Annotated in this window: 202 protein-coding genes, 6 tRNA genes, 1 other RNA gene and 1 other annotated feature (2 of these 210 only partly in view); of the genes, 35 read left to right on the top strand and 174 right to left on the bottom strand. The window is 43.6% G+C overall.

The window, feature by feature from the left end; translation table 11 throughout:
* The 25 genes from secA to B2M23_RS08080 form a co-directional block, all read right to left on the bottom strand.
* Positions 1-1,963, bottom strand: the 5' portion of a protein-coding gene (secA, locus tag B2M23_RS08195) for a preprotein translocase subunit SecA (RefSeq protein ID WP_038352921.1). 593 nt of this gene lie to the left of the window's left edge; 1,963 of the gene's 2,556 nt are visible here — the first part of the coding sequence; its start codon is at positions 1,961-1,963; its stop codon lies beyond the left edge, outside the window.
* Positions 1,964-2,111: 148 nt separating this feature from the next.
* The gene (locus B2M23_RS08190; protein WP_052237324.1) at positions 2,112-3,830 is read right to left on the bottom strand and encodes a DUF5317 family protein; all 1,719 of its coding nucleotides are present in this window, start codon (positions 3,828-3,830) and stop codon (positions 2,112-2,114) included.
* Positions 3,831-3,978: 148 nt separating this feature from the next.
* The gene (hpf, locus tag B2M23_RS08185) at positions 3,979-4,512 is read right to left on the bottom strand and encodes a ribosome hibernation-promoting factor, HPF/YfiA family (RefSeq protein ID WP_013381912.1); all 534 of its coding nucleotides are present in this window, start codon (positions 4,510-4,512) and stop codon (positions 3,979-3,981) included.
* A gap of 462 nt (positions 4,513-4,974) precedes the next feature.
* The gene (locus B2M23_RS21130) at positions 4,975-5,142 is read right to left on the bottom strand and encodes a hypothetical protein (RefSeq protein ID WP_158501375.1); all 168 of its coding nucleotides are present in this window, start codon (positions 5,140-5,142) and stop codon (positions 4,975-4,977) included.
* Between the two features lie 228 nt (positions 5,143-5,370).
* Positions 5,371-6,720, bottom strand: coding sequence for a thioether cross-link-forming SCIFF peptide maturase (gene scfB, locus B2M23_RS08180; protein WP_038352922.1), 1,350 nt, complete (start codon positions 6,718-6,720; stop codon positions 5,371-5,373).
* 89 nt (positions 6,721-6,809) lie between these two features.
* Entirely contained in the window at positions 6,810-6,950 is a 141-nt protein-coding gene (gene scfA, locus B2M23_RS08175; RefSeq protein WP_013381915.1) for a six-cysteine ranthipeptide SCIFF, read from the bottom strand.
* Positions 6,951-6,976: 26 nt separating this feature from the next.
* Positions 6,977-7,423, bottom strand: a complete 447-nt coding sequence (gene yajC, locus B2M23_RS08170) for a preprotein translocase subunit YajC (protein WP_038352923.1) — start codon at positions 7,421-7,423, stop codon at positions 6,977-6,979.
* A gap of 18 nt (positions 7,424-7,441) precedes the next feature.
* On the bottom strand, positions 7,442-8,551 hold the full coding sequence (gene tgt / locus B2M23_RS08165) for a tRNA guanosine(34) transglycosylase Tgt (protein WP_038352924.1): 1,110 nt from the start codon (positions 8,549-8,551) through the stop codon (positions 7,442-7,444).
* A gap of 12 nt (positions 8,552-8,563) precedes the next feature.
* Positions 8,564-9,598, bottom strand: a complete 1,035-nt coding sequence (queA, locus tag B2M23_RS08160) for a tRNA preQ1(34) S-adenosylmethionine ribosyltransferase-isomerase QueA (RefSeq protein WP_038352925.1) — start codon at positions 9,596-9,598, stop codon at positions 8,564-8,566.
* 10 nt (positions 9,599-9,608) lie between these two features.
* Positions 9,609-10,637 (bottom strand): Holliday junction branch migration DNA helicase RuvB, encoded by a 1,029-nt coding sequence (gene ruvB, locus B2M23_RS08155; protein WP_038352926.1) that lies wholly within the window; start codon positions 10,635-10,637, stop codon positions 9,609-9,611.
* Between the two features lie 11 nt (positions 10,638-10,648).
* Complete coding sequence (gene ruvA, locus B2M23_RS08150; protein ID WP_038352927.1) at positions 10,649-11,260, bottom strand: Holliday junction branch migration protein RuvA; 612 nt, start codon at positions 11,258-11,260, stop codon at positions 10,649-10,651.
* A 104-nt stretch (positions 11,261-11,364) separates the two neighbouring features.
* Positions 11,365-11,543, bottom strand: a non-coding RNA gene (gene ssrS, locus B2M23_RS08145) — 6S RNA.
* Positions 11,544-11,664: 121 nt separating this feature from the next.
* On the bottom strand, positions 11,665-13,026 hold the full coding sequence (gene radA / locus B2M23_RS08140; protein WP_038352928.1) for a DNA repair protein RadA: 1,362 nt from the start codon (positions 13,024-13,026) through the stop codon (positions 11,665-11,667).
* Positions 13,027-13,036: 10 nt separating this feature from the next.
* Positions 13,037-13,522 (bottom strand): VanZ family protein, encoded by a 486-nt coding sequence (locus B2M23_RS08135; RefSeq protein WP_038352929.1) that lies wholly within the window; start codon positions 13,520-13,522, stop codon positions 13,037-13,039.
* A 68-nt stretch (positions 13,523-13,590) separates the two neighbouring features.
* Positions 13,591-14,640, bottom strand: coding sequence for a PTS sugar transporter subunit IIC (locus B2M23_RS08130; protein WP_052237325.1), 1,050 nt, complete (start codon positions 14,638-14,640; stop codon positions 13,591-13,593).
* A 267-nt stretch (positions 14,641-14,907) separates the two neighbouring features.
* Positions 14,908-15,549: an acetolactate decarboxylase gene (locus B2M23_RS08125; protein WP_038352930.1), complete on the bottom strand. Its 642-nt coding sequence runs from the start codon at positions 15,547-15,549 to the stop codon at positions 14,908-14,910.
* 9 nt (positions 15,550-15,558) lie between these two features.
* Positions 15,559-16,479: a CobW family GTP-binding protein gene (locus B2M23_RS08120; protein ID WP_038352931.1), complete on the bottom strand. Its 921-nt coding sequence runs from the start codon at positions 16,477-16,479 to the stop codon at positions 15,559-15,561.
* 58 nt (positions 16,480-16,537) lie between these two features.
* Positions 16,538-17,887 carry a uroporphyrinogen decarboxylase family protein gene (locus tag B2M23_RS08115; protein WP_038352932.1) on the bottom strand — a complete coding sequence of 450 codons (1,350 nt, stop codon included), beginning with the start codon at positions 17,885-17,887 and terminating at the stop codon, positions 16,538-16,540.
* 198 nt (positions 17,888-18,085) lie between these two features.
* Positions 18,086-19,165, bottom strand: a complete 1,080-nt coding sequence (locus B2M23_RS08110; protein WP_038352933.1) for a GTP-binding protein — start codon at positions 19,163-19,165, stop codon at positions 18,086-18,088.
* Positions 19,166-19,403: 238 nt separating this feature from the next.
* Positions 19,404-20,057, bottom strand: a complete 654-nt coding sequence (locus B2M23_RS08105) for a 5-methyltetrahydrofolate--homocysteine methyltransferase (RefSeq protein ID WP_038352934.1) — start codon at positions 20,055-20,057, stop codon at positions 19,404-19,406.
* 20 nt (positions 20,058-20,077) lie between these two features.
* Positions 20,078-20,569 carry a prolyl-tRNA synthetase associated domain-containing protein gene (locus tag B2M23_RS08100; RefSeq protein ID WP_038352935.1) on the bottom strand — a complete coding sequence of 164 codons (492 nt, stop codon included), beginning with the start codon at positions 20,567-20,569 and terminating at the stop codon, positions 20,078-20,080.
* Positions 20,559-21,458: a DMT family transporter gene (locus B2M23_RS08095; RefSeq protein WP_038352936.1), complete on the bottom strand. Its 900-nt coding sequence runs from the start codon at positions 21,456-21,458 to the stop codon at positions 20,559-20,561. The genes B2M23_RS08100 and B2M23_RS08095 overlap by 11 nt, the downstream gene beginning before the upstream one ends.
* 38 nt (positions 21,459-21,496) lie before the next feature.
* Positions 21,497-23,254: a sigma-54 interaction domain-containing protein gene (locus B2M23_RS08090; RefSeq protein WP_081571147.1), complete on the bottom strand. Its 1,758-nt coding sequence runs from the start codon at positions 23,252-23,254 to the stop codon at positions 21,497-21,499.
* 105 nt (positions 23,255-23,359) lie between these two features.
* Entirely contained in the window at positions 23,360-25,021 is a 1,662-nt protein-coding gene (locus B2M23_RS08085) for a BCCT family transporter (RefSeq protein ID WP_038352937.1), read from the bottom strand.
* A 98-nt stretch (positions 25,022-25,119) separates the two neighbouring features.
* Entirely contained in the window at positions 25,120-26,622 is a 1,503-nt protein-coding gene (locus B2M23_RS08080; RefSeq protein WP_081571146.1) for a trimethylamine methyltransferase family protein, read from the bottom strand.
* 547 nt (positions 26,623-27,169) lie between these two features.
* Here B2M23_RS08080 and B2M23_RS08075 point away from each other — a divergent pair.
* The 4 genes from B2M23_RS08075 to B2M23_RS08060 all read left to right on the top strand — a co-directional run bounded on the left by B2M23_RS08075 (position 27,170) and on the right by B2M23_RS08060 (position 32,049).
* Positions 27,170-28,213, top strand: a complete 1,044-nt coding sequence (locus B2M23_RS08075; protein WP_038352939.1) for an ornithine cyclodeaminase family protein — start codon at positions 27,170-27,172, stop codon at positions 28,211-28,213.
* A gap of 41 nt (positions 28,214-28,254) precedes the next feature.
* Positions 28,255-28,875 (top strand): cobalamin B12-binding domain-containing protein, encoded by a 621-nt coding sequence (locus B2M23_RS08070; protein ID WP_038352940.1) that lies wholly within the window; start codon positions 28,255-28,257, stop codon positions 28,873-28,875.
* Positions 28,876-29,024: 149 nt separating this feature from the next.
* Entirely contained in the window at positions 29,025-30,482 is a 1,458-nt protein-coding gene (gene mtpB, locus B2M23_RS08065; RefSeq protein ID WP_038352941.1) for a proline betaine:corrinoid methyltransferase, read from the top strand.
* 304 nt (positions 30,483-30,786) lie between these two features.
* Complete coding sequence (locus B2M23_RS08060) at positions 30,787-32,049, top strand: helix-turn-helix domain-containing protein (protein WP_038352942.1); 1,263 nt, start codon at positions 30,787-30,789, stop codon at positions 32,047-32,049.
* Positions 32,050-32,060: 11 nt separating this feature from the next.
* Here B2M23_RS08060 and B2M23_RS08055 read toward each other — a convergent pair whose 3' ends face one another.
* Positions 32,061-32,648 (bottom strand): hypothetical protein, encoded by a 588-nt coding sequence (locus tag B2M23_RS08055; RefSeq protein ID WP_052237326.1) that lies wholly within the window; start codon positions 32,646-32,648, stop codon positions 32,061-32,063.
* Between the two features lie 85 nt (positions 32,649-32,733).
* Between B2M23_RS08055 and B2M23_RS08050 the strand changes: the two genes are divergently transcribed.
* Complete coding sequence (locus B2M23_RS08050; protein ID WP_038352943.1) at positions 32,734-33,378, top strand: vWA domain-containing protein; 645 nt, start codon at positions 32,734-32,736, stop codon at positions 33,376-33,378.
* 91 nt (positions 33,379-33,469) lie between these two features.
* On the opposite strand, the gene B2M23_RS08045 is transcribed toward B2M23_RS08050, so the two are convergent.
* The 8 genes from B2M23_RS08045 to B2M23_RS08010 all read right to left on the bottom strand — a co-directional run bounded on the left by B2M23_RS08045 (position 33,470) and on the right by B2M23_RS08010 (position 40,562).
* On the bottom strand, positions 33,470-34,108 hold the full coding sequence (locus tag B2M23_RS08045; RefSeq protein ID WP_038352944.1) for a 5-methyltetrahydrofolate--homocysteine methyltransferase: 639 nt from the start codon (positions 34,106-34,108) through the stop codon (positions 33,470-33,472).
* A gap of 28 nt (positions 34,109-34,136) precedes the next feature.
* Positions 34,137-35,054, bottom strand: coding sequence for a DMT family transporter (locus tag B2M23_RS08040; RefSeq protein ID WP_242945896.1), 918 nt, complete (start codon positions 35,052-35,054; stop codon positions 34,137-34,139).
* Entirely contained in the window at positions 35,041-35,829 is a 789-nt protein-coding gene (locus B2M23_RS08035; RefSeq protein ID WP_038352945.1) for an aspartate/glutamate racemase family protein, read from the bottom strand. The genes B2M23_RS08040 and B2M23_RS08035 overlap by 14 nt, the downstream gene beginning before the upstream one ends.
* On the bottom strand, positions 35,822-36,250 hold the full coding sequence (locus B2M23_RS08030) for an aconitase X swivel domain-containing protein (RefSeq protein WP_038352946.1): 429 nt from the start codon (positions 36,248-36,250) through the stop codon (positions 35,822-35,824). Before B2M23_RS08030 ends, B2M23_RS08035 begins: the two co-directional genes overlap by 8 nt.
* The gene (locus B2M23_RS08025) at positions 36,235-37,527 is read right to left on the bottom strand and encodes an aconitase X (protein WP_038352947.1); all 1,293 of its coding nucleotides are present in this window, start codon (positions 37,525-37,527) and stop codon (positions 36,235-36,237) included. The genes B2M23_RS08030 and B2M23_RS08025 overlap by 16 nt, the downstream gene beginning before the upstream one ends.
* Before the next feature lie 133 nt (positions 37,528-37,660).
* Entirely contained in the window at positions 37,661-38,287 is a 627-nt protein-coding gene (locus B2M23_RS08020) for a cobalamin B12-binding domain-containing protein (RefSeq protein WP_038352948.1), read from the bottom strand.
* 38 nt (positions 38,288-38,325) lie between these two features.
* The gene (gene panB / locus B2M23_RS08015; protein WP_038352949.1) at positions 38,326-39,177 is read right to left on the bottom strand and encodes a 3-methyl-2-oxobutanoate hydroxymethyltransferase; all 852 of its coding nucleotides are present in this window, start codon (positions 39,175-39,177) and stop codon (positions 38,326-38,328) included.
* A 170-nt stretch (positions 39,178-39,347) separates the two neighbouring features.
* Positions 39,348-40,562, bottom strand: coding sequence for an NAD/NADP octopine/nopaline dehydrogenase family protein (locus tag B2M23_RS08010; protein ID WP_013381947.1), 1,215 nt, complete (start codon positions 40,560-40,562; stop codon positions 39,348-39,350).
* 636 nt (positions 40,563-41,198) lie between these two features.
* On the opposite strand from B2M23_RS08010, the gene B2M23_RS08005 reads away from it, so the two are divergent.
* Positions 41,199-41,594, top strand: a complete 396-nt coding sequence (locus B2M23_RS08005) for a 4Fe-4S binding protein (RefSeq protein ID WP_038352950.1) — start codon at positions 41,199-41,201, stop codon at positions 41,592-41,594.
* Positions 41,595-41,766: 172 nt separating this feature from the next.
* Here the strand turns inward: B2M23_RS08005 and B2M23_RS08000 are convergent, their stop codons facing one another.
* Together B2M23_RS08000 and B2M23_RS07995 are read right to left on the bottom strand one after the other, a co-directional pair.
* Positions 41,767-43,170: a trimethylamine methyltransferase family protein gene (locus B2M23_RS08000; protein ID WP_038352951.1), complete on the bottom strand. Its 1,404-nt coding sequence runs from the start codon at positions 43,168-43,170 to the stop codon at positions 41,767-41,769.
* A 21-nt stretch (positions 43,171-43,191) separates the two neighbouring features.
* A complete protein-coding gene (locus B2M23_RS07995; protein WP_052237327.1) occupies positions 43,192-44,838 on the bottom strand; it encodes a BCCT family transporter in 1,647 nt (548 codons plus the stop codon).
* Positions 44,839-45,166: 328 nt separating this feature from the next.
* Here B2M23_RS07995 and B2M23_RS07990 point away from each other — a divergent pair, with 328 nt between their 5' ends.
* Positions 45,167-46,612, top strand: coding sequence for a sigma-54 interaction domain-containing protein (locus tag B2M23_RS07990; RefSeq protein ID WP_038352952.1), 1,446 nt, complete (start codon positions 45,167-45,169; stop codon positions 46,610-46,612).
* Between the two features lie 113 nt (positions 46,613-46,725).
* Here the strand turns inward: B2M23_RS07990 and B2M23_RS07985 are convergent, their stop codons facing one another.
* Entirely contained in the window at positions 46,726-48,375 is a 1,650-nt protein-coding gene (locus B2M23_RS07985) for a BCCT family transporter (RefSeq protein ID WP_038352953.1), read from the bottom strand.
* A 607-nt stretch (positions 48,376-48,982) separates the two neighbouring features.
* On the opposite strand from B2M23_RS07985, the gene B2M23_RS07980 reads away from it, so the two are divergent.
* From B2M23_RS07980 to B2M23_RS07965, 4 genes are all read left to right on the top strand, one after another.
* Entirely contained in the window at positions 48,983-49,762 is a 780-nt protein-coding gene (locus B2M23_RS07980; protein WP_013381955.1) for an aspartate/glutamate racemase family protein, read from the top strand.
* Positions 49,763-49,896: 134 nt separating this feature from the next.
* The gene (locus B2M23_RS07975; RefSeq protein WP_038352954.1) at positions 49,897-51,327 is read left to right on the top strand and encodes a trimethylamine methyltransferase family protein; all 1,431 of its coding nucleotides are present in this window, start codon (positions 49,897-49,899) and stop codon (positions 51,325-51,327) included.
* 27 nt (positions 51,328-51,354) lie between these two features.
* Entirely contained in the window at positions 51,355-52,770 is a 1,416-nt protein-coding gene (locus tag B2M23_RS07970) for a trimethylamine methyltransferase family protein (RefSeq protein ID WP_038352955.1), read from the top strand.
* Between the two features lie 120 nt (positions 52,771-52,890).
* Positions 52,891-54,336 (top strand): sigma-54 interaction domain-containing protein, encoded by a 1,446-nt coding sequence (locus B2M23_RS07965; protein WP_038352956.1) that lies wholly within the window; start codon positions 52,891-52,893, stop codon positions 54,334-54,336.
* A gap of 50 nt (positions 54,337-54,386) precedes the next feature.
* Here the strand turns inward: B2M23_RS07965 and B2M23_RS07960 are convergent, their stop codons facing one another.
* From B2M23_RS07960 to B2M23_RS07905, 12 genes are all read right to left on the bottom strand, one after another.
* Positions 54,387-55,202, bottom strand: a complete 816-nt coding sequence (locus B2M23_RS07960) for a class C sortase (RefSeq protein ID WP_038353155.1) — start codon at positions 55,200-55,202, stop codon at positions 54,387-54,389.
* A 79-nt stretch (positions 55,203-55,281) separates the two neighbouring features.
* A complete protein-coding gene (locus B2M23_RS07955; protein ID WP_038352957.1) occupies positions 55,282-56,913 on the bottom strand; it encodes a SpaH/EbpB family LPXTG-anchored major pilin in 1,632 nt (543 codons plus the stop codon).
* Positions 56,914-56,995: 82 nt separating this feature from the next.
* Positions 56,996-59,455, bottom strand: a complete 2,460-nt coding sequence (locus B2M23_RS07950; protein ID WP_038352958.1) for a SpaA isopeptide-forming pilin-related protein — start codon at positions 59,453-59,455, stop codon at positions 56,996-56,998.
* 292 nt (positions 59,456-59,747) lie between these two features.
* Positions 59,748-60,812: an alpha/beta fold hydrolase gene (locus tag B2M23_RS07945; protein ID WP_167617820.1), complete on the bottom strand. Its 1,065-nt coding sequence runs from the start codon at positions 60,810-60,812 to the stop codon at positions 59,748-59,750.
* A 19-nt stretch (positions 60,813-60,831) separates the two neighbouring features.
* The gene (locus B2M23_RS07940; protein ID WP_038352959.1) at positions 60,832-61,554 is read right to left on the bottom strand and encodes an alpha/beta fold hydrolase; all 723 of its coding nucleotides are present in this window, start codon (positions 61,552-61,554) and stop codon (positions 60,832-60,834) included.
* The gene (locus B2M23_RS07935; RefSeq protein WP_052237329.1) at positions 61,544-63,250 is read right to left on the bottom strand and encodes a phosphatidylglycerol lysyltransferase domain-containing protein; all 1,707 of its coding nucleotides are present in this window, start codon (positions 63,248-63,250) and stop codon (positions 61,544-61,546) included. Before B2M23_RS07935 ends, B2M23_RS07940 begins: the two co-directional genes overlap by 11 nt.
* Positions 63,247-63,693 carry a hypothetical protein gene (locus tag B2M23_RS07930; RefSeq protein ID WP_038352960.1) on the bottom strand — a complete coding sequence of 149 codons (447 nt, stop codon included), beginning with the start codon at positions 63,691-63,693 and terminating at the stop codon, positions 63,247-63,249. The genes B2M23_RS07935 and B2M23_RS07930 overlap by 4 nt, the downstream gene beginning before the upstream one ends.
* Positions 63,694-63,923: 230 nt before the next feature.
* A complete protein-coding gene (locus B2M23_RS07925) occupies positions 63,924-64,937 on the bottom strand; it encodes a tetratricopeptide repeat protein (RefSeq protein WP_038352961.1) in 1,014 nt (337 codons plus the stop codon).
* Positions 64,938-65,053: 116 nt separating this feature from the next.
* Positions 65,054-65,593 carry a Uma2 family endonuclease gene (locus tag B2M23_RS07920; RefSeq protein ID WP_038352962.1) on the bottom strand — a complete coding sequence of 180 codons (540 nt, stop codon included), beginning with the start codon at positions 65,591-65,593 and terminating at the stop codon, positions 65,054-65,056.
* A 316-nt stretch (positions 65,594-65,909) separates the two neighbouring features.
* Positions 65,910-66,758 carry a GTP pyrophosphokinase gene (locus tag B2M23_RS07915; RefSeq protein ID WP_333519707.1) on the bottom strand — a complete coding sequence of 283 codons (849 nt, stop codon included), beginning with the start codon at positions 66,756-66,758 and terminating at the stop codon, positions 65,910-65,912.
* Between the two features lie 70 nt (positions 66,759-66,828).
* On the bottom strand, positions 66,829-67,797 hold the full coding sequence (mnmL, locus tag B2M23_RS07910; protein WP_038352964.1) for a tRNA modification radical SAM protein MnmL/YtqA: 969 nt from the start codon (positions 67,795-67,797) through the stop codon (positions 66,829-66,831).
* An 81-nt stretch (positions 67,798-67,878) separates the two neighbouring features.
* Positions 67,879-68,289, bottom strand: a complete 411-nt coding sequence (locus tag B2M23_RS07905) for a hypothetical protein (RefSeq protein ID WP_013381967.1) — start codon at positions 68,287-68,289, stop codon at positions 67,879-67,881.
* A 435-nt stretch (positions 68,290-68,724) separates the two neighbouring features.
* On the opposite strand from B2M23_RS07905, the gene B2M23_RS07895 reads away from it, so the two are divergent.
* From B2M23_RS07895 to B2M23_RS21550, 3 genes are all read left to right on the top strand, one after another.
* Positions 68,725-69,501, top strand: coding sequence for a PP2C family protein-serine/threonine phosphatase (locus tag B2M23_RS07895; protein WP_242945894.1), 777 nt, complete (start codon positions 68,725-68,727; stop codon positions 69,499-69,501).
* 132 nt (positions 69,502-69,633) lie between these two features.
* Positions 69,634-70,557, top strand: a complete 924-nt coding sequence (locus B2M23_RS07890; RefSeq protein ID WP_242945893.1) for an MGDG synthase family glycosyltransferase — start codon at positions 69,634-69,636, stop codon at positions 70,555-70,557.
* Positions 70,558-70,653: 96 nt separating this feature from the next.
* Entirely contained in the window at positions 70,654-70,791 is a 138-nt protein-coding gene (locus B2M23_RS21550) for a hypothetical protein (protein WP_242945891.1), read from the top strand.
* A 39-nt stretch (positions 70,792-70,830) separates the two neighbouring features.
* Here B2M23_RS21550 and B2M23_RS07885 read toward each other — a convergent pair whose 3' ends face one another.
* From B2M23_RS07885 to B2M23_RS07850, 8 genes are all read right to left on the bottom strand, one after another.
* On the bottom strand, positions 70,831-74,106 hold the full coding sequence (locus tag B2M23_RS07885) for a response regulator (RefSeq protein WP_038352967.1): 3,276 nt from the start codon (positions 74,104-74,106) through the stop codon (positions 70,831-70,833).
* 76 nt (positions 74,107-74,182) lie between these two features.
* Complete coding sequence (locus B2M23_RS07880; RefSeq protein ID WP_052237331.1) at positions 74,183-74,572, bottom strand: winged helix-turn-helix domain-containing protein; 390 nt, start codon at positions 74,570-74,572, stop codon at positions 74,183-74,185.
* Positions 74,573-74,704: 132 nt separating this feature from the next.
* Positions 74,705-75,646, bottom strand: coding sequence for a DMT family transporter (locus tag B2M23_RS07875; RefSeq protein ID WP_038352968.1), 942 nt, complete (start codon positions 75,644-75,646; stop codon positions 74,705-74,707).
* Positions 75,647-75,655: 9 nt separating this feature from the next.
* Positions 75,656-77,095 (bottom strand): trimethylamine methyltransferase family protein, encoded by a 1,440-nt coding sequence (locus tag B2M23_RS07870; protein ID WP_038352969.1) that lies wholly within the window; start codon positions 77,093-77,095, stop codon positions 75,656-75,658.
* A gap of 11 nt (positions 77,096-77,106) precedes the next feature.
* A complete protein-coding gene (locus B2M23_RS07865; protein ID WP_038352970.1) occupies positions 77,107-77,733 on the bottom strand; it encodes a cobalamin B12-binding domain-containing protein in 627 nt (208 codons plus the stop codon).
* A 29-nt stretch (positions 77,734-77,762) separates the two neighbouring features.
* Entirely contained in the window at positions 77,763-78,560 is a 798-nt protein-coding gene (locus tag B2M23_RS07860; protein WP_038352971.1) for a methyltetrahydrofolate--corrinoid methyltransferase, read from the bottom strand.
* A 145-nt stretch (positions 78,561-78,705) separates the two neighbouring features.
* Entirely contained in the window at positions 78,706-79,353 is a 648-nt protein-coding gene (locus tag B2M23_RS07855; protein WP_038352972.1) for a cobalamin-dependent protein, read from the bottom strand.
* Positions 79,354-79,389: 36 nt separating this feature from the next.
* Entirely contained in the window at positions 79,390-80,652 is a 1,263-nt protein-coding gene (locus B2M23_RS07850) for a PocR ligand-binding domain-containing protein (RefSeq protein WP_038352973.1), read from the bottom strand.
* A 358-nt stretch (positions 80,653-81,010) separates the two neighbouring features.
* Here B2M23_RS07850 and B2M23_RS07845 point away from each other — a divergent pair, with 358 nt between their 5' ends.
* The gene (locus B2M23_RS07845) at positions 81,011-81,883 is read left to right on the top strand and encodes a DMT family transporter (protein WP_038352974.1); all 873 of its coding nucleotides are present in this window, start codon (positions 81,011-81,013) and stop codon (positions 81,881-81,883) included.
* A gap of 36 nt (positions 81,884-81,919) precedes the next feature.
* On the opposite strand, the gene B2M23_RS07840 is transcribed toward B2M23_RS07845, so the two are convergent.
* The 38 genes from B2M23_RS07840 to B2M23_RS07655 form a co-directional block, all read right to left on the bottom strand.
* Entirely contained in the window at positions 81,920-82,513 is a 594-nt protein-coding gene (locus B2M23_RS07840; protein WP_052237332.1) for a YcbK family protein, read from the bottom strand.
* A gap of 70 nt (positions 82,514-82,583) precedes the next feature.
* Positions 82,584-82,814 (bottom strand): DUF2922 domain-containing protein, encoded by a 231-nt coding sequence (locus B2M23_RS07835; protein WP_038352975.1) that lies wholly within the window; start codon positions 82,812-82,814, stop codon positions 82,584-82,586.
* A gap of 59 nt (positions 82,815-82,873) precedes the next feature.
* Positions 82,874-83,098, bottom strand: a complete 225-nt coding sequence (locus tag B2M23_RS07830; RefSeq protein WP_038352976.1) for a DUF1659 domain-containing protein — start codon at positions 83,096-83,098, stop codon at positions 82,874-82,876.
* An 88-nt stretch (positions 83,099-83,186) separates the two neighbouring features.
* Complete coding sequence (locus B2M23_RS07825; RefSeq protein WP_038352977.1) at positions 83,187-83,816, bottom strand: sigma-70 family RNA polymerase sigma factor; 630 nt, start codon at positions 83,814-83,816, stop codon at positions 83,187-83,189.
* 9 nt (positions 83,817-83,825) lie between these two features.
* The gene (locus B2M23_RS07820; RefSeq protein ID WP_038352978.1) at positions 83,826-84,026 is read right to left on the bottom strand and encodes a hypothetical protein; all 201 of its coding nucleotides are present in this window, start codon (positions 84,024-84,026) and stop codon (positions 83,826-83,828) included.
* Positions 84,027-84,053: 27 nt separating this feature from the next.
* Positions 84,054-84,692 (bottom strand): hypothetical protein, encoded by a 639-nt coding sequence (locus B2M23_RS07815; protein ID WP_038352979.1) that lies wholly within the window; start codon positions 84,690-84,692, stop codon positions 84,054-84,056.
* Entirely contained in the window at positions 84,689-85,072 is a 384-nt protein-coding gene (locus B2M23_RS07810) for a phage antirepressor KilAC domain-containing protein (protein ID WP_038352980.1), read from the bottom strand. The genes B2M23_RS07815 and B2M23_RS07810 overlap by 4 nt, the downstream gene beginning before the upstream one ends.
* A gap of 142 nt (positions 85,073-85,214) precedes the next feature.
* Positions 85,215-85,775 (bottom strand): hypothetical protein, encoded by a 561-nt coding sequence (locus B2M23_RS07805; protein WP_081571141.1) that lies wholly within the window; start codon positions 85,773-85,775, stop codon positions 85,215-85,217.
* A 120-nt stretch (positions 85,776-85,895) separates the two neighbouring features.
* Positions 85,896-86,354, bottom strand: coding sequence for a hypothetical protein (locus B2M23_RS07800; RefSeq protein WP_038352982.1), 459 nt, complete (start codon positions 86,352-86,354; stop codon positions 85,896-85,898).
* A 16-nt stretch (positions 86,355-86,370) separates the two neighbouring features.
* Positions 86,371-92,352, bottom strand: coding sequence for a glycerophosphodiester phosphodiesterase family protein (locus B2M23_RS07795; RefSeq protein WP_038352983.1), 5,982 nt, complete (start codon positions 92,350-92,352; stop codon positions 86,371-86,373).
* 18 nt (positions 92,353-92,370) lie between these two features.
* Positions 92,371-93,024, bottom strand: coding sequence for a hypothetical protein (locus tag B2M23_RS07790; protein ID WP_038352984.1), 654 nt, complete (start codon positions 93,022-93,024; stop codon positions 92,371-92,373).
* A gap of 53 nt (positions 93,025-93,077) precedes the next feature.
* Positions 93,078-93,341, bottom strand: coding sequence for a hypothetical protein (locus B2M23_RS07785; protein ID WP_038352985.1), 264 nt, complete (start codon positions 93,339-93,341; stop codon positions 93,078-93,080).
* A gap of 85 nt (positions 93,342-93,426) precedes the next feature.
* Positions 93,427-100,293, bottom strand: a complete 6,867-nt coding sequence (locus B2M23_RS07780) for a YDG domain-containing protein (protein WP_038352986.1) — start codon at positions 100,291-100,293, stop codon at positions 93,427-93,429.
* 253 nt (positions 100,294-100,546) lie between these two features.
* The gene (locus B2M23_RS07775; protein ID WP_052237333.1) at positions 100,547-102,019 is read right to left on the bottom strand and encodes an Ig-like domain-containing protein; all 1,473 of its coding nucleotides are present in this window, start codon (positions 102,017-102,019) and stop codon (positions 100,547-100,549) included.
* 107 nt (positions 102,020-102,126) lie between these two features.
* Entirely contained in the window at positions 102,127-106,329 is a 4,203-nt protein-coding gene (locus tag B2M23_RS07770) for a YDG domain-containing protein (protein WP_081571140.1), read from the bottom strand.
* A 288-nt stretch (positions 106,330-106,617) separates the two neighbouring features.
* A complete protein-coding gene (locus B2M23_RS07765; protein ID WP_052237334.1) occupies positions 106,618-107,214 on the bottom strand; it encodes an HD-GYP domain-containing protein in 597 nt (198 codons plus the stop codon).
* 92 nt (positions 107,215-107,306) lie between these two features.
* On the bottom strand, positions 107,307-108,359 hold the full coding sequence (locus B2M23_RS07760) for a site-specific integrase (RefSeq protein WP_038352988.1): 1,053 nt from the start codon (positions 108,357-108,359) through the stop codon (positions 107,307-107,309).
* A gap of 400 nt (positions 108,360-108,759) precedes the next feature.
* Positions 108,760-109,995 (bottom strand): peptidase U32 family protein, encoded by a 1,236-nt coding sequence (locus B2M23_RS07755; RefSeq protein ID WP_038352989.1) that lies wholly within the window; start codon positions 109,993-109,995, stop codon positions 108,760-108,762.
* A gap of 91 nt (positions 109,996-110,086) precedes the next feature.
* Complete coding sequence (locus B2M23_RS07750; protein WP_038352990.1) at positions 110,087-110,737, bottom strand: O-methyltransferase; 651 nt, start codon at positions 110,735-110,737, stop codon at positions 110,087-110,089.
* 15 nt (positions 110,738-110,752) lie between these two features.
* Entirely contained in the window at positions 110,753-112,234 is a 1,482-nt protein-coding gene (gene mltG / locus B2M23_RS07745; protein WP_052237335.1) for an endolytic transglycosylase MltG, read from the bottom strand.
* Between the two features lie 78 nt (positions 112,235-112,312).
* The gene (locus B2M23_RS07740) at positions 112,313-112,678 is read right to left on the bottom strand and encodes a YlbF/YmcA family competence regulator (protein WP_038352991.1); all 366 of its coding nucleotides are present in this window, start codon (positions 112,676-112,678) and stop codon (positions 112,313-112,315) included.
* Between the two features lie 176 nt (positions 112,679-112,854).
* Positions 112,855-114,600, bottom strand: coding sequence for a ribonuclease J (locus tag B2M23_RS07735; protein WP_227206028.1), 1,746 nt, complete (start codon positions 114,598-114,600; stop codon positions 112,855-112,857).
* Positions 114,601-114,620: 20 nt separating this feature from the next.
* Positions 114,621-115,328, bottom strand: a complete 708-nt coding sequence (gene sfsA / locus B2M23_RS07730) for a DNA/RNA nuclease SfsA (protein ID WP_038352992.1) — start codon at positions 115,326-115,328, stop codon at positions 114,621-114,623.
* Between the two features lie 2 nt (positions 115,329-115,330).
* Entirely contained in the window at positions 115,331-115,633 is a 303-nt protein-coding gene (locus B2M23_RS07725; protein WP_038352993.1) for a DUF1292 domain-containing protein, read from the bottom strand.
* A gap of 65 nt (positions 115,634-115,698) precedes the next feature.
* Positions 115,699-116,127 (bottom strand): Holliday junction resolvase RuvX, encoded by a 429-nt coding sequence (gene ruvX, locus B2M23_RS07720; protein ID WP_038352994.1) that lies wholly within the window; start codon positions 116,125-116,127, stop codon positions 115,699-115,701.
* 47 nt (positions 116,128-116,174) lie between these two features.
* Positions 116,175-117,119: an aldo/keto reductase gene (locus B2M23_RS07715; RefSeq protein ID WP_038353164.1), complete on the bottom strand. Its 945-nt coding sequence runs from the start codon at positions 117,117-117,119 to the stop codon at positions 116,175-116,177.
* A gap of 124 nt (positions 117,120-117,243) precedes the next feature.
* A complete protein-coding gene (locus B2M23_RS07710; RefSeq protein WP_013382004.1) occupies positions 117,244-117,516 on the bottom strand; it encodes an IreB family regulatory phosphoprotein in 273 nt (90 codons plus the stop codon).
* An 82-nt stretch (positions 117,517-117,598) separates the two neighbouring features.
* Positions 117,599-120,238 (bottom strand): alanine--tRNA ligase, encoded by a 2,640-nt coding sequence (gene alaS / locus B2M23_RS07705; protein WP_038352995.1) that lies wholly within the window; start codon positions 120,236-120,238, stop codon positions 117,599-117,601.
* 79 nt (positions 120,239-120,317) lie between these two features.
* Positions 120,318-120,536, bottom strand: a binding site (T-box leader).
* A gap of 77 nt (positions 120,537-120,613) precedes the next feature.
* Positions 120,614-121,681: an AI-2E family transporter gene (locus B2M23_RS07700; protein WP_038352996.1), complete on the bottom strand. Its 1,068-nt coding sequence runs from the start codon at positions 121,679-121,681 to the stop codon at positions 120,614-120,616.
* Positions 121,662-122,207 carry a hypothetical protein gene (locus B2M23_RS07695; protein WP_038352997.1) on the bottom strand — a complete coding sequence of 182 codons (546 nt, stop codon included), beginning with the start codon at positions 122,205-122,207 and terminating at the stop codon, positions 121,662-121,664. The genes B2M23_RS07700 and B2M23_RS07695 overlap by 20 nt, the downstream gene beginning before the upstream one ends.
* A gap of 110 nt (positions 122,208-122,317) precedes the next feature.
* Positions 122,318-123,499, bottom strand: coding sequence for an AI-2E family transporter (locus B2M23_RS07690; RefSeq protein WP_242945888.1), 1,182 nt, complete (start codon positions 123,497-123,499; stop codon positions 122,318-122,320).
* A gap of 152 nt (positions 123,500-123,651) precedes the next feature.
* Positions 123,652-124,029: a Fe-S cluster assembly scaffold protein NifU gene (nifU, locus tag B2M23_RS07685; protein WP_038353165.1), complete on the bottom strand. Its 378-nt coding sequence runs from the start codon at positions 124,027-124,029 to the stop codon at positions 123,652-123,654.
* 45 nt (positions 124,030-124,074) lie between these two features.
* Complete coding sequence (gene nifS / locus B2M23_RS07680) at positions 124,075-125,283, bottom strand: cysteine desulfurase NifS (RefSeq protein WP_038352999.1); 1,209 nt, start codon at positions 125,281-125,283, stop codon at positions 124,075-124,077.
* A gap of 14 nt (positions 125,284-125,297) precedes the next feature.
* Positions 125,298-125,705 carry an RrF2 family transcriptional regulator gene (locus tag B2M23_RS07675; protein WP_038353000.1) on the bottom strand — a complete coding sequence of 136 codons (408 nt, stop codon included), beginning with the start codon at positions 125,703-125,705 and terminating at the stop codon, positions 125,298-125,300.
* Between the two features lie 178 nt (positions 125,706-125,883).
* A complete protein-coding gene (locus B2M23_RS07670; protein WP_038353001.1) occupies positions 125,884-128,280 on the bottom strand; it encodes an ABC transporter permease in 2,397 nt (798 codons plus the stop codon).
* 5 nt (positions 128,281-128,285) lie between these two features.
* Positions 128,286-128,957, bottom strand: coding sequence for an ABC transporter ATP-binding protein (locus tag B2M23_RS07665; RefSeq protein ID WP_038353002.1), 672 nt, complete (start codon positions 128,955-128,957; stop codon positions 128,286-128,288).
* A gap of 99 nt (positions 128,958-129,056) precedes the next feature.
* Complete coding sequence (locus tag B2M23_RS07660) at positions 129,057-130,124, bottom strand: sensor histidine kinase (RefSeq protein WP_052237337.1); 1,068 nt, start codon at positions 130,122-130,124, stop codon at positions 129,057-129,059.
* A complete protein-coding gene (locus B2M23_RS07655) occupies positions 130,096-130,776 on the bottom strand; it encodes a response regulator transcription factor (protein WP_038353003.1) in 681 nt (226 codons plus the stop codon). Before B2M23_RS07655 ends, B2M23_RS07660 begins: the two co-directional genes overlap by 29 nt.
* Before the next feature lie 204 nt (positions 130,777-130,980).
* Between B2M23_RS07655 and B2M23_RS07650 the strand changes: the two genes are divergently transcribed.
* Both B2M23_RS07650 and def read left to right on the top strand, forming a co-directional pair.
* Positions 130,981-131,838 (top strand): AraC family transcriptional regulator, encoded by an 858-nt coding sequence (locus tag B2M23_RS07650; protein ID WP_038353004.1) that lies wholly within the window; start codon positions 130,981-130,983, stop codon positions 131,836-131,838.
* 130 nt (positions 131,839-131,968) lie between these two features.
* Positions 131,969-132,424 carry a peptide deformylase gene (gene def / locus B2M23_RS07645; protein WP_038353005.1) on the top strand — a complete coding sequence of 152 codons (456 nt, stop codon included), beginning with the start codon at positions 131,969-131,971 and terminating at the stop codon, positions 132,422-132,424.
* A gap of 63 nt (positions 132,425-132,487) precedes the next feature.
* Here the strand turns inward: def and B2M23_RS07640 are convergent, their stop codons facing one another.
* From B2M23_RS07640 to B2M23_RS07620, 5 genes are all read right to left on the bottom strand, one after another.
* Positions 132,488-132,838 carry an Hpt domain-containing protein gene (locus tag B2M23_RS07640; protein WP_038353006.1) on the bottom strand — a complete coding sequence of 117 codons (351 nt, stop codon included), beginning with the start codon at positions 132,836-132,838 and terminating at the stop codon, positions 132,488-132,490.
* Between the two features lie 183 nt (positions 132,839-133,021).
* The gene (gene trxA / locus B2M23_RS07635) at positions 133,022-133,339 is read right to left on the bottom strand and encodes a thioredoxin (RefSeq protein WP_038353007.1); all 318 of its coding nucleotides are present in this window, start codon (positions 133,337-133,339) and stop codon (positions 133,022-133,024) included.
* A gap of 37 nt (positions 133,340-133,376) precedes the next feature.
* Positions 133,377-134,741 (bottom strand): FAD-dependent oxidoreductase, encoded by a 1,365-nt coding sequence (locus tag B2M23_RS07630; protein WP_038353008.1) that lies wholly within the window; start codon positions 134,739-134,741, stop codon positions 133,377-133,379.
* A gap of 21 nt (positions 134,742-134,762) precedes the next feature.
* Positions 134,763-135,188 (bottom strand): RrF2 family transcriptional regulator, encoded by a 426-nt coding sequence (locus B2M23_RS07625; protein WP_406566569.1) that lies wholly within the window; start codon positions 135,186-135,188, stop codon positions 134,763-134,765.
* Positions 135,185-135,502 (bottom strand): rhodanese-like domain-containing protein, encoded by a 318-nt coding sequence (locus B2M23_RS07620; RefSeq protein WP_242945886.1) that lies wholly within the window; start codon positions 135,500-135,502, stop codon positions 135,185-135,187. The genes B2M23_RS07625 and B2M23_RS07620 overlap by 4 nt, the downstream gene beginning before the upstream one ends.
* Positions 135,503-135,807: 305 nt before the next feature.
* On the opposite strand from B2M23_RS07620, the gene B2M23_RS07615 reads away from it, so the two are divergent.
* Complete coding sequence (locus B2M23_RS07615; protein ID WP_038353011.1) at positions 135,808-136,389, top strand: TetR/AcrR family transcriptional regulator; 582 nt, start codon at positions 135,808-135,810, stop codon at positions 136,387-136,389.
* A gap of 7 nt (positions 136,390-136,396) precedes the next feature.
* Here the strand turns inward: B2M23_RS07615 and B2M23_RS07610 are convergent, their stop codons facing one another.
* The 36 genes from B2M23_RS07610 to purR form a co-directional block, all read right to left on the bottom strand.
* Positions 136,397-138,673 (bottom strand): FtsX-like permease family protein, encoded by a 2,277-nt coding sequence (locus B2M23_RS07610; protein ID WP_038353012.1) that lies wholly within the window; start codon positions 138,671-138,673, stop codon positions 136,397-136,399.
* Positions 138,673-139,374, bottom strand: a complete 702-nt coding sequence (locus B2M23_RS07605) for an ABC transporter ATP-binding protein (protein ID WP_038353013.1) — start codon at positions 139,372-139,374, stop codon at positions 138,673-138,675. Before B2M23_RS07605 ends, B2M23_RS07610 begins: the two co-directional genes overlap by 1 nt.
* A gap of 175 nt (positions 139,375-139,549) precedes the next feature.
* Positions 139,550-140,563, bottom strand: coding sequence for an NERD domain-containing protein (locus B2M23_RS07600; protein WP_038353014.1), 1,014 nt, complete (start codon positions 140,561-140,563; stop codon positions 139,550-139,552).
* A 120-nt stretch (positions 140,564-140,683) separates the two neighbouring features.
* The gene (locus tag B2M23_RS07595; RefSeq protein WP_052237338.1) at positions 140,684-141,328 is read right to left on the bottom strand and encodes a nuclease-related domain-containing protein; all 645 of its coding nucleotides are present in this window, start codon (positions 141,326-141,328) and stop codon (positions 140,684-140,686) included.
* Between the two features lie 14 nt (positions 141,329-141,342).
* A complete protein-coding gene (locus B2M23_RS07590) occupies positions 141,343-142,701 on the bottom strand; it encodes a sodium-dependent transporter (protein WP_038353015.1) in 1,359 nt (452 codons plus the stop codon).
* Positions 142,702-142,869: 168 nt separating this feature from the next.
* The gene (locus tag B2M23_RS07585) at positions 142,870-143,292 is read right to left on the bottom strand and encodes a MarR family winged helix-turn-helix transcriptional regulator (protein ID WP_038353016.1); all 423 of its coding nucleotides are present in this window, start codon (positions 143,290-143,292) and stop codon (positions 142,870-142,872) included.
* A gap of 209 nt (positions 143,293-143,501) precedes the next feature.
* Positions 143,502-144,641, bottom strand: coding sequence for an acyl-CoA dehydrogenase family protein (locus B2M23_RS07580; RefSeq protein ID WP_038353017.1), 1,140 nt, complete (start codon positions 144,639-144,641; stop codon positions 143,502-143,504).
* A gap of 43 nt (positions 144,642-144,684) precedes the next feature.
* Positions 144,685-146,241, bottom strand: coding sequence for an acyl CoA:acetate/3-ketoacid CoA transferase (locus B2M23_RS07575; RefSeq protein WP_038353018.1), 1,557 nt, complete (start codon positions 146,239-146,241; stop codon positions 144,685-144,687).
* A gap of 9 nt (positions 146,242-146,250) precedes the next feature.
* On the bottom strand, positions 146,251-147,027 hold the full coding sequence (locus B2M23_RS07570) for an enoyl-CoA hydratase-related protein (protein ID WP_038353019.1): 777 nt from the start codon (positions 147,025-147,027) through the stop codon (positions 146,251-146,253).
* 718 nt (positions 147,028-147,745) lie between these two features.
* Complete coding sequence (locus tag B2M23_RS07565; protein WP_038353020.1) at positions 147,746-148,375, bottom strand: stage II sporulation protein M; 630 nt, start codon at positions 148,373-148,375, stop codon at positions 147,746-147,748.
* Between the two features lie 101 nt (positions 148,376-148,476).
* Entirely contained in the window at positions 148,477-149,298 is an 822-nt protein-coding gene (locus B2M23_RS07560; protein WP_038353021.1) for a hypothetical protein, read from the bottom strand.
* Between the two features lie 103 nt (positions 149,299-149,401).
* The gene (locus B2M23_RS07555; RefSeq protein WP_038353022.1) at positions 149,402-150,136 is read right to left on the bottom strand and encodes a UPF0489 family protein; all 735 of its coding nucleotides are present in this window, start codon (positions 150,134-150,136) and stop codon (positions 149,402-149,404) included.
* A complete protein-coding gene (gene dusB / locus B2M23_RS07550; RefSeq protein ID WP_038353023.1) occupies positions 150,129-151,103 on the bottom strand; it encodes a tRNA dihydrouridine synthase DusB in 975 nt (324 codons plus the stop codon). Before dusB ends, B2M23_RS07555 begins: the two co-directional genes overlap by 8 nt.
* Positions 151,104-151,889 carry a type III pantothenate kinase gene (locus tag B2M23_RS07545; protein WP_038353024.1) on the bottom strand — a complete coding sequence of 262 codons (786 nt, stop codon included), beginning with the start codon at positions 151,887-151,889 and terminating at the stop codon, positions 151,104-151,106.
* Positions 151,890-151,907: 18 nt separating this feature from the next.
* A complete protein-coding gene (locus tag B2M23_RS07540; RefSeq protein WP_038353025.1) occupies positions 151,908-152,306 on the bottom strand; it encodes a thioesterase family protein in 399 nt (132 codons plus the stop codon).
* 81 nt (positions 152,307-152,387) lie between these two features.
* Positions 152,388-154,271, bottom strand: a complete 1,884-nt coding sequence (ftsH, locus tag B2M23_RS07535; protein WP_038353026.1) for an ATP-dependent zinc metalloprotease FtsH — start codon at positions 154,269-154,271, stop codon at positions 152,388-152,390.
* Between the two features lie 56 nt (positions 154,272-154,327).
* On the bottom strand, positions 154,328-154,861 hold the full coding sequence (gene hpt / locus B2M23_RS07530; RefSeq protein WP_038353027.1) for a hypoxanthine phosphoribosyltransferase: 534 nt from the start codon (positions 154,859-154,861) through the stop codon (positions 154,328-154,330).
* Positions 154,851-156,263 carry a tRNA lysidine(34) synthetase TilS gene (gene tilS, locus B2M23_RS07525; RefSeq protein ID WP_038353028.1) on the bottom strand — a complete coding sequence of 471 codons (1,413 nt, stop codon included), beginning with the start codon at positions 156,261-156,263 and terminating at the stop codon, positions 154,851-154,853. The genes hpt and tilS overlap by 11 nt, the downstream gene beginning before the upstream one ends.
* Before the next feature lie 48 nt (positions 156,264-156,311).
* Positions 156,312-156,387 (bottom strand) — tRNA-Val (locus B2M23_RS07520).
* Between the two features lie 37 nt (positions 156,388-156,424).
* Positions 156,425-156,499: transfer RNA gene (locus tag B2M23_RS07515), tRNA-Glu, on the bottom strand.
* A gap of 33 nt (positions 156,500-156,532) precedes the next feature.
* Positions 156,533-156,609: transfer RNA gene (locus B2M23_RS07510), tRNA-Met, on the bottom strand.
* Between the two features lie 14 nt (positions 156,610-156,623).
* Positions 156,624-156,700 (bottom strand) — tRNA-Met (locus tag B2M23_RS07505).
* Positions 156,701-156,735: 35 nt separating this feature from the next.
* Positions 156,736-156,824, bottom strand: a tRNA-Leu gene (locus tag B2M23_RS07500).
* 89 nt (positions 156,825-156,913) lie between these two features.
* Positions 156,914-157,867, bottom strand: coding sequence for a Ppx/GppA phosphatase family protein (locus B2M23_RS07495; RefSeq protein ID WP_052237339.1), 954 nt, complete (start codon positions 157,865-157,867; stop codon positions 156,914-156,916).
* On the bottom strand, positions 157,864-158,286 hold the full coding sequence (locus B2M23_RS07490; protein ID WP_038353029.1) for an FtsB family cell division protein: 423 nt from the start codon (positions 158,284-158,286) through the stop codon (positions 157,864-157,866). The genes B2M23_RS07495 and B2M23_RS07490 overlap by 4 nt, the downstream gene beginning before the upstream one ends.
* Positions 158,287-158,374: 88 nt before the next feature.
* On the bottom strand, positions 158,375-158,614 hold the full coding sequence (locus tag B2M23_RS07485) for an RNA-binding S4 domain-containing protein (RefSeq protein ID WP_038353030.1): 240 nt from the start codon (positions 158,612-158,614) through the stop codon (positions 158,375-158,377).
* A gap of 60 nt (positions 158,615-158,674) precedes the next feature.
* Entirely contained in the window at positions 158,675-158,950 is a 276-nt protein-coding gene (locus tag B2M23_RS07480) for a non-specific DNA-binding protein Hbs (protein ID WP_013382050.1), read from the bottom strand.
* 109 nt (positions 158,951-159,059) lie between these two features.
* Positions 159,060-160,517, bottom strand: coding sequence for a bifunctional methyltransferase/pyrophosphohydrolase YabN (gene yabN, locus B2M23_RS07475; RefSeq protein WP_038353031.1), 1,458 nt, complete (start codon positions 160,515-160,517; stop codon positions 159,060-159,062).
* A 15-nt stretch (positions 160,518-160,532) separates the two neighbouring features.
* Positions 160,533-162,143: a putative polysaccharide biosynthesis protein gene (locus B2M23_RS07470; protein WP_038353032.1), complete on the bottom strand. Its 1,611-nt coding sequence runs from the start codon at positions 162,141-162,143 to the stop codon at positions 160,533-160,535.
* A 102-nt stretch (positions 162,144-162,245) separates the two neighbouring features.
* Positions 162,246-163,739 (bottom strand): peptidyl-prolyl cis-trans isomerase, encoded by a 1,494-nt coding sequence (locus B2M23_RS07465; RefSeq protein ID WP_038353033.1) that lies wholly within the window; start codon positions 163,737-163,739, stop codon positions 162,246-162,248.
* A gap of 63 nt (positions 163,740-163,802) precedes the next feature.
* On the bottom strand, positions 163,803-167,225 hold the full coding sequence (gene mfd / locus B2M23_RS07460; protein WP_038353034.1) for a transcription-repair coupling factor: 3,423 nt from the start codon (positions 167,223-167,225) through the stop codon (positions 163,803-163,805).
* Between the two features lie 60 nt (positions 167,226-167,285).
* Complete coding sequence (pth, locus tag B2M23_RS07455) at positions 167,286-167,897, bottom strand: aminoacyl-tRNA hydrolase (protein WP_038353035.1); 612 nt, start codon at positions 167,895-167,897, stop codon at positions 167,286-167,288.
* Positions 167,898-167,903: 6 nt separating this feature from the next.
* A complete protein-coding gene (locus B2M23_RS07450) occupies positions 167,904-168,863 on the bottom strand; it encodes a ribose-phosphate diphosphokinase (protein ID WP_013382056.1) in 960 nt (319 codons plus the stop codon).
* Positions 168,864-168,897: 34 nt separating this feature from the next.
* Positions 168,898-170,280 carry a bifunctional UDP-N-acetylglucosamine diphosphorylase/glucosamine-1-phosphate N-acetyltransferase GlmU gene (gene glmU / locus B2M23_RS07445; protein WP_038353036.1) on the bottom strand — a complete coding sequence of 461 codons (1,383 nt, stop codon included), beginning with the start codon at positions 170,278-170,280 and terminating at the stop codon, positions 168,898-168,900.
* A gap of 204 nt (positions 170,281-170,484) precedes the next feature.
* Positions 170,485-170,811, bottom strand: a complete 327-nt coding sequence (spoVG, locus tag B2M23_RS07440) for a septation regulator SpoVG (protein WP_013382058.1) — start codon at positions 170,809-170,811, stop codon at positions 170,485-170,487.
* 136 nt (positions 170,812-170,947) lie between these two features.
* A complete protein-coding gene (gene purR, locus B2M23_RS07435; protein WP_038353037.1) occupies positions 170,948-171,751 on the bottom strand; it encodes a pur operon repressor in 804 nt (267 codons plus the stop codon).
* A gap of 178 nt (positions 171,752-171,929) precedes the next feature.
* Between purR and murC the strand changes: the two genes are divergently transcribed.
* The 4 genes from murC (at position 171,930) to B2M23_RS07415 (ending at position 176,274) form a co-directional block, all read left to right on the top strand.
* A complete protein-coding gene (murC, locus tag B2M23_RS07430) occupies positions 171,930-173,345 on the top strand; it encodes a UDP-N-acetylmuramate--L-alanine ligase (protein ID WP_052237340.1) in 1,416 nt (471 codons plus the stop codon).
* Between the two features lie 98 nt (positions 173,346-173,443).
* The gene (locus B2M23_RS07425) at positions 173,444-173,935 is read left to right on the top strand and encodes a hypothetical protein (protein ID WP_038353038.1); all 492 of its coding nucleotides are present in this window, start codon (positions 173,444-173,446) and stop codon (positions 173,933-173,935) included.
* 110 nt (positions 173,936-174,045) lie between these two features.
* Positions 174,046-174,918 (top strand): DUF4190 domain-containing protein, encoded by an 873-nt coding sequence (locus B2M23_RS07420; protein ID WP_038353039.1) that lies wholly within the window; start codon positions 174,046-174,048, stop codon positions 174,916-174,918.
* A gap of 18 nt (positions 174,919-174,936) precedes the next feature.
* The gene (locus tag B2M23_RS07415; RefSeq protein WP_038353040.1) at positions 174,937-176,274 is read left to right on the top strand and encodes a patatin-like phospholipase family protein; all 1,338 of its coding nucleotides are present in this window, start codon (positions 174,937-174,939) and stop codon (positions 176,272-176,274) included.
* Positions 176,275-176,306: 32 nt separating this feature from the next.
* Here the strand turns inward: B2M23_RS07415 and B2M23_RS07410 are convergent, their stop codons facing one another.
* On the bottom strand, positions 176,307-177,242 hold the full coding sequence (locus B2M23_RS07410) for a DUF1848 domain-containing protein (protein WP_038353041.1): 936 nt from the start codon (positions 177,240-177,242) through the stop codon (positions 176,307-176,309).
* A gap of 180 nt (positions 177,243-177,422) precedes the next feature.
* On the opposite strand from B2M23_RS07410, the gene B2M23_RS07405 reads away from it, so the two are divergent.
* Positions 177,423-177,668: a hypothetical protein gene (locus B2M23_RS07405; protein WP_038353042.1), complete on the top strand. Its 246-nt coding sequence runs from the start codon at positions 177,423-177,425 to the stop codon at positions 177,666-177,668.
* A 46-nt stretch (positions 177,669-177,714) separates the two neighbouring features.
* Here B2M23_RS07405 and B2M23_RS07400 read toward each other — a convergent pair.
* Positions 177,715-177,790, bottom strand: a tRNA-Ala gene (locus tag B2M23_RS07400).
* Positions 177,791-177,927: 137 nt separating this feature from the next.
* Here B2M23_RS07400 and B2M23_RS07395 point away from each other — a divergent pair.
* Positions 177,928-178,239, top strand: a complete 312-nt coding sequence (locus tag B2M23_RS07395) for an arsenic metallochaperone ArsD family protein (protein WP_052237342.1) — start codon at positions 177,928-177,930, stop codon at positions 178,237-178,239.
* Positions 178,240-178,249: 10 nt separating this feature from the next.
* Positions 178,250-178,819 carry an NUDIX hydrolase gene (locus tag B2M23_RS07390; protein WP_038353043.1) on the top strand — a complete coding sequence of 190 codons (570 nt, stop codon included), beginning with the start codon at positions 178,250-178,252 and terminating at the stop codon, positions 178,817-178,819.
* 15 nt (positions 178,820-178,834) lie between these two features.
* On the opposite strand, the gene B2M23_RS07385 is transcribed toward B2M23_RS07390, so the two are convergent.
* The 3 genes from B2M23_RS07385 to B2M23_RS07375 all read right to left on the bottom strand — a co-directional run bounded on the left by B2M23_RS07385 (position 178,835) and on the right by B2M23_RS07375 (position 180,528).
* A complete protein-coding gene (locus B2M23_RS07385; RefSeq protein WP_038353044.1) occupies positions 178,835-179,137 on the bottom strand; it encodes a hypothetical protein in 303 nt (100 codons plus the stop codon).
* A gap of 116 nt (positions 179,138-179,253) precedes the next feature.
* A complete protein-coding gene (gene rbr, locus B2M23_RS07380) occupies positions 179,254-179,793 on the bottom strand; it encodes a rubrerythrin (RefSeq protein ID WP_038353045.1) in 540 nt (179 codons plus the stop codon).
* Positions 179,794-179,910: 117 nt separating this feature from the next.
* Positions 179,911-180,528 carry an NUDIX hydrolase gene (locus B2M23_RS07375; RefSeq protein ID WP_038353046.1) on the bottom strand — a complete coding sequence of 206 codons (618 nt, stop codon included), beginning with the start codon at positions 180,526-180,528 and terminating at the stop codon, positions 179,911-179,913.
* A 161-nt stretch (positions 180,529-180,689) separates the two neighbouring features.
* Here B2M23_RS07375 and B2M23_RS07370 point away from each other — a divergent pair, with 161 nt between their 5' ends.
* Positions 180,690-181,076: a desulfoferrodoxin family protein gene (locus B2M23_RS07370; protein WP_038353047.1), complete on the top strand. Its 387-nt coding sequence runs from the start codon at positions 180,690-180,692 to the stop codon at positions 181,074-181,076.
* 44 nt (positions 181,077-181,120) lie between these two features.
* On the opposite strand, the gene B2M23_RS07365 is transcribed toward B2M23_RS07370, so the two are convergent.
* The 4 genes from B2M23_RS07365 to B2M23_RS07350 all read right to left on the bottom strand — a co-directional run bounded on the left by B2M23_RS07365 (position 181,121) and on the right by B2M23_RS07350 (position 186,096).
* On the bottom strand, positions 181,121-181,816 hold the full coding sequence (locus B2M23_RS07365) for a lysophospholipid acyltransferase family protein (protein ID WP_038353048.1): 696 nt from the start codon (positions 181,814-181,816) through the stop codon (positions 181,121-181,123).
* A complete protein-coding gene (locus B2M23_RS07360) occupies positions 181,797-182,936 on the bottom strand; it encodes a glycosyltransferase (RefSeq protein ID WP_038353049.1) in 1,140 nt (379 codons plus the stop codon). The genes B2M23_RS07365 and B2M23_RS07360 overlap by 20 nt, the downstream gene beginning before the upstream one ends.
* Positions 182,937-183,056: 120 nt before the next feature.
* Positions 183,057-184,421: an MATE family efflux transporter gene (locus B2M23_RS07355; RefSeq protein ID WP_038353171.1), complete on the bottom strand. Its 1,365-nt coding sequence runs from the start codon at positions 184,419-184,421 to the stop codon at positions 183,057-183,059.
* A 31-nt stretch (positions 184,422-184,452) separates the two neighbouring features.
* Entirely contained in the window at positions 184,453-186,096 is a 1,644-nt protein-coding gene (locus tag B2M23_RS07350; protein ID WP_038353050.1) for a DEAD/DEAH box helicase, read from the bottom strand.
* A 121-nt stretch (positions 186,097-186,217) separates the two neighbouring features.
* On the opposite strand from B2M23_RS07350, the gene B2M23_RS07345 reads away from it, so the two are divergent.
* Positions 186,218-186,607, top strand: a complete 390-nt coding sequence (locus B2M23_RS07345; RefSeq protein WP_013382076.1) for a DUF488 domain-containing protein — start codon at positions 186,218-186,220, stop codon at positions 186,605-186,607.
* 12 nt (positions 186,608-186,619) lie between these two features.
* Here B2M23_RS07345 and B2M23_RS07340 read toward each other — a convergent pair whose 3' ends face one another.
* From B2M23_RS07340 to B2M23_RS07330, 3 genes are read right to left on the bottom strand one after another with little or no spacing between them, the layout of a single operon-like run.
* Complete coding sequence (locus B2M23_RS07340) at positions 186,620-187,444, bottom strand: Cof-type HAD-IIB family hydrolase (protein WP_038353051.1); 825 nt, start codon at positions 187,442-187,444, stop codon at positions 186,620-186,622.
* Positions 187,445-187,460: 16 nt separating this feature from the next.
* Complete coding sequence (locus B2M23_RS07335) at positions 187,461-188,432, bottom strand: P1 family peptidase (protein ID WP_038353052.1); 972 nt, start codon at positions 188,430-188,432, stop codon at positions 187,461-187,463.
* A 19-nt stretch (positions 188,433-188,451) separates the two neighbouring features.
* Entirely contained in the window at positions 188,452-189,045 is a 594-nt protein-coding gene (locus B2M23_RS07330) for an ECF transporter S component (protein WP_038353053.1), read from the bottom strand.
* A gap of 448 nt (positions 189,046-189,493) precedes the next feature.
* Between B2M23_RS07330 and B2M23_RS07325 the strand changes: the two genes are divergently transcribed.
* The gene (locus B2M23_RS07325) at positions 189,494-190,738 is read left to right on the top strand and encodes a glycosyltransferase family 2 protein (RefSeq protein WP_013382080.1); all 1,245 of its coding nucleotides are present in this window, start codon (positions 189,494-189,496) and stop codon (positions 190,736-190,738) included.
* Positions 190,739-190,831: 93 nt separating this feature from the next.
* On the opposite strand, the gene B2M23_RS07320 is transcribed toward B2M23_RS07325, so the two are convergent.
* The 5 genes from B2M23_RS07320 to B2M23_RS07300 form a co-directional block, all read right to left on the bottom strand.
* Complete coding sequence (locus B2M23_RS07320; protein ID WP_013382081.1) at positions 190,832-191,560, bottom strand: amino acid ABC transporter ATP-binding protein; 729 nt, start codon at positions 191,558-191,560, stop codon at positions 190,832-190,834.
* On the bottom strand, positions 191,541-192,206 hold the full coding sequence (locus B2M23_RS07315) for an amino acid ABC transporter permease (RefSeq protein WP_038353054.1): 666 nt from the start codon (positions 192,204-192,206) through the stop codon (positions 191,541-191,543). The genes B2M23_RS07320 and B2M23_RS07315 overlap by 20 nt, the downstream gene beginning before the upstream one ends.
* A 38-nt stretch (positions 192,207-192,244) precedes the next feature.
* A complete protein-coding gene (locus B2M23_RS07310; RefSeq protein ID WP_038353055.1) occupies positions 192,245-193,024 on the bottom strand; it encodes a transporter substrate-binding domain-containing protein in 780 nt (259 codons plus the stop codon).
* 226 nt (positions 193,025-193,250) lie between these two features.
* Positions 193,251-194,765 carry a hypothetical protein gene (locus B2M23_RS07305; protein WP_038353056.1) on the bottom strand — a complete coding sequence of 505 codons (1,515 nt, stop codon included), beginning with the start codon at positions 194,763-194,765 and terminating at the stop codon, positions 193,251-193,253.
* A gap of 4 nt (positions 194,766-194,769) precedes the next feature.
* Positions 194,770-195,336, bottom strand: coding sequence for a hypothetical protein (locus B2M23_RS07300; RefSeq protein WP_038353057.1), 567 nt, complete (start codon positions 195,334-195,336; stop codon positions 194,770-194,772).
* 214 nt (positions 195,337-195,550) lie between these two features.
* On the opposite strand from B2M23_RS07300, the gene B2M23_RS07295 reads away from it, so the two are divergent.
* Positions 195,551-196,789, top strand: a complete 1,239-nt coding sequence (locus B2M23_RS07295; RefSeq protein WP_038353058.1) for an LCP family glycopolymer transferase — start codon at positions 195,551-195,553, stop codon at positions 196,787-196,789.
* 30 nt (positions 196,790-196,819) lie between these two features.
* Complete coding sequence (galE, locus tag B2M23_RS07290; RefSeq protein ID WP_038353059.1) at positions 196,820-197,785, top strand: UDP-glucose 4-epimerase GalE; 966 nt, start codon at positions 196,820-196,822, stop codon at positions 197,783-197,785.
* A gap of 383 nt (positions 197,786-198,168) precedes the next feature.
* Here galE and B2M23_RS07285 read toward each other — a convergent pair whose 3' ends face one another.
* The 19 genes from B2M23_RS07285 to rfbD all read right to left on the bottom strand — a co-directional run bounded on the left by B2M23_RS07285 (position 198,169) and on the right by rfbD (position 221,778).
* Positions 198,169-198,945 (bottom strand): glycosyltransferase family 2 protein, encoded by a 777-nt coding sequence (locus B2M23_RS07285; protein ID WP_038353060.1) that lies wholly within the window; start codon positions 198,943-198,945, stop codon positions 198,169-198,171.
* A complete protein-coding gene (locus tag B2M23_RS07280; protein WP_038353061.1) occupies positions 198,942-199,307 on the bottom strand; it encodes a DUF2304 domain-containing protein in 366 nt (121 codons plus the stop codon). Before B2M23_RS07280 ends, B2M23_RS07285 begins: the two co-directional genes overlap by 4 nt.
* Positions 199,304-200,032: a glycosyltransferase family 2 protein gene (locus tag B2M23_RS07275; RefSeq protein WP_038353062.1), complete on the bottom strand. Its 729-nt coding sequence runs from the start codon at positions 200,030-200,032 to the stop codon at positions 199,304-199,306. The genes B2M23_RS07280 and B2M23_RS07275 overlap by 4 nt, the downstream gene beginning before the upstream one ends.
* Before the next feature lie 10 nt (positions 200,033-200,042).
* On the bottom strand, positions 200,043-200,396 hold the full coding sequence (locus B2M23_RS07270) for a DMT family transporter (RefSeq protein ID WP_052237343.1): 354 nt from the start codon (positions 200,394-200,396) through the stop codon (positions 200,043-200,045).
* 27 nt (positions 200,397-200,423) lie between these two features.
* Positions 200,424-201,821, bottom strand: a complete 1,398-nt coding sequence (locus B2M23_RS07265) for an undecaprenyl-phosphate glucose phosphotransferase (protein ID WP_038353063.1) — start codon at positions 201,819-201,821, stop codon at positions 200,424-200,426.
* A 20-nt stretch (positions 201,822-201,841) separates the two neighbouring features.
* Positions 201,842-202,699: a glycosyltransferase family 2 protein gene (locus tag B2M23_RS07260; RefSeq protein WP_038353064.1), complete on the bottom strand. Its 858-nt coding sequence runs from the start codon at positions 202,697-202,699 to the stop codon at positions 201,842-201,844.
* A gap of 79 nt (positions 202,700-202,778) precedes the next feature.
* Positions 202,779-203,753, bottom strand: a complete 975-nt coding sequence (locus tag B2M23_RS07255) for a glycosyltransferase family 2 protein (RefSeq protein WP_038353065.1) — start codon at positions 203,751-203,753, stop codon at positions 202,779-202,781.
* An 882-nt stretch (positions 203,754-204,635) separates the two neighbouring features.
* The gene (locus tag B2M23_RS07250; protein WP_081571137.1) at positions 204,636-207,491 is read right to left on the bottom strand and encodes a GBS Bsp-like repeat-containing protein; all 2,856 of its coding nucleotides are present in this window, start codon (positions 207,489-207,491) and stop codon (positions 204,636-204,638) included.
* Between the two features lie 169 nt (positions 207,492-207,660).
* Complete coding sequence (locus B2M23_RS07245) at positions 207,661-209,568, bottom strand: DUF2142 domain-containing protein (RefSeq protein WP_081571136.1); 1,908 nt, start codon at positions 209,566-209,568, stop codon at positions 207,661-207,663.
* A gap of 329 nt (positions 209,569-209,897) precedes the next feature.
* Complete coding sequence (locus B2M23_RS07240) at positions 209,898-211,100, bottom strand: glycosyltransferase family 2 protein (protein WP_052237345.1); 1,203 nt, start codon at positions 211,098-211,100, stop codon at positions 209,898-209,900.
* A gap of 11 nt (positions 211,101-211,111) precedes the next feature.
* Positions 211,112-212,278 (bottom strand): nucleotide sugar dehydrogenase, encoded by a 1,167-nt coding sequence (locus tag B2M23_RS07235; protein ID WP_038353067.1) that lies wholly within the window; start codon positions 212,276-212,278, stop codon positions 211,112-211,114.
* A 79-nt stretch (positions 212,279-212,357) separates the two neighbouring features.
* Positions 212,358-214,487: a glycosyltransferase family 2 protein gene (locus B2M23_RS07230; protein WP_038353068.1), complete on the bottom strand. Its 2,130-nt coding sequence runs from the start codon at positions 214,485-214,487 to the stop codon at positions 212,358-212,360.
* Positions 214,484-216,634, bottom strand: a complete 2,151-nt coding sequence (locus tag B2M23_RS07225) for a glycosyltransferase family 2 protein (RefSeq protein WP_052237346.1) — start codon at positions 216,632-216,634, stop codon at positions 214,484-214,486. The genes B2M23_RS07230 and B2M23_RS07225 overlap by 4 nt, the downstream gene beginning before the upstream one ends.
* A 44-nt stretch (positions 216,635-216,678) precedes the next feature.
* Positions 216,679-217,380 carry an ABC transporter ATP-binding protein gene (locus tag B2M23_RS07220; protein WP_038353176.1) on the bottom strand — a complete coding sequence of 234 codons (702 nt, stop codon included), beginning with the start codon at positions 217,378-217,380 and terminating at the stop codon, positions 216,679-216,681.
* Between the two features lie 51 nt (positions 217,381-217,431).
* On the bottom strand, positions 217,432-218,238 hold the full coding sequence (locus B2M23_RS07215) for an ABC transporter permease (protein WP_038353069.1): 807 nt from the start codon (positions 218,236-218,238) through the stop codon (positions 217,432-217,434).
* Positions 218,239-218,327: 89 nt separating this feature from the next.
* Positions 218,328-219,434, bottom strand: a complete 1,107-nt coding sequence (rfbB, locus tag B2M23_RS07210; RefSeq protein ID WP_038353070.1) for a dTDP-glucose 4,6-dehydratase — start codon at positions 219,432-219,434, stop codon at positions 218,328-218,330.
* 14 nt (positions 219,435-219,448) lie between these two features.
* Positions 219,449-220,009, bottom strand: coding sequence for a dTDP-4-dehydrorhamnose 3,5-epimerase (gene rfbC / locus B2M23_RS07205; protein ID WP_038353071.1), 561 nt, complete (start codon positions 220,007-220,009; stop codon positions 219,449-219,451).
* On the bottom strand, positions 220,009-220,890 hold the full coding sequence (rfbA, locus tag B2M23_RS07200; protein WP_038353072.1) for a glucose-1-phosphate thymidylyltransferase RfbA: 882 nt from the start codon (positions 220,888-220,890) through the stop codon (positions 220,009-220,011). The genes rfbC and rfbA overlap by 1 nt, the downstream gene beginning before the upstream one ends.
* 24 nt (positions 220,891-220,914) lie before the next feature.
* Positions 220,915-221,778 (bottom strand): dTDP-4-dehydrorhamnose reductase, encoded by an 864-nt coding sequence (rfbD, locus tag B2M23_RS07195; protein ID WP_038353073.1) that lies wholly within the window; start codon positions 221,776-221,778, stop codon positions 220,915-220,917.
* Between the two features lie 205 nt (positions 221,779-221,983).
* Here rfbD and B2M23_RS07190 point away from each other — a divergent pair, with 205 nt between their 5' ends.
* Complete coding sequence (locus tag B2M23_RS07190) at positions 221,984-223,105, top strand: LCP family protein (protein ID WP_052237347.1); 1,122 nt, start codon at positions 221,984-221,986, stop codon at positions 223,103-223,105.
* A 203-nt stretch (positions 223,106-223,308) separates the two neighbouring features.
* On the opposite strand, the gene B2M23_RS07185 is transcribed toward B2M23_RS07190, so the two are convergent.
* Together B2M23_RS07185 and B2M23_RS07180 are read right to left on the bottom strand one after the other, a co-directional pair.
* Positions 223,309-225,231, bottom strand: a complete 1,923-nt coding sequence (locus tag B2M23_RS07185) for an aconitate hydratase (RefSeq protein WP_038353074.1) — start codon at positions 225,229-225,231, stop codon at positions 223,309-223,311.
* A 64-nt stretch (positions 225,232-225,295) separates the two neighbouring features.
* Complete coding sequence (locus B2M23_RS07180; RefSeq protein WP_038353075.1) at positions 225,296-225,478, bottom strand: hypothetical protein; 183 nt, start codon at positions 225,476-225,478, stop codon at positions 225,296-225,298.
* Positions 225,479-226,075: 597 nt separating this feature from the next.
* Between B2M23_RS07180 and B2M23_RS07175 the strand changes: the two genes are divergently transcribed.
* The 4 genes from B2M23_RS07175 to B2M23_RS07160 form a co-directional block, all read left to right on the top strand.
* Positions 226,076-226,900: a YihY/virulence factor BrkB family protein gene (locus B2M23_RS07175; RefSeq protein ID WP_038353076.1), complete on the top strand. Its 825-nt coding sequence runs from the start codon at positions 226,076-226,078 to the stop codon at positions 226,898-226,900.
* 3 nt (positions 226,901-226,903) lie between these two features.
* Positions 226,904-227,722, top strand: a complete 819-nt coding sequence (locus B2M23_RS07170) for a YihY/virulence factor BrkB family protein (RefSeq protein WP_038353077.1) — start codon at positions 226,904-226,906, stop codon at positions 227,720-227,722.
* Between the two features lie 165 nt (positions 227,723-227,887).
* A complete protein-coding gene (gene glgB, locus B2M23_RS07165; protein ID WP_038353078.1) occupies positions 227,888-229,903 on the top strand; it encodes a 1,4-alpha-glucan branching protein GlgB in 2,016 nt (671 codons plus the stop codon).
* Between the two features lie 20 nt (positions 229,904-229,923).
* A protein-coding gene (locus B2M23_RS07160; protein WP_038353079.1) for a glycogen/starch/alpha-glucan phosphorylase crosses the window boundary here: on the top strand, positions 229,924-230,686 show its start. The gene runs 1,685 nt beyond the window's last position; 763 of the gene's 2,448 nt are visible here — the first part of the coding sequence; it begins with the start codon at positions 229,924-229,926; its stop codon lies beyond the right edge, outside the window.

Raw genomic sequence — 230,686 nt, 5'->3', positions numbered from 1 at the left:
CCACATAGCTGTCAACCATATCCTCGGTCATTTTCCAGATCTGCTCGTGCATGTTCTGTCCGTCGATAACCTGCTGGCGCTGATCATAAATAATTTCTCTCTGGCGGTTCATAACATTATCATACTGGAGGACATTTTTACGGATATCAAAGTTTCGGGCTTCAACACGCTTCTGCGCACTTTCAATCCCTCTGGTCAGCATTTTATTTTCGATGGGCGTATCCTCATCGAGGCCAATGCTCTCAACCATGCTCTGAATTTTTTCTGAACCAAAAATACGCATCAGGTCATCTTCCAGCGAGACAAAAAACTGTGAGGAGCCCGGGTCACCCTGACGTCCGGAACGGCCTCGCAGCTGATTGTCAATACGACGGCTCTCATGGCGCTCCGTGCCGATAATATGAAGCCCGCCTAGCTCCTGAACACCTTCTCCAAGAACGATATCCGTACCACGGCCCGCCATATTGGTGGAAATGGTGACGGCATCCATCTGACCGGCATTTGAGACAATCTCAGCTTCACGTTCCAGATATTTTGCGTTCAGGACATTATGCTTAATGCCTTCTCTTTTAAGATATTTACTCAAAAGCTCTGACTTTTCAATGGAAATCGTCCCGATCAGAATCGGCTGTCCTGTGACATGGCGCTGCTTGACCTCTTCGGCTACCGCCTTGAATTTCCCCTCTTCACTTTTGTAGACAAGATCGTTCATATCGTTGCGAACCATCGGTTTATTGGTCGGGATCGTTACAACGTTCAAATTATAAATGGTATTGAATTCTTCTTCCTCAGTCTTTGCTGTACCAGTCATACCGGAAAGCTTGCTAAACATCCGGAAATAGTTCTGGAAAGTAATGGTCGCCAGTGTTTTAGACTCACGATTGACCTTTACGTGTTCCTTGGCTTCAATGGCCTGGTGCAGACCGTTGGAATAACGGCGGCCCGGCATCAAACGGCCTGTAAACTCATCGACAATAATGATTTCGCCGTCCTTGATTACATAGTCGCGATCCTTAAACATCAGGGCGTTGGCATGCAGAGCCTGATTGATATTATGGGAAATTTCCATATTATCCACATCGGCCAGATTATCCAGTCCAAAATATTTTTCAGCCTTTTCCACACCCTTTTCCGTCAGCATAACGGATTTTGCCTTTTCATCCTTGGTATAATCGCCCTTTTCTTCAATGGGGCGGTCATCATCCTTTTCGTCCCCATCCCAAGTGTCTTCCTTGAGGCGTTTGACAAACATATCCGCCTGTTCATACAGCTTGGTGCTCTTGTCACCGCTGCCCGAAATAATCAATGGGGTTCTGGCTTCATCGATGAGGACGGAGTCCACTTCATCGATAATGGCGTAATTGAGCACACGTTGTACCTGCTGCGCTTTCTGGGAGGCCATATTGTCACGCAGGTAGTCAAAACCAAATTCATTGTTAGTCCCATAGGTGATGTCCGCATTGTAAGCTTCGATCTTTTCGTCAAAACTCAGGCCATGGACAACCAGACCAACTCTTAAACCTAAAAACTCATGCACTTTACCCATCCACTCGCTGTCACGTTTGGCCAGGTAGTCATTGACGGTTACGATATAAACGCCTTTTCCTTCAAGGGCGTTCAAATAAGCCGGCAAGGTGGACACAAGGGTTTTCCCTTCGCCGGTTTTCATTTCCGCGATATTCCCCTCATGAAGGACCATGCCCCCAAGCAACTGGACTGGGAAATGCTTCATTCCAATTGAACGGTAAGCCGCTTCACGAACCGTGGCAAAGGCATCGACCAGAATGTCATCTAAGGTCTCTCCGTTTGCCAGACGCTCCTTTAACAAAGCAGTCTGATTTTTCAATTCTTCATCTGACATGGCGCTGTATTGATCTTCCAATGCCAGGATTTTATCTACTTTTTTTTGTAATCTTTTGATCTCTTTTTTATTGACATCAAATATTCCATCTAAAAACCCCAAAGTATTCACTCCTTACAGTTATATAAAAATTATTTAATTCGATATTAAGCACACTTACAGAACAGTATAACATATTTTATCCATTATACCAAAAAAACTTAAAAGGGATTGAAGTTTTTTAGCTTCAATCCCCACATCTTAATTATTTTCAATCTTTTTTCTTACGCCAGAACACAACATCTTTGCCGTCAACATTCAGCTTAACGCGCTCATATCCAGCTCTTTCGCGTTCTTCGTCCGGATCTGCCGAACTCGCCTTCACTTCAGCACTGCTGTCATAAACGGATGCCTGCTGCGGAGCGGCTGCCGTGTTAACAGGTGCTGCTGGTTCTTCGATCGGCGGTGTAATGACGGGTTCAGCCGGCTTTTGAACTGCTGCAGCTGCCTGTTGGGCTGCAATGGTCTGAGCCTGAAGCTCTTCCGGTGTAATCTGACGGTGGACAGGCTGGGCTTCTGTTACTGCCTGAGCCTTAGCGACAGCCGCAGCGCGGGCCACAGCTTTTTCTGCCGCAACCTTTTCACGTTCTGCCTTAAAGGGCTCCTTAACATCGACATATCTGGTACGGCGGCGTTTGCGGGCACGGATACGTTCCTGTTCCTGATTAACCTGCTGCCAGATACTGAGCATATCGTCTTCAGTGCGTTCTTCTTTTTCTGTATTAATCATAGTTGCTCCATACTCCGGATTACTGACAATTTTATCGTCCTCAACAACAAACGGCGTCTTTTCCTCAACAACCACTGGCTGCGGCTGGGGAACCGGATCGATATTAATCACTGGCTCCTGAATGACAACACGCTGTTTCGGGACTTTTTCCTCCGGTTTTTCTTCAGTTTTAATTTCTTCCTGTTCCTTCTCAAAGGCTAACTTGCCCTTTTCCTTTTCAGCATAAAATGATTGGGTAAAGAAACCGGAAACCGGTCCTGTATCTTCATCTGAAAAATCTTCTTTTACTTCTGTAGGCTCATAGGTTCCGATGTCCTTGATCGCCGTAAATACCTTTGTATCCTGACTTGGATCATACTCATCCAAGATTGACTTACCCATGCTGCTGTCGCCGCCATTATTCTGAATTTCAGCAATAGCTTCCGGTGTCAGCTTCGGAATAACATCAGTCATACTCTCAAAAGAGCCTTCGAGGTTTTCAATGGGATCTTCCTCAAAATCTTCTTCTGGGTAGTAATCGTCATTTTCATCATCGTAATCATCAAAGAAGTCGTCCTCGTCATCCTCATCTGGAGGCAGAATATAGTCTTCCTCGCCAATCGGTTCGTCTTTGTTAAAAACAGAATCTGCAGGAACACGGTTCATGGCGTACTGAACCCATCCTATAAGGCCTATAAAAACAACGGCGCTGCCAATACTGAAACCGCCAATACTGCCGATATACTGCATAAACCCGCCGACAAACGGGATGGGAACATTAACCCCCAGCACCCAGAGTCCGCTCTGCTGCATAACCGCATATACTGCATTTGTTCCTTCGTTAATACTTGTGGCAAAAGCTGAGGTCGCCGGAAGCGATTCGACAATTTTCGACGCCACAGGCATCTTGCCGCCATTGATAAAAGTGACAATAAAATTCGCTGTGATGCCGACCGCCATCATAATGGTCCAGAAATCATCCAGATTAAAGACCAGCATAACCAAAATTAAAATGTAGCTGATAAAATTGACCACTGGTAAGAATGCATCAACCGCTTCGATACCGCCAGTATAATAATACAGATGGAGTCCAAACTGCAAAATAATTCCGATAATTCCCAAAGGCAGCAAGGAGATTTTCTTCGCTTTGAAGCCTTTAAAGCTCCCGCCTCTGATAAAGCCAATGATTAGTCCTAGTATAATTGCTATTAGTACAAACATAACTTCCCTACCCTCTGTATTTATTCTGAAAAGTAAACACGTATTCTAATGACATTATATTACATCTATTTTAAATCAAAAGATTTATTATGTCAAACAAAAACACCCGTTAAATACTACTTCTTAACGGGTGTTAGGGTTTATTTTACTAGAAAATCGGCTCGATCAGGCCATAGTTTCCGTCTTTTCTCATGTAAACAACGTTAACATCCTCGGTTTCCGCATTTAAAAATACAAAGAAATCGTGTCCTAAAAGCTCCATCTGCATGGTTGCTTCATCGACTGACATCGGTTTGACGGCAAATTTCTTTGTGCGCACAACCTTTGGCGGATGCTCTTCATAATCTTCCATTGGTTCAAGACCGTCCAGGTTATATTTCAATGCTTCTTCAGCGTAACGTTTCTGCAGTTTTGTTTTATGTTTTCTTAACTGGCCCTCCAGCTTGTCAACGACAGCTTCAATGGAACCGGCCATATCTTCACTTTTTTCTTCAGCCCGTAAAATCGTTTTTCCCATCGGTATGGTTATTTCCAGCATCTGGAAGTTTTTTTCCTTGCTGAATGTCGCATACACTTCTGTCTCCTGCCCAAAGTAGCGGTCAAACTTTTCGAACTTTTTCCTGAGTGCTTCTTTTAAACCTTCTGATACATGCATGTTTTTTCCGTAAATTGTGAATTTCATAATGATAACTCCTTTCAAAAGGTCACTGTACCAGTACATTAAAACGATTAACAAAAATCGTCAGCCCGCACTGGTGATGGCAATATTATACCATAACTCACACGAAAATGCACATACAAATTGTTACAATAATGTAACAAGGAGGCCAAAGGCCTCCTGATGTCCCGCTTGACCTGGTTTTTTCCCCCACACTCGCCAGCTGGGAGTTTAGCTCAAGGTTTATATCACAACTCCTCCTCTCGGTTTTGCACCGGCTGGTCTTACATCTAGGCCGCACTATGATCAGCTTTCCGCTTTTAGAAAGCCTTACGTGGATCGCTTCGCCTGCGACTGGCATCGACTTTCAACCACAAACACGGGACCACTTCATTATAAAGAAACCTTTAAGGACTGTCAAGCGTACAAAAAATAAAGAAACAGGTACGTTTAAGCTGCACCTGTTTTAATAACCTATTTAAATTTTCACTTTAATTCTTCAACGTCATCGATGGACAGACCTGTGATCTTCGCTATCTCTGCAACCGGATAATCACGATCAATCATGGTGCTCGCAATTTTCAAGCGAACATCCGCTTCGCTATCATTACCCATACCAGGCATGGTGTGGTCAACTACAGTTCGATACAACATCTGATTATCTCCTTTCAGCTTTCGCTCGTATTTCGTCTGCTTTTCCACAGCGATTAGATTTGCAATTCCTATTTACGAAACACATTATATCCATCCCCGAATTTTTTTCAAGTGTTTAACGCTTTCAAAAATAGAATCCTTAAGTTTTCTCCACCAATATTATCTTGCTTCATAAAAAAACCTCCATCAAATGGAATGGAGGTTTTTTGTCACTCAACTATTTTATTGTCAGACGTTTCCTTCAAGAATGTTGATCATAATGGCATTTTCTACCCGGCGGCGTTCAATCTCACAGGCAACATCATAGGGTTCCATCACTGTATGGTTAAAATTATAGGCATTTGCGTGACAGCCTCCGCCGCAGAAATATTTGCACCAGCAGCTCTGGCATTTTTCTTTTTGCAGTAGATTCGCCTTACCGAACTCATCTTTGATTTCAGGGCGCTGAATGCCTTCATCCACCGTTCCCATTTTAAATTCCTCGTTGCCGACAAACTGATGGCAGGGGTAGATATCCCCTTCAGGTGTCACTGCGACGTAGTCACGGCCGGCTCCACAGCCAGACAGGCGTTTATAGACGCATGGTCCATTGCTCAGATCAATATTAAAATGGAAAAAATTATAATCCAGGCCTTTTTCATGGCGGTTGAGATAATCCAGGGCCAGTTTATCGTATTCTGCCAGAATTTGGTCTACGTCTTCTCTCAAAATTGCATAATCGTGCTCTTCTTCTGCAACGACAGGCTCTACAGAAATACTTTTAAAACCTTCCTCCGCCAGGAAGTTCACATCCTCGCCGAAGTCCAGATTATGCTTGGTATAGGTGCCGCGGACATAGTAGTCCTTTTTACCCTCGCGCAGAGCCGCCATTTTCTTAATCTTATTAATAATAATATCGAAGGAGCCCTTGTCATTGACTGTCCTTCGCATATTGTCATTCACGCATTTTCTTCCATCAAGGCTCAGAACTACATTATCCATATTTTCGTCGATATAAGCCATATTTTCGTCGTCTAAAAGCACACCGTTGGTTGTGATTGTAAATTTAAATTTCTTGTGATGGCTTTTTTCCTTACTTCTGGCATAGTCCACCAGTTCTTTAACCACATCAAAATTCATAAGCGGCTCACCGCCAAAAAAATCGACTTCCAGATTCTGGCGGTCCTTCGACTGTTCAACAATAAAATCAATGGCTTTCTTTCCGACTTCCAGGGGCATCAACAGCTTTTCGCCGTTAAAATCCCCCTGCGAAGCAAAACAGTAGTTGCATTTCAGATTGCAGTCATGGGCGACATGAAGACAGAGGGCTTTGACCAGATCGTGGTTTTTGTAGACATTCGGGTCATAGTCGCTTTCAGTAAAAATCATCTTCTGTTCTTCAAGCATCTCAAGCTCCAGAATAACCTCCAGAAGTTCCTCCTCCGGATATTTATGCTTCAGCTTTTCTACGATCTGGTCCCGGCTCATTTCCTTATAATCGTCCAGAACATCATAGGTCATCTCGTCCACTGTCAGCACTGTACCACTGTTGACATCCAAAACGATATAGAGACCATTCAAATAAAACTTATGTATCATTATTATCTTCTTTCTTATCTTTCTTTTCTACAAATTTTATGCAAAGAAAAAGCAGTAAACACTGTTACTGCTTTTTCGCAAACTCATAATTATTTAGATTGTTTACACTGCTGGTTTCCTACTGTGCAGGAAGTTTTGCATGCAGACTGGCAAGAAGTCTGACATTCACCGCAGCCTTTGTTTTTAACATCAGCTAAAGTACCTTTTTTAACGATTGTGATGTGTTTCATCTCATTCACTCTCCTTTATGCAGTTTTTATTTTTTGTCTTCGTCGACTTCTTCGCCAACTTCAACATTTTCATCTGTCACATCTTCAAATTCAGCATCCTCTACAGGGCTGTCATTGTAATCCTGAGTCTCCTGAGATTCTTTTTCAATGGTTTCAGGTTCTGATACAGATTCAGTTGTTTCTTCCTCGGTATCATCTTCCGTCTCTTCACGTTTGATTACCTTTGAAACAGCGCTTTTAACGATCATTGCCTTATGGAAATCCGGAAGCATCTCGAGGACGATGTTTTCATCATCGATCGCATAAATTATCCCATAAAAACCACCAATTGTCAAAATTTCATCCCCTGGCTTCATGTTGTCCCGCATTGACTGTATTTCTTTTTTCTGCTTATTCTGCGGACGCATAATAAAGAAATAGAAGAAAACAACGAGCAAAATCAGCGGAAGAAAAGTCACTAAACCATTCTGCATTCTAAATTCTCCTTAATGTTATATTCCATATTTTTGAAAAAAACTCTCCTTAAATGCTAAAAGATTGTCTTCCATAATAGCATTCCGAACTTTTTCCATAAGCTTAAGTGTAAAGTATAAATTGTGATATGTCAATAACCTTGCACCCAAAATTTCATTGCATTTTACTAAATGACGTAAGTAAGCCCTTGTATAATTTCGACAAACGAAACAATCACATTCCGGGTCTAACGGCGTAAAATCTTCCTTATAGGTCGCGTTGCGTACGACCACTTTTCCCTGACTGGTCATGGCTGTTCCGTTTCTCGCAATACGGGTCTGGAGCACACAGTCAAACATATCGACACCGCGGATTACCCCTTCCAAAAGCGCATCCACTGAGCCGACTCCCATAAGATAACGCGGCTTGTCTTTTGGTAAAAGCGGAACAGTCGCGTCCAGAATCCGGTACATGGTATCTTTGGACTCCCCAACGCTCAAACCGCCGATGGAATAGCCTGGAAAATCAATTTCAGTCAGCCCTCTCACGCTTTCTGCCCGGAGGTCCTCATACATACCGCCCTGCACGATACCAAAAAGCGCCTGATCATCCGGACGCTTGTGAGCGTCCTTACAGCGTTTCGCCCAGCGGGTAGTCATTTCCATGGATTTTTTGGTATACTCATAATCCGCATCTGCCGGGGCACACTCATCAAAACACATAATGATATCAGCGCCGATCGTGTTCTGCATATCAATGGATTTTTCTGGAGACATAAAATGCCGGGAGCCGTCTAAATGTGAACAAAACTCCACACCCTCTTCTGTAATTTTTCTTAAATCATTTAAGGAAAAAACCTGGAATCCGCCGCTGTCTGTAAGGATCGGACGGTCCCAGTTCATAAAATTATGGAGCCCTCCTGCCTTCTCCATAATTTCCTGTCCAGGCCGCAGGTAAAGGTGATAGGTATTGCCAAGAATGATATTGGCATCCATCTCCTCCAAATCCTCACTGGTCATAGACTTAACCGTCGCCTGTGTTCCAACCGGCATAAAAATCGGTGTGTTGATGACACCGTGGCTGGTATGGATTTTACCAAGGCGGGCCCCGGTGTGTTTATCTTCTTTGATTAATTCGTATCTAAACATTCAGTTTTTCTCCTAATAAATAAACATGGCGTCACCAAAGCTGAAAAAACGGTAACGCGCGTCAATAGCGTGCTGATAGGCCTTCAAGACCGCTTCGCGATTGTAAAAAGAGGATACCAGCATCAGCAGTGTGGACTCCGGAAGATGAAAATTTGTAATCAACGCATCAACCACCTGCCACTTGTAGCCTGGATAGATAAAAATATCTGTCGATCCTTCACATGCCTGAACCTTTCCATCAAAGCGGGCTGCGGCACTCTCCAAAGTTCTGACAGATGTCGTGCCAACAGCAACGACTCGCCCGCCCTTTTTCCGGGTCTCCTCAATGAGCTTTGCCGTTTCTTCGGGCACCTGGTAGGTTTCTTCATGCATATGGTGATCCAGTATATTATCACATTTTACGGGACGAAAGGTCCCGATCCCCACATGCAGTGTAACCTCAGCAGTCCTGACGCCTTTTCTGTGGAGCTCATCCAGCAGCTCCTCTGTAAAATGCAGACCGGCAGTTGGTGCGGCAGCGGAACCTGTGTACTTGGCGTAAACGGTCTGATAGCGCTCCTGATCCTCTAAAACCTCATGGATATACGGCGGAAGCGGCATGGTTCCCAGCTCCCCGATAATCTCCTCAAAGATGCCATTATATTCAAATTCAATGATTCTGAGACCGCCCTCTATCTTATCTTTAATCTCACCCTTAAGCTTGTCCCCAAAGACCAGACGCGTACCGGGCATTGCCTTTTTTCCTGGCTTTACCATGGTTTCCCAAGTTTTATCGTCCAGCCGTTTGAGCAGCAGCAGCTCGACCTTGCCCCCGGTTTCTTCTTTTTTACCAAAAATCCGCGCAGGCAGCACCTTTGTATTATTCATAACTAGCAGGTCGTCCTCAGCCAAATAATCGATAATATCGTGGAAATGACGGTCCTGAATACTTCCCTCCATACGGTTGAGCACCATCAGTCTCGACGCGTCTCTTTTCTTTTCAGGCGTCTGAGCAATAAGCTCTTCAGGCAGGTCATAATAAAAATCCTTTGTCGTTAGTGTTTCCAAATTTATTCCTCTATTCTAAATCCAATTTTACCTGTTCCTGCAGCACTGCCGGCTCAAGTCCCAGATGCCTGTAACCGCCTGAGGTGATCACGCGTCCCCTTGGGGTTCTGGCCAGATAACCGAGCTGAATCAGATAAGGCTCGTAAACCTCTTCGATGGTATTGCGCTCCTCGCCAATGGCCGCTGCCAGTGTGTCGATCCCTACAGGTCCGCCGTCAAATTTCTCAACGATGGTCGTCAGCATGATCCGGTCAATTTCATCTAAACCTTTGGCGTCCACTTCAAAGAGTTCTAAAGCTGTTCTGGCTGTTTCCAGATCAATAATACCTTTTCCCTCGATTTCAGCGAAGTCACGCACTCTCTTCAATAAGCGGTTGGCAATACGCGGCGTTCCACGCGAACGCACAGACAGTTCATCCGCGCCTTTTTCATCCAGATTGACGGACAATATCTCCGCAGACCGGCTGATAATGGTTGCCAGCTCATCCTGATTGTAAAGCTCCAGCCGCTGAACCACACCAAAGCGGTCCCGTAGCGGAGCTGTCAGCAGGCCGGCCCGTGTCGTGGCTCCGACCAACGTAAATTTCGGAAGATCAAGACGAATGGATTTTGCGCTGGGTCCCTTTCCGATGATAATATCCAGAACAAAGTCCTCCATCGCCGGATACAGTACCTCCTCCACACTTCGTTGCAGCCTGTGGATTTCATCAATAAACAGGACATCGCCTTCCTTAAGGCTGGTTAAAATGGCGGCCAAATCTCCCGGCTTTTCAATGGCTGGTCCGGAGGTGGTCTTTATATTCGTTCCCATTTCCTGGGCAATAATATTGGCCAAAGTGGTTTTTCCAAGTCCTGGCGGTCCGTAAAGGAGAACATGGTCCAGCGGTTCGTTCCGCTTCTGGGCTGCCTGTATAAAGATAGACATCTGGCGCTTAACACGGTCCTGTCCAATATAATCCTCCAAGCGCTGGGGCCTTAAGCTTCTCTCAATATCAATGTCGCTTTCGGTAAAACCACTCGTTACTATACGATCTTTCATTTTTTACTCACCTACCGTCCAAGAGGATTTGCAGACATCAGCGCATTTTTCAGAATATCTTCAATACCCATTCCCGGCTGAATAATTTTTTCAACCAGCTCTGATGCCTCGGCATAGCCATAGCCCAATCCCAGCAGCCCGTTAACCGCTTCATTAAAGAGGTTGTCTGCCTCTCTGAGATTTTCGATGGCTCCCGTTTCTGCCGAATCTGCAAATGCAAAATTCTTGTATTTATCCTTAAGCTCCAGAATGATTCGATTGGCTGTTTTTTGTCCAATTCCCGGCGCCCGCGAGATCGCCTTGGCGTCCTCATTGACAATGTAACGAATCAGCTCATCCCTGGTAAACTGCGATAACAGCCCCATCGCTGCTTTTGGCCCGATACCGGAAATGGTGATGATGGTTCTGAAAATCTCACGCTCCTCTTTTGACGAGAAGCCGTAGAGTGTTACATCATCTTCCTTAAACGCCGGATGGATATAGACTTTTACTTCCTTGTGTAATTTTGGAAGCTCAGACATCGTGTTTGCGGAAACATTGATCCGATACCCCATCCCCTGATGGTCCACAACGATGTAGTCTGACGCCTGCTCCTCATAATTGCCTTTTATATACTCAAACACGTCAAGCCTCCTGTTTTTTTTCGTATTGGTTTATTGTATCAATTCAGTCCTGTTAATTCAAGAACCTTTATTCGGTCAGAACATGAAAAAAGCACCCGAAGGTGCTAAATCCCGAATATGCCGTCCACCATTTTTGACGCCTAGCGGATGCTAGGTGGGTGCCCTGTCTCTAAGGGTCTGTTTTCCACTCAAAGGAGGCTTAACATTGCATAGAGAACATCCGGACTCCCTATAAATAAGTGTAGGTTCAAAAATAAGGTTGTAACGAACATCTCAGGATTAATTTCATTATATCTGTAATTATTAGAATTGAAAAGGATAAATTTTTGTTAAGGGATTGCTAAAAAAGACTACAAAAACTATTTGACATTATCCAAAATTCAGCATTCCGTTTTATTACATACCTACTTCAATATATTTAAAGCCTTTGATATGTTATCGACCGGCAGCAGCTCAAGCCCTGTATTCTCCAGGCCCCGGGCATTTCCCTTTGGCATGATACAGCGCTTAAAACCAAGCTTTGCGCCTTCTTTAAGGCGTTTTTCAATGTGCTGTATATTTCTGACCTCTCCGGTCAGACCAACCTCGCCGATAATCATCATATCCTCTGGAATTTCAAAATTCCTGAAGCTTGAGTATAGCACAGACACAACGGCCAGGTCAAGGGCCGGCTCATCTATTTTCATACCCCCAACCACATTGATATATGCATCAAGATTCTGAAGCTGTAATCCCAGCCGTTTTTCCATAATGGCCAAAAGAAGCACCATACGATTATAGTCCATTCCGGTGGCCATGCGCCTTGGGTTGCCAAAGCTTGTCTGAGATACAAGTCCCTGAAGCTCAATTAAAAGCGGACGTGTCCCCTCCATACAAGGCACTACCACAGAGCCACAAGTGTTTTTCGGACGGCTCGACAGCATCATTTCAGAAGGATTTGCCACCTCATGCAGACCATCCTGTGCCATTTCAAAAATGCCGATCTCGTTGGTTGAGCCAAAACGGTTTTTAACTCCTCTGAGTATCCGGTAAGTATGGTACTTTTCACCCTCAAAATACAGAACCGTATCAACCATGTGTTCCAAAACGCGGGGGCCGGCAATATTGCCTTCCTTGGTTACATGCCCGACCAGAATCATTGAAATATTATCCTTTTTGGCAATCTGCATCAATGCGTTGGCATTCTCCCTTATCTGACTGACGCTGCCGGGAGCCGAGGTGATTGTGGGACTGTACATTGTCTGGATCGAGTCAATGATGACAAGATCAGGCTTTTCATTCAAAATAGTATCCACGATATAGGGGACGTTAATCTCAGACAGGAAAAAAATATTCTGGGATTTCACCTTCATCCGGACCGCCCGCATTTTGAGCTGCTGCTCGGATTCCTCACCTGAAATATACAGGATTTTAAGCCCCTGGCTTCCAAGATTTTCCGTCGTCTGCAGAAGAATGGTCGACTTTCCAATTCCCGGGTCACCGCCCAGAAGGATAACGCCTCCGGGCACAATGCCGCCGCCGAGGACACGGTCGAGCTCTTTATTCTTCGTTTTAAAACGATCCTCTTTCTGAGGAATGATCTCTTCAATACGCTTGGGTTTTGTGTACACAGCCCGTTCAAGGGTATTCTTTTTTCCCTGCTCGGTGGGCATATCCAGCTCCTCCACAAAGGAGTTCCATTCGCCGCATTCCGTACAGCGCCCCATCCATTTAGGCGTGCTGTACCCGCAGTTCTGGCACACAAATTTCTTTTTTAATTTTGCCATACGCCCTCCGTCATTCAATCCATTTATAGATCAGGTAACCGATCATACCGCCGATAAAATTAAGTATCAAATCATCCACATCCGCACTGCGGCTTGACAGAAAAGCAAATTGCAGCAATTCGATCAGGGCTGTGGTTCCGACTGTCACAATCAATATATGGGGAAAACTCACCCGTTTCTTTCTGCAGAGCGGGTATAATAACCCCAAAGGAATAAAAAGCGCAATATTTCCTGCCAAATTCCGAAAGGAGTAGGTAAAGGTATTGTACAGAATACTCACCGCATCTGTCGGTTTGGTGGCTAAAAATTCCCAATTTATAATCCCGCTGTGTGCAATATCATAAATATAATTATCAATATTGGTAAGCGGAAGCAGGTTGTAGCTGGATTCATACACAATGTTTGATGTCGGCAGCAGCGTGACCATTGCCAGAAAACCAAGATAAAATATAAACACAACCCTTAGTAAAAAACGCTTTCGCGCATCTTTTGTCATTATGCTGCTCCATTCTTAAGCTTTAACGGAACTCATTATAACCCTAAAACCTTAATGATGCCAGTGGTTTATAAGTCCAGTTTCATATCGCCTGCTTTAATCCAGCCTGCTCTGGCGCAAAGCTTATAAAAAATCATCGTCACAACTGCCGGCAGAATAATCTGAAGCAGGCCGATACCAAGCACAATCTGCACCATCGGCTGGCCAGCCTCCATCATGGCCATAACGGTGCCAATCTGCCCGACAAGGCCGCAGGTTCCCATTCCCGCGGCGACTGGCGTATTCTGCATCTGGAAAACAGTGGTTGCCAGAGGCCCTAATACCGCTGACGCCGCAGTGGGCGGTATCCATATTCGCCAGTTTTTTATAATATTGGGCACCTGGATCATGGAAGTTCCCAACCCCTGGGCCGCTAAACCGCCGATCCCATTTTCTTTATAGCTCTGAACCGCAAAGCCGACCATCTGGCAGCAGCAGCCCACAGTCGCCGCTCCGGCGGCTATCCCTGAGAGGTTCAGCATAATACACAGCGCTGCGCTGGAAATCGGCAGGGTGAGCACAACCCCTACGACCACTGAGATAACAACGCCCATGATGATTGGCTGCTGCTCTGTCGCCCACATAATCACATTTCCAAGGGCTGTCATAAAAGCACCGATGGGCGGGCCAACTACCACAGCGACAAGTGAGCCAATGAGCATGGTCACAAAGGGAGTTACTAAAATATCCACCTTTGTCTCCCCTGATACAGCCTTGCCAAATTCCGCGCCAATAACCGCAGCGATCAAAGCGCCGGCCGGCCCACCCTGGGCGTTGCCAAGAAAGCCTGCCACAGTAATGGAAAATAAGACAAGTGGCGGCGCATTGAGACCAAAGGCGACAGCAACCGCAATGGCTGGCCCTGTCATTGCCTGGGCCGCCGGCCACAAAGTCTCATTTAAAAAGGGAATGTGAAATAATATTCCAATCTGGTTCAGGATACTGCCCATCAGCAGTGTGCCGAACAAACCAAAAGCCATGTATTTCAGCGCATCGATCAAATAGCGCTGGGCGGAAAACTCAATGTCTTTTTTCCTAAGAAAATCCCGCACATTTTCATATTTAGGTTCTTTTTTCATTTTTCCTCCAACTTATTTTAATGTTTGATCTATATTCACACAGGCAAAACAAAAGGATACAATCTGTATTCTGTCTGCTGTGGCATAAAATTGAACGGCACGCACTTTTTGTACATACCTTATTCAGCCGCAAAAAATAAAAATACCGAGCGAAACCCGATATTTTTATTTTTAAGCAATAAACTAAAATACATTATTGTATCCTTATAATTTAAAACTTTTTATATTTTTTTATTATATCATATTTGAAGGAGAATTTCAAGCCGCTCAGTGATGGTCTATGCACTCGATTTGATTACAAATTTTAAAGCGCCCTGTGAGCTGATCTCCGCTTACCTGGTTCACATGGCCGCCCCATTCGTGGTCCTTTGATAAAAAATGAAAATGCCATCCGACGAAGTTTTTTCCTTCTGCCCACTCCGGGCAGCGGACGCCGACAAGGGTTCCGGTAATCCCTTTAAGTGTCACACATTTCTGCCGTCCAACAATTTCATCAAGCGCCTCATAGGGCCTTTCTACCGGCCAGACACTGTGGATTTCTATTGCCTTAAACCTGCCATCCAAACGCCCGATAAAGCATCGCTCATAAATTTGGGACTTCATCTGCTCATCCAGCTGTCTGCACAGGTCACTCATATCGGTAAATTCGCCCATTTCAATATAAGTATCCGGTTTAAAATCTGAGATTGTGGCAAAGGGTGTCCGGTCATTCTCGTCCGCTCTCTGGATGCAACAGTCACCGTCAGCTTTGTAGGACACCCCCTCCAGGATGATCATCTCTCCATCCAGGGCATGGTAGGTTCCAAATCCGATATCGCCATGCTCAAGGAGTTCCTTAACGCTGCCGCAGCCGTCAAAACCACGATTTTTAAACGTCTCAAAAGTCGAAAACTGATAAATCGTACTCATTTTGTATCCCTATCTGAATTCCATAGGCACATCGCCTAAAAACTTTTTCCAGGCTGCCAGTACCTCACTGATGATTTTAATACCCACCGAAGAAATAATGACGACTTCTGTTTGGTCAAGTTCTTTTTTCCATGGATTCATGACCGCAAATTCATTGACACAGCTGACCTCAAAATCGCCGGCGTTAGTTTTTACAAAGCCTTTAATCCGGTAAGCATGTTTTTTGATATCGTGCAGAAAGGCCCCGAATTTCTGATAATCCAGAGGCTCACCTGAACACAGGACACTTGTTTTAGGCCGCGATTCCCAGGTATTGGTTGTCTCAGCCGGAGCTGGCTGTTCTCCGTTCATTTTTGCAAGTATTTCTTCCATAGAAACCTCACAGAAGGCCGCTCTGTATACCTGCGTTCTGCTGTTTACCTCCTTTATCTTTTCCTCCATTTGATTTAACCGGTCTTCACTCTGCAAATCTGTTTTATTGATAATCACTGCGTTGCTGTAGACCAGCTGTTTATGCAGCGCGGGAATCAGATCATACTGCTCCAGAAAATACAGGCCGTCCACAATACAGATGGCCCCAAGGTAATCATAGGCCTTCCCACTGATTGCAGTAACCGTCTCCAATATGGTACCCATGTTTGAGGGATCGGCTACACCAGATGACTCCACAAAAACATATTCTAAATCGTAATCCAGAAAGCCTGCCAGCCCTTTAATATAATTTTCCTTTAAACAAGCGCAGAAAACGGAACCGCCTGTCAGCTCAAGCAAATCAAAATCGTTACCTTTAATGAGTTCACCATCAATACTTTTTTCTCCAAACTCATTCATTAAAACCCCAATTTTAACGTCTTTAAAGCTTTTTAGCAGATTTGTTAAAAAAGTTGTTTTGCCAGATCCCAAAAAACCAGTTAAAAGTACTAGCTTCATTTTTCCCTCCACTGAAAACAGGGTGGGTAACCTGAGGCACCCACCCTGGTGTTATTTTTTATAAATATTTTTTCACTTCATCTACAATTTCCTGACGGCTTGGAATGATGGAAGACCATACCAGTTGTCCGTTGATGTAGATGGACGGCAGATGCTGTACTCCCATCTTCTGTGTACGCGCGATATCTTCTTTAATACAGTATTTGTAAACGGCAATATCAACAGCGTCGCCAAACTCTTCTTTGGCCAGCATCGCTGCTTTTTCCATATATGTACAGGCAGCGCACTGAACCGGATCGAGGGTAAAGACTTCGATAAAAGGTTTATCCAGATTTTCATAGTCAGGCAGCTCTACATCACCGAGTGTATCGACCGCTTCATAGTTTTTAACCATTTCGCGGACTTCATCGGTGTGCTTAACAGCCTGCACACATGCAATGGTGTTTTCCATAGGCACATTGTAAGGCATATCGCAGCCCGGGCTTACGATCAGGTTGTGATGATCAATGTTGTCTAACATATCGACAACATACTTCATATTATCCTGTTGTGTCCCGAAAAGCATGGTTGTCGTCAGAGGGATGTTCCCGCCGAGTGTAATATTGTACTGGTCTGTAATCTTCTTAGCTTCATTGATATTAACATTTTCGTCGATGGAAATGCCGTCTGGATTCGTGCGGCACATAACATCCATCTGAATTGTGGCGTCGCCACAGACAAAGAAGCAGCCAAAAGCGCCCTTACTGCGGATATAGTCAAAAGCAGCTTTGAATTGATCCATAAACAGATCTTCAATGGATTTTGGTGAAATCTGGCTGATAATCGGGTCAACCAAGGCAATGACATCCATTCCTGCTTCGACATAATAATCGGTCATCGCATTGCAGACTTCTGTACAGAAAGCGACTAACTCTTTAACATAATCTGGATACATGATAATATCCATGAAAAATTCGCTGCCGCGGATATGTGAAGCCAAGGTAACCGGGCCGCAGATCAGGCCATATAAAGCGGTATCATCGCCTACAGATTCTTTCACGCGGCGCATGACATCCAGTACCATTGGAATACGTCCGTCAGTTTTCTTTGGAATTTTGCATTTGCATGGCACCTTAGGATCGCCGGCAAAGGGATGGCTCATAACAGAAGGCGGATTATCCTCTGCCCAGAGCAGCTCACAGCCCAAAATTTCTGCTTCAATCTGTAAATCAAAAATGATTGGCATACCGTCTGGTGTGTACAGTTTATGAACCTCCATCAATGATTCATATAACTTATCGCCGTCTGTCAGCACTTCTCTGGCTGTATAACCCTTTAAGGAGCCTGCGTGCACACCGCTGAACGGCACGAACGGCACACCGTCTGTCTGTTCATGTCTCAATGTTTTTAATAAAAGTTCTTTACCCATTTTTTCCTCCAAAATTGTTTTATTCACAGTGGTTCACTTGTTTTATCTTGTGTTAAGTATATCGTTTTAAAGAAAAAAATGATTGTAGGTGCCTTGGTATTTTTGGGAAAATCTCCACGAAAAAGAGACCGAAGCCGCATATGTATACGAAATCAGCCTGCTTTTTTGGTAAATTTTCCTTGTTTTTTTGTAAAGGCTTTACATCCGGTAAGTTGGATTCGGGAATCCTGGCCGGAAAGCCTCGATAACCAGATTTTCAATGTCGAACCCAAGGCTTTCACCCAGGGCTTCAATCTTTTCGCTGGTATATTTTTCAAGCAATGCAGGATCGACAGCCGCTCTCAGATTAATGGTCAGTTCTCCTCTTTTCATCTCCTGGCCTAAAGCCTGATCCAGCTCAACCGACTGCCGGACCCCCACACAGCTCAACTTTGAGGCCCCCTTGCCTGTGTCTAAATAGAGCTTCAGATGGCCGATTTCACCGCCTTCCTCTGCTACGGCTTCCTTCAGAGCCTCACCAAGAGTGCTCATCAGCGTATCGCCGTTCACACTGTCTCTGGCATTAATTTCGGCCTTGGCATTCAACCAGCCCATTTCGGCCTCTGCAATGCCGTAGGTTTCATAAACAACCTCCATTTTTTTTGCGTTTGAAGTGGCAATATCCGCGGAAAGGACTGCTAAAAGCCAGGTTTCAATACCTTTTCCCTCTCTTGCAGAAATTTCCATTACTCTGCCCGCCGGATATTTTTCATTTAAATAGCTGACCAGTTTTTCTTTCTCGCCAGCATCGAGTGTGTCGACTTTGTTTAAAACAATAAAATCGGCCTCCTCCATCTGCTTGTCCATAATGTAATACACGCCTTCTGAGAAAGCGTTGGTATTGTTTTCCATAAAATCCTTTAGACGTCCGGGTTCCACCAGAACGGAAAGCGGCAGCACATCCAGGTCACCGGCTTTTCCCTCTTTAGAGGGTTTCATAATCGTCGAAACCAGATCTGTGCAGCTGCCAACCGGCTCTGCCAGAATAAAGTCCTCCTGACGCATTTTATCCACGCATTCCGCGAAGCCTGGATAATTACAGCAGAAGCAGCTCCCTGTCAGCTCTGTGACTTCCAGATCATGATTCTCAACATACTGGGTATCCACCAGATAATCAGTCTGGTCATTGGTAATGAGACCTACTGTATTTCCAATTTTTTTAAGTGTTTTTGCTACTTCAATCATCGCCGTTGTCTTTCCGGCGCCTAAAAATCCACCAATTACCATTAGCTTTGCCATATCGACCACTTACTCCTCTGTCAGAATAAAACATTTATTAGATTAAGTACAATAAATGTTTTATTCAATTATATAACCTTTTTTAAAAATTGAATTGTAAATTATTACTTTATTTAGGTAGATTTTTGACAAATTGAATAATCCCTGTATTTCGAGAATTTTTGCTCAAAACAAAAAAGCCCAGATTATGGGCTTTTTAAGCGTTTTAGAGGTATACGTCGTTTCATCGTATACCGAATTATGCCGAGCATCTTTCTGTTTTGCGAAGCTCACAGTCAACATTTGAACAAAGTCGGCAGTCATGATCAATCTCAGCTGTGCAGATTTCACGGTCCGCCCCATATACATATCCCAATGTTTTTATGGGATTGTACATATAGCCCTCTGTAATATCCACTGCCAGTTGGCGCCGACCGTCCACAATCTCTAAAATTTCCTTTTGAAAATGGATTGGGATCAACTGATCATCCGGAGCAAAGCGGACCGTCAGTCCAAATCCTTTCCGTTCGCAGACATCCTCTCGAATAATTTGGTAAAAATCATTTGACAGCTCAAATAGAACCTGGTCGGCAATACTGTCAATCATCAGGCCCTTCAAATAATCCTTCTCCATGAAATAGTCTGTGCAGCGTTCGCTGATCCCTGGCCCAAGGGTAACCATACTGCACACCAGATGGCTGTGGTCTGTAAGCTCCTTATGAATCAACGGCCCCATTTCATTGGGAATGAGCTTATAGATTCCCCGCGTCTCAATAAGCCTGGGAAGCTCTTCTGCCAGCTCATCATAAGCCTTTTCATACTCATTAAAATTCCAGAGATCTTTACGGATATGCATTTGTTCAAACAGTTTTTCCCGATCCAGACGGACAGGTATTCCTCTATAGCACCCCATTTTTCCCCCTCAATTTCTCTCTAAACATGGACGATCTCCACTGGATTGCCGCAGGCCGCCAGAAATTGTTTCAGTCCGTCTACGCTAAAGTGAACCGTGGATGTATTGACATTGGGGTGGAAATTCACAAAATCCTGATCCACGACATCCCGGTCAATATAAACCTCTACTTCATGCTCCTGGTCATTAATGATGCCAAAAACAGAAACCGCCCCAGTGGTAACGCCCAGATACTTGATAAGCCGTTCCTCAGAAGCAAAGCTCAGGTTACTGATCCCGATCTGCTTGCCAAATTCCTTGATGTTCATCTGCTTGGACTCTTCCAGAATCACCAGAATGTGCCGGTTCCCTTTTTTATTGCGCAGTAAAAGATTTTTGCAGTGCGCCCCATTAACGCCGTTCATATATTGCTCCAGTTCATCACAGGTATAAACCGGAGGATGCTCAATCACTTGATATTCTACACCAAGCGCATCTAAAAAATCATATACCTTTTTCGCTTCAGTTTCCATTATTATTCCCTCTTTCTGATTTTTTCTTTCTAAAATACCCTTCAAAGGCGATAAGCAGAATAACGGTAAACATCATCAGGCTCCCCAGAAAGCTGTAAGCTGTCAGGGACTCCCTGAAAATGACAACGCCGCATAAAAGCGCCACTACCGGCTCAAGTACACAGATCATCGCCGCATAGGTCGGACCGATGGTACGGATGGCAACTGTTGAAAAGCCAATACCAATAATAGACAAAGCCGCCACCCCCAGCATTGACGCGTAAACAGCAGGCCCGAGGCCGACAAGGTGGAGTTCTCCTTTTATCATGCCCCATGTGCCAAACACAAACACCACCACCAATGCCAGATAAAAAAGCAGGTTGAGCGGATCTAAGTCTTTGATGCTGCTCTCACTGACACTGACCATATAGAGCCCAAAGGCCGCACCAGATAAAAGGGCGATGAGCAGTCCCACAAAGTTTACCGTAAAATTAAATTCCATGAGGAATGCAATTCCCAAACAAGTCAGGGCAAGGGCGGAAGCCTTTACTCCGGTCATTTTTTCTTTATAAAAGACAACCATAAAAATCGCGACAAACAATGGATACGAAAAATGGATCATGGTTGCCTGGCTCATGGGCATAAAAATATAGGATTCAGCCAGCAGAAAAATCGCTCCGCCGTAGCCGATAACGCCGTATATCAGCAGATCCTTAATCTGTTTTTTTGTGGGCTTTACAAGCTTTTTACTGGCAGCCAGATAAAGGCCAATCACCAGAAAAATAATCAAAAACCGGCTGACCAGTATGGTATCGCTGGTTACTGACAGATTGACCAGATTCTTGGTAAAAAGTGAAATAAATCCATAGGCCGTGGCACCGATCACAGCAATAATGATCCCCTTAAACATTTTACTCCCCTTACTTTTCTGAAAACACCTCCGCCGTCTTATTTTAACTTGTATTTTTTCAGCTTATAGTATAGCTTTTGTCGGCTCATACCCATCTGCTTGGCCGTTTTCGCAATATTTCCGCCATTTTTGGTCAGGCTTTCGATTATAAACTCTTTCTCTTTTTCCTTTAATTCCTCAAAAATATTCTGTCCCTTATCCATCGAAACCGAAGTCCGGATCTCGCCGTGCTGTTCCGGCTGCCCTTCATAATTTCCGATTTTATCCTCACCCAGAATGTATTTGGGCAGATGCCGTATACCAATATAAGTCTCATCCGGATCAATGACGTTCATGGCAGATTCCAAAAGATGCCGGAGCTGCCTGACATTTCCAGGCCAGCTGTAGTTTTCAAAAAGTTGGTTAACCTCTGAATCGACCCCAATGATTTTTTTATCAAACTGTTGATTGTACATTTCAATAAAGTATTTAGTCAGCAGGCTTACATCATCCAGGCGCATCCGCAGTGACGGGATCACAATATACACAACTGCCAGACGATAAAAAAGGTCGCTTCTGAAATTATTATCCTGGATCGCCTGTGCAGGATTTTCATTGCAGCTTGAGATGATCCGCGCACTCACATGGATCATTTTATTTGATCCCAGACGCGTGACGGTTCGTTCCTCCAGAACTCTTAAAAGCTTTGACTGAAGAAACAGGGACATGGAGTTGATCTCATCCAGAAAAATAGTTCCGCCATCAGCTTCTTCAAAAAGCCCTGGCTTGTCAGTAGCGCCGGTAAAGGAACCCTTTGTCGTCCCGAACAGCAAGCCTTCCAGCAGTGATTCGGGTATGGCCGCGCAGTTAATGGCCAGAAAGGGCTTGTTCCTTCTCGAGCTGTAGGCATGGATGCTCTGCGCAAACATTTCTTTCCCGGTTCCCGTCTCACCGATAATAAGAATGTTCGAATCGGTCTGAGCTGCCTGTTTGGCAGACTGTATGCTCTTTGCGAGCTCAGGATTCACTGTAATAATACTGTCAAAGGTATAGCGCGTCTGTTTGGATTCGTAGTTTGGCTGGGTGGTAATACTCTTAATTTTTTCAGCGTTCACCTGCTCCTTTTCTTTTCCAAGTGTTTGCAGGATACCATTATAATCCCTCACAATCGCGGCTGATCCAAAAATCTTTCCATGATAAAAAAGCGGGATAACCGAGGTGACACAATCCACAAAGGTTCCTGCCTTGGTATAATAGCCCTGCCGGACATTTTCAATTGGCTTCTGTGTTTTCAGCACCCTGAGCAACAGACTCGATTCATAATCCAGCGCATAAATATCCATGGCATGCCTGCCAATGACCTCTGAAGGCTCATAGTGGTCGATCTTTCCCTGAGCTTCGTTATAAATGATTATTTTGCCATCCTGGTTAACAGCGTGAATCCCATCCTTACTGAACTGTACAATGGTTTCCAAAAGACTGATTCGCGCGTTCTTCATCCCAACCACCTCAAAAATCCAGATATTAAGTACGGTTTCTTCCCCAAAGGTCATGGTCTTCAATCGGACATTTACCTGGTTTTTATCAAGGTCGTAGAAGTATTCGGAATCCTCATCAATTCCATATTTTAAAAACAGCTCTTCAAGATGAAACTCCAACCCATCACTGGTGTTCAAATGAAAAATTTCTAAAAAGCGGTCATTGACTTTGACAATTTTCTTAAACTGGTCTGTTATGACCAGCCCCTTGTATCTTAAATCAATAAAATCAATGAATTCCTGCATTGTATCATTCACTTTTTTGTCTATTTCTGCCATTATCAATACCTCCTTTAGAAACCGTTTAAAAACTAAGTTGCTATGATTATTATAACATTTTAAAAATTGGATAAAAGGGGCGAACACATTCACCCCTTTATTTTATTACTCATTTTTTTCAACACTATTTCTACTGGCCTCTGCTTCAGCTGCGGCAACCCTCTCCAGTCTCTCTTTCTCAGACGTGTCGTAAACCGACAGGTCTCCTTTACTATAGATGTCATATTCATCGAGCCGTTTCATGGATTTGAAATAAGCTGCCATCATAAAGACCATAATCACACAGAGGGGCAAGCCACAGACAATAACCGAAGTCTGCAGGGCGTCGGTTCCGCCGGAAATCAACAGAGTATATGCCGCTAAAGCCATGATAGCGCCCCAGAAAATACTGACAATTCTTGGAGGACTCGCCTCACCGGTTTCATCTTGAAATTCCTTGAGTGTCATGGCTGAAATAGACATGGTCATTGACTCAGCCAAGGTAACAAAGGATAAGATAACAATAAGAAGGGCGATTACATTCATAAACTGGCTCCACGGCAGCTGGTTGAAAAACGCGTACAGCGCCATATCTGAGCCTACCTGTTCAACAATCTGTCCAATATTTGTTCCAAAGAATTTTTCAAGGATAATGCTGCCGCCGCCAAATACGCCAAACCAGACAAAGGAGAACACAACTGGTGCGATCAGGTTAACTGTAACGAATTCCCGAATCGTCCTGCCGTAAGCCAGTTTGACTAAGAATAAACCGATCAGCGGCGCAAAAACCATCCACCAGGTATTAAAGAATACATTATTTGCGCCTACCCATCCTGTCCTGGCAATGGGGTCTAAGAACAGTGAAAGGTTAATAAATTCATTAAAGTACTGTCCGATGGCCGTAATAGTCAACTCTGTAACACCAATGGGATCAACAACAATAAATGAAAAGATTAATACGAAGAAGTATAAAACCGTGTTCAAATTACTGATATAGGTAATCCCTTTGTGCAATCCTGAAATACTGGAGGCTGTGTAGAACACTGTCATGATGGCGATGATAATCAGCCAGTTGACCATATTGCTTTCAAAGCCGATAATCGTGTCCAGTCCGCGTGCGATCTGCAGTGTTGCAAACCCCAGCGATGTGGCGATCCCGCCGATAATCGCAAAAATAGCAACAGCATCGATAAAATTACCAATGCCACCATAGGTTTTTTTGCCCAAAAGCGGATATAGAGAGGTACAAACACGGTAACGTTTTTTCGCATTGTAAATTAAGAATACCACGCAGAGACCTGCAGTCGTATAGATAGCATAGGGATGTAGACACCAGTGCAGGAAGGTATATTTTAAAGAGTTCAGAATCGCACCGGAGGACAGGGGTTCTACACCCAAGAATGCCGGAGGATTGTAAACGAAGCTGATGGGTTCATAAACACCATAATAATTAATGCCGACGGCAATCCCCGATGTTAGTGCAATGGCAAACCAAACCGGTTTGCTCATTTTTGGCTTTGCATCAGGCCCGCCCAGTTTAATCTTTCCGAACTTACTGAACCCGGCCCACAGGCAGAAGATAACCATAAAAAAGGCTACAGGTGTAATAAACCATGAGAAATATTTCAGAACAAAATTTAATGCCGCGTTGGCGCCGTTGGCAAAGGCCTGTGGCGCAATACATCCAAAAGCTACAAAAATAACAAGGGCGATTCCCGATGAAAAGAATACCCACTTATTCACAATATCAAAGAATCCCTTCTTTTCTGTTGTTTGCTGCTTATCCATTTTTCCCCTCACTTTCATAATTCATTCTATGCCACAAGGAACATTATAGAGGAATTAAGGCAGACTGTCATCTGCCTTAATTCAAGATATACACATTCTTAATTGTATTTATCGATTAAAGCTTTCAGTATATCGTCGCAGTCCTTGCTGACGTCTGCCGGGATGGTTTTAGGCTGATGGTTTTCGAGAATATCTCTGACTTTTGCATTGGCCAGGTCTTTAAGCTCTGGTTTTCCGTCTGCTTCCCAGTTGGTATATACTTTTCGGTTAAATAACTGTGGAAGCCACCATTCGGTTTTGAACTTTTCAAATGTCTGGCGTTCGGCCAAGAAGTTTCCGCCAGGTCCTACATTCTTGATAATATTGACAGCCAGAGACTCGTCTGTTACTTCAATACCGCGGATGATCTGCTTGGTCTGTCCAATAATTTCGTTTGCGATGACAAGGGCTTCCATAGAGGTTAGCAGACCCGATTCCATGTATCCGACATCATGGATTAAATTACCGCCATAGAGTGCGGACATCAGGATGCTTGTAGCCTGGTCAATGCCGTGCTGCTGGTCAAGACATTTGGAGTCTGAGCAGCCGGCTGTTGTGAATACCGGAAGGTTATAAAACTGGGACATCTTGCTCAGTCCACCCTGCAGCAGGTTGAATTCCGGCGAGCTGTAAGTAATCTGCATTGAGGACATGTCCACACAGGTACAGACGCCGCCCATAATATAAGGCGCACCCTCTTTAATCAGCTGGTTGATTACCAGACCGGACAGGGATTCGGCCAGTTCGACAACCATAGTACCTGCCAGTGTAACCGGAGCAGTCATACCTGCCTGAGCAGCAGAGGTGTAGACAGCCGGCAGTCCATGCTCTGCCATGGTCATCATGACATCCAAACCTTCGTTTTCGTGGATCAGCGGGGTGATCGGCTCAGAATAAACTGCGAAAAACGGATATTTTTCAAGCTCTTCATAGCTGCCGCGCACTTTTGCGCCCATATCGATCATTGCCTGAACATTGTCACGGTTATAAGCCCAGTGTAAAATCGGCTTCGGAGAGTTTTCAAACATTGCCTTAAAGCAGTAGACATCTAAAACGCTGGTTTCGACACCATCAATGGTCCCAAAGTCCATCAGATAGTCAATGTTTGGAAGAGCATCCATTACCTTCACGGCCTTGCAGGTATCTTCATAATGAGGAATTTTCCGCTCACCGGTGTATGGATCCAGTGTATTGATAACGGTTGGTCCAGGTCCGTAATAAAAACGCTTGCCGCCAAGGATCATCTTGGATTCCATATCCTGAGAGTAGAGTGTTACCTGGGAAGGCGCGGACTGAATAGCGCTTTCAACCATCGCAGCAGGGAAACGAACGCGTCTGCCATCGACGAAGGCCCCTGCTTTCTTAAGAATTTCCAGTGCCTTGTCATTATAGACATCAACGCCGACCTCTTTTAATACCTCTAAAATTGCCTGATGAATCATTGCGCATTGATCATCGTTAAAAACTTCAATACCTAATTGTTGTCTACTTGTGTAGTTGCATAAGTTATCCATCGTTTTCTCCTTTTTCTCTTGATCAACAAATGCGATCGTTTTTAACATAAACCTTTTGGGGTGATATTAACGCAAGACCTGTGCCATATTCGTAAAACATTTTAAAAAAGTGGTAGTTTTAACTGGTATTTGTGATTTTCCAACCTTATATATACAAAAGTCTCCTTCCTGTCGTAAAATTTTATTCCATTTTATTAAGAAAGAATTTCTATTGAAAACGTATTAATTCATTTGAATAAAAAACGTCAAATTTGTCAAAAAATGTAAAAATTATTTTGACATTTTTTACACCCGCTAAAAATGTTAAAAAAATAACGAAAACTTTTTAATAAGCCTTTTCATTTTGTCAAAAAATGTAAAAATTGTTATTATTTGTCAAAAAAACGTCCGGTTTTAAGACGCTTTTTTTGACCCGCGCACTCTCCGATTTTTTTCTTAATGCTTTTCCGAAAGTACTTTTTCTTGGTTATATATATGTAATCAAAGTTTAAGACACTTTATTTTTACGAAAACCAGAAATTTTGGCACAAGTATTGCGTCTCTTATCCAGCAAACATAAACTTTTTTAATCTATTAACTTTTGGAGGGAATATATATGAATTTTGATCACGCTTATTTTGAACAAGACAGAGAAAACATTTCGAAGAAACTGGATATTGGCAAAGAAATTATTTATCTGACAAAACCAGAATGTGAGAATATCGGCCTCACACGCGACGATATTCTGGAAATCACCAAGAAAACGTTGATCTCCCATGGAAAAAAAGAATTTGAGATGCCCGCAAAAATTGGCGTTCATCCATGGACAGAAGTCTTTTTCCATGCAATGCCAGCCTATGTTCCAGAGCAGAGAGCCATTGGGTGTAAATGGATCGAATGCTACCCAAACAATCCAAAGAAGTACAATCTTCCACAGACAACTGGCCTTTTGGTATTAAATGATGTGCTTTCTGGTGTCCCTGTCGCAGTGATGGACAGTGCCTGGATTACCGCCATGCGAACACCGGCTGTTACAGTCTTAGCTGCTGCTGCCCTTCATCCAGATGCTGAAAACTTTGGTATGTTCGGCTGTGGTGTACAGGGGATTGAGCATGTGCGTTATGTCACGAAAACACTTAAAAACCTGAAAAAAATTTATGTATATGATGTCGTGGAAGCAGCTGCGGATAACCTGATTAAAATTGTCCAGCCCGAAATTGATGTTGAAATCGTCAAGGCGGCTTCGCCTCAGGAAATCGCTGAAAAATGCGAGGTCATGAGTTCGGCCACCATCATCCTGAAAGATCCTCTGTGCGTTGTTAAGGACGAATGGATCTCAGCCGGACAGACCATTGTGCCCTGTGACATGAACACCTTCTTTGACCTTAAGACACAGTACCGCGCCGATAAATACATTGTCGACAGCAAAGAAGAGCACGAGCTGTTTGCAGAGATGGGCTACTTCCCGTCAGATAAGGGGCTCCCGAAGGTTTACTGCCAGACCGGCGAGATTCTCGCTGGCTTAGCTGAAGGCCGAACTTCCAAGGATGAACTGATTGTCTGCAGTAACATTGGGATGTCTGTCTGTGATATGACAGTTGCCCGCGCAATATTCGATATCGCCCTTGAAAAGGGCATTGGCCAAAAGCTTGCCCTGTAAAAGCATTCTTATATAAAATTAAAAAAAGTGAGGATAAAATTATGAGTAACTATGCAATGATCAGCGATTATGTTGTAAGCGGAAACGAAAACGGCGTTGTCAATGAAGTTAATGCCGCTTTATCTGGCAATGCATCACCTCTTGAAATCATCAATGATGGTCTGTTGACCGGTATGAATGTTGTCGGTGAAAAGTTTGCAAACGGCGAAATGTTTGTTCCTGAGGTTTTAATGGCTGCCCGCGCCATGAACGCTGGCATGGACATTGTTAAGCCGCTTCTGGCCGAAGGTGATGTTACCTCCCTTGGTACAGTTGTCATCGGCACTGTCAAAGGCGATCTCCATGACATTGGGAAAAACCTGGTGGTTATGATGCTTGAAAGTGCTGGATTCAAAGTAGTTAATCTTGGTGTTGACGCTAAAAAGGAAGCCTTCGTTGAAGCCGCTAAAGAAAACAATGCGGATATTGTGGCCATGTCCGCCATGCTGACAACGACCATGACTTACATGGATGAAATTATCAAAACCTGTAAGGACGCAGGCATTGATGCCAAGTATATGATCGGCGGCGCACCAGTAACACCAGCCTACGCTGAAAAGATCAGCGCCATCTACACCGCTGATGCGTCAACTGCAGCCGAAAAAGCCAAAGCATTGGTTTAAAAACTTAAAAACAAACTATTTTGACAAATTTTTAAAATAAAGAACCTGCCCACTCTTTCTTCCTCTTTCAAAAAAGAGTGGGCCATTGATGCGACTGCCTTTGGATACCGTTGCATCCATAATTCAAAAAATATCGGAGGAATCCAATAATGTATATTAATCGAAAATTTTATGAAAATTATGTCTCTACCCGCGATGTTGAACTTCTGCATGAATACACCCTGAAAGTTTTAAAAGAAGTGGGTGTCTCCTTCAATTGCGAAGAAGCATTGGATATTTTCAAAAAACACGGAGCAACGGTTGAAGGAAGTATTGTTAAAATCGATGAATCCTTATTAAACGCAGCACTGGAGACGGTTCCCAAAACCTTCACTGTTCATACAAGCAGCGGTGAAACATCAATTGGTGAACCCTTCCGTCCAAAAACAGTTGGCTGCTATGGTCCTTCCAAGTTCCTGTTTGAGGATGATACCTACCGTGTGGCCCAGATGGCGGACATGATTAAATTTCTGAAACTCATGGACACCAGCGATGTGACTGATTTTGTCAACAATGCTGCTTTCGATACCCCTGACCTTGACAAAGATCAGGATGACTTTTACCTGCCTCAGGTCTCCATGTGCCTGAAATATTCAAAAAAGCCAACCTATGGCAATGTGGCCAACAGCCTGAACACCCGCGGCAAAAGTCTCAAGAAAGCCGCCCGCGGTATTGCGAATCTTTACAAAGAGTTCTACGATATCTGGGATAAACCAGTTCTCCTGACCAATGCGTGCGCGCTCTCACCCCTTGGTTACTCCTACGAGGTGCTGGATAACATTATCGGCTTATGCGAAGAAGGACAGCCTGTAACCATTATCACCTGTTCCATGACAAACATGACTGCCCCGGCAGCGCTGCTCGGAACTGTAATCCAGAACAACGCGACCATTCTGTCCGGTATCGTACTGACTCAGCTCATCAATCCAGGTGTGCCTGTTATTTATGGCTCTGTCTCGAGCGCCACAGATATGCGTGAGGTAGCTCTCGCCATCGGCGCACCGGAGGCTCAGCTGATCCAAATGTCTTCCCTGGCCCTGGCACGCTATTACCAGATACCAGTGCGCACCGGCGTTGCTGGAACAGACTCCATGAAGCCCGATTACCAGGCCGGGGTGGAAACCTTTATGAACCTTATGACAACCTACCTGGGCAAAGCAGACTTTATCCTGCACCATGCGGGCATCCTCCAGTCCTATGCCCTCGGAAGCTATGAAAAATTCGTGATGGACGAAGAAGTTAATCGAATTCTTCTGAGACTGAACCGCGGTATTGATATCAGCGATACAAAGGCCGAAAAGGTTTTTGATGAAATCAAAAAAGCCGGACCGCTTGGTAATTATCTGTCCGGCAGGACACCAAAAGACTACCGTCAGGAGCACTACCTGACCAAGCTCTTTAACCGCGCCGCCGGAGATCCCCAGCCTATCGCTGACAAAATTGGTGATATCCGCGAACGGGCGGCAAAGGAAATTGAAGAAAGAGTTGAAAATTACATTCTGCCCGATTTAACACAAACTCAGAAACAAATTTTAAACAAATTTTTACCTGAATCTGAAAAATTCTAAAAGCCTCAGAGAAATCCCTCTTTTCAAAGCCGGTATGCAGCCCCAGCAAGCATACCGGTTTTATTTTTGTAGTTGAACTTTAGGAAATAAATTTACGAATTCCTTATAATCGTCCTGTTTTTAATCCGCTTATAATTTTGTAATAAATATAAAATTATTTTTTTAATTTTATAAATTTTTTGATATATTTTGGCATTTTAAAGGATTTTTATGGTATATTCCAACAAAACTTTTGTAGATATTTTTAAAATATGATATAATAATAAATAACAAATGCAGAAAGGACAGGAAGGCTGATAATTCTATGAAAGCAACTATTTTTAAAGATGACCACCAGTTGAACCTCGAGGCCATTGAAGACATTCTCACCTCATTTTATTATGCGACAGATGTTCCGGTAACCTTATATGACCAGAACACCCATCCGCTGGGCACCTACTTTGAGGATAAAAAAATCTGCCGATACTTCAACCAGTCCGAGACAGAATCCAGTCTCTGTCCAAACGCACTGCACTTTGCCGCAACCTGGGCACACCGGCTTGGAGAGCCCTATATTTTTGTCTGTCCCTCAGGCTTTGTCAACATTGCCATCGCTATCCTCGACGACCAGCAGTTTGCCGGTTCTGTCATTGCCGGCCCCATTGCCATGGGAACCATTGAGGAGAGCACCATCCGGGACATGTTCACCATCCACCAAGCCTCACCTGAGGTGCTCTACAACACCACGCTCTTTATCCGAAATATGAAGATCTTCACCCCTTCCCAGGTAAATCATTTAGCCAAACTCTTAAACGCGGCTATCCTGAGCCTGTACCCCAATACAGAAGCCTATGAAAAGCTAAGCTCTGAATACCACGATCAATCTGAAATTGGAGAGCGTATCCACGAGCATAAAAAGAACAATATCCCACTGGTTTATCCCTATGAAAAAGAGCAGGAGCTGGTGCGGCAGGTGAAGGAGGGCGATCACGAGGGCGCCCAGGTAACCCTCAAGTTTTTAGTCAATGAAATTCTGCTGATTGAGGGCGGCAACCTTGAGGTCATCAAGGCCAGGATTCTAGAGCTTGTCACCATTCTCTCCCGCGCTTCGGTGGAGGGCGGCGCCTCGCTTGAAAAAATCTTCGGCCTGAATCTTGACCTGATTACTGAGCTCAATAAAATTGACAGCATTCAGGTTCTGAGTTCATGGACCGTTAAAATTATTGACCATTTCACAAAAAATATTTTTAACAATATCTACTCCGGAGACTCTTACCTGATCAACCAGGCCATTGAGCACACAAGAGCCAATTACATGAATAAAATCACACTCCAAAAGCTGGCGGACTACCTGCATGTTTCGGACTCCTACCTGTCTAAGCTGTTTAAAGAAGAAACAGGCATCAGCTTCACACAGTATCTCAACGAAATTCGAATCAACCGGAGCAAGGAGCTCTTGCAGAACACCAAAATGAGCATTGTCGAGGTCGCTCTTTTCGTCGGCTATGAGGATCAGAGCTATTTCACAAAGGTTTTTAAAAAAATAACCGGTATTACCCCAAAGAAATACCGGTCCGGAAAAAAATAAAAAAGAAATTTCTAAGCCACTCCTCCGAGTGGCTTTAATTGAAAGCTGTCCAGCGCCTCATTGATTTCGTCCAGGTCAAAGACGCACTGCTCCACACAGTAGCGGATGATTAAGTCAAAGGTTTCGCTGCCGGAAAGAGCATAACCGGCTTCGCACAAAAGAGCTTCCATCTCGGGCAGATCGGCTTCCAGCGCAATGCCCAGAGCGATGACCGTGGCCTTTGACGGATGGTATTCCGGGTCGCTCCTTATTTTTGAAAACAACCGGCGGTCAATGCCTGCTTTATGGTAGACCGCCTTGTCTGAAAGCCCCCGGGCATCAATCATTTCAAAGAGAAGGCCTGTAAAACCCGGTCCCCGGTTCAGCACAATGTAGCTGTCCAGGCTTTCCTCTGAAGCGACCAAAGTCCCCCGGCTCAGGCACACGTCCTCTTGATAGTCTCGGCTCTTTCCAAAAATCTTCAAGGCTTTTGCCTCTACATTGCGCGCACACACTGCCGCGGAGTCTCTTTGCTTTTTTCTGGCAGATTCATCGACGGCCTGCCTCTGTTCTTTTTTAACAAATTTTCTGAGTTCGGATAAAAATTTCTGTGACAGCATCATAACCTCCGATGTCGCCCTTCAGGCGACCATTTTTCTTTCAAAGATGTTATTATCATATCATAAAAAGAAAGGAGACGTCATCATGAATCCAAATTTAACAGAGATCGTTTTTATACTGGACCGAAGCGGCTCAATGGCAGGGCTGGAGGCCGACACCATTGGCGGTTATAATCAATTTTTAAAAGCGCAGGCCGAAAAGGCCGGCGAGCTTCGTGTAACTGCCGTTCTTTTTGATCATGAATACGAGTGTCTTTATCAGAGCGTCTGCCCTAAAAACGCCGTACTCACAGACCAACAGTACTTTGTCCGAGGCTGTACAGCCCTCTATGACGCTGTGGGACGGGCAGTGACCGACACAGGCCTGCGTCTTGCCGAAACGCCTGAGTCCGATCGACCCACCAAGGTGATTGTCGTCATTACCACCGACGGCTACGAAAACGCCAGTAAAAAATACACACATCAGCAAGTTCAGGATATGATCCGGCATCAGCAGGAAAAATACAGCTGGGAATTTTTATTCTTCGGCGCGAACATTGATGTGACAAGTGTCGCAGAGACCATCGGCATACAATCTGACCGGGCTTTTTCCTATGAAGCCGACAGCACAGGCGTTTGCAAAATGATGGAATGCGCCTGCGATATGGTTTCGACTCTCAGAGCTACTCCCTCCTGCAAAAATGACATTGAGAGCAATCAGTCCTTTTCTGAAAAAAATAGATCAAATTGAAAAAAGCCCGAATTTCGGGCTTTTCATTCGTTTTAACGGTATACGTTAAAACAGCGTATACCGTTTTTTCCTCATCGATCGTCTTTCAACCTCACGCAGATCTGAACTCACAACCGTAATTTGAGCACAGGCTGCAGTCATGATCCTTTTCTGCGATCTGTATATTTTTATCGGCGCCGTATACATAGCCCATGGTTTTCAAGGGATTGTACATAAAGCCCTCTGTTACAGAGACATTTAACAGGTTACTGCCGTCTGCTTCCTCCAGAATAACCTTCTGATTCTGAATGGGAATAATATAGTCGTCTGGCTGGTAACGGACAGTCAGCGCATAGCCCTGCTTCTCGAAAACATCCTCGCGGATAACCGGATAAAAATCATCCGATAGATTGAAGAGCAGCTGGTCGGCAATGGAGTCAATCATCAATCCCTTCAGATAATCCTTTTCGGCAAAGTAAGCGGTACAGCGCTCACTGATTCCAGCGCCCAGAGTGACCATCACGTATACAAAATGGCTGACCTCGCAAAGTCCCTTGTGCATCGGCTCACGGTTATCAGCTTTTTTCAGGACATAAATCCCTCTGGCGTCCACCAGCTTTGGGATCTCCTCTGCCAGCTCGTTGTAGGCTGTCAAAAACTCATCATAATTCGGCTGCGTTTCATAAATATGCATCCGTTTGAACACAATATCCCGCTCCATCCGGATAGGAATATGATAAACCTTTTCCATTTTCACACCTCCTGCTCTCTATTATAACTCATTTTTCAGCTGCGACCAATGCCTCCTCTGTGTTTTCTCGGGTAATGAAAATGACAGACAGGGTCATCAGTATGGAGCCGATCCAGGTATTCATGTTGTACGGATCGCCAAAAATTAAAATTCCCAGGATCAGGGACACCACAGCTTCAAAAGAAATGATCAATGAGGTTTTTGTCGAACCGATGCATTTGATCGAGTAGGCAACAGCCCCAAGCACAAAGACAGTCACTGCTCCAATGCAGGTTCCCATTAAAAGCTGCGGAACATCAACTGCCAAAAACTGCGGCGTACCTGCAAGGATCCCCTGTACAAAAAAGAAAATACAGCTAAATCCTGAAAGGTAAAAAACAATGACCAGATTATCCAGCGACTTGACACTGCTCTTCTGTATTCCCACCAGATAGATGGCGTAAGCCAGACCCGATCCAATGGCCAGCACACTGCCAAGATTAAAAAGCTCCAGACTGAAATTCATCAGGCAAAAGATTCCGAGAATGGCTAACGACAATGAAACGGCTTTTACTCGTGTCAATTTTTCTTTGAAAAGCATGGTCATGATAACCAGCACAAACAGTGGATAGGTAAAGTAAAGCATGGTGGCCAGCCCCATGGGCAGGAAGTTAAAGGAGGTGGCCAGCAGAAAGGTTGACCCGCCATAGCCCGCCACAGTCAGCAGCACCAGTGTTACCAGCTGTCTGAAGGTAATCCGGCAGTTTTGTTTTTTTATGATAAACCATACCCCTGTAATAATAAACACAAACAGGAAACGGTAAAACAGAACCTCCACAGAGGTCATTCCTGTGTTCATCATCCATTTTGTTAGCACTAGAATCCCACCGCAGCTGAAGGCCGCAGCAATCGACGCGATTATTCCCAGAGACATACCAGCATCACTTCCATTTTTACATAAAGCCATAATAAGGCTTTTGGGCAACCGCATTGTGCACAAAGTTGATCATTGTGATAAAATCAAATACCGGCAGGTTAAACTCCGCCTGAATTGCCGCAGAATAAGGCGGCATATCACTGCATTCCAAAAGAATGGCGCCAACATTTTCATTCTCATCTAAAATTTCCCGAACCAGCCCTTTGAGTTCCTCACGGACAGCGGCATTGTCAAAATGGCCGCGGCGCTCCATAAAGGCCGAGAACTCTGGAAGCTTTCCCGCGGATTTAATCACGCACCGGTTGAAGATTTCTTCCGAAACGCTGCATTCTGCAAATAATTCTCTGGTCAGATTCTTGCCATCCGCGCATAAAACACCAATTTTCTGGCTGCTTTTAAGCCCTGCCGCAATCCATGACGCCTGAATCACGCTGGATAGGTAAACTGGAATATCCAGTGCCTCAGCCACCTTTTTCTGAAAATGCCCAAAATAGCCGCATGCGCCGCAGATGGCGCGGCAGCCTTCCAGCTCCAGCTGTCTGGCTGTTTTAATCAGCTCTGGCAAAAGGCTTTTATCTCCGCTGTGCATTCTGTTCTGGTCAGCGCCCGGTACCCAGGCATGCCGTACCGGATAGCTGTAGGTGCTGGCATTGACCACATTTCCGGGAAGCAACGGATAGTGGACGTCCAGCAGCATGATTCCAACCGTATACCCTGCGACCCATTGTCCCTTTGTCACATAAAAATGCTGATCCAGGTCTTCCTTATCGCCCAGATAACCATAATTGCGTACAATTTCATCCATTTGCTTCTTCTCCTGATTCTAAAATCTCAATGTAGCCTTCGTCACCGTTTACCAATACATAGTCGCCTGTTTTTACCAGTTCAAAGACATTTTCTTCCAGATCGGTTACGGTTGGTACGCCGGTCACCACTGCGGCCACACCGGTTCGTGAATCAATCTTCGGGAAAACCATTCCTGCCGGCGCCTTACCACTCATTTTAGCTGCATGGAAATGACAAGACCAGCCATTTGAACCTTTTCCGCCTGATATGATTAAAATCGAACCGATGATACTTTTGCCCTCAAAGGGGTGACCGATTTCCATAATCAAGCCGGTTTCTTCATCAATGCCCGACCAGCCCTGAATCGTCTCCTCGCTTACCATGGCAAACCCTTTGGCGATTCCGCCAACAGCGCCGCGACCTTTTATTTTTCTTCCCATTCCTTAACCTCCCAGTATCCGCTGACTGCGCTCTCAAGGCAGTCCTCGAGGCTTCCGTAAAAGACATCTGCTTCAGTACCCGGCGCAATATAGTGCGCCTGTTTAGCCGAGTCAAACCCAATATTTCTGGCCCCCTCAGGCATTTTTCCACTAGTCAGCGGGCAACTACTGGTCAGCATAATGGCGCCGGAGTCTTCAATGATTTTGGTGTAGCCGCACCGGTCTGCTGTTTCCTTGATCGGCGGTGCTGTCCAGACATGCAGAACTGTGTGATCTGCAACTTTCTTTCCTTCTAAAAGTCCTGCAATGTTGCGAAGCTCTTCAATACTGTAATGCGGGCATCCCAGGCTGATATAGTCGATGGGAGATCTTCCTGTTTTATATCCATTCAGAATCGCACAGGATTCTTTCAAATCTTTGTCGGTAATTTCGATAACAGCCTGAGGTTTATTTCCACCCAAAGCCATGTCAAGCGTTACCGCTTCCGGTGAAATGCCCACAAGATGACACATTTCAGGGCCCGCAGTGGTTGCCATGGCCGCAAAAAAGTATTTTACATTAAAAATACTCGGACGATCCTGGAGTCCGTTAACGACAGGAATCGCATGTGTTGGAAGCTTTCTGCCAATGGAATAACCTAAAAGATCCCAATCCATGCTTGATTTTATTCGACACTTTACATTGAAAACATGGGTACCCTTGCGGTTTTCCATAATGTGGTTTCCCCATTTTGGCGTACGTCCGCAGGCTGCTGCCCAGAACCCTGCTTCGAGTCCGTCTGAATTGCCGCAGGCACCCCACAGCGAGTTCATCAGCGTTACCGCATGAGATTCACTGCTGACATAGTGCTCCCCCCGAAGCGGTATAAAGCCACACATATACGGGACACAGGTTCCGACCATATTGACGCCGCGGTCTCTGTAATAATCCAGATATTCCTGGTTCTTTTCACCTTCTGCACTGCTCACACCCATCTCGGCATAACGGGTGCTGTCCATGGGCCCGCAGTCGGACTGGCAGTAGCACACATAGTGATCCTTTGGCAACTTCTCATCGGTACAAAACTGCATCTGAGCGATAGTTTCCTCAATATCGTCACTTCCGGCAGCGCTCAGATAATCATGCGCGCCGCAGAAGACATGGGCCATTGTCACTTCACACAGCTCCTCCGCGCCCAGTACATTGGCGTATTCCACCACTTTTTTTATCGCCTGCTGTTTGAGCGCTCCGTGGACGCCCGAAAGCATTTCCTGTTCATATTCGGTCAGCTTGACCATTTCCTTTTCTATCCCTCATTCTATGACAGAATGCCTTTCTTATTTACTTGCTAAAAAGCCCTCTGGATTGTGACCAACGATCCAAAGGGCTATTATATATTTTTAGAAGGGTATATAACGAATCAGTTTTTTCTTAAGCGGTAACCATCTGTTTAGCGGTTTCTACGGCCTGGGAAGCTTCGGCAGCGTAGGTCGCGCCGATTTTTTCGCTGAACACAGGGGTTAATGGAGCGCCGCCTACCAGGTAGCAGGCATCCACACCGGCATCTTTGCAGCCGTTGATAACCTCTTCCATAACCGTCATGGTGGTTGTCAGCATGGCAGACATTGCGACGATATCCGCATTGTTTTCTTTTGCAGCATTGATAAAGTCATCTGGTTTAGCATCGACGCCAAGGTCAACAATTTTGAAGCCAGCGCTTTCTAACATCATCACAACCAGGTTTTTACCAATGTCATGGAGGTCACCCTTAACGGTTCCGATAACAATGGTGCCAAGTGTCGGAAGATCGGTATCCGCGATCAATGGTTTAACAATGGCCATACCCGCGTTCATGGCACGAGCTGCCATTAATACTTCTGGAACAAACATTTCGCCGTTTTTAAATTTTTCGCCGACGATGTTCATGCCGCTTAATAATCCTTCGTTGATAATCGCAACTGGATCTGCTTTGTCAGCAACCATGGCGTTGACTGCTTCTACAACGCCACTCTCGTTACCGGCTACAACCAGTTCCCCAAGATTTGCTAAAGTACTCATAATTTTCTCCTATTTTTCTCAATCAATTTCCCAATGATTTAGATTTCTTTTAATAATTTTTCGAGTTCAGCTGCTTCTTCATCAGCGATAACATAGGCGTGTTTGGAGTCATCCGGGAAAGCACCACTTCTGACTTCTTCGCAGTATGCTGTAAAGCCTTTTAACAATTCACCGCCAACATCGGCATATTTCTTAACGAATTTCGGTGTGAAGTCATCATAGTAGCCTACCATATCTGCGTAAATCAACAGCTGACCATCTGTGTAGGAGCCAGCGCCGATCCCCAGTACAGGAATGCTTAATTTTTCAGTAATGGCTTTTCCAACAACTGCCGGAACACCTTCAACCAAGATAAAGGCCGCGCCGGCTTCTTCAATCTTCATGGCCTGCTTAACCAGTTCGATGGCAGCGTCTGCGCTCTTGCCCTGAGCTTTATAGCCGCCCATCTGAGCTGCAAATTGAGGTGTCAGGCCAATATGGCCCATGACTAAAATACCAACATCCGCAATGGCTTTGATTCTTTCACATACAGAGTCGGTGCCGCCTTCTAATTTGATGGCGTCTACCAGAGATTCCTTGGTGAAGCGGCCAGCATTGAAAACAGCTTCTTCATCCGAAATCTGGTAAGACATGTAAGGCATGTCCCCAACAATAAAAGTATTCGGTGCGCCGCGTCTTACAGCAGAACAGTGTGCGATCATATCATCCATGGTTACAGGGTAGGTGGTTTCATGTCCCAGGGTAACCATACCCAGAGAGTCCCCTACCAAAATCATGTCGACGCCTGCACGTTCTTCATATTTAGCAGTCAGATAATCATAGCCTGTCAAATAAACAATTTTTTCGCCTTCAGCGGCCATTCTTCTAAAATCGATAATACTTCTTTTCACGATAGTCTCCTTTTATTTTTTGAGTCTCACATATTTCCCAAAGCTCTCAAAATTTTCCGGTATATAACATTTCTTTTTATTTATTTTCAAAAACAAGAGGGGGGCGGACAGCCGGAGCTGTCCGGTATTCTAAATAAGGTTTATTTATGATGTAAATTTAATGAGGAAATTTATTTTTCGCCTGTTCTTAAGTAGGTATTTAATTCTTCAACCGACATGCCGTCAATACCCAGGTATTCTAAAGTATAGCCGTTTTCGGTTAAGTCTCTGCCGTGGATAGCGTTAGCCAGGTTAATCATAGAGTCAACAACGGGTGTTTCTACGCCTAAGACATCACCTAACTGCTGGTATACATAGCAGCCAACTGGAATATCTTCAGTGATATAGCGGTTGTTCATGTCGAAGGGGCCGGTGCCGTACTGGATTGGATCCTGTTTGTCGAATGGAATTAAGTAATCCAGTCCCATGTATTCCTGGCCAAGAACATTTTCACGTGAGAAGAAGTGTTCTTTTTCGTATGGCTGAATGCCAACGCCCAGTTTTTCAGCTAAGGTACATTCTTCTTCATAGAAAGTGTACTGAACCTGAGAAATGGATGGACAGTATGCGTGAGAGTAGATCGAGAATTTATATTTGTCTTCGCCGAAGATGGTTCCGAAGTTTTCCATTGTGGATACACCGAGGATTGCGCCTGGGCAGTGAAGTACAGGGTTAACGTTAGAGAAACCAGTATCTAATACAGTATCACCTGCTACTGCGCCGTCGCCGTTGGTTACAGCGTCCATAGATGGTAAATATTTGGAGCTTTCGATGAAAGCTTCTGTATCTGTTGCCGGCATTGCAGCACCACGCAGGGTGATCGCACGGTAGTATACTCTGATTTTGTGTGTGATAACACCACCAGGCATATCAACACGACTGCCGTATGTAGAGGAAGACCAGCCGCCGATGATAACTTTTGCTGTGCAGCCAGCTTCACGCATCATTTTGCGTAAGATTAAAGAACCATAGTTATCTGGGAAGATGTGGATAACCTGTCCGTCTTCCAGACATGGGATTAATTTTTCAAAGAATGGTTTGTGACCGAAGGTCGGTGTTGCAACAACGATGATACCTGCGCCTTTAACAGCTTCTGCTACGTCTGTTGTTACTTTGTCCATTTTAGCAAAGCCTTCACGTTCGAAACCGTAGAGGTTACACTGTTCACCGTAGAATTTGATCCCAACTTTGTCAACATTCATCAATGTTTTCTGTGCGAAGGGTTCCATGTCGCAAATTCTTACTTTTGCGCCGCCTAAAGCACAGTCCCCTGCGATTGCTTTACCAACACCGCCTGCGCCCAATACCGCGATTGGTTTGTCTTTTAAATAACTCATATCTGCCATTGTTTTCATTCTCCTTTTTTTGTTCCTTTGGATTTTCTTTTACTTTTTTAATTTGTGTGATGCCATTATATAACGCAATATGCGTGCCAAATTTAAAAGCACCTGGAAAGATGATCACTTTTTTTGTAAAAAGCCTGTTAAAGCCATTTTCTGGAGTTCCTCATCAGTCAAAAGGATTTTTACCAAAAATTTAAACTGCAAATTTTTTTGCTCTTTTTGAAGGAATCAAGCTCATTTTCTAAAAAAACCGTTATTTTATGGCGATTTTAAGCCTTTTCCAAAAATGTGTAATCGGTTTTTGCATATGCATATTTTTTTGCACCACTTATCATCTTTTGAAAATTGACCAAAAAAGAAGGCTTATCTTCCGATAAAAAGTACAAAAAACGGCGCTGTTTTTATTAAAAATTCTAAGGCTTCCCTATCATTCCATTCTGTTTTATACGATAGAGTAAAATTTAGCCCTCTTTTGGGGACAAGCCTGCCCGATTCATCCAAAAAATACTCCAAAATATGGAATGATTTGTTGTTGACAATTGAAATCATTCTCGTTAGAATTAAGGTAGAACAAATATTGGGGAACGGATTCTTTGTAGGCTGCAAGCTCAAAGGTCCGAGAGAAGGAGTATCATCATTATGAAAAAACTTAAAGTAACCGATCAGTCACTCTGTATGAATTGTCTGGCCTGTGAATGGGCTTGCTCAACCGCTTTCTATAAAGACAGAGCCTATGGTCATGATTTATCCTGTATTAAAGTTGATGTAAAAGACAATGGCGACTTAAAAACCAAGGTCTGTGTACAGTGCGGCAAATGCGCTAAAAACTGCGAAGCCGGCGCGATCTCTCAGAATCCTAAGGGTGTTTACATGATCAACAAAAAGCTTTGTACAAACTGTGGTAAATGCGTTGAGGTTTGTCCTTTCGGCCTTATTGTCAAAGCTGAAGACAAAGACAGCCCATCCAAATGTATTGCCTGCGGCATCTGTGCCAAAGCATGCCCAATGGACATCCTTGAAGTTGTCGAAAGCTAAGAACTTCTAAAAAATTTCAAATTCGATCAATTAAAACGCTGTTTTCTTTTAGGGAAAGCAGCGTTTTTTATATGGGCGCATACAAAAAAGAAGACCGTGGGTGCGCGGTCTTCTTTACACTAGTAAATTGAGGGAGTCAATCATTTCTAGCATCGTTTAGGCAAACAAGTTTTTAGTCTGCATTCCACTCTTGCGGAATGTATTTTTCTAATATTTTTTTCTGGAAATCGGCTAATTCAGGGAGTTTGTAATTACCGATTCGTTCTTCTACCATTTCGGCGGCCAGAGACTCAACGCTCTTTGCGCCGTCTTTCAGCCAGTTTTGTGTCGTTTCCCGGTTCGCCAGTTTAGGAAGCATGAATTCTTCTCGGTAAATCTTTGGTGTCCGTTTGTTAATGTAGCTTCCCCCTGGACCGGCCTTGGCAATTTCTTCAACCATCATATGCTTGTCATCCACCACAAAGCCCTTAAACTGACGCTTGATGCTCAAAGCTGCTTCTTCGTCCAGTACCAGCTTTTCAAAGCTGATGGTATTGTAGGTATCCAGGATACCGCAGGCGTGAATGATAAAGTCAATGCCTGCGCCATAGGTTGCAAAGAGGTTTAGCGCGGTTTCTTTACCAGCCTGGTAATCAACCGCTTTGGCGTCTGTGAGTCCGCCGCCGGCCCGCACTGGCAGATGATAGTAATTGGCGATTTCCTTGGCATAATAAACAAACAAAGGCGTTTCGGCACCGCCGATTGCCATGGAGATTACCTTCAGGTCGCCGCTTACGGCAGGGAGTCCGTAAACAACTGGTGTTCCAGGATTTACAAGCTGTGCCAGGGTAATACCGGCCAGTACACCGGCATTGTTGGATACCAGTGTTCCGGCAATGCTCGGCGGCAGCGTAACGCCCGGGAAGCCGCCTTCCGCAACCACTACAGGCTGTCCAGCTCTCGCATAGGCAATCAACGCTTCGCACATGGCCGTGCTGATCCCCAGGGGAGACATCACATTGATCAGCCCCGCGACAACCGGCGTCTGGTCATGTACATCATAAAAATCCTGAGCCATCCGGATGCTCATCTCAGCAGCCTTCTTACCATCAACCATTCCCATGACCGGTTTGGTATGATATTTTAGAGCGGTTGCCATCTGATAGCTGCGCCGGATTTCCTTTGGTATCGCCACTGGTTCCATCACATTTGGGTTTCCGGTGTCCAATACGCTGCTGCTTTCGTGCAGCTTTGTCACATCCACGAAGTCCTGAAGCACAATATCCTCAATTTTTCCTTTTTTCAGACGGTATATAGGCCCATAGCAAGGAACCGACACACTGTCTCCGCCGCCGATGACAACGCTTCTCTCCCGCCCTTTCCACTCGAACTGAGCAGGGGCGGTCGACAGGGCAGTTTCAAGCATGTCCGCTTCGATAAAAACGGTATTGCCGCTTACCCTGGCGCCATGCTCCCTGAAAATTTGAAGGGCCTCTTCTTCATGAAAATTCACACCGACATTTTTTAAAACATCCAGCGTCGCTTCATGAATTTTATCGAGTTCTTCCTTTTCTGCAAAATTAAACTTTAATCTCATTTTCTCATTCCACCTAATCCATTAAATATTTTCTGTTTTTTCTTTTTTGGCAGTGCGCTGAGCTTTTTTCATCTCGCTTGCTTTTTGTTTTTCTTCTAAAATGTGTTGTCTGCTGTTCAAACGGGCAAGGTCAATGGTTCCTTCCAGTTCTTCCTGCTTAAGTGATTTAAACATCGAGATAATCATCAGAACCATTACCACCATAATGACAATGGAGGCCACAACCGATGACAGCTGCAAGCTCTGGATCTGTCCTTTACCAACTAAAATCATTGTAATGGCTAATGCCGCGATGGCGATGGCCCAGACTGCTCTCAATGGTTTTGAAGGCATTTTAGGATTCTGATCTTCCTTGGTTGATACCTGAGCGCAAACGTATGAGAAAGAGTCAACGGTTGTTGCCAGGAACAGGAAGATCAAAATCAGGAACAGCACTGCCAAAATCTGACCGAGGGGCAGATGCGACAGCATAGTAAAGACGACGGACTGCGTTCCCATCTCATTCATGGAAGCAACCAATCCTAAATTCTGGAACATTTCCTGGAAAATAGCGGTTCCGCCAAAGGTTGCGAACCATAGCCAGGTAGCGATCGGCGCTGCACCCAGATGGACCAGTACAATTTCCTTCAGGGTACGGCCGCGTGAGATGTCCGCTACAAAGAGGCCGGTTGACGGCGCAGAAGCGATCCACCATGCCCAGTAGAAAATGGTCCAGCCCTGAGCAAAGCCTGTCTTGTCAATGCTGTCTGTCCATAAAGCCATTGGGAAGAAGTTGCCAAGCATGTCGCCAAGGGAACTGCTCATGGTATTCAAAATAAAGGCGGTTGGCCCGACAATAAAGACGACCACACAGACCAGGATGCAGAGTGGAATGTTGAGATTACTGAGAATCTTAATTCCCTTGTCAATCCCACTGACAGCGCTTGTGGTAAACAGTGCAGCCCACGCAATGGCAATGATAATATAGGTCAGATTGTTTTCCGGAATTCCGAAAAGCGAGAACAGACCAGATGCCAGCTGAAGGATACCAAGCCCTGTAGCTGTAGTAACACCGCCGACAACACCGAATACCAGAAAACCATCAAGAATACGGAAGCCTTTGGTTTTTACCTTATCGCCAAAGATAGGCTCCAGCACACGGCTGAAAAATGGCGGCATTCCCTTTCTAAAAATAAAGTAGCCCATGGTCACTCCAACGACCATATAGATGGCCCATGGAATCCAGCCCCAATGGAAGAACGCCTGTGCCAGCGCTCTTACAGCAGATTCTGCCGTGTAAGGCTCCATGCCCATCGGCGGTGTCTGCAGAAAACTCAACGGCTCTGCAGCCCCCCAGAATACCAGTCCAACGCCGTAACCGCAGGCAATGATCATGGCAAACCATGAGAAGAAGGAATGCTGTGGTTTTTCATCATCCTTCCCAAGCTTTACATTTCGGTAAGGACCAAAGGCCAGCCAGAGGCAAAAGCCCAGGAACAGAAGACCAAGCATCAGGTAAACCCAGCCGAATCCATCGGTCAGAAAATTGAAAATTACAGTAATCGAATTGCCCATTCCTGTTGGATCAATCAATGCCCAGGCCATCAGAGCTGCCAAAATGGAAAGCGCTGGAAGGGCTACCCACCAGTCAATCTGCTTCAACCAACTCACTTTTTTCTTTTCGTTCATTTTTTCTCTCCTCTTACAAAATTTTCATCTGCGTTACTGCTTCGTGTCCCCCCTTCAGCAGTAAGCTTCAGCAAAATGAATCGCAATTTTATATAAAGCAAGATCAATGCCAAAATAAAAACGGCTTAAAACAGCCGTTTTCAGCCGTTTCTTTAAACGCACTGCATATTTATTATGCACTCATCTAGTTTTTAATATCTTAAAAGTCCCTTAATCTGTAAAGAAACCAGAATTGCAAAATATTTTTGCCAGCATAATTATTTTGCAGTTTTTTTCATATTTGGTATGAATATTGCATTAAATATAGCAGTGAGATTGGAGTGATTTTATGAAAAAAAACAAAAAATTTTATTTGGATCTTGATACTATTAAGATTTTTGAAGAGGTGGAGGACTTTTCCATTAATATTCTCGATGAGGGCGGACGCTTTGTAGGCTTCTCCAAAGGTAGCGAAATCCTGGACGCTATGAAGCGGGAGGATGTTATTGGCAAGCATGTGCTGGAGGTTTACAAATTTTACGACGGCGAAGTCTCCCCAGCTTTAAGAGTCCTAAAAAACGGCGAGCCTTTAAAAGATTTTAACATCCGCTATATGAACGCTGACGGAAAGCATATCGAAGCTATCAGCTGTGTCTATCCAATTTTTGACAAAGCAGGAAAAGAAATCGTTGGCTCCATGTGTATTTACAGGGATAAATCCGACTACATTTATCTATCAAAAAAGCTGGAGCAATTGGAAGAAAAACTAAGGAAACAGAAAAAAACAAACAACGGTACCCGCTACCAAATTTCAGATATTGCTGGCATATCAGACAGCATCCGCGATTGCACACAGCAGGCTGAGCTAGCCGCCAACATCTCTGCTCCAGTGCTGATTTATGGCGAAACCGGAACAGGAAAAGAAGTCTTTGCTCAAAGCATTCACAATGCCAGCAGCAGAAGCAACGCGCCTTTTGTGGCCATCAACTGCTCTGCCATCCCAGAGACCCTGCTTGAAAGCACACTCTTTGGAACGGTGAAGGGCGCTTACACAGGTGCCAGCGATACCAAAGGTCTTTTTGAAGCGGCAGAAAACGGGACTGTTTTTCTGGATGAGATCAATTCCATGGATCTTATGCTCCAGTCAAAAATTTTGCGTATTCTGGAAACCAGCACCTACAGGCGGGTGGGAAGTACAAAAGAACTCACCACTAACGCCCAAATCATCAGTGCCATGAATGAGCACCCCCAGGCCGCCATTGAAGGGGGGCGCATCCGCTCTGACCTGTATTATCGGCTGGCAACCCTGACCATTGCCCTGCCGCCGCTTAGAGAACGCAGGGAGGATATTATTCCACTGGCACTTTCCTTTTTAAATTCAGAATCGGCTGCCATGGGTAAGAAGCTTTATGACTTTTCAGAAGATAGCAGGGCTTTTCTTTTTAACTATGACTGGCCGGGCAATGTCCGTGAGCTCAAACACATCATCGTCCGTGCTATTTTACTCTCATCTTACAACAGTAATGTCATTACTTCAGAACTATTGCCAATGGATCTTAAAAAAAGTACTGCCGGTCGTGCGCTTCTGAATAACGAGACATGGAATCCAAGCAGCCATCATTCTCTTAAGAGCCTGACCGAAGCGTTTGAGCGCAAGGTGATCCTCCAGGCGCTGAGCACGCACAATTATAACATTACCAAAAGCGCGGAAGCCTTGGGCATGGTAAGACAGAGTCTCCAATATAAAATGCGAACCCTTGGCATAAAAAACAGCTGCTATCATTTTGAGAATTAAAAAAGAGCATAAAAATAAAACAGCCTTTCGGCTGTTTTATTTTTGCTTTGGAAGTTTTCGATGTATGTAATTTCCGGAGTGGTCATGTCCCCGGTTATTACCAATATAATTAATTATTCAGAAGCAGATGCTTTACCAAATCTTTTTTTCTTATTCTTTTTGGCCTCTGCCTCTTCCGCGGCTTCTGCCTCGGCTGCTTTAATCTGACGATCAAGATCGGCCGCATAGGTAACTTCATCCTGTTTATTTTTACCAGACAAGAAGTACCTCAGGAAACCAATGATCATGGCTATTTCCACAAAGAGCATCGGATAGCCCGCAATGGTCTTAACAATTTTTATACCATTGATGCCGCCGGTAACGACGAACAGAATGGATACTGCACCGATTAAGACACCCCAGAAAACCTTGATTGGAAGCGGCGCTTCTTTAATATCAGAAGTCTGCTGTCTCAAGGACATCTGAGAAATGGTCGATGTCATAGAGTCGGCCAGTGTAATAAAGGACAGCGCTACCAAAACGAGCATAATAACACGAATAATCATCGTGCCTGGAACAAACTCGAATAATTTCATCATGAATGCTTCAGCCCCGCTGGCGTTGTAGAATTCCATTAAATCATAAACACCAGTTAACTGAATATTAATAGCGAATCCGCCGAAAATACCAAACCAGATAACACCAAAGATAGACGGTAAAATAACATTGACAACAATAAACTGACGGATGGTGCGGCCATAGGACATTTTTACGAGGAACAAACCAACGATTGGTCCAAAGGACAGCCAGTCAGTCATCCAGTATAAATCCCACCACTGCGGCCACATTTCTGAATCCGCAACGGCTGTTACAACTGGTTCTGTGTAGGAGGTTAAGGCAATGATATTGTTAATGTAGTAACCGAAGGATTCTACTGTAAGATTACAAATGTACTGTACTGGTCCACAGAAAAACATAAAAATCATCAGCGCGATAAAAATCCACGCATTTTTGTCAGACAGCCACTGAATCCCCTTATCAAGACCGGTGGCGCTTGAAATTGTATAAGAAACAATAATTACAACCGCAATCGCAGTCCAGACCATTGGTCCAGGTGTGATGCCGAATACAAAATCCAAGCCTGCGCCAATCTGTAAAAGACCATAGCCTAAAGAACCGGCAACACCACCGACGATGGCGAATAACACAATCCCATCTAAAATATCGTTAGCTTTGTCGCTCAGGTCTTTACCATTTTTCCAGTAAACAAGGCCAGCGCTGGAAGCGTAGCTCTTACCCATGTTCCAGTAAGCGTAACCACAGCAGATGGCTGCTACCGCATAGATGGAATATGGCTGGAATGCCCAATGCTGGAAACATTTTGCCAGAGACCAGATAATGGCCGCATAGCTTCCCGGTTCAACGCCGGCAGATGCAGGCGGTGTAAAGGAAATGGTCAGAGGTTCAACAGCCCCCCAGAATACGATCCCGGTACCGATACCGGCACACAGCGAGATCGCCCACCAGTTCCATGTGCTGTATTTTGGCTTGGCATTCGGTCCCCCAAACTTCGTGCTGCCAATTGGATGCACAAATAAGAAAACGAGGAATCCTAAAAATAACAGGATACCAAGAGCTACCAGCCAGCCACCGCTGTGCATAAGCTCCAAGAAAAATGCAGTCATTGTGTCTGTAAAGTTCGGATCCGTAGCACCCAGGATCAAAACAGCGCCCATTAAAACGATAGGAATACCTACAGTTATCAGTCGGACTTTCTTAAACATAATACTTCTCCCTCTTTTTTAGATTTTCGAATACGATAAGCCTTACCGTTGACCAGCCTATTACCCATACTATATTGATGGTAACCTTTTAAACTTCCATTGACAATCGAGTGTTTTGCACCCTATACTATGGGAACAGGCTGGTTTTGGGAAAAGCCTATCATTTAGCGAATGACTATGCAATTATATATTGCAAGGTTTGTGCCAATTCGTAAATCCCATTTTTTATCCTATTTAAGCTAAATTAAAGGGTATTTCGTGAAAACGGCTTCTTTCTGTGGTGCAAATTTTTATGCACTCCTGTTTTGCAATGCTTTTCAAACCCTTTATTTAACCAAGTTCCAAACGATATTGTCATCATTTTTTGCATGTAATCTTTTTTTGCATTTTTGGAACCGTTTTTTTCTTCAAAAACTTTGAATTTTTTTAGGAATTTTTAATTTTTTTATTTCTTCCTTTTAATAAGCAAGTTCTTTTGCAAAAGCATGCTTAAAAATCTTTTCTAAATTCCAGATGAATACAGACAAATTTGGCACAAAGCTTGCATTAAATAACAGCAACAAATAAACAGGCAAATATCAACATTTAAATTCAGGGAGGAATAAAAATGCAAAGAGATTTAGCCATCAATTACATGACCACACGGAAAAATCATACCTGCTATGGTATGGGTATTGGTATTATGGTACTGGACGACGCTTATCCAGGATTCCCAGGGGATGTCCGCAATGCAAGCGCATGGGGTTTTCCAATTCAGTATGAAATTGCCAAGGGTGTTGACAACTACACACTCGTCTGGGAACAGGATAAGACGCCTTGCCGCGAACCCATTGTACAGGCTGCTAAAAACCTTGAAAGAATGGGCTGCCGCGCTGTTGCAGCTGAATGCGGATATTTCGCATATTTCCAGCAGGACGTCGCTGCTGCGGTAGATATTCCAGTATTTATGTCAAGTCTGCTTCAGGTACCATTCATCCAGCAGTTGATCGGTCCTAAAAACGCGGTTGGCATCATCTGTGCCCAGAAACGTTTCTTAACCGATACCCACCTAGAAAAGGTCGGCATTGACCTGAACAGCAATTTCCACATTGCAGGCGCTCAGGACGAATATGGCTGCCCGCAGTTCGATACTCTCTGGGATCATGAAAAACGTCCTGAAATTCCAGAAAGCTACTATGATGAATCTGAAAAGGACATGATCCGCATCGCCAAGGAATTCATCGCAAAACACCCTGACATCAAGGCCATTATGTTAGAATGTACTGGTATGCAGCCCTTCGCGAGAGCCATCCAGCGTGAAGTGGACCTGCCGGTATTCTCCTGGGGAACGCTGCTTGACTATGCATGGTCCTGCGTTGCCCACCGCGATTACTACGGACATATTTAATTCAATATATGTCAGCAATTAATGGTTTGTGCGGGAGTTCTCTACGGGCTCCCCACAATCTGATTAATTGCTGTATTTAATGCCTTCTGTTAAACGGATTAAAACCATTAATTGCTATGAAAAGAGGAAAACATATGAAATCTTATGAAAAATATATTTCAAAAGATGATGTTCAGAAAATTCACGAGACTTCTTTAAAAGTATTAGCTGAAGTTGGTGTGATCTTTGAGCATCCGGAAATTATTGAACTGTTTAAAAATCACGGAGCCCGCGTGGACGGCAACACCGTTTATATGGATGAAAAGCTGGTGATGGACGCCCTGTCCACCGCACCCGCATCCTTTACGGTTGAAAATTCCAAGGGCAATCATACCTTTGGCGGCGGAGCCCGCGTGCTTATGCCGGCTGTCGGCAGCATCTACCGTCTGGAATCCGGCAAAATCCATAAGATGACCAACGACGAAACCGTTGATCTTTTTAAAATTTCCGATACCAGTGATGTCATTGACTGTAACTACTTCAATGTTTTCCTGGAAGATAAACAGCTGTCCATGGAGGAACGGATCTACAGCCCCGTTGCCATGGTTTTAAAATATTCCCATAAAACAGGGCTTCACCTTATGCCGAATACCTTCCCAATCCAAGGCGATATCCGCGAACCTTTCAAAAAAGGACTTGAACTGATCAGCCAGTTTGAAGGCCGCGCAGATGTTTACAATAATATCGTACATGTCAATTCTTTGTCCCCCCTTTGTTTTGACCACGATCCACTTGTAAAATTCCTGGTTGGGGCTGAAATGAACCAGCCGCTGTGGTTCTCACCATGCGCCATGCCGGTTCTCACAGGACCGCCGTCCGTTGCTGGTCTTCTGGCTATGTCCAACGCTGAAGTCGTTGCTGGTATGGTCATGGCACAGTTGGCCCGCCCAGGCATTCCTGTCGTATATGGACAGACCTCTGCGTCTACCAATTTAAGAGAAATTCAGCTCTCCATCGGCGCGCCGGAAACCGCTCTGATTTCTTATGCGACTGCTGGTCTGGCTGATTTCTACAATGTACCTTTCCGTACTGGCGGCGGCCTGAGTGACGCCAAGGATTTCGACGCCCAGACCGGCTACGAATCCGACATGATGATCCGTTCTACCTTAGATGCTGGCCCTGACCTCGTACTGCATTCCTGCGGTATCCTCGGCAGCTTCAACATCACCAGCTTTGAAAAATTCTTAATGGACGAAGATGTCTACCGCATGAACAGACGTCTGCTTTCCGGCATTGAAGTCACCGAGGACACACTCTGCTTCGATACCATCAAAAAGGTTGGTCCAAGAGGCAACTATCTTCAGGGCCGTACACCGAAGATGTTCCGCAAGGAATTTTTCACACCCAAATATTTCAATAAAGAAGACCCGAACCAGTGGCAGCAGAATGGCAACAAGCCGATTGTCGACACCCTTACACAGGCTGTTAATGAACGTCTTGAATCTTACTGCCCACCGGAAATTACCAAAGAACAGGAAGATATGCTCAACCAGTATATCCCTGAAAAATATAGAGATCACATCTAAACTTTCGTTTTACAGGAGGAGAATAAAATGGAAACCACAAAAAGAAATATTGATTTTGGCGTTTTAAATAAAGAAAAGATTGAAACCATTCATGAAAAGAGCTTAGAGCTTCTCGCAGATTTTGGCATGCGCGTCGCTGGTGACCGCACACTGGAAGCCTTAAAAGCATACGGCTGCGAAGTAGACGGCAACATGGTTAAATTCCCAAAAGCAGTTGTTGAAAAAGCACTGAATACCATTCCGAAAGAATTAACCTTATACAACCGTGACGGAAGCCCGAGTATGGTCATCAACAGCAAAAACAACGTTTATTTCGGCACGCACTCCGATCAGCTTGAATATCTGGACTACAAGACAAACAAGGCCCGCACTTTCATGAAGGCTGATACCAAAACCATGTGTACCCTTGCCAGCGCACTGGAAAACATCAGCTTTGTCTTATCCGTTGGTATGAGCGGCGACGTTGATCCTGCCGTTCAGTCTCAGGTAACCTTCATCGAGACTGTTAAAAACTTTGACAAAACCATCAACTTCTCTACCAATGACATCGAATCCTTACAGGAAATCATTGATATTGCAGCTGTTGTAGCCGGCGGCCACAAGGAACTGGCTGAAAAACCATTCATTTTTAACTATTGTGAGCCCATCCCACCGATGACTCATCCCGTCGAAAGTACTGAAAAACTCTTTATCAGCGCGACCAATAAGATTCCGGTTGTTTACATGCCTTACTGCATGATGGGCGGTACAGCCCCAATCACCATCGCTGGCGCCCTGACACAGAACAATGCTGAAATCCTCGCTGGTGTTGTCATCACACAGGCTGTTAACGAAGGCGCTCCGCTGATTTACGGTTCTATGCCAACTGTCTTTGACATGAAAACAACGGTTGGTTCCTACGGCGCACCGGAATTCCACCTGTCTGTCGCTGCTGCCTCTGAACTGGCGAACTACTATCAGCTGCCATTCTTTGGTACAGCCGGCTGTTCTGATGCTAAAACCGTTGACCCGCAGTCTGTATCTGAAATCCAGATGGAACTCTTCTCTACCATCCTGAGTAAAGCCAATATCGTTCACGATATCGGTGTTCTGGATCACTGCAACAGCGTCGCCCCTGCAATGGTTGTTCTGGCCAATGAAATGATCAATCAGCTCAGCGCATACTCTAAGGGTGTTGAAGTCAACGACGAAACACTGGCCATGGACGTTATCAAACAGGTCGGCCACGGCGGACATTACCTCAACGAAATGCATACCCTCTCGAACTTCAGAAGCGTATGGTATCCTGAATTCTATGACCGCAAGATGGTTAACCCAGACGAATCTGAAATCATGAGCCAGGTTACTGAAAAGATCGACAACATTCTGGCAACACACGAAGTACCCGCTCTGGAACCAGATGTCTTAAAACAAATCGAAGAAATCGAAAAGAAATACATCTAATCCCCTTATTAATAACATGTTTGAATTTTGGGCAGTCTCATTTTGGGCTGCCCTCTACCCATTTTTTGTAATGTGTGCTATGCTTAATATAGAACAGTTAATCGTTGGAGGTAAGCGCGTTTGAAAAACAAGAAAGACACGATTGAAGAAGCATTGGAACGAGAGAGTCTTCCCGTAAAGGCGATCGAACGCATTGAGGATGTCTGTATACATGTAGTGGACAATACAGGCAAAATCGTCTGCTATTCCAAGGGCTGTGAAAAGATCGAGAACATGAAGCATGAGGATGTTATCGGTAAGGATACCCACACGCTCTATAACTATGTTGAAAACGAATCCATGCAGGATTATGTCTTAAAGACCGGAAAAAAAGTTCAGGATGTCCATGTCAAGTATGAGTCTCCCTCTGGCAAGCTGGCCGATGTCATCAGCAGCACCTACCCTATTTTTTCAGCTGACGGCCAGAAAAATGTGGAGGCTGCCATCTGCATTTACCGGGATATTTCAGACTATATGCACATGGCCAAAACCATTGACAAGCTGCAAAATGACCTGAAAAACCAGCAGCTTAAGGACAACGGTACCCAGTTTACCTTTAAGGATGTGGTCGGCTCCAGTGTGGCGACGCTGGAATGTGTGCGGCAGGGCAAAATTGCCGCGCAGACCAACGCCCCCATCCTTCTCGCAGGCCCCACCGGTACCGGCAAGGAAGTTTTTGCCCAGAGTATTCATAATGACAGTAGCCGTGCCCACAATCCCTTTGTGGCCATCAACTGCTCTGCCATTCCTGAAAACCTTCTGGAAAGTACCCTTTTCGGCACTGTCAAAGGCTCCTTTACCGGTGCAGTGGACGCTAAGGGTCTTCTGGAAACCGCTCGGGGCGGTACGCTGTTTCTGGATGAAATCAACTCCATGAACATGACTCTTCAGTCCAAGCTGCTGCGCGTGCTCGAAACCAAACGCTACCGGAAGGTTGGCGGCAACAAAGAGCTGGACATGGATGTCCGCGTACTCAGCGCTCTGAATCAGGATCCGTTGGAAGCCGTGGATGAAGGACGTCTTCGCTCTGACCTTTACTACCGTCTGGCTGTCTTTTCCATTACGCTTCCCAGCCTGAGTGAACGGCGATCAGATATTATGGAGCTGGTACAGTCTTTTCTTTCCTCTGAAGCGGTGGCCATGGGCAAGAGCCTTTACCAGGTTTCCGATGAGGCCGCTGACATGCTTCTCGGCCACGATTGGCCCGGGAACATCCGTGAGCTCAAGCACACGGTCACCCATGCCATCTACATGGCCCAGTATCAGGACACAGTGCTGACCACTGATTTGCTGCCGTCATACATTAAAAAAAATCATACCGAAAAAAAGCTGCATGACAAATTTCTGGCTGACCGTGAAAATGATACTGACCTGAAGTCAACCCTTAACCGCATCGAAAAACAGATTCTAAACGAAGTGCTGATAAACAACGATTTTAATATCAGCAAGAGCGCCAAAGAACTGGGGATTTCAAGGCAGAACCTTCAGTATAAGCTTAAGGTCTATCAGATCAAACAAAACGGCTGAAAACAGCCTTTAATCTAAAAAAAGGGTTACGTTGTTTCGGCGCAACCCTCTTATTTCTTTCTCCTGGTCTTTTTCACAGCCACAGCTATAACAATAAGGACAACGACACTCGCAATGCACGCGGCCGCCAACAGCAGCCTCTGCTCAGACGTCAGCCCGCGCGGCGCCTGGTCAGGCGTCTCCGTCTGGGGTGCATACTCAACCCGGGTTCCCCTTACGAGGAGCCTGTGGCTGTTGACGCCATAAGGTGTACAGGTGATCAGCGTGCAGTAGTCCTCGCCGGGCACTCTCTTTAAATTCTGTGTATCATTGGGCTCGACCACCTGTATCTGGTCCACCTCATAGGCGGCAACCCGATCCAGCACATTTATCAAGAACAGATCCCCCATTTTCAGTTCGGACAGGTCGGTAAAAATTTTGGCGTGCACCAAGCCAGAATGTCCTGTCAGCACAGAGTGTGTGCCCTCTCCGCCAATGGGCAGTGATGAACCCTCCAGGTGCCCGCTGCCCTTCTGCAGCACGGCTTCTGAGGTCCCGTGGTAGATGGGCAGCTCAACCCTGATTTTGGGAATTTCGATGTAGCCCATGCTGTCGTAGAGGTTCAGCACCTCATAGTAATTATCCTGCATGACCATCCCGCTCCCCGCCACAAAGGGGTCCCGAACCGGGTTTCCTGAAAGGCTGTCATTATACTTTACTGCTTCCTGCCAGGCAGCTTCTGTCTGGATGCTGTCTGTCTGCTCTACGGCCTCACGGTAGCTTTCCACTGCGTAGGAGCCATTGACCTCAGATAAATAGCTGGCCAGATACGGATAGCTGAATAAGAGGATGCCGACTAAAAAAGTCAGTGCGATTCCTATTGTCATTTTCACAGCGTCACCTCATCTCCTTATCATAAAAAGGGTAAAGCACTAGCTGCTTTACCCTTTGGCAACATTTTTCTAATTAATTCTGTTTTGTCTTTTTGCGGTATACGACCAGCAGCACAATTGCCACGCCAATCAGCGCAATACCGCCGGCTGTGAACATCAGGGTTCCCATTCCCCCTGTCTTCGGCAGCACTAATCTTGAGTTATTTGGCGTATTGACCACTGACAGCTCGATATTGGCAAATTCCTGGCCGTTTTTCAGCTCTACCGTGTTTGGAATCGCTCTGCCCTGTTCGTCGGTTTTATTTCCGAAAGCGGACGCGTCAATGGTAATTTTGATCGGCCCGTCTACCAGATTGTAGCCATCCGGCGCCTGAACCTCAACGGCCCAGAAGCTGTCCTGTACAAAGCCTGTAAAGTTACCGCTCACATCAAATTCCGGTGTAAGCTCCAGGCCTTTAAAACGAACGACCCCGTTGGCATCGGACTGTTCCCTGACCTCGCTGCCGTTGCGTGTAATAAAGATCCCATTCAGCGCGTTGGCTTCACTTGTCGCGATCTGGAAGTATGCACCTTCCAATGGTTTTTTGTTCTGGCTTCTCGCCGGAATGCTCTCATTTTCATCAGCCGCGACTTTGATAAATCCAACCATACCGTCGAAAATAAAGGGCTTATCTGTCGGTTCTGTCGGTGGATCTGGGTTATCCGGGTCTCCCTCGAAGGAGTAAAAGACCTGCGCATTATTGTGAATGGACACGTTATGATCGTAATCATCCGCCATGCTGGATCTGAATTCAACGGACAGCACTGTGTCCTGCCCAGACCCGTCGCCGTTGGCTAACTGCTCCATCCCTTCCTTCTTAAGCTTAACGGTCATGGTATTATTGTTATCAGCGGAAGGCTCAATCACCTCATAGTGATGGTCTCTTACCAATTCGCCGGATTTATCGCCTGTGACCTTTACAGAGCCGCTCTCGTGCACAAAGTTTGGGTCCAACTGGTCGACAATATGGAAATACCCTTTGCCCGCATCTGCGTTCTGAGCTGCCTGGCCGATTGTATTCGGCACGTGGGTGGTTATTTTCCAGGTATTTGGGTTCTCTCCGTGTGAAAGCAGGCCGCCGTCAACGGTTTTCTTTACACTTGACAGTTCATTTTTCGGGTATACATAGACATCCTCAAGCCAGGTTGCATTATCGGTAGGGTCTACCATGGGTACAGAAACCACAAAGGGTTCAACCGCTGTCTTAACACCCTGAGCGCTTGATACCTCGCGCACCAGATAATAGCCATTTAAGTCTGGAATATCAATCTGTCCGTTTTGGTTGGTTTCATAACGGTTGGTTCCATTCATTCCGGTTGTCAGCGGCGTAAGCTTTACGAGCCCTGCATTGGCGGCATCAATGGCCTCCTGCCCGGTTTTGGGGAAGATCAGGTCACTGTCTCCCCAGGCTTTACCATCGGCAGGCGTCATTTCGGACACTTCAAAGATAACGCCGGCGAGCGGCACGGCGTTTGCTGGCAGCTGCCCGTTTTCCTGCAGGCCTTCTGTGCTCTCACCTGCCTGGCCGACATCGTCCATTGAATATTTTAAAATATGCAGTGTCCCTGTCATGGGCGCGGCGTTTGCCAACGGCACAAATAAAGACGCTATCATCACTGTTACGATTGCTATACTTGCTACAATTGAACTAAACTTCTTTTTCATGAGTTTTTATTCCTTTCCTCTAAAATACTTTGTTTAACAGCAGGAGATTCGTCCTGCCGTTAATCACCATTTGTTCTAATCCTTATTTCTTTCGAGCCATGACCAGCTGCGCAGCAGCGAGACCGATCATAATCACTCCGCCTGCTGTAAACAGTATAGCGCCAAAGCCGCCTGTCAGCGGGACGTCCCCTGTTTTATAGTTAGGCAGCCTGTAAACAGTGCGCCCCTGCTCATCGGCGGTAAGCGCAAAGGCCGGCGGCAGTGAGGTTCCTTTCCCCTCGATTTCAAAAGCGCCGTCTGCCTTTGCTGTGATCAGCCACTGTCCATGCGGCAGCGTGTAGCCTTCTTTCGTCTTTGTCTCCACCAGCATATACTGCCCAATGTCAAGACCATCAAAGCGGACCTGCCCGGTATCGGCAGCGCTGACTTCTGTCCGCTTTTCCTGCCAGCAGTCCTGGGTGTTTCCTGTGACCAGCTCTGCGTGCGTGTGGCCGGGATCATTTTTTAATCTGCATTCATAAAGTGTAAAGCCTGCTCCGCCCAGCGGTGCTCCACCGCCGCTGCCGTCCACCTTGATAAACTCAAAGCTGAGCTGCGGCCTGGCCCACTTTCCTGTATACAGCACATTTCCCTTGTTGATCGTCACCTCATCCTGATCCCAGCCGCTGAATACCCAGACTTCGCCGTTCTCAGCTGTGACCTGTTTTTCTGCAATGGCCTGGGGATACACTTTCGCGATATCACGAAAGCCCCCTTCTGTCTGCGGAAGCTGGGCCATGACCGCCTCCGGGAGCTGTGCTTCCGGGTCAGTCTCGCTGACAAACTGGTAGTTGATCAGATAACGCTCCAGCTCTGGCTGGGATTTTGTTATAATCCCATTGCCTGCTGTCTCCATGCTTTTGTTGGTGGGCAGCGCACCCGCCTTTTCCATCTCTGTTCCATCTGTCAGCCTGATCTTCAGTGTCAGGGTATGAACAGTGCCTGTACTGCTCCCGCTCAAATCCCAGACTGCCTGGCTGGACGAAACGCTGGCGCTTCCGCCTCCTGGGGACACAATAGCGTCGGCGTCTGTGCCACTCTGGAATACAAAGTGCTCAGAGAGCACATCCACCACCTCGGTGTTGGCGATAACCGCATTTTCTACGGCTTCCAGAAGTGCCTGCTCAATCGCCTCCTCAAACTTGGCAGTGTCCCCGGCATCGTAGACTGCTCCGCTGCTGGACAGTGCCTGCAGGTAGCTGTTTTGGGCTGTATACATGGCGATGGGTAAAATCTCAACGCCCATCCCTTTCAGCTGATTAGCCTCATCAATGCCGTTGGCGCTTTCCGGCAGAGGCATTCCGTCACTCAAAAAGAATATGACTGTTTTCCTGTTTTTATATTCCACGTCAGCCTGCTGGTCTCTCTCCTCAATCAACCGGACAGCCCCCTTCATTCCTGCTGTGTAATCTGTGACATTATCATCGATGAGAGGATGGCCTGTCAGGGCCGTGTCAATGTCCTGAAGATTTTGAGTGAAACCGGTGGTCCACAACAGGGAGTCTATGTCATGGGCCGCACCGTTCACTCCGCCGAAAGCCACCAGTCCGACACGATTGCTGCTCTGTCCGGCTCCATCGCCCAGAATCGCCTTTGCCGTATCCCGCACCAGGTCTTCCATATAAAAGGATCTCGGGTAGGAATACTGCTGCTGATCACTGATTCCCGTGGCCGCTGCCGGTGTGAGCATGGAGCTGCTGTAGTCCATCACAAAGATGAAGTCAAGATTTGAGGCAATTTGCTCATTTTCACCATATTCGATGAGGATCTCGGCCTCTGTCAAATTTTCATCGGTCCACTTAGCAGATTTTCGAAGCGAAATGTTTCCCTCACTGCTGTCCACAATGCTTTCATAGCCCTCTTCTCTCAATTCCCTCTCGTCCCTCAGCTCGGGGCGCACCCCTGCGAGAGACGGAAAGCTGATCCCTTCCTGCAGGCCGGCAACCTTTTTATGGGTCAGGCTGGTAAAACCGCTATTCCGATAAGCCTCTAAACCAATGGTCTTAACGGAATGGGGCAAATCCAGCGCTCCTGTAAAATTTTTACGGCCATAGAAAGCAGAAGCACCAATGGTTTCCAATAAACTCTTTTTACTTTCAAAGACAAAGCCTGTGATTTTCTGGTTGTCCGCGTTATTGGCTGAAAAAGCATCGTCGGCAATCTCAGTAACACTGTAGGTGGCACCCCCATAATTTATCTCCTCCGGAATGGTTATAACGCCTTCCAGGCTTATATTTCCGATAAGAACTGCCTTATGTGTGCTGCCGTCCAGCCGATACATCAATCCGTTAATGTCAACCTCTGTATCAGATATAGCTGAATCCGCAGTATCCTGGATATTATCCTGATTTAAAAGATTCTCTGCCTGAACCGTTTTAGAAAAAGACATTGTCTGAGCGATCAGAAATATCAATACAGTCAGAACAGTAAGAAGCACGACGCGTTCAACCGCCCTGTCGCCATTCTTTTTCCGGCCATCTGGTGTTTTTTTCGAATTCCCCATACTTTATCACCTCCTTTAAAAGTTCAAGCAATGACTGGCTAATGCCTTTAAATATTTTTCATCACAATATTGACATCCTTTTTGCCGCTGAATCATTGTTGCAAGACTTTATTGTAATCATTATTATACAGAAATTATTTTTCTCGCAAAAGCACTCAACGTTCATTTTCACGGACAAAACGTGACATAAATGTGTCTTTTATCCAAATTAAAAAGCCCCTGCTTTCATAAAAAGAAAACAGGGGCCTGGCCTCTTGAGGCCATGTGCCTAGATCATTATTCAGTTTCACATTTACCTTGCAAAATCAATTACAGCGCGATTTATTGCCTTGAAGCCTGCATTGGTGGGCAGGTGGGCACTTTCCGCTATCTGGATAAAGGTGACGTTATCCTTTTGAGCTGCCAGCTGCCTGAAATAATCCGCTGATCCATAGATGTCGCCCTCAGACTGGAGGATCAGGATCGGTACCTCCAGGTTTTCCAGGGCTTTCTTTTCATCAGCCTCATAGATCTGCTGCCGAAGGGTTGTGAAGCGGGAGTCTCCAAAAATGGACGCATAATAAGCGTGGTAAATATCTGCCAAGCTGTAGTCCGGGCTGTAGAATACGCGGGCAAAGTAGCCCATGAGCCGAGTGTTGGCCGGCAAATCCCTCCAGTAAAACATCCTGCTGGTCTTAAGTGTCACCATCTCCTCAAGCTTTGAAAAGCCTTCAAGGTCATTCCGTTCATAGCTCTCCTCAAGTACCCTTTTGTCCCATTCGGACATAACTTCTGTCTTTAACGCCTGATAAGCCATCTCCTGTGCATCTCTCAGACTGGTGATGGGCCCCAGATTAATGATTCCCGCCAGATCGTCCCCTACGGTTTCGGCGGCAGATGTGGTCAGAATGGTTCCGTTGGAGTAGCCGAACAGATAAATCTTTCGGCCGGGATACTGGGCCTTCATGGCTCTGACCAGATCACAGGTCATGGCAACCTGGCGCTCAAGGGTCACCGACTCTGTATCATCTGTAAAATTTTTTCCACAACCCCAGCAGTCCCAGTACACGACCAGAAAATGTTCTGTGAGTTCGGGCGTGTCGCCCCGGTAACCAGTACCATAAATAATCGGAGACTGGGGACCGCCGTGCAGCATGATGAGTACAGGATTATCCTCGCTTTTTCCTTCGATGAGCACGCTCTGCTCTTCACCATCCAGTTTCAGAGTCTCAAGCTGGCTGACCGCATTGTTCTTAACCGCCCGGTCATAAACTGTCCGCATGGCCACCGCGCGGCTTATTAAAAGCACTGCGGCCAGCAGGATAAGCGCCAGCGCTGTGCGCCTGACGCCCCTTAAAATTTTACGCTTTGTTTCCATTTTCTGTAAAACACCCTTCTCACAGGTCATATTCCTTTAAAAAACCACGTATCTGCCGGATATAGCTGTCTGTTTCCTTAAACAGAGACCGGTGGTGTGCGCCTCTAAAAAGCACTAAGCTGGCGCCGGGAATCCACTCTGCCATCCGCCGGGTATGGCCTGTGCGGATAAGATCCCTGGTTCCCGCCAGCAGAAGCACCGGGCTCTCGATCCGGCTCAGCTCCTCCGCGGACAGCCGCGGCGACCAGCACATGAGACCGTACCGCTGCGGGCGGTTCCCCACCGGGAGTCCCAGATTTTCAAGGAAGCTCCAGAATCGGTACTGGAGCTTGATAAACAGATAAGGCAGGGCGCGCATTCCCTTTGGATCGGTATTTCCGCTGACTGCAATGACCGCCTGAACCCGGCCCGGCGACTGGACAGCCAGCTCCAGCGCAATGTTAGCGCCGTCGCTGAAGCCGAGGACAATGGCCGTGGGCAGGCCCAGATGATCCATGACAGCCAGCACATCCTCTGCCATCAGACCTGTGGTCAGCTTTAAGGGGCCGGCATCGGAGCGTCCATGACCCCGGCTGTCGACCAGAACAATCTGGTATCGGGGCAAGAAGTAGTCGATCAGCCCGACAAAATCCGCCTTATCGCCGCCGTTACCGTGGAGCATGACAAGCGGTACGCCTTCCCCTACGGTTTCATAATGGATACTGGCACCCCGGTTCCATACCTGGCCTCTGTTATCCTTCATTTGGCTTATCTTTTTTCATTTTTCCCTGGACAAAGGACCTTGCATAGTCGATGACGCCCTGGGGATTCTGGATTTTTATGATGGCGTAGGCCATTTTAGGCGTCATAATTCTGGGCATAAAGGCAAAATATCCCGGCACCCAGAATGGATTGTACTTGACCTTTGCGCGGTAAAGCTCCTTAAACCCATAAACCTCGTTGAGATTTTCGTAGACAAATTCCAGCAGCTTAGTCGTCGTGCTCTCCGACTTTCCTTCCTCGGACAGGTTGGCCAGGGGAGCCATGCCCATGGTCGCCCAGTGGATTCCCTCATCCTTAAATTTCTGGAAGGCTTCGACCATAATGATCTCATTGACACCCCGGGGCGCGTCCTCTGTCCTTCTTGTAACATCTGCGTAGTAGCCGTTCATGCCCGCAAAGGGGACAAAAACAATGAAGCCAACCAGCTTGCCCTCAGCATTTTCGGCGTAAAAATAGCGTTTGTCCATAGGGTTATCCAGGCCCACGCCGCCCAGGGTAAAGGACAGCTCTCCGCTGTTTTTTCCCTTTAGCCAGTCATCCGAAACAGCGTCGATGGCCTGTTCAATGGCCTCATCCCTTTTTTCAAGGGGCTTGTACTCGTGAACGGTCACGCCCGCCTTGGTAGCTTTGTTCACATTAGCGCGTACCTTGGCGATTTTCCCACCCTGCATGGTGAATTCAGTCAGGTCAAACCGGGCCTCCTCACCGCATTTGATGGTGCCGAGGCCCAGCCTTTTATAGTCCTCGAGGTAATAATCAGTGATGCCCATAAAAACCAGGCTGAAGGCACTGTTTTTGCAGAAGTCCCTAAACTCCTCAAGCAGTGCCGAAAAATCGGCGTCGGCACAGATGGGATCACCACCCACTACCACCACATCATCCACAACCCCATAGGCCACGACACCATCCACGTTTTTTCCGAAATACAGCGTCTTGTCATCCTCCAGCGTCAGGTAGGAAAGCGGATTCTGACCATATTTCTGAACCAGCCAGCGGGCGTGCTCAAGTTCACTGCTGGTGGTTCCCCTTTTTTCCAGAAAGGGCTTGACCGCAAAACCAAGCGCGACAATGATGCACACCCAGCTGAACCAGAAAACAAAGGTATTAAATTCCGGATGTGTAGCCACACCGGCGTCCTTCACGCTGCCAGCCACAAAAATTACCTGGAAAGTCTGGAGCAAGCACTGTCCAAAGCTCAGGCCGCCTGACGGGTCAAAGATATTGGTATCGTCAAAATAGATGGAGGATGCGCTTAAAAAGATGGCGTACAGACCCATAAGGACAAAGATAATGCCGACTCCCAATGCCCTCTTGTCCGATGCCCGGTTAAAATCCCTGACAAAAACCAGCAGCACCAGAAGCACCAGTGCCTCAAGGATAATGATGATCATCCCCACCGCGTGGTGTGCCCGGAAAAGATGACCTGACATGTTAATGCCCAGCAGTGCAATGGTCATGATCCATGCCACTCTCTTCCTTTTGTACAGGTTATAGGTGGTTACCAGAAGCACCACAGCCAGGACTCTCTGAACCAGCTTGCGGCTGTTGATCACATTGCTGACAACCTGCTCAAGGGCAGGATTGGGGATAAAACTGAATACCAGCAGCACTAGTGACAGCGCAAAGGTAATGCCTACGGCGATATTGATGATCGAGTTCCTTTTATTATATGTCATGCTCGCGTTTCTCCTTCCTGAATCGTCCCCTTTTCATTTAAAACAACGCTGATCGTATAAAGCAGCGGAAGAGCAGCTACCATAAAGTCCGAGACATCCAGGGTGTCCACTACGAATAAAAAAGCATAGTACATGACTAAGACCACAAGGATTCCAAAACCGATCCTCCCACAACGCACAAGCTTCTCCTTTCCAAGAGCAGCGTTCCGAAAGCCCATGATGCCGGCCACAATGCTGGCCACAGCCAGAACAAGACTGAATCCCCCCATGGTCGCCAGCAGCTCCGAAATTTGACGTGCCCCCAGTTCCACATCGTCCACTGCCAGGCGCATGATGGTAAACCCGCCAAGCTCGAGGATGGCCGCCAAAACCATCACAATGCCAAACAGGATTACCAGCACTGAACTGACTTTTTGAAAGGTGATTCTTCTTTTTTTTGTCATTTTCCAACTCCCGTTAAATAAAATTTCTGTTGCGCTTACATTATACCGTGCAAAGCTCCACAAAAGATCCGCACCTGCCACTGACAACAGATTGATACGCATTTTAAAATTGAGTGTATCTTATATTTATACCCATTTTTCTACAAAAAAGAGGTATACGCCAAAACGACGTATACCTCTATATATTGTGTTTTTATCCTATTATATTCTAATTTTTCTATATCTTGTAATCACTGACTGACAGCCTTCTCCATGAGGGATTCGGCCTTTTCAAAATCAACCTTCAGGCCTGCATGCCCCTGGAGATAGAGGTCTCCCAACAGTTCTAAGGCATCTGGAACGCCAAAATGCGCCGCCGCTTTCACCCAGTCCACCACGGTTTTCACATTATTAGTGGCAAAACGCTCTTCGGGCGCCTGGCAGACTTCGTACTGGCAGTAGACACTGCCAAGCTCGATGCCCTTATTTAACCATTTTTTGGCACGGAACATTCCTGTTTTTCCGCTGACATAACGGCCGTAATAGCGATAAAGCGCATAGGCCGCCTCGGTAAACCCAGCATTCATGGCTTCGTGGTAAAGCTCACAGGACTCGGCGTTGAGGTTGACGCCAGTTTCTGAGCAGGTCATATACTCATGGGCCATGCCAGCATAGAAGAACGCTGCGCCGTTTCCGGATTCCGTCGCCTTTTTGAACCAGTACAGGCCCTCTTCTGCGCCGACCTTGGTGCCCCATCCCAGAAAATACATTTTTCCAAGCAGCACCTGGGCAGAAATATCGCCGCTTCCGGCCAAATCCGATACATTTTTGAACACCTTTGCTCCGTGGCTGAAAAGCAGCTTTTCAAAGCCTTCCCGGTCTTTAGGATCCGGCAGGGTATTGTAGTGAATGGCTTCTGCATTTAGTTCATTCTGAAAGCTTTCTCTGAGCACATCGACATAGCGGTCCTTAAAAATAACACAGAGTGTCTTGTAATCATTTTCCAATGTTTCCAGAATTTTTTCGTTGTCCCACTGGCATCCGATCATCTCATCCAGGTTATGGCCGATGACCTGACCATCAAGATAGTAGGCAGAATTGACTAACTGCCAGAAATAGCTGTAGCTTTTGCTTTCCGGATCATAGACCACACGGGCATAATCCAGTAATCTCTTATATAATCCTATGACTGCTTCACTGTAGATTTCGACCCATTCATCCATCGTATAAGTGACCAGTGCATCCTTTTTTTCTTCAGCCGCCATTTGCAAACTCCTTAACTTTTCCATACTATACGCATTATTTTATATTATATCAATTTTTCTGAAAAACGGATACTGTTTTCAGGAAACTTAATAAAAATTAATGAATGAGAATCTCTTTATTCTTCTTCGGAACGATCCTTAAATATTTCCGAATAAGAAATAAAATAATCCTTATAAACGCTCACTTTAATCCGCTGAGGACTGTCATAGATGGCCGGAATCCATGGGTTTTTCATAAAATTATAGGAGAGGATCACCTGTTTAACCGGGTCAATTACCCAGTATTCTTTTACACCGGCAGCCATATAAATATTCATTTTTTCAAGATAGGCCACTTCCATATTTTCCTCGGAAGCGATCTCCACTACCCACGCAGGAAAACTCTCATCCTTAATCTGCATGGCGATCTCTGGTCTTAAAATGGTGTTCGGCAGCACTTCCGAGTCGATAACGAGCGGGTCGTGGGGCATGGCCAGCTTATCCAGCGGTCTGTGGGTCAGCACATATCTGCTGGAAGCAGCATGCAGGTAGCGTACGATATCCTTGTGCGCTTCATCAAGCTCTGGTTTTTCATAGGCCACGCCGTTAATAATTTCAGAGTTTTCACCCTTCAGGGCATCCTCATTACCTTTTTCCAATCTTAATAGTCTTGTCATATTGATTCGCTCCTTAGTATTGATACCTTGCTGAATTATTATCATTTCAGTTTATTCATTATAGCACTTTCTTCCAAACTATTATACCAAATTATGGCTGGTTTTAACATTAAATGTTACAGAAGCCGGATTTTATATGGGCTGCGTAACGCTTACCCGCTCATACAGTCCCTGGCTTTTCTAAGGAACACAAATCCATAAAAATCTTTTTATCCTTACAGGATGATTTTTATGGATTTTGCGTTAGCTTCGTTATTGCTCACCCGCTCACGCACCTTGTTCGCTGCCATTTTTAACACTAAAAATGGACTCAGCGTCAGTTCTCCTCTTTTATCCGGCTGATTTCGGATTCCAGCTCTTTTTTGAGGAGGATCAGCTGGATCAGGTCTTCCTGCTCGGAGAGATCCTCGAAATCACGCTCGTAGGCAACGGCCTTGTCGGACTGGTCGAGCTTGTATAAATTGTCGATATTATCGAGAATGCTGTTAACAGTGCTGGACTTCATCTTGAACAGCTTCTGGGCCTGCTGGATTTCGTCGCGGATGGCGGACATTTCCTGGTCCAAGCCAATGACAGAATCAGCGGTATTATGAAGCCGGGCCTTCAGGGCTTCCGGCAGCTTTTCCTTGTACTTATAGCTGAGGGAGTGTTCGATGATGGACCAGAAATTCATTGCCAGAGTGCGGATCTGAATTTCGGCGTATATTTCTCTGTAACCAAGGGCACAGAAAACCGGATATCGAATGATCAGGTGATAGCTCTGATAACCGCTCTCTTTAGGAATTCCACAGCCTGATTTCAGGCTGGATTGGTCCTCCCCCTCCATATAGTTTTTAACATCCACAATGCGCAGGTCCTTTCCATCACGCTCGTGGATAATATCGACCACCTCATAGATGTCCTCCACAAACTGACAGATGATGCGAATGCCGGCAATGTCTTTAATGTTTGTCTCAAGATCTTCAACGTCAAAGCCATATTTATTGATTTTTTCAAGAATACTTGAAACGGTTTTCACCCTGCCTCGAACCGACTCAATGGGTGAATTTTCTCCCAGCGTCATCGATTGGTTTTTCAGGCTGTTAAATTTCAGGACCAGCTCATCCACTGCTTGTCTGTAGGGAATGAGGAACTCCTGCCAGTATTGTGTACTCAATACAATCACCTCTGGTTTCACAACTTCATAACAGACTGCCGGAAAACGGATTTCCTGACAGTCTGTTATCTAATCTATTTTACAATAACGGCGCCCATTTTGCACGTATTATTTCCTGTTTTTTATGAAAATTTTTGCCCTGCCACACGCTTTCACAGAGCATGCGTTCCTCCAGGCTTTCTTTGATCTTCCACCAGCTTGTGTTCCAGTTGGTAATAATACTATCCGCTTCCGGGGCCCGACCAATTATGCGCTGAACGACCATATCTGGCCGCAGATGCGAGAGAAACAAAAGACACCGCTCTATATATTCTTCCTTGGGAAAAAGGCTGATTTCGCCCTTTAAATACATTTCCGCGAGGACGGTACCCTTCTCCACATACAGTGCGTGACATTTGACAAAATCCGACCCAACGGCAGAGACCACGCCGGCGGTTTCCACCACGTCGTCCCGGTCGTCCCAGGGCAGATCCAGAATCACATGGGTACAGAGCTGAAGTCCGTGGCTCTTGACCGCCGCTGCCGCTTCGATATAATCGGCCAGGCTGTGCCCCCGGTTCAATATTTTAAGGGTCTTATAGTTGGCGGTCTGCAGGCCCAGCTCAATGGACACGTCCAACTGCTTTTCCTGCTGGAAACGGCTTAAGAAATCCAGCTGCTCGCCGCTCAGGCAATCGGGCCGGGTGGAAATAGCCACACCGGCAATACCCTCGCCGTCACCCACTGCCTCACGTACCCAGCGCTCAAGCTGGAAGGCGCTGCAATAGGTGTTGGTAAAGCTTTGAAAGTAAGGAATGAATAATTTAGCCTTGTAGCGTTTTGCGATGTAAGCCCGGTTTTTTTCCACCTGCTCGGCCACGCTCAAGGTATCGGACAGCGTTTCATTGCCGCCGCCCTTGGCGCCGCAGTAAATACAGCCGCCCTTTCCAGCTGTGCCATCGCGGTTTGGGCAGGAGACCGGCACGTTGACAGGAAGCTTGTAAACCTTGCTGCCATAACGCTCTCTCAGCCATTGTGAATAAACCCTGTAAAGCGGGCGTTCTTCCATGGTAATTCCTCCAATTTTTGACAAAATAAAAAAAGACGCCCGCAGTTTTACCAGCAAATCCTGGGAGCGCCTTTCCATTTCTTACAGATAATTTTTCACGCAATCTGGAACTGTGCTTTCTTCGCAGCTCAGACTAAGCACAAATTTGATATCCTGTTTTTTCTGGATTTTGTCCAGCTTTTCAAGGATTCCGGAAATGTCTTCCGGACCATCTGCATCAAGAATTCTCAGTAAATTATCGATATAAACAACATCGACGTCATAATTTCCGGCGATTACTCCACTGATAAAACCGTAAAGCTCATCTTCCCCTTTAATTTCAAAATCTTCGGAATTAATAAAACGAATTTTGGTATCAACAGTCACTCTGTATTTGTCTCTGTCGTTGATGAACAGGATATCGCCTTTTGCAGAACCAACCTCAGCATTGGCCATATCGATCATTTTTTTAGTCTTTCCGCTTCCCTTTGCTCCATATACAAATTCAATCATTTAAGACACCTACTTTCTATGTTGTTATTAACATTATACAGGTGAAAACGATAAAATACAATCCCTTTTCTCCATATTTTAATTATATTATTTTCACAAATAAGAGAAAATATTTTACCACATCTCCACTTTAATTTTCTCACATTAATCTTAATCTGAGCTTGCAAATGTTTATGATACCGAAAACTTTTTCTTCTGTCAACCTTTCGGCGCAAATTCTTTTTATTGCTAGTTCTTTTATCCATAAAAAAGAAAACCAGAAAACAAACGATCATCCTCTCCTTCCAAAATGATAAAGCGCTACTTTTTTATTAAAAAACAGCGATTCATCTCTAAAATCCTACCTTATAAAAGAAATTTATCATTAATTTTGTTTCAAAGGCGCATAAAGTATGCTATAATCCATCTATAAGTATGAAAAGTGAGGTCAGAAATTTGGAATCCATTAAAGAGTACAGTGAGCTAGTGAATCTTTTCGATAAACAACTGCAATTTGCCCAGAACATCCAAAAGAAAATTATTCCACAGCCCAGCGAGTTTATATCGGATACGTATCACCTTTACGCGATGCTCAAGCCCTTTCGCAAAGTTGGCGGCGATTTTTACGATTTCCATAATCTGGATGATGATAAGATCAGCCTTATTCTGGCCGACGCTACCGGACACGGCATCGACGCGGCCATGATCACCAGTATGGTCAAGCTGATTTATTCCTATGCCATGGAAAACGAGCTGGTACGCGAGCACCCCAGCATGCTCATGCAGCGTATGGAGCGCGACATCGAAAAACAGCTGACATCCACCTATTTCAGCGCTTTTGCGCTGGTTCTGGACCCTGGCGCCAATACGCTTCGCTACGCAAACGCCGGCCATCCCTCGGCAATTCTGGTAGGCGACGACATCACGCTGCTCAAACCGAGCCTGCCCCTTGTGGGGCTGCATCAGCTCATGTCCAGCATTAACTATCAGGACATTACGGTTCCGTTTAAAAACGGCGATAAGTTTATCATCTTTACCGACGGACTCATCGATGCGCAGAATACCAGCAATGAGCTTTTCTCCATGGAACGCCTGACCGAGATTGTAAAAAAGCATACGACCCAGCCCATCAACACTATCTGCCAGGAAATCCTGAAAGAGTACAACCTGTTTACCGAGGGCACCGACGATATGGACGACGTCTGCCTCCTGGGTATCGAATATGACGACTGAGTATTTCTGACGAAATTCTGAACAAATATTAACAATTTATGACGATTCGCTGTTTCTAATGGAACTCTAATAAAAGCCAGCTAGAATAGACTTAACCGAAACGTAAGACTATGAAGAAGGAGGCTGAATCAGATGAATCGCAGCAAAAAAGTTTTAATCCTGACCTGTTCCCACGGATCAGGCCACAAGATGGTGTCCGCAGCCCTTAAGGACGCCTTTGAACAGAAAGGCTACACTGCTGTTGTTCGTGATCTGTTCAATGAGACCAACCGACTCGTCAATACCATTATTGAAAAATCCTATCTCCTTTCCTATAATATTGGCAGCAGCTTTTATAAAAAAATGTACTACGATATGGAAAAGGATGCTCACAGCAAATTTATATACAGACTTTGGACACTGACCGAAAAAACCCTTCTGGATATGGTGGACGAGATCCATCCCGACTGCATTGTCAACACCTACCCCTACACGGTATCCTCCATCCTGAAGCAGGCCCACTATCCGGACATCCCGGTTTATACAGTGGTCACAGACTTCTGCATACCGGCTGCCTGGCAGCATGAGGACACCGACAAGTTTTACGTCGCCTGTCAGAATGTTGAGGATCATCTGGTGGACTACGGCATTCCCGCAGAACGCATTCTCAAGACCGGTATTCCGATCCGGGAAGCTTTTTACGGCCACTACGACCGCCACCGCCTTCAGGAGAAATACCATCTGGATCCAGACAAGCGTACCCTGGTTATCTGCGCCGGCACCTACGGTGTGGTCAAAAACCTCAGAACCATCTGCGAGAAGGCCGACAGCCTGCATAATCTCCAGACCATTGTAGTCTGCGGAAAAAACAAATCCCTTTATAAGGAACTATCCGCAGTGTCTTTCAAAAACACACAGATTTTTGGCTTTGTCTCAGACATTCACGAGCTCTACTGCTGCGGTGATTTTATGATGACCAAGCCTGGCGGCATCACCTTAAGTGAAGCGGTGACGACCCGTATGCCGCTGATCCTGCACAATCCGGTACCGGGCCAGGAGGGCGAAAACGCCGAATAGTTTAAAAAATGCGGCGCCGCCATCATCACCCACACCACCACAGAGCTGCTCGTCGCCATTGAGGCCTTAAAAGACAATGAGGTCAAACAATACGCCATGAAGAGCGCCCTGCGGAAAATGTATTATGGCCACTCAGCCGAGCGCATTGTCGATGATATTCTGGAACAGCTCCCATTCACCGAACCGGCGCTGCCCTTTGAAGAAAACACGCTTTTCCTTTTAAAAGAAAATTAAAAACGGAAGGTCTGGAGTCTCACTCCAGCCTTCCGTTTTTTATGAAAGCTTTTTAAGCTCTTCAAAAAGCTTATTGATATCAATGGGCTTGACCAGGTAGCCATTCATACCAGCCTTTATGGCCAGGCGGCGGTCCTCCTCAAAGGCGTTGGCCGTCATGGCAATGATGGGTACTGTTTTGGCGTCTTTGCGATCCAACTCCCGGATAGCCTTGGTGGCGCTAAGCCCATCCATTACTGGCATCCGGATATCCATCAGCACCGCGTGATAAAAATCCAGGGGCCGGTCTGTGAATTTATCGAGTGCTTCCTGGCCGTTTTCTGCGGTATCCACGCACACGCCCTGCATCTCCATCAGGGTTTTTGCGATTTCGAGGTTCAGCTCGTTATCTTCCACCAGCAGCACCTGGAGTCCGTCCAGGCTGGAGACCGGCTGCCGCTGCTCTTTGCGCTCATGGGGCTCAATGTTAAGGTGCATGAGGGTGTCATAGATCACTGACTGGAACAACGGCTTGGAGATAAAATTGTTGGCCCCCGCCTGTCGCGCTTCCTCCTCAATATCGCTCCAGTCATAGGCAGAAATGATGATAATGGTCGTGTCCGGCCCGACGATTTTCCGAATCTGGCGGGTGGTCTCGATGCCATCCATATCCGGCATCAGCCAGTCGATCATGGCCACATCATAGGTACAGCCGGCCTCCATCATCTTTCGCACCTCCTCGAGAGCCCGGACGCCGGAATCGACCCAGACCGGCGAGATGCCGATATTCGACATAATGGCAGCCGTCTGCTCGCCGATCATGGCGTCATCGTCCACGACCAGCACTCGGATATCCTTCAGGGCATCCTCAGTCATGCGGCGGCGTTTTTCCTCCTCGGTATCATAGACCGGCTCCAGAGGCACGCTCAGCTCAAAAGTGGTGCCGCGGTTCTTTTCGCTGGTCACCGCAATGGTGCCGCCCATGAGCTGGATAATGTTATAGACAATGGACAGTCCCAGCCCGGTGCCGATCTTGTTGCGGGCTGTTCCGGGGTTCTCCTGTTCAAAGGGCTGGTAAATCTTCTTCATAAAATCCTCAGACATTCCAATGCCTGTATCACTCACGCTGAGCCCCAGGTACGCCAGCCCGTTTTCACGCTTCAACTCCTGAATATCCACGGTGATCCTGCCCCCGGGTGCTGTAAACTTCACAGCGTTAGAGAGCAGATTCATCATGATCTGATTCAGTCGCAGTTCATCGCCGATGTAAAAACGCTCCATAGGCTCATGGTGGTGGATTACAAAGTCAATCCCGCGCTCCCTGGTCTGAGGATAGATAATAGTATTAATCTCATTGATAAACTCAGAGAAATCAAACTTCCGCTTGGCCAGGACAATCTTTCCGCTCTCGATCTTTGACATGTCCAGTATGTCGTTGATCAAGGTCAGGAGATAGCGTGAGGAAGAATCAATCTTTTCAAAGCAGTCCCGCACACGGTTGGGAACGTTAATTTTGAGCTGGCCGATAGTGCTCATGCCGATGATGGCGTTCATAGGGGTGCGGATATCGTGGCTCATGCGGGATAAAAACTCCGACTTGGCCTTGTTGGCCGCCTCGGCGGAGGTCAGCGCGTCCCTCAGAAGCCTTTCCTGCCTAGCCTTTTCGGCCCGCTGCTCATCCAACACCTTCATGAGACCAATAACCAGCATATCGTCACTGTAGGGATTATCAACCCGGATCACATAGAGTGAAATCCAGTGGTATTCGCCGTCGTCCCCCATCATCTGCATTTCCATATAGAGCTCACGCTCGCCCTCCTCGTACCGCCGCATCAGCGCTTCCCTGGAGAAGCGGCGGCCGAAATCCTCCTGGTAAGAGGGGTACGCCCTGCCCATAGTAATGTCCACCATATCGTCATAACGACCCTTTTCGTCGTATTTAACAATGTTTTTTTCCTGAATAAAACATTCATAGCTGTTCTGAGACAGGTTAATGCTCATGATGAGCGGGTAGGCAGTGCAGATGGCCGCCCGCAGAGACCGGTTTTCAATGAGCTGCTCCTGTTCTCTTTCCATTTGGAGCATGCGCGTTTCGGTAATGTCGTTAAAAACCGCCTGGATGACCTCTTTGCCATTACTGTTTTCAAGGCGCTCCATGGATACGCTCACAAAGCACTGCTCACCATTTTTGCGCCGCCCCTCCCTTTCGTAGGAAACCCTGCCGCCGTTTTGGGAAATATCCTCAACAATCTTACGGAATTTGTCCTGCTCTGCCTTCATTACAGGGGTAAAGGGATCCCTGACACACTGCCAGTATTCTTCCTCGCTGTAGCCGTAGATCTCCCAGGCCCGGCGGTTGGCGTTGATGATTTTATGCTCGGAGCCGGTTGTAAACTGAATGATGCCGCAGGGCACTGTGTTGTACAGCTGCGTCAGAAAATCGGCCTGGCGTTTGTTCTCAATGCTGGCCTGCTGAATCAGCATATCCTGGTTTCTCCGATAGGTGATATCTGTTACCATGCAGTAGATTACCGCCTCGCCGTCGCGGTCTACAACACGCTTCCCGATATCCAAAACCCAAATCATAGAACCGTCCCTCCGGCGAAACCGGTACTCCACCGAGTAGGTCTCATCCTTGGCCAGACAGCTCTCAATATCCTTTAGCACATGCTCGTAGTCATCAGGTTCTACCATCGCCAGGGACTGACCGCCGGAAGCCGCAATCAGCTCCTCTGGACCACTGTAGCCATAGAGCTCGCAGAGTCCCTCGCTGACCCATTTAATGCTGTAGCCTTCGTCCAGATGGCAGATGGCCATACCGCCCGGCAGCTGGGACATCATGAGCTCAATCTGCTGATTCTTTTCCTGCAGCAGCTCCTGCAAATTGTCGTAGGCCTCCTTGGCGGCCTTGACCGGGAACAGCTCATCGTCCTCGATGGCCGAAAACGGGATTGAGTTGTGGATATGCATGCACTTCAGCTCGCCCTCCATGCGCTTGAACACAAAGGTACAGCGCTGCTGTTCCCGCATGCTGGTCTCCGAGCCCTCCACGGTCTCGATCCGGCTGACGCCCTCGCAGATGTAACAGTCCTTTGAGATCTCCTCCACCACATATTCCTCTTCTGTCATGATGCAGGGGACCAAGTCGCCCTGGCCCTCCCTGAAGCAGGCAGCCACAGCCTCAGCCCCCTCTGCCTTCTGCATCTCACCGCCGCCCAGCCATACGATATTGGGCGCAAAGGTGGATATTAGAAACTCAACATCACACTCGCAGAAATAACGCCTGAGTATTTTATCGGCAAAGGCGCTGATTTCTCTTTTTTCTTCTGTTGTCACAGGGTTTACTCTCCTTACGGCAGTCCAGACCTGGCGGCCTCTGCCCATTTATCTCATCTTAAATCAATTTTATCTATTAATCCAGAGGCCCAAAAAGCTCCTGAAAAATATTTTCCACAGCCTCCCGGCTCCGGCGTTCGAGCTCCTGGTACTTTGCCAGAAGCGTCTCCCCCTCCGGTGTCAGACAGGCACTGCCGCCGTTCCTTCCGCCCTGCTGGCGTTTTGTCACCTTGTAACCGAGCTCCTCCTCCATGGTGTTGATCATTTTCCAGCCCTTGCTATAGGAAATTCCCATCTGCTCGCAGGCCATCCGAACCGAATCTGTCCGCTTGATCTGCATGAGCAGCTCAGCCGGCCCCGGCCCAAAGAAAATCCGCTCTCTGGCCAGCCGCAGCTTAAGCGCCGGGTGCAGCGCAGCGTCAAACCCCTGCGCCTCCCGATCCACTGATTGTTCTTCCCGATTCATCCCATACCCTCCAATGGTAAAAAGGTTTATTCTTTTATTATATCATGGTTTTGTGCATTTTTGTCAAAAGCTTGGGATTTATCACAAAAAAAGACACACTGAAATTTTCAGTGTGTCAGAAGCTTTATGCTTTTATTCCACATCCACTTCTTTTAAATCAGTCTCTGCCCGCATTTCACAAGCGCTTTGGTCCAGATTTTTCTGATCCTTGTTAAGAATCAGGACAGAAGCGATGATGATCACGCCGCCGATAATCTGGTTAAGGGTCGGCATGGTGCCGTAAAGCACCATTCCCACGGCAATAGTCACTATTGGCAGGAAATTCATAAACAGGTTGGAAAAGGTCACGCCAATGTTTTTAATCGCGTAGATGTTCAGGAAATAGGCGAAGGTCGAATTGAATACGCCGAGGATCACCAGGTTAATGAGGACCTCTGGGTTCACCAGGCCGCCCAGCGCTACCGGGTACAGGAACAGGAAGGGCAGCGTCGTCACCGCGCCCACCACAGCCTGGTAGTTCAATACAACGGTCTTCTCATATTTGTCCGATACCTTGTCGGCCAGGAAGCAGTAGATAACCCAGGAAATAATGCTCAGCAGGCAGATGGCATAGCCCATAAAATTGGTTTCTGCCAGATCGCTGGGATTAATGCCCATAAGAATGTACACGCCCACAAGGGATACCACAACAGCCAGGATACTCAGCTTGGTTTTTTTACGCTTGAAGAAAACAAAGTCAATCAGCAGTGAGAACACTGCCGCAAAGCCAAAGAGCAGCGATGAGACTGTGGCGCCGATGTATTTAACGCTCATGACTGTAAAGACATGGAAGAAAGTACAGCCCACAAGGCCGGAGAGGACCACCATGAGGATATCCTTTTTCTCGATGCGCATGTTCATCTTCTTAAACAAATTGTACAGTGTGAACAGCACCGTCATGATGGTAAACTGGAAAGCCACGATCACGGTGGGGTGCATATACTTGACAATGACATCCCGCGCGATGTAGGACACGCCGTAGATGATGATGACCACGGCCATGGCAATAAAGCCAAGGTTGCGTTTACTTTTCATCACGCCACCTCATCGTTTGATGGCTTTCGCTTTTTCAAACGCGCCGTCTGCGATGGCGTCGATTTTGGCACATACGGCTGCGTCCAGCAGCGTGACGTCTTTCACCTGTTCCAGGAGCTCAACCGCCCGCTCGGCACATTTTTCAAGCATGTCTTTTCCGCCGTCCTTCTGCCAGGATTTCCAGTTGCCGCGCTCGGTCAGGTCGCCGGTCCACAGCTCTTTTCTGAAATTCTTGGCTGTGTGCTTGGCGTTCAGGTAGCTGCCGCCGTGGCCGGTTTTGCGGATATTATCCAGAGCGATGCGCTTGTCGCTGAAATTCAGGCCACGCACCAGGCGTCTGAGCTGAGACATGCACTCATTGGAGTAGGGCAGGTCTGCGTAGTCGACCACCAGGTCGATATCCAGCTGCATGGATACCAGAAAATCAGTGGTGAGGGCGCCGACAGTTCCGACCATGCCGGTTTCAAAGCCTGCCTGGGCATCGAGGAGCTTGGCGTCGCGCAAGTTGGTGGGCATCTTGGTCGGCAGATCCAGATAGCGGCCCAGCTCGGCCATGATGCTCTTCATGATAGCGGTCTCTGGCGAGGACATGGACACGCTCATGGTCTGCATATCCATGCTGCGGACATAGCTGGAGTAGAGAACCGACACGCCCGGGCGCACCAGCTGGGTCAGGGCAATGCCCGCCAGGGTTTCCGCGTGGGTGTGGATGATGGCGCTCTCAATGGTGATGGGTGAGGAGATACCCAGGATACCGCCGGAGCTGATGACCGACGGCGCATTCAGCCGGCTGGCCTCCATGAGAACGTTCAAAGGGTTTTCATCCAGCTTCATCGGCGGCGAGGTCAGCACCCAGAAGGAAATGAACGGGCGGTCCTCAAAGGCGATGTCGTCGCCCAGAGCCAGCTGCGCCATTTCCACAGCGTCGCGCACGCCCTCCCTGCCGACAGCCCCGCCGGTAATGTGCTTGGTGGTATTTTTAATGGTACCCGCCCAGGTATACCAGTCTGAGCTCTCCAAGGGGACGTCCTGAGGTGTGATCAGGCCGCTGGCAATGCTCACATTATCCATAATCTCGAGGATCTTTGTCAGGTCGATCAAATCCTGGTCGGTTGCCGGGCGCTTTTCTCTCGTGTGTGGGTCAATGACCGAGGTGGCCATGGTCATGGCTGCCAGTGAGGGCAGTGCTTCATTGACCTTGACGTCGTTCTTCGGGTCTCTGCCGTATAGGGTAAAAGCGTCCCGCTTAGGTACTGTTTTCAGGGCGTCCTCAATAATCTTTCTCGGGATTTTGACAATCTCACCCTCAACGGTGGCGCCGGCCTGCCTGAAATAATCTCTGGCTTCCTTGGCGCAAAGCTCGATGCCCATGTCCTCCAGAAGCTCCAGAGCCAGATTATGGACGTATTCCAGATCCTTATCGCTTAAATATCGTAATTCCGGTCGCATATTCTTACCCCCTATGCACTCAATAATTCTTTACAGAAAACCACAGCGGCTCCTGCATCCTCGGCATAGCCGTCCGCGCCGATTTCTTTTGCAAATTCATCGCTGACCGGCGCGCCGCCCACGATCACTCTGGCCCCCGCTTTGCTTTCCTTCAGCATCTTCACAGTTTCACGCATGGCCGGCATAGTCGTGGTCAGCAGGGCGGATATGGCAATGATGTCCGCATCCTTTCCAGCCTCCAGGAAATTCTCTGCCGCCTGGTCAATGCCGATATTCACCACCTCAAAGCCAGAGCTCTCAAGCATCATGGCCACCAGATCCTTGCCGATGTCATGCAGGTCGCCCTCCACCGTACCGATGACAATCTTGCCCAGCGTGGTCACATCACCAGCCTGGAGCTGTGGCTTCAAATGCTTTAAGCCAAGCTGCATAGTCTCGGCGCAGAGCAGCACCTCGGGTACATAGAGCTCTCCGCTTGCCATCAGCGGACCTACCTGATTCATGCCCTCGATGAGCGCGTCCGATACGATCTCCTTTGGCGATACACCTGCTTCCACAGCCTCGTCAATCATTTCAACAATCTCTTCGTCTTCCCCTTCAAGTACCAGTTCTCTGATTTTTCCAATATAGTTTTCCATGGTTTTTTCTCCCTTATTTTCCCTTATTTTTATACAAGCAGGCCCTTCCGATGGGCTTTTAAATACTTCCGGCATCCCTTGTCCCGGTTCAGCAGCGCCTCACCGGCGGTGATCATACTCATCATCCTGGCGTTCTTCGGGTCGAGTACCGCACCGTCCAGGCCCTCAGCCATACACATGGCCAGATAAGTCCGGTTGAGCAGCCCCCGCTTCGGTATACCAAAAGAAATGTTGCTGAGTCCGCACATAAAGTGTACATCTGGATAACGCTCCCTGAGCGCCCGGATGGTCCGCAGCGCCACATTGCCCATATCCGCGCCGGTACTCACCGGCTGGATCAGCGGATCAATGTAAATGTCCCCGATGGGCACGCCGTCCTCTGCCAGCTGCTCGATGAGCCGGCAGCCAATGCCAATCCGTACCTCCGCGTCAGGGCTGATACCATTTGCGTCGTCGATGAGCAGCGCCACGATTCTGGCCTGGTATTCCTGCACCAGACCGATCATTTCCTGATACCTGCCCGCCTCCGCGGTGATGGAATTAATCATCGGCACGCCCTTGTGCAGTGCCAGTGCTGCTTTCAGCGCGGCCGGGTCCGGGCTGTCAATACAGCAGGGCCTGTCGACGGCCTGCTGAACCGTTTCGACCAGCCAGGGCAGCGCTGCTACCTCCTCATCGACCAGCGTACCGCAGTTCACGTCAATGTAATCTGCCCCCAGCTCTGCCTGCGAAACCGCAAGCTCCTGAATGGCCTCCGCGTTGCGCTCCCGCACAAATTCGGTAACCCCTTTCAGGCTGGTGTTAATTTTTTCTCCAACAATGATCAACGAATGTTTCCCTCCCTTTTCGTAAATTATTTAATTTGTTGGTATTATAATATCACCATTTCAGCGCTTTAATTTTTATATAATCCTGCTATCTATAGCTTGATCCTGCTATTATTTCGATTTACCTGCTTCTTAAGGGAAAATTTCAGGCTGTTTTCAGCTTTTTCAGTATTTTTTCCAGTACCTCCTTAAGCTCAGAAGAGTCCGGCGTGTAGTAATCCGCCCCGATATCCGCGGCAAAGGCTTCGGTCACTGGCGCGCCGCCCACAAAAACAATTAGATTTTTTCGTAAATTTTCTTCTTCCAGGCGCTGGATCACTGACTGCATCTGGTTGATGGTAGTGGTGAGCAGCGCAGACATCATGAGAATTTGAGGCTTTTCCTTGAGCACTCCCTGCACAAATTTTTCCGCGGACACGTCAATGCCCAGGTCAATGATTTCCACGCCCAGGGTAGACACCACAATCTTGATGATGTTCTTGCCAATGTCGTGGAGATCGCCCGAGACGGTGCCGATCATGACCCTGACCTGTTTATTTTTTACATCGGCCTCAAGATAAGGCTTAATGGTTTTGAGCCCGGCCTGCACCGCCCGCGTGGAGAGGATAACCTCAGGCACCAGCAGCTCGGCCTCCCGGAATTTTTCCGCCACCAGCTCAATGCCCTGAATCAGCCCGTCGTTCAGGATTTTTTCCGGCGGATACAGCTGGGCAACCGCCTCCCTTGTCAGTGCCACCACATCCCGGGTCTCGCCCTCCTCTATGGCTTTGTTAATCGCTTTATAATAATCCATTATTTACTCTCCTCTATTTTTATTTCTGTTTTTTCTTTACTCGATAAACCGGTTACGGTATTCCCTTGGGGTAACACCCAGGTATTTTTTAAACACCTTTGAGAAATAGCCCGGCGACTGGAAACCGCAGTTCACAGCGACCTCTTTCAGGGTGAGCTCCCGCTTTTCCATGAGCCTCACCGAATTTTCCACGCGTACCCGTGTGATATAGTCGTTCACTGTGTAGTTAAAGGTTTCCTTAAACAGATGGCTGAGATAGGAATCGCTGAGCCCTACCAAGGCGGCAAGCTCCTCTATTCTCAGCGCCTCCTGGTAATGGATACCGATATACTCCCGCACTGCCTTCAGGACACTGCGGTGGGAAGTCTCGCTCAAAATAAAAATATCCTCCATAAACTCACCCACCATAACGTTGACCCGGTCAAAGAGCACCTCCACCTCCCGGATACAAGCCGCCTCCATAAAGAGCTTCTCGCTCTGCATGACCGCGATATGGCTGTCCAGTCCTGCCTCCACAATGGCCCGGGACACCAGCGCCATAAACTCCAGCACCCTCACCTTGACCCGGTCCAGGCTGTAGTTTGACAGCACGTAGATGTCGGTCAGAAAGCCGGGCAGTGCCCGGGACACCTTGTCCCGCTGTCCGGTGCGGATGGCCTGTAAAAGCATCTTCTCCTTTTTGAGGTGATGGTCGTACTCAAAGGGGTCCTCCAGAAACTTATTTTTCCGCTCGTCCATATGGTTCAGGATCACATTGCGCCATGCTTCTATTTTCAGGCGCTCATCATAGCCCCCGGCGTTGGCCTTGGACAGATAATTGAGGATGGCCTGCAGCATATCGGCCACGGACTGGCTTTTGTGGGGCGAGAGCACCTTGAGCTTTTTGGCTTTCTGACACAAAAGGCTAAAATCTTCAATGTCCTGGTTCATCTCCTCCAGCTCCTCAATGAAAAATTCGTCAATCTCCCACAACAGCACCTGCCCGCAGATCAGGCAGCCCACGCTCTGTTCCTCCACGATGATGGGCACTGCCCACATGACTAAACCTGCGTGGCACCTGAAAAAGTAGGGCTCCTTCCACTTGGCTGCCTCCTGGCAGGCCTGCCGGTAGGAGGCTGTACACGCGCCGCCGCTGCAGGACCGGACATATTCACAAAATTCACATTCCTGTAGGTTCTCAAGCTCCAGGAATACCTTACCCTCGGGGTCGATCCCTTTTAAATACAGGCCTGTGGCATTTGAAAAACACTCCAGCATATAGCGCGTATACTTTTCATCTAAAAATTCAAACCCTTTCATTCTATTCCCCTTTGCGCTGTAATCGTTATGCCTATTATACCAGAAATTCTATAAAAAAACCGGAGACGCAGTATTTTACATCCCCGGCTCCCTATTCTATCAGCTCCACATGTACATAGCCGCTGTTGTAATAGGGCAGCACATTAAGCCCCTACTCTTTGACTAAGGCCGCCAGATCGCCAATCGCCAATCCGCCTGTAAAATCTCTACATTCTGTAACCTCCTTCTATGACTTACTACGCCTGTATAGGGGCATAAAAAACGGTTTCCTACGGTTTGGAATTGACAAAAGCCCTGGCTGCCGATACAATGGTCTGAACGAGTCACTATTTTCCTGCCGAATCGCAAAGGAGACCCCATGAACAAACAAAAGCTGCTCTTTGCCCTGGCCATGCTTATTTTTGGGAGTATTGGCCTCTTTGTCCGCACCCTGCCCTTCACCTCAAGCCAGATCGCTCTGGCCCGGGGCCTCATCGGGAGCGCCTTTCTTTTTGCGTCCAGCTTCATTTTTAAAAAGGGACTTTCCTTTAAACGTATCCGAAGCAACCTTAAAGTTCTACTCCCATTAGGCATCATGCTTGGCTTTAACTGGATCCTGCTTTTCCAGTCCTACCGGTACACCAGCATCGCCAACGCCACCGTCAGCTATTACTGCGCGCCGGTCATCGTCATGCTGCTGACGCCTGTGTTGTTTAAGGAGCCCCTGACCCGCACCAATGTGATCTGTATCTTCGCTGCCATGGCGGGTATGGTCTGCATATCCGGCGCGGGCGGCGCACTGGACCGTCAGAACCTGATCGGCATTGCCTACGGTTTTGGCGGCGCAGTCTTTTACGCGGCCATTGTCCTGACCAACAAATTTTTAAAGGACATCTCGGATTTTGAAAGCGCCTTTACCCAGCTGTTTATCGCGGCCCTGGCACTTCTGCCCTACGTTCTGCTCACAGACGGCATCCGCCTCGCAGGGGCCTCCGCAGGCGCTGTCCTGCTGCTGATTCTTGTGGGTGTGGTGCACACTGGCTTCAGCTATCTCCTGTACTTTGCTTCCCTGCCCCGGCTGGATAGCCGCACCATCGCCACTTTCAGCTATATCGACCCCATCTCCGCCATTTTGCTTTCAAGCCTCTTCCTCGCCGAGCCTATGACCCTGATACAGGCTGCTGGGGCTGTGCTCATATTGGGCGCGACTCTGGTAAACGAGCTGGTAGGCATGCGAAACGCCAGAGCCTGACCTTAAACCTTAAAAAGAAGTCCCAGAGACTTCTTTTTAATGCCATATCTCACAATGGTCGAACTGCTGGTCCGGGTACTCAATAACCCCAAGCCCCAGTTCTCTGGCCGCGGCGGCCACCTCGTCATAAGGTACCCCCGGGCAGTACAAATCGGCCGCGTGGCCGGACAGATGCCAGGAATTCTCAATGCCGCCCACCTCGGCGTTGCGCCTTTTGCAGCGAACACCGGAAGTGATGATGATGGGCTGGTCAAACACACACCGCAGCGCCTCCACCTTTTCCAGCAGCTCGGGGTCCATGTCCGCGGGCCAGCCGTCACAATAGCCCGCGCAGTCGCAGGCGTACTCGTCCATGAGAAAGTGGGCCGAAGCCCAGGGGCCGTTGGTGAAGATGGGGTCCTCAGGCAGAGGGTGGTCGATAACGGCCCCATCCCGTGGCATTTCGGGCCCTGGCGATACTGGTTTCTCCGGTTCTGGTATGCTGGGCTCTAGCGTGACCTCCTGCTGAGGCTTCGGAAACACGGGCTCCTTTGCCGTCCCTGCCTGAAAGCTGGTCAAAAATACGCTGCTGGTCACAATAACCACTGCTGCTACCAATATCATAAAAATACGTTTGTGCTCTCTTTTCATTTAATCTCCTTTTCTGCTGCTGCGCGACAGATGTGCCATGCCATTAAAAAAAAGGGCTTTCGCCCTTTTTTTACGCTACGGCCACATCGGTGGTCGTGGTGTCCACTCGCCTGGCGCCGGACAGCTTGGCCAGGGCGAAGCCGTCGGGCGCGAAGATGTCGTCGGCCACGATGCCGGCCGCTGCTGTTTTGATTGCTTCATCGGTGATGCCCTCCCGGTAATCCGGGATGGTCATTCGGTACTCTTTGCCGCTTTCAGTGGTAAAAGTCAGGTTCAAATCTTTTTTGGTGGTCACTGCCATGGTTTATCTCCTTTTTCTGTTAAAACTTGAATGCTGGATGCCGTGGTGTGCTTTCTTTTTTACTCAGTTTTTGTGATGTCGCTGGCGGTAATGCGCTCACAGCCCTCGCCAATGGGCTCCTGCATGGAAACGATGTGCCCGTAGGCACTCTCAAGCTGTTCCTTGGTGGCGTCGTGTCGGACGTCGCCGTAGGTTTTGCTGCCGCGCTCAATTTTTCCTTCTTTTTCGCCATAGTTTACCTTTACTTTGAGTTTGGTGTCTTTCAGGGTTTCTTCGACTGCCATGTGCATTTCTCCTTTTGAGTTTGTATTTTGTGTGGCGTTTTGCCCTACACTATATACATTCCTTTTTTTCAGAAAATATCAACCGTTTTTACAAAACTTTTTTTATTTTTTTTATGGCGTGGTTATGGCGTTTGCTTACAGCCTGCAGGCTGACGCCTTCTTTTTCGGCAATTTCGGTTTGGGTCTTCCCCGCGTAATAGTGATCCTCCAGCACTTGCCGATAGCTGGGTTTCAGCCGGCTCAGGCCTTTTGCCAGCCTTTCATGCATTTCTCTGCCGGCCTCCTGCCGGATATAATCAGCTTCAAGGTTCACGGTCTCATCGGGCGTTACATCGATGAGTGTCAGCCCTTCACTGCCAGGCAGGGGCATGTCCAGGGTGCTGTCTGCCTTAACGGAGCGGTCAAAGCGTCCGGTCTGCCATTTTCTGTAATACTGGCGCAGATACCCCTGGATAAAGGCGTTAAAGCCGGCGCCCCGCCCTGGATCAAACTTTTTCAGGCCTTCCATAAAGGCAACCACCCCGTCCATAAAGGCGTCCTCGAACTGGTCGTCACGAATGCCTGAGCGGCTCATAGCAGCCAGAATCAGGGGTTTAAAGGTCATGACGAGCATCTGGCCCGCCACTCGGCTGCTTTCTTTTTCGGGGCTGTTATCCGGGGATTCCTGGCCGTGTTTATAGCATAAAACTAAATCGTCAATCACTTTGTAATTGCTCAAATATCCCTCCTATGCGTCCTCATAGACGTCTGTAATCTCGAGCACAATGCCGGGAAACCGGTCTTCGACAGCGGCACTGAGCTCGTTAAAATCATCCTCGGCCTCCTCGGCGCTGCGGGCGTAAAAGCTGGCTTTCATCCGGCACTCGGCCTCGACCATGTAAGCCCGGCGACAGCGTATGATTGCCGGGCCTTTTCCGTATCGGTTCATTTTTATTTCTCCTTTCAGTCGAAATTTTCAGGTGGAAGGTGTAAAAAGGGTTCTTAAACCTTCAACTTCTTTTTGCTTCTCCTCCCTCGCGGCCCAGATGGCGTTAAAGGCGGCGACGTCGTTGCCGGGGTACTGTGCCCGGATGGCGGCTTTTTCTTCCTCGGTGATCTGGGGCAGCAGATTGAACTGGGGCATAAACGGCGCGTCCTCCTGATTAGAATACAATCGAGAAGCATGTTTATTATTTATATTTATGAACGGGGACAGTTCGGCCGCAGAGGGCGAGACAGCTTGTGTCCAGATTTGTGTCACGCTGTCCCCTGTCTCTGCCCTGATGGCTGCCATGCTCAGGCCTCTGTCAAAGGGCATCAGACGGTAGGTGCCTGCCCGCTGGCCTCTGTCCTTTTGGTACGTCACACGGCCGTGGTCTATGAGGTACCCTCTCTGCCGCAGCAGCACGCGCCGGTCTTTGATGCCCAGAATGGGCATGAGTATGGTGTTGGGTACCTTAAAATTTACAGGCCAGTGCCAGCTGCCGTCCTCTGCCTGGACGGCGGCTTTGTTGTTATAATACATGAGCAGGTGCCAGTAGGCCTGGAGCAGCGGGCTCAGGGGGTGCGTCTCCAGCCATTTGTAAAAGGCCAATATTTCGGTCAGGTAGTTCACAGGCCTCTGCCCTCCTGGACAAACAGGCCTGTAAAATACGCCCGGCCCAGCGGTGTAATGCGAATGGACGGCCTTGTGATCATCCAGTCCCGCCCCTTGTTCCAGCTTTCCACATAGTCGATCACCATAAACCCTGCGTCCAGGGCTTTACGGGTCGGCAGATTCTGTCCCTTCCAGTGGCTGCGGTCTGTGAAGCCATGTTCTCTCAGCCAGGTGTGCAGCCGGTTGCGGCCAATATCCAGACCACGCATCTGCATGGATTCTGCCAGCTCGGCCACTGTCCAGAGATCACTCTTCTGTTTTTGGGCGCACGAACCACACCCTGTGTCCATGTTTTTTGGGGCCGTTTCATACTTTGGGGTTGTTTGTTTACGATTCATGGTAAACCTCCTGTAAAATAGAATAGTTTGGTTTCAGCAGGCTTGCTTTTTTCTTGCCTCCGCTGATGGTTCTAGAATACAGGAATTCACACACTTTAAACACACAAACAAATTTTTAATGATTAAAAATAAGATTATTTTTTCATTCTCTTGCGAACCACTGGACTGCCCGGGCGCGCCAGCGGTACAGGGTGGCGTTCTCACCGTAAAAATCCAGACGTTCCCAGGGGCGGCGGGCCTTTCCCCTTAACGGGCCGGAATAAGCCAGTTCATCGTTTTCAAACAAAGACGTGAGCAGCTCCCAGATAAACAGCAGGGCATGGCGCACCCAGCCGGCCACGCCCTCGGGAAATACGCGCTGATGGGTGGCGCACTCCAGACAGACCCGGCTGCACACATAGAGGACAATCACCTGGCCGGGCGCCACCGCCACGGGCTTTGCAAGGCCGTTGACGATGTGGGTCTGGCCGTTTTGGCGCTCGACGCGCATTTCCTTGGGCTTCAGGACGCCGCCGCAGTCTTTGCAGATCTGGGTAAGGGCCTGGCCGTGGAACACGTACTGGGCCATGACTTCCCGGCCTTCCCGGTCTTCATAGCCGGTATTTTCCACTTTTTCAAACTGATCAGGGTGTGCCTGGATGTCGCTTTGAAGGTCACTGGGTTTTAACATTTTTCTTTTCTGGGCATTTTTCCTTTGACACATTTTTTCCTCTTTTCTCCAATAAAAAAACCCTGAAAACCACATACACGTGTGTGTATGCGGCCTTCAGGGTTTTGATGGGTGACAGCCATTGTCCCATTTTATATTATTCCAATAACAATTTTATGCTCCTGTGATCATGACAACCAGCCCCAAAAGGATTACCAGAACATCCATCAGCAGCGTGATGACTGAAAGCATCTTAAAGGCTTTTTTATAGTATAGCTTATGGACCATTAACAGCCCGGCAGATACCAGCTCCGCCGCGCAAACCAGACCGATGTACAGATTAAGCACTGCGCTGCTGGATTCGATCACAAAGGATAGCGGGTAGGTAATGAAAAATGCGCCGCAAAAGCTAAAGACCAGGATATAAAACGCAGTCCATTCCATACTTGGGTTCTGTTTTTCAACAGTGTTTTGTTGGGCATTGATTATGACAAGCCTTTCTTCTGATATTTTTGCAATCTCAGAATCCGGGGCTTTTTTCTGTAGTCTTTTATATAGATGCCGGGCTTTTTTATAGTTTCCATGCCGCTCCAGTCTTTGGGCATTTTCAAGTATATCTTCCAGTTGAAACATGCTTTCCTCCTTAATTTTAGAAATGAACATTCATATCCGCAGCAAATTGCGCAATTTTTTGTGCGTCGATAATATTAAGCTTCTGATCAAAATCGACATCTCCTGGTATTTTTTCTGCATTGGATACGGCTGCACCAGATGCTGCTATTCCAGCGATTCGCTGGGCGTCTATGATATTAACTTTTTCATCATTTGTAATGTCTCCAAGCCTCCTGCATTTTACACGAATTGACAAAACACTATCCGTATCGTTTATCATATACGCTCCCTTGTAGCCTTTTTTATTCTCAAGTTTCTCCAATGGAACGGCGCTTTCATTGACGAACATTTCGTACGGCACATAGACTTCGCGCCTATCAGGTATACTAAATTGATAACTCAAGGTATCTCCTTTTTGGAGGGGCATGCCTGTCTGGATTGCTTCACCATTGCTCAAAACATTTATTTTTATCCCTTCCAACGCTTCCGGGCTTAATCCCGTTTCTATTTCGGGTAGAAAAATCATTTCTGCTTCTTTAATGACTAAATTTGCTTTTAGACTTTCTGGTTCAGTGCTATGGTTGGCATCGGTCAAAAATTTTGCCTCAACAAGATAATGTCCTTTATTTTTAGGTGGTATAGCCTGCGAAATGGATTCGCCTTGTTTTAAATAGCTGTACTCTACGCGAACTTCTTTCGGAAGTGTCCCCTGTATTGACATTGTTTGGGGTGTTCCATCTTCAAAGGTCGTTTTGTCCTCAAAGCTAATCCCTGAAAGCTCAATGACCTTTGGAAAAATCGTCGCCGTTACTCCGCTAGTATCTAAATCATAGTTTTCAGCATCCATTCCTGTCAGACTGAGTCCATCGATGCGAACGGGTTTATCAACACCAGCACTCTCATCTACAAACTGCAGCTTCGCAATTCCCGAAAGCTGGACGGCTGTTCCAGCGGTCAATTCTTCTAAGTTAATATACGGATAAGCTGCCAGCTCAGCGTCTTTATTGCCATCATACGTTTTATCCTTAACATTAATGATTGGTTTGATAAGAATTTTATTAGTTAACTCGACATTTACCCGTACGCCTACATTTTGTATACTCGCCCACGCAGGCACCTCTGCAACACCTTCAAAAACATAGGGCTTTTCTAAAACTGTTTTTCCAAAATCTTTTGGGATTTCCGTTGTCCATCGTATCCCCACGTTCTTTTCATTTCCAACAACATTTACCCCCTCTGGATAAATCATTCGGACATTTTCAGGCAAACCCAGTGCTGTATAATTATCGTAACCATTTTCATGAATGGTTTTAATAACATCTTGTAAGGAGCTTAATTCAATGACCACAGGTTTTACCGTAATTGTCTGTTCAAGTACACTTTCTTTAAATTTTATTTGATAGGTATACTCGCCTCCTTTTGGCTGATGGGCCCCTTCAGTGACCCACTGCAGCCCCATCTCTTCTGCACTCCCTATTTCTACTTTATTGTCAACGTACACACCTTTTACCAGTGCATTCATATTAACATACGCTTTGAGAGCATCTGACGATTTATTCGCAACACTATTGGCATAAACTTCAAGTTTTTTTCCTGCATCGACCAACTCAACCTCTTTTAGAATATTTTTTACGGTTAGTTGCACTTGTGCCATTCGCTTGTTGCTGCTGGCTATACCTGGCTCTTTGGGAATAGCCGTAACCTTTAACTCCGTTGTACCTGCTTGCATAGGTGTTCCTGTAATTTCGCCATTATCGCTAAGCTGCAGTCCTTTGGGCAATGGCGTTCCTTCATCTAACACATAGTTAAAGAGTTCATTCCCTTTGCCGATGCTCCCTTTATACGCCTGCCCAATGATGCCTTCATCAAGTGTGGGCTCATACGAAAAGGGCATTACTGTTATCGGATCACTTTCGAGACTCCAGCATTCCCCTGATTCCTCAATAAATGATGTAAAATCATAAATTTTTTCGCCAGTAAGCCCTTGAAATACATACTCGTCTTGACCCACAACATAAGCCTGGCGTTCTCCAACCTGATTTTTGGTTCCATGCTCATAAGCGACTAAAAAGATATTCGTTGTACCGTCTATGTCATTCAAAGTCAGTGCCACCTGATTTTCTGTAAAACGCTTTAATTCAACATTGCCAAGACTTTGTGTTTCTCTTTCCATTTTTAAAGGGATAACAGGATCTTCAAAAGTGAAGCCTTGTCTGTAAATAAGCCTTACGCCTTGGTTCATGTAATTCTGCGTTATGCCATCTATTTTAGTGGTAACTGGCTGCTCGTCATTCATCTCCTTTGTCCATATGGTTATCTTTCCGCCAGTTGTGCGCAAATCTTTATTAAAGACCTTATCGCCAATTCCTATCTCTTTAATGTCAAAGCTTTCATTTTTACCACTAAAAATAAGAGAAGCAGGATAAACGTTCTGGCCTTCACTATTTTTCGCTGTTACAGACATTTTTTCATTCACGATCTCAAATAAGCCATCGTCAATCACAATACCCATCGTATTGTTTTCTGGCGCGCCAATATCCTGAATTGTTGGATCTGCCGACTTCGTTTCTGCCCGTAAATTTCCGCCTGCAATCTTGAGTTTAAACGTATTTTCACTGGCAGCATCAATATTTAAATCCGTATTGTTCTTATTTTTATCCGATACGCCGATAGCAGGCGAAGACGCTATGAAATTCCTATCATTTTGCGAAGTTGTATTGGCAATACCGCCGGAAAGGTTCATTTCAAAGACTGTATTTTTTGAAAACATCCCAATTCCTATCGGTGAAGCACTGCCGCTTTTGTCTGCTCCTGTATTATTTACGGTTACATTACCTTGGCTCATATTGACAAAAACACTTTTAGACGGCGTATCCTGTCCGGTATTATTTCCTGATCCGATACCAATCACAGGCGCCTGTCCTCTGGTTCCCCCAGTGATCATTCCGCCATGGATGTTAAGCTCGACGGTTTCCTGGCCAGAACCTGCTGTATTGCCGGTCGTGCCTACGTCAAACCAGCAGCCCGATGTACCAATACCAGCACCGCCATAGGCAGATGTAACATTTAAACTTACTTTTGAATCTTCTGGAATGTTGCAAATCACATGCTGATTTCCCGCATTTCCATAGCCCGTTCCAATGGCGGCTCCCGAACGAATGCTTTCTCCTCCAGACAGATCATCCTTAGATTCTGTCCGAGCATTAACCACGCCTCCGTTTAAATTAACGGTTACACTGCTGTCGTCCCCAGTCTGTCCTGAACCCGGAGTCCCAATGGCTGCTCCCAGTCCGTTGCTTACCGCATCAACGTTTCCTCCATTGATATTAAGCACAAGGGTTGAGTTCTTTGTTGCACCAATCGCCGGAGCATTGTCCTTCGAAGTAGCTGCAATCACTCCTGAATCCACATTCAATGTTGCTGTCGCTTTATCGCCAGATGGTTGGTTAACGCCAATAAGCGCTTTCTGATAAGCTACATTTTTCTGTTCGATTCCCTGGATTCCTTGGAGTTCTTGGGATTCTTGGGTTCCCTGCGTCAGTGTAAGTTTTCCTTCTGTTTCTTCAAAAGTCTTAATTTTGATGGTAGATGCATTACCAAGTCCAATCGCATCAACTTCGGGACCAACTTCAGCATTGACTTGATTAATTTTGTTTTCTCCTTTCACCAGTATGGTTAAGTCGGCATTATTACCTACCTTAATAGCAGAGGGAGCAATCTCATTGGAAGCAATCTCAGAGGGATGCTTTGTCTTCTGATTAATGTTATCCAGAATAAGCGTAGCTTTTGCATTATCCACTACGGTAATGCCATAAGTCGTTTGTTCATTTGGATTTGACTGGTATACGCGTACCATGTCTCCCTGATTGATCCTTACGTCTCCCATACTTAAATCGAATGTTTTATCCTGGCTTCCAAGAATATAGTCTGAATTTAACCGTTCTGGTAAAAATAGTGTATTATACTTTCCTCTGATATTTGCATCATCTGTTGTAATTGAAAAGGCTCCATTGTTAATCTGTGATGCAATATTTGTTTCACCATCAACCGTCCACACATTGGTCGCGATTCCACGGTGTCTCAATGCATACATCTGCTCTTTATTGACGTTTCCATAATTGGGGTCAAAGGCAGACCCCAGCTTTCCCACTGACTTCATAACCTGGTAAACCGCTTCACTGGTGCTGTTTCCAGAGTGTGATGAAAGATAGCCTAAACCAATACCCGGCATTGTTTTTCCCATATTACTTATCTGATTTGCGTTAAAACTAATCACAACAATCCGATCAGCCACGCCTTTCTTCTCAGCCAGATCTTTAATCATTTGAGCCACTTCTGGTTTGGATGTCTTAATCTCAATCACCAAAACCATTTTCGGAAACTCATTGACCATTGTATCAAAAAGTTCATCTAATGTAGCAAACTTACAATTGCCATATTGTCCTGTTTTTTTCAAGGTATAAGACTTCAGCTGACTCAATGTCATCGACTCAACACTCCCTTTTGCAGAAGAATTGGTCGTATAACCGTTTATATCTCCATTATGATTAATAATTAATTGCTGGTCACTCGTTATGTACACATCACACTCCACAGCTTCAACCCCGGCCCGACCTGCTTCTTTCAATGATTCCACCGTATTCTCCGGCGCGACCTTAGGATAGCCTCGGTGTCCGATAAAGGGTGTTTTTCGGCAATAAACATTCTTTCGATCAACCAGTTCGTATAATTGATAAGCTGTTTCTTCATCTTTTAGCACAACACCGTTTGCACCATTGTCCAGCGCTCCCTTTGTTATCGCTTCATCAGTCGAAGCATCATCCTTTACCCAAACAGACAAAAAACGGCTTTGCAGATACTCCACGGATGCACGGTTTATGGATCTTGGTACCATGGCAATAGAAGCTTTTGAGGTGTGTGTAACGGTGGAAGTGGTCCGATCTTCTTCAAGGGTTTGAAACTTCTGTACGGTTCGAATGGCTGAAGGCTCTTCTTCATAAATGTACTGGAGCACCTCACTACTTTCCGAAACCGCCATTAAATCAAATTCACTATTTAGTCGAACATACTGAACCAATGCTTTTGCTTCCTCAATATTATCCACTGTAAAAGCAGGAATGACTTTTTTTCCGCAGGCTCCAAAGGCCTGCTCTAAATCAATTTGCGTTTCTGCACCTAATTGAATTTTGGGTTCCCCCATCTGCAACATTAAATCGAACAAAGCGGTCTGTGGGGGCTTATTGCCTGAAAGCCCTGTCATATCTGCTTGTTCATCCATTTGCAGAACGACTGTGGGCGGTGCCACAATTCCAGTATTCGGTTCATAAACTTCTTTAATTTTATCTGCCTGACTCGGAATTGTATCAGGCAACGGCTGTGTCTCTTTTAGGCTAATACCATAAACTCGTGCCTTACACCCATCTGTCTGAAGCGCGAATTTTCCGCTTTCTCCTGATTTAACTTCGTCATAAAGGATCATCGGCTTAGAATTGATGGATTCCATCACTTTGTCCCCATTTACAATCGCTTGAGCCGTATATATTTTGCTCTCTTCGATAAAACTATCGTAACTTGCTGTTTTTACCACATTCCAGTTATAACCGGAGGTTCGGTATGCAACCTCGACACCGTTACCGGCAGTGGCATCCTGTCGAATGCACATATTCATATATGGGGCCGGATCCGATCCTGAACCAAGAAGATGATACATCAAAGAAAACCATCGGCTACTGTTATCAGCATCTGTTATGGTAAAATCTGCCTCATAAGTAAAATTACTATTTGTCATATTTTCTGGCAAACAAAGAATGGTACCCTTTTCCATCTCAAGATAGCCATTTTTCATACTGGCACTTCCTTTATAGACACTCCATCCTTCGGGCAGCTTGTCACCTTCCTGGCTTGGAGTAAAATCTATGTCATAATTTGTGCCAGCCGCTTTGCCAGGAATACTTGTCAACAACAGAACTGACAGTACACACAATGCAAAACAAATTATTCTTTTTAAATATATTGTCATATTATCACTTTCTTTACATCATTCTTTTACAATTTCAAAATACGTTTGCTGCTCCACGGGCTCAAGGACTCTTTTTCCCAATGTGTGAATATCACACTCATACAGTTTTTCTTTCAACCGTTGCACCTTGTCTAAATGGGATTCGTTTATTTCACTAACAACAGCGTCCAATTTTTCTGGATCGTCGTACTGAACTTCCATTTCGTTTACTTCTTCTTTGACACGAATTACCTTCAAAATACATTTTTTATTTCCTTTTGGCTTTTGACATCCACAGAGTTCATTGTATTTATTAATAATTTTTGTAATACTCCCTTTAAATTCGGGGTAAAGCTCAATATCGATTCCCTTTGCCATGGCGCGCCGCAGCCACTGGATATTGGTCAGAGGCAGTTCCTCGTCAGCTAATGGTTTGACATTCAGGCCAGCTTCAAGACCAAGCCTGAGTTCTTTTGCCCTTGCGCCACCCAGCTCCGGGTTAAGCAGCAGGGTGGCGTCCAGTCCCTCAGACTGAACCCGGAAAATTTCACTCATCTGCACGCCGCTATACACTGGATTGGCGGTGCCAAGTACATCGGCACCCACACACAATCCATAGTTTATCGCGACATTCTGTTCAACATTGAACGTGTATCCTTTTTCCTCCTTTAAAATTTTTAATGTTTTTTCCATGTCCGGGTGCTCCTGTTTTGTCACATATCTTCGCCGCATTTTTAGAACCTTTCTTACTCATTGTTTTCGGACATATTCCCCGAAACACACATACAACACATAACAGTAAAAGTCGCCATAAAGCTTATCAGACTCAACACACACACAATAATACTTTTGAATGCTAAAAAACTGGCTGCCATAGCGGTAAAAAGTGTGAAGCCTCCCACGATATAGCGATATTTTCTATTTTCGCTGTTATGCTTTAAATCTTGATATATGGCCAGCCCCGCTCCGGCAAAGCCGGATGCCAGCATCCCCAGTAAACCATTTAACATCTCACACCTCTCTTTTCTGACGCCCTGTCCTTTGACAGAAGACGCTGCCGATGCTGCTTAAAGCGCACCGGCAGCTTTTTGGTTTTTAAAACTGTTTTTCAGGATCCGCCGTGTACTGGGCGATCTGCTGGGCGTCAATGATATTGACTTTTCCATCAAAGTTCACATCTCCGGCAGCCTTCTGGCGTTCGGATGGGGTTTCTCCAGCCGCTGCAGTCTGAGCCAGCTGCTGGGCGTCAATGATATTGATGGTCTCATCGCCGCTGAAGCTTCCAAGCAGAACATACTGAACCGTTGCCGCAATGGTCGCCGTTGGGTCCTCAGCCACATAGGCGGCTTTAAACTGTCCGCTTTCTTGATCATAGGTCAGCGGCAGGGCCTGGCCGTTAACGGTCAGGACTGCCGGCACATAGGACTTCCGTTCTCTGTTCCGGGTCAGGGTATAGGTGACGGTTTCTCCGGCCTCGGTGACGTGGTCTTTATCCGCGGTCACAGTGCAGCCGGTCACGCCTTCGGGCAATCCTTCCACCACGGCCTCCTCAACGGTTCCCCCGGCTTCGCCAATGGTCATGGTGGCGGTCATGGGTGCGAGTGCCTGATGGTTATCGTCCACTGTAAAGGTGGCGGTCACCTTGTAGACACCGGTTTCTTTTGGGGCTTCAGTGGTTTTCACGCCGTCCTTTTCATAGGTATAGCTCACGCCGGTAATGCCGCAACCTTCTGGATAGACGGCTTCCAGGCTGTGCGGTTTTCCATCTTCCGGGAATCTCGCACTTTCAAAGACTACGCCTTGAATTTCGGCTTTTTGAATGCTCGCGCTCACCTGCTCAACGCTTAAAATATAGTGGTCCGCGTCTTTACCCGAAAGCACAATGCCTTCCACCGTCACTTTTTTATGGTCGCCGGCGTTGGCGTCCTCAAAGGTTCCGGTGGCCTGCTCCCAATCCACAGTATAGCTGCCAAATCCCGGGTCTCCGGTAAAGGTGGCCTGGCTGAAATCCAGTACCGCGTCAGCAGTACCGTCATAAACTTTGTTCTGAGCTTTTACACCGCGGATGACCAGCGGGCTCTTTTCGCTCACACGAATGGTCTTGCTCAGCGCTTTATCGCCGCCCGCATAGGCTGGCAGCGCCAATCTGGCGGTAAAAGTCTGGGTGGTTTCGGTGGTTCCGAAATCACCGGGGACTTCCGGCGTCCAGACAAGGGGTTCGTCCCGGGTTTCCTTGACCACGCCGTCTTCGGAGGTGTAGGTGACCGCAAGGGTGTCGCTGAGCCCCAGCTCTTCTTTGGCATAGGGTTCCTCACTGACGGTCAGAGTGGTATCCGCAAAGGGTTCATAGACGGCGCTGACCGGTTTTACCGTTACATTCTGCAGGGTGAAAAACTGTCCGTCTCCGCCGACTGCCGCCACATAGGTGTAGCTTCCGCCTCTGGGGTTCCAGGCCGTGCCGGAGGGATTCCATTTGCGAATGGTTTCGGTTCCTCTGGTGCCGTTGTCATAGACCACGGCCACTTCCTTGGATAAGCTGTCCGCCAGACTTTCGGCACTCTGGTTGCGGTCGTCATTGGCATACATTTCAATGGGCTCTGGTGATTCCACACGCACGGCCTGACGGTCATTAAACGTGACCTGTGAGACCAGCTGGCTGTCCTGGGCGGTGACGGTGTAAAAGCCGGTGCGCACCTTGCCAGTACCGGATAAAGGCACCTCGGTTTTGCTGTTAATGAGCAGCTTACCTGGCGTATGGTTGTCACAACTCGTGATGGTGTAGTGGATGACGTCCCCGGTGCCCACTTCACTTTTGTCTGTAATGGGGGCTCCCTGGGCATCGGCCATATCGACCTTACATTCGCCGCCTTCACAGGGGGAGGTCTTGGCAATGATGGGTGCCACTGGGTTAAACTTTGTCCGGATGGTTAATCCCGCGCTGGCTTCGGACGCCTTTGTGTTGGCGGTGGCTTCCACACTGGTTTTAAAGCTGTAGGCCTTTCCGGGATCAAGATTTTTGAAGTCCGGGCTGTATTTGTCTGTATTGTTTTCGTAGGTTTTGCCGTTATCTTTTGAAATCTGGTAGATCACCTTGGCGCCGGCGGCCTTGGCGGCGCCCTCAAGGACGACGGGTTTCAGCGCAATGCTGTTCAGGCTGATGCTGTCAGCCTCTGGGACTGCCGGAGCGGCCACGGCTGCTTGCTCAATGACACCATTTTTATAGGTTGCACTCAAGGCGTACCAGTCGGCATCGGCGCCGGTCAGGGTCAGGCCTTCCACGGTGTAGGTCAAACCTGTGCCCACATTTGGGGTCTGGAAACGGACGGTGGCTGTCTCTGCGGACAGGGTGACGGCTTTGTGCGCCGGGTCCAGGCTTGTACTGTTCAGTTTAACCGGCACGTTTTCCATGACGGCACTGCCGTCGTAGGTTTTTGTAACGTCAGCCACATCAATTTCCAATGATGCCTGCGCTCTGGCGGTGATCTCAAAATTCGCTGAAATGACATCCGTAGTGGCTGCGGTGGCCCATTCGGGCAGCTGCACACTGCCGGTGATGTCCACAGCGCCGGATGTTTTCCCAAAGTCCTCGGGCAGCTGCCATGTGATGGCCGCTGTTTTATCGGCCGGGTCCACATAGCTGTCATAACCGATGCTGGCCGCCATGGGCAGCCCTTCGCCTTCCAGATCGGCCAGGGTATAGCCCTGGGGCCGTTCCCTAAGGGTGATTTTTCCAACATTCGTTTGTATTTCGGCGGTCACAGGATCCACGGTCACCGACTGGGTCACTTTGGCTCTTGGATTATTTTTAAGGGTGCCTTCATAGGTCAGATTCGCCCCCTTAAGCGCCCATTCTCCTGTTTTCAGTGTCCAGTTTTCGACCAGATCGGTTCCCTCTGTCCCATTGTCATACTGGAACTTAATGCTCTTTGGCAGACTCTTCAAAAGCGTCTCTGCGCTCTGGTTGCGGGCATCGTTGGCCGCCATGGTAATGGGATCGGCCGTTATATTTTTAACGGTTTTCGGGGCGGCTTCCGCGGCGGCGGTCACGGTTGTATCGCCTGGCTGGATGGTGTAGTCATAGTACCAGGTGCGTTTTTCGTCCGGTGCCCTGCGCATTCCCGGCGTACTGTCTGAAAGCGCCAGCGCATTGCCTTTAAAGGTAAAGTGCATGGTATGGCTGTCGCAGTAGGTGATTTTGTAGCTGACCTTGGTTCCTGCGTCGGCCTCCAGCAGGTCATTGATTTTTTTGTTCGCAGCGTCGTAGAGCTCTACCTTACACGCCTGGCCGGCCGTGCAGTCGCCGTCAACGCTCAGAACCGGAGCCACGACGGCCACCTTGGTGGTGATGGTTGGGCTGGCAGCGGACGAAGCCGACGCTTCGGTGTTGCCGGTTGCGCCGACACGGGCGTAAAAGGCGTAGGCAGTGCCGGGCTCCAGCCCATTGAAAACCGGACGGTCCTGCCAGTTCACCTGATCCTTACTGTACTGTACTCTGGCGCCTGCCGCGGTGGCGATAGGGTCCGTTATCGTTACTGGCTTTAGGGTCACACTGGTGGAGGTGGTTTGGCCGGTGTCCACTACCGGCGTGGTCGGCGCGGCAATGCCGACTGCCTTGGTAATATCGCCTTTAATATCACAGGCGCTCCAGTCAATGATATATTTAGACGCCTCTGAACCCTGCAGGGCGTTGCCGCTCACGGTGACGCTTTTGCCTGTGCCTGCATCTGCGTCATCAAAATTGGCTTCTAAGACTGCGCTTGTGTTAAATTCGACAGTATCACCCTGGGCAATTGCACCTGACAATTGGCCGCCGTCTAAGACTAGGGTCGCCTCAGTTGTGCCGTCATAGGCCTTTGGCGTGACGGTAATGCCGGTCACGGTTAACGGCGTCGCGGTTTTTACGGTCGCGTCAATCGTTGTGCCTGCAGCGGTGGCCCAGCCCGGCAGGGTGACGGTTCCGGCAAACGTCTTGCTGGTTTCCTTACTGCCCGTGGTGCCAAAATCGCCCGGTGTGTCTGGACTCCAGCTTACTAGGCAGTCCATGGCCTCAACGCTTTCATCAAAGGTGACCGCAAGGGTGCTGCCCAGTCCCAGCTCTTCCATGGTGTAGGCCTTTTCGCGGATGGCGATGGTCTTTTCTGGAATGGGTGTGATGGTGGCGTTGACGGGTTTGACGGTGACCGTCAGATCGGTCGTCTTGCTCTTATCGCTGACCAGGGTGGCTGTATAAGCATAAGTCTTCCCTTTAGCGTCCCAGTCTGGGCTTTCGCCCTTTTTAGCCCACTGTACAAGCTCCTGTCCCGTTACCCCATTGTCATACTTGACTTCAAGGGTCTGGAGCAGGCTCTGCTCCAGGGTCTGCTGACTGGCATTAACTGGGTCATTGGCTGTCGTGGTGATGGCGTCGGGGGGTGTAACTGTTTTAACCGCCCGTTTGTTAAAGGTCACTTCGGCCTTGATCACGGCATCCGCGTCTTTGACCGTGTATAGTGCTGTATAGGTTGAAAGCCCCTTCGCATCCACAGCGCCTTTTGTCAGCTCTACGGCCTGGCCGTTGATCGTGAGGCTGGTGTTTTCATTAACGCTGAAATTTTCGGACGGCTTCACTGTATAAGTGACTTTCGCGTCTTTGGCAGCGTGTTCGACATCGGCGGTGATGGTACATGCCGGGTCATTTTTTCCAGCGCCTGCCTTGGTGGGTGCTGCAACCTGGGCGTTGGTTTTGGTCGATGAAGCTGTCTTTGTGGCATCAGATGCGGCGTTATTGCTGGTTTCGGCGTAGCGCGCATAGAAGTCATACGCGGTGCCGGGTTTTAAACCGGTAAAGGTACCGCTTGTCTGCCAGATCGTGGGCTGCTGACCCGCTTCGGCGCTGGCATATTCCAACAGATAGCCTTGAGTTGGCGTTGTCACGCTGACTTCAGCGCTGGTATCGGTGACGCTGCCGGATGTTACTGTCACCGTGTCCGGGGCTGTGACGTTGGTCTGCTTGGTAATGGTGACGGTCATGCCGCTGAAATCCAAAACATATTTATCCGCCTCTGGGCCAGCGATGCTCAGGCCGGAGACCCCTGCGATGGTGCGCGTGCCCACGTTGGGACTGTCCAGATGGATCTTCGCGCCACTATCTTTTTGCAAGGTGTATCCTTGTAAAGTCGTTCCGTTCACCTTAAGGCTCATCTTGCCAATGTCATTTTCATTCCAACTGGCAACATCGGTTCCGTCATAGGGCTTATCATAGAAAACTAACCCATTCACCGTTACCGGAATACCAAAGCTAACTTCCCGGCTCAATGTTGGATTGGTGATCGTTGCCCATTCAGGAACGTTTACCTTCCCACTAAAGAGCTGACGATCGGTCGGGTTGGCGCCAAAGCCGGAAGGCACTGCCGGGCTCCACACAACGGCTACGGCTTTGTCGGTCTGGGTTTCAAAGCCTGAGCCCGTATAGGTCACCTCAATGCTGTTTATAAGCCCCAGCTCATTGGCGGTATAGCCGTCGGTCTTCACTGGAAGCTTAATATCCCCCATTGGCTCAAAGGTGGCGAACACTGGCAGCACCGCAACGGCCTGGGTCACCTTAACGGCGCCAACCAGGGCTTCATAGGTATAGTCACCGCCCTTTACATTCCATTGGCTGTCCTTGTTCAGCTGCCAGGACGCGTCCGCTTCTCCCCTTGTCTGGTTATCGTAGGTTACGCCCACCTTTTTCGGCAGGCTCTCAGTCAGCGCCTGGGCGGACTGGTTCGAAGGATCGTTTGCGTAGAGGGTTTTATTTTCCTGAGCATCGACGGCTTTTACCCCACGTTCATTAAAATGCGCCACTGCGCTGACCGTGGTATCCCCTGCTTTTACCGTGTATTCAAAGACCGCTGTTTTGGTCTCTGGATCAACCGCTGCGGTATCAAAGGCCATTTCATCGCCGCCAATGGTCATACTTGGTGTATAGCCCTCCCCATAGGTAATGGTATAGGTAATGGTCTCGCCGGAATCGGCTTCTGTTTTATCGGCCTTGACCGTATTGGCTGATTGGGTGGCTCCCGGGCCGTCCTTGGTGGCTGGCGCAACCACGCTCTTGGTGCGGATCTCCTGGGTGTTGGTGCCGGATTTAAAAGCATTTGCGGTCGCCGAGGTGTAATCAATGAGGCTGTAAACCGTTCCGGGCTGCAGGCCTGTCACCTTACCGCCCACAATGGTTTTAGGCGTAGTCTGGCCGCCGCCGGTATACTGGTAAATGCCCAGAGGGTTAGGCGTAAAGCTAAAGCCGGTTGTGCTTCGGGTAATCTGGTCGGCCGGCACAGAGGTACTGTTTTCCGGACGGGCTTTGATGGTGTATTCAGCGGCAACCCCTGCTGGGATTTCCCCGTTCTTAGCGGCGCGCACATAAAGGCCTTTGCCAATAAAATCAGAAATCGAAGCCCCGTTCGCCACCATATCCCCATTAAAGTCCTTTTGCGTATTCATTTCATAGCCTGCTTTAATGGTAATGGTTTCCTCTGGATACGTCACCGCTGCGCAGCTTTCAGGATTTACCGGCGCTGCCTGAAGGGTATAGATCGTACTGGCAGGGCTCATACCCGTTCCCTTATCATCGGTAGCGCAGACGAAATCATAGGACGTGCCCGCTGTCAGGCCGCTGATAGTTACAGTATCGCCGCTTGCCTTGGTCCAGGTGTACGCAGATGGTTCTTTTCCCGCTTCTGTATACGCGTAATATAAATTTGCTTCGCTGTTCAGAGTGACCGTGGTATCCGTACGGCTCGCAAGGGTCGGGGCGCTTTGCACCGCCGTCTTTACAATGCCTTTTGCGGTCTGCTTTGCGTCATCACCCTTAAAAAGCTCGGTTCCCTGGATCTCCTGCGCCAATGCTGTCGCGCCGGTAGAGCTTAAGAGCATCACGCCGGACATGACGCCTGCCGCAACCTTTTGCGGTATCGCTTTTTTTCTCATTTTTTTCTTCATGGATGATTTCTCCTTTTACTGTCAAATCCCATATACAATAAGGGCGGGCGCTCGTTTTGCTTCTCCAGATTGGCTGCAAAATCCAACGTCCGCCCCATTGTGTTAAATGCCTTATTTCTTTGTCTTAGAATTTCGTGTTTTCTCGTGTGCTGAAAAGAAGATCGCTCCTCTTTCCTGTGTGCTTAAATGATTTGTGTGTGTAATAATTAATAGATGTTTTTTACGTGTTCTTTTGTGTTCACCCCATAAGGGATTACTGCATTTTTCTTCTCATGCGGAAAACCTTGATACCGGAAACCGCTAAAATGGCTAAGCCGGTGGTCAGGAAACCAAAACCATTGACAGCATCCTGAGAGAAATTTAAGCCGGTTACGGGGTTCTTAACATTGGATGGCGCTTTACCATCCGCGCTCTGGCCATCGTTATTGCCATCAACGCTACCACCGCCTGCCTGAGCTTTGGCAACGGTAATCTTAAATTCGATGGACTTGCCGCCATAGGTTGCGGTTAAGGTCTGTTCGCCGGCTTTTGTTTTGTCATAACCGGTGATTTGGGCGTCGGATAATGGCAGCTCACGGACAGTTTCGCCATCATTGATGGTGGCTTTCATCATGCCGCCTTCCAGGTTTGGCATTTCATCGCCAACGGTGGTTTTTCCTGTCGGTGCTTTCACCAGTTCCAGACCGGTTACAACCGCTTCTTTAATCTTGATGGTAAAAGCGTTTTCCAGCTTCTGTCCGCCAAATTCAATGGCGACTGGTACGGCTTCACCCACCTGGTTCATGTCCACAATGGCTGTGGCTTGGGCCATATCCATTTCAACATCGCCTGCCTGTTCATAGGTAACGGTTAATTTACCACCGGTTAAATCGATGGCGTCGCCCTGAAGGTAATCCACTTTGGTCGGTGCGGCAGCCACAGCCAGTGCTTTGACGGTGTCGGCCTTGACGGTCACATCTGCAGATGCTGTAAAGCCGCCTTCTTCGGTGGTTGCGGTAATGCTGGCAGTACCAGCCGCAATGGCGGTCACTTTACCGTCTGCGTCAACGGTTGCCACAGCATTATCAGAAGAAGACCATGACACGTTCTGGTTGTCGGCGTCTGCCGGCTCTATCGCTGCGGTGGCCTGGGCATTCTGTCCCGGGAACATTTCGGAAGCGTCTAAGGATACGGATACGCCGGTGACCGGTACTGGCGCTGGCGGTGCTTCGGTAATGTTCACACTGCTGGCGTTTCCGCTGCAGTTGGTGGTGATGTCTTCGGCGGCGGCGTTTCCAACAACACGAGGATCCATAGCGAGGCCCGTATTGCCAGTTGCGCCATCTTTAACTTTGAAGGTTACGGTAAACAGTTCCGATGTTTCAGTCATTGGTGTGCTACCAGTTGCATCAAACCAGTTGGCATAAACGCCAGTAGAACCGCCACCGCCTTCAGGCTTAAAGTTAAAGACATAGCTTGACTTGGTTGTGTCAGCAACCTCCAGTTTATCATGGTCATAATCCAGCGCCGCTTCGTAGGAACCGACTGACGGTTCTGGGGTCACTGAAACGGCCACGGTAAAGGTGCCGCCTGGGTGTACCTCTGTTTTATCTGCCACAGCAGAAAATGTTGCAGCACCTTCTGCTGCTTTTGCTTGCGGCATGATTCCTGGAATCGCCGCAGACGCGAACAGACTCAGTCCCAGGAATCCCGCGATCAGTCTGCTTGAAAGTGTTTTTGCTTTCATTTTTTCCTCCTTAAAGAAAATAGAATAAAAATTTATATCAAGCGCGCGGCGTTTTTGTCCGCGCGCTTAATAACCTTAATAACAGTGTCTAAAATTTAAAGGCTTTTCTAAAAAACAACGCTTGTATCCGCTGCGTATTGCGCGACTTTTTGCGCGTCAATAACATTGATCTTTCCGTCAAAGTTGACGTCTCCGGCTGCTTTTTTCATGTCTTCAATGGTTCCGCCAGCTGCGGCTGCCTGAGCAATCTGCTGCGCGTCGATAATGTTGATGACCTTATCACCGCTGAAGTTGCCTAACAGAATACATTTGGCATCTGCTTTAAGCGCAGTGTCGCTTTCTTTAACCGTGTATTCGGCGCTATAGCCTTTGCCTTCTGCCAGTTTTGTGACGGCGACGATTTCGCCGTTCATGGTAAAGGCGTAAGGAACATAGGCTTCACGGACAGCTTCTGGCACAAACTGATAAGTCAGTTTATCTCCGGCAGTTACGGTATCCCCTACCTGCACGGCTTCGCCGTTTTTCAGAACAGTGGCATTCATGCCGGCTGCCTCTTCCTCGGTTAAGCCGGTGGTTATTTCTTCTACAACCACTCCGGCACTCTTTTCCTCAATCACAAGCTTAGCGCCCATGGTTTTAGGTTCAACCACATGGTTAACGTCAGTTTTAAAGGTGGCGGTTACCGTGTAGGTGCCAGACTTCGTTGGCGCTGTACTGGTTGGCTGACTTTCCCCGTCTTTTAGGTAGCTATAGCTTACAGTCACACCAGACGGCAATGCACCGTTGATTTCAATGGTTTGACTATTACCGTCTTCGGTTACTTTTTTATCTTCCATACTAATACCAGTAAGGATGATGGAAGCCGGGGTGATATTTCCAGTCACGTTGCTTAAATCCAAAACATATTTGCCAGCATCCGTTCCAGATAAACTCAACCCGCTTACCTTAACCGGAATATTTTTGCCAGCATCGGAAGAACTAAATTCGGCCTTTGGAATACCAGATAACTGAACGTCAGTCCCTTTAGTCAGGTCTTCCGAATTTAAAGCTGGGGTATCTTTAAAGTTGGCTGTTTTTGTGCCGTCATATACTTTATCCTCTATTGTAATTACCGGCACCAGCACTACCCTGTCACTAATGCTGACATTAACAGAAACAGCATTACTTGTAAGTGTTGCCCATTCTGGTACAGCAGCACTACCTTCAAACACAACCGGTGCTTCGGTCGCTGTCTTACCAAAGTTTTCTGGTATCTCTGTTTTCCAGCTGATAGCGACCTCACGATCCTCACTGTTTACAGGTACACCTGCCTGATAAGTACAAGCGATGGTTTCCGGCAGCCCCAATGACGCAATAGTGGAATACCCTTCTTCACTGACAGAACGAACCACATCATTTAAAGCTCCCAATTCTGCGGTAACCGTGTTAACTATGACGGTTTGTTTCACATAAGTGTCATCCGCAGAAACACTATATTCATAAGTGCCGCCTTTAGGTGAATAGGTGCTGTTCGTAGCCCATCCTAATCCCAAATCGGTTGCTTTTCCTGTTTTTTCTGTGCTGTCATTGTAAGTCGCCTTGAGCGTAATACTATTGTTAACAAAGGCCTTTAACTGGGCTAAGCTTTCATTTTTTTCGTCATTCGCATAAATGGCAAGTTCCCTTTCTTCGCTAACCCGTTCGATCTTTGTGATTCTTTTTTCACTCTCAGTCATAAAAGCTTTCATGTTCAGTTCACTATCTCCTGCTTTTACAACATAAGAGTAAGTGAATTTTCCATTTGATCCAGACACGGCCTGTACATCATTGCCATTCAGGTTAAGCTTGACAAAATCGTGCAGCGGGCATGGGGTTAATGTAAATAAAACCGTATCGCCCACAGCCGCGCCTCCTTTTGCCGCTGTACTGGTTAGTTCACAGCCACAGCTTAAAGGCTGGCCTGCCTGATCTACCACGGATAAAGATATTTTTATCGGCTCTACTTTAATGGCAACAGCTGCTGTTCGGCTGTTGTTGGCAGAAATGCCTTCATCAGCTGCGGTCGCGATAATATTAACGCTAAAATCACCAGATTGTGTTGGTGTGCCCGAAACCATGCCATTTTTGTTTAAGGTTAAACCTTCTGGTAATACAGAGCCACTTGCCAGAGCATAGGTAAAGCTTTCACCTTCAGCCGCCGCACTTGCCTCATATGCGCCTTTCAATTTTGCGCTTGGTAAGGCCGGGGCATATTCAAAAGGTTTTACCACCAGCGCCACTTTTTCGGCGGTGTTGTAAGTTTCGTTTCCATTCACTTTTGCCTTAATGTCATAGAGTCTGCCTTTGGTCAACCCGCTAAAGGTGTAGTCGATTTTAGCGGCATCATAGGTCTGAGCCTCACCAACGGCTGTGTCGGTGCTGTGCTCATAGGCCTGCAGTAAAACAGGCTGATCATCGCTGTTTACTCCACCCACTTGAACGGTGACGCTGTTGTCCCCAACATTTTTAATATTAAAGCTTCCCAACTCTTCTGGCGTGATGGTTTTCTTTAAGGTGACATCTGGGTCTGTAAAGGTAAAACCACTGTTGTAAGCCAAATTTACCGCTGGATTGCTATAAGCTCTGGAATCATCTTTCACATTGGCCGTGATCGCCTTATTATTGTCTGGAATCGTCCATAAGTAGAGCTTTCCAGACTGGGCAACCAGGTCTTTGCCGTAATTTTTACCATCGACACTCGCACTTTTTACCGCTGTCTTTTCTTCTGTAATACCGCCAAGTTTAACGGCTGCCGGATAAACATTCTGGTTTTGGCTGTTTTTGGCTGTCACGTTCATTCTCTGGTTCACAGCATTCAAGGAACCGCCATCCACTTTTACATTAAAAGTATTGTTTGCAATGGTGCCAATATCCGGAATGTTTGTATCGCTTGACCTGGTTTCAGCGTTAATGGTGCCACCCGTTACATTTAAGTTAAAGGTGTTGCCAGACGAATCATCCAATTTTACAGTTGTATTACTTTTACTCTTTGCTGCGATCCCAATTGCCGGTGCATTAACAGTATAATCCTTGCTATCTCGAGAAACCGTATTTATGTTTCCGCCGGAGATATTACAGTCGAATACTGTATTTTTAGAAAATACACCTACACCAATGCCAGGTCCTCGGGAGTTTACAGTTGCGGTATCATTCATTATGTCAATGTTCCCGCCTGAAATATTTACTTCTACCTTCTGGTCTAAAGCTACCCCGGCGCCGATCCCAATTCCAGGAGCTTGCCCCTGTACAGATATCTTTGTGTTTCCGCCTTCAATGTTTGCGACAATATTTTCATGAGTTTTGTCATTCTCATTAAGCCCAGCATTAGTGCTTCCACTATTCCAGCTTCCAGAACCTCCAATTGCGGCGCCGCCATAGGCGCTTATTAAATCAAGCTCGGCAGTTGAATTTTCAGGAATGTTCAATGTGACATTTTGCTTAGAGTAACCGCCATACCCAGTGCCGATTGTAGCACCGCCTCTGACCCTCCCTGGTCGAGAGTCTTGTGTGTCTTTTGAATGGTTATCTCCAATGACTTTGCCTCCATTAATGGTCACATTAACAGTATTCTCCTGATTCTCCGGCACATCGCCCTGGGTACCAATTGCGGCACCCCAACTTTCTGTTATTGCTTCAACGGTTCCTCCATTGATAACTAAGTCGAGAGTTGACCCTCCGGGTTGATCGTTTCCGGCTGTGGCACCGATTGCTGGACCCATCCCTACGGTCTTTGCTTTAACCGTTCCTGAATTAATCGTTAATGTGGCGTGGCTTTGCACACTAGCCCCAAGAACAACATTTTTAGAATCGACAGTACTATTCGATACCTCCAGACTCCCATCACCATTTCCATAATCTTCAATAGTACATCTAGCACCATCCTCCATAAAAAGGCCGCAACTTGTGCTTTTTGTCTGCACCATTCTATTACTTCCTTTGAGCAATATCTTAATATCAGAATTCGCAACTATTGTCATTGGACTCCGTCCTGCACCCTGAACAATATTTAAATTATCCAAAATAACTGTTGCTCTTTTGGCGTTAACTACAAGATAATTTGAAGTTGATTGGGTTGTTTGATACACCCGGATCACCTCGTCATCTCTTATGTCCTCTACATTACCTTTACTTAAATCAACCGCTCTTGTTTCTGTAACAGCTGCGGCTTTTGCCTCTTTTCCTTCCAACATCAGCGTTGGCAGTAAGAGTAAGATACTTAAAAATAGAATCGTCAAAGTCTTTAAGAAATAATTTCTTTTACTCATTTGTCTTTCCATTTTTACTCCTTTCATAGTCAAATATTTTTTTAATTGTCTTTATGATTATCAAGCCTGATTCCAGTCCGTTTTACTGATTAATTCTCTTTCACCTCCCAAACAGTTAATGAGACTTGCTATCAAAAGACCATTATCTATTCATCAGGTTTTCCTGTGAATGACATTGTGCGAAGGGCAGCCGCGCTGGTGTGAGCGGCCTTTTTCCCTCCGCGATTACAAAAAAGGTAAAAAGGTGAGATGGAGCATGAAACGGCTTTTGGCGCATGCCGTTTCTTCTCACTATATATTCAACAGATACGCATGTTATGCTTCTCTGTGAATAACTATTTTCTTGATTTCAAGAAAAGCAGCAGCAATCTCAGGGTCAAACTGTGTGCCTATGCCTTTTTTGATCTCATCTAATGCTTCAGATTCTGGAAGACTGTTTCGGTAGCATCGGTTGTTAACCATGGCATCCCAGCTATCCGCCACAGCGCATACTCTTGCCAGAAATGGAATCTTAGATCCTTTCAGTCCAGACGGATACCCTTTACCATCCCATCGTTCATGGTGGTATCTGCACACAAAAGACCCAACCCGGCAAAAAGCTTTCTCTTTCGGTTTTTCTGCTAGTTCACCGAGCTGATCAAAGATAATCCCTCCAAAGCTTGTGTGCTGTTTCATAATTTTCCATTCGCCGAAATTTAGACCTGTGCTCTTTTTTAAAATATCTCTCGGTACAATGCACTTACCAATGTCATGATAAAAATATGGACTACATCCGTTCAAACAGAATTCAGCCTGTTGACTGCTTTGATGCATTTGACTTAACAAAGCATCTATCAACACACCAGTTCTTTGACAGTGACGCTGGATCTCTTCTGGACAATTTCTTAAATATTTGTTAACCATCTCGTCCATTTTTCACTTTATCCTTTTCTTTTTCGCCTTTTAGGGTATAATGTTACAGCTACAATCGTTCAAAAAGTCGCAAAATACACTATTTTGCGTCATTATATTGCTTTTAAATATATTTTTTCTATAGTATTTTTTGCTTTTAAGTATTTTCTCTTAGAAATTCCATCCATTTTTTTTATTTCTTCTTTTTTATAAGTATCACTCGGATGAAGGTAAATATTCATAGTTGTTGTTGTATGAGCATGTCCCAGAATCTCACTGATTAGTTGAATATCAATACCACTTTCTTTAGCGTTCGTAGCAAAGGTATGTCGCAAATCATGAAAATGATACTGAGCAATTCCGGCTATTTGACATAATTTAGAAAAATATCTTTGTATTGCACGAACATCATAAAAGTTACCATTTTTTTTACACACAACAAAGCTTTCATCTTTATTCTGAAGAAAATTGAGAGTTTTATAGTACTTTTCAAGACATATTTTTATTTGCGCAGTCATAGGAACACTTCTAACCGAGTTCTTAGACTTTGGAGTTCCTAAATGTAAAAAAGTTTTCTGCCCTTTTCCATCTATTGATATTCTTTTAAAACTGTGTTGTACATAAATAAAACCTTTTTCAAAATCAATATCTTTCCAACGCAATGCAGTAATTTCAGATATTCTTAATCCTGAATGAAGAGCAAGCTGAACCGCAATTTTATGTGGTGTACTCTGGGATTTCAATAACTCTTCAATACTCATCTGTTCCTCTAAACTTAATGCTTTTCCTGCCTTGTTTTTACCTTGAGGTAGACGAACCGCGGAACAAGGATTTGTATTGATCATATCTTCTCTAACTGCATAGTTCATTATCTCTGATAAACGGCCAAAAATATTTCGGACAGTCGTTGCTTTTAATTTTTTTTCTTTTATAAGACTATCTACAAAGTTTTGGATCAGTTCCTTATCAACGATAGATACATTACAATGACCTAAAACCGGACTAATATGCAGACTAATTTGTCTTTTATAATTTTGCAGTGTAACTGCTTTAACCCTTCCTTCGCTGGTTTTCATATTCAACCATTTCTCAAACAATACTTCCATAGAGACTTGCTTTTTAAAAAGTTTTTTCATAAATAAGTTAATAATTTTTTTGATCATCATTTTTGCTCCTTCTTTTAGCCGTTAAAATTTTTTGAACTTTATAAAAAAAAAGACTGGTAATTCCTTTGACTTAACGTTATAATAGTTATAGATTTATTAATTTGTTTCCGAATGACGCAAAATAGTGTATTTTGCGACTTTTTATTTTGTTTTATAGTTTTTACTTCTCAAAACTGTTTTTTACTTGTTTGTAGAATTTGAATTTAATGTTATAAAAACACTCATGCCAAAAAAAGAACACTGCAAAATAGATGAAAGCATCTAAATTACAGTGCTGCTTCAGTTTGTTTTTACGCTCATTTTATCATGTCATCGTTAAACATTTAGTTTTAAAGTCTTTCTAAAAAACATAAAATGCCGCATACTTATCGATACATGTATGCGGCATCTGTCTCTGGGTTTAAAGTTCTTTTTTCCGGATAATATCCATGGCCTTCACAGGCACATCCATTTTCATGCTGTAGATCATTTTTGGGTGCGGGGTCGATTCGATGGGGTTTCCCTTTTCGTCCTGCATCTCGCCCACCTGCTGGGTGTAAAAACCTTCCTGGGAACCTGCCACCATCACCTCGATGGTTTCTCCAGCGTTTATCTTATTGCGCTGCTGGATAATGGCGATACATGTTTCAGGATCGTAGGACTGGACCACGCCCGCAAAATCGTACAAGCGGGTATAGCTGCCGGTACCATAGTTCTGGTCGTTGGCTGTGGTCTTGTGCTCAAAAAAGCCAGTAGTATAGTTCCGGTGGCTAACCTTGCGAAGCTCCTGGAAGTATTTGGGATCGACACTTTTTTCTTCAGGGTGGTCGTAGTAATAATCAATGGCCTGGCGATAGGCCTGGACGACGGTAGCCACGTAATAGATGCTCTTCATGCGGCCCTCGATTTTCAGGCTGTCAATGCCTGCATTTATGAGTTCTGGGATATGGTCGATAAGGCAGAGATCCTTGGAATTAAAGATAAAGGAGCCGGTTTCGTCCTCCTCTATGCTAAAGTTCTCGTCTGGTCTTGTCTCCTCGATGAGGTGGTATTTCCAGCGGCAGGGGTGGGCGCAGTCGCCCTGGTTGGAGTTACGGCCGGTCATGTAGTGACTCAGCAGACACCGCCCAGAGTAGGAAATACACATGGCACCATGTACAAAGGTTTCGATTTCCATATCGGCTGGTGTTTTTTCCACGATTGTCTGCATTTCCTCAAGGCCGAGCTCCCGGGCCAGCACAATGCGCCGGGCTCCCTGATGATACCAGAACTCTGCGGTTTTCCAGTTGGTATTGTTGGCCTGGGTGCTGATGGAAACCTTAAGCGCTGGCTCGGTCTCACGCACAATGGCAAAAACGCCGGGGTCTGCCACCAGTACGGCATCTACGCCCATGGCTTTCAGGGCATGAACATATTCTGGAAGCCCCACAAGGTCGTTATTGTGGGGGATCATGTTCAGGGTAACGTAGATGCGCTTGCCCCTTTCGTGGACGTAACGGACAGCTTCTGCAAGCTCTTCCATCTCAAAGTTACCAGCCCCTGCCCGCAGGCCAAAGCGTTTTCCTGCGCAGTAGACTGCGTCGGCGCCGTAGTGCAGGGCATATCTCAATTTTTCAAAATTCCCCGCCGGGGCGAGCAATTCAGGTTTTTTTCTCAATTTATGTTCTCCTTCGTAATTTTCATCTCTATAGTATATAGCAAATTCCCATGAAATGCAAAAATAAAAAACGGCCCGTAGGCCGCTTTAGTTAATCAATTTTTTTATAGCTCACTGCCAGTCCGTCTCCCAGAGGCAGCACGGTGGTCATGAGCCTGGGATCATGGCTGATAGCATCCAGGTATTTTCGCATGCGCTTGACAATGGTGATCTTTCTGCGGATCACCAACGCATTGGTCGCGATCATCCCCTTATAGAGCACGTTGTCGGAAACAATGAGGCCGCCGGGCTTTAAAAGCCGCATACAATCCTCAAGCAGATGGATATAATGCCCTTTGCCCCCGTCCAGAAAGATCATGTCAAAGGTTCCGGTGAGGCTGGCCGCTGTTTCCTGGGCGTCGCCCTGGATTAAATGAATCCGGTCTTCATAGCCCATTTTGGCAATGTTTTCTCTGGCCTGGGCAATCATGCGCTCATCCCGCTCTACGGTGGTCACTCTGCCTTTTTCCCCCATGGCATGGGCAAAAACCCCGGCGGAGTAGCCGACCGCTGTCCCAATTTCCAGAATGCTTTTGATCTGATGCGTTTCGATCAAAATTTCCAGGTAGTTGCGAACCTCGGGAAAGATAATGGGCACATGGTTTGTTTCTGCAATGAGCCGCAGCCGCTCAAGGGCAGATGTTTCGCCGGGGAGCAGGCTGCGGATATAATCTTCGATATAATCTGGTACAATATCACTCACGGTTTGTTACGCTTTCTAGTCTCCCATATACTTCTGAACATCGGCGTTATGCCCTTCCAGTGTTTCATTGAAATAGAGCTTGCCGGAATCCATATCGGCTACAAAGAACAGATACTTGGTCTGGGCCGGGTTGATGGCTGCGTCAATGGAGCTTTTTCCTGGTGAGCAGATCGGACCGACGGGTAATCCTAAATTCTGATAGGTGTTGTAGGGAGAATCGATTTTGGTCTGTTCCTCGGTCAGTACTGCATGTTTTTTACCCAGTGCGTAGTCAACGGTAATGTCGGACTGCAAAGGCATATTCTGGGCGATACGGTTGTAGAAAACACTGGCGGCGTTGGCTTTGTCCTCGGGCAGCTTGGTTTCAAGCTCAACAATGGAGGCCATAATGACAATTTCATCCACGGTTTTGCCTTTTTCTGTGGTCTGCTGCATAAAATTCTGGTTATAAACCTCGGTAAAACGGTCCAGCATTTTTTTCACAACGTCGGACGCGGTGCTGCCAGGCTCAATCTCGTAGGTATCCGGGAACAGGTAACCTTCAAGGGTCCGGTTCTTATCGTCCGGAATGCTGCTCAAAATCGGGTACAGGGCTTTGTATTCGCCCAGCTTCTTAGTTTCGCTGATAAAGGCCGCAGAGGTACAGATATTATGCTTTTCCAGTATCTGGGCCATTTCATTGATGTTTTTGCCCTCGGACAGGAGTACCGGAATCGCGCCGCTGTAGACATCGCCGTTCAGCATTTTGTTCACAATGTCCGGGACGGACATAGCGTGGTTCATTTCATAGTTGCCGGCCTGCATACCGCTTGTTCCGCGGCTGTGGCGTCCTGCATAGCTCTGGAATATCATGGTGTTCTTAATTAAGCCCTGATCGTAAAGGATCTCTCCAACGTCTTTGATGGTCGAGCCGTCTGGAATTTCGACGATCATGGTTTCTGTGCTTGTCCCTGTGGGTTCCAGCATGGCGTTGTAGAAGCCTCTGCCTGCAAAGATGCCAATAACGACAATCAGCACAACGGCTGCAATGACGATGGGCAGCTTGTATTTAAGTCCGCCTTTTTTTCTTTTTACAGGTGCGTCCATTGCTTCTGCTTCTCTTCTCCGGCGTGTTTCGGCAGGCTGTTTCTGTACCGGTCTCTTCTTTTTAGCAGTGCCCGGGCTGTCTGCTCTCTGGGCTGTCTGGCCTTTTTTCTGGCCTGCTGGTCTCTGCTTCGGGGTACCTGCGCCCGCCGAACGAGAGGTTTCTCTGCGTTCCTGTACTTTACTGCCTTCCGTAGGTCGGCGTTTTACGGCTCCCTCTGCTGGTTTCCGCTGCTGCGTTTTTTTCTTTGGTGTGGTCTGGGTGCCTCCGTCCGCGGGACGCTTGGCGTTCGCACGCTTTTTACGCATCTCCACCTCGGTTGACTGAGCCGTCCGCTTTTGTGCCTGACGGTTCTGCGTTTTGGGCTCCGAAGCCTCTTTTTTCGCTTCACCCTGGGTTAATCTAATCTTCATTTACTCACCTCAATTACGGGGATTTACTCAAAAAAAGGGTACCTTGTTTTTTTGGAAAGTACCCCTGAATTTATTTAATTACTCTGCGTCTTCCTCGCTGCCAAACATGCCGCCCATGTCTAAATCAACGGCTTTGCTGATGATATCCATGATATCCTGGAAGACAATGCCAAAATACATCTGCGCCTGGAAGTATTCGGCAATAATCGGAATGCCCAGCACGGACGCTGTTAAAGAGTTATAGGCTTCTACCTCTTCCTCTGTCAGCTCCTGGCCCATCATTTGTTTTGTCTGAAGACCCATTTGCTTTTTCGCGTAATCCTGAGCCATTGCGTAATGTTCTTCGTCAGCCTTTAGCTTCAGCTCTGCTGCTTTAAAGTTCTGGTATTCGTTTGATTCTTTAAGAGCCTGGGCCAAATTGTTGGCTTCATCATATACGTTCATTCCCTAAGTTCCTTTCTTTTCGTTTAATCAACATTATAACACATCTTAGATCAAATTGTTACTAAATTTTTACAATTATAGCCATTATTTTAGAAAAAGCTCCAGATAATGGGAAAATTTTCCCATATTCTGAAGCTTAAGATTTCTAAATCATATTCATTTTAAAAATGGTAAAGTTATACTTCCATTAAAATCGGCAGGATCATCGGCTTCCTGTTTGTCTGGCTGTACAGGTAACGGAAGAGGGACTCGCGGATTTCATTTTTAATGGAACTCCAGTCCACTACGCCTTTTTCTTCACAGGCCAGGAGGGCTTTTTTAACTTCATCGCGGGCTGTGTTGATAAGCTCTTCGGATTCGCGTACATAGACAAAGCCTCTGGAGATAATGTCTGGTCCTGAGATGGCTTTACCTTTATGCATCGTCACCACCACAATAAACAGGCCGTCCTCAGACAGGCGTTTACGGTCATTTAATACAATATTTCCAATGTCGCCGACACCCAGGCCGTCGACCAGTACTGGCTCTGCCTGTACCTTGCCGGTAATCTTACAGCTTCGATGGTCTACTTCCAAGACTGATCCATTCTCCGCAATGAGGATATTGCGCTTGTCGGTTCCCACACTTTCCGCAAGGGCGGCGTGGTGCACGAGCATTCGGGCCTCACCGTGAACCGGTAAGAAGAATTTTGGCTTAACCAGTGTCTGAACCAGCTTCAGCTCTTCCTGGCGGGCATGGCCGGAAACATGGATGTCTGCAAATTTTTTGTAAACAACCTCTGAGCCAAGATCCACCAGCTTATTGATCACTTCTGAAACCATCTTTTCATTCCCCGGGACGGGAGAAGCTGAGATAATAACCGTGTCTTCTTTTTTAATGTTCAGGAAACGGTGCTCACCGTGGGCCATACGGCCAAGGGCTGCCATGGGCTCGCCCTGACTGCCGGTCGTGATGATTACCAGCTCGCTGTCTTTATAGCTCTTCATATCCTTGATGTCTATAAGGATATTTTTAGGGATTTTCAGATACCCCAGATCGGAGGCGACCTCCACCATGTTTTCCATGCTCCGGCCATTAATGATGACCTTGCGCTTATAGCTGGCTGCCGCGTCGATGATCTGCTGAACCCGGTGCACATTTGATGCGAAGGTAGTGATAATGATTCGGTTTTTACAGCCTCTGAACAGGTTGTAGAAAGTCGCGCCAACGGAGCTTTCAGAAGGTGTAAAGCCTGCTTCCTCAACGTTGGTGCTGTCGGCCATAAGCAGGTCAATGCCCTGGCTCCCCAGCTTGGCAATACGCTGTAAATCCATGATTTCGCCATCGATGGGATGGTAGTCGATCTTAAAGTCTCCTGTATGAAAAACGGTCGCTGCCGGTGTCTTAATATAAAGGGCAACGGAATCGGCAATACTGTGGTTAACCCGGATAAATTCGACTTCAAAGCTGCCCTTCTGCACCCGGTCGCCTGCCTTTACAATCTGACGGTCCACACTGGTAACCAGTCGGTGTTCAACGAGCTTTTTATCGATGAGCCCCATGGTAAACTTGGTGGCGTAAATAGGGACAGTAATGCCCAGCTTTTTAACCAGATAGACAATGCCTCCAATATGGTCCTCATGTCCGTGGGTGATAAAAAGCCCCTTCAGCTTATCGGCATTTTCGACAATATAGCTGAAATCTGGCAGGACAATGTCAATACCGTACATTTCATCGTCTGGAAATTTCAAGCCGCAGTCAACAATGATCATCTCGTCCTTGTATTCAAAGACCGTCATGTTTTTTCCGATTTCACCAAGGCCCCCAATGGGAATCACTTTAAGCTTATCTTTATGCTTTGGCGGGTGGTTCCTTCTTTTGGGCCGGTGGTTTTGACGATTCTGATTTCTATTTTCGTTTTTATTCTGTTGTGTTTCGTTCAAAATAATCTCCTTTCATTATTTTATATCCGTCCGGCCGTATCAAAACGAACCGGTATTTCTGAATCAATTTTAATTGTGTTTCCTCTGATGACACACCTTAGAGCGCGAACAACCAGACCCACTTCAAACCCCTTTTTAAGGAGTCCTGAAAACAGCGGATCGGTGGCAATATTGGGCGTAAAAAACTCAGCGTCCTCTCTTTGTACAACGAAGAGCACACCGGCCTCATAACCTTCTGTACGCGCATGCATTAGTTCTTCCAGGTGTTTACAGCCCCGTTCGGTCGGGGCGTCTGGAAACATCGCCGCAGCACCAACCACCAGGTTAGCGCTTTTCACTTCGTACAGACAGGGGTGGCCATTCCGTTCAAAAGCCAGGTCAAAGCGGCTGTTGCCGTAGGTCACTTCCCTTTTAAGCTGACAGATATCCGGGGCTTTTTCCATAAACTCAAAGGCGAGTGCGTTGGCCATGGTCGAGTGTATGCAAACCCATGTACTTTTATACCATACTGTCAGTAAAGTAAAATCCGTCTTTCTCTTTGGCGACGGATTAAAGGCCATTTGAACCCGGGCGCCGGGTACGAGAAGCTCCCGCATCCGGCCGGTATTTGCTACGTGCGCCGTAATTTCACGTGGGGCGCTGTCTGTATCGATCATAACCCGGGCAATAAATCGGTTGGGTCTGGAGATGAATTCCCCCTCAACGATGGGGAAGCTGCTCAACTCCATTATTATTCCTGATGGTCTCCGCCGCAGCCGCAGCCACAACCGCATTCTTCATCATCATCGTCTTCTTCTTCCATGAGCTGTTCGTAGGTCTGTTCGATCAGCGCGAATTCTTCTTCGCTTTCAACCGGATACAGTGTTTCTTCGCCATTTTCGTCCTCACGGATAACAAATGGGAATACATCTTCGCTTTCTTCACTTTCTGCTAAGAGGACATAGGTTTTGTCTTCAATGTCGAAGCTGATCACCAGCTCAAATACGCGTTCTACGCCATCTTCATCTAATAATGTAATTTTGTTGTCTTCCATGTTTAAATACCTCGTTTTCTTTAAATTTAGTTTATATTATTATGCTTAATTCAGCTTTAATATCCTTAATTTGTGTTCTCACTGCTGTCCAGATAAACCTGCAGGATCATCTGGGCTGCCAGAGTATCGATATATTCCTTGCGTTTTTCACGCCGTACTCCGCCTTCAATTAAAACCCGTTCGGAGGCTTTTGAGGTCAGCCTTTCGTCAATATAGACAACCACCAGATTCAGTCTTTTTTTTAAAAACTGACAGAAGTTGCGTGTCTTACGGGCCTGGGCGGTTTCATTTCCTTCCATGTCCTTGGGCAGTCCGGATACCAGGGTGGTCACGTTAAACTGCTCCACAACATCTTTAAAAAAGGCCAGATCGTCGTCACGTGTTCCGCGTTTCCATGTTCTGTAGCCCTGGGCGGTTATGCCCAATGGGTCGCTGACTGCGATACCAATATATTTATCCCCGACGTCTAGGCCGAGTAAGCGTTTTGTTGCCATAAATTTTTCTCTTTCCAGTTTTATACCCAAAGTCATCCGCTTCAATACTAAATGACTTTTATGCAAAAAAGCGGACAATAGGCCGCACAATAACAGCAGGTCAGACACTTTGAATGTTCCACCTGTGCTTTTCCATCAATAATCGTGAGTGCTTTCTGGCTGCAATGGGCAGCGCATTCGCCGCAGCCCTCGCACCAGTCGCTGATATGCAGGCTTTTTTTTGCGCCTGCCACACGTTTTTCCAGCTCCGCCTCTATTGGCTCTCCGTTTATCCTGGCTGCGTTGTAGCGGACCTCGTCAACGGACTGCATGCCAAAGGCGATGGCGTCCAGCGTTTCCAAACCCAGGATATAGTCGAAACAGGCTTTTTTGCTGGCCAGCAGATTGCCGCCGCCCAAGGGCTTCATGCCAAAAACGCCCTTTCCGGCCTGTTTGGCTTTCATGATCGCGGCTTCCATGTCCTCACGGCTTCCATCCTCAATGCCAATACCTGTAAGGTTAATGAGGGGAAATACCACCTCGATCTCGTTAAAGTCCGCAGCGTCTCGTACGCCCTCAACCCTGTGGGTTGAAATGCCAAAGGCACGGATCACGCCCTTCTCTTTCATTTTCAAAAGATACTCGATGGCTTCCCAGTGGCCTTCAAAGGTCAGGCGGCTCTCCTGCTCATGCAGCATATAAATATCGATGTAGTCCCGTCCAAGCTCGCGTAACGCTCTGTCCAGGCTTTTAGCCACGCCCTCGGCCGAATAATCGTAAGATTTGGTACAGATAACCAGATCTTTTTTGATTTCCAGTGCCTGCTTGAGATAAGGGTAGCAATTGTACAAGTCAGCCGTATCAAAAAAATTGATTCCGGCGTCCAGAGCCGCTTCAATGATCGGGCGGCTTTCTTCCAGTGTTTTGTTTTTCTGCAGCGGGCCAATGGTCAGGCTTCCAAAGCAGAGCCTTGAAACCTCGATCCCAGTCTGTCCCAGTTTACGGTATTCCATCATTCGTCGTTTCCTGTTTATTTCTATTGGAAAAAAGACCCACGGCTCCCCTTTACAATAGAAATAAAAAGTCTTAGGCAAACTGTTAAAATTCGCCTAAGACCTGTGTTCATCTATAAGCTCGTTATTCTTGAATACTGCTCAAATAGCGTTTTACCAGCTCTTCAAGAAGTTCATCGCGTTCGATTTTCTGGATTAAGTTACGGGCATCATTATGGCTTGTGATATAAGTCGGATCGCCTGACATAACATAACCAACGATTTGATTAACGGGATTATATCCTTTTTCGATCAATGCCTTGTTGACTTCCTGCATGACTTCATCAATTGTTTTGGCTTTATCGTTGTTAACGTCAAACAAGATGGTCCCTCGATCAAATACTGTATTGCTATCCATTTTGCCATTCCTCCTCTTTACTGGTCTACGCCTATTTTAACGCAATAACCTTCAAAAGACAAGCTTTTTTTCTTGAAAACCCTTAGTCAAGCTGATTCTTGATGATTTCTTTAGCTTTTTCTAAGGCTTCACCCAGTTTTTCGGGCTTTTTGCCACCGGCCTGCGCCATATCCGGGCGTCCGCCGCCGCCGCCGCCTGCAATTTGCGCTACTTCCTTAATAAGCTTGCCAGCGTGGAAACCCTTGTCCAGAATGTCCTTGGTGGCTGTCGCAATAAAGTTGACCTTTTCCTTGCCTTTGGTGCCGAGCAGCACAATGCCGGAGCCCATACGGTCCTTGAGCATATCGCTGATATTGCGGAGCTCTTCCATATCCACACCCTCAACCTCTGCGATGGTAGTCTGTACGCCGTCGATGACGGTAACCTTCTGATGGATATCCATAACCATATTGCCTGCAAATTTATGTTTAAGCTCATTGATGACTTTTTCTTTATGCTTGCTCTGTTCTGCCAGCTCGGTGACTTTTTCCAGAAGGTGGTCTGGGTTGGTCTTTAAGGCTTCTGCGGTTTCGAGCAGGGTGTCGTCCATCTGCTCAACATGGTAAACGGCATTCATGCCTGTAGCCGCTTCGATACGGCGGATACCGGCTGCGACACCGGTTTCGCTCAAGATTTTAAACATCCCGACCTGGGCGGAATTGGAAATATGGCAGCCGCCGCAAAGCTCGATGCTGAAATCTCCAACCTTAACAACACGGACTACCTCACCGTATTTTTCACCAAAAAGGGCCATTGCGCCCATGGAACGGGCGTCGTCGATACTGGTTTCAAAGATGGCGACATCCATGGCTTCCAGAATCGCCTTATTGACGATTTCCTCTACCTGGCGTTTTTCTTCATGGGTCATTGGCTGGAAGTGGTTAAAGTCAAAACGGAGACGGTCTGGCGATACAAAGGAGCCTGCCTGTTCAACATGGTCGCCCAATACCTGCTTCAATGCTTTCTGGAGCAGATGGGTCGATGTGTGGTTTCTCTGGGTAGCAGCTCGCAGCTCGCGGTTGACCTTTGTCGTAACTTCTTCGTCCATTTTAAAGGTTCCGGAAACCACCTTACCATAGTGGATATGGCGGCCAAGGCTGCCTTTTTTACAGTCGGTCACTTCGATCACTCGGTCACCAGAGACGATCTGGCCTTTATCGCCAACCTGTCCGCCGCTCTCAGCGTAAAAGGAGGTTTTATCGAGCAGCACCAGGACATCCTCGCCGGCATGTACTTCGCTCACCAGCTCTTCGCCGGAGATCAGGCCGATGATTTTCCCGGTTGCTTCCAGATTTTCATAACCCACGAATTCAACCAATGCATCTGGTCCCAGCGGGTTAAAGGGATCGTCTGCCCAGACGGCCAGGTCGCTCTCTGCACGGGCCTTGCGGGCACGTTCGCGCTGTTCCTGCATGGCTTCTTCAAATTCACTGGCGATCAGGGTCAGGCCACGCTCCTCAACAATTTCCTTTGTCAGGTCATAGGGGAAGCCGTATGTATCGTACAATTTAAAGGCGCCCTGTCCTGGGAACACCTTTTCTTCCTGTGCGATCAGGCTGTCCAGCTCTTTTTCGAGCAGGCTCAGGCCCTGATCAATGGTTTCTTTAAAGCGTTCTTCCTCAATCCGGATCAGCTTCTGAATATAATCCTGTTTTTCTGCCAGCTCTGGATAAGCACCAGATGAGACACGGACCACTTCCTTGGCCACATCGTAAAGGAAAAGCTCCTGCATGCCAAGCAGCTTGCCATGGCGGGCTGCACGTCTTAAAAGACGTCTCAGGACATAGCCGCGGCCTTCGTTGCCTGGCATAACGCCGTCGGCGATCATAAAGGTAACACTGCGGACATGGTCGGTAATAACGCGGATGGAAACATCATCCTGGGTATTTTCGCCGTATTTAACGCCAGCTTTTTTACAGATATAATTCAGGATATGGCCGATGGTATCAATCTCGAAGATATTGTCAACGCCCTGCATGATGGTAGCCAGACGTTCCAGCCCCATGCCGGTGTCGATATTCGGGTTAGCCAGCGGATTGTAGTTGCCTTCCTCATCCTTGTCAAACTGGGTGAATACCAGGTTCCAGAACTCAACATAGCGGTCGCACTCACAGCCTGGCGCGCAGTCTGGACTGCCGCAGCCGTATTCTTCCCCACGGTCATAGTAAAGCTCGGAGCAGGGGCCGCATGGTCCCAGTCCATGTTCCCAGAAATTGTCTTCTTTTCCGAGGCGGACAATCCGCTCTTCCGGCACGCCAATTTCGTCATGCCAGATGTCATGGGCTTCATCATCATCTAAATAGATGGATACATAAATTTTTTCCGGATCCATTTCCATGACCTCAGTACAGAATTCCCACGCCCATGGAATGGCTTCTTTCTTGAAGTAATCCCCAAAGGAAAAGTTGCCGAGCATTTCAAAGAAGGTACCGTGACGGGCAGTCTTGCCGACATTTTCGATGTCGGGGGTACGGATACACTTCTGGCAGGTGGTTACCCGTTTTCTCGGCGGAATTTCATCACCTGTAAAGTAAGGCTTCATCGGAGCCATCCCGGAGTTGATCAAAAGCAGACTCTTGTCATTGATCGGCACCAGTGGAAAGCTCTTTAATCTTAAATGTCCTTTGCTCTCAAAGAACGCTAAAAACTTTTCACGAATTTCGTTTAAACCTAAAGGTTGCATGTCTTCGTTCTCCCTTTTATGAATTTGTTTTAGTTTATGATTGATGCTTTGAGTAAAAAAATAAAACTCCGCCCCTGTAAACAGGGACGAAGTTGATTTCCGCGGTACCACCCAAATTAGCAAAGCGGTGCTTTGCTCACTCAAACAAATAACGGTCTGTCAGCCGTCGGTTCTTACACTCTTCTGATTTCAGAACCGCTGCTCAAATGGGGCGGCCTTATCACTTCCATGGAAACTCGCACCAGCCGTTCCCTCTCTGAATGGTCTGTCATAAGGTTGTCATTCTCATTGCATTCATATTTACTTAACATTCAAATTATATGTAATGTTTTCGCTTTTGTCAAGTCTTATTCTGAATTGGACTTTAATATCCTTTTACCTGAGCATTTCGCCCTTAGAGGACGCAAATCCCGCAATCAAGTACTTCATAACGACCTTGACCGTCCCCATGATTGGCACTGCCAGAATCATCCCCAGGCCTCCGAACATGGCGCCGAAGAAAAAGATTGAAAAAATAATGATAACTGGGTGCAGGCCAACGTTGCCAGACATGAGCGCCGGCGCCAGCAGATTGCCGCACACCACCTGAACAATAGCCATCCAGATCAGAATATAAACCATCTGTATTGGGCTTGACAGCAGCGCCATGACGCAGATGACGACCATACCCACTGCCGGACCAAAATAAGGGATCATGGTCGTTACGCCCGCAATCACACCGATAACCGGCGCGTAGGGCAGCCCCATAAAGTAAGCGCCCACACCGGTCAGAATCCCGGCGATAATGGACATGAGCCCCTGCCCGCGGATAAAACCGCCGATAACCATGTCGATGTCGTAAAACATTTTTTTAACCTGATTTCTGGCATCAATGGGCACCAGATACATAAGGGACTGGGTAAACAGCTCTTTGTCCAGTAAAAGGAAAATGGTGACCAGCGGCACGATAATAATGTTCATCAGCTGCCCGCTGTTGGCGATAATGGCGTTCGACAGCCCCTGCAGCATACTGCCGAACATTCCGGCCACCTGGGACAGGCTCTGCTCAAGGTTAAAATACTTCGACATATCCGAATCATTGTATTTCTGAATAAATTCGGAAATCTGCCCGCCGTAATTCTGCAAATCCTGGAGCATTGACGGAATGTTTGTCACCATCTGAGCAATGTTGCTGATCAGGCTGGGGACAAAGCTCATAAAAACGCCGAACAAAATCAAGAGGACGATGACACAGACAAAAAGGACAGAAAGTCCCCGTCCAAAGCCCCGGCGTTCAAAAATCTTAACCAAAGGGTTTAAGAGATAAGCCAAAATAATGGCCATAAAGAATGGCATGAACATCCCCGAAAAGGTGGGCCATAAAAATATCGCAAAAAGGATACAGATCAGGACTACAACGGTATTGACAATTAAAATTCGTTTTTTATCGGGTGATATTTTCATGATGTTCCTCCCCCAAAACCTTTTCCAGAATGCCGCCCTCACGGTGTGTCCGGTCCATTTCCAGCATATCCTTGTCATAATTCAAACTTTTATCGCGGTATTCCATATGCTCAGCATCCACAAGGCTGTAGCCGTAGTCCAGATCGTCAAAAAAGCTGCGGGACAAATCGTATTCCTGAACCTTAAAATCCTTTGAGACCGTCGCGTCTGCGACCTTGGCGAAACGCTTGCCGTCCACATCCTTTACCGGCGTGTTCACAAGGGAGTAGCTGTCCTCGAGCCGCGCTTTCATTTCCTTTGCGGAGAGCTTGGTTATGGCCTTGTCTCCACCAAGCGTTACGTGGTCATAATCCACCTCGATGATATCCGAAGGAAAAATAATCTGGGCCTTGCTGAACAGGCCGCCCTCTGAGAGGACCAGGCAGTCAATTTTGTGGTCACAGACTCTTATGTCGCGCACAAGTCCCCGAAGCCGTGTGTCATTTTCAAAAAACACCTGGGTGTTTAATAGATTACTGGCTTTCATCTTTTCACCTTTCTACATAAGTTTTATTATTTCTGTCGATGGCTTTATTATAGCACATCCGCTTACACAGTGTCTTGAAAGAATACTCAAGAATTCTTCAAATCGGCAGGTCACTCTTCTTTTTTCAAAAGCTTTCGCGGGTCTATGTCCTTTTGGCTCAGACGTTGGTTGACTGTCTCGCCGGTCAGTGTATAGAGCACTGAAAAGAGCGGGATCATCACAATGATGCCCAGAATGCCGAAAGCACCTCCGCCAATGGTGACCGCGGCCAGAATCCAAAGCGGAGACAAACCAATGGAACTGCCCACAACATGCGGGTAGATCAGATTGCCCTCGACATGCTGCACGATGAAACAGGCAACCACAAAGATCAGCGCCTTGACCGGGCTTAGGGTTAAGATGAGAAACCCTCCCAGACAGCAGGCCACAATGGCCCCAAAGACAGGTATCAGTGAGAATAGGCCGATCAGTACCGCAATGGTCAGAGCATAGGGCATCTGTAAAAGTGACAGAACGATGGTATAAATAACGGTTAAAATCAATGCTTCGATACACTGGCCTGAAACAAAATGGCTGAAAGTCTCCTGGATGAGGCCGGCAATTTCCAAAATCCGGTCAACACGCTTTTCCGGCAGGTAAGCGTACAGAAGCTTTCTGGTTTGAAGCCCCAGCTTTTCCTTCTGAAATAAAAGATAAACCGCCACCACCAGGCCGATCACCGTATGAAAAACACCGCCTGCTACCGAGGCTGCCACGTTCAGCGTTGTATTTAAAAATCCCGCAGCACCGCCCCTGAAAAAGGAAAACAGGTTTTTGCTGAGCATATCCCAGTTCAGACTTTCAAGTCCTCCGGTATCAAACTTCTGTATAAAGGCGGAAACTTCGGAGTGCTCGCCGAGGATACGAACCGCCCAGCTCTGGAAATTCTCAAGAACCGATGGAAAACTCCTGGCAAAAAGTAAAACGGCGTTTACCAGCTCAGGAAGCACAAGAAAAACGACCAGGGCCATAATACCGATAAGAATTAAAAACGCCGCCAGAATACTCAGGGGCCTCCGCAGCCTTTGGACGCGCTTTCCTTTTAGCCACCTTTTTGTAAACAGCCGCCTTTCCATCAGACTCATGGGGATATTTAAGACAAAGGCGATGCCGGCGCCAATAATAAAAGGTGAGATCAATCCCATAATTCCGAGAAATGCCCCCCATACCGCATCAATATTCTTAAGGCCAGCCCACAAAACCAATGCCAGGACAATAATCCCGATTAAAGCCTGCTTTGTTTTTCGGTTCATTTCCACTATCTCGCCCTCTTTCTTTTACTGAATCTTGTGTCATTATGAGTTGCTTATTTTTTAATACCCTTTTTTAAAGCCCTGCCAACAAAAGGATTCCTCATAAATAAAAAAACGCCTTTCATTAATGAAAAGCGTTTTTGATCATGGGCTTATGCGTTGTGCTTTGATTTGTAATCTTCGATGGCTGCCTGAATGGCTTCAGCAGCTAAAACAGAGCAGTGGATTTTTTCAGTCGGGAGTCCTCCGAGAGCTTCTACCACTTCTGAGTTCTTCAGTGCAGCGGCTTCTTCAAGGGTTTTACCCTTGATCATTTCTGTGGCCATGCTGCTGGTCGCAATGGCAGCACCGCAGCCAAAGGTTTTGAAACTGGCGTCCTCAACAATACCGTCATCATTTATTTTTAAATACATTTTCATAATATCGCCGCAGGCAGGGCTGCCTACCTGGCCGATTCCGTTAGCGTCTTCCATTTCACCCACGTTTTTAGGGTTTTGGAAGTTTTCCATTACTTTATCTGTATATTCCATCATGATTTTATTCTCCTTTATTTTATCCGTTATTTTTCATCATTCTCAGTGATGATGGTGGTGGTCGTGGTCATAAACAGCGTCGTCAATCGGGCTGTTAGCGTCGATGGGCGACATCTTCCTCAGCCGTTCGATAATATTGACAAGATTGTCAACGACGTATTCAATGTCCTCCATGGTGGTATGCTTGCCGATGGTCAGTCTCAGTGAGCCGTGGGCAATCCCGGCTGGCAGGCCAATGGCCAGCAGTACATGCGACGGGTCCAGTGATCCTGAAGTACAGGCCGATCCGCTGGAGCCCGCAACGCCAATAAGGTCAAGGCTTAAGAGAATGGATTCCCCTTCGATATAGTCAAAGCAGAAGTTTGCATTCCCCGGAAGGCGCTTGGTCGGATGACCGTTTAAACGCACCTGAGGGATTTTTTCCATTACACCCTTGATCAGCGCATCTCTAAGCTCTTGTAAATGGGCTGTGTTGGCTTCCAGATCATTGGCGGCCATTTCCGCAGCCTTACCAAAACCAACGATGGAAGCGGTGTTTTCTGTGCCGGCACGGCGTCTTCTTTCCTGTGCGCCGCCGTGGATCAGGTTGTCGATCGGTACACCCTTGCGGATATATAAGGCTCCAATGCCCTTCGGTCCATAGATTTTATGGCTGGAAAGGGACAACAAGTCCACATTCAGGTCTTTTACGTCAATGGGAACATTCCCGAAAGCCTGCACTGCATCGGTATGGAAAATGATGCCCTTGGCCTTGACGATTTCTCCGATTTCTTTAATGGGTTCAATGGTTCCGATCTCGTTGTTGGCAAACATGATTGAAACCAGAATGGTTTCATCCTTGATGGCATTCTTAAGATCGTCAAGTGAAATAAGTCCGTCCTTGTCAACCGGAAGGTAGGTGACTTCAAAGCCTTCCTTCTCAAGGTATTCACAGGTGTGGAGCACTGCGTGGTGCTCGATTTCTGTGGTTATAATGTGGTTTCCCTTTTTCCTGTTTTTTAAAGCCACACCCTTAATGGCCCAGTTGTCCGATTCGGAACCACCGGCTGTGAAGTAAATTTCTTTCGGGTCTGCGTTAATGGCCTGAGCAAGCTGTAATCTGGCAGCTTCCACGCCGCGCTTGGCTTCCCGGCCCTCCTGATAAATAGAGGACGGGTTTCCGTATTTTTCTGTAAAATATGGCAGCATTTCTGCCAAAACCGCTTCGTCAACGGCTGTTGTTGCCGCGTTATCTAAATAGATTCTTTTCATAAAAAGCCTCTCTTTCAATTATCCATTAAGTCTTGTAAAGACCGGTTATCAATGATGTTATTAATGCTGTCTCTGATTTCCATCCAGAGTCCTTTGGTGACACATTCTCCCGATTTTCGGCAGACATAGCCCTCAGGGCCGCCGACGCAGTCGGCCAGCTCAATAGGCCCTTCCAGCGCGCGGATAATCTCACCAACAGTGATGTCCTTGGGCTCTCTTGAAAGAATGTACCCACCCTTCGCGCCTCTTAAACTGACGATCAGTCCCGCCTTTTTAAGGGTCGAAAAAAGCTGCTCCATATAGGAGTCTGAAAAATTCTGTTTTTCTGCTATCTCTTTAATTGATACTGGCCCATTGCCATACCGGCACGCCAGCTCATACATAGCCAGTACACCGTACCGGCCCTTTGTGGAGAGTCTCACTGTAGCACCTCCTTTTCAATTCCTAGTATTCCACCCGGAATTTAATAGTATTATAGCACAGTTCCGCATTAATGCAAGATAAAATTTTGTTCTTTGGCATTTTTTCAGGAAAAATTATTATTTTTCTCTAAAATAAAAACATCTGGATATAAAACTGCTATCCAGATGTTTCAATTATTTATTCTGCTTCTCTCAATCGTTCAACCAGCGTTTCCTTTTCAAAGCTGCGGAGTGCAATTTTTGAGATAAGGTATGGTACCAGAAACAGGATTACCGCGTAGGCCAGCACATAGAAAACCGGGAACTGGTAGATCATATAGTGAACACCAAGCTTTCCGAAGGCCCAGCAGATCAGATAGCCTGCTGCGGTGCCTATGGTCAATGTGATGAGCAGATTTCCCGCGGCCAGAAGCATCCCCTCGCCGAGTACCATCTGACGGATCTGCCTGCGGCTCATACCAATGGATTCCAGCATGGCCAGTTCCTGCTTTTTAGACAGGATATTGGTGATCAGCGTATTGACAAGATTGATCATGCTAAAGGCGATGATAAACAACGCCAGACCCAGCGCAGTGGCCGAGAGGGTTGCAATGCTTCCTGAATCCTGTTCTCTCTGCTCCTGAAGCGTTGACAGCACAAGATTTGGATTGCTGTCTACCAAAGCCCGCAGCGGCTCTTCAACCGCAAATTCCATAGAAGGCTCTGTCGAAACAATAAAATCCTTATCAAGATTAAAGGGTACGATGGACTGGATCACCTCCTGAGGCATCATAAACCATCCGCTGATGGGCTTCGGATAGTCTGTACTGATCATACCCGCTATTTTCACCTCTTTGGGTACCACGGTATCGCCATTGTAAAAATAGAGGGTTAACATATCGCCAACCTCAAAACGCCAGCCATAAATTTCCTGCACCACAGAGTTGGCCTGAAGCAGAATGGTCTCTCCCTTCAGCATTGCATCATAATCCAGGCTCCCATCCTCCAGATATTTTTCAAGCTCCTGAGCCTGCTCTCTGGTAAATGGGGAAATGTTATCCTCAACATGGACAAGATCTTTTTTAGGATAATCAAATTCAACAGAGGTCGCCTGGTTACTGCGGATACCATCCACTCCGGGAATGGACAAAATCTGGCTTTCGAGCGTTTCGGTAAAGGGGGAATTCTTCTGGAGGCCTGCCATACCGTACTCTGAAAGCCCCAGGGCGTTTCCCGAAAAAGAAACGATATATTCCGAATCCGCAAAATCGCCCTGACGTGAATACATTTCTTTATCAAAGGAATTGACAAAGGTCGCCGCTGCCATAAATAAAACGCCGCCGATCCCAAGCGAGAGAACCGTCATAAAAACTTTTTTCCGGTTTCTGGCCGAGTTCATGGCCGCGAGATGCAGCGGGCTGATTCTCCGGTGTACCTTTTTGGTTTTCTTTTTCTTTCCACCGGAGTAAGCCGAATATTTTGAAGCCTCAATGGGAGAAATTGAAGCTGCAATCGAGGCAGGCTTGCGAACGGAGATCAAAACAGTGATCAGGTCAATCACGAGCACCAGCAGCGCTACCAGCAGGGTATTTAAAAGGCTCCATCCGTCAGGCTTCAGAAAATAGGCGATAACGCTGCCGATAATAACTCCCACCGGAGCCGATACGGCAAAGAGATAGATACCTTCGCGGGTAACCAGCCGCCGCACCTGTTTTTTGGTCATGCCAATGGTTCGCAGCTGTCCATACTGGCGTATCCGGCCAACCACCGATATATAGAAAACACCGTAGATAACCAGAACACTGGCGAGCAGTACAACAACTCCCACACACGCAGCCAAAGCGATTTCCTGAGTATCTGCTGTCAGAGTGTCCAGAAAATGATCGTTTGGATTCATGTCCTCCCGCAGTATTCCCGCGTCGCCGCCAACTGAATAAATGACCGCTTTACATTCTTCCTTGCCCATCTTCTCTGCTCCTGAAAGCCGGACATAGGCCTCATAGGGAATATCCCTCATCTGCGGACCATTTTCAGCATAGGCCTTTGAAAAGACCAGCGTATACTGCTTGCTTCCCTTTGCTCCCTCTACGAAACCACTGACCTTGAAGCTTTCAGTTGCTCCATCCAGGAAGGTTACGGTAAATTCTGTTCCAAGCTCTGCCGGTTTTCCGATCTGTTCCAGATACTCTCTTGAGACCAGCACTTCATTTTCCTGTACTGGCAGCTTTCCGTCCAGCAGATTCATTGTCTTAATTTCCATGGAGTTGCCATCCGCATAGACAGGCACCAGCTTATGATTATCAATCTCTACTGCCTGTCCTCTTTTGCCGAGGGTCAGATAGGAAACACGGGAATCCTGTGACAGACGATGCAGCTGGTCATCTGTCAGATTATAGTAAATCACATGCTGTGCCCTGGCCATGGCCCGCTTATCCGCTTCTTTCATCTCAACGGTAAACAGACTCATAACCATCAGAAGACTTACGGATAAAATAATGGTGACGGCAATGAAGGCATTGCGCATCTTGCTCGTTTTAATACTGTCCCTGGCAAGCTTTCCGATAACTTTTCCGTTATTATTTTTTTCGTAATTCATTGCCGTTACCTGCCGTTTACGATCTTGCCGTCCTCAATACGGATAACCTCATCCGCCAGCTGGGCAATTTCTTCATTATGAGTAATCATTACAATGGTCTGATTAAAACGAGCGCTGGTTGCCTTTAACAGGCTCAGCACATCCTGGCTGGTCCGGCTGTCCAGGTTTCCGGTAGGCTCATCTGCCAGAATAATCGCCGGCTTTGTCGCCAGTGCTCTGGCGATCGCGACACGCTGCTGCTGTCCGCCTGACAGGTTTCCCGGCAGGCTTGTCAGCTTTTCCTTAAGTCCAAGCATTTTGACAATGCCGCCCACAAAGCGTTTATCTGCTGTATTACCGTCCAGTTCAATGGGCAGTACAATATTTTCGTATACGTTAAGGATAGGCACCAGGTTGTAATTTTGGAAAATGAAGCCGATCTGGCGTCTTCTGAAGATTGTCAGCTGCTCATCGTTCATTTCAGACAGCTCCTTGCCGCCTACCTTTACACTGCCAGAGGTCGGTTTGTCCAGCCCTCCCAACATATGCAGAAGTGTTGACTTTCCGCTTCCGGAGGTTCCCACAATGGCTGTGAATTTTCCTTTTTCAACCGATAAGGACACACCATCCAGTGCCTTCACCATACTCTCGCCGCTGCCGTAATGCTTTTTCAAATCCGTTGTTTTTAAGATCTCCATTTTCTGTCTCCTTTATTTGCTGACTTAATCTTATCACCTGAATGTTTCAAAACCCTCTCGATTTGAAAAAAGAATGTTACAGTTTTGAGAGATTGCTCATCAACCGGCCTGATTTGGCAGAAATACTGAAAAAACAGAGCCTTCACCTTCCTGTGAGGCTACTTTAATGTAGCCCTGCTCTTTCCCAATGATCTCACGTGCCAGATAAAGCCCCACGCCGATGCCCGGGGTGCTGTGGACCTTGGACTCTCTGTAAAAACGTTTGAAAATATCGTTGATATGCGTCTCGGAAATGCCGATTCCTGTATCCGCAATTTCTATTTTGGTGTACATTTCCCACTGCTCTGCTGAAACAGATACCCTGCCGCCCTCCGGCGTGTATTTAACCGCGTTTTCCAGCAGATTAAAAAGCGCTTCGGCCGTCCATTTTGTGTCGTGATAAAGCTCCAGTGTCTCGTCACACGCTACGTTTACAGTGATCCCCTTCTTTTCTGCCGGCATGGTAACACCGCTGAGGGCCTGGGCCAGGGTCGGATAAAAGGCCTGACGCTCGGCTTTTAATACGATCTGCCCGTTTTCCAGACGTGATATTTTTGTCAGTACCTGGATCAAGAAATCGAGCTTTTCCACTTGATTTTGAAGCCCGTCCAGAAAAAAGAGCCTTTTTTCCTCTGGCACTTGAGGATTCGTTACTGTATCGGCATACATTTTAATATTGGCGATGGGGGTTTTAAGCTGGTGTGATATGTCTGAAACAATCCTCTGAACTGCCTGCTTCTGTTCGCCACTCTCCTGGGTAGCCGCATTGGTAACATCATATAGCTGGTTCAGCTTCATCTGTACCTTTGAAGACAGTGTTTCTTCCTCAAGGTTAAAGGCCTGTACCCCTTCGTTCTGGATCAGGCTGTCCAGATTTGTGCAGATCTCATCCGAAAAATAAACAAAGCGCCGTCTGCAAATCAGCTGGAAAATATAGAGGATTCCCCAAAAAGCCACCGCAAAAATTACTGCGGCCACGCGAAGCATGATCCCCGTATCACGATCGGTCAGCGCAAAGACCAGCACCACAAAGGCAACTGTCAAGATAACCATAGCGGCAATGCTGATCCACTCCTGCAGCGCAGAGGGTATTCTTCCTTTACGCATCTTTCTCACCAGTCCATTCATAGCCCATCCCATAAATTGTTTTAATATAGGCAAAGGTATCGTCTGAAATTTTTGAACGCAGGCGGCTGATATTGATGGTAAGGGTATGCTCATCAACAAAGTTTCCCTCGTTGTCCCACAGGCTTTCCAAAAGCATTTTTCGGGTCAGTACCTTTCCGGGATTTTTGCAGAAAAGCTGCAGGAGCTTAAACTCTGTCGGTGTCAGCACCAGAGGTTCTCCGTTTTTACTGGCCGCCCGCTTTTCAAAATCAATCTCCAGGTTTCCACAGATAAACAGCTCTTTTCTGCTGACCTCCGTTCTTCTGAAAACCGCGTTGATCCGCTTAATCACAATCTTTATATTAAATGGCTTGGTAATATAATCATCCGCGCCCAGCTCGAAGCCTTTCAAAATGTCATCGTCCAGATCACAGGCTGTTAGAAAAATCAACGGTGTCCTGGCCTTGAGGCGGATCTTTTTTGCCAGACTAAAGCCATCGCCGTCCGGAAGGTTCACATCCAGAATTACCATATCCCAGCTGTCTTTCTCAATTCTTTTTCCAGCTCCTTCAAAACTTTGTACCAAAGTGGTCTTGAAGCCTTCAAGCTCCAGATTATAGCAGAGGCCTGCGCCCAGCATCTCATCATCTTCAACTACAAGAATACTCTTCATTTTATACTCCTCTCCAGCATATTGTCATAGTTCTAATATTTTATCCTAACTTGTAGAGAAAGAGAAGTTTCTTTTTTAAGAATCATTTTCTTTTCACCTGCTTTTGGGTATGATCATAAGAGCCTGCTGCCTTTTTTGTGCATAAACTGCGAGGCAACTTTTTTCATCTGATGGTAAACTTTTATTGTAAGGAGAGTGTTAAACATGGAATGGATTCAAAGACTCAACCAGGCTGTCAATTACATTGAGGAAAACCTGAGCAGCACGATTGATTATAATACGGCTGCCAAGATCGCCTGCTGCTCAACTTTTCATTTTCAAAGGATGTTTTCATACATTGCGGATATACCGCTTTCCGAGTATATCCGCAGGCGCCGCATGACTGCCGCTGCATTTGAGCTTCAGACAACTGATGCAAAAGTCCTGGACATCGCACTGAAATACGGGTATCAGTCCCCTACTGCTTTTACCCGCGCTTTCCAGAGTGTTCATGGCGTACCGCCCTCTGCCGCCAGGTCGAAAGGCATTTCTTTGAAAGCTTATCCAAGGATAACCTTCTCTATTTCAATTAAAGGAGATACTGAGATGAATTACAAAATTATTGAAAAAGAAGCCTTTAGAATTGTGGGTGTATGCAAATCGTTGGATGTAAACTTTGAGGAGAGCTATAACAAGATTCCTGCTTTCTGGCAGGAGATTGCCGAAAAGAACCTGATTCCCCAGCTTGCAGCGCTCATGGATAAAGAGCCCTTTGGCGTTCTGGGAGTAAGCTCCAGCATGAATGAAAAAACATTCGACTATTATATTGCCGTCGCAACAGACAAACCTTTGCCGCAGGGCATGACTGAGTTCACCATCCCTGCCGCCACGTGGGCTGTTTTTGAGTGTATCGGCCCCATGCCTCAGGCGATCCAGAGCTTGCAGCGGCGCATTGTCACTGAATGGCTTCCAAACTCCGGCTACGAATACGCCAGCGCACCGGATATCGAGGTCTACGGCGAAGGCAACCAGCAGGCAGAGGATTACCGCTGCGAGGTCTGGCTGCCGGTTTCAAAAAAATAGCGGTATAAAAACAGACCATTCGAATTTCGAATGGTCTGTTCGTCTGTTTTCATGTGAGTTTCGTTGACATAACCTCAAAATTAGGATACAATTTTTAAAGCATTAAATTTAATATATTGAGGTTATCATTATGGCCATTAGACAAATAAGAAAATTTCCAGATGACATTTTACACAAAAAATGCCGTTCTGTTGAAACCATCGACAAACGAACTCTGGAATTAATAAAAGACATGACTGAAACCATGTATCAGCTTCCAAACTGCGGCGGTCTTGCCGCCAACCAGGTGGGGGTACTAAAGCGTGTAGTCGTCATTGATGTGGGCGAGGGCCTATACCAGCTGATTAATCCGAAAATTATCGAAGCCGAAGGCGAGCGCATTGTTGTAGAAGGCTGCATGAGTTCTCCTGATGTGTGGGGAAAGGTCAAGCGTCCCGAACGCGTTGTCGTTGAGTACACTACCCCAGAGGGAGAGGTTCTTCAAAAGGAAGCAGAGGGGCTGCTGGCAAAATGCTTCTGCCATGAGCTTGACCATTTGGACGGCATCTTTTTTACGGATAAAGTTATCGAGTATGTGGATCTCTAATAAAAAAGAGTACCTCTTTTATAAGCGGTACTCTTTTTAAATAGCATCCAATTCGACAACAGTTCAGCCGTTGCTTTCAATCACTGCTATAATCTTGCTGTATTCTTCGCTTAAGGCTTCAAAAACAGGTTCAAGATCCGCGTAATCATTCTTTCGTACCTTTTCTACCATTTCTGCAGCTTTTTCACTGAGCAGATCAAAACCAAGGTTTGCAGCTGTTCCCTTTAGTGTATGGGCTTCACGTTCAATACGTTCATAATCCTTTTCCTCTACTGCCTGTTTTAAGGCCTTATAGGTTTCATCCTTTGGAAATTTGAGTACAAAGCGCTCCAATAAAGCCGCATTGTTAGAAAAACGCTGTAAAACTGTTTCCAAATCAATTCCAATTGATCCCAGTCCCTCTAAAATATCCATCTTGTCTCTCCTATTCTCATTTTTGTTATCTTACATACTTTTGACTGACCGAGTTAATAGTACTGTTGTATTAAATTATAGTACAGCCAGCTAAAAAAGACAAGAAGTATAATTGCTTTAAAGACAACTGTTCAAATATAGACTGAAGCTGCTCACTGCGTTTTTGCAATGCTCTTTTTTCTGTTAAGACTGGTATTCCGCCAGCTTAGCTTCCAGCTCTTCCAATGGGCGCCCGCCCACCAGGCTTTCCTTTACTTCGCCGTCCTTGAAAATTTTGAGCGTAGGCACACTCATAACACGGTATTCAGAAGCTAAATCGCTGTCTGCGTCAATATCCACTTTTACAATTTTAGCATCCTTTACCTTTTCAGCCAGTTCATCCAGAATCGGAGAAAGCGCTTTACACGGCCCACACCACGTTGCGAAAAAATCGACCAGTACAACGCCTTTTCCCTTCAATACTTCTTCATTAAATTCCTGTGCATTAATTACTCTTGCCATTATCGTTACTCCTTTATCTATATTTATGAATTATTCTTTATACTGCAAACAAATCGTTAAGCGCTTCACTCATCGTAGGATGTGTAAAGATCTGATCTCTTAATACTGTATAATCCAGACCCGCGTCCATTGCCAGTTTTACAATGTTGATCATTTCATAGGATTCCTCACAGAAAAGCATTGTTCCTAAAATTTTATTAGTCTCGGCGTCAATAACAGCCTTTAACAGACCTACAGGCTTTCTCAGCACCTGAGCCTTTGGTATGGCCGCTGCCGGCAGCTTGGCAATCTTTACATTATAACCCTGAGCCGCTGCTTCTTCTTCATTAAGGCCGACACGTGAAAACGGCGGGTCAATAAAGACACTGTAGGGTACTGTGCGGTCACTGCTTGCGCGTTTGCCGCTGCCTGCCAGCTGATCCTTGACAATTCTGAAATCATCTAATGAAACATAGGTAAACTGCAGTCCTCCTGCAACATCGCCCATCGCCCAGATATTAGGAGCGCTTGTCCGAAGCTTTTCATCGACCTTGACTGCGCCTCTTGGCGTTTTTTCAACACCGGCAGCTTCAAGATTAAGACTATCTGTGTTTGGTTTTCTGCCCGTAGCAATTAAGACCGCATCCGCTCCAGCCGTCATTGCTGTGCCGCCTTTCTTATAATGAACAACCGCTTCGTTCCCGGCATTTTCGATTTCCTCAGTTTGGACGTTCATTTCAAAACGCACACCTTTATCTTCAAACGCCTTCTGAATCGCTTCCGCAATATCACGGTCTTCACGCGGGATTAATTTATCTTCAATTTGGTATACAGTAACCTCCGCGCCAAAATCAGTATACATTGATGCGTATTCCAATCCGATATAGCCACCGCCGATAATTGCCAGACGCTTTGGCAGTACATCCAGCTCCATCAAAGAATCGCTGGTATAAACATAAGGATTTCCCTCAATTCCTTTAATGGGCGGAATAACTGAAACGGATCCGGTATTGATAAAAATCTGATCGCCTTCAACCTCAAGGATTTCTTCCGCGGTTTCAATCTTTACACGGTTGGCGGATACAAAACTGCCAAGTCCATTATAGACCGTTACGTTATCTAAATCATTCAGCTTATCAAAATTTTTCTTTCTCAGCATGCCTGTCAGCCGACGCTTTTCTTCCACTGCTTCCCAATACAGGCGGTTCTTTTCATCATAGCTGTCTGGTTTTTGAATGATTGAAGCCTTCGCGCTGTTCACCAGAGACTTTGTGGGGATACACCCGACATTAATACAGGTTCCGCCATACATTTTATCTGATTTTTCAATCATGGCCACCTTTTTTCCCATTCCTGCCAGGCTTCCCGCCAGGGTCTTGCCGCCTTTTCCAAAGCCGATAATGACTGCATCATAGTGTTTCATTTTTTCTCTCCTGTTATTTTTTTACGAACCAAAAATTTTAAGGTCTATGTCGCCAACCGTTGTTTTTTCCAGCTCTTTTTTTCCAACTGCATCAAGGGACATAAAGATTTCATCCATTATATCTGCCATGCCGGAAGCAATCAGACAATCCATTTCCGAATCCCCGGAGCGCCACGAGGTCGATACTACCTTGCCGCCGATCGCTTCACAGACCGAACGGAGGTTCACCGAAAAGGGGTCCAGGTCAAAATAATAACCGCCTTCACTGCCGCTCTTTGTTTTAACCAACCCTGCCTTTTTAAGCTTTGCCATCACCTTACGGATTCTTGCAGGATTGGTACATACATTTTCAGCAAGGGCCTCACTGGATAAAATCTCGCCCTGATGGTGGTTCAGAAAAACCAGGGCGTGAACTGCAATACTAAATTCACCTGTCAATTTAATCACTCCGTTTCATAGGGCCAAGTGTTAATCCCACCAAAATCATAAATATTGGTATAACCTAAAGCTACCAGCTTTCTCGAGGCCTGCTCACTGCGTTTGCCACTCCGGCAGTACACCAGAATTTCCTGGTCAGAATCTGGGAGCGCCTCAGGCTTTTCATCGCCAATGGTGTCCAGTGGGACTAGGACTGCATCCTTTATATGCCCTTCTTTGTATTCATTTTCCTGTCTCACATCGACAATCAAAATGTTCTCATGCTCATCCATTCTCTTTTTCGCTTCATCCTGAGAAATCTTATGATATTCTGCTTTCACCATATTTTTATCTCCTTCTTGTTCGGATTGGCTGCTGCCCTCAGTTGGCTTTGCTGTGCAGCCTGTATATATTGACGCTGCCAATATCAACAGCATTAAGATAATTATACCCTTTTTCCTCATAAACCCTCCTTTTGTAATCACGTTTGTTACACTTCTTGATTGTAATTATAAAAGTTACACTTTGTTTTGTCAAGCTCTTTTTTGAAAAATACGTTATTATTCACAAATACCTATGCTATACTAATACTTAAAGCAACACCAGACACGGCCTGATATGTAGATTTTAAATCGATAACGGAGTACCCATGCAAATAAAAAAAGATGAGATACGCCAGGAAATTCTTTTAGCAGCAGAAAATGAATTTTACAAACGCGGCTATAGAGATGCTTCAATGCGTACCATTGCCAAAAAAGCCAACACCACTCTTGGTAATATTTATAATTATTTTGAAAATAAAGAAGCCCTTCTCGACGCGGTGATCGGCGATATTCCTGAAAAAATTAACGCCATGATCGAAAAGCACCGGGAATTTTCTGTAGGTACCCTTACCAAGGATAATTATCTCGTGATTATCGGCGATATTCTTCCAGAGGTTTTCCCTCTGGATCTATTGATGAGCAAAGGAATTGTTATTTTATTGGAAGGTTGTGAGGGAACAAAATATACCGCTCAGCGCGACCGTCTGCTCAAGCTTTTTTCCGAACATCTCGCCGAGCATCTCAGACTTCCCCATGATAATAATCTCAGCGCGGCAATGCTTACGGGAACCATTGCCGCCTTCCTTTCAATCGCAAAAAGCAATAAAAGCCTGGAAGAACGCAAGCAGGATCTTTACGACTATATCGTTACCCTTGCTTTTGGTCTTCCAGACCTTACAAATCCCTGATCTGTTTTTATTCAACAGATTTCAAGGCGCTGACCATATCAATCCGCTTCAGCTTTCTGGATACAAGCCAGACCACAAAAAGCGAAATTGCGAAAATCCCAATACCGCTGAATATATAGGACCACAGTTCTATTTTAGGCTGCATGTCTAGAGTATCGCCCATGAAAAGCAGCATGTACGCAACCAGCCCATAGCCGCATGGAATTCCGGCGGCGATCCCCACAACAGAAAGCCAAACCGTCTGTCTGCGCAGCAGCTTTGTCAGCCGTTTATGCTGAAATCCTAAAACCTTTAAAGTTGCCAGCTCTCGCATTTTTTCCTGGAACGAAAGCACCCCAAGATTATAAAGGACCACAAGCCCCAGAACAATCGCTGCGCCAATCATAATAAAAATAATAGCGTTCATCATTTCAAGCATGCTGTTGAGCGCTCCAATCAAATCCTCCCTGGATTGAACCGTCTCATAAGCCTCTCCCGAAAATTTTCCTGCTTCCTGATCCGTTACAAAGGACGTTGGCTCAAAACTTTCACCACTTTTTTCAAAGGCATTCCGGCTCATGTACATTCCCTGCTCTAAAGGTGTCTGTATGATTTCCTCTATCCGCTCCGTATGCCAGCTTAAACTTCCATAGCTGCGCCATTTGATCACATCACCAACAGAAAGCCCTTCGCTCTCCGCTGTCTTACGCGTAATAGCTGCCCCATCTTCCGGTAAAGAAAGTGCGGTTCCCTTCTCATCCTGAAAAGTAAAATAATGTCCTTTATCAAAAACAGACAAAGAGAGCATATCCTTACCGCTATCTTTTTCAATCTCCACTATAGCTTCCTCTAAAAACTGATGGCGCTTCTCTTTTTCAAGCTGTTTTAACTGTTCGTCTGTACATTTTTCAGATAAGCTTATCTTGGTCTCATAGGTCTGAAGTGTGCCATACATGGTGTCAGCAAGGTTGCTGACTGTATCACGCATTCCCAGGCCGCACAGAATAAGCATCATACAGCCCACAATACCAAATACAGTGATCAGTGAACGCAGCTTGTTTCTCAGGACGTCCCGTATATTCCATTGACTGTAAAAGCCCAGACGTTTCCAAAAACGACTTTTCTCCATTGCTGTATGTCGGCTGGTCTTTGGCGCTTTTGGCCGAAGGGTCTCCGCCGCTGCCCCCTGTAGTTGTTTGCGGCTTGCCCCATAACAGCTGCAGCAGCAAATTAAGAAGCATATAAACGCCATACCATAAACTACCGGTGTCACAGCACTGTTCCACCATGGCATTGTATACATTGATTTCTGGAATCCAAAAACCAGTGGCGGCAGAAAAACGGGTCCGGTAAAAACACCGAGGATACTACCGGCACCTCCCACCAAAAGTCCAAATGACAGGTAATGCAGCGTGATTTTTCTGTTTCGTATTCCTAACGCTTTTAAGGTTCCAATCTGAACTCTCTGGTCTGCTGTTATCCGGGTCATCGTCGTCAACGTCGTGAGTATGGCAGTAATCAGAAAAACGACTGGATATACTGAGCCCACAGCGCTCATCTGATCAATCTCATTCCGAAACATCGCAACACTTGGAATATCCTCCTGCATAACAAGCATTGTTGTTTTGCCTGGAAGGACTTCTGTTACCCTGCTCTCCAGATCATTTTTAGAGAGGTCTTCTGTTTTTAAAAGTGCCTGCGTGTAAGGTACTGGACCAAGGCTCCAGGCCTCTTCCGGCATAAAAGCATAACCAAACCTCTTATGATCCGGGACAATTTCATTATTATTTTGGACTGCATACACATATTCAGGCTGCATCACAAGACCTTTTACCGTTTTGGTGAACACATTGTTTTGGCAGGTGACATTAATCGTGTCACCTGTCTTTATCTGGTGTGCCTTTGCAAATTCGCTGTCCAGCCAAATGCCATCCATATCGCTGTCAAAGGCTTCTCCTTCAATTAGATGGCACCCGGATAAAGCGTCACTACTGATAACATTGAGCTGTATAGTTGTCGCGCCGTCCGATCCATAGGTTGTATCCATCTGCAATCTTTTAGTGACGGTCTCAATCCCAAAACTGCTTTTTAACCGTTCGTAATCCTGGTCTGTAAAAAAGCTGCTGTAAATAATGGCGTCAGCAAGGTGCGTTTCATCATAATAATCCTGACTTGACTGCTTCATCCCCTGTCCAATACTGGTCATCCCTGAAAAAATGAATACCCCTAAAAAAATCATTAAAAATATAGCTAAAAATTGAGCCGCGTTATTTTTTAAATCGCGCAGCATTTTTCGTAACAGCATTACCACCTCACCTCTCTTACATCTTTCGGTGCAGTGTTGAGCGTAATGTCTTCGATACAGCCATTTTTTATCTGGATCACCTTATCGGCCATCTCGGCAAGTGACGCATTGTGCGTCACAATGACAACTGTATGTCCTTTTTCTCGGCTCATGTTTTGGAGCAGCGATAATATCACCACCCCCGTTTCCGAATCCAAGGCTCCGGTAGGTTCATCGCATAATAAAAGCTTCGGATTTTTACACAGGGCGCGCGCAATGGCTGTCCTCTGCTGTTCTCCGCCGGAAATTTGTGTGGGAAACAGGTGCCGGCGCTCCCACAGGCCAACCGATTTTAAAACAGCCTCTGGCTCCAGTGCTTTTGAGGTGGCTTCTTTTATCAATGCAACATTTTCATAAACAGTTAACGCTGGTATTAAATTATAAAACTGAAACACAAAACCAACCTCAGACGCTCTGTAATCAGTCAGCTGGCTGTCCTTAAGCACTGTAATGTCCTGTTCATCAACGAAGAGATGGCCGCTGGTCGCGGTATCCATTCCTCCCAATAAATTCAGTATAGTACTTTTCCCTGCACCGCTAGGCCCAAGGATAACAACCAGTTCACCTTTTTCAATCGAAAAGCTGACTTGATTAACCGCCAGGATTTTTTGATCACCCATAAAGTATTCTTTTGTAATTTTTTCCAATTCAATAAAGCCCATCTTTTACCTCCAGTTTTATCGTCAATCGTGCGCACGGTAATTGATAGGATAATGGTGGTTTGATTATAGGCGAAAAAACAGCTGGTGTAAATGCTGACAGCGCATATAAAATCATTAGTTAACAAGCGTTCATTTTTGACTCCACAAAAAAGACAGCCTGAAAAGACTGTCTCTTTCATTGGCACTTGCTCATGGTTTCATGATAGTGCTGCTCTATAATATGTATAATGGAATCTCCATAGCTTTCGCACCGTTTTTCATCCATTCCCTGAACTGTTTCCAGTTCAATCCGGTTTTTAGGCTTCATATTAACCAGATTTTCAATGCTTCGCCTGTCCAAAACCTCTGCTGCGGCAATCCGCTCTCTCTGACTTTGCTCTTTCGCAAAAGCTGTCAGTTTATTTTTAAGACATTGGTCTTCTCTTGAAAACTGCGTAAGGTCCGGAGCCTTGATCTCGTGGATCTCTGTTGCTGTCTCAACCGGATAAGCGGGGTTCGCCGTTTTTCTCCTGGCAGATACCGGCGCTATGCTTTCACCGTCTGTATAGAGCTTCAGCCGATTATAAAGATACTGAATCCGATCTGGTGTTAAAACAACAGACTGCTCTGCTATCTGGCCGCGCAGTCTCTCAAAGAGCATCTTCCTGTTCAGCACCGTGTCTGTTGTTTCCAGACGCAAATCGCTTATCCCGCAGCGGTTGCTGAAAACAACATAGTCATGAACCCACTCTTCCTTAATTTCCGGGTAGCGCGTGAGCAGAGCCCGCACATTATATGTGTTTTCCTCGAGAGGGTTTTTAAACGCCTTTCTATTGCCATCTTCCTTCAAAATATACCACTGCCTGTCCCCTTCGCCGCCCGTAACATAACCGGACTCATTGATAGAATTAAATAAATATATTCCCGTTGGGCAGATCAGCAAAACGTCAAGCTCCGCCTGATTTCCATCCTCAGCAAGGATTGACATGCGTGACAGAACCTCATTATTCTCACCTGGAAGCATTAAAAGTATTTGGTTCAGAAGCTGGGGGGCTGCTGTTTTAGGGTTGATTTCGACAGCATAGCTGATCTTTGACTTACGCGGCTTAAACGTATTTTTCATGCGCCGGCTTATAAACTTTATCATCACGAACGCAAAAACAACCAGCACCAACAGGTAAAAAAATCCCATCAATATCTTTAGCATCATTTATTCCCCCCTTCCTTTTTTCTTATTATACTATACTTTCACATATAAAAAACAGGCTGCAACAGGATTTTTATTGCAGCCTGTTTCATCAGGTTCTTGAGTTTATCAGGCTGAGTGCTGTCATTTTAAGCTCTTTACCTGTTTTTTATGTTTTCGCCTTACCCGGCCGTTCATATTTGTAAATTCCTGGAGCCGCCTTTCAAAAAATGCCAGCTCTTTTCCCGAAAACTTATTAAAACGGAAGCGGAGCTTCCATTTCAGCTTCCTTTTTAAATCTGTATCCTTTAAAACCTGAACCCTGCAATTTTTAGTCTTCACTCTTTTTATTTCACTGCTGCCGCAGAATACAATACATGAATAAACAAACCGCAGATTAATTTCTGGAAGCAAACGCAATAATGCCCGGATATGACCTTCATTTTGCCATACAGGATTATAGAAAGGAACCTTTTTGCCATTACGCAGAACCTTAACCCACTCATTATACCGTTCGTCTCCATAGATATTGCCTCGGTAATTTTTAATTTCAAAAACAAATATTCCCTTTCGGCTAAGCAAAAGAAGATCAATCTCTGTGGTTCCTCTGGCTGTAGGCAGATAGAGATTTCGTAGAATCACACTACTTCTGGGCGCTGCTTGATTAAGAAGCTGGTGAATTTCTGTTTCGCCCATTTCGCCCGCTTTATATTTCTTTCTATTTTTAATATACTGATTAAAGCTTATCACCGCAGCAAAAAGCAGCACCAGAAAAATTAGCCCCAGCATCTTTTCTCCATTTTTTAAAGCTTTATTATTTTAAAGGTATCCAGTATATAGGCTATCATAATGGCAATAGTAAAGACCGGCGCAATGTATTTGAGCATAAAAATATAAAGCTTCTCTCTTTTAAATTCGCCTGAAGATTTAAGCTCACTCAGAACAAAATCTGGTTTGATAATCCATCCAACCAAAACACATGTCAGGCAGGAGCCTAAAGGCATCAGAATATAATTGGATGCAAAGTCCATAAAGTCAAGAATTTGCAGACCAAATATCTGAACACTGTCCCATAGGCCAAAACCAAGACTTGGCGCCATACCGACAACAAAACAAAGCAGCGCCACCATAAAAACAGCGTTCTTTCTCGGCAGCTTAAACTGATCACATACAGCACTGATAATTGCCTCCATTAAGGAAATAACTGAGGTGAGCGCCGCAAAAAGCACTAAGGCAAAGAAAATCGCCCCAATGGCACCACCCATTGGCATGGAAGCAAACACCTTAGGTAAAGTAATAAACATAAGGCCAGGACCTGCGTTCAGCGCACTTGGATCTCCACCCGAAAATGCGAAAACAGCTGGAACAATCATCATTGCTGCCAGTATTGCAATACCCGTATCAAAAATTTCAATCTGACCGACGCACTTCTCAATGTTTTCATCCTTTTTCATATATGATCCATAGGTAACCATAATGGCCATCCCGAGAGACATCGAGTAAAACATCTGTCCCATGGCGGCTACCACACCCATAATTGAAAATCTCGAAAAGTCAGGAATTAAAAGATATTTAAAGCCATCGAGAGCCCCTGGCAGCGTAAATGAATAACCGGCCAGAAAAACCGTCAGAAGGACCAGAACAGGCATCAGTATCTTGCTGGCTCTCTCAATTCCGCCCTTAACTCCACCAAACAGGATAACAGCTCCGATTAAAATAAAAAGCCCCATCCAGATAATAGGCTCTGCGCTTGTACTGATATAATTTGAAAAGAAAGTATCGGTTGCTGCCTCTGTCATCCCGCCAGTCGCAAAAACAGCCAGATATTTAATAACCCATCCACCAATCACGCTGTAATACGGTGTAATAATCGCTGCAACCACGACTGCAAAAACACCAATAAAGGCTGACCTTGAATTCAATTTTTTATAAGCGCCAATGGGGCTCAGCCGGGTTTTACGCCCAATCGCAATCTCTGTTGTCATCAAAGTGTAACCAAAGGTCACCGCTAAAATAATATAAACTAAAATAAATGCACCGCCGCCATACTTTGCGGCGTAATATGGAAAGCGCCATATATTGCCGAGTCCAACTGCCGAACCCGCAGCGGCCAATACAAAACCAAGCTTTCCTGAAAACTGACTTCTCTTTCGATTCTCCACTAAATCAAAAACGCTCCTCACTCTTAAATTTATGTGCTTCAATTTTTAAAGGCTGTTTTATTGCCTTTTAACGCACCAATTTTTTATTATATACGAAAACCACTTTAATGTACAGCAAAAAAGCACACAGGGGAATTGCCTGTGTGCTTTCATCCTTAAAATGAACCTTTATTTAAAATCTCCATTCGCAATAATCCGCAAATAGGTTTTAAGCTCCTCCTGCTGTGTGCTGTCCAAATCCTTTAGCGCCTCTATATTAACCTCTTCAATGATTTTCAAAACAGGTTCTTCCAGAAGATTCCCCTTTTCTGTCGCAATCACCTGGACTTCTCTGCGATCCTCTACATTGACAATACGGTCAATCAGTCCTTTTTTCTGCATCCTGTCCAGAACCCCTGAAATCGTAGAGGTTTCAAGACATAGGGTGTCCGCGATCTGCTTTGGTGTATTGTGCTCCCGCCCCCATAAGCAGTTCAACACCCCATACTGTGAAGGCGTAATATCATAAGGCGCCAGCTTTTGGCTTAGGTACTGAAAAACATTATGCTGGGCTGTTGTCAATAAAAAATTTATACAATCTTGTAATTCCATAAAAATCCTCTATTCTAATTCTTTTGTTACAGAAATATTTACATTCTAAATAATTATATTTTATCCTCTGTTTTTTGTCAATTGAATTCGCGCAAAAACTCCTGATTGGTAAAACCATCAGGAGTTTTGGGGTTCTATGTAAAAATCTGTAATAAAGGATTCTTACATCAAGCATATAACATTTTATAAAAGAGGTGTCATAAGAATTATTATCTAAACAATTGTCCGCTGATAACCAATTTCTGGATTTCATTGGTTCCTTCGTAAATCTGAGTGATCTTAGCGTCCCGCATCATTCGTTCGACATGGTAGTCTTTCATATATCCGTTACCACCAAGCATTTGTACCGCTTCTGTCGTAACATGCATTGCAGCATCGGTACAAAGGAGTTTTGCTTTTGCAGCTGATAAAGTATAAGGTCTTCCCTCAGATTTATCCAACGCTGCTTTGTAGAGCATTAATCGCGCCTGTTCAATCTGACATTCCAGTTCGACCATTTTAAATGCAAGGTACTGGTTCTTATACAGTGGTTTTCCAAACTGCTCACGCTGCATTAAATATTTGCGGGCAATCTCGAATGCGCCTTCGGCAAGGCCCAACCCCTGTGCTGCAACGCCAATGCGGCCGCCGTCAAGGGTTTTCATGGCTACCTTAAAGCCCTGTCCTTCTTCACCCATCAGATTTTCTGCCGGAATTTTACAGTTATCAAAGATGAGCTCAGACACCTGTGCGGCACGAATCCCCATTTTATCTTCAATTTTTCCGATCGAAAATCCTGGAGTGCCTTTTTTGACTAAGAAGCAGGACAAGCCTTTTGCTTTCTTTTCTGGCTGAGTTAAAGCGTAAACTGCAAAATAATCTGCTAAAGGCCCGTTTGTATTAAAACACTTAGCACCATTTAAAATATAGTGGTCTCCTTCTCTGGTGGCTGTGGTAATGCATCCGCCTGCATCCGAGCCTGCGTTAGGTTCTGTCAGACCAAAAGCGCCAAAGCTCTGACCAGATAGTACCGATGGTAAAAATTCTCTTTTCTGTTCTTCTGAAGCAGCGTTTGACACACTTCCGCCATAAAGAGAGGTCGATACTGAGTAGGAAATAGCAACAGATCCGTCAATCTTGGCAATTTCTTCAACGGCAATGGCGTAATCAAGGTAATCTCCGCCCTGTCCGCCGTATTCTTTTGGATAAGGAAGGCCAATCAGCCCCATTTCGCCCATTTTTTTATAAGCGTCAACCGGGAAAGTGCTTGTCTCGTCTCTTTCCCGGACACCTGGCAATAATTCTTTTTCCGCAAATTCCTGTACTGCCTTCTGCAATGCCAATCTTTTATCATCTAACTGAAAATCCATTTTAAAAAACTCCTTTATATATCTTTTAATATTTAAAAACTTTTTAATTGCCTTTTATTCCCATCAACTCGTCCCGGAAAATCCGCCAGTCCATGAGCGCCGGCTCTCCATCCATTTTAGGTGCAAAATCCATTTGATCGAGAACATCTTTCTGCAAATCAATTCCCGGGGCGATTTCAATGAGATATACGCCGTCTTTTCTCAGTTCAAAAACAGCGCGTTCAGTAATATACATAACCGGCTGACCGGTTTTATTAGCGTAATCTCCACTGAAGGTAATCTGTTCTACCTCGGTTATGAATTTCTTAGATTTACCTTCCTGGATAATTTTGATTTTCCCGTCTTTAATCTCGGTCTTTAGCCCTCCAGCGGTAAACGTACCACAGAAGTAAACCTTCTTTGCGTTTTGTGTGATATTGATAAATCCACCACAACCTGCAATTCTTGGACCAAATTTGGAAACGTTAATATTCCCTTTTTCATCTGCCTGGGCCAGTCCCAAAAATGCCAGGTCGACTCCACCACCGTCATAAAAATCAAACTGATAAGCCTGATCCAGAATGCACTCTGGATTGAGCGCTGCTCCAAACTGTGATCCCCCTTGGGGCACACCGCCAATCGGACCGGCTTCAACAGTCAACGTCATATAATCGCCAATTCCTTCTTCATTTGCAACACGAGAAATATACTCAGGTATACCAATTCCAAGATTGACGACACTGTCCTCCATAAGTTCAAGGGCGGCCCGTCTTCCAATAATCTTTTTTGTACACATACAGTCTGCTTTTGTATCACCAAGCGGTGACTGTGTTGCACCTGTCAGTGAGGCGTCAAAAGGATGTCCAAAACACTGCTGGTGGTCTCCTTCTTCTGCAACCACGACTGCATCAACATAAATCCGGGGGATTTTCACCAATCTGGGATCAAGGGTACCACCCTTTACAATTTTTTCGACCTGTACCACTACTTTTCCACCGCTGTTTTTAGCTGCCTGAGCGATGGAGGTTGCCTCAAGAGAAGCGACCTCATTTTCGACTGTAACATTGCCATATTCGTCAGCATAGCTTCCCCTTAAAAAAGCAACATTGACTGGAAAGGCTTTGTAAAGTAATTTTTCCTGTCCATTGATGTCAATCAGCTCGACAATGTCATCTTTAGTGATCTCATTTAATTTTCCACCCTGATTTCTGGGGTCAACAAAGGTGTTTAAACCAACATGTGTAATTGTTCCGACACGGTTCCCCGCAATATCTCTGAAAAGCTGAGAAATGGTTCCCTGTGGCAGATTGTAGCCTTCAATTTTATTATCAATTACCATGGTTCCAAGCTGAGGAACCATATTCCAATGACCGCCGATAACACGTTTTACCATGCCCTCATGGGCAAAGTGGTCAGCCCCGCTGCCATCCCGGTTTCCCTGGGCCGCTGCGTAAATCAATGTAAGGTTCTTAGGTTCCCCTGTTTCCAGAAAGCGCTTTTCCAATGCTCTTGTCAGCGTTTCAGGACAGCAGCTCCCAACAAAACCTCCTGTGACGATAGTTTGATTATTTTGAACCAGATCTGCTGCTTGTTTGGGTTTTAAAACAGGTATATGTTTCATCTCATCACCCTAAAAATCCTTCAAATCTGCTTTTCTTTTTTCCAGGAACGCACTCATACCCTCTTTTTTGTCATTTGTAGAAAACGCCAGACCAAAAAGATCTGATTCAAATCTGCAACCTGAAGCCAAGTCAACATCCATGCCGGTATTGATAGCAGATTTTGCCAGTGTCACCGCATAGCTTGCTTTACTGATAATTTTTTCTGCCATTTTCAAGCAGGTGCTCATTAGTTCATCCTTTGGAACGACTTTGTTTGCTAACCCAATCCGGTACGCTTCCTGTGCATCAATTTGATCAGTTGTAAAAATCAGTTCTTTCGCTCTCCCTTTTCCTACAAGTCTCGGTAAACGTTGAGTTCCTCCAAAGCCAGGAATGATACCAAGATTTACCTCAGGCTGAGCAAACTTCGCATTATCAGCTGCAATACGAATATCGCAGGCCATAGACAGCTCACAACCGCCCCCTAAAGCATAGCCGTTAACCGCTGCGATGGTTACCTGCGGGATATTTTCAAGCTTAGCAAACGCTTCATGAGCCAGCAGACACATTTGCCGTCCTTCTACCGGAGTGCCATTCACCATTTCTGCAATATCTGCACCTGCAACAAAAGCTTTCTCGCCAGACCCGGTTACGATTACAACCTTAATGTCTTTACGTTTTTCGATTTCACTCACAAGTTGCTTTAATTCTGAAAGTGTTTCGCTATTCAGAGCATTGAGCGCTTTTGGACGATTAATTGTAATCACACCAACTTCATTTTCCACATTAAATAATAAATTGTTCATTTTAGAACCCCCTAAAAATAATCTATTTTATGTAAAAATCTTGGATGTACATACTTTGTGTGAAAATAGATAGCACGCAAATTATATAAGCTATAAAAAATCGTCTTTCGACGTTTCCTTACAGAAATACTTTGTATGCAAATTACTTGTTGGCTATAATATACACCCTATAACATTTTCTGTCAAGATATTTTCAAATTTTTTTAAAATTTCTTAAAAAAATACCACCATCAATACATTGGGAGACCATTGATGGTGGAGAGAGGGGACTTATAAGAGAATAAATCCTATACATTTTATATTTTACACCGTATTCTAAAAAAAAGATATATGTAAAAAGTGCAAATTTCATTTTTTTATAAACTTATTCTTATTTCATGCATAAAACGCCCTTTTACAATTATCTTTTTTCATTACACGTTATCATTTTCCTAAAAACATACTCATAGCATCATCATGATCTCAATCTTCGCTAAAATAAAAAAACACACCCTTTATACATTTTAATTACTATTTTTATTTTATAATAATTTTCATGAAAAGATATACTTCAACAAACGGAAAAATTATGATACAGCATGCTAAAAAAACTAAGTGTTTTAAATGTTTCCTCAGCTGCTGTTGAAAGCATTAAACCTGGTATAATTCAAATTTTATCTGAAAAAATTTTAAAGCAGAGTCCATCATATCACATTGAAATAGACTCTGCTTTTATTTTTTATATGGCAAAATTTATTAACAGAGGTGTAAGGTAGCTCTCGATCAATGCTGCAATAATTAACAGCGGAACAATGATCAGCAAATAGGTTCTCAGCACATTAATAAGCTCTTCCTTGAGCTGGATACCTGAATTGGATTTACAAACGATAATACACAGTGTTTTACAAATATAGAACCCCAAAGAAATTCCCAAGAACAGCGCAGTCAGCTCAAAAATACCATGGGGTAGAATTCCAAACACAATCATTTTTCCAACTGAGGCAGCTCCCGTCATTTTCACCATTGCAAAGACAACAGACAATGAACCCGCGTTAATAAGTATAACCCATACCGGAAGGAATAGGAAAGGCATAAAACCCAGCAGTATTGATATGGTTGTAGCCTGGAGATTATTAAAAAACAGACTACCAGATGCTATACTGCCATCTGCGCTTAATATATCCTTACTTAAAATGGCTTCTGTAAATCCCTTAAACAAAGCTACAACTGTTTCCTGATGTCCCAGCAGCACAAAATAAAGCAGGACGCTGACCCCCACAAATACCAGTGACAAAATAATAAAAATCCAAAGGATTTTTGATTTCAAAAATTTCCCGATCTGAAGATACTGCTCTTTAATAAACTTCATCAGTTTTCTCCTTGTAACTATATTAATTCCATTATACTTGCATTTTCTTCAAAGCGCAATGACTTTAGAACAATAAAAGCACCCCAAATGAGGTGCTTCACTTAAGCTTCTACAATTCTCAAATTATAAATTCCATGATAGACATCACCTGTCTTATCTAAATGTAAAAAGCCTGCTGTTTTTTCTCCCAGCACATTTTTAAAGCTGCATTTAATATCAACGTCCTTTGCCGATGTCAGTGGAATATACAGGTCAATTCCAATTGTATTATGCGGCGGTATGAGCAATGCATGATCCATACTTTTTGTTCCCTTTATCTCTTCGTTTAAAGCTTCCAGACCAATGCTGATAACAGGCAAATCACTTTCATTTTTAAGATGGCATGGAATCTTTACCCAATCTGTTTTTTTATTAATTGGGATTACCAGCTGTTTATGATGCTCTAAATCTCCCGGCATCGGAAGACTCTCAACCTTTTTGCCATTTTTGGGGTACAGTGTAATAAAAGATAGCTTCGCAACATCAATCGGTTCTTTTTCCTTCTTTTTTCCAGTGTCATATCCTCTACTGACATAAAATGCACTGAACGATAAGGTCAATGTTCCGCCATAAATTAAGAGTCCGGTAAAGATCATAACCCATTGGTTGATATTATATGCATTAAACCAGGCATTTCTCATGTCACCAAAGAGAATAAACACAAATGCCAAAACAAACGGAAAAACTGCCATAAGAATCAGCATACGAAACAAAAATCGGTTTTCATCCTCTTTTTTAAATATAAAAAAGAAATACCCTCCAGCTAAAATAAATGGAAGCATTAATACTAAAAGATTTCGTATACCAAAACCGACCAGCAGAATCAATACGCAGATAACAGCATACAGTCTGCTGAACCATTCTTCTTCATAAAGATTTTTCATTCTATATACAAACGCTCCTTCAGAACTTTTTCTCTATTTTAGCACATTTGGTTTAATCTGTCTGAAAAAACAAAAGGAATTTAATATTTAAGCGTTTTCCATTTTATTCTATGAATTCTTTTATCATTGCTATCAGCGCATCCTCACACGCGTCAATGGTAAAGTTATCCATTTTCAAATGTTCAAAATACGTAACAGACCGGGCGCAGGTAATAACATCCGCTTTCTTTAGCAGCGCTCTAAAAATAGTCATTTCATTGGGGGCAGGAACAAAATTCTCACGCTTCATAAAATAATCAAGGTCAATATCCAAAATTGAAAACAACGGTTCATGATTATTGAAGATCGACAAATCAAATTCTGCTGCACAAAACATTTCATCCTTTAATATCCCAAAGTTTTCTTCTGGCACCAGGTAATGCTTTCCTGTAGCGTAACAATGCTTTTCCATGCAATTGATCATATGATAGTCGATAAGATACCCCAGTTCCATAGCCGTATTAATATGCTCATCATTTCGCATTAAAGGCATCTTTTCAGCCAGAGTCTCTAAATCCAAAGGATTAACTGCACCCAAAACTTTTTTCTGAAATAAAGAAACTAGCTTTTCTTCCCTTTCCGGATCAATAGCCATCGCCTTTTGGTATGCGTGCAGCCAAAAAGGCGGATTGGTGTCAGGATGGTAATCAATACTGACTAACATTCCTGGAATTCCGCGTTTTAGAGCTTCTCTGGCCCATACCAGCAAAGCATATTGGTGGTTATCTACAATATACATCTTCTTTTCACGAAAAGGGATAATTCTCAAATTTTCTTCTTTTAAAAGATCATCAACCATAATTTTCTTCCATATATTGGTTTAAAAGTGTCAGGACATCTTCTTTTGTACATACCTTAAAAACTTCATTTCTCAAATTAGTCGCGTTTTTCAGCCCCTTAGTATAAGCTGCCAAATGCTTTCGCATTTCCTTGATAGCCGCTTCTGGACGCTTCATCATACCAACCAGTTCAACGTGCTCAATGGCAGTCTGGATCCGTTCTTCCGGGGAGGGCATCGGCACTGTTTCACCTGTAGAAAGCAGATGATTGATCTCGCGAAAAATAAAAGGATTACCGACCGAGGCCCGGCCAATCATCACAGCATCACAGCCAGTGGTTTCAAAGGCCTGGACAGCCTTTTTACCACAGTCTATATCGCCATTCAAAATGATTGGGATTCTGCTGTTTTTTTTAACTTCCTCGATAACTTTCCAGTCAGCTTTTCCTGAATAAAAAGCTTCGCGCGTTCTACCGTGGATGGTATGAGCATCGGCTCCTGCCTCCTCAATAACTTCAGCCACTTCTCTTACATTCACATTTTCAGAATCCCAGCCGATACGTGTTTTAATAATAACAGGTTTTTCACTTGCTTTTTTTATCGCCCGGACCACCTCTCCCAGACGTTTTGGGGTTCGCATTAACGCTGATCCTTCGCCATTTTTAACAATTTTAGGCGCAGGACACCCCGCGTTAAAATCTAAAAAAGCAAACGCAGTGGAATTAACATATTTTTCTATAACTTCACTTAATATTTCAGGCTCTGACCCAAATAGCTGAATTCCTGCTGGCGCTTCCTCATCACAAGTAAGCATTAATTCAGCGGTCTTTTTATCTTTATAATAAAGCCCTTTACCGCTGATCATTTCACTGAAAACAGCCCCTGCCCCATATTTCTTAGCAATCAAACGAAATGGCAGGTTAGTATAACCTGCCATCGGTGCTAGAAATATACGATTTTCTATCTCTATATTTCCTATTTTAAACATCTATCTTCCTCTGGATGTCTTTATGTTTTTATCATGAATGATCTTAAGGCCTTTTAGTGAAAGCTGGGGATCAAAAATATCGATGGCTCTTGTCTCTTCATGAAACATTCTTCCATAGCCCCCTGTTGCAACCACCTTGACCCCTTTTATACCTATTTCTTCGATCATTCTTGAGACAATATACTCGACCTGGCCAATATAACCATAAACCAAACCAGCCTGCATACTGGTAACGGTGTCCTTTCCCAATATCGAAACGGGTTTTTCAATCGCGATATTGGGAAGCTGGGCGGCATTCCTGAAAAGTGCCTCCGCTGAAATCTGTATTCCAGGTGAAGTGACCTTGGCCACAAACGCACCATTTTTATCCACATAATCATATGTGGTCGCTGTTCCAAAATCCAGAACAATGACCGGTCCACCATAAAGATTATATGCTGCTACAGCATCGATAATCCTGTCTGCACCTACTTCTGCCGGATCACTGGTCTGGATCGGCATCCCTGTTCTTATTCCAGGGCCCACTACCAAAGGCTCAACACCAAATAATTTTTTTACTCCATTATTCAAAGAATACATAATATTCGGGACTACAGAAGCTGCTATCACACTCTCAACTTCATGATAATCCAGATGATCATTTTCAAAAAACCCCTGAAACATCACTGCATATTCATCAGAGGTCCTGGGCGTTTTTGAAACGAATCGCCAGGAGCAGAGGATTTCGTCGTCTTTAAAGACCCCGATTTCTGTATTTGTGTTTCCTACATCAATGACTAAAATCATGCGCTATTCTACCTCTGTCTACTTAGGATTTTTTTTCTGGAGAACCTTCCCCATAAACTTCATCTTCTGAACAACAAAGCGCTGGTGTGTTCCTTCACCAATTTTTTGAACGGTATCCCAGGCTTCTACTGTAAAGTCCAAACGTCTGCTTTCAATATTGGTAAGCACTACCTTTATGCGCACCTTCATTCCTACCGGTGTGGCAGCAATGTGATTTAAATTAATATTAACCCCAACGGTTGTCTGCTCGTCGGGCAGGCACAGTTCGGCCATCTCATAGGCCGCATTCTCGGCCCATGCCACTAAAATAGGAGTTGCCAGGACCTCAAGTCCTCCGCTTCCCATTGTCTGAGCCGTTTCAGTACGGGTTACCATATAATCTTTTTTAAGCTCCATACCAACTTTAAGTTCTTGCATCTTAATTTTTCCCTTCTTTTATTGGTCGTTTATTAGCGAAAAAAGCCGTTATTGCTAACGGCTTTTTTGTTTATTTACTTTTTAAACTTCCGGAACCGGATCGCCGATATTACCTTCATCCAAAGGTTTGCCATCATCCAAAGGCAAACGGCTGTACATCGCTCTGAATTCTTCACCGGTAATGGTGTTAACTTCCAGAAGATGCTCTGAAATCTCAACCAGCTTATCCTTTTTCTCGGTTAAAATCAAGCAGGCTCTCTCAAAGGCTGTCTCGACAATATTTCTGATTTCCTTATCAATAACTGCTGCAACCTCTTCACTGTAATTACGTGAACGTCCAAGATCCCTTCCTAAAAACACCTCGCCGCCATCATCATGACCAAAGGTCATTGGGCCAAGATGTTCACTCATACCCCATTCTGTAACCATCTTTCTGGCAATGCTGGTAGCACGTTCGATATCGTTAGAGGCACCTGTGCAAATATCATCAAGGGCGACTTTTTCAGCTGCACGTCCGCCAAGCAGACCTGCAATTTTATCCATCAATTTCCCTTTACTCATATGCTGGCTGTCATCACTTGGAAGCGAAATCGTATATCCCGCAGCCATACCGCGCGGAATAATGGAAATTTCATGGACTTCTTCGCCGTTATGGAGATATTCCATAACAATTGCGTGTCCAGCTTCATGGTAAGCTGTAATTTTCTGGTCTGACTCAACTACTACCTTGCTCTTCTTTTCAGGACCGGCAATAACGCGTTTAATCGCTTCTTCAAGCTCTGCCATCGTAATAACCTTTGCCTTTTTACGGGCAGTCAGTAAGGCTGCTTCATTCATTAAGTTTTCAAGGTCTGCACCTGTAAATCCTGGTGTTCCCTTGGCAATTACGCCTAAATCGACAGAAGAATCCAATGGTTTATCCTTCTGATGAACCTTGAGAATTTCTTCACGGCCTTTAACATCCGGCACACCGACCAATACCTGGCGGTCAAAACGTCCTGGACGCAGCAAAGCCGGGTCAAGAATATCCGGACGGTTTGTCGCGGCAATAACAATAATTCCTTCATTAACGCCAAAACCATCCATTTCAACCAGTAACTGGTTAAGCGTCTGTTCACGCTCGTCGTGTCCACCGCCGAGACCTGCACCTCTATGACGGCCAACTGCGTCAATTTCATCAATAAAGATAATACAGGGTGCACTTTTCTTTGCTGTCTCAAACAGATCTCTTACTCGCGAGGCACCAACCCCTACAAACATTTCAACAAAATCTGAACCGGAAATGATATAGAACGGAACACCCGCTTCACCTGCAACGGCACGCGCAAGCAAAGTCTTCCCTGTTCCCGGAGGGCCCACTAAAAGAACCCCCTTAGGAATACGTGCTCCAAGCTTATTATAACGCTCAGGCGACTTTAAGAAATCAACGATTTCCTCCAGTTCTTCTTTTTCTTCATCTGCGCCAGCTACATTTGCAAAGGTAACCTTCTTATCTGCGTCGGTATGCATTCTTGCCTTACTTTTACCGAAGGACATAACCTTTCCTCCGCCTCCGCCAGACTGGTTTGCAAACATCATAAAGAAAACAACCATCAGGATAATAATAACCGCTGAAGGAATCAAAGAGATCCACCAGGAATCCTGTGGTTTTGCAACCGTAACATTCATATTCGGATTCTTTTCAATGTTCTGATCCGGGTTTCCTGTAATGTAGTCGCTGATTTGTTCATCAATAAGATATTGAGGCACAATGGCTTCAAAGCTGTCACCATTCGCAAGCTTCCCTTTTACGGAAGACTGATTAATCTCTATTTCAGAAACCTGTTTTTGGTCCAAATTACTCAACAGTTCACTATATGTTAAAGTTTTAACATCAGACTGCATTGGATTTAAAAAAGTAACTGCGACGATAATAATCAACAAAATCACTAAATAAAACCCTATCATTTTTAGATATTTATTCAAATTCTATCACTCCTTTCATATAAAATAAGTCATTGAATAGTTTCTAATTTCAAATATTATTTTTCTGTTTCTTTTAAAACAGCAATGTACGGCAAGTTTCGATACCTTTGATCAAAGTCCATTCCATATCCGACAACAAATTCATCCGGAATGGTAAAGCCTGAGTAATCAGGTTCCACATCCGCCACCCGGCGATCTGGTTTGTCAAGCAGGGTACAGACTCTGACATCGGAAACACCTTGTTCCATAAAGAAATCCAAGATACGTTTTATGGTAAAACCGCTGTCCACAATGTCTTCTACCAGAATCACACTCCGGCCCTTTATCTTTTCCGATAAAAGATCATCAACCTTCACTTTTCCTGAAGTGCTGGTACGCGTTCCATAGCTGGATGCCTTAATAAAGTCAATTTTGACCGGAATACTCAAGCATCTTATCAAATCAGCAAAAAATAAGATACTTCCTTTTAAAATACAGATTGCCATAAGCTCTTCGTCTGCATAATCGGATGAAATCTTTTTTCCAAGCTCAGCTACTCTTTTCTCTATTGTATGCTTTTCTATCAAGATTTTTTCAAAATCAAACGCCAAACTTCTCTCCTATTATTTGGTATTGAACTTTAAGAATGCTTTTTGTCTCAGGACTTACCTGATACTCCCGGTTTATCGCATATCCCAAAATCCAGATCACTTCTGACCCCACCGCTAACAGCGGAACTGCATCACGCTTTTCACGCTCAACCTTCCGATCAATGAAATAATCTTTTATCTTTTTTTTGCCTGTTATGCCGACAGGACTAAAAAAATCACCAGGACGACGATTTCTCAAATAAAGCTTTCCTCTTATTTTACCATAATCAAAATATTTTTCACTATGATTTTTTAATTCTTTTGATTTTTTTATAGAACCATCGGGAATCACTGTCAATTTGATCCACAAACCTTCTTTTGCAAAATAATACGCTTTATCCGGCAGCAATTCATAGCAGCCAATTTCTGGTACAACAGTCTTTTTTTCTTCTATCCAAAAAAGATCATATCGCCTGACAGCCTGCATACCATGCGGTAAATGAAGCTCCCAGACAGTCTTTTCAGATAAAAGCTGCTGTTTAACGCATAGGATATGATTGTACTCTATTTCTTTTAAACTACCCTTAAGCTGCAAAACCATCTGACGAAGAAGTTCCTTCTGAAGAAGCGGGAACTGTAACCGCCACATTTCTAAATTAAGATATACCCGATTACTTTTTTTTGTAATCATATTTGTACTCAACTCAGCAATAGAATTTTGCAAAAACTGCTCATGCTCATGTGCAAGCATCGCAAATTCAGATAAATGCTCTTCAACCTTTGGATTGATCGCCTTGAGCATTGGAATAATTTCCAATCTCAGCTTATTTCGGGTAACATCGGTTTCAAAATTAGTATCATCGGTCCGATAACGCAGACCATTTTTTTTGCAATAAGAAATAACCGTCTTTTTATCCACACACAGTAAAGGACGGATTATATCGCTTTCCCCCTTGGTTTCAGAAAGCATTCCTGCCGCTCCTTTTACACCGGTACCTCGAATCAGACGCATTAAAACTGTTTCTGCCTGATCGTTAAGATGATGTCCTAAAGCCAGTTTATTATACGCTTCCGAGCTTTGAAGTTCTTTAAAAAAAGCATATCTTGCCTCTCTTCCAGCCTCTTCAAGCGAAATTTTATTCTTTTTTGCCAGCCGAATAACATCTACAGATTTATCATAAAGCAAAACAGACTGTTTAAAGCAGAATTCTTTTACAAAAGCATGGTCCTCTTCTGCCGCCTTCCCTCTGATCTCATGGTTCAAATGTGCGGCTGCAATTTCAATGTTCAAAACCCCTTGATACTTTTTCAAAAAATACAACAAGGCCAGCGAATCAGCTCCACCGGATACTCCGATTAGAATGCGATCGCCGGCCATTATCAGTCCGTTATAAGAAATGTATTGTAAAAGCTTTTCTTCCATGACATTTTAACGCTCATCTCAAAGTTCAGTTAATTCTGAATAAAAAAATGGTGGTCGCTATAGGGCTCGAACCTATGACCCCCTGCTTGTAAGGCAGGTGCTCTCCCAGCTGAGCTAAGCGACCACGTACAAAATTAAGATATTAACTTTTTAAAACAAAATGGTGACCCCTGGGGGATTCGAACCCCCGTAACCGCCGTGAAAGGGCGGTGTCTTAACCGCTTGACCAAGGGGCCGGAACTAATTCTAACATCTTGTTATTAAATTAATGGTAGCGGCGAACGGAGTCGAACCGCTGACACTACGGGTATGAACCGTATGCTCTAGCCAACTGAGCTACGCCGCCATAATTTAAAAATTTGGTTGCGGGGGCAGGATTTGAACCTACGACCTCCGGGTTATGAGCCCGACGAGCTACCAAGCTGCTCCACCCCGCGACAATATAATAGACGCATCCGCGTCTTACAAATGATGGTGCCGGAGATCGGAATCGAACCGATACGATCGAAAAGGATCGCAGGATTTTAAGTCCTGTGCGTCTGCCAGTTCCGCCACTCCGGCACTCAGTGTGGCTGCCTCATTTCTGAGGACAAGTGTTATTATACAGCCTGAGAAACTTAATGTCAACACTTTTTTAATTTTTTTTTCGTTTATTTTTCATCTGCGAAAAAACGGCTGTATGCCGCTCCTTCCAGATTATCATAGTCACAGACAACAAACGAATCTTTTCCGGTAACCTTCAAAATATTATCGAGAATGCTGGTACCCGCGATGATGATGTCTGCCCGCTTTGCTTCCAGCCCAACGATCTGACGGCGCTCATCAATTGTTTTTGACGAAAGGTTCTGGATAATTGATTCAAGCTCTGCTTTAGCGACAATGCTCTGATGCACCTGTTCGCTATCATAAATTTTCAACTTCTGCTTGATTGTGGATACCGTTGTCGCTGTTCCTCCAATACCAATCAGTTTATAAGGCTTATAGGATTCATAATCAGCGAGTGCTTTTTCAAGCGCTTCAGCAGCATTTTGATTTAATTGATTCAGTTCTTCCGCTTCAGGGGGATCATTTTCAATAAAAGCTTCAGTGGAACGGACGCTCCCAATATCCAGACTTTTCATTTTTATGAGATCTCGGCCTTTTCCGTATATCAGTTCAGTGCTTCCACCGCCAATGTCAAAAATAAGCAGCCCCTCATCAAAACATTGTGATACGCCGATAAAGCCATATTCCGCCTCTTTTTCACCAGAAATAATCTCTACCTTCATTCCAAGTTTTTGTTCGGCCATATCAATAAATTCCGAAGAATTTTCAGCATCCCGGAGCGCACTTGTACCAAAAATAAACATTTCCTTAACTTCATAATCTTCAGCGATGCTCTTGTACTCTTCCAAAGCCTCAATATTTCGTTTGATCGCATCTGAGTGAAGGCGTTTTGTCTTATTAACACCCTGACCCATCCGAGTATATCGGACTGACTTATTGACACGAAAGAGCTGCCCTTTTTTATCTCTTCTAAATATCAGCATCCTCGTTGAATTTGTTCCGATATCAATCACAGCTCGATTGATTTTAGGTTGTTTAGGTACACTTGATTCACTCATTCGTTTTCCTCACTTTGCTGCTCATCGCTATTGGAATTATCCTGACTGCTATCGTCAGTTGTTGGTGTCGGCTGTTCTGCCGGCTGCTCGCTATTATTCTGTCCGTTATTATCTTTGCCCTCTACAGGCACTACAATCTTTTCATCTGGATAATAAAGTCCCAAATATTTTCGTGCAATGAGTTCTATATAATTTTTTGTTCCAATTTGCTTTATATCTTCATCCAGCTGTTTGCTTTTCTTTTCCGCCTCGTCCAGCTTGGATTGTATATCTGCCTTTTGAGCGTTAAGCTGATGAATTTTCATGGCATTGGTTCCAAACAGCGTACCGACAAAGATCAAAAGAACCAATGTCACAATAATTGTCCCCATTTTAGGCTTAAAGCGTCTGCGAAGGGCGTTTTTTTTCTTTTCCGCCACTGTTTTTTCACCACCTGTTTTTTATTTATTGTAACATAATCCCTTTCATTCAGCTATTATAAACTATAAAACACAGTCAAATCTTAATCTAGAGCTCCTTGTACATCTCTGTTGCTTTATCCTTGGGCGCATGTTCTAACAACTCCAAAACCTCGATTTTTTGTTCACCGTCGCCGTATGCTATCGTAAGAATATCACCAACCTTCAGACGGCTTCCAGGCTTCGCCTCTTTTCCATTGATCGTAATCCGCCCTCCATCACATGCTGCTTTTCCCACGGTACGTCGTTTAATTAAACGGGCATTTTTTAAAAATTTGTCAACTCGCATTGGTTTTCCTTTCTGAAAATCAAAAGGGCCGGAGCAATATTGCTCCGGCCCTCCCTTTGATTATTTGTTTAATTCGTCTTTAAATGCCTTTCCTGCTTTAAATGCTGGAGCTTTTGAAGCAGCAATTTCAATTGGTTCTTTGGTTCTTGGATTTAAACCGGTTCTAGCAGCTCTTTCACGAACATCAAAAGTACCGAAACCTACCAGAGCAACTTTGTCGCCGTCCTTTAAGGCGTCAACAACGGTATCCATAAAAGCACCTAAAGCTTTTTCAGAGTCCTTTTTAGATAATCCCGATTTTTCTGCCATAGCGGCAATTAATTCTGATTTGTTCATTCTTATCCCTCCGTAAAGTGTGATCTTTATGTTTTAATTTTTATGATTATTATTATAATCACGTTTCGCTAAAAAATACAAGCATTTTCTGTATTTTTAGCTAAAAACCTTAGTTTTTTAAGGATTTCACCAGTTGCCATAGCTGTTCAAGGCCATCAAGATCGTAATCAAGCATACTTTTTTGTTCATTTAGGGTAATTTTTTCCATTTCTTTAAAACGCATAATAAACTTTTGAGTCGCTTTGCGCAATGCAATTTCCGGCTGAATTTTCGCCAGACGAACAACATTGACAACTGCAAACAGCAGATCCCCCAGTTCTTCTTCCAATTTATCCGGACATTCACTTAAAATCTCTGCTTTTACTTCCTGTTCTTCCTCAGCAACTTTTTCCAACGCGTCCAGAGGATCTTCCCAATCAAACCCTGCCTTAGATGCTTTGGATTGAACTTTACAGGCCTCCATCAAGGCAGTGAACGCTTTGGGAATACGTTCCATTTCATCTGAGATGGTTTGTGTCTGCTTTTCTGTTTTTTTAATCTCATCCCAATTGGTGAGAACCTTTTCGGTTGAAATCTCCTCAGGCGCCATAAAAACATGGGGATGACGGCGCACCATTTTTTGGTTGATTTCCTCCAGAACATCGTTGATTGTAAAAAGTCCTTCTTCTCTGCCCAGCTGGGCGTGAAACACAATCTGAAAAAGCAAGTCTCCCAGTTCCTCAATGAGATTCTCTGTATCCTCTGTTTCAATGGCGTCCATTACCTCGTAGGTTTCTTCCAATAGATATGCTTTGAGGCTCTCATGTGTTTGTTTTCTGTCCCATGGGCAGCCTTCCGGGCTTCTGAGGATTTCCATAATTTCAAGTAACTTTTGGTAGCTTCTTAAATCATTTTTATCCGGCGGGATGTAGAGCGTAGTCAGATGGTTGATTTCCTCAACCCAGTCCACCTCGCACAAAGGTACCTCTTTAATGAGCTCCTGTCCTGGAATCCCCGCATTTATGAGTAAAACGACTGGATAATCGTCTGGATAATAATCGAGCAGGGAAAGCTTAACCTCTGAGGCCATATGGCGGTTAAAAACCTGAGTAATCAAATTGCCCATGGTCTTATCCGGAATTTGTTCTTTCATTTCAAAAGCATCAATAATTTTCAGCCCATTAACCGGATCTTCTTCCAATGCCATCATCGAAATATCAACAAAACTTACTCCCGAATAAATCTGATAGCTTATATTTTTTTCCAGACACTTACGCATTAAATTAATGACGCTTTGTTCTCCGAACAATGGATTTCCGGGAACTGCGTAGATCAGCGACTCACCAGCCTCTGCTTTTTGAACAAGCTGTTCCGCAATGCTTTCATAGACATCTTCAAAGCAGCCGCTATCCTCATACAATCCATCAAAGCTACAGTATACTATTCCACGTTTTTCCAGATCTTTGACCACTGGGTGGATAGCCGTTCTGAAATAATTTTTATTTTCATTATGGAGTAACTCCAGAGTTTCCACAGTCAGCTGACCAAAGGAACCTGGTCCTAAACCAACAATACTAATTTGTGACATGATTTCTCCTCTATCCTAGCGATATAAAATTCCTCTTATTTTCCTGTAAACCGGTTCAATAAATTTCTGTGCTGGCAGAATAGCCAGCTCTTCTTCCGTAATTCCACCAATCAAAATCATCAGGAAAAAATACACAGCAACAGCGACCACCACCGCTGTCGCCACTGCGATAAAATTCCCGGCGAACATACTGACCACTGCATAAACACCCCAGGTGGCAAGCCCCATCACAATCGCCGAAATCAGAGGCTTGAAAAGTGTTTGCTTTGCATCCATCTGAAATCCTGTAAAGCGTTTGGCGCAAATATAATTGGATATGGTTAAATAAACAAATGTAATCATGCTGCTGATAACAATCCCATAAATGTTAAAAGCCGGCACTGCCAGACATATCCACCCTGTTACAAAGCGGATAACAATGGCTATGGCAAGATTAATCAATGGCACTCTAAAACGGTCAATGGCCTGAAGGATACTCTGAAAGGTATTAGAGAGCATCATAAAAATGGTCGCGTAAGCATAATATTTTAAAATTTCCGGTCCATAGGGCGAACCTTGAAAAAGAATGTCAAAAATTCCCTGTGAAAGTACTGAAAGACCAATACAACATGGCAAAGCCACCATGATCACTAACCGGATAGCCACATCAATTTTATGCCCCATTGCCCTTTTATCCCGAAGCGCAAAAGACTCTGAAATCGCCGGTATCATAGCAACTGCGAGGGTCCCGCTGATAACGAGTGGAATATTGATTAGCGTATCGGCATTGGCAAAATCACCGATCATGGTTGTTGCTGTATGAGCGTCAACCCCTGCCAGCGCCAACCTCGGAATATAGATCATCGAGTCAATCATCGAAAATAGTGAAACGATGGCAGAAGTCAGAGTAACCGGGATTGCAATGATAACAAGACGCTTGAATATCTGTTTGCTTGTCAAAGGTACCTGACGGCTTGTTTGTTTTAAAGTCTTTTTATTGGCTGCAGTAAAAGCCCAGTATAAAAACCAGAGAAATAACATCGCAAACAGACCGCCTGCGGTCGCTCCAAAAACAGCCCCGCCGACGCCCATTCCGACGCCCATCCCACTGGATACAAAATACCAGCACAAAAAAACACCCAATCCCACACGAACGATCTGCTCAATGATCTGCGAAATTGCCGTGGGATTCATAATCTGAAAGCCCTGAAAAAAGCCTCTAAAGGACGAGCATACCGCTATAATAAGCGGCGCCATCGCAATGGCCATAATGGCTGGAAAGCTTTCTCCCGGCCAGTTTGCAACGGTAATCAGCCAGTCTGCACCCAGAAAAAGAAACACAGTGGATAGTCCGCCCATAATCAGCAGTGTCCAAAACGATACTTTAAACACATTATGAGCCGCCAGATAATCCTTGACTGCGATATTTTCAGAGATCATCTTGGAAATTGCCACTGGCAGTCCCACCGTTGAAACCATCAGCAACAAATTATAAACATTTGTGACATTGCTGTATATGCCATTACCATAGCTTCCGACAAGGTTGTATACCGGCACCTTGTAGAACAATCCAAGAAGGCGTGAAAGAATCCCGGCCACTGCCAGAATTGTCGCTCCTTTTAGATAACTGCTCGCTTTTTTACTCACTTGAAAACCTCTTTCAACGAAATAAGTATCATTATAACTTTTTTGCAGTAGATACGCAAATTTAAAAGGCCTGCTTTGCAGCAAGCCTTTGACTTATTATAACTATTGGACTTTCTTTTCATAAACCTGAATATTCAATTCAGATTTCAGTTGATCCATGTAGCTTTCGAGCGTTGTTTTAATATCATAGATATCAATTTTCTCTTTCTTTAGCAAATCTTCTTTTAGCTTGTTATAATCCTCTGTGCCCTTTTCCTCTTTTACAGCCTTGGTTATTTCATCCTTTTTGTCCTCAAAGCTGGCTTCTCCGGCATCATTTTTATCATAAACATAGATAATGTGGTAGCCATACTCTGTTTTTACAGGTTTGCTGACACTGTTTTTATCCATTCCAAAGGCTGCGTCTGAGAATTCGCTAACCATCTTTTCTTTATTGAAAGCACCCAAATCCGTTGCTTCTTTCACTTTTTCATTGGATTTGTATTCATTCATAATTTTTTCAAAATCTTCTTTTGTCTTTACATCTTTTGCTTTATCGTAAATTTCATTTGCCAGAGCTTCATCCTCTGTCAGAATATGCTCTGCTGAAACGGTACTTTCATCATAAGAATCCTTATGGTCTTTATAATATTTCCGCAAATCCGTGTCATTGACTTTGATATCTTCTGTCACTTTTGCCTGAATAGCCTGACCCGCAGCAGTTCCTTTGGCATCTTCTTTTTGGTATTCGTCGTATTTTTCCTTTGTGAGGAAGTAGTTTTCAAGATATTGATTCAGCTCATCATCTGTCTGAAACATCATTTTCTGGATGGACTGTTTTGTCTGAAGCGCATTGTCAATCTCTTCCTGCTTTATTTCAATATTATTATCTTCACAGTACTTAATCAGTGCTTTATTTTGAGCAATTGAATTAAAAATCGATTCATTTGTTTCTTTTACACTCTCATCGTCTGTCTGAAGTCCCTGCCCGCCAGAATAGTAAGACGTTATTTCCTCGTTAATGTAATAATAATTGTAAATTCCGCGTTTGATTTCTTCATCGTTGATTTTTCCAACGACCTGATCCAGTTCCTCCTCCGGATGCTCTTTCAGATAATCCATATGCTTGGAATAGCACTCACTGGCATAGCTGTTATCAACCATGAAGGTTTTCATAAATTGTGTAAAAGAATCATTATTGGTGTTATATTTAGACAAGGTACTGTCATATTTATTCCCTGCCGATGTTTTTAAACTGTCCAGCGCTGTTTGAGCCTGACTTTCAGCAGCAGCCTCATCAATTGTAATATTGTCCTTTTTTGCCTGAGCAGTCATAGCTCCAACCTGGACCAGGCTATCCAGCAAATCTTTCTTGAATTCGGTCAGCTTAGACCCTGTTGGCATCGAATTCCCATTAGCCGTGTAATACAGGTCATAATAAGCCATATAGTTGTTAAAAGACTCTTTTGTCATTGACTGTCCGTCAATCTCTGCTATAACCTGCTGGTTATCCTTTTCTGGATTGACAGAAACCAATGAACAACCGGTTGTCAGTGTTGTAACCCCCAGCGTAACCGCTAAAGCCAATACGACTCCCCTGATCTTATTTTTATGCATTTTGCTCTCCTTAAAAATTGTGATTTTTATATTTTAACATATTTTATCTTAATGACATCTTAATTATTTCAAATCCTCAAAAAATGAAATAATTTCTTTTAAAATATCTTTATCTCTGACTGATGACAGGTTAAAACTCCAGCACGCTTCATTGGCTTTTCCTGCTTTAAATTTCACTTTATATTTACGTATTAATTCCGGCATTTTTTCTGCATCCGGGACAAGGACTTCCTTTTTTTCACTAAAGGTCAGATAAATAAACTGCCCCTTCTGTTTGATCTCTTTGACTCCGATGGTTGAAGCCATGTTTTTAATCATAGCAATAGACATCAGATTATAAACACCATTTGGTATATCCCCAAATCGGTCAAGGAGTTCTTCTTCAAAATCATCATAATCCTCAATCGTCTTAATAAATGTAAGTTTTTTATAGATGTCATATTTCAGCTCTTCGCTGCTGATATAGCGTTCGGGAATATAGCCGTCTATGTCCAAATTGATACGAATTGGCTCTTCAGTTTCTACTTCTACGCCGTCCATCCGTTTACTGATGGCTTCTTCCAAAATACGACAATACAACTCATAACCTATTTTAAATAAATGCCCCGACTGCTCTGCCCCCAGAATATTACCGGCTCCGCGAATTTCAAGATCGCGCATGGCTACCTTGAATCCCGATCCAAAGGCCGTAAAATCTTTAATGGCTTTTAAACGCTTTTGTGCAATTTCAGTCAAGATTTCTTTTTTGTGTGTAACGTAAGTATAGGCCTGAACATCCGATCTTCCAACACGCCCTCTCAGCTGGTAAAGCTGTGAAAGGCCGAAATGATCGCCCTCGTCTATGATCATGGTATTGGCGTTTTTAACATCTAATCCAGACTCAACAATGGTCGTTGTCACCAGAATATCAAAATCATGATTTAAAAAATCAACCATAATATCCTCCAGCTCACTGCCGCTCATCCGTCCATGCGCCACAACAATTCTCGCGTCTGGTACAAGGCTTTGCACGTCAATGGCAACCTCATGGATATCATGAACACGGTTGTGAACATAATAAACCTGTCCTCCACGGCCAAGCTCGCGATTGATAGCGTCCTGGATAATCAGCGGGTTATAAGCCATAACGTAAGTTTGAACCGGCCGTCTTCCTTCTGGAGGCTCTTCAATGACACTCATATCACGTACACCAGTCATCGACATATGTAACGTACGCGGGATCGGAGTTGCGCTTAAGGTCAAAACGTCAACATTCTGCTTTAACTGTTTTATTTTTTCTTTAGACCGTACCCCAAAGCGCTGCTCCTCATCGATAATAAGCAGCCCAAGGTCTTTAAAATGAACATCCTGGGATAACAGGCGGTGTGTGCCGATAATCATGTCCAGCTTGCCAAGCGCCAAATCTCCCAAAATTTTCTTTTGCTGTCCAGAGGTTCTGAAACGGCTAATCACCTCTACACTGATAGGATATTTCCGAAACCTCTCTAAAACTGTATTGTAGTGCTGCTGTGCCAAAATCGTTGTCGGAACCAGCATTGCCACTTGTTTTCCTTCCATGACAGCTTTGAACGCCGCCCGTAAGGCTACCTCAGTCTTTCCATACCCAACATCACCACATAAAAGGCGGTCCATCGGGATTTCCGATTCCATATCCGCCTTGATCTCTTCCACGCAGCGCAGCTGATCCTCTGTTTCAACATAAGGGAAATCATCCTCAAACTCTTTTTGCCAGGAAGTATCCGGACTAAAGGCGTACCCCTTCATCGAACGTCTTTTGGCATACAAAGCGATGAGCTCATCGGCCATATCCTCGACTGCTTTTTGAGCTTTATTTTTAGCCTTCTGCCAATCGGGATTTCCCATCTGGTTAACCTTTGGCTTTTTATCGCCGCCCGTACCAATATAAACCTGAACGGAATCCATCTGCTCTACTGGAATATAAAGCTTGGCATCTCCGGCATACTCGATCACCATCAGGTCTTTGGTTACATTGTCGATCGTCAGCTGTTCAATTCCCCGGTATATCCCAATACCATGCACATCGTGAACAACATAATCTCCTACATGTAACTCGGCAAAAGAATCAATCTTTCTTCCCTTGTGTTTTTTCTTTCTCTGCGAGGTGCGTTTTTCTTTGAATATCTCAGACTCATTAATGTAGACAACTTTTTCATCTTCCATTTCAAAGCCTTCGGAAATTTCGCCGACAGAAAGCTGTATACCTGGCCCTTCATTCTCAACAAAATTAAAGACCTCCTGGTCGACCAGATATTGCTTGACCGTTTCACGGGTCTTCTCGGTTCTACAGCAGATATGAATCCGGTATCCTAAGGTAAGCCGGCGGTTTAAAAAGTCTAAAAATAACGGAAACTGGCCTGCAAAGCTTTCAAGATCGCGGGAATTCATATCCAGATTCATTCCTTTTTTTGCTCTGCTGTTAAAAAGATATTCTTTAATGGCCGGACAGCCTTCCAGGCTTTTTTCAATATGGTGGAATGTAAAAAACTTGTTTTTTTCCTCAGGCAGAATGTATCCTTGTGTTATAAGCGACTCATAATCCAGCCATGTTTTTTTGATAAAAATATCATAGGTTTCCTTGATCCGCGTATATTCATCCCAGATAACAATGTTTTTCCCCACATAATCCATAAAGGAGTCGTTTTCCTTAACAAAGGTAAACAAGGTTTCGTCATATTGGGCGCCTTCCTGCTCCAGCTTTTCAACAAGCTCCATATAAAGCTCGTTTCCATCATATTTTTTATGGATCATCTTAAAAATTCTCTGCCGTTCTTCCTCAGACAAAACGATTTCTTTTGCAGGGGCTATCCGAACATTTTCTATCTGATCATATGAGAGTTGGCTGTCAACATCAAAAAGACGCATTGAGTCCACTTCATCATCAAAAAACTCAATACGGACAGCCTCTTCGGAGGTTACGTTATAGATATCTAAAATTCCGCCACGCACTGCAAACTGTCCCTTCGACTCTACCTGATAAACTCTCTCATACCCCAAATTCACAAGCCTTACGACCAATGCTTCCAGATCAAAGGTATCACCGTTATTAATTGAGAAAAACAACGCCTCCATCGCTACCCTGGGAACCATCTTCTTCAAAATGCTGTCGATTGATGCTACAATGATATACTTTTTCTCCGAAAATAGCTTTTCAATCACGGTCATACGCTGATGGGCAATATCCTGGCTGTGGGCATCCGAAAAATAATCATGAACCGGCTCCAGGGGATAATACAACACATCCGTATCTCTGAACTTTCTCAGAATTTCAGCCTTTTTTTGAGCATCTCTATCAGAATGGGTGATAAACAAAATATTCGTATCAAAATGTTCGTAGGTCAAAAGCGTTAAAAAACCTTTTAGACCCGTCTTGACATTTGAGAGATTAACCCCTATGGATTCTTCAATGGCTTCAAATATTTTTTCAATTTTAGGCGTTCCTTTTAAGTCATTAAACAGTCGATCCATTTCCTCTCCTTATACAGCACTAGCCCGGATCAAATGACCCGGGCTTTGCACTTATTTATTTTACTGATTCTGAACCTCAGAATCTTTTTTTTCCGCTTTCTCAGCTTTTTCTCTCCGGTTTAAACGGTTCATAGCAAAATCGACATCCTCATTTATATAGAAGTCAACCGCTTCTGCCACTTTTTTCACTGCTTCACGCATTACTTCCGTTTCATCCGGTGTAAACTTACTGAGAACATAGTTTGCCAAATCCCACTGAGGCGGCTTTTTCCCAATTCCTATCCGAATTCTTGGAAAATTTTGATCTTGAAGCTGATAGATAATCGAACGCATACCATTATGCGTTCCCGCACTTCCCTTTTTCCGTATTCTTATTTTGCCCGGATCAAGGTCAATATCATCATAAATGACCAGTGTATTTTCCAGCGGTATATCATAGTAGGATACCAGTTCCTGCACACAGAGACCACTATTGTTCATGTAGGTCATTGGTTTAACCAACATTACTTTTTCGCCATTCTCAAAATAAACGCCTGTTAATCCTTCGTGCTCATCCTTTGTGATCTGAATATTTTTCTGGCCTGCAATATAATCAACCGCCTCGAATCCAATATTATGGCGCGTTAAAGCATACTCTCTGCCTGGATTGCCGAGCCCTATAATCAAATACATGAAAGTCTATACATATCTTTCCGAAAATAATTTACTGAGAGAACGGCCAAAATGAACGTAATCAATGGCACGGCCAAATAAAGTTCCGGTAGAAAGAATTTTAATTTTATCAATCCGTTTTTCTTCTGGAACCACAAGAGTGTCCAAAGTAATCAGCTCTTCAATGGCTGAATTCTGGATTCTGTCGATGGCTGGACCAGAGAAAACACCGTGGGTACAGGCCGCCCGTACTGATTTTGCACCCAGCTTCATCAAAGCATCAGCACCTGTGGTAATGGTTCCAGCCGTGTCGATCATATCGTCAATCAAGATGCAATTCTTCCCTTCAACATTACCAATGACGTTCATGACTTCAGTGACATTTGGTCTTGGACGCTGCTTATCAATAATTGCAAAAGGACATTCCAGCGTTCTTGCTAATTTTCTGGAACGCTTAACACTGCCTGCATCAGGCGATACAACTACCATGTCATCCAGACGAAGATTTTTAAAATACTCTGCGATTAATCCGCCGCCTGATAAATGATCTAAAGGAATGTCAAAGAATCCCTGAATTTGATTAGAATGAAGATCCATGGTAATAACGCGGTCTGCACCGGCCGTTGTAATCAAATTTGCGACCAGCTTAGCTGTAATCGGATCTCTGGATTTTGCCTTACGATCCTGTCTTGCATAACCATAATAAGGAATAACTGCGTTGATGCGGCCTGCTGAAGCTCTGCGCATCGCATCAATGATAATCAACAGCTCCATCAAGTTGTCATTACAAGGATTCCCTGTTGACTGGATAACGTAAACATCTGCTCCACGAACAGATTCAAATACATTAAGACCAATTTCTCCATCACTGAAATGAAGAATATCGGCATTACACAGCTGTACTTCTAAATAGTCTGCGATATCCTCAGCTAATTTTCTGTTGGAATTACCTGCAATGATCTTAATTCCGCCAAATTTTCCATCCATCTTTTTTTGCACCTCATATTTTATTTAAATTTAATTATTTACTGATTTTTTTAATTTGTTTCATCTGAAGGGCATACCCTTCTTTATTGACCTGACGCGCACGTGCAACAGCTAAAGTATCTTCCGGCACATCATCGGTAATGGTCGAGCCCGCCGCTACATAAGAACCTTCTTTTACCGTTACTGGCGAAACCAGATTGCTGTTGCAGCCGATAAAACAATTATCTTCAACGACCGTGCGATACTTATTGGTACCATCATAGTTTACAAAAACAGTTCCGCAGCCTAAATTAACATTTTTTCCAACCTCAGCATCACCAATGTAGGTTAAATGTGATGCCTTTGCACCATCCTTCATAACAGAATTCTTAACCTCGACAAAATCGCCAACCTTGACATTTTTTCCAATATGGCTGTTAGGACGTAAATAAGCGTAAGGGCCCACATGTGTATTCTCATCGACAAAGCTGTCTAATATAGTTGAAATCTGAATGTCTACACCGTCTGCAATGGTGGAATTTACAATACGGCTGTTGTGGCCGATAATACAGTTTTCACCGATGACTACCCTGCCTTCTGTGATAACACCAGGATAAACAACGGTGTCTTTCCCAACCTTTGTCTCTACACTCAAATAGGTGTTTTCAGGATCAATGATGATCGCACCCGCTTCCATCAAAGAAGTATTAATTCGACAGCGCATGATTTTTCCAATTTCAGCCAGCTGAACCTTTGAATTAACAGCTGCTATATCATCCACATCCGGAGTAGGATAAGAACCTACCTTTTTACCCATTCCCCTTAAAATTTCAATGGTATCGGTCAGATAGTATTCACCCTGAACATTATCTGAATTAATGGCCTGCAACGCGGCCTTTAATGCCTGTGCATCAAAACAATACATTCCAGAATTAATTTCTTTTATATTGCGTTCTTCCTCGGTCGCATCCTTGTGCTCTACAATTTTAATCAGTTCGTCACCTTTTTTGACGATTCTTCCATAACCTGTTGGATCGTCGAAAACAGCGGTTAACACTGTCGCTGAAAAACCGCCATCTTCATGTGCTTTTACAAGCTCTTCCAATGTTTCTTTGCGGACCAGAGGCGCGTCACCAACTAAAACAAGCACGTTGCCCTTAAGATTTTCAAAAAACGGCAGTGCCTGAAGAACGGCATGTCCTGTGCCAAGCTGTTCCTTTTGCTCGATCGCCGTTAGATTCTTGGGAAGAGCAGCCTTAACAATATCTGCTTTATACCCAACAATTACGGCAATGTCATCTGCGCCAGCGGCTTCACTGGCAGAAATGACATAATTCAGCATTGCTTTTCCGCCGACTTCGTGGAGCACCTTTGGTTTTTCAGAAACCATCCGCGTCCCATGACCGGCAGCCAAAATCACTGTTTTGGTTGATTTCATTTTTTATTCTCCAATATTCCAGTATAAAACCTGAATTTTATATTAACATTCATATAAAGGGACTCTTTACCATGAAAAATAATACCCTTTATCGTGATAAATGTCTACAGCTAATTTACTTTTGTAAACGTCAAAAGAGGGAACCATGTTCCCTCCTCTCAATTTAATGCTTTTCTATTTGTACTAAAATGATTATAGAACCCCTTATTCTTCTGAATCATCTTCAAAATCTACTTCAAGATCAATTTCTTCGGGCTCAGTCTCTTCGGCTTTTTCCAAAACTGCTTTTTCATAGGCTTCCAAAACGATTCCTTGCATTTCCTTTCGGGTACTGGAGGTGATCGGGTGACAGATGTCTTTAAAATCTCCGTCCGGTGTTTTTCTACTAGGCATTGCAATGAAATAACCATTCTGTCCTTCGATTACTTTAATATCATGCACGACAAATTCATCGTCAAATGTAACCGACACGATTCCTCTCATTTTCCCTGTTGGATAAATTTTTCTTACTCTTACGTCTGTAATTACCATAATGTAAGCCTCCCCTTCGATTGTAGTAAATAAAATCACATCTTACTATACCTTTACATTATAGTACCATATTTCAGACAAAATTAAAACAAAAACTTACCCGATTATTTTGTATTCTATCACCATTTTATGGACATTATTTCACGGTCAACTCTACAAGCGTTTTTTCTTTGTCATTTAACGAGGTACGCATGCGCAGCAGTGGCAAATAATTATCTACAAGCTTTTCATTTGGTTCTTCTGTCACAAATATAACACAAGGCCCAATAATTACAGCGCCAACTTCCTCCATTAAATTCATCATTCCCTTAGCAGTTCCCCCGCCTTTCATAAAGTCGTCAATAATTAAGACTTTTTTGCCTTCGAGGTTTATTCGCCGGCTCAGATACATCGTATTAATTTTATTCGTCGAGCCAGAGACATAGTTCATACTCGTCGTAGTGCCCTCTGTCACTTTGTTTGACCTTCTGATAACCGTCATGGGAACATTTAGAAACCGCGCACTCTCAAGAGCTACCGGAATCCCCTTCGTTTCCGTCGTTACAACATACTCTACGCCCTGCTCCAGATATTTCCCTGCGATAATTTTTCCAAGGCGCTGTGCGTAATAAGGGCTGGAGAGGATATCGCTGTAATAGAGAAATCCTCCCTGAATTTTACGTTCAGGCTCCATGAGCCTTTCGGCTATCTCTAAAAGGATTGCTCTTTCCTCCTCATCTGACATGACAGGAAGATATTTAACGCCGCCCGCTGCGCCTGATACTGTTTCAATTTTCCCCATTTTCATCACTTCCACCGCACTTTTCACAATCGCAACGTCTTCACAAACGCTTGTTTTAGATGCTTCAAAAAGCTGGCTGAAATAATTATAGGTCAAAACCCTATTGGGATTGTCTGTCAATATTTTTGTAATTGCACAAACACGTTCATTCTTTTTCATTTATTCACCTATAAAATCCGAACATTTTTTAGTCTATTTATAATTTTATTCATATTTTAAAAAAGTGCAAGTCTTTTTCGACTTTCCTTAATAAAATTCCTTAATGGTGGGACTTTATCTTAATAAATAGCTGTGATATAATTCTTATAGTCCATGAGAACTATAAGGAGCAAACAAATTGAAAGAAATATTAAAAAAGAAATTCAATCGTCCAATTGAAAAGATATTTTTCATCGGTATCGGGGGCAGCAGCATGAGCGGACTGGCAGGGATGGCCCTGGACCAGGGCTTCAAAGTGGAAGGCTCCGATATGATTGAGTCCTCCTATACCGGAAAGCTGAAAGACCGCGATGTCAAAATCCATATCGGACATGATTACAACAATATCCCGGAAGATACGGATATGGTCGTCTACTCAGCAGCAATTCACGAAGATAACCCCGATATGGTTCGCGCCAAAGATCTTGGCTTACCAATAGTCGAACGTTCGGATTATCTCGGACTACTGTCTCTTGCTTTTGATAAAACCATTGGCGTTGCTGGTACACACGGAAAAACAACGACCTCTTCCATGATCGCCGCCTTACTGCACTATGCTGATTTTGATCCGAGTGTCAGTATCGGCGGAAAGCTGCCTGAAATCGGCGGTAACGCCTGCCTGGGAGATAGTGACTACTTTGTTATTGAGTCCTGTGAATATGTCGATTCCTTTTTAAAAACATCCCATTATATTGGCATTATTACTAATATTGAAGAGGATCATCTTGATTATTTTACAGGTGGCCTCTCACAAATTAAGGAGTCCTTCCACAAATTTGGCGCGATTCTCCCACCTGATGGCCTCATGATCGCTTATGGCGATTCTCAAGATGTCTTGGACGCCGTAGAAAACCTCCGCTGTCCAGTCACTACTTATGGTTTTGAAGAAAAAAATGACTGGACTGCCCATAATATCCAATACGATGATATGGGAAATCCTTCCTTTGACGCATACCATCACAATGAATTTTATGGCCATTTTGACATGAAGATCCCCGGCGAACACAATGTATTAAACGCCTTATCCTGCATAGCATGCAGTGAATTTTTAAATATTGACGAGGCTACAGTCCAAAAAACCCTTGATAATTTTCACGGCGCTAAAAGACGCTTTGAATTTCGGGGAGAGGTAAACGGCATTAATATTTATGAAGATTATGCTCACCATCCAACTGAGTTGAAGGTTGTTATTGACGCTTGTCTCAATCATGCGCATAATAATTTGTGGGTTATTTTCCAGCCCCACACTTATTCAAGAACTTTTTATCTCTTCGATGAATTTGTAGATGCTTTTGCAAAAGCAGATTTTATTATTCTTAACGATATTTATTCTGACCGTGAGGGAAATGAATGGGATATTTATTCTGAAGATCTGGCGAAAAGAATTAAGGAAAAATATCATATTCCAACCATTGTTATGTCAGAATTTAACACAATTGTAAAATATCTGTCAGACAATCTCAAAGCTGATGATTTGGTCCTTGTCGCTGGTTCTCAGACCATCAACAAGGTTGCCTATATGCTGGTTGACGCACTAAAAGAAAAATATGAATAGATAATTCGAGAAAATGATACAAAAAATTGACAACTCATCCTTTGTAATTTTGTTTCATCTAGGATACAATGATACGGTTAACAAAGGAGGTGTTGAACATGCTTGAAACTTCGCTCGTCGCCAGTTTAGTGGCGTTTGTGGCAGGGCTCGGTATCCTTACCGTCCTATTTATCTGTCTTATACCAATCGCTCTATACATTTTCTCCAGCTTTGGGCTCTATACCATGGCTTTGAAAAAAAATATCGAGTATCCATGGTTAGCTTGGATTCCGATTATTAAACTCTTTATATTAGGCGAAATTATCGGTGAAAAAGTGACAATCAGCTCGCTTAAAATCCCTTATGCACAGGTGATTTTACCCATTGCGTCTATCTGCAGCGGCGCTTTGATTGCAATTCCTTTTTTCGGCTGGATTATTGGAATTGCAATCGCTGTATACAACTATGCCGCATACTACCGATTATATAAATTATATTATTCGGATTCTGCAGTACTGTTTCTCGTACTCAGTATCATTTTTCCTTTTATGCTTTCGATTTTTCCTTTCGTTATTCGTAACAGGGAACCTTATGAGTATAGCTTTTCTTAAAAAAATGTGAATATCTCAGTGGAAATCCTCTGGGTATTCACATTATTTTTTGCATTCATCTTTAAAATACATTACAATAAACTTAATACCTATTTAAAGGAGGTTCATCAATGGATTACTATTATGATTATTACGATTTCGGTGATTCTTTTTACAATTATGATGCCCTCGGTGCTTTTATTGGCATTATCATTGTAATCTGTCTCTGTATTATGATATTTGCATGTATTTTTGCCATTATTGCCTATATTTTTAAAGGGATAAGTCTCTATACACTTGCTAAAAAAAGAAATCTGCGCTATCCATGGATTGCCTGGATTCCCATGGCAAACCGGTATTTATTAGGCGCACTCATTAACGATCAAGTGTCTATCGGTTCACTTCATATCCCCTATGCTGCCATTATACTGCCGCTTTTATCCGGTGTGTCCACACTTTTAAGCAATACCGTAACACTGATTCCTTTTGTTGGGTGGATCTTTCTGTTTATTGCCGGTATTCTGATCGCTATCTATGAATACTCAGCTTATTACTGGCTTTACCGAATTTATAATCCCAAAAACGCAACACTTTATCTGGTACTGAGTATTATTTTTCCGGTTACCATTCCATTTTTCTGGTTTTCTTTGAGGGATAAAACTCCAGACTATACTGATATTCCAATGACAACACCCTGCGCTCAAAATCCCCGGGCTGTTTTGTCCTTTTGTCTCGGTATCCTCTCAATGCTTTCCAGCCTCGCCTGTGGTGGTTTTTGGATTGGTGTTTGTGCCATCATTTTCGGTATCCTATCTTATCAGGAAATAAAAAAGGAAAATGCCTCTGCTCTGTTCGCCATCCTTGGTATTATTTTTGGCGCGCTTGGCATCATTATGATCTTTCTACTTCCTGTAATTGGTCTGGCTGTTTTTCAAGGCCATAGCTTAATTAACCGGATTACCAACAGTCTGTATACCAATACCACCCATTACCCTTTTTTATAGCATGACAGGAGAATTAACATGAAAGAATATGGTTTAGTTCTTAGCGGCGGCGGAACAAAAGGTGCTTTTGAAATCGGAGTATGGCAGGCTCTCCGTGAAATGAAAATTGAGACCCCTTGTGTGATCGGAACCTCTGTAGGTGCATTAAACGCGGCGGTTATCGCCCAAAATGACTTTGACAAGGCGCTTGACTTCTGGTCAAATCTGACCATTAACCAAGTTCTCAACCTAAATACACATATGACCAATAAATATGTTGAGCAATGGTCCAAAACCAGTTTTGACTTTTTTAGATTATCTTTTTTAAATGATTTATTTCATGGCGGATTTGACACCACCCCTTTACGCGAAAACCTTCAAAAACTTATATCAGAAGACACAATTCGCAAATCTTCAATACGCCTTGGACTTGTAACCGTCCGTTTGAATACACTTTCCCCCATCAAATTGATGATTGAGGACATTCCTGAAGGGCAGCTGATTGATTATTTACTCGCCAGTGCTGCCTTCCCGGTTTTCCAGAAGCAGGAAATTGATGGCACCACCTATCTTGACGGCGGCTTTTATGATAATGTCCCCATAAATTTTATGGCCGAAAATGGCTATAATGATATTATTTCTGTTGAATTTCCAGCTCTTGGCGTTAAACAGAAAATAAAAAATAAAGATATCAACCTAAAGGTCATCAATAATTCTGAATATCTTGGTATGACGCTTGAATTTGATCAAAAAACAATCCTTAACAACATTACAATGGGACATCTCGACTGCTTAAAGACTTTTAAAGCCGCAAAAGGGAAATTTTATTACTTTGATATGAGCCGTCAGCGAAAGCTCTATGACCGGCTTGACCGCTTTATTGGAACACCTCTTCAAGATAAAATCTCCCGTGAAAAGGTAGCCCATCTGCTCAGTATCCCCGTCGATTCAGATAAACCGTCAATTTTAGCGGCCATTAGCGCCATCATTCGAAACACAAATTATCCTGAGGATGAGCCGCTTCTGATGGCATTGTTAGAAATTACAGGTAAATCACTGGGAGTAAAAAGGATGGAATATTACACAATGGATCAGTATCTGCCAGCCTTACTCAATGCTCTTAATGCGTTGACCAAAGCCAACCTGTCCTTGATCAAAAAAGAAAGCACCATTAAAGACGCTTTTAAAGACTGCCCCATCGACTATAAACCAACAACCATTCTTGATTTTATCACCTTCTATGTTTTATTTGTGGGCGCAAGACAGGATATGCCACTTTTCCGTTTAAATGCTCTCATAAAAAAATTCACTCCAGAGTTTGTACTCTCAATTTTGCTGTTAATTTATATCCATCAAATGATAAAAACGCCAACCTAAAAAACCTCTGCGCTGGATCGCGCAGAGGTTTTTTAATTGATCAAAAATCTCATCTGATATTCTTTACCGGAGGATACTATTCTCTCCTTAATAATATCATCCTCCTCCACCTTTCCAATGATTAAGGGGCTTTCGGGATGATGGTGTTTTTGATGATATAACAGCTTTTTTTTACTGTGGTTAGCATAACAATAAAGGCAACCATTACCGCAGGTATCATACATTCCTATATCAATGCTCTCCATACATCGGCATTCCGGCCTCTGTCCCGGATCCTTCCCCAGAGTTATGGGATATCCCTGTATCCGCTCAAAAATGGTCTTATCGATGCAGCAAGCCATTTTGACCCCTTCAGGTTTTTGTCTGTCTGTACATATTTCCAGATCAATATGGTATTTTTGAGCAATGTCTGCAAATTTATGAATCAAATCTATTTTCTCCGCATCTGTCTTGTCGGTTAGCCCAAGGCCACGCATGTTTTGTCTCGTATCCTCATAATAATCTAGAAAGCTTACAATACAACGTCGCGTATAACCACTCAGCCTCTTTGCCAGTTTTTCAAAATAGTAAAGATGATATGTAGCAGTATATTTGTCCGTAAAGACGATTGGATTATAACGCCAGATTACCCTGTCATTTCCCAATCGAATTGACAGTTTTTTAAATCCTGGAATTAAAATGTCATTTTTAGAAGGAATGTGCGGCTCAATATCTTTTCCATAAGGATTTAGCGTCCAATGAAAATAAAAAGGAAATGTCCCTAATCTGTTTAGTTTTGGAAGCATTGGAACAGCATTTTTAGTCCAGAAAACAATTCCGTCAACGACTTCAGGCGTCAGACTGATTTTTGAAATTAATCTGTAATTAAAAGGATTTCGAACATAAACATATTTCTCTTCAAGTCTTTTAAAGAACCACTCTGAGAAAAAAGCAGGAATATCTGTCCTACGGCTGGCACTGATAATCATAACATCCTCCTTCATACTTGGTTAATTCTTAATTTCGCTTAAATGGGTTATTCTTATTATCAACAGGATATAAAGTATAACAAGACGCTTATGCTCTCCGAATCAATTTTGATTATCTTACCGCATAAAACCCATAATCAGCTTAAAACAGACGATTTAAACTTGAAAGGAGAATGGAAAATGCAATACCGAAAATTATCGCCTACTGCCCAAGACTATGCTAAAAAATTATATCTGGAATATAGAGATCGCATTAAAGAAAATGTACCTGATGATAAAGCGGCCATTATCAATATCGCCACTGATTCACATACACTTGACTACATTGATGAATTACAGGATTTCTTCCATTTTAAAGTAAATAAAGGCAATGTTATCATCAATCAATTTTTTGTCGATCAAATGACCCGCTTTTGTAAATGGTAATATCAAAAAATAAAAGAACCGTCAATGACGGTTCTAAAAATCAAAATGGTGGAGACAAGGGGACTTGAACCCCTGACCTTCTGACTGCCAGTCAGACGCGCTCCCAACTGCGCCATGCCCCCGTAAGCTGACTATGCTATAATACAATACCTGATTATTTTTGTCAATGACTTTTTTAGAAAAAACGATTATTTCCTCTTAACAATTTTAAAAAAATGGTTTAAAATAGAACCATACTAAATTATACAGGAGAAATCAAATGGCTAAAATAGAAATCTTTGAACCTGAATTAACTTGTGTTGACGGTGTCTGCCAAATGGGAGAAAATGCCGATCTCGCGCGGATCAATGATATGGTCGCTTCTTTTGCGGACGATGGCTGGGATATTGTAAGACATAACCTCACAATGGATCCCAACGCATTTGTGGAAAACCGTACAGTCGGAACTCTATTGGTAGAAAAGGGAAACAGCGTTCTGCCGGTTACTTTAGTGAACGACAAAATTGTAAAAATGCGGGAGTACCCTTCTGCTCTTGAATTCGTAAAATGGTTCTCCGGCGAAACCAACTGATCTAATTAAGATGGATTTAAAAAGTCTTTATCAACAAATAATAGATTATATCCCCAACACCGAACAGGAGTTTAGGGACAAAAAAATCTTTATAAGCTTAATGGAAAAATATCCGGATACGATTCTGACAAGAAAAAACCCTGTGGCACATCTAACAGGCTCAGGTTTTATTTTTAACCCGCGCCGCGACAAATGCTTGATGGTCTTTCATAATCTTTACAAGTCGTGGTCATGGAGCGGCGGCCACGCCGACGGGTGTGCTGATCTTTTATCTGTAGCGATCAAAGAAGCAGAGGAAGAAACCGGCATCAAAAACTTAAAACCTATTTCAGAAAAAATAATCAGCCTGGATGTTTTACCAGTTTTTGGTCACTTCAAAAATGAAAACTACATCAGCACACATCTGCATTTATCGGTTGCTTTTTCACTTACTGCTGATGACCGTCTTCCATTAACCATTAAGCCTGATGAAAACAGCGATGTTGCCTGGCTTCCTCTTGAAAGCATCAAAAAATACAGCAGTGAAGAGCACATGCTCCCCATTTACCAAAAAATAATTAAAAGGACGAAAGCTCTCTAGGCTCGTCCTTTTATTTTATTCCAAAACCCTCAGTCGTGCTCTTGTCAGTTCCTTTGGGTCTCCGTCCTCTACCTCCACAAAAAGCTCGCGCATCATGTAAAGAAGCGGACTGGATTCATTCAAAACAAGCAATTCATTTCCATCAACATAGAAATGCAGCGTCCGGTTGCTTTCCCGGTAAGTGATAAAGGCGGTATCCGTAATTGTCATACCATATTCGACCACTTCTCCGGTCGGTGTTTCCATATTAACATCACGACAAAGATTTAAAGTTCCTACAATATCTAAAAACAAGGTTTTAATTTCCGACTCAGTCATTAAATAACTCCTCCAAGGTTTTCTCGTTTTTATTATACCATACTATACTCTTTTAAAAATAAAAATCTCCCGAATATTTCGGGAGATTTTATATAAAATCCGTCTAATTAATCCTCTTAGTAGTTTTCAGATAAAATCTGGAAATCTGCTCCGCTTGTCTTGCATACAGGACACATTTTTAAAGCTTTTGTGCCTTCATAAACGTAACCGCACTTCATACACTGCCAGAGCACTTTATCTGATTTTTCAAAAACAGTTCCTTCTTCAACATTGTTTAATAATTTTAAATAACGCTGTTCATGACGGTTTTCAATATTAGCAACTGCTTCGAATAAAAAGGCAATTTTATCAAAACCTTCTTCCTTTGCTTCCTTAGCAAAAGTAGCGTACATATCAGTCCATTCATAGTTTTCGCCAGCTGCTGCGTCTTTTAAGTTTGTAGCTGTATCTGGGATTTCATCACCGTGTACAATTTTAAACCACAATTTTGCATGTTCTTTTTCATTTGTAGCTGTTTCTTCAAATAATTCTGCAATCTGACTGTAGCCTTCTTCTCTGGCTTTTTCTGCGTAATAAGTATATTTATTGCGGGCCTGAGATTCACCAGCAAAGGCAGTTAATAAATTCGTTTCAGTTTTTGATCCTTTTAATTCCATGTTCAAAATACCTCTCTTGAATCTTATAGATTTTATTTAATCCTAGCGTTCCTTAATTAGGAACGATTATAATATAACAATTATCAAACAAATTGTCAAGGCTAATTTTGAAAAAAGTTAATCAATAATTGGAACAAAAGCATTATCTTGTGATGCCTTATAGCAGAGCTCAATCAACGTTTCCGTCGTACGGCCTCTTGATAATTCCGGCAAATGATCCAAATCAAAATACCGGGCATCTTCAGTCTCGATATTCTTCTGGAATGCACCATCAATGACATCACACAGCATAACCGTTTTGTAAATCGCAAAAGGATTGGGCAGATCAACATTTTTTACCCAGTCGAATACACCGACCAATTTTTTAGCAACCACATGCAGGCCAGCCTCCTCACGGGCTTCCTTCTCGATATTTTCTTTAACAGATAACCCTATATCCGCCCATCCGCCTGGCATTGACCAGCAGCCGTCAATACTTTCCTTTACCAGAAGAATTGCGTCCTGTCTAAAAATTGCCCCCCGCACATCAACCTTCGGCGTCTGGTATCCTGTTTCAAAGCAAAACAGATCTCTGATTTTTTCTGCGCCCGCATCGGTATAATTATTTAAAATATCAACAGACATCTCCCGAATTTGTTCAAAGCGTTCTCTGTCGTATTTATTTGTAGAGTAAGTCAAACCAGCCTGCGCAATTGACTGAAGCTGCTTTGCCCACGCCAACCATTTCTTTTCCATAGTTATTCCTTTCTTGATATTATTCTTATTTTCAACAAAATTTTATAGGCATTTTCCGTTTAAAGTTTAAAAATTGTGGTATAATTAATTATATCATTAAGCGGATAAGTGGGTTACACGGACTGCTCAAAATTATATTTGGACTATAGGAGGTCTTTATTATGTGCAAAAAACCAAAATTTTATATCTGTAGACATTGCGGCAACATCTTTGGTGTTGTTGAAGACAGCGGCGTAACACCGGTTTGCTGTGGTGATCCGATGGAAGTTTTAACTCCTAATACCGTCGATGCAGCTCAGGAAAAACACGTTCCAGTAATCAAAGTCGATGGAAATACCGTCACTGTTGAAGTCGGCAGTGTTCCACATCCAATGCTCGAAGAACATCATATCGCCTGGATTTATCTTGAAACTAAAGAAGGCGGTCAGCGTAAGTGTCTGGAAATCGGCGGCGAACCAAAGGCTGTTTTCGCTTTAACACCTGGTGATGAAGTGATCGCTGCATATGAATATTGTAACCTACATGGATTATGGATGGCAACTGTTTAATCCATATTCAAGCAAAAGCAAAACCCCGGAGAACTTCTCCGGGGTTATTTGTTTTCTAAAATTTTTTGCATTTCCAAGCGGCATTTCTCTAAGAGACGCCGGATTTCATAGCTTCTCTTATTGTTAACATCTGGATAAACCGGCTTTAAAATTTCTAAATGCAGAAGCGGTTTTTTCCGAAGCAGGCTTCTTACCCCATTTACAGATCTGTAAGTCAATACCATAGGCACCAGTGGAACCTCAGCGTCATACGCAAACGTAAATGCACCTTTTTGAAAAGGCCGTAAAATAGGGCAATATGGCTCCAGACTTCCTTCCGGAAAAAGATGGACGGCGTCCCCCTGACTCAAGGTTGCCTCTATTCTTTCCATAAAGCCCCTGAATTCAGAAAGCTTCCCTGGAATCGGTATTCCACCCAGGTCATCAACCAAATGCCCCACAAAGGGCATTTTCAGATTTTCATCCAAGGTTGGAAAATACATCCGATGCTGCCTGCAAACACCGGCTACCATCGTACAGTCCAGTGTATGAACATGGTTACAGATTGTTACCATCCCGCCGCTGACATCAGCTAAATTCTCTTCTCCTGAGACCGTGAGACCAAACATTATGCGATTATATAAAGGCAGTAGGGTCAATGCTATTTTTCTTAAAACAAAACGATTCTCAAAGTATCGTTTATCTTCATCGCGTTCAGTAATAACATTTTCGACCAAATTTTCAGCCTCGTATTGTATCATACTCGTCAATAGCCTCCTTAAACATTTCTTCCATCTCATAAACGCAGTCCTCTATATTATATTGCTTACCGTATACTGCATATTCTTTTTCTAAAAGCCTTTTTTCTTTAGGATGTTCAATAAAATAATCAATTTTAGCAGCCAAATCGTAAGGGTCACCTGCATTAAAGAGGCATCGGTTATTTAAAGCAAACTGAGAGGTTGCTGATTTAGGACTGTTGGAGATAACTGGTACCAGCCCGCTACAAAATGCTTCAATACAGGAGATCGCCTCACTTTCAGCATCTGCTGTATGAACATAAAGATCGCTCATTGCAATGATATCACGCAGCTTTTCCTTGTCAAAAAAATCAATAAGAACCTTATTTGGCAGTTTTTCTCCAGCTTTCTCGTAGAACTTTTTCTTTGGTCCTTGTCCTGCTAATATCAAGCATATCTGGTCCCTGTATTTAGATAACCCCGCTGCTTCTATGAGCAGATCCTGTCTTTTTTCATTGGCCAGGCGGCCAACCATTAAAATCACAAACTTACCCCTGAGCAACGGAATCTTATCAATCTTACGGAAATAAAAATCCGGATCGACACCATTTGAGATAACATGCAGCTTTGCTGTATAACCATTTTTACGCAGTTCTTCTGCGATAAAATTACTGGGACAGTGAATATGTGAAAATTGGTTATAAAAAATATTCTTGAAGCCCTGATACAAGGCTGTATTAATTTTTTCTACTTTATTAATTTTCAACGTGTAGGTAATATTTTCCGGTTGCACATGAAAGGCCGCTGTTGCGGGGACAGACAACTCCCTTGCAATTTTAGCACCCTGGATCGAAAGTGGAAAAGGCATTAAAAAATGGACAATATCCGCCCATATAATAGCCTTTTTCAGAACTTCCCTGCTAGGCTTCGCCAATGTCATGCCCTGATTCTGAATAATCTGTTTGACAACAGGGGGAAAATGATATGAACGCACCATATATTTGTCAGGGCTTTCCTTTCCTGTACTGACAATTCTCACTTCATGCCCATGCTTTTTCAATGATTCTGCAAAGCGGACTGCTGACATTGTGGTGCCATTGTTGGTATGATCAAATTGGTCCATAACTAATAAAATTTTCATTGAATTCCTCCTCGTATACTTAAATTATACCCAAAGCAAAATATTTTTGTACAGTGACAATTCCTTTATTTTGTATAAAAATAAAAAAGGATGCTCTTCAGCATCCTTCAACGAATCATTTTACCAGCGGTCTAAAACTTTCTTTTTATAATGCCGGTACACGATAACTTCAAAAACAAGGCAGGCAATCTCAGAAACGATAAAACCATACCAGACCGTATCCAGGCCTCCGATCAAAGAGAACAGATAGGAAAAGGGCAGTAAAAAAATCATCTGTCTCAAGAAAGAGGAAATCATACTGAGATAGGATTTTCCCATTGCCTGAAAAGAAGTACTGAGCATAATGGATATCCCCGCAAGCGGAAATGCCAGGCTTATTGCTCTGAAGCAATTAATCCCAATCGCCGTCATTTCTTCTGACGCATTGAAAAGCATAAAAATCTGAGCTGGGAAAAGCTGGAACAAAAGAACCCCGACAAACATAATGACCAAGCTCGTCAGAATAGAGACCTTTAATGTCTCTTTAAACCGCTTTGCATTCTGAGCTCCGTAATTATACCCAAAAATGGGCATTGCTCCCTGTCCAAGCCCAAAAATCGGCATAAAAATGAAGGATTGCACTTTAAAATAAACCCCGAAAACCGCCACAGCGGTCATGCCATATCCAGCCAGAATCAAGTTGTAGCCTGTCACCATGAAGGAACCAATCCCCTGCATGATCGCAGACGGAAGCCCTACCACAGCGATATCTTTCATGATTGCTCCGCGGTATTTAAAAGAACGAAAATGAAGCTTTAAAAGGTTCTTTTTCCGCTTTAGGACTACAATCAAAATATAGACCATTGCAATGATCTGGCCAGTAACTGTCGCGATGGCAGCTCCTGTAACCCCCAGAGCCGGAAAGCCCAGTAGACCGAAAATCATAATCGGATCCAGAATAATATTCGTGATTGCCCCGATCAGCTGACCGATCATTGGCTGAATCATATCGCCTGAGCCCTGCAGTGTGCTGAAACCAGCCTGCGTAATAATGCTCCCAAAGCTGAAAATTGTAACAATCAGCAGATAATCTGTACATCCCTTAATAATTTCTGGGTTGTCCGTAAACATTTTTACAAAAATATTTGAAAAAACAGCGCCTAAAATGGCTGCAGCTAAAGATAAAATCACTGCGACCAGAAAGCCATGTTCCGCTACCATTTCTGCCTCGCGGTGTTTTTTTTCACCAAGGCGCCTAGAAATACCGGAATTGATCCCTACACCCATACCTACAAAGCAGGATACAATCAGCATCTGTACTGGAAACGCAAGAGAAACAGCGGTGAGAGCATTTTCCCCTGTCTGCGCGACAAAGACGCTGTCTACGATGTTGTACATTGCCTGTACAAACATCGAGATGATTGCTGGCAGAGCCATACTAAAAAGTAATTGGGGGATATGCATCGTCCCCATTTTGTTTTCATGCTGTAACTGTTGTTCTTCCACCAAAACACTTCCCCCTCACTTTTAACAAATTTTATTTTTTCTTTTTGGAAATTTCAACTTTTACTTTGTTATCTTTGATCATTTTACCATTCAGTTTTTTTTCTACTTTTTTGGCGACATCCACATCCACATCCACAAAGGTAAATTTATTATACATATCAATATTTCCAACTGCCGAAGACGCAATATTACACTCGCCGCAAATAGCGCCGAGAATATCTCTTTTCTGCACTTTGTCTTTCTCACCAACACTGATAAAAAGACGTTTTGTCTTTTCTGGGCCAAAGGATTTTCCTTTACTGCCCTTTACTTCTCTGCGGCGCTTTCCATCTCTTTCACGTCTGCCTTCACGGCGCCCGCGTTTTTTAAACTCAGTATTTAAATCTTCCGCATCTGACAAAGGAAGCTGCGCCTGTAAAAGAACCGCAGCGATAAATTCTGCTTCGTAGCCCTTTTCTTCAAGTTCTTGAATGATCGCAATGTAACGTTCCAGTTCTCCCTTTTCGGCTTTGAGCTTAAAACGTTCCTTGAAATGGGCGATCTTAATATCATTGATCACCTCACTGGTCGGAATTAAATCGCGTTCGATGCTTTTCTTGGTATAATCGGTTATTTTTCGCAGTTTAAACTGATCCCTTGAACGGGCAAGTGTCAGTGAAAGACCGCTCTTCCCCGCACGTCCGGTACGGCCAATACGGTGTACATAGTATTCTTCGTTGTCTGGTACATCGTAGTTAAAAACAATATCCACATCGTCAACATCAATCCCTCTGGCCGCTACATCGGTGGCTACTAAAATTTTCAGCCGCCCCTGGCTAAAGCGTTTTAAGACATTGAGTCTAGATACCTGGCGCATATCGCCATGAATTTTGTCTACGGAATACCCCAGTTCCTGCAGATTTTCAGTAATTTCGTCAACATAGTGTTTGGTGTTGCAGAAAATAAGTGAGCGTTGAGGTTTATAGACATCCAATAAACGGGTTAAAGCTTCAAACTTATTCTGGTCAGAAATATTAAAATACTTCTGCTCAATACTTGGCGCTACCATTGTTTTAGGCGAAATTTCAATCATTGTCGGATTTTTCTGGTAGGTTTCCGCTATCTTTAAAATGGGTTTTGGCATTGTAGCCGAAAATAAAACGGTCTGAACATCATGGTCTACCGCATCTAAAATGAGCTCAATATCCTCTCTGAAGCCCATATTCAGCATTTCATCCGCCTCGTCCAGCACTGCCATTGTAAGTGCGTTGAATTTTAAAGTTTTCCGACGCATATGGTCCATGACACGTCCTGGTGTGCCTACTACAATCTGTGCTCCGGATTTCAGATCACGAATCTGGTTTTCAATTGAAGCGCCGCCAAACACTGCAACAACTTTAATGCTGTGGCTGTATTTTAAAACCTTTCTGAATTCTTCAGAAACCTGCAGCGCCAGCTCACGTGTCGGCAGCAACACCAGCACTTGCGGTTTTCTGAGTTCTGGATCAATCTTCTCTATGGCAGGAATCGCAAAGGCCATAGTCTTTCCTGTTCCTGTCTGGGATTTACCAATAAGGTCGCCGCCTTCCATCAAACGGGGAATTGCGCGTTCCTGAATTTCTGTCATATCAACAAATCCCATATCATCAATTGCCCTGAGCAATTGCTCGTTAATCTCTAGTTCTCTAAATTTCATATAACTTCCTTTCTAAATACATAACATCTAATTATAAACTAAAAAACAAAAGAAAGCAAATTTTATGTCAAACTTGGGTATATTTTTTATAAGAATACTCTAATTGATTAAGGAAGTGATCATGGTGATTGAAACAAAACGCATCTATGAACCCAAAAACATTATGGATGGGTACCGCGTTTTAGTAGACAGCTACTGGCCCAGAGGATTTACTCACTCCAGCGCCAATGTCGATATATGGAAAAAGGAACTTGCTCCCAGCAAAGAATTGATCCGGCGTTTTCATTCTGGAAAAGATTCATACGAAAGCTTTAAATCGCAATATTTGGAAGAACTTAAAAATAATCAGGCTGTCAAAACTTTTCTATCCGATTTGAAGAAACGTCTGAAGGAAGAAAATGTTACTTTAATCTATTCTGCAAACAATAAGGAACAAAACCAGGCCGTTATTCTGGCCGATTATTTGAACACAATACTTTTTCAAAAAAACAAAGCGCCACGGGCAGCGTGACGCTTTGTTTTTCTATAATGCAAATCTTTCAATGGCCTCTGCCACACCATCTTCATCATTTGTAGAAACGATATGGTCCGCAATTGTTTTGACACAGTCATAAGCGTTTCCCATGGCAATTTTTGTTCCTGCAATTTCGATCATTTCCAAATCGTTGTCACTATCTCCTATTACCATGACCTCTGTAAGGCTTATTCCCAGATATTCGCAAAGCTTTGTGAGTCCTAACCCTTTATCAACCCCTTCTGGAATACATTCAAGGCAATAGTTCATTGGGCGCAAGGGTACTAAATCCACAATTTCACCCGCCCTTTTCTGGACTTCATCCAATTTATCAAAGTCGGTGGATGAAATGACAAATTTACTGACCTCCAAGTGGTTTTTATCTAAATAGTCCTCGATATCCTCAACCACAATTTGCTGTTCCTTAAATTGACGTACATATTCATCGGCCCATCCTGCTGTTGGCATTTCAGGAAATGTTTTTTTTGTACAGACACATCCATGAATGGTATGCGCCTGGACAAAAATGCCATCGTACTGATCCACCAGCTCAATTATCTGTCTGATAATCTCTTTTGAAAGAGCATCCTCAAAGATCACAATATCTTTTTTATAGTCTCGAACCACGCCGCCATTACCGGAGAGCATATAATCGGTCCCTCCAATGGCTTCGGCGGCAAACCAGCCTTCTTTATCAATCCGGCCTGTTGCCACTACAGGAATGATCCCTTTTTCTTTAGCTTTTTTAAAAGCTGCTTTGTTTTTCTCAGAGATTGTATTCTGAGTGTTTAAAAGCGTGCCATCCAAGTCGGTAACGATCATTTTTATTGCCATGAAAATGCTCCTTCGTTTATTTATGTAACAGCATTGACGCTGTTTTCAACCCATATAATGGTTCTGTTTCGAGCACTGCTTTTTTTATGGCCATCGCCATCACGCGTGCCGCCAGTGTTCCAACCACATTAATATCTGCAGCCACCTCGCCCACAGACATGACATAGACACTGTCGCCGTCCGCTGTGGTATGGACAGGCCTTATGGCCTGTCCGTAACCGTTATGGGTCATTGCTGCTATTTTTTTTGCTTCAACCTTATTAAATTTCCCATTGGTAATCACAGCACCTATGGTTGTGTTTCCAGTAAACAGATTCTCTTTGCAGGAAATATCCTCATACATGGCGGCTTCGGTATCCTCAAATTCAGAAAGGTCTGCTGAGAGCATCCCTGCCAGCTTATCACCGCTTTCAATATCAAAAATATCCCCGAGGGCGTTGACCGAGACAATAGCACCTACCTTTAAATCGCCAAGCTTAACGGCATAGGTCCCAATGCCTGATTTCATCATCGTCTGGACTCCTCGATATTTGCCAACGGTCGCACCTGTTCCGGCTCCAATATTACCGTTCTGTATGCTTTTTCTGTTTTCTGAATCTAGGCATGCCTGATAGGCCATCGCTTTATCTGGGTACGCATTCGGTTTGCCGACAACCAAATCAAAAATACACGACTGGCAGACAAGCGGTACCTTTGCCACACCCGTATCAAAGCCAATGTTGCGCTCACTCAGATACTGCATGACGCCACCGGCGGCGTCCAGACCAAAGGCAGAGCCGCCGCTTAACAAAACAGCATGGATTCCCTGGGCAGCAGCTACCGGGTTCAAAAGCTCACTCTCTCTGGAGGCTGGTCCTCCGCCTCTTACATCAAGCCCTGTAGGTGCACCCTGTTCATTGATAATCACGGTGCACCCTGTCCCGCCTTCTATATCCTGCGCATGGCCGATTCGGATATTTTCAATATCATTAAGGTTTATTTCCTGCATTGTTACCTCATTTCTGATGCTATACAGCAACTCTCGTTTTCAAATACTTCATTAATGGCTTACACACGGCAATCGTAATAACAATGCCAACGCCAAGCTCAAGTAAACCATTTACGCCCACAATGGTTAAAAAAACTTCCTTTAACGGAATTGCGCTGAAGAAAAACCATAAGCACCCCATAACCATGATTGTATGGCATAAGGTTGCTATACCCGCGCTGATGCCTATGCTTAAAGCATCATTGCTCAGCCGGCTTTTTAAAGCTTCATACAGCACTCCTGCAATCACCCCCAACAAAACTCTCGGCAAAATACACATAACCAGAGATTGAATCGGGGCTCCGCTTGCAAAAGGTGAAAACATCAGATCTACCGGTGAAACACCCATAAATGTAGCCTTAAGCATACTTAGAATACCAAAGGCCAAACCTAAAATACCACCGCAAACCGGCCCCATAGCAATAGCGCCGATAATCACCGGAATGTGCAAAATTGTAATTGCAACCGGAGGAATCTGAATAAAACCAAGTGGGGTAAAGGTAAGTACCACCAGTATGGCGATCAGCAATGTAAGCTGTGTCATCTGTGCAGTCTTTTTGTTTACCTGTGACATAATAAAAACTCCTAACTGCCGCTCTTTTTAAAGATGCAGCGTCTAATTTATTCACAGACCGTCATATCTTCGCCTGTGTAGCTTTATTTTATCACATTAAAAATAACGAACCAAGTTTTTTCAAAAATACGCACTTAAAATGATTGACATTTTCTTTTTTAATCCTTAACGCCAATCCTCCGCCTTTAAGCCTTTTTTAAATTTATCAATATCTTAAAAGGTTTGTAATCGATTTTCATCATGTAAATAAGGCATTATATTAAATGAACCTTTCCATTTCCTTAAAATTTTATGAATATTTTAAATTTTGTCTTGCTACGTTTTTGAGATGATGATAGAATATTAACAGTTTAAGAAGACTGTCCAGAAATGCCACACAGTGACTTTTCAACGCAACACAGTGCGGCATGTTTAAATTCAAATTTTGAAAGAAACGAGTGAGGATAAAATGGTCGATACAATTTATGTTTTACTTTTCCTTTTAGGTGTCCCTTTCTTTGCTTATGGTATTTATTATTTAATCGTAGGGATATCCGGATACCGTAAACACACAAAGTTCAACCAGCATGCCCCTGAAAATCGCATGTGCGCGGTTATTGCCGCAAGAAACGAATCCCTTGTTATTGGGAATCTGATCGATACGTTAAAAGAACAGAATTATCCAGAGGATTTATTTGATATCTACGTTATTCCAAATAACTGTACAGATAATACTGAAGAGGTAGCCCGGAAACACGGCGCAAAAATATTCCACTGTACCTCTGAAGTGCGCTCAAAGGGCGCTGCTTTAGAACAGTTTTTTGATGCTACCTTTGCAGACAATGACGTTTTTGATGCTTTCTGCGTTTTTGACGCTGATAATCTGGTTGATCCAAATTTCTTCTCTGCAATGAACAATGCTTTATGTGACGGAGAAAAAATTGCTCAGGGCTACCGCGACAGCAAAAACCCAACAGACTCCTGGATCTCAGGCTGTCAATCCATTTTTTACTGGACATTAAACCGCTTTATGAACCTTGCAAAACAGGGGATCGGCTGGTCCGCCGCTTTAAACGGAACCGGCTTTATGGTTTCCCGCGAAGTCTTAAAAGATGGCGGTTTCAGAACCTTCAGTATGACTGAGGATATTGAGTTTACCACTCAATCCATTATGAAGGGGTATCGCGTCGCATGGGTTCCTGAAGCCCTTACCTTCGACGAACACCCCATTACCTTTGAAACCTCCTGGAAGCAGCGCAAGCGTTGGTCTACCGGTACGATCCAGTGTTTTTCACAGTACTCAGCTCCCTTATGGGAAAACTTCAAAAAAACGCGTAACTGGATGTGCGTGGATATGATCTTATATCTTCTTGCTCCGTTCATGCAGGTTTTAACCAGCATCTATACAATTTGTTCATTCGTTGTACTGACACTTTTACTCATTAACACACAGGTTTGGTCTGATGCCCTCACCTTTGCCATTCTCTTTGGTGTCGGCGGTGTTATTATCAGCTTCCTCTTTACCGCAATGGTCGTTAAGCTTGAACACCACAAAATAAAAGAAGTCGCCGGCAAAGCATTTTTCTCTTTCTGGTTCTTCCTGTTTTCATGGATACCGATTAATGTCCTCTGCTTTGTCAAGCCGATTGAAACCTGGGAACCGATCGAACATACTCAGAGCTTGAAGCTCTCACAATTACAGCTTAATAAATAAACTATCAACGCCCCGATGTAATACAACGGGGCGTTTTTCAGATGACAGCACAAAAAAAGGAACCGTCTTTTGCAGTTAAAAGACGGTTCCTTTTTACAGGACCATATTCAAGAAATTAATGGTTCTTTCGTTCTGTGGATTTCCAAACACTTCACTTGGTGGTCCCTGTTCCACAATATAACCTTCATCAATGAAGATAACACGGTCTGCAACCTCTCTGGCAAAGCCCATTTCATGGGTAACCACAACCATGGTCATCCCTTCGTGTGCCAGCTGTTTCATTACATTGAGAACTTCTCCAACCATTTCCGGGTCAAGAGCACTTGTTGGTTCATCGAACAGCATAACATCCGGGTTCATTGCCAGCGCCCTGGCAATGGCCACACGCTGCTGCTGTCCACCGGAGAGCTGCCCTGGATAGGCGTCCGCCTTAGCGACCATATCAACCCTTTTTAAAAGTCCTTGTGCTACTTCCTCTGCTTTAGCCTTATCCATAATTTTTAAAGCGACCGGCGCAAAGGTAATATTTTTTAAAACAGACATATTGGGGAAAAGGTTAAACTGCTGGAATACCATTCCGATATTCCGGCGGTAGAGGTTAATATTTGCATGGTTTCCGGTTATCTCGTTGCCGTCCACCACGATCGTACCACTGGTTGCCTCTTCAAGCGCATTGATGCAGCGCAGCATTGTGCTTTTACCAGAGCCTGACGGGCCGATAATACAGATGACCTCACCTTCCTCTACCTCCAGATTAATGTCCTTTAAAACCTCTAAATCACCAAAGCTCTTTTTGAGATTACTAATTTTTACTTTTGCCATAGCTCATCTTCCTTTCAATATGACTCGAAACCTTTGACAGAATCATAATCGGGATAAAATACATGACACCAATGATAATCCACATTTTTAAGGATTCAAAATTATTGGCAATGATTAAACGTCCAGTCTGGGTTAATTCTGCTAAACCAATAACAGAAACCAAAGAGCTGTCCTTTAATGTGATAATACACTGATTTACAATCGCCGGGATCATTGTTTTGATCGCCTGAGGTAAAACGACTCTGCGCATTGCCATAGTGTAGGGAAGGCCAAGACTTCTGGCTGCCTCCATCTGCCCTTTGTCAATGGACTGAATCCCGCCTCTGACAATTTCCGCGGTATAGGCGCCGGCATTCAGGCTCAATGCGATAACACCAGCTATAAAGGCATCTAAACGCATATTCAGTGCGCTTGGTATCCCAAAATAAATAAAAAATACCTGTACAATTAATGGTGTACCACGGATAATATCAATGTATACACGTGAAATTCCCCGTAAAAAAGTAGTCCTTGAAACAGATAACAAACCAAAGAGAAGCCCTAGCACCGCCGCAATCAGCAGCGATACCAGGGTCAGTTCGATCGTCATCCAAAGACCTTGTAATAAACGAGGATAGGTTTGAGCAAATAATTCAAAAATACTCATTCAAAAACCTCCTGGAATTATTTTAGGCCATTAAATTATTAATTTGTTTTGATGTAAGTATCTAAAATTTCCTGATATTTACCATTGTCTTTCATGTTCTTTAAGCCAGTGTTGAACATTTCAAGCAATTCTGCATTCTTACCCTTCTGTACAGCAAACCCGTAAGAATTACCAGCCTGTAAATCACCAACTAATTTTAATGGCTGGCCTTTTGCGATTGCATAGCCTAGTACCGGGTAATCTTCGAAACAGGCTACAGAGTTACCTGATTTAACATCTTCATACATATTTGCAGATTCCGGGAAAGAGGTAATGGTGAAGCCATACTGGTCTTTAATGGATTCAGCATACTTAGAGCCTTCAGTACCATTCTTAACCGCGACATTTTTTCCTTTTAAATCATCGTAAGATTTAATGGTGTCATTGTCAGATTTTACAGCCATACCAACGCCTGAATCAAAATAAGGATCAGAGAAATCATATTTTTTCTGACGTTCTTCGGTAATACTCATACCAGCGATAACGCCATCGGCCTGTCCTGATTCAAGAGCGGTAACAGCCGCATCAAAGCCAAGTGGCTGCAGCTCATATTCAAAGCCCTGATCTTCAGCAATCGCTTTTAATAAATCCATATCGATACCTACACGGTTACCGGATTCATCTTCAAATTCAAATGGCGCAAAGGTTGTATCGGTTGCAATGATATATTTTTTTGCCCCGTCACTTCCGCTTGAGCTTCCGCCGCTTGAACAAGCAGCCAAAGAAAAAGTCATTACTGCGGCTAATGCCAAAATACCAAACATTTTGAGTTTCTTCATTTCTTTTCCTCCTGGATTATAGATACTTATTGTTAAAAGTATATCATTTTTTCAGAAAATACGCAACGAAAAAAAATCTCCGACTCAGGGTAAATAATAATTATACTGCTTAAACTCTAAAAAAACAAGCTTAAGTTCGGTATAAAATTCTTTAAATTTTTTACCCAAATCGACGTCAAACATAACAAAAAGCTATTGGAAAAATCCAATAGCCTTTTGTTTGATTTTATAAATCAGGATGCTCTTTTAAGTACTGCTTAATGGCTTCAAGGTCTCCCTGGTCAATGATAATTTCAGAATCATCACTCTCGAGCAGTACCTCATCCGGTAAAATCTGTACCTCGACATCCTCAAATTCAACCGGTTTACGGCTCATATACATGAGCTCCTTCTGATCCAGGATTTCCTTACGGCGGGTAAGATCCGCTTCGATGGTATCCAGATCATCAATCCGTTTATTGATCTGTTTAGACAGGCGGATCAAGTCATCCAGAACCTCATCAACGATAAACTGCTTGTCAATAATTGTTTTAAGCTTATCGCGGATAACATCACCTGTTTTCAAAATATCGGTATCCGTTGTAATTGGCGTTAAATTGTCCAGCTCCTGCTTAAAGTCGCTAACTGTTTTCTGAAGCTTTTCAGTTCCTTTAGTCGAAGAATTAATCTCTGTAAGTAGCGCGCCTAAACGTTCTTCGATGGCGGCAAAATCTTCTTTCTGCTCTGGCGATATCGCGCTGTCAAGTTGATCAGCAGAAGCTGCCCCGGCGCCGAAGAGATCGGCCACTGAAACGGCCTCATTATCATCTGCCTCTTCTTCCTGAACATCCTCAGCAGCTTTTTCATCAACGGTTGGCTCTTCTTCAATTTCTTCTGCTGCTTCTGTCTCAGATTCTTCATCAACGACTTCTTCAGACTGCTCTTCCTCTGCAACTATCTGTTCAACATCATCATTGTCGATTTCCTCAGGCTCAAGGTTCGTCAGGTCATCGTCATTGATCAAAAGAGATTTAAAGGCTTCCTCGTCAAGATAGGTGTCCTCATCATCCTCTTCTTCATCAGCTTCCTCAATGGATTCCTCAACTTCTTCAAAGTATTCTTCTTCAATTTCGTCTTCGTCATATTCTTCAAAGAGCTCTTCATCCTCAAAATCTTCAAATTCTTCATCCTCGAACTCTTCATCGTCCTCAAATAAAGATTCTTCCTCTTCGTAGGGCTCTTCAATCCCTGCATTTACGGCCGCAGTGTCAATCTCATCTGTGTTACCGTCTTTTGTAACCAGAGACTCGAAAATATCATCATATTCTTCTTCGTCCTGGTCTTCGTCACGATTGCTGAGCCATTCTTTTCGTTCCTTTTTTTCGCTGTGTCCTGAAACACCAAATACTTTTCCCCAGATTAAGTGACTGATCAGAATAACCACAATGTCTGCTACTGCAGTGATCAGCAATAATTTTGATGATATACTGAAGGCCATAAAGTAATTGATCCCAAAAACAATAATGTCAGCCACGACGATAAACACAATCGCGATAACCAATTTTTTCGACAGACCTGTAATATCGCCAATCCCCATCATCAAAATTTTAATTCCCGCAAAGAAACAGGAAACAATCATGACATTTGTATCCACATCGTGGCTTACAAACTGAAAGAGTAACAAAACACCGTATGTTGATAAAATAACTGCAATACAATCAAAAAGCAGTAGTAATCCTAATTTTTCACTTTTTTCTGCCATATCTTCACTCCTCAATATTTTCTTCGGTAACCGCTTCCGTATTTTTGTCCTTCTGCTCATTCAAACCAAAGGATGGAAGTACCGAACCTAAAGAATCTGCAAGCTTGTCTGTTCCCTTATACATCGATTCAATTTCCAATAGCTTGAGGTATTCTCGATTGAGGGTCTCTTCTTTTTTGTTCAAAGCTTCGTTTCTCTGTTTCAGCACATCAAAAGCATCCTCAAGAACATCCAGCATTTCCTTGACCATCTGTTCCCGTTTTTCAATGACCTTGATCTGCTTCTTCAAGCCGTCGGGCATATCACTGTCGTCGATATGACTTTCCGGCTCATCATCGCCGCACGGACACTCCTGCTCTTCGGATGATTCCTTAAACACCGGCACGAACGTGTCCCTCATTTCTCCATCAACACCCTCCTGCAGTTTCGCAATCTTCTCATCCTTGTCCTTTGACACATTGAGTAATTTTTTTAATTCCTCATCTTTTTCCATCAGCTGCTTTTCCAGAAGCTCAATACGTGACTCTACACGGTCAAAAGATTGTCCTCTATCCTGGGTATTCTTATCCATACAAGTCCACTCCCTATTTTCTTTCTATTACCATTTTCGGCACTGCTTTTTAAGGTTTAATATTTATTCATAGTCTATTATAACAAAATTCTTAGTAAAAGTATAATGTCTTTGTCAAAAAATATCATTGAAATTTTATTATTTTTCTCCATTATGGTATAATAACACAGTCATAAAGAGAAAAACATATTTAATTAGCAATTGAGAGGTCCCCATGGAAAAACGAAACAAAAGCGTTATTGGAAACCGAAGAAGTGGCGAACGGCCCTCTTCCCCTTCAAAAAAGGCGCCTTCGCGCCCTTCAGGACGTTCTGGAAACAGCCGGCCATCTCAGAGCCAGGGTTCCAGAAGCAATTCTTCCCGTCCATCCCGCCCACCACAGAGAATCGATGAACGAAGACGCAGTTCTAATGATACTTTACCCAAAAAACGCAGAAAAAAAAGAGGATTTTTTAAGAAAGCATTAATTTTACTTCTTGTGCTGTTGATCGGAGCAGGAGCATATGCCGCTACTGTCATCAAATTTGGCAATTTAAACAAAGATCTGACCGGAAAGGTCTCCCAATATAATATCAGTTCAAACGCCGCCAATATGGCTCTGAACCACCGCATTGTCAATGTGGCGATCTTCGGTGTCGATGGGCGTGACGACGTGGATGGCAGCCGGTCCGACTCCATGATGATTGCCTCGGCCGATTTCGAACATAATAAACTGAAAATAACTTCATTAATGCGGGATACCTACGTATACATCAATAAAGATTACGGCTACGACAAGCTCAACGCCGCCTATTCCTTTGGTGGCCCCGAGCTGGCGCTTAAAACCATCAACCAGAATTTTGATACCGCCATCACCGATTATGTGACCATTGATTTTACTGCCATGGTTGCAATGGTAAACGCCGTTGGCGGCGTCACCATTGATATTGAAAATGAAGATGAGCTTTATTGGGTTAATCAGTATTTGATGGATGTCAATGATAAAGTGAAAACAAACTCTCCTTTCCTTGAAAGTACAGGATCACAGGTTGTAGACGGAAGCCAGGCACTGGCCTACTGTCGTGTCCGCTACGTTGGAAACGGAGACTTCGACCGTACACTTCGTCAGAGAAAGGTTTTTGAACAGGTCATGGCTAAGGCAATGGACTTAAACCCATTGGAACAATACAGTTTGCTAACAAAAGTTATGCCCTATGTTGAAACCTCATTAAGCAAAATAGAGATTCTCAAATACGCCGGCAATGTCATGTTCATGAAAGATCATGCCATCCATCAAGAACAAATTCCAGCCGAAGGTTATGTCGATACCGGCATGCTTGGCGATGTATCTTATGTATTCCCTGTCACCCTGGTAGATAATATTAAGGAATGGTATCAGTTTGTTTATGAGACAGATTATACGCCATCAGGAACGGCTCAGGATATTAGTGATGAGATTGAGTCTGTGTGGTAGAAAATTAATTTAAGAAAGTGAGTAGTGTAAATGAAAGTTTTAGTTTCCGGAGGCGCTGGCTACATTGGTAGCCACGCTGTTGTACAGCTGTTGGATAAACAATATGATGTAGTCGTTGTTGATAACCTATCAACTGGACATCAATGGGCTGTTGATAAAAGAGCCCCATTTTATCAATGTGATATAAGAAATAAAAAAGATTTAGATAAAATTTTCAAAAAAGAAAAAATTGATGTTGTCATGCAATTTGCAGCAGATATTGTTGTAGCTGACAGTGAAAAAAATCCTCTTAAATATTATGACAATAATGTTTATGGTACTATCTCGTTACTTCAAACAATGTTAGAAAACAATGTGAAAAACATCATTTTCTCCTCCACAGCTGCTGTTTATGGGAATACTGAAAAAGTTCCTGTTGAAGAAAAGGATCCGCTGGACCCCATCAGCCCTTACGGTGCAACAAAAGTGTTTGTAGAACGAATTTTAGACGATTGTCGAAAAGCTTATGGCTTAAATTATTGTGTTTTTCGCTATTTCAATGTAGCCGGCGCACATGAAAAATATCCAATTGGGCAGAATGTAAAGAAAAACACTGCTTTAATCCCTATCATTTTAGAAGTTGCTTCCGGTGAACGCGATTTTATCGGTATTTTCGGCAATGATTATGATACAAAAGATGGGACAGGAATCCGTGACTTTATTCATGTCGTAGACCTCGTGGATGCACACATTTTAGGAATTAACAAATTATTGAAAAATGAAAGTGCAATCTATAATCTGGGTAATGGCCAGGGATTTTCGGTGTTGGAAATGATTGAAGCAGCAAGAAAAGTTACGGGCCATCCAATCCCAACAAAAATATCCCCACGCCGTGATGGGGATATTGCATGCTCAATAGCGTCCAGCGAAAAAGCAAAGACAGAGCTTGGATGGATGCCAGTTTATACGGATGTTGAGAAGATTATTGAGACGGCTTGGATTTATAAAAATTGTTGACTAAAAATTGAAGTGATGACGATTATAAAGTCATCACTTCAATTTTTATTAATATATCTGGTTTTATAAACAACTTGTCGCAACAAGAACTTTACTATATAAAAAGGCAATTATCTCCCTCAACCAATAAAAAACAGCAAAAAAATAATTGATAGAACTTTCAAAGACTATGTTTAGATAGCATATTATCCAAATTAAAATTTAAACATAAATTAAAATAATACAGCAAAACCTTAATACAATAATCTGCAGTTAAATGCTATACATTTCTATAGTTCTTTTATAAATAATTAAATCAAAATATTTCAAGTCACAGAGATCAAAGTATAACACTCTCAATTATAACATCAATTTTTTTAAATTAACTTTACAAATCCCCTTAATCAAATTTCATTGCTTTTTTCACTTTTAGTGTATTGTTTGAAAATAAATCTGGCTATATCTGAGGGCCAGAATTTACAGAGCATTTTCAAATCTTCTTCTGCTCGTTGATTATTTATTATAGTAGTAGACGTTTCACTCCCTTTGTGAATACGATGTAACATTAGTGGTTTGTTTATATAAGCAAACCTTCCCTTTTTTCGTGATAAATTCTCCCAAGCATCCCAGTCTAAGTTTGTACTCCAATTTAAATCAAAAGAAAAATTTTTTAAAAGCATTTTATTATATGTTACTGAAGGACAACATATAGGATTTCCAAAAGATAAAACCGCTCTTTTGAACAAATAGTTTTTTCCACTAAGTCTTAACGGAAACAATAATTTTCTTTTTATTTTTAAATTTTTATTATCTGAGATAATTCGATCATTTCTTAATTCATGATAATCCGTAAAAGCTATCAATGCATCACTATATTTATTAAAAACATTTATAACAAAAGCTAAATATTCTTCATCATAGACATCATCTTGATGAGCTAATGTTACATACTTTGTTTCTGCCATCTTTAGCCCGAAATTCCAATCTTGCCCTATACCGCCATTATTATGAGAAAACATTGAAATCTTATGTTTTTTTGCTATATTTCTAATAAACTGATTTTCTGTAGATGTTACAATTATAATATTACTTTGGATTGATTGTTTCATTAAAGACTCTAAGCACACTTCAAGATACGGTGATTCTTGGTAAGCACAAATTACAAATGTATGATTATTCAATTTCTATTACCATCCCGCTTATTTATTTCTAAATCTCGGACACGTTTTTCTAATAAAGTCAAATCTTGTATCAATTCCTTATTTTTTTCTTTTAGAATACTAATCTGCTGACTATTTCTAAAAAGAAATAAAACTAAAAATACAGATGTTACCAAAAACAATAATGACGGTGGGTAAGCGATCCCTATTATATTTGCAAGCCAAATTATTATATTAGGCCAAATGCTTAATATTAATATAATTACAGCACCAATTACCCAAAGAATACTTTCATCTTGTGATAGTGTATTTTTCTTTACATTATGATAAATATACATCATTAAAACAACTGCAACTATAATAAAAAATACACGCGTTATCATTTGCTCACCTTCTTTTTACCTGTTAAATTGTTGAAAAATACTACCAATATATAATAAAACATCTTCAGCATATATTTAATCGGTTTTATAACTCCACCATGCATACTCTCCCCAAACTCTCTATTCTTCATTTGTACAGATATTTCCTCAATAGTATAGCCTTGATATATTAACTCTATTAACAAGTTAGCATCCGGAAATTCTGGATAAGCAAAAATTTTAGATAAAGGAGTAAAAACTTTTCTTTTTAAAACTTGCAATCCTGAAGTAGGATCATATATCTTTTTCCCTGTTAACATTTTAATGATAATTTGAAAAAGTTTTGTCCCCACCTTTCTAAAAAACGAATGCTGGTAGTTCGTTGTTGATAAAAAACGAGAACCAATAACAATATCTGCCTCAGTCTCTAATGCATACTCGTACATTTTTTTTGCTTCCGAAGCCAAATGCTGTCCATCACCATCGAATTGAACAAGATATTCATAGCCTTCTTGCACAGCATATTTAAGCCCTGTCTGCACTGCATAGGAATATCCTAAATTTATAGGTAAATCTAAATAAAAGATTCCTTCTATTCTCTTTATCACATTTAGCGTGTTATCCATAGAACAGTCGTTAATAAACAGAATATCTGCCTCATTAAAATTATTTTTTATATCTTCCGCTACTGTTTCTAAATTTAATTCTTCGTTATAAGCCGGAACGATCATTAATACTTTATTCACAACTTCTCTCCTACTGCACTTTTAAATTCATAAAAACTACACCGATTAGGATAAACCCTAATCCAATCCACTGAAATAGAGAAATGCTCTCTTTTAAAATAAAAATGGATGCCGCAATAATTAAAACATACGATAATCCAGTTGTAACAGGTTGAATATAGCTTAAATTAAACTTTTGCACTATTACTATCCACATTACAAAACTTATCATATACAAGCATAATCCAATTAAAGTTGCGTATGATAATGATAAATTAAAAAATCCAGGATTCAGAGCAAAATTATTATGTTCTGCTCCCACTTTAACCAACGTTAAACCACCAACACTGCAACACAAATAAATAAATACAGCGAAATAAATCATCTACTTTTTTATACTCTCCTTCAAATTTTAATAAGCATTCTTAACCAGTGCCCCAAACGTCATAAAAAACACCTTCACATCCAGCAACAGCGACCACTTCTCAATATACTCAATATCGCAGTTAATCCGCTCCACAATTGAAGTATCCCCGCGCCATCCGTTTACCTGTGCCCAGCCGGTAATTCCCGGTCTTACATGATGCTTAATCATATACTTGGGCACTTCATCTTTAAACTGCTGCACATAGAACGGCCGCTCTGGTCTTGGGCCGATAATACTCATATCTCCCTTTAACACATTAAAAAACTGTGGAATCTCATCCAGACTTGTTTTCCGGATAAAGGAGCCAAATTTCGTCTTTCTCGGGTCATCCTCGGTGGTCCAGAGCTGATCGCCCTTTTCTGGAATATCATTTCGCATTGAGCGGAATTTATAGATATAAAATTCCTTTCTGTTCATGCCCACGCGGATCTGCTTATAAATAACAGGTCCTGGAGAGGTTACCTTAACCAGAATCGCTAAAATCAGATAGAGCCATGAAAAGACGATTAAAAATGTGCCCGACAAAAGAATATCCAGCGCCCTTTTGACAAACTTATTAAAGGGCTCATCCAGCGGTATATACCGCGTGTTAATCAACGGGATACCGTCAAGCTCATCAAAGGCTGGCCTGGAGCCCTGGACCAGATTAAAGTAATCTGGGATAACCTGTGTTTTTATACCCTGATACTCGCATTTGTCGATCACATCATTGATGCGCTTAAAGCTGGTATTTGGCAGCGCAATAATGACTTCATCCACACGAAATTCTTCCAGTATATCATTCATTTCTTTTGTGGTTCCCAAAATCGGCAGACCATTTTTATCACTCTTCGGATAATAATCGTCAACGTAACCGCAAATTTTGTAGCCGAGCTGCCGGTCTCCTAATACTTTATCCGCAAAAGCCTGTCCCAGAGCGCCGGCCCCCACTATGATAATATATTTAATGTTATAACCGCGTTCACGCATCATTCGAAGAACTTTTCGAATGGTTCCCCGCTCCAGAGACATGATTACAATGGAGAACAGAAAGAAAAGTCCGAGCATATACCTTGAAAAGTGGATGCTCTTCTCTGTATATAAAACTGCCATTACGATTAAAATTCCAATGACATTAGACAATATAATCTCCTGGCACTCTTTAAAAAAGCGCTGCTTCCGATATGGTTTATACAAACCAAATATAAGAAACAAAATCAGGTAAACAGGTATGATAAAAATCAACAGACCAACATAAGCCTCGAAATGCATTGTGCGGACGCCATCCGTAAAAAATGGAGAAACAAACCGAATATACCAGGCCAAAAGAAGCGCGCCGCTGACGACAACAGCATCAAAAACAACCAGCAGAAAATTAAAAAAATGTTGATTACTTTTTATCACAGCTTTTACCTCCTCTTAGATTATCGGTTTTTTGCCAACGCAATTTTTTTCATTATTTTCGTTCCAAGAAATACAGTACCTGTTGTAACTTTACTGTATTTCCCCTGATAATGTTTATTATAAAAAATAATCATTGAATCATAGAACGCTTCGATCACTTTAGGATTGCGTTTCCCAATTCCGCTGGCCTTTTTATAATGAAAGATACGTACTTCCGGATAATAAATGATCTGATATCCAGCCTGCTTAATGCGGTAGCACCAGTCAATATCCTCACCGTACATAAAATAATCCTCATCCAGCAGCCCGACACGGTCGATCACACTCCGGGGAACAAGCATAAACGCCCCCATTACGCAATCCACTGAACATATTTTATCCGGATTAACAAAGGTCAGGTTGTACTCACCAAACCGCTGGCTTTTGGGAAAGCGTTTATCCAGCTTAAGTGAATGGTAAAAACCGTTAGCCGGCGTCGGAAAGCTTCTCTTGCACGCTGCGTCTAGCTGGCCATTTTCCAGAAGCACTTTGCAGCCTAACGCTCCCACCTGGGGTCTTGTTTTTATAAAATCCAACGACTTCTTAAGGGTATTCGGCTCGACGATTGTATCTGAATTTAACAGCAGAATATACTCTCCCTTTGCTTTGTGAATACCAATATTATTCGCCTTTGAAAAGCCCAGGTTTTCTTTGTTTTTAATGATGCTCACCTGTGGAAACTTTCTTTCAACGGCTTCGATACTGCCATCACAAGAAGCATTATCCACGACGATCACCTCAAAGTCGACCTCCTGCAAATGGCTCTCATAAACTGAAGCCAGACAATTAGTGGTCAATTCTGCTGTTTTATAATTAACAATAATAATTGATAAATCCATAAATGCTCCATTCGTACATACTTCTTGTCAATTTTAACAGTATATCATAAATGTAACAAATTTGCATCTTCCATTTGCCTTACTTCGATATTTTTTCAAATAAATATCGGAATACATTACAGAATAACATCCCCTCTATCTTGATATAGTTAAGAATATGGCCCATTTTGAAGGGTGTTTTCCGAACTTTATTTAAACTTAAAAAGGCTTCTCTAATACCAGACCAATAAGTCTTTCCATATCCTGACACAGAAAACATTGCGCCCTTGATTAAAAAACCCAACGCTAAAAAAATAAAATTGATCATCATCTGTAAAAAAGGCATATTTTTATAGGCCGTATAGATATTATTCCTGGCCGAAATTTTAACCTTAAATTCTGAATACTTATTGCCATCCGCTGTTGTCGCGCTGCCGATATGATAACAGATGGCAGATGGCTCATAACGATTCTTATAGCCGTAAATGCGTCCTCGATAAGAGACATCCACATCTTCAAGGTAGGCAAAATAATGTTCGTCAAACAAGCCGATCTCATCAAAAATGCTTTTTCTGTAAATGCCTGCGCCGGCGCAGGTACTGAAAATACTGGTTGGCTTCAATAATCGGGAAACGTTCTTCCCATCACCGCGTTTATAAGCCCAGCCTAAGATATTATAAAAATCTCCGGTATCATCGATTTTATCGCGTTCATAATAGCGAATCATCCGTGAAGAAACGGAAAATATCCGTTTATCCTTGTCAATAGCCTGATAGAGCTTTTCAACAAAATCATCTGCCACCACCACATCATTGTTTAGCAGCAGCACATATCTGCCCCTGGCAGCGCGAATGCCATTGTTCACGGAAACCGCAAATCCAGAATTTTTTTCATTAAGGATCAGCCGAATCTCTGGATGATTCTTTAAGATAATCAGACTATCGTCGGTCGAGCAGTCATCGACAATAATGATCTCAAAATCTTTGAAAGACTGCTCTTTCAAACTGTTGAGACAATTTTCTAAAAACGCTTCCCCGTTAAAATTAGGGATAACAACTGATATTTCTTTACTCATATACATTCTCCATGGTATTATCATATCCTAGATAAATGAAGGATGCAATAAAATTCTAAACGGATATTTTTAATGCAATAAGCTTTATTTTTTCCCTGTGGATAAAAAGATATCCACAGGCGTAACCGTCATATATGTCGGCAATTTAGGCAAAAAAGCGAAAATGGACGCGAAATCACCGACACCTGTGTCGACATAAATAACTATAACATTATAATTTTTATATATTATTATATATTAATAAAGGGGGCCGCTGCCTGCTTTCTTCTGTTTCAAAAAACAGTTCCCCTTGTTTTTAAAATCTGTGATGATGATTTTTAATATTTTACTTATCATTGACATTTGTATGTTAACCAGCAACCATACATTATCAAATTTCAAGCATGAGCATGCGTTTAAGCGCTTTTTTTCTCATGTTCATGATTCTCCTTTTTGCTTCTTTCTCTTCTTAATTCAGGCATTTTTTAAGAATTTTTATTTTCCAGTATTTTGTGGATAAATGGTGTCAAAAATTGTAAAGCGGACAGATCTGTCCGCGATAATGCCAAAATCGCCAAAATAGCGGCAGAATCGCGGTCATATATGTCCGCCATTAATAATATTATAAATAATATATTATTATATATATACTTATTCCTGAGTGCAGGGTTATCCACAGATTGAAATCTTTGATATCTAAAAACGAATCAGCAAAATCTAATCGACATTAGTAATTATTTCTCCAAAATAATTGTTAACCTCTTTTGTTTCATTATAAATCTTTATGTTATACTCTTAATTAATACTCTTTTTAAAAAATAGATAGGTTTAGTACTTGATCCGATGATTTTACTAAAAAATAAAACCTGTAAGATTTTGACGTCTTACAGGTTTTTGTTTAATTTATGGAATTCTGTTCATAATGTCAATAATTCCCTGACCATAGTTTGCTCCGGTTGCCCATCCATATCCATTAGGATTTTCTTTTTGTCCTAACCATTCAACATATGGGGCGCAGCCTCGCTTAACCAAGTTAAATCTTTCATCAACACAAGCATTATTTAAAGGTTCTGTTGATGCATAAGCCTTCAAATGTTGTATCTGCGCACGAATTCCCATGCGGATACCATTTTCATTGTCTCCATATTTCTGAGCAAAACTCATGCCCGCAGCGCCATCATCTGTAGCCCCAAGGCCAGCAAAATTGAATTGACTAATGCTTACTTGACCACCAAATTTTAACCAACCGGTTTCTTTCATGGCTTGAGCAAAAGCTACGTCTGCACGAATGCCTTCGGCGTTTGCTTCTTCGATGTAAAGTTGTGCGAAACGGTTAAGGTCTACGTTTCTTCCATTTTCTGTGTAATATGATGGGAAGGTATTACCTGACGAATTGTAAAGCTCAACTAACTGATTTGAACTTATATGTAAGTTAGCCATAATATTTGTTAAATTATTTTTAACCTGTACTGTCGTTTCACCAATTTTGTAGTGCACCATATTCTGATCTTTTCCATATACGTTTATTTTATACTCTCCACGTATGTTGTCAAAATCTCCAATATCCGCTGTCCCTAAATAACTTCCGTCTGCCTGTTTCTCTCCTGCATACCAAGTCGCGCGGTCTCCTATGTACACTTCATACGATACTCCGCTCACCTGCTCTGCCGGGCTTAAGTCAAGTGCTTTTATCTGGAAGCTGTTCCCTGTTGTCTCGCTCTCAAGGCGTTCTACTTTCCCTGTTATCTTTGTATTTGCAGCTTTTTTAACCTGTACTGTCGTTTCACCAATTTTGTAGTGCACCATATTCTGGTCTTTTCCATATACGTTTATTTTATACTCTCCACGTATGTTGTCAAAATCTCCAATATCCGCTGTCCCTAAATAACTTCCGTCTGCCTGTTTCTCTCCTGCATACCAAGTCGCGCGGTCTCCTATGTACACTTCATACGATACTCCGCTCACCTGCTCTGCCGGGCTTAAGTCAAGTGCTTTTATCTGGAAGCTGTTCCCTGTTGTCTCGCTCTCAAGGCGTTCTACTTTCCCTGTTATCTTTGTATTTGCAGCTTTTTTAACCTGTACTGTCGTTTCACCAATTTTGTAGTGCACCATATTCTGGTCTTTTCCATATACGTTTATTTTATACTCTCCACGTATGTTGTCAAAATCTCCAATATCCGCTGTCCCTAAATAACTTCCGTCTGCCTGTTTCTCTCCTGCATACCAAGTCGCGCGGTCTCCTATGTACACTTCATACGATACTCCGCTCACCTGCTCTGCCGGGCTTAAGTCAAGTGCTTTTATCTGGAAGCTGTTCCCTGTTGTCTCGCTCTCAAGGCGTTCTACTTTCCCTGTTATCTTTGTATTTGCAGCTTTTTTAACCTGTACTGTCGTTTCACCAATTTTGTAGTGCACCATATTCTGGTCTTTTCCATATACGTTTATTTTATACTCTCCACGTATGTTGTCAAAATCTCCAATATCCGCTGTCCCTAAATAACTTCCGTCTGCCTGTTTCTCTCCTGCATACCAAGTCGCGCGGTCTCCTATGTACACTTCATACGATACTCCGCTCACCTGCTCTGCCGGGCTTAAGTCAAGTGCTTTTATCTGGAAGCTGTTCCCTGTTGTCTCGCTCTCAAGGCGTTCTACTTTCCCTGTTATCTTTGTATTTGCTACTGTTACAAATGTTGTTCCTAATCGGTAATGATTTCCTAAAGAATCTTTAACATATGCATTTATACCATATAAACCAGTTTCATAATTAAAGTCCTTCGTAGGTACATTAGCAGTAAACTTATCTGCACTTTTATATATACCATCATACCAAACTATCTTTCCATTTTTGTATACTTCAAATGACACACCTGAAATGTTGCTTCCTTCCATTTTCAACTGTTCAGCATTGACTGAAAAAACATTGTTGTTAACTTGTGAACTTTCACTCGTCACTATTCCTGAAGCTTTTACAGCAACTTCACCAAACAACTGTTTTATACTTTTAACAATTCTATTTGCTTCATCATTTTGATAAGTATTATCAGCAAGTTTTCTTGATTCATTATCGTTAGAAACAAATCCAGCTTCAATAAGAACAGATGGACATTTTGTGTGCGCTGGAATATAATCATCTCTTTCAATAATATTCCTAAATGGAATTCCTATACCAGAAAAGTTAGCTTTAAGTAATTCTGCAAAATCTTTCGATTTTAACGCAGCATTGCAAGGAGATTTATCTCTCCAAGAAAAATCACCATTTCCCCAAAGTCCATAAACTTTATATATGTCAGTGTTATCAATTCCAGCCCGATAGCTACTCCAGTAAAATTCATACCCACTGGCATTTCCTCCAGAATTATGGTGTATACTAATTGCAAGATCTGGGTTTTTGCTATTAATTGCATCTCCAATTGTTTTTAAAGATGAATTAGAATTATATCCATCAATTACTTGCTGCGTAGTTAATAAAGCTGGGATCGAACATCCCGTGACTGGATGAGTCAAAAAAACATCATATCCTATATCTTTCAATTTTTCAGCAACTTTAGATGCTAGTTCTGCATTCAAAGTTGCTTCTTGTATATTATTATTATTATTAACCGCACCAGAATCCCTGCCTACTAAATGTCCTGGATTAATTACAATTGTAGGAACCTTTGCGCTTATTGGATAAGAAGAAAAACAAAGAAAAAGCAGAAAAAAGGTCATTAAAAACACTCCAATAATTTTAACCTTTCCCAAAACACTATTTTTCAACAATTTTATACCTCCTTTCTTGAAAATTTAGAATAAGCTACCCTACTCTAGAAAATAATAATAACATATTTTATTGTAGTAGTACAACTATGATAAAAAGAGGTGTATGGTATTCTGAATAGATTTAAATTTCTGCTCAAAAGCATCCACCTCTTGTTGATATTTCGTATTTCTATATATTATACATATTTAATAATTGAAAATTTGCAATACAAATAACTAGAAACATTGTCCATATACAAAACCCATTCAAGTATCTCTTCGTTTTTTTAGATATATTTATATTGTTATTATTAAAAAGCATTAGAACTAAAATAATTAACGGTGCAAAATATCTCCCTTGCATGCCAACTACTGTAACATCTCCAACGGGTACGTATGTCAAATACAAAGCAGTAATAGTCAGACCCCACGAACAGATAATAGCACAAAGTATCCATAGTTTATTTTTTATTGTTAATTCAAACATCGGCCCATCATTATCAATAGTTGCAATTAAAAATAAAAGAATTAATACCGCAAAAATATATATTGAGGCCAAATTTCCCGAATATGCTAAAGAACCAATCGGATTTGTAAAATAAGATAAAAAAGACCCTTCAACGTATCTCCAGCAGATAAGTATATATTTGAACAAATGCCCAAATATAAATCCTATTTGACCAGAAACACTTGTACCAGGTGGAGCCCATAAGTTTAAACCCACGCTATTAGAATAAACAAAATTGGCCATCATAACTAACCCTGCTGAAATAATAACAGTCAGCTTATAAAAAAATTTATATTGCCCATGAAACTTTTTTTGAGGAATTGCTAGATATAGTAAACAAAATGGTGCATAAGTCATTTTTGAAGTTATTAATAAACTCAATAAAAAAATAAATAAACAAACCTTCGGCCAAGTTATGCCTTCATTTTTTTCTTTAAAATGGTTGATAAATATAGCTACAACAGCTAATGCCGAAACATAAGTAATCCCATCAGCAGAATACGCACACACATGATACATCATCCCCGGAAAAAGGCCTAAAACAAAAAATATATTTTTAATCACTTTTACCTTTTTAATAATAAAAAACATTGCTATAGAATAGCCTAGCAACGAAGTTAGACGTCCCAAATAAAACGTAGCAATAAAAGGAAAATGACACAGTTTCCCCAGGAAAATCCCGATAGCTGAAAAAACGTACGCAGTAGGTAAATAATTTGCTGCTGTAGAATTATGAAATTCTTTTTGTGAATAATCCGTATTTCTAAATTCTTTAACCAATTCTATTTTTTCTTTATAATTGTTATAAGTTGCACTATTTCCATTATATGAAAAAAATTGTTCAATGTTTCCTGGCCAGCCAATGGGTTGCTCATCCGCTCCCCCTAAATCAAAAGATGCAATTTGATAGGACTTGTTAAAATGCTCTCTCTCATCAAAAGTTTGATATGGAGGCGTTAAAAAAGACATGTTTAGCCCACAGTAAATTGCAATAATAATGAATGATATATGCAAATTTTTTACCAAGTATTTTCTGTATTTAACCAATACAAATAAAACAAATATTGAAGTACTTAAAAAAATAAATCTAAATATATTAAATTCAAATGTATTATCTATTATTATTTTATCAATTGAAAAAGAAAAACCCTCGACTGGTGCAGTCTCTGCATTTTCTAAAATCTTTAACTTTACTTCATTAAGCGGCTTGCCAATTCTTATAAACGAATTTGAGTCGATGTCAGGCATAAATTTTTGAGCAGTTCTTGGATAAACGTCATCCGTTAACGTCTCAATATAAAAAATGCTTTTATTCGTCTCAGTTTGAATATTTAAATATAAGACTACATTATTTCCTTTGAATGATATACTTGGTTCTTTTCCAATTACAGTGTAACTTCCATTCTCGTATATCAAATCATTTAGTTCTATGTCGCTATCCTCTATCGTTCTAATTACTCTATCATCTTCTGGTACTGCAAAGTATAAACGATTAAAGAAAAATACTTCCACTAAAACAGAAAGAAGCAATATTACTATAAAAACACCTATGTCTTTCAGTAAATTTTCATAAAAATACTTTTTCATCATTCTCCTCTGTATTTCTTTATTGTTTCAATAAATTATCTTTATATTTTCTGAATAAGATAAATAGTTATGCTCTTTTTTATACTATATTTCAGTGAGATTATTTAAAAACTCTCAAGCCTATTGAATTTTGATAGTTACTCTTTATATTTTTAATTACGTCTAATAGTTAACATATGATTAATATAAAAACAACTAGTTACACCAATCAGTTCAATTTTTAAAATTTTAATACTTGCAAAACCAGAATAAAAGAAATCTAATTCAAATTTTTCTTCTAATGCAATACTTTATAACAAAAATTATTTTCTATTATGCAGCGTTCATCTTTACTAACACTGATTATTTTTTAACTTTTTCATTATTTTTCTAAATGGCGCTGTTATTTTCCAAGATTTCGAATTTATCATATTCGCTAATTCCAATTTGTTTCTTTCAACTTCTAATCTAAAATCATAAAGATTTTTTTCGAGCATTTCTATTTTAAGATTCAAATTACTAATTTTTTTTTCTAAGTCATCACTATTTCTTTGCATAACAACATCATTTAAACTACTTTTACGATACTCTTTATAATAACTTTTCAAATCAAATTTGTACTTTTCTTCCAAAAGTTCAATGCTATTTGGAATATTTAATATTTTTTCAAACCTTTCAAATCCTAACCATTTCATATTAGTTGTTTTTACACAATTTAAAAGCAAGTAGGCTTTCTCAATTTCTAATTCCAATTCTGAACTGGAGTTTTGATTAACAAAAGCATCCTTAAAAAAATAAATAAACTCTTCATTTGACATATCATCGAAATAATTTCTTTTAATCATTGTATGGACATTAAAAAAAGCAATTTCACTGCTCTTATCATTCCCACTAATTTGGCTTTCAGAATTTGTCCAGCGGTACAAAGTTAATTTTTCATCTAAAATATAAATAGGCGCTTTCTTGATTAATCTAGTCCATAACTCAAAATCCTGCGCCGGCACATATGCTATATTATAATTTATTCCAATTTTATCGAGCAAAGACCTTCTTATTATTGAAGATGGATTGCATAAACAATTCCCATTTTCGAAAAAATAACGAACCCATTCCTTTTGAGTTTTATTTGGCTCTTTATTAAATAGATTATATATATTTCTATTCTCATCATCACAAATATTATCGTTATTATTTATTATATGTACTCGAGTAAAACATGCTCCATATTCAGCATGAGAGTCCATAAATTCAACTTGCTTTTGCAACTTATTTTTTTTCCAAATATCATCACTATCAATTCTAGCAATATACTGGCCTTTAGCTTTTTTAAATCCCTCATTCACGGTATAAGCAACATGTCGATTTTTAACTAAATAATGTTTTTTTATTCTTTCGTCATTAAAAGAATCAATCATTTCTTTCGATCCATCAATAGAGTTATCATCAACTATAATTAATTCAAAATCATCATACGTCTGTTCCAAGACACTCTGTATTGATTTTTTAATGCTACTTTCACCATTATAGTTTGGCATTATTATGCTTACTTTTGGCATGTTAATATCCCCTAATCCTTATTATATAAGTCCCTTGTATATACTTTTTTTTCAACATCCTTTAATTCTTTATTCATTCGGTTAACTACAATTACATCACTAAGTTCTTTAAATTTTTCAAGACTATTAATTACCCTGTTATGATAAAATTTGTCTTTTTGATATGTTGGTTCATAAATAATTACTTCTATACCTTCATTATTAATAATTTTTATTATTCCTAAAATTGACGAATCTCTAAAATTATCACTCCCGGATTTCATTGTTAAACGATAAAACCCCACTACTTTAGGACTTCTTTTTAAAATCATCTTTGCTATATGATTCTTTCTGGTTTGGTTACTTTCCACAATAGCAGTCATTATATTCTGAGGAATATTATTATAATTAGCCAATAATTGTTTGGTATCCTTAGGCAAACAATATCCGCCATAGCCAAATGACGGATTATTATAATAATTCCCAATTCTTGGATCTAAACCAATTCCTTCAATAATATCATTTGCATTCAATTCTTTTATTTCTGCATAAGTATCCAATTCATTGAAAAATGATACTCGCATCGCTAAATAAGCATTTGCAAATAATTTAATTGCTTCGGCTTCCGTGCTTCTTGTAAATAGTAATGGAATATTTTTTTTAATGGCTCCTTCCTGTAATAATGATGCAAATAATTCTGCTCTTTTACTCTTTTCACCTACTACTATCCTTGTAGGATAAAGGTTATCGTATAGTGCCTTTCCTTCTCTTAAAAATTCCGGAGAAAAAATAATATTATCTACGTTGTATTCTTTTTTTATATTTTCAGTAAAACCGACAGGTACTGTTGATTTTATGACTACTAAAGCATTTGGATTGATTGCCTCTACCGATCGAACAATATCTTCTACACTCGAAGTATCAAAAAAGTTTTTTTCATAACTATAATTAGTAGGTGTAGAGACAATTACAAAGTCAGCATTATCAAAAGCTTCTTTTTTCTTAGAAGTAGCTCTTAAATGAAGATCTTTATTTCTTAAATATTTTTCAATTTCTTTATCTTTAATGGGCGATTTACGATTATTAATCATATCAATTTTTTCTTCAATAATATCCAAAGCTGTGACTTCATGATGTTGCGCTAAAAGCACAGCAATACTAAGCCCTACATAGCCAGTTCCTGCTACAGCTATTTTCATTATCTATTCCTCTTTTCTACACATCAAAAAACATTATAAACGTATTTTAGATTCAACCAAAAACAATGTATACAAAGTTTTATATTTTCAATGAATAATCTCCATACTTCAATGACAAATTCGGATTATAATACGGGTCATTTTTTATATACTTTTTCCATTTTTTATGCATATAACGTTCTTCTTCATCAAACCTTTTCTGTTTTTCACATGTATTTTCAGCGCCTCTGGATTTTGACTCAAAATGATATAACTCCGTTTCATGTAACCAAACATTTACTTTACCAGCTTCATATAAGCGAATACACAAATCAACATCATTAAAAGCTACCGCCAATCCTTCATTAAACCCACCGATTCTGCTAAAATCTTCTTTTTTAACCATCATACATGCAGCTGTGACAGCTAAATAATTGCAATTAATCGCTAACCGCCCAAAATATCCTAGATCTCCTTTAGGAAATTCCACATGACCATGGCCTGCGACACCACTATGCCCAACGATAACACCAGCATGCTGAATGGTATCGTCCGGATAATATAGTTTTGCTCCAACAGCACCGATTCGCTCAAATTGTGCGAATGAAACCATATTACTAAGCCAATTATTATTGATAACCTCCGTATCATTATTCAAAAACAACAAATACTTTCCATTTGCATGGTCTGACGCGATATTATTTATTTTAGAAAAATTAAAAGGAATATTTATGTCTACAACTTTAAAATTATCATATTTTTCCTTATACAATTCCAATAAATCAGTCGTTTCTTTTTCTCTGCTGCCATTGTTAGCAATAATCACTTCATATTTTGGGTAAGTTGTCTTTTTAAAGATTGAATCAATACATTTCTTCAAGTCATTTGCATTATCTCTTGTTGGTATAATGATTGACACCAGTTCTTCTTTTGCTACATTATAGTAAACATCGTATAAGCCTGGGCTCGCGCCATGCTTCACAAATGCTTCTATACCACGGCGCGCCATTGCATCCTGAAGTGCCTTTAATCCCGCTTCAAACGCGTAACCTTTAGAGTCTTGATTTACAGCTGTCGAAGAATCTAACATTCTCCAGTGATATAATATTTTAGATATATGAGCTATCCTGTCTGTTTTTTCAGTAAATCTCAAAACAAGATCATAATCTTGCGCTCCTTCATAACCTTTTCTAAAACCGCCAATCTGTTGAATAATATTTTTACGGTATACACCTAAATGACTAATATAATTCGTAGAAAGAAGTGTATCAGGTGCCCAATCTGATTTAAAGGCCGGATCCCTTCGTTTACCATTTTTATCTATTTTATCTTCATCACTGTAGATTAAATCGTATGTTGGATCTACATTCAAGACCTTTGCTATCTCATAGAGTGCATTAGGAGACAGTTCGTCATCATTGTCCAACAAAGCAACATATTCCCCATTAGCAATTTTTATTGCTGAATTCGTCGCTTCACAAATATGTCCGTTCTCTGTTCGATATACCACCTTTATTCTTGAATCCATCTGACTGTACTGGTCTAATATTTTCTTAATGTGTGGTTTCGTAGAACAGTCATCCGCTATACACAACTCCCAATTATTATAAGTTTGATTTATCACAGATTTAATACATAAAACAAGCCATTTCTCCTCAACATTATAAACGGGCATTACAACAGATATTAAAGGAGTATAACTTAATGATTCTTCCACAATCGAGTTGTCCTTTTCATTGTCTGCTATCCATTTTTCATAATTTATATTGCGTTTATTTTTTTCAATTTTTATGCGTTTTATTGTATTTTTTAATCCGTTTCGTTTTAAATATCCGAACACTCTTCTAATCATAATAATAGGATAAGAAGAAGATCCTGTTACTGAATTATAGTTTTTATACTTTTTTCGGGGATAAACTTGGAAAGTTACAATATCATTTTCAGAACAGAATTTGATTGGGATAATCCCTGAAAAATCTTTTACTTTTAATGTAATAAAAAAACCTGTTGAAGCTTCTTTATTCAAATTATATTTCTCAATGATATCTGTCCGATATTTTTCTCTTATAATAATTTCTTCTAAATTCTCATTGCTTTTAATATCGATCGTTACAGAATCTTTTTTTAAAAGATCAAAAGCCCAACCTTGTATTGTCAGCAACCCCTTTTCTTCATCTTTTAAAATACTATCAATAAAATATTTGATTCTTTCTCCTTGCTTTTTTTTCATCTTAACTCTCTTTTTACTAAATTAATATTTGTATATGGATCTATTAAATCGTCTAAGGACCATTTTTCTTTAAAACGATTCAATTCATTTTTTTCTTCTAAAAGTTTATGTTTATACGTCTGTTTTACTTTAACGAATGGATTGAACAATACACTATAACCTTGTTTTTTTACTTTTACACATAAATCAATCGCTGAAAGTGGAAAAGACCATCCCTTTTCATACCCACCAATTAATTGAAAAACATCTTTTTTAATCAAGAGACAGTCATCACTTACTGAAAAAACATACTGTGGAGCTACGATTCGGTAATAATATCCCTTATACTCTCCGTCATCTTCACAGCCTTGGTGCGAATATCTTATCTTGCCATTTACATCAAAATTCATTCCAACATTTAAAATTTTATTTTTTGCGTCGACAATTTTCACTCCTGAAATACCAATCTTTTTATTATAACTAAAATTAATCAATTCTTTTATCCAATTTCCACTTATAATCTCAACATGTTTTTCTAAAAATAGTAAATATTCTCCCGTTGCTATCTCTGCACAATAATTTTTCAATTCATTATTATCACAATTTTTATAGACTTTAATTATATTTGATTTATTTTTATATCTTTCGTCAGCTTGATCACTTGCATCTTCACGCTTAATTCCAAAAACAAACTCAATTTGGCTATATTCTATGCTATTTTCAAGCTTACCAAGCACAGTACTTATCTCATTCTCTTCCAGCAATACAATAATTGTAATTTTGGGTTCTGTCTCAAACTCAAATTGCGTTTTATATGTTCCATAAAATTTTCCTAATTCCACTTTACCTTTAATATGATGTCTTTCTAAAGAATCCTCCAAAGCTTTTTTCCCAGCTTCATAGCAATACATCTTTGCCTGAGGATTAAACGCAACCGAACCTTCTATTGTCCTCCAATGATATAACAATTTTGGAATATGATGTATGGATTCTGCATTCTCAGTTGCCCTTAAAATAAAGTCATAATCCTGGCTTCCATTGTACTCAGATTTTAACAATCCTATTCTGTCAAGTAAGCTTTTCTTAACAAGTACAAAATGTGTTATATAATTATGGTTATGTAATAACTCGCTATTCCATGAAGACTTGAAAAAAGGATCAAATCTCTTTCCTCTAGTATCTATTTTATCTTCATCACAGTATATAAAGTCACGTCTAGAGTCCTCATTTATGGCTTTCACATATTCATATAAAGCAAAAGGGGATAATTCATCATCATTATCCATAAAACCAACGTAGTCACCTGTCACTAAACTTATTGCGCTATTTGTAGCCTCCGAAATATGTCCGTTTTCATGCCGATAGAGAACTTTGATTCGATGGTCTTTCAATTGATATTCATCCAACACTTTCTTCACATGTGGAGATGGTGAACAATCATCAGCTATACATAACTCCCAGTTTATGTAATATTGGTTTATTACCGAATTAATAAAGCATCTTAACCATCGTTCTTCAACATTATAAACTGGTACCACAATAGATATTTTCGGCAAAAATTGAAAATTGACAATATCGTTTTTTACTTTGTCAATGCTATATTTTTCATTTTTATAAATCCAATATCCAAAATCGCTCCATTCTTTCGTTCTTCTTTTGTAATTAAATTTAGTGATTGTTTCTTTAATTCCTTCATTTTTTATATCATTTTTAGTATTACGTATAATCTCCGAAACTGACACACGTTCAATCTTTTTTTTATTTACTTTTATAGGTAAAATAACGCCATTTTCCGTTTTCAAAACCAATTCAAAATATTTATCAACTTTATAGTTTTCAATTTTAATTTCAAAACCGGATTTTAAATCTTCATCGAGAGAAAAAGCTTCATTTACATCTGTGCGAACAACTCTTTTAAAGCTTGCCTTCTTTTTTATTTCTTTTTGCACTAAATATTGTAGCGGAGTAAACGTTAATGTACACAACCCCCATCCCCTAATCAAAACCGATTTATCTTCCTTATTATTTTCAATCGTATCAATACTAAATAAAAACAACTTTTCTTTTTTATTATATTTAGCTTTCAGTCGTTCGGCAATATAACTGGTGGTTTTAAATTTTTTATTTTCAATCCAAAATTCTTCTTGAAATTTTTCTTTTTTTTTCATTACTTATCTATCCATTTCCACTATTGTTGTAAAATCAACTAAGTTTATTTTCTTTCCCGTTTATACGCATCACAGACTTCTTTAGTTCCTCCAATCATAATGACATTTCCCTTATCCAACCACATAACTCTTGTACATAATCTCTCAATTTGTTCAATGGAATGAGAAACAATTAACACTGTTGTCCCCCCCGCCATCATTTCATTCATTCTTTTTTCACATTTTTGCTGAAATAAAAAATCTCCAACAGATAAAATCTCATCAACAATTAAAATTTCTGGCTGCACTGATGTTGCGATTGCAAACCCTAATCTGGCAATCATGCCAGACGAGAAATTTTTAACTGCTACATCCATAAACGGCTGCAATTCAGAAAACTCAATTATCTCCTCCATTTTATCGAGCATTTGCTGTTTAGAATAGCCTAAAACAAGACCATTTAACATCACATTTTCTGTTGCTGTCAAATTCATATCAAATCCCGCACCTAATTCTATCAGTGGAGAAATACTTCCTTGTACTTGTACTGAACCGGACGATGGTTTTAGTATTCCAGAAATTACTTTTAATAAAGTACTTTTCCCTGACCCATTCAAGCCAACAATCCCAAAAACATCTCCTCTATTTATATCAACACTTACATTATTTAATGCTGTAAACTCTTTAAAATACAATTCATGTTTTATCAGTTTGATAAAATATTCCTTAATTCCATCAAACTTCTCATTTGACATATTAAATTTCATCGAAACATTATTAACCTGAATAATCTTTTCGTTCAAATAAACACCTCATTTTTATATATGTAAAATAAATTTGTCCTGATTACTTTTAAAGACCCATAATCCTAAGACCAAGAAAACAATACCAATACCAATACATAATAGATTATCTGTAAGGTTTGGAACTGTACCATATAATACTACTTGACGGAAATAATTAACATAATAATACATAGGATTAAAATGTACTACTGTTTTCATTATCCCAGGCAAAATTTCTTCTGGATAAATAATCGGTGTTAGGTACATCCACGCGGTTGTCCAAACACTATATAAATGTCCAATATCTCTAAAAAATACATTTAAAGTGGCTAAAATCAAGCTTAAACCCGTCGCAAAAATACAAGTATAAATCAATGGGATTGGCAACATAATTATGGTCCAACTAACCTGAACTCTCAAAATAATCATAATAATAAAAACAGCAATCAAAGAGTATAACGCATTAACAAAGGCAAAACTAACTTTTTCTAATGGAAATATATATTTGGGAATATAAACCTTTTTAATTAATGGAGCATTATCAATGATTGATGTCATTGAATTATTTGTTGCTTCTGTAACAAATCCGAATATTAATGAACCTGTTAAATAATAAACAGGAAAATTTTCAACTTGAAATTTAAAAATAGTTGAAAAAACAGCGGTTATTACCAGCATCATCAACAATGGATTTAGAACACTCCATGCAACTCCTAAAACTGAACGGCGGTACTTTATTTTAATATCACGCGAAACTAATTCCTTCAATAAATGTCGATATTTATAAAACTTTTCAAAATAAGCTCTTAAACCTGTACTCTGTACTTTATTCTCACTCAATTGTTTCCTCCAGAAAATTCTTCTTTAAATTAGATGAACTTACCTAAGCTAATTAGGTAAGTTCATCTAATTTAAGTTATCTCATTTTTCTACTTCTTAGAATACATCTTCTCATAGTATTCCTGATATCCGCCGGACTTCACCTGTTTTAGCCAATCCTGATTGTTTAAATACCAGTCAATGGTCTCAACAATGCCCTGTTCAAAGGTATAGGATGGCGACCAGCCAAGCTCGGTTGTAATCTTTGTGTTATCAATGGCATAACGGCGGTCATGGCCTAAACGGTCCTCCACATGGATTTTCAGATCATCTGAAATCTTTGAAGCATCCGTATCGATACCATTATACTGGTCATTGCTTAATTTTTCTTTGACATTGGCAATAATCAGGTCGACAATTTCAATATTGGCCTTTTCGTTGTTTCCGCCGATATTATACACTTCACCCAGACGGCCTTTGTGAAGCACAGTATCAATACCGCTGCAGTGGTCTTTTACATGCAGCCAGTCCCTGATCTGCATGCCATCTCCGTAAATTGGCAGATTCTTAAGCTCAACCACATTGGAAATCATGAGTGGAATCAGCTTTTCCGGAAACTGGTAAGGACCGTAGTTGTTGGAGCAGCGGGTAATATTCATTGGAAATTTAAAAGTATTTCCATAGGCTCGTACCAGGAGGTCCGCGCCAGCTTTGGACGAAGAATAAGGACTGTTTGGCTGGATCGGTGTTGTCTCGGTAAACATGCCTGTTTTTCCAAGGGCACCATAAACTTCGTCGGTAGATACCTGAAGGTATTTTACGCCTTCACGATAAGTTGGATAGCCGTTTTCGTCTTTTCCTGTCTGCCAGAGATTTTTTGCGGCGTCCAGCAGAACCTGGGTCCCCATTACATTGGTCTGCACAAAGATTTCCGGGTTTTCAATGCTGCGATCCACGTGGGATTCGGCGGCAAAGTTGACCACTAAATCAAAATTGTATTTTTTGAATAAATCGTTGATAAAAGGGCGATCCGCAATATCCCCTTTCACAAATTCATAATTCGGATTATCTTCAATATCAGTCAGATTTTCCAGATTTCCCGCGTAGGTTAATAAATCCAGATTGACAATCTTATAATCCTTATGCTGGTCCAGCATATATTTTACAAAGTTCGAACCAATAAATCCGGCGCCGCCGGTCACTAATACTGTTTTCAATCTTTAAACTCCTCTTAAAATTCTAATGTATCTTTGATATCTTTTAAAAACGGCTGTTTCTGATCTTTTTCGGATAACAGCAGTTCCAGGCCCTCAATGGGCCATTCAACACCGATATCCGGGTCATTCCATCGAATACCCCCGTCGTATTCCGGTGCGTATAAATTGGTACATTTATAATTGAAGGTGGCCTCGTCTGATAAGACAACAAAACCATGGGCAAAACCTTCTGGAATGTAGAACATGGTTTTATTTTCTGCGCTCAGCTCAACACCGGCCCACTCACCGTAGGTTGGTGATCCTTTTCTCAGGTCGACCCCCACATCCCATACAGCGCCCTGGGTACAGCGTACCAGTTTTCCCTGGGAGTATTTTCTTTGAAAGTGGAGCCCTCTCAACACGCCCTTTTTAGACTTTGATTCATTGTCCTGAATAAAGGTCATGTCGAGGCCCTGCTTTTCAAATTCTTCTTTATTGTAGGTTTCCATGAAGTAACCGCGTTCATCTCCAAAAACGGAGGGCTGAACAATTACCAGTCCTTCAATCTGAGTTTTTGTCACTGTTATGGCTGCCATTAGTTCACTCCTCTTTTCTCGTTTGCCCGGTTGATTAAGTACTGTCCATAGGCTGTTTTTTTAAGGGGATCTGCCAGTTTCAGAAGCTGTTCCCGATTGATAAATCCTTTTGTGTAGGCAATCTCTTCCACACAGGAAACAAAAAGGCCCTGGCGTTTTTGAATGGTTTCCACAAAATTAGATGCCTCAATCAGGCTGTCATGCGTACCGGTATCCAGCCACGCCATCCCACGGCTGAAAAGCTCAACTTTTAAATCACCGCGTTTCAGATAGGTCTCATTAACCGTTGTAATTTCAAGCTCTCCTCTCGGTGAGGGCTTAATGTTCTTGGCAATCTCCACCACGTCGTTATCATAGAAATAAAGACCCGGCACTGCAAAATTGGACTTTGGTTCTGTTGGCTTTTCCTCAATGGAAATAACGCTGCCATCCTCTGCAAACTCAACGACGCCATAGCGCTCTGGGTCTGTTACCGGATAGCCAAAGATCACAGCGCCTTTTTCAAGCTCTGCCGCGGCGGCAAGCGACTTTGTAAAACCCTGTCCATAAAAAATATTGTCGCCCAAAACCAGCGCAACCTTATCGTCCCCAATAAATTCTTCGCCGATAATAAAGGCTTCTGCCAGGCCGTTCGGCGCTTCCTGAACTTTATATGAGAAGTTTAATCCCAGCTCCTCACCCGTTCCAAATAAACGTTCAAACATCGGTAAATCATGGGGGGTGGAAATAATCAAAATATCCTTAATTCCTGCCAGCATCAACGTCGACAGCGGATAGTAAATCATCGGCTTATCATAAATTGGCAATAATTGCTTGGATACTGCGCGGGTGATGGGATACAGACGTGTTCCGGACCCTCCGGCTAAAATAATTCCTTTCATATATCTCTCCTTAACTCTATTCAATCAATTTTCTTTTAACCATTTTAAGTATTCAGACAATGCTTCTTCCCATGGTCTGAACACATTGATTTTCAAATCTTCCAGCCCCTTATTTCTTAACACAGAATAATGCGGTCTGGGAGTTGGGCTTGCGTATTCCTCTGAGCTGACTGGCTTAACATCAATCTTTACACCGCTTTTCTCAAAAATAGCAACCGCGAAATCATACCAGCTGCACTGGCCTTCACAGGTTCCGTGATAAATTCCATAGGCATTGGTCTGGATCAGTTCAATGATTGCCCGGGCAAGATCAACCGTGCTGGTAGGTGTTCCCACCTGATCACTGACCACGGTAAGCTGAGGATGATTTTCCGCCAGTCTCAGCATGGTTTTCACAAAGTTGTTGCCATCACCATAGAGCCAGGCTGTACGGACAATGAAGTATTTATCCATCGCCTCTACCACATATTTTTCACCTGCGGCTTTACTGTCGCCGTACACTGTTTTAGGGTCAACAGGGTCTGTTTCTACATAGGGGCGAAGCTGTCCATTTTGGGCAATCCCTTCACCGTCAAAGACATAATCTGTTGAAACCTGTACTAAAACAATATCTTTTTCTTTTGCAATCTCAGCCAGGTTTTTGGGGCCGTCTGCGTTTATTTTAAAGGCAGCTTCCCGGTTTGTTTCACAGCCATCCACATTTGTCATGGCGCCACAGTTAATAATCACATCTGGTTCTTCCTTGGTAATGATCTCACTGATTGCAGCTTTATCTGTAATATCAAATTCGGGGATGTCATAACCGACAAAATTAATATTTTTGTCTTTAAGCTGAATACTTAATTCCCGGCCCAACTGGCCGTTGCTTCCTGTTACAAGTACTTTCATATATTTCACCTTTTTTTATTCTTTTATGCGGACTAAATCTATATTATTATACTGCACAAGCCTTTATTTGTCTATTTTTTTTCTTAATTTTCTTAAAAATGTATCCAATTTGTATCAAAATTATGTTATAATTAATAAGCTTAAATTGCCTTTATGTTCTGATTTACACACAATATGTATTATTAAAATTTTGAGAGGATTTTATATGACATTAAAAAAGAAAGTACTGTGCATCGTTTTGGCCTGCCTGATCATCGTAGTTGGCAGCGGTGCCGTGTATGGCTTTAGCATTTTGCATGGGATTGCCGGCGAGCAATTGGACGAAAGCGAGCTTAACATCAACGATTTATTGGATGAGGATGTTGTAAACATCGCTGTTTTTGGTCTCGATGGCCGTGACGATGTTGACGGTGACCGTTCCGATACCATCATGATTGCCACACTTAATTTTAAAACTGGTAATATTAAAGTGACCTCCGTCATGCGTGATTTAATGGTTAAAATACCTGAAAGCAAAAAAAATGATGTAAGCTATGAAAAAATCAATGCCGCCTATGATTACGGCGGTGCTGCCCTCGCAGTTAAAACTTTAAACGAAAATTTTGACTTAAATATCTCAGATTATGTGACTGTTAATTTTGACTGTCTCGTTGATACTGTAGATGCTCTGGGTGGTGTTGACGTAAACATTGCTGATGAGTCTATTCTTTATTGGACCAATCAATATATCATGGACGTGAACGACAAAGTCAAAAAGAACGACCCATTTTTGGAGCATACGGGTGTACAGACGGTTACCGGTGTTCAAGCCCTTGCATTCTGCCGAAACCGCTATAGTGACAGTGACTATATGCGTACTCAGCGCCAGCGCGAGGTCGTTGAACAAATTGTCCAGAAGGCGTTCAATGTCGATATCTTTACCGGTCTCAACCTGTTAAGCAAGGTGTACCCATATGTAACCACATCCTTATCTTTACAGGAAATGACAACTTACGCCAAAGCTTTTATGGCACTTGAAAACAAAACATTTTTAGATTTCCGGGTTCCTACTGACGAGCTTTCCTTTGGCGATATGATTGATGAAGTCTGGTATCTGGTACCGAACACACTGGCAGACAATGCTGTTGTGCTTCATAAATTTTTATATGATATAGATACCTATACTCCTACAGATCAGCTTATGAAGATCAGCAACAACATTGCAGACAGAACCGGGGGCTCAACAGGCATCACCATTGACCCAAATGCTCCTTATCAGGACTATACAACTAACTCTTCAAACGAAAATGAGTCAACCGAGCCAACACCATCAATCGACAACAATTAGACAGTTCTGGTAGCAACTCATACGATAATTCTGATAACAGCTCTGATAACTCAGATTATGCACCTCCGTCTGAGGATTATACGCCATCAGGCGATTCATCCACTTCCGGCACGCCTGACGAGAGTACAGACAGTGCGGAATAAGCAAAACGCAAACAAAAATCCCTTTGGTTAAATACCAAAGGGATTTTTTATAACCTTTATTTAATTCTTGCTCCGCATCAAATTGATCAGACCGCCGGCCTGCAGCATTTCTTTCTGGCGTTCAGACACTTCGATTAACAGCGGGTATTCTTCATTTTTCGTTTTATTCTTCAAAACAATTCTTCCGGTATTTACCTGTTCTCTGGCGTTATCAATCATCAGATCATCTCCCAGAGAAATCTTATCATAATCTGCTTCATTCTCAAACACCATCGGCAAAATACCATTATTGATCAGATTATTTTTATGAATACGGGCAAAAGATTTTGTGATAACCCCTTTAATCCCGAGATAAACAGGCGCTAAAGCGGCATGCTCACGGCTCGAGCCCTGCCCATAATTCTGTCCGCCGATAATGAAGCCGCCATGATTATCCTTTGCGCGCTGCGGAAATTCCGGATCACAGGGTGCCAGACAATAATCCGCCAGATATGGGATATTCGAGCGGTACGGTAACAGCTTCGCATTGGAGGGCATGATATGGTCTGTTGTGATGTTGTCCTCCACGACGATCAAAGCTTTTCCTTCCACTGTATCTGCAAGTGGCTTGGCAAGCGGGAATGGCTTAATATTTGGTCCCTTAATAACTTCAACCCTTTCACCCTCAGGCGCCGGCGGGACTACCGCGTTATCATTGATCAGAAAATCTTTTGGCATTTCGATATCCGGCAGTTCAACTTTACCGAGGGGATTTGTCAGCACACCCTTAACAGCTGAAATCGCAGCGGTTTCCGGGCTTAAAAGATACACGTCTGCACTGACGGTCCCAGATCTCCCCTTAAAATTACGGTTAAAGGTTCTGAGCGACACACCGTCTGTACACGGCGCCTGCCCCATACCAATACATGGTCCGCAGCCACATTCAAGAATTCTGGCACCGGCATTCAGAAGATCGGCCAGCGCGCCGTTTTCTGCCAGCATGGTCAAAACCTGTTTGGAGCCTGGCGCAATGACCAGCTGCACATTTTCTGCAACGGTCTGCCCTTTCAAAATAGCTGCTACTTTCATCAAATCAAGCCATGAGGAATTCGTACAGCTTCCGATAGCTACCTGATTTACCTTGAGTCCTTCAATTTCAGAAACCTTAACAACCTTATCTGGGCTGTGTGGACAGGCTGTCAATGGCTCCAGCGTGCTTAAATCTACTTTTACAACCTGATCGTACACAGCGTCGGAATCTGCGGACAGCGCTGTGAAATCTTCGCCTCTTCCCTGAGCCTCAAGGAAGGCTTTTGTCATGTCATCTGAAGGGAAAACAGAGGTTGTCGCTCCGAGCTCTGCGCCCATATTTGTTACGGTCGCGCGTTCCGGCACGGTCAGTGTTTTTACACCGTCTCCAGTATATTCAAAAACTTTATTGATACCGCCCTTTACCGTACATTGTCTGAGCACTTCAAGAATGATATCTTTGGAAGAGACGCCCTTGCGCAGTTTCCCAGTCAATTCTACCTTTACCACTTCTGGCATGGTGATATAGTATTCACCGCCTGCCATGGCCACCGCTACATCCAGGCCGCCGGCGCCAATGGCCAGCATACCAATCCCGCCGCCTGTCGGAGTATGGCTGTCGGAGCCCAGCAGTGTCTGTCCCGGAACGCCAAAGCGTTCAATTTCAACCTGGTGGCAAATTCCATTGCCAGGTTTTGAAAAATAGACACCATGTTTTTTAGCAACGGTTTGAATATAGATATGGTCATCCATATTTTCAGGGCCTTCCTGAAGCATATTATGGTCAATATAAGCTAATGAGCGTTTTGTTTTAACTCTTGGTACCTCCATGGCCTCCAGCTGCATATACGCCATGGTTCCGGTGGAATCCTGTGTCAATGTCTGGTCGATTTGGATGCCGATTTCTGTCCCTTTGACCATTTCACCTACCACCAAGTGATCTTTAATAATCTTCTCAGTTAAAGTTAATCCCATTCTTTATCTCCTTCAAAATTAATTCATGTATTATTATACATCATATATGTATTATTTTACCAGACTAAACTGATGAATACCTGTAGTAAAAGCTTTTTCTCACCTGTTGTTCAATCTCAGCGTTGCTGATGGCCTCCGTTCTGCCCACCTCATATACATCATTAATCCAGTGCTTCACCTCAGCTATCCGGAGATCGTGTTTTTCCACTTTTCCAAACCCGCCAAATGATAATGAGTATTGATCCATGCTGCAATTCCTGCCGCTCCAGAGCTTTGGTTGACCTTAACCACCACTGGACGTTTCAGAAACTTATCGGTATCAAAGGAATTGCAAATCGACTCATCCTTCAAAAGACCATTTGCGTGGACTGCTGTCCGTCGCGGAAAGTGGTATCCGTAATCCAGATGGTTTCCGGCAGATTATAAAGAATAAAAACGTGTATAAATCAATATTTTAGGGATCTCTTCATAGGGAAACACCTCTTGATATAATTGAGTCTCCAACACGTCCATTGCCGAAACGTTTTGTCCGCTTTCTATATTTTTCAGCATTATACGGTCACATCCCTTCAAATTTTGTTTTTAGTATATCAAAAAATACTCAAATATGCAATTTTATTTTTTGTTCTTTCAAAATTTATCCAATTAAAGTATTTGATTTTACCAAAGAATCTTCATTTTATCTTTATTCAGAAAATTTCAATCTATATGAATACAGTATTTTAGATAAATCAAAATTGTATACTTCATTTTTAAACATTCTTTTAGTTTGATAATCTCATTGTTATAGATTTCTTTTTCGTGGTATAATTATTCTAAATCACAAATGAAGGAAATAAGTCCAATGAAGCTCTTATATGAATTCTACTTTTTTGTAAAAAATCATAAAAAAAATTACAGCATCCTTAACCTTGCCGCACAGCTTTCTTATCGAGTTTTGCTGGCTTTTATTCCTTTTATCATGCTGATCTATAATTTTTTCAGCTGGTTTGCCCAGGGTCTCAACGATCAGGTGCTTGAGAGCCTGAAAGTTTTGTTTCCCGGTTTTTTAGATGAAATGTTTAACACGGCTGCTGCAAACGCCGCCGGGCCCCAAACCTCCCATTGGGCCAATATTGTCTTTGGCTTCTTTATTCTTTACGCTTCAGTTTGTGCTGTCCGCTCTTTGATCTTAACCATTAACAAAGTAATGCTGATACCGGAAAAGCGCAACTATTTTCTGGTCTGGGGGCTGGCTATTCTTTATCTGGTTATTCTTGTTATTCTAATTTTAGTGGTTTTTTATCTATATATCTTTACCCAGAAAATATCGACCTCCTTTTTTGAGTACCTGAATCTTTCAGATATTTTTATTAAATTCTGGCAGGGCTTTACCCTGATTTATATCAGCGCGATCATCGCTTTGCTTGTGACCGCCATCTATATGTATACACCGTCTGTCCGGATGTCTTTCTTTTTCTCATTGCCGGGTGGCGTGTTTGTAAGTCTGGGCTGGCTCTCCATCATTGGGCTTTATGAGGCTTTTATAAAAAATCATTTACAGATAGAGAGCCTGTTCAATTCCCTCGAAGGTCCTTTTTCTTTAATTATCGTCGTGTATGTTTTTTGCATTATTCTAACCTTTGGCTGTGTCGTCAATTTATTTTTGCTGAAGAAGATTGGAAGGTAGACCATGAAGAATAAAACATCAAAGCTCACCGAATTCATCATTTTTATGGCAGAGGATATGGACAGGACAGACTTTTGGGGTATCTGTGCCCAGATGTCCTTTTATATTATCATGGCATTCTTTCCGCTGATTATCTTTTTAATCAATTTTGTCGGCCGCTTTATTGTGCAGTTTAAAGATTATCTTTTTGATATTCTAAAAGAGTATCTTCCCCAGCTCTCCTACGATTATGTCCGCACCTTAATTGACACGCTTACCAGAAACCTTGAAGACAACAATTATATTTTAGTTTTATTCACCTTTTTCTTTGCAACACTGGCTGCTAGAGCGATCATGACGGGAATGAACCAAAACTATGGTAATCAGGAGAGCAGAAGCCACTTAAAAATCTGGCTTTTATCTTTTCTCTTCACAATTCTATTTGCCATTTCCATCATCCTTATCATTTCAGCCTATGTCTTCAGCGAAGCGATCAGTGAGTATATTCTTGTACGCTTAGGCATTGATCAGTTTAATATTATTTTAATGAATATATTTACGCTTATTTTTTCGCTAGTTACAAGTATATTTCTGTTTACCTGCGTTTATGTTTTAGCACCAGACCGCCGTCTGAGATTTGTGCAGGGACTTCCAGGCGCTGTCTTTTCAACTCTTGGCATAAATATAGCCTTCCGTATTTTCTTAATGTTTATGAACCATTCGACTAAATACACCCTGCTATACGGCAATTTTGGTGGATTATTTGCACTTTTAGTTGGAATTTATTTCGTTTGTGTCATTTTAAATTTGGGTGGAAAAATAAATGTATTTTTTTCTCGATGAAACGTTTACAAATTTAAATTTCATGGTACAATATATTAAAAAGATTTTACTTAAATTAACCTATATAAAAACATTCTTATACTTTTTTATGTTAAACTATATTTAATTAAAGTATTCTTATACAATCAATAATATAACCTGTAATTAAGAAAGGACTGATTGACTATGAAACCTAAAATCGCGTACCATCTTTTTCACGAGGGAACTTATCTGAAAAGCTACGAATTTTTTGGCGCTCATTTTACAGATAAAGGTGTCGTTTTCCGACTCTGGGCACCACACGCTCAAGCTGTTTCAGTCGTTGGCAATTTTAATGACTGGAATCCCGACGCTCATCCAATGCTTTTACAGAAAGACTCTGGCGGTGTATGGGAATGCACCATTCCTGATTTGAATAAAGGTGAGCTCTACAAATACCGCATTACGCAATGTCATGGGGAAAACGTCTATAAATCAGATCCTTATGGTATTTATTCCGAGGTCAAGCCTAAAACAGCCTCTATTCTCTGGGATTTGGAGGGTTACAGCTGGAAGGACAACAAATGGCTTGAGCAGCGCAAAAAAGCCGCTTCTAAGCCGAAACCTGTTAATATTTATGAGGTTCATCTCGGCAGCTGGAGAACCCATGAGGATGGAACTGCCTTGAGCTATTACGAGCTTGCTGGCACACTTGTCCCCTATCTTAAGGATATGCACTATACGCATGTAGAGCTGATGCCCATTATGGAGCATCCCTTTGACGGATCCTGGGGATACCAGCTGACCGGCTACTTTGCTGCGACCAGCCGCTATGGCGAGCCTCAGGGTTTAATGCATTTTATTGACGCCTGCCATCAGGCGGGGATCAGTGTTATACTGGACTGGGTTCCAGGGCATTTCTGCAAGGATGCACACGGTCTTTATAAGCTTGATGGTACAAACCTTTATGAGGCGACTGAGCACCCTCAATGGGGCACCATGGAATTTGACTTTGCCAAACCAGAAGTGCTGACCTTTTTAATCTCAAACGCTTATTTCTGGTTTGACCAATACCATATCGACGGGCTGCGCATTGACGGCGTGGCAAGCATGATCTATTTAAACTATGGCTATAACGATGAATACCGCCGCAATAAAGTTGGTGGAAATGACAGTCTTGAAGCGGTTGATTTCCTGAGAAAACTGAACACAGCAATTTTCAAGTATTTCCCATTTGCCATTATGGCCGCTGAGGAATCAACCGCTTATCCCAAGGTCAGCTGGCCTGTGGACGAAGGAGGCCTTGGCTTTAACCTGAAGTGGGATATGGGATGGATGCACGATACCCTCTCTTATATGGAAACAGACCCATACTGCAGAAATCAGTTCCATTCAAAACTGACTTTCTCAATGGCCTATGCGTTCAGCGAAAACTTTATTTTGCCCCTGTCACACGATGAGGTTGTCCATGGCAAAAAATCAATCGTTGATAAAATGTTTGGTCCATATGAAATGAAATTTGACCAGCTTCGGCTTTTATATGCGTATATGTATTTTCATTCCGGTAAAAAGCTTACCTTTATGGGAAATGAGTTCGCACCGTTCACCGAATGGCGCTATTACGAATCCCTTGAATGGTTCATGCTGGACTATGACAGGCATCGTCAAACCAAAGACTTCATGCAAGACCTGAATAAATTCTACGCCCGGGAAAATGCGCTTTGGGAAAAGGATCACGGCTGGGACGGCTTTGAGTGGATCGATGCCGACAACAACGGCCAGAGCATTCTTGTTTTCAGACGGATGGGCAAGCATCCAGAAGATGATCTGATCATTCTGATCAACTTCTGCCCTTTAACCTACACCAATTTTCAGATTGGTGTACCTGCTGAAAAGACCTACCGTCTGGTTTTCAACACCGACGATCCAAAATATGGCGGGTCCGGCTTCACGGTCAAAAAGACTGCTAAAGCCCAGGACGCCCCATGTCATAACCAGCCTTACAGCGTGACGCTCAGCATACCGCCGTCCGCGGCAATCGTGTTAAAGGGCGTTGCGTCAAAAGCAAAAAAGAAAATCACTGCTAAAAAAACAAAGACAGCTTCTTCATCCAAAACTGCTGTTTCGGATAAAAAATCAAAAGCGTCGACTGTAAAAAAATCTGCTAAGGCACAGACCTCAAAGGATAATGCTTCCAAATCCGTTGTTAAGACGAAAAAATAGCAGTCTGGAAAGGACACCGGATGAAAACACTTGAAAAAGCAAGCTTTAAAAAAGCATTTATAAAAAAAGTAGAAGAAGTTTCCGGCGAAGATTTCTCCGAATCGACCACACAGCACCAGTATGAAGCATTATCTGAACTGGTCATGGAAGAAATCACCGCCGAATGGGCCGCCAACAACAGCCGCCTTCACAAAATGGAAGAAAAGCAAATCTATTTTTTCTCCATCGAGTTTCTGATCGGCCGGCTGCTAAAGGCTTATATTAACAATCTCGGGTGGGACGATGTTGTGCCTGAGGTGCTCCGTGAGCTAGGGCTTAATTACGAAGCCATTCAGGCAAAAGAGCACGATCCCGCACTCGGCAACGGTGGTCTGGGCCGGCTCATGGCCTGTTTTCTGGATTCAACCGCTGCCATGGGCTTTCCCGGGCACGGAAATGGAATCCGCTATAAATTTGGTCTGTTTGAACAGAAGATCATCAACAGTGAACAGGTTGAGGTTGCAGACAACTGGCTGAAAAACGGTTATCCTTTTGAAATCGCCAAGCCCGATAAGTCTGTTGTTGTGAAATATAAAGGGAATGTCCGGACTGAAATGGTCAATGGCAAGCTGGTTTTTATCCATGAGAACTACGAGCCAGTATTGGCAGTCCCCTATGATGTCCCTGTTCAGGGCTATCACAACAAAACCGTCAATTCACTTCGTCTCTGGAGTGCCCAGCCCGTAGAAGATTTTGACCTCTCCACCTTTAATCAGGGCCACTTTTTAAAAGCTATGCAAAGGC

The organism is Eubacterium limosum (assembly GCF_000807675.2).
In the GTDB taxonomy this organism is placed as follows: domain Bacteria; phylum Bacillota; class Clostridia; order Eubacteriales; family Eubacteriaceae; genus Eubacterium; species Eubacterium limosum.
The sequence above is the reverse complement of the archived record's forward strand: the minus strand, read 5'-3'. Positions and strand labels throughout refer to the sequence as shown.

Excerpts from the sequence above, each read along its gene's own strand:
- B2M23_RS07795 (WP_038352983.1), bottom strand. The coding sequence starts at position 92,352 with ATGACAATATATTTAAAAAGAATAATTTGTTTTGCATTGTGTGTACTG.
- B2M23_RS08095 (WP_038352936.1), bottom strand. The coding sequence starts at position 21,458 with ATGTTTAAGGGGATCATTATTGCTGTGATCGGTGCCACGGCCTATGGA.
- trxA (WP_038353007.1), bottom strand. The coding sequence starts at position 133,339 with ATGGCAAGAGTAATTAATGCACAGGAATTTAATGAAGAAGTATTGAAG.
- B2M23_RS08055 (WP_052237326.1), bottom strand. The coding sequence starts at position 32,648 with ATGCTGTCACAGAAATTTTTATCCGAACTCAGAAAATTTGTTAAAAAA.
- B2M23_RS07710 (WP_013382004.1), bottom strand. The coding sequence starts at position 117,516 with ATGGATAGCAATACAGTATTTGATCGAGGGACCATCTTGTTTGACGTT.
- B2M23_RS07820 (WP_038352978.1), bottom strand. The coding sequence starts at position 84,026 with ATGAACCGATACGGAAAAGGCCCGGCAATCATACGCTGTCGCCGGGCT.
- B2M23_RS07220 (WP_038353176.1), bottom strand. The coding sequence starts at position 217,380 with ATGAAATTTAATATGTCAAATGAGAAGTTTGATGGAATTAAGGAATAT.
- B2M23_RS07350 (WP_038353050.1), bottom strand. The coding sequence starts at position 186,096 with ATGAAATTTAGAGAACTAGAGATTAACGAGCAATTGCTCAGGGCAATT.
- B2M23_RS08105 (WP_038352934.1), bottom strand. The coding sequence starts at position 20,057 with ATGGGGTGCTATAGAGGAATACCTGTCCGTCTGGATCGGGAAAAACTG.
- B2M23_RS08040 (WP_242945896.1), bottom strand. The coding sequence starts at position 35,054 with ATGGCTTTATGTAAAAATGGAAGTGATGCTGGTATGTCTCTGGGAATA.
- radA (WP_038352928.1), bottom strand. The coding sequence starts at position 13,026 with ATGGCAAAATTAAAAAAGAAATTTGTGTGCCAGAACTGCGGGTACAGC.
- hpf (WP_013381912.1), bottom strand. The coding sequence starts at position 4,512 with ATGAAATTCACAATTTACGGAAAAAACATGCATGTATCAGAAGGTTTA.
- B2M23_RS07305 (WP_038353056.1), bottom strand. The coding sequence starts at position 194,765 with ATGGCAGAAAAAAGTGAAAAATTAGGATTACTACTGCTTTTTGATTGT.
- B2M23_RS07955 (WP_038352957.1), bottom strand. The coding sequence starts at position 56,913 with ATGAAAAAGAAGTTTAGTTCAATTGTAGCAAGTATAGCAATCGTAACA.
- B2M23_RS07240 (WP_052237345.1), bottom strand. The coding sequence starts at position 211,100 with ATGCCAAAAGTAAGCATAATAATGCCAAACTATAATGGTGAAAGTAGC.
- B2M23_RS07650 (WP_038353004.1), top strand. The coding sequence starts at position 130,981 with ATGGAATGGATTCAAAGACTCAACCAGGCTGTCAATTACATTGAGGAA.
- B2M23_RS07870 (WP_038352969.1), bottom strand. The coding sequence starts at position 77,095 with ATGCGACCGGAATTACGATATTTAAGCGATAAGGATCTGGAATACGTC.
- mnmL (WP_038352964.1), bottom strand. The coding sequence starts at position 67,797 with ATGGAAGAACGCCCGCTTTACAGGGTTTATTCACAATGGCTGAGAGAG.
- purR (WP_038353037.1), bottom strand. The coding sequence starts at position 171,751 with ATGAAAAAGAATGAACGTGTTTGTGCAATTACAAAAATATTGACAGAC.
- B2M23_RS07310 (WP_038353055.1), bottom strand. The coding sequence starts at position 193,024 with ATGAAGAAACTCAAAATGTTTGGTATTTTGGCATTAGCCGCAGTAATG.
- B2M23_RS07420 (WP_038353039.1), top strand. The coding sequence starts at position 174,046 with ATGGATTACTATTATGATTATTACGATTTCGGTGATTCTTTTTACAAT.
- B2M23_RS07655 (WP_038353003.1), bottom strand. The coding sequence starts at position 130,776 with ATGAAGAGTATTCTTGTAGTTGAAGATGATGAGATGCTGGGCGCAGGC.
- sfsA (WP_038352992.1), bottom strand. The coding sequence starts at position 115,328 with ATGGAGTTGAGCAGCTTCCCCATCGTTGAGGGGGAATTCATCTCCAGA.
- B2M23_RS07280 (WP_038353061.1), bottom strand. The coding sequence starts at position 199,307 with ATGATAACGCGTGTATTTTTTATTATAGTTGCAGTTGTTTTAATGATG.
- B2M23_RS08130 (WP_052237325.1), bottom strand. The coding sequence starts at position 14,640 with ATGAAAAAAGAACCTAAATATGAAAATGTGCGGGATTTTCTTAGGAAA.
- B2M23_RS07695 (WP_038352997.1), bottom strand. The coding sequence starts at position 122,207 with ATGAAAGCCAGTAATCTATTAAACACCCAGGTGTTTTTTGAAAATGAC.
- B2M23_RS08190 (WP_052237324.1), bottom strand. The coding sequence starts at position 3,830 with ATGTTTGTACTAATAGCAATTATACTAGGACTAATCATTGGCTTTATC.
- spoVG (WP_013382058.1), bottom strand. The coding sequence starts at position 170,811 with ATGGTAATTACAGACGTAAGAGTAAGAAAAATTTATCCAACAGGGAAA.
- B2M23_RS07890 (WP_242945893.1), top strand. The coding sequence starts at position 69,634 with ATGAATCGCAGCAAAAAAGTTTTAATCCTGACCTGTTCCCACGGATCA.
- B2M23_RS07170 (WP_038353077.1), top strand. The coding sequence starts at position 226,904 with ATGAAGAATAAAACATCAAAGCTCACCGAATTCATCATTTTTATGGCA.
- tgt (WP_038352924.1), bottom strand. The coding sequence starts at position 8,551 with ATGTTTAGATACGAATTAATCAAAGAAGATAAACACACCGGGGCCCGC.
- B2M23_RS08085 (WP_038352937.1), bottom strand. The coding sequence starts at position 25,021 with ATGGATAAGCAGCAAACAACAGAAAAGAAGGGATTCTTTGATATTGTG.
- B2M23_RS08005 (WP_038352950.1), top strand. The coding sequence starts at position 41,199 with ATGAAAAAACTTAAAGTAACCGATCAGTCACTCTGTATGAATTGTCTG.
- B2M23_RS07330 (WP_038353053.1), bottom strand. The coding sequence starts at position 189,045 with ATGTCACAGGTAAACAAAAAGACTGCACAGATGACACAGCTTACATTG.
- B2M23_RS07570 (WP_038353019.1), bottom strand. The coding sequence starts at position 147,027 with ATGAACAATTTATTATTTAATGTGGAAAATGAAGTTGGTGTGATTACA.
- B2M23_RS07945 (WP_167617820.1), bottom strand. The coding sequence starts at position 60,812 with ATGGAAACAAAGCGTAAAATTTTAAGGGGCGTCAGGCGCACAGCGCTG.
- yabN (WP_038353031.1), bottom strand. The coding sequence starts at position 160,517 with ATGTCACAAATTAGTATTGTTGGTTTAGGACCAGGTTCCTTTGGTCAG.
- B2M23_RS07495 (WP_052237339.1), bottom strand. The coding sequence starts at position 157,867 with ATGAGTGAATCAAGTGTACCTAAACAACCTAAAATCAATCGAGCTGTG.
- B2M23_RS07600 (WP_038353014.1), bottom strand. The coding sequence starts at position 140,563 with ATGATGCTAAAGATATTGATGGGATTTTTTTACCTGTTGGTGCTGGTT.
- B2M23_RS07905 (WP_013381967.1), bottom strand. The coding sequence starts at position 68,289 with ATGATTGAATTTGTATATGGAGCAAAGGGAAGCGGAAAGACTAAAAAA.
- B2M23_RS07940 (WP_038352959.1), bottom strand. The coding sequence starts at position 61,554 with ATGAAGGATAACAGAGGCCAGGTATGGAACCGGGGTGCCAGTATCCAT.
- B2M23_RS07790 (WP_038352984.1), bottom strand. The coding sequence starts at position 93,024 with ATGGAAAAAACATTAAAAATTTTAAAGGAGGAAAAAGGATACACGTTC.
- B2M23_RS07725 (WP_038352993.1), bottom strand. The coding sequence starts at position 115,633 with ATGGAAGACAACAAAATTACATTATTAGATGAAGATGGCGTAGAACGC.
- B2M23_RS07560 (WP_038353021.1), bottom strand. The coding sequence starts at position 149,298 with ATGAAAAATCTTTATGAAGAAGAATGGTTCAGCAGACTGTATGCTGTT.
- B2M23_RS07315 (WP_038353054.1), bottom strand. The coding sequence starts at position 192,206 with ATGAGTATTTTTGAATTATTTGCTCAAACCTATCCTCGTTTATTACAA.
- B2M23_RS07620 (WP_242945886.1), bottom strand. The coding sequence starts at position 135,502 with ATGGTGAAAGCAGAATATCATAAGATTTCTCAGGATGAAGCGAAAAAG.
- yajC (WP_038352923.1), bottom strand. The coding sequence starts at position 7,423 with ATGCAGAATGGTTTAGTGACTTTTCTTCCGCTGATTTTGCTCGTTGTT.
- B2M23_RS07690 (WP_242945888.1), bottom strand. The coding sequence starts at position 123,499 with ATGAACCGAAAAACAAAGCAGGCTTTAATCGGGATTATTGTCCTGGCA.
- B2M23_RS08110 (WP_038352933.1), bottom strand. The coding sequence starts at position 19,165 with ATGGCAAAGCTAATGGTAATTGGTGGATTTTTAGGCGCCGGAAAGACA.
- B2M23_RS07185 (WP_038353074.1), bottom strand. The coding sequence starts at position 225,231 with ATGGGATTAACTTTAACTGAGAAGATTATTAAAGATCACTTGGTGGTA.
- B2M23_RS07830 (WP_038352976.1), bottom strand. The coding sequence starts at position 83,098 with ATGGCAGTCGAAGAAACCCTGAAAGACACCAAACTCAAAGTAAAGGTA.
- B2M23_RS07345 (WP_013382076.1), top strand. The coding sequence starts at position 186,218 with ATGGTGATTGAAACAAAACGCATCTATGAACCCAAAAACATTATGGAT.
- B2M23_RS07395 (WP_052237342.1), top strand. The coding sequence starts at position 177,928 with ATGGCTAAAATAGAAATCTTTGAACCTGAATTAACTTGTGTTGACGGT.
- B2M23_RS07370 (WP_038353047.1), top strand. The coding sequence starts at position 180,690 with ATGTGCAAAAAACCAAAATTTTATATCTGTAGACATTGCGGCAACATC.
- B2M23_RS08090 (WP_081571147.1), bottom strand. The coding sequence starts at position 23,254 with ATGGCAGAAATAGACAAAAAAGTGAATGATACAATGCAGGAATTCATT.
- B2M23_RS08135 (WP_038352929.1), bottom strand. The coding sequence starts at position 13,522 with ATGACAAAAGATGCGCGAAAGCGTTTTTTACTAAGGGTTGTGTTTATA.
- B2M23_RS07335 (WP_038353052.1), bottom strand. The coding sequence starts at position 188,432 with ATGCAGGAAATAAACCTTAATGATATTGAAAATATCCGAATCGGCCAT.
- B2M23_RS07765 (WP_052237334.1), bottom strand. The coding sequence starts at position 107,214 with ATGGACGAGATGGTTAACAAATATTTAAGAAATTGTCCAGAAGAGATC.
- B2M23_RS07555 (WP_038353022.1), bottom strand. The coding sequence starts at position 150,136 with ATGGTTGATGATCTTTTAAAAGAAGAAAATTTGAGAATTATCCCTTTT.
- B2M23_RS07415 (WP_038353040.1), top strand. The coding sequence starts at position 174,937 with ATGAAAGAATATGGTTTAGTTCTTAGCGGCGGCGGAACAAAAGGTGCT.
- glgB (WP_038353078.1), top strand. The coding sequence starts at position 227,888 with ATGAAACCTAAAATCGCGTACCATCTTTTTCACGAGGGAACTTATCTG.
- B2M23_RS07855 (WP_038352972.1), bottom strand. The coding sequence starts at position 79,353 with ATGGATTATTATAAAGCGATTAACAAAGCCATAGAGGAGGGCGAGACC.
- B2M23_RS07670 (WP_038353001.1), bottom strand. The coding sequence starts at position 128,280 with ATGAATTACGAAAAAAATAATAACGGAAAAGTTATCGGAAAGCTTGCC.
- B2M23_RS07575 (WP_038353018.1), bottom strand. The coding sequence starts at position 146,241 with ATGAAACATATACCTGTTTTAAAACCCAAACAAGCAGCAGATCTGGTT.
- B2M23_RS08100 (WP_038352935.1), bottom strand. The coding sequence starts at position 20,569 with ATGGAAACTGAAGCGAAAAAGGTATATGATTTTTTAGATGCGCTTGGT.
- B2M23_RS07810 (WP_038352980.1), bottom strand. The coding sequence starts at position 85,072 with ATGAATCGTAAACAAACAACCCCAAAGTATGAAACGGCCCCAAAAAAC.
- B2M23_RS07995 (WP_052237327.1), bottom strand. The coding sequence starts at position 44,838 with ATGAACGAAAAGAAAAAAGTGAGTTGGTTGAAGCAGATTGACTGGTGG.
- B2M23_RS07360 (WP_038353049.1), bottom strand. The coding sequence starts at position 182,936 with ATGAAAATTTTATTAGTTATGGACCAATTTGATCATACCAACAATGGC.
- B2M23_RS08125 (WP_038352930.1), bottom strand. The coding sequence starts at position 15,549 with ATGAGTACGATTTATCAGTTTTCGACTTTTGAGACGTTTAAAAATCGT.
- B2M23_RS07175 (WP_038353076.1), top strand. The coding sequence starts at position 226,076 with ATGAAGCTCTTATATGAATTCTACTTTTTTGTAAAAAATCATAAAAAA.
- B2M23_RS07610 (WP_038353012.1), bottom strand. The coding sequence starts at position 138,673 with ATGCTGTTACGAAAAATGCTGCGCGATTTAAAAAATAACGCGGCTCAA.
- B2M23_RS07970 (WP_038352955.1), top strand. The coding sequence starts at position 51,355 with ATGGAAACCACAAAAAGAAATATTGATTTTGGCGTTTTAAATAAAGAA.
- B2M23_RS07450 (WP_013382056.1), bottom strand. The coding sequence starts at position 168,863 with ATGGATGGAAAATTTGGCGGAATTAAGATCATTGCAGGTAATTCCAAC.
- B2M23_RS07700 (WP_038352996.1), bottom strand. The coding sequence starts at position 121,681 with ATGAAAATATCACCCGATAAAAAACGAATTTTAATTGTCAATACCGTT.
- B2M23_RS07235 (WP_038353067.1), bottom strand. The coding sequence starts at position 212,278 with ATGAAAATAGCTGTAGCAGGAACTGGCTATGTAGGGCTTAGTATTGCT.
- B2M23_RS07930 (WP_038352960.1), bottom strand. The coding sequence starts at position 63,693 with ATGACAAAAAAAAGAAGAATCACCTTTCAAAAAGTCAGTTCAGTGCTG.
- pth (WP_038353035.1), bottom strand. The coding sequence starts at position 167,897 with ATGTATTTGATTATAGGGCTCGGCAATCCAGGCAGAGAGTATGCTTTA.
- B2M23_RS07255 (WP_038353065.1), bottom strand. The coding sequence starts at position 203,753 with ATGAGTAAAGAAATATCAGTTGTTATCCCTAATTTTAACGGGGAAGCG.
- B2M23_RS07260 (WP_038353064.1), bottom strand. The coding sequence starts at position 202,699 with ATGGATTTATCAATTATTATTGTTAATTATAAAACAGCAGAATTGACC.
- B2M23_RS07340 (WP_038353051.1), bottom strand. The coding sequence starts at position 187,444 with ATGGCAATAAAAATGATCGTTACCGACTTGGATGGCACGCTTTTAAAC.
- B2M23_RS07920 (WP_038352962.1), bottom strand. The coding sequence starts at position 65,593 with ATGACAAGACTATTAAGATTGGAAAAAGGTAATGAGGATGCCCTGAAG.
- B2M23_RS08025 (WP_038352947.1), bottom strand. The coding sequence starts at position 37,527 with ATGGTCAAGCTGACCGAATATGAACAGGAAATGCTTTCGGGCGTCCAC.
- def (WP_038353005.1), top strand. The coding sequence starts at position 131,969 with ATGGCCATTAGACAAATAAGAAAATTTCCAGATGACATTTTACACAAA.
- B2M23_RS07630 (WP_038353008.1), bottom strand. The coding sequence starts at position 134,741 with ATGAAACACTATGATGCAGTCATTATCGGCTTTGGAAAAGGCGGCAAG.
- B2M23_RS07875 (WP_038352968.1), bottom strand. The coding sequence starts at position 75,646 with ATGAAAAGTAAACGCAACCTTGGCTTTATTGCCATGGCCGTGGTCATC.
- B2M23_RS07840 (WP_052237332.1), bottom strand. The coding sequence starts at position 82,513 with ATGAAAAGAGAGCACAAACGTATTTTTATGATATTGGTAGCAGCAGTG.
- B2M23_RS07985 (WP_038352953.1), bottom strand. The coding sequence starts at position 48,375 with ATGTTTAAGAAAGTCCGACTGATAACTGTAGGTATTCCTATCGTTTTA.
- B2M23_RS08120 (WP_038352931.1), bottom strand. The coding sequence starts at position 16,479 with ATGAAGCTAGTACTTTTAACTGGTTTTTTGGGATCTGGCAAAACAACT.
- mfd (WP_038353034.1), bottom strand. The coding sequence starts at position 167,225 with ATGGATCGACTGTTTAATGACTTAAAAGGAACGCCTAAAATTGAAAAA.
- B2M23_RS07605 (WP_038353013.1), bottom strand. The coding sequence starts at position 139,374 with ATGGGCTTTATTGAATTGGAAAAAATTACAAAAGAATACTTTATGGGT.
- B2M23_RS07385 (WP_038353044.1), bottom strand. The coding sequence starts at position 179,137 with ATGACTGAGTCGGAAATTAAAACCTTGTTTTTAGATATTGTAGGAACT.
- rbr (WP_038353045.1), bottom strand. The coding sequence starts at position 179,793 with ATGGAATTAAAAGGATCAAAAACTGAAACGAATTTATTAACTGCCTTT.
- B2M23_RS07880 (WP_052237331.1), bottom strand. The coding sequence starts at position 74,572 with ATGAATCGGGAAGAACAATCAGTGGATCGGGAGGCGCAGGGGTTTGAC.
- B2M23_RS07230 (WP_038353068.1), bottom strand. The coding sequence starts at position 214,487 with ATGAAAAAAAAGCAAGGAGAAAGAATCAAATATTTTATTGATAGTATT.
- B2M23_RS07975 (WP_038352954.1), top strand. The coding sequence starts at position 49,897 with ATGAAATCTTATGAAAAATATATTTCAAAAGATGATGTTCAGAAAATT.
- B2M23_RS07225 (WP_052237346.1), bottom strand. The coding sequence starts at position 216,634 with ATGAAAAAAAAAGAAAAATTTCAAGAAGAATTTTGGATTGAAAATAAA.
- B2M23_RS07480 (WP_013382050.1), bottom strand. The coding sequence starts at position 158,950 with ATGAACAAATCAGAATTAATTGCCGCTATGGCAGAAAAATCGGGATTA.
- B2M23_RS07585 (WP_038353016.1), bottom strand. The coding sequence starts at position 143,292 with ATGGAATTACAAGATTGTATAAATTTTTTATTGACAACAGCCCAGCAT.
- B2M23_RS07425 (WP_038353038.1), top strand. The coding sequence starts at position 173,444 with ATGCTTGAAACTTCGCTCGTCGCCAGTTTAGTGGCGTTTGTGGCAGGG.
- B2M23_RS07325 (WP_013382080.1), top strand. The coding sequence starts at position 189,494 with ATGGTCGATACAATTTATGTTTTACTTTTCCTTTTAGGTGTCCCTTTC.
- B2M23_RS07960 (WP_038353155.1), bottom strand. The coding sequence starts at position 55,202 with ATGACAATAGGAATCGCACTGACTTTTTTAGTCGGCATCCTCTTATTC.
- B2M23_RS07580 (WP_038353017.1), bottom strand. The coding sequence starts at position 144,641 with ATGGATTTTCAGTTAGATGATAAAAGATTGGCATTGCAGAAGGCAGTA.
- B2M23_RS07375 (WP_038353046.1), bottom strand. The coding sequence starts at position 180,528 with ATGGAAAAGAAATGGTTGGCGTGGGCAAAGCAGCTTCAGTCAATTGCG.
- B2M23_RS07935 (WP_052237329.1), bottom strand. The coding sequence starts at position 63,250 with ATGACATATAATAAAAGGAACTCGATCATCAATATCGCCGTAGGCATT.
- B2M23_RS08010 (WP_013381947.1), bottom strand. The coding sequence starts at position 40,562 with ATGGCAGATATGAGTTATTTAAAAGACAAACCAATCGCGGTATTGGGC.
- B2M23_RS07300 (WP_038353057.1), bottom strand. The coding sequence starts at position 195,336 with ATGGATAAGAATACCCAGGATAGAGGACAATCTTTTGACCGTGTAGAG.
- B2M23_RS08075 (WP_038352939.1), top strand. The coding sequence starts at position 27,170 with ATGAATTTTGATCACGCTTATTTTGAACAAGACAGAGAAAACATTTCG.
- B2M23_RS07190 (WP_052237347.1), top strand. The coding sequence starts at position 221,984 with ATGACATTAAAAAAGAAAGTACTGTGCATCGTTTTGGCCTGCCTGATC.
- B2M23_RS07365 (WP_038353048.1), bottom strand. The coding sequence starts at position 181,816 with ATGATACAATACGAGGCTGAAAATTTGGTCGAAAATGTTATTACTGAA.
- dusB (WP_038353023.1), bottom strand. The coding sequence starts at position 151,103 with ATGTTTAAAATAGGAAATATAGAGATAGAAAATCGTATATTTCTAGCA.
- alaS (WP_038352995.1), bottom strand. The coding sequence starts at position 120,238 with ATGCAACCTTTAGGTTTAAACGAAATTCGTGAAAAGTTTTTAGCGTTC.
- B2M23_RS07410 (WP_038353041.1), bottom strand. The coding sequence starts at position 177,242 with ATGATTATCAGTGCCAGCCGTAGGACAGATATTCCTGCTTTTTTCTCA.
- B2M23_RS07800 (WP_038352982.1), bottom strand. The coding sequence starts at position 86,354 with ATGTTTCAACTGGAAGATATACTTGAAAATGCCCAAAGACTGGAGCGG.
- B2M23_RS07405 (WP_038353042.1), top strand. The coding sequence starts at position 177,423 with ATGCAATACCGAAAATTATCGCCTACTGCCCAAGACTATGCTAAAAAA.
- scfB (WP_038352922.1), bottom strand. The coding sequence starts at position 6,720 with ATGATACATAAGTTTTATTTGAATGGTCTCTATATCGTTTTGGATGTC.
- B2M23_RS08045 (WP_038352944.1), bottom strand. The coding sequence starts at position 34,108 with ATGGAAAAGGTTTATCATATTCCTATCCGGATGGAGCGGGATATTGTG.
- B2M23_RS07740 (WP_038352991.1), bottom strand. The coding sequence starts at position 112,678 with ATGAACGTATATGATGAAGCCAACAATTTGGCCCAGGCTCTTAAAGAA.
- nifS (WP_038352999.1), bottom strand. The coding sequence starts at position 125,283 with ATGAAAAGAATCTATTTAGATAACGCGGCAACAACAGCCGTTGACGAA.
- B2M23_RS08115 (WP_038352932.1), bottom strand. The coding sequence starts at position 17,887 with ATGGGTAAAGAACTTTTATTAAAAACATTGAGACATGAACAGACAGAC.
- B2M23_RS07540 (WP_038353025.1), bottom strand. The coding sequence starts at position 152,306 with ATGCAAGAACTTAAAGTTGGTATGGAGCTTAAAAAAGATTATATGGTA.
- scfA (WP_013381915.1), bottom strand. The coding sequence starts at position 6,950 with ATGAAACACATCACAATCGTTAAAAAAGGTACTTTAGCTGATGTTAAA.
- B2M23_RS08080 (WP_081571146.1), bottom strand. The coding sequence starts at position 26,622 with ATGTTAAAAACGATCGCATTTGTTGATCAAGAGAAAAAGGAGAAAACG.
- B2M23_RS07295 (WP_038353058.1), top strand. The coding sequence starts at position 195,551 with ATGGAAAAACGAAACAAAAGCGTTATTGGAAACCGAAGAAGTGGCGAA.
- ruvX (WP_038352994.1), bottom strand. The coding sequence starts at position 116,127 with ATGGCAACAAAACGCTTACTCGGCCTAGACGTCGGGGATAAATATATT.
- ruvB (WP_038352926.1), bottom strand. The coding sequence starts at position 10,637 with ATGAAAGATCGTATAGTAACGAGTGGTTTTACCGAAAGCGACATTGAT.
- B2M23_RS21550 (WP_242945891.1), top strand. The coding sequence starts at position 70,654 with ATGAAGAGCGCCCTGCGGAAAATGTATTATGGCCACTCAGCCGAGCGC.
- B2M23_RS07320 (WP_013382081.1), bottom strand. The coding sequence starts at position 191,560 with ATGGCAAAAGTAAAAATTAGTAATCTCAAAAAGAGCTTTGGTGATTTA.
- B2M23_RS07835 (WP_038352975.1), bottom strand. The coding sequence starts at position 82,814 with ATGGCAGTGACCACCAAAAAAGATTTGAACCTGACTTTTACCACTGAA.
- B2M23_RS08030 (WP_038352946.1), bottom strand. The coding sequence starts at position 36,250 with ATGGGAAGAAAAATAAAAGGTCGCGGCGCTGTTGGCGGAATCGCCAAA.
- B2M23_RS07245 (WP_081571136.1), bottom strand. The coding sequence starts at position 209,568 with ATGATGAAAAAGTATTTTTATGAAAATTTACTGAAAGACATAGGTGTT.
- rfbD (WP_038353073.1), bottom strand. The coding sequence starts at position 221,778 with ATGAAAGTACTTGTAACAGGAAGCAACGGCCAGTTGGGCCGGGAATTA.
- nifU (WP_038353165.1), bottom strand. The coding sequence starts at position 124,029 with ATGGAATATACAGATAAAGTAATGGAAAACTTCCAAAACCCTAAAAAC.
- B2M23_RS07270 (WP_052237343.1), bottom strand. The coding sequence starts at position 200,396 with ATGATTTATTTCGCTGTATTTATTTATTTGTGTTGCAGTGTTGGTGGT.
- rfbA (WP_038353072.1), bottom strand. The coding sequence starts at position 220,890 with ATGAAAGGAATTATTTTAGCCGGAGGGTCCGGAACACGTCTGTATCCC.
- B2M23_RS07785 (WP_038352985.1), bottom strand. The coding sequence starts at position 93,341 with ATGTTAAATGGTTTACTGGGGATGCTGGCATCCGGCTTTGCCGGAGCG.
- rfbC (WP_038353071.1), bottom strand. The coding sequence starts at position 220,009 with ATGGCAGCCATAACAGTGACAAAAACTCAGATTGAAGGACTGGTAATT.
- B2M23_RS07770 (WP_081571140.1), bottom strand. The coding sequence starts at position 106,329 with ATGAAAGGAGTAAAAATGGAAAGACAAATGAGTAAAAGAAATTATTTC.
- B2M23_RS07660 (WP_052237337.1), bottom strand. The coding sequence starts at position 130,124 with ATGAATGGACTGGTGAGAAAGATGCGTAAAGGAAGAATACCCTCTGCG.
- B2M23_RS07565 (WP_038353020.1), bottom strand. The coding sequence starts at position 148,375 with ATGAAGTTTATTAAAGAGCAGTATCTTCAGATCGGGAAATTTTTGAAA.
- B2M23_RS07850 (WP_038352973.1), bottom strand. The coding sequence starts at position 80,652 with ATGAAAGGGTTTGAATTTTTAGATGAAAAGTATACGCGCTATATGCTG.
- B2M23_RS07990 (WP_038352952.1), top strand. The coding sequence starts at position 45,167 with ATGAAAAAAAACAAAAAATTTTATTTGGATCTTGATACTATTAAGATT.
- B2M23_RS07865 (WP_038352970.1), bottom strand. The coding sequence starts at position 77,733 with ATGGAAAACTATATTGGAAAAATCAGAGAACTGGTACTTGAAGGGGAA.
- mtpB (WP_038352941.1), top strand. The coding sequence starts at position 29,025 with ATGTATATTAATCGAAAATTTTATGAAAATTATGTCTCTACCCGCGAT.
- B2M23_RS08070 (WP_038352940.1), top strand. The coding sequence starts at position 28,255 with ATGAGTAACTATGCAATGATCAGCGATTATGTTGTAAGCGGAAACGAA.
- B2M23_RS07545 (WP_038353024.1), bottom strand. The coding sequence starts at position 151,889 with ATGATTTTAGTCATTGATGTAGGAAACACAAATACAGAAATCGGGGTC.
- B2M23_RS07180 (WP_038353075.1), bottom strand. The coding sequence starts at position 225,478 with ATGGATCAATACTCATTATCATTTGGCGGGTTTGGAAAAGTGGAAAAA.
- B2M23_RS08050 (WP_038352943.1), top strand. The coding sequence starts at position 32,734 with ATGAATCCAAATTTAACAGAGATCGTTTTTATACTGGACCGAAGCGGC.
- B2M23_RS08060 (WP_038352942.1), top strand. The coding sequence starts at position 30,787 with ATGAAAGCAACTATTTTTAAAGATGACCACCAGTTGAACCTCGAGGCC.
- B2M23_RS08000 (WP_038352951.1), bottom strand. The coding sequence starts at position 43,170 with ATGAGATTAAAGTTTAATTTTGCAGAAAAGGAAGAACTCGATAAAATT.
- galE (WP_038353059.1), top strand. The coding sequence starts at position 196,820 with ATGAAAGTTTTAGTTTCCGGAGGCGCTGGCTACATTGGTAGCCACGCT.
- B2M23_RS08020 (WP_038352948.1), bottom strand. The coding sequence starts at position 38,287 with ATGAGTACTTTAGCAAATCTTGGGGAACTGGTTGTAGCCGGTAACGAG.
- B2M23_RS07465 (WP_038353033.1), bottom strand. The coding sequence starts at position 163,739 with ATGCATAAAAATAAGATCAGGGGAGTCGTATTGGCTTTAGCGGTTACG.
- B2M23_RS07595 (WP_052237338.1), bottom strand. The coding sequence starts at position 141,328 with ATGCTGGGGCTAATTTTTCTGGTGCTGCTTTTTGCTGCGGTGATAAGC.
- B2M23_RS07390 (WP_038353043.1), top strand. The coding sequence starts at position 178,250 with ATGGATTTAAAAAGTCTTTATCAACAAATAATAGATTATATCCCCAAC.
- B2M23_RS07925 (WP_038352961.1), bottom strand. The coding sequence starts at position 64,937 with ATGGCGGCTGAAGAAAAAAAGGATGCACTGGTCACTTATACGATGGAT.
- B2M23_RS07640 (WP_038353006.1), bottom strand. The coding sequence starts at position 132,838 with ATGGATATTTTAGAGGGACTGGGATCAATTGGAATTGATTTGGAAACA.
- glmU (WP_038353036.1), bottom strand. The coding sequence starts at position 170,280 with ATGAAATCAACCAAAACAGTGATTTTGGCTGCCGGTCATGGGACGCGG.
- B2M23_RS07805 (WP_081571141.1), bottom strand. The coding sequence starts at position 85,775 with ATGTGTCAAAGGAAAAATGCCCAGAAAAGAAAAATGTTAAAACCCAGT.
- B2M23_RS07845 (WP_038352974.1), top strand. The coding sequence starts at position 81,011 with ATGAACAAACAAAAGCTGCTCTTTGCCCTGGCCATGCTTATTTTTGGG.
- tilS (WP_038353028.1), bottom strand. The coding sequence starts at position 156,263 with ATGGAAGAAAAGCTTTTACAATACATTTCTTATAACGGACTGATAATG.
- B2M23_RS08035 (WP_038352945.1), bottom strand. The coding sequence starts at position 35,829 with ATGGATGAAATTGTACGCAATTATGGTTATCTGGGCGATAAGGAAGAC.
- mltG (WP_052237335.1), bottom strand. The coding sequence starts at position 112,234 with ATGAAGATTAGATTAACCCAGGGTGAAGCGAAAAAAGAGGCTTCGGAG.
- B2M23_RS07485 (WP_038353030.1), bottom strand. The coding sequence starts at position 158,614 with ATGCGAGTTGACAAATTTTTAAAAAATGCCCGTTTAATTAAACGACGT.
- B2M23_RS07980 (WP_013381955.1), top strand. The coding sequence starts at position 48,983 with ATGCAAAGAGATTTAGCCATCAATTACATGACCACACGGAAAAATCAT.
- B2M23_RS07615 (WP_038353011.1), top strand. The coding sequence starts at position 135,808 with ATGCAAATAAAAAAAGATGAGATACGCCAGGAAATTCTTTTAGCAGCA.
- B2M23_RS07760 (WP_038352988.1), bottom strand. The coding sequence starts at position 108,359 with ATGATGATCAAAAAAATTATTAACTTATTTATGAAAAAACTTTTTAAA.
- B2M23_RS21130 (WP_158501375.1), bottom strand. The coding sequence starts at position 5,142 with ATGTTGTATCGAACTGTAGTTGACCACACCATGCCTGGTATGGGTAAT.
- B2M23_RS07715 (WP_038353164.1), bottom strand. The coding sequence starts at position 117,119 with ATGGAATACCGTAAACTGGGACAGACTGGGATCGAGGTTTCAAGGCTC.
- B2M23_RS07950 (WP_038352958.1), bottom strand. The coding sequence starts at position 59,455 with ATGGGGAATTCGAAAAAAACACCAGATGGCCGGAAAAAGAATGGCGAC.
- B2M23_RS07780 (WP_038352986.1), bottom strand. The coding sequence starts at position 100,293 with ATGAAGAAAAAAATGAGAAAAAAAGCGATACCGCAAAAGGTTGCGGCA.
- B2M23_RS07775 (WP_052237333.1), bottom strand. The coding sequence starts at position 102,019 with ATGAAAGCAAAAACACTTTCAAGCAGACTGATCGCGGGATTCCTGGGA.
- B2M23_RS07665 (WP_038353002.1), bottom strand. The coding sequence starts at position 128,957 with ATGGAGATCTTAAAAACAACGGATTTGAAAAAGCATTACGGCAGCGGC.